The organism is Serratia sp. Nf2, from assembly GCF_003028435.1.
GTDB classification, from domain to species: Bacteria; Pseudomonadota; Gammaproteobacteria; order Enterobacterales; family Enterobacteriaceae; genus Serratia; species Serratia marcescens_L.
Genome location: NZ_PYTW01000002.1, coordinates 57,672 through 285,145 on the forward strand (window position 1 = coordinate 57,672; position 227,474 = coordinate 285,145).

Genomic DNA, 227,474 nt, shown 5'->3' on the forward strand with positions numbered 1-227,474 from the left:
GGCATCGTCGTTGACGTCGCGCAGCAGTACGCTCTGATTGAGCAGTGTGACGCCGGCCAGACGCAGCTGCGCCATGGCGCTCTGCAGATCGCGGTCGATTTCGTTGGCGTGGTTGATGTGCGTGACCATCAGCACCTGCAGGCGCGAGGCCGACAGCAGGCGGCACAGCGCCGGCGTGATGCGCGCCGGGATCACCACCGGCAAACGGGTGTGAATGCGCAGGCGTTTCAGGTGCGGGATGGCCTCCAGCTCATCGACCAGCCACTCTAGCTCGCTGTCTTTGGCCATCAGCGGATCGCCGCCGGAAAAAATGATCTCGTCCAGTTCCGGGTGTTGGCGGATATAATCCAGTGCCTGCCGCCAGTTGTTCTTATTGCCCTGATTATCCTGATAGGGGAAGTGGCGGCGGAAGCAGTAACGGCAGTTGACCGCACAGCCGCCCTTGACCAGCAGCAGTGCGCGATTGCGGTATTTGTGCAGCAAGCCCGGCACCACGCTGCGCTGCTCATCGAGCGGATCGGTGGTGAACCCTGGGGCGTTGATGAACTCCTCTCTGGCGGTCAGTACCTGGCGCAGCAGCGGGTCGTTGGCATCCCCGGGGCGCATGCGTGCGGCGAAGGCGCGCGGCACGCGCAGGGCGAACAGCCGGCGGGCATCGCGCCCCTGCGGCAGTTCCGGGTGCGTATTCAGTGACAAAAGCTGCAGTAATTCATCAGGATCGGTAATAACATCGGCGAGTTGATGCAACCAATCTTCTCTATGTGCCGTACTTTGGGTTATAATGTGTGCCATTTTTTTGGCTAAGCTACCAGTTCAAATATTCAGAGGGCCATCATGGCGACTTATTCTAGCAACGATTTCCGTCCGGGTCTTAAAATCATGTTCGAGGGCGAACCTTACGCCGTCGAAGCCAGTGAGTTCGTGAAACCAGGTAAAGGCCAGGCGTTTGCACGCGTGAAAATGCGTCGTCTGCTGACCGGCACCCGCGTGGAAAAAACCTTCAAGTCTACCGATTCTTGCGAAGGCGCAGACGTGATGGACACCAACATGAACTACCTGTACAGCGACGGTGAGTTCTACCACTTCATGCACCCTGAGTCTTTCGAACAGCATCAGGTTGACGGTAAAACCGTCGGCGACGCGGCCAAATGGCTGCAGGATAACGCAGAGTGCATCATCACCCTGTGGGATGGCCGTCCAATCGCCGTTCAGCCGCCGAACTTCATCGAAGCGGAAATCACCGATACCGATCCTGGCCTGAAAGGCGATACCGCAGGGACTGGCGGCAAGCCGGCTACCCTGAGCACCGGCGCCGTGGTAAAAGTGCCGTTGTTCGTCCAGATCGGCGAAGTGATCAAGGTTGACACTCGCTCTGGCGAATACGTCTCTCGCGTTAAGTAAGTTTCAAAGCAGAGGAACCCCCGCGGTTCCTCTGTTTTATCCCATCCCCGTTCGTTGGCAGAAAATCCGCATGTTCAAGAAAACGTTGTTGGCCGTGCTCTCCCTGTTGTTCCTTTTCTCCCTTAGCGGTTGCAATACGTTTCGCGGTTTCGGCGAAGACGTTCAGCATCTCGGCGGCGCCATCTCTCGCACGGCCAGCTGATTCCGCCCTTTAACCCGATGTATTTGCGCCACAAAGCCGGTGGCGATCCCACTCCCCGCGCCAATTTTGACTAAGCTTAGAAAGCCGTACTTTTTCATCAACGACAAATAAGGACTTTCTTATGCTGAAGAAAAGTATTATCGCGATCTTCTCTTTGATGATTTTGACCTCGTTGACTGCCTGTAACACTACCCGCGGTGTGGGTGAGGACATTCAGGCCGGCGGCAAGGCCATTCAGCGCAGCGCGGAATAATCCGTTCTCCACCCGGCGGCGTTCCGCACGCGGAGGGCCGCCGCATTTCCTCCTCTTGCCTGAGCGTTAACGCTGCTGCTATCCTGCCGCAGTGCGGGTGAGGTTACCCGCCGTTTATCACCCCGCTGAACGGGACGACCCGTTTACGCGTCATTATATCGGGGACGACCCCAGTGGTAGGAGGCCGTCTCATGGCCTGGATTATTCTGCTTATCGCCGGTTTGCTCGAAGTGGTTTGGGCTATCGGTCTGAAATACACCCACGGTTTTACCCGGCTGACGCCGAGCATCATCACCATCGCCGCGATGGTGGTCAGCATGTTGCTGTTGGCCAACGCCATGAAAACGCTGCCCGCCGGCACCGCCTATGCGGTGTGGACCGGCATCGGCGCGGTGGGCGCGGCCATCATGGGCATGGTGCTGTTGGGGGAATCGACCAATATCGCGCGTATCATCAGCCTGTGCCTGATCGTGGTCGGCATCCTCGGGCTGAAGTTCAGCAGTCACTGATCGGCGGGTTGCTGCACCCAGATCAGCGCATCGGTGGCGAAACCGTAGCCTTTGGCCGTCTGCAATAAGCTGTCGCGTACGCCGGCGTCAAGCGTCGGAGTGCGCGACAGGATCCATAGATAGTCGCGGTTAGGGCCGCAAACCAGCGCGTAGCGGTAGTCCGGGTCCAGGGCAATCACATTATAGCCGCCGTAGAAGGGGCCGAAGAACGACACTTTCAGCGCCGCGACCTGCGGTGAGCCGATAAAGTAGGCTTTGCCTTCGCTTTCTTGCCATTGCTGTTTCTGCGGATTGAAGCCGCGATTGATGACTTTCAGCCCGCCGTCGGCGCGTGGGCTGTAGTGGGCGGTCACCTGCTGCAAACCGCGTTCAAAACGATGATCCAGACGCGCGATTTCGTACCAGGTGCCGAGATAGCGCTGGCTGTCGAAATTGTTCACGACCTTGATGTCTTTGGGCGGGGAGACGCTGCGGGCGACGGAGAGCAGGGCGGAAAGCATGACGCTAAGCTTTGACCATAAACGCATCGGTGACTCCTGTTTACCGGGGGCGAGTAGACAGTGTAGCCGATGAGCAAAGGGCGGCCAACGGGCGTTGGCCGCCTGAGCGGTTTACAGGGTGACGACGCCGATAACGGTGACCACGCTGAGGATCGCCGCCAGACCGTAGAACACCCATTTGCCGGCCGGTACGTGGATCTTCAGATCGTGCATCGCATGGTGGATGCGGTGCAGGCCGCACCACAGCGGCAGAATGATCATCAGCAGCAGGAACAGGCGGCCGATCAGGCTCTGGCAGAACGCCAGCACGCGCTCGTAACCCAGTGCTTCACCGGGGAACAGCCCCAATGGCAGCAGAATGCCGACCAGCAGCACGATGGCCGGCGCGACGATCGCGCCCCACATGCCGCCGGCGCCGAACAATCCCCAGAAAACCGGCTCGTCGGAGCGTTTAGGTGCTTGATTTATCATGTTTCCTCCGGATTAGATCAGGGCCACGGCCAGGATGACCACGCTGACGACGATCGTGACGGCCCACAGCCCTTTCACGATGGGGCCCGGTCCCATTTTCTCGCTGTTGACCACGATATTGGCGGCCTTCGGCGCCAAATCGAACCAGGTTTTGGTGTGCAGCGCCGCCGCCAGCAGGGCGACGACGTTGATCAACAGCACCAACGGGTTCTGCAAGAAGCCGACGAAGCCGGCCCAGCTCTCGGCGCCGCCCTTCAGCGCGAACACGCCGTAGAGCAGCACGATGCTGAACCAGACCGCCAGCACCGAGGTGCCTTCGCGCAGCATGTAGAAACGGTAGAAGCCGAGTTTTTGCCACCAGGTGGGCGTCATGGTGCGCACATAGGGCTTACGTTGAGTTGTCATGGCAATTTTCTCCCTTATTGCGGCTTCAGCATGGCGATCATGAAGTCTTTGGCGCTCTCCACCTTGCCCTGCTGGATGGCGGCGGCGGGATCGACGTGTTTCGGGCAGACTTCGGAGCAATAGCCGACGAAGGTGCAGCTCCAGACACCGTTTTGGCCGTTAAGCTGCGGCATGCGCTGTTTCTTGCCGTGGTCGCGGTTGTCCAGGTTGTAGCGGTGCGCCAGCGTGATCGCCGCCGGGCCGATAAACTCAGGGTTGAGGCCGAACTGCGGGCAGGCGGCGTAGCACAGGCCGCAGTTGATGCAGCCGGAGAACTGGTGGTACTTGGCCATCTGCGCCGGGGTCTGCACATTCGGGCCGTCCTCCGGTTTGCGATCGTTGCCGATGATGTACGGCTTGATCGCCTCCAGGCTTTCGATGAAGTGGGTCATGTCCACCACCAGATCGCGCTCGATCGGGAAGTTGCCCAGTGCTTCGACCTTCATGCCGCCGACGTAATCGCGCAGGAAGGTTTTGCACGCCAGCTTCGGCACACGGTTGACCATCATGCCGCAGGAGCCGCAGATCGCCATGCGGCAGGACCAGCGGTAGGAGAGATCCGGCGCCAGGTTGTCCTTGATGTAGCCCAGGGCGTCGAGCAGCGAGGTCTGTTCGTCGTAAGGCACGGCGTAGGTGACGAAATGCGGCTCGGCGTCGCTTTCCGGGTTATAGCGCATGACTTCGATCTTCAGGGTTTGCATCTCAGCCATTTGCCTGCTCCTTATTCTTTTTCTCCTGCGCTTCGGCTTCTGCGCCGTAGACGCGTTTGGCCGGCGGCAGCTTGGTGATTTTCACGTCGCTGTATTCGAGGCGTGGCGCACCCTGCGGGTTATGGAACGCCAGCGTATGTTTGAGGAAGTTGACGTCGTCACGCTCGGTGCAGCCTTCGTCCAGGCGCTGGTGAGCGCCGCGCGACTCTTTGCGGTTAAACGCGGAGTGCGCCATGCATTCGGCGACGTCCAGGCCGTAGCCCAGTTCGATGGTGTACAGCAGATCGGTGTTGAACACGCTGGAGTTGTCGGTGATGTTGACGCGCTTGAAGCGCTCTTTCAGCTCCGCCAACTTATCGATGGTTTTTTGCATCAGCTCCGGCGTGCGGTAGATGCCGCAGCCTTCTTCCATCGACAGCCCCATTTCGTCGCGGATCTTCGCCCAGTTTTCATTGCCTTCCTGCTTCATCAGGTTGCTCAGACGGGTTTCGACGTCGCGGGTTTGCGCATCCAGCGCGCTGCCGTTGGCCGGCGCGGTTTCCAGCGCGCGGCGGGCCGCTTGCTCACCGGCGACGCGGCCGAACACCACCAGTTCTGCCAGCGAGTTGGAGCCGAGACGGTTGGCGCCGTGCAGGCCGACGGAGGAGCATTCGCCGACCGCGAACAGCCCCTTGATGCGGGTTTCGCAGTTCTGGTCGGTTTCAATGCCGCCCATGGTGTAGTGCGCGGTAGGGCGCACCGGGATCGGATCTTTCACCGGATCGACGCCGACGTAGGCCTTGGCCAATTCGCAGATGAACGGCAGCCGCTCCAGCAGCTTTTTCTCGCCCAGGTGGCGCAGATCGAGGTAGACCACGTCGCCGCGCGGGGTGGCGATGGTGCGGCCGGCGCGCCATTCGTGCCAGAAGGCCTGGGACACTTTGTCGCGCGGGCCCAGCTCCATGTATTTGTTCTTCGGTTCGCCCAGCGGGGTTTCCGGGCCCATGCCGTAATCTTGCAGATAGCGGTAGCCGTCCTTGTTTACCAGGATGCCGCCTTCGCCGCGGCAGCCCTCGGTCATCAGGATGCCGGAACCGGGCAGGCCGGTCGGGTGATACTGCACGAACTCCATGTCGCGCAGCGGCACGCCGTGGTGGAACGCCATACCCATGCCGTCGCCGGTAACGATGCCGCCGTTGGTGTTGTAGCGGTAAACGCGCCCGGCGCCGCCGGTGGCCATCACCACCGCGTTGGCGCGGATCTGCACGCGGGTACCTTCCATCATGTTGAGCGCCACCAGGCCGCGCGCCTGGCCGTCATCCACCAGGATATCCAGCACGAAGTGCTCGTCGAAGCGTTGGATCTGCGGGTATTTCAGCGAGGTCTGGAACAGGGTGTGCAGCATGTGGAAGCCGGTCTTGTCGGCGGCGAACCAGGTGCGTTCGATCTTCATGCCGCCGAAGCGCCGAACGTTGACTGAACCATCCGGTTTGCGGCTCCACGGGCAGCCCCATTGCTCAAGCTGGGTCATCTCGCGCGGGCACTGATGCACGAAGTGATCGACCACGTCCTGCTCGCACAGCCAGTCGCCGCCGGCGACGGTGTCGTTGAAGTGGTAGTCGAAGGTATCGTGATCCTGGGTGACGGCGGCGGAGCCCCCCTCGGCGGCGACCGTGTGGCTGCGCATCGGGTAGACCTTAGAGATCAGCGCGATTTTCAGTTGGGGATTGGCTTCCGCTGCGGCTATTGCTGCACGTAAACCAGCGCCCCCGGCCCCAATAATGGCAAGATCGGCGTTAAAGGTTTGCACTGCATTCCTCCAATGTTCTTGTTAAGAACGGCAAGTTAAATATCTATGCTTAAAATTTAGCGAACTCTTCGGGTGCTAACTAATTGAACCGATTAATGTTGCTTAAAGGTTAAGGATAGATATCTCCCACCAATAATGGGGAATTAACTATACCTAAAGTTAAGTAGTCGAAATTTGATGTGATCGATTGTTTTGTCGATTAACGCTAGCCCAACAGGCTTGTCTGTTTTTTTGCGCGTTCGGCCTGCTTTACCCTTTTTAACGCGCTTTTGCCGCCCATTTATCGGAAATTGGCGTTATGGCCGGTTGTGCATCGTGAAGAATTTGTTTGGCTGCAAGGATGCGAGTAGACTGCATCCCCTGTTTGATTTCGGAGTTAATTACCATGAGCGAAACGGCAAGCTGGCAGCCTAGTGCACCCATCGCCAATTTGTTGAAACGCGCAGCGATTCTGGCTGAGATCCGGCGTTTCTTCGCCGATCGTGGCGTGCTGGAAGTTGAGACGCCCACCATGAGCCAGGCGACGGTCACCGACGTTCACCTGTTCCCGTTCGAGACGCGTTTCGTCGGGCCGGGGGCGGCAGAGGGCCTGACGCTATACATGATGACCAGCCCGGAATATCACATGAAGCGCCTGCTGGCGGCGGGCAGCGGCCCGATCTACCAAATGGGGCGCAGCTTCCGCAATGAAGAAGCCGGGCGGCATCACAACCCGGAATTCACCATGCTGGAGTGGTACCGTCCGCACTACGACATGTACCGCCTGATGAACGAAGTGGACGATCTGCTGCAACAGGTGCTGGACTGCGAGAGCGCGGAGACCCTGTCTTATCAGCAGGCGTTCCTGCGCCATCTGGACATCGATCCGCTGTCGGCGGAGAAGGCGCAGCTGCGCGAAGCGGCGGCCAAACTCGACTTGAGCAACATCGCCGATACCGAAGAAGATCGCGATACGCTGCTGCAGCTGCTGTTCACCGTGGGCGTGGAGCCGCATATCGGCCGTGAAAAGCCGGCGTTCGTTTACCACTTCCCGGCCAGCCAGGCGGCGTTGGCGGAGATCAGCACCGAGGATCACCGTGTGGCGGAGCGTTTCGAGGTGTACTTCAAGGGCATTGAGCTGGCGAACGGTTTCCGCGAGCTGACCGACGGTCGTGAACAGCAGCAGCGCTTCGAGCAGGACAATCGCAAACGCGCGGAGCGCGGCCTGCCGCAGCAGCCGATCGACTACAACCTGCTGGCGGCGTTGCAGCACGGCATGCCGGAATGTTCCGGCGTGGCGCTGGGCGTGGATCGCCTGGTGATGCTGGCGCTGGGCGCCGAGAGCCTGAGCGACGTGTTGGCTTTCCCGGTCGGGATCGCCTGACGTTTCAGGCGGTGAGAAAAGCAAAAGGGTCGGCATTTGCCGGCCCTTTTTTTATCGCGAGAAGCGCTTACAGGCCCCCGGCGTCGCGCTTGGTGTTCGGCGCCGGCGTGGACGGCGGCGTACGGCCGTTGTTGGTCAGCCGCGACAGCGTCTCGGTGCGCACCTGGAACGGCGGGTACGGCAGCGTGATGCCGTGCTCGCGGTAGCCCGCCAGGATCAGCTGGTGGATCTCGTGGCGCAGCGGCATGCGGTGGCCCATCTCGGCGGCGTAAATACGCATCTCGAAGATCTGGATGCCCTGTTGCAGATCGACCAGGTAAACCTCCGGCGCCGGGTTATCCAGCACCAGCGAGCAGCGCTCGGCGGCGTTCATCAGGATCTTGGTCACCTCTTCGCTGTTGGCTTCGCCCGGCGCCGGCACGGTCAGCACCACACGGGTCAGATTATCCGACAGCGACCAGTTGACGAACTGCTCGGTGATGAAGGCTTTGTTCGGCACGATGATCTCTTTGCGGTCCCAGTCTGAAATGGTGGTGGCGCGGGTGTTGATCTTGGTGACGGTGCCGGTCAGGTTGCGGATCGTCACGGTGTCGCCGATGCGGATCGGTTTCTCGAACAGGATGATCAGGCCGGAGATGAAGTTGGAGAAGATCTCCTGCATGCCGAAGCCCAACCCCAGACTGAGCGCGGTAACCACCCATTGCAGTTTCGACCATTCGATGCCGATCCAGGCGAAGCTGAGCACCGCGCCGAACACCAGCAGCAGGTACTTGGTGATGGTGGTGATGGCGTAGCCGGTGCCCGGCGTCAGATCCAGGTGCTGCAGCACAGCCAGCTCCAGCAGCGCCGGCAGGTTGCGCACCAGCTGCATGGTGATGATCAACACCAGAATGGCGATCAGAACCGCACCGAGGGTGATCGGATGGGCGGTTTCCACGCCGTTCACCGTCGAGGTCACGTCCCACAGCGAGATGTTTTCCAGGAAGGCGAACGCGGAGTGGATCTCCGACCACAGCACGATCACCGACACCAGCGCGATCAGCGTCAGGATCGAACGTACCAGCCGCAGCGACTGGGCGCTGATGGTGTCCAGATCGAAGTCCGAATCGTCCGGATCGATGGCTCCTTCGGTGCTGTTCGGGGTGTGCGAGGTTTCGTCTTCGCCGCGGGCGCGCTGGGCCAGAATGTCGGCGCGGCGCTGTTTGGCGCGATCGAAGGCGATGCGCCGCCGTTGGATCAACATCCAGCGGCGGATGATGTGGTAGATGACCAGCAGCAGGAACCAGATCGCCACCGAGGTTTCCAGGCGCGCCAACAGCGCCTGCGCGGTGGTGAGGTAACCGACGGTCGAGGCCAGCGCCGCCAGCAGCGGCGCCGACAGCAGTAGCCCCCAGAAGGCGCTGTTGAGCATGTTGTCGCCGGAGCCGTTTTTATCCAGATACAGCGGGATGCCGGCGCGCTTCAGGCTATGGGTGACCAGCGCCAGCGCCAGACACAGCAGGATGAAGCACAGCCGTCCCAGCGTGTTGGCGAACTCGCGTTCTTTCAGGCTATCGAAGGTGATCAGCGCCATGATCAGCGGCACGATCAGCCAGATCGACATCTTGTAGTAGCGCATGGCGCGCGAAACCTGCTTCGCCGGCCAGCGGAAGTGCACGATGAACAGCCCCTGCGGGTGGGCAAAGGCGGCGCAGATCATGCAGAGCCACAGGATCGGCAGCGTGGCGGTCACCCCTTTGCCGATCGCTTCCGCCACCGGGTAGTTCCAGGCGCTCTGCAGGCCGTAACCGAGCGCGGCCCACAGCACCGGCAGCGGCATTGCCACCAGAATCGACCAGAACACGGTGCGCACCGTCAGGAAGAATTCGTCCTGCGTCACCTTGCCGACGCGGCTGCTGGCGCGCTCGAGGAAAGCGTGATAGTGCTTGCGCGAACTGATGCTGAAAATCACCAGCAGCAGGGCGCCGAAGATCGGGATCAGCGTTTCGCGGCTGGTCACCATCATCATGAAGGCGCCGCCGAGCTGCGACAGCGTGTCCAGCGACAGGACGCGCGTCAGATCGTGCGCCACGTTGAGCGGATAAGAGAAGTTGATCGGATTGACGTCCGGTACCCAGAACAGATAGCGGTGCGTGGCGTCGCGAATTTCGTTCAACGCTTCGATCAGTTGGGTGTTGGCCACCTTCAGCTTGGTCAGCTCGAGGATTTGGGTGTCGCAACCGGACAGCAGCGAGTTCAGCAGCTCGCGCTGGGTGCGCAGCTGAGCATCGACGATGCGTTGCTCCTGGTTGGTCAGCGCGCTGCCGTCGTCGCGTTTGAATTCGCGCTGCGACAGTTTTTCCAGCTGATTTTCAAACTGCAAGCGCTGCACGCGCAGCTGGGCCATGTCGCCGTCCAGCTGTTGCGGTTTGGGCATTTCCGGCAGCGTCGCCACCTGGGCGCGCAGGGTTTCCCCCAAAGCCGACGATGAGCCGAGCCACTGGGCCTGTTCGATGATGGTGCTCAGCGCCTGACGCACCTGCAGCGTCTGCGCCGCCGCCTGCCGCTGCTGCGACGAAATCAGATCCATGCGCTGAGCCTGGCTGTTCAACGCGGCGGACAGTTCGCGGTTGATCTGCAGCTGTTGGCTGATGCTTTTTGGCAAATCGCCGTTCTGCTCGGCCAACTGCTCGGTTTTTTCCAGCGCCAGTTCCGCTTCGCGTTGGCGTTGGGCATTGAGGTTGTTGCGCAGCGCCTGCAGCTGAACGTCTATTTTCTCGTGGCGCTTTTTATAGACCTCGGCGCGCATACGCGCCAACTCCTGACGGTTGTTGGCCGACAGCTGCGCCAGCTCCAGCTCGTCCACTTTGGCTTTGCGCGCTGCGGCTTCGGTCTGCAGCAGGGCCAGAGCGGCCTGCGCGTATGGCGTGGTCGGGTTGGCGGGCTGCGCCTGCAGACGGCGCTGCACTTCCGTCAGCGCACGGCGGGCGTCGGTCTGCTGCTGCGGCAGTTGGCCGAGCGAATCGCTGATTTCCCGCGTGCGATCCTGCTCTTGCTGCAGCAGGCGCGCCTGTTCCAGCAGCAGGCTGCTGGTTTGCAGGATCTGCTGTTCCAGCTCGGCGGCCGGCAGATCGTCGCCGTTCGGCAGGATCTTGTTGCTTTCCAGTACCAGCTGACGGCGCAGTTCCTGCGTCATCTTCGGGAAATCGTCGATCACTCTCTGATACTGCTCGGAGCGAGTCTGTGACTCTTTACGCTCCGTCAGCCAGTTGAGGGCGCTTTGCAGCGCCTCGGTGGTCTCCGCCTGATTCGGCGCGTTTTTGCTGCTTTCCGCCTGCTTCAGCTCCTGTTTGAGCTGGTTCTCGGTCGGCACGGGGGCGGCCAGCGCCGGTTGCCACAGCAGGCAACCGAGCAAAAGCGTGATGATCAGGCGCACGGCGTCGATTCCTTTAGAGCGGGGTCTGTGGTGTTTCAGCGGCGGCCGGGATTTCGGCGAAGGCCTCACCCATGCGGGTGACGCTGCCGTTATGTAACTGCGGCGCGAACTGCACGCTACCTGCGGTAAACAGGTTGATCACCGTGGAGCCGAGTTTGAAACGGCCCATCTCGGCGCCTTTTTCCAGCGCGATGGCGCCTTCTTCACCGGCGGCCGGGTAGGTCCAGCGTTTGATGATGCCTTCGCGCGGCGGCGTAACGGTGCCGGCCCAGACGGTCTCGATGCTGCCGACGATGGTGGCGCCGACCAGGATTTGCACCATCGGCCCGATGTCGGTGTCGAACACGCAGATCACGCGCTCGTTGCGCGCGAACAGGTTAGGCACGTTGGCGGCGGTGAGCGGGTTGACCGAGAACAGATCGCCCGGCACATAGATCATTTCGCGCAGCACGCCGGCGCACGGCATGTGCACGCGGTGGTAGTCGCGTGGCGCCAGATAGGTGGTGGCGAACAGGCCGTTGCGGAACGGCTCGGCCAGCAGGTAGTTGCCGGCCAGCAGCGCTTCCAGGCTGTAGTGGTGGCCTTTGGCCTGGAAGATTTGGTCCTCGCGGATCGGGCCGAGCTGGCTGATGGCGCCATCGGCGGGCAGCGCCAGCCAGTTGGCGTCGGCGACGATCGGGCGCGCGCCGTCGCGCAGCGGGCGCACGAAGAAGTCGTTGAAGGTGGCGTAAGACGCCAGGTCCGGATTTTTCGCTTCCTGCATATCGACGCGGTAGAAGCGGGCGAAGGCCTTGACCACCAGTTGGGTCAGCCAGCCGGCCCGTTTGTCGGCGCCCCAGCCCGCCAGGCGGGTCAGCGCCAGCTTCGGCAGCCAATATTGCAATTTAATCTTGATGCTATCCAGCACGTTAACCTCGTGAATCAGGGTAAAGGGCGCGCATTGTAACGAGGGCTCCGCCGTCGTCAATGCCCGCCCGTCAGTGTCAGTCTGCGGCGTCCGTGAAGTTCTTGCGAACCTTCACCTGCGCCATGCTTTCCAGAATGCGGTGATAGTTGTCGAAACGCTCTTCCGCGATATCGCCTTTCTCCATTGCCGCGCGGATGGCGCAGCCGGGATCGGTATCGTGGCGGCAGTCACGGAATTTGCAACCGCCTAAATAATCACGGAATTCGACAAATCCGCGGGTAATTTGTTCCGGCTCCAGGTGCCACAGGCCAAACTCGCGCACCCCCGGGGAGTCGATCACGTCGCCGCCGTGCTGGAAATGGTACAGCCGCGCGGCGGTGGTGGTATGTTGCCCGAGGCCCGAGACGTCGGAAACCTGATTTACCAGAATTTGCTCATCAGACGGCGGCAGCAGCGCGTTAAGCAGGCTGGACTTGCCGACCCCCGACTGGCCGGCGAAGATGCTGATGCGCCCGGCCAGCGCCTGTTCGAACTCCGCCATGCCTTCCCGCGTTTGGCTGGAGACTTCCAGCACCCGGTAGCCAATCTTGCGATAGATATCCATCATGCCGTCGACCAACTTGCGCGCTTCGGCGTCCAGCAGGTCAATTTTGTTGAGCACGATCAGCGGCTCGACTTCGAGCGTTTCGCAGGCCACCAGATAGCGATCGATGATGTTCAGCGACAGCTCGGGCAGGATCGCCGACACGATGACGATCTGATTGATATTGGCGGCGATTGGCTTCACGCCGTCGTAGAAGTCTGGGCGCGTCAGCACCGAGGTGCGCTCGTGCACCGCCTCCACGATGCCCTTCACCCCTTCATGGGTGCCCAGGCCGGGGCGCCACACCACGCGATCGCCGGTGACCAGCGATCGCAGCGTGCGGCGGATGTTGCAGCGGTGCTGAGTGCCATCCGGCGCCTCAACGTCGGCGTGCATGCCGAAACGGCTGATGACGACGCCTTCCTGTGGCTCGCCCAGTTGGGAATCATCCGGTTCCGGTTTGTTATCAGTGCGCTTCAGGCGACGCTGATGGTTCGCCTGCACGCGGCGTTGCTGACCTTTGGACAGTTTGTTCTTACTCACTGCGCCTCACTTGACTCGGTTTTATACCTTTACACGTACGGCGGCGGTAGGGGATTTCCCCGGCCGCAGCCTTGAACCCATAGGGGTATATGTCGCCCAGGGCGACCAAAAAGACTATGATACACGCTATTTTATATTAAATAACCGTTGTTAGCCGCCGGCTGCGGCGCGTCGCCACCGGCGGCGCCCGTCGTCTCGTCCGCACAGCGTTTTTCTCTCGGCTTTTAGGCAGGAAACATCATGACAGGAAACGAAAATAACCTGATTTGGATCGATTTGGAGATGACCGGGCTGGATCCCGAGCGTGACCGCATTATCGAGATCGCCACGCTGGTCACCGACGCTAACCTGAACATCCTGGCGGAAGGGCCGGTGATCGCCGTGCACCAGTCCGACGAGCAGCTGGCGCTGATGGACGAGTGGAACGTGCGCACCCATACCGGCAGCGGGCTGGTGGAGCGGGTGAAAGCCAGCCGCCAGGATGATCGCGCCGCCGAGCTGGAAACGATAGCCTTCCTGCAACAGTGGGTGCCGGCCGGCAAATCACCGATCTGCGGCAACAGCGTGGGCCAGGACCGCCGTTTCCTGTTCCGCTATATGCCGGAGCTGGAGGCCTACTTCCATTACCGCTACCTGGACGTCAGCACGCTGAAGGAGCTGGCGCGCCGCTGGAAGCCGGAAATTCTCGCCGGTTTTAAGAAGCAGGGCACCCATCAGGCGCTGGACGACATCCGCGAATCGGTGGCCGAACTGGCTTATTACCGCGAACATTTCATTCAGCTTTAAGGCGATGGCGGCCCCTCTGGGGAAAAAACGCCGGTTTAGCCGCTTAATTCGCCAATCTGGCGCTTTAATCGGCAATCAAACAAAAATCGCGTTTTTTTGCTTTCAGGGGCTTGCGACAAAAAGGATTTCTCGTATAATGCGCACCCCGTACCGATGAAGAATTTCGTAACGTTCCACCATCGATACGCCGGGCGGGAATAGCTCAGTTGGTAGAGCACGACCTTGCCAAGGTCGGGGTCGCGAGTTCGAGTCTCGTTTCCCGCTCCAAAATTATACGCTGTAGAGTTTTCTGCAGATGACGAAAAAGGGGCTTTTGCCCCTTTTTCGTTTTTGTATTTCTCCCGCGCCTGTTATGTGCCGCAACGTCGAATGGCCCATCTTACGGTGTTTCTTTCGTTTAAACGCCTCTCTGCATCATACCGTTCTTTCTCTGTTGTTGACTCGGGTATATATAGCCAGGCGGTTTCTCTCGTGCTTATTTAATAAAAAATTAAAATGAATTATTTTTTATCATTATTTATTTTTATTAAATCCCGCCTGATAAGTTAAGGAGTTTCTGAATTTTCGATTTTTGGGAATCTATCGTTTCTTTATATTGGGTTTTCAATGTTATGTTGAATGAAACCAGGCGGATATCATCCCTGGTGATGTAAATACGATGGGGTTGAATCAAGAAAATCCATAGCTGAATTTGCGATCCCGTTCGTTTTACATGGCGGAGCATGTTGCGTCCGCATTCGACAAGCTCCGCCCTTCCGGCGAGCCCAGGCAGTCATTGCAAGCGGTTTGCGTTCCCTAAGTCAGACGTTGCAAGTGCTCGGCACACGGAGCCTCATGAAATGGAAATTTGTCAGACGACCTTTTTGGTGCGTTTCGAAACGATTCAATAATATTTGAATCGCTGCCGGCGTGCGCGGAAGGCTGGAGGAAATAATAATGAATCATGTATTTCGCAGCGTATTCAATTCGGCTTTGCAAGTATTTCAGGCCGTGTCTGAGTTGACCGCAGGGCGCGGTAATAATGGGCAGGAGAGGGGGGCAGCTCCCTTGCCCCAAGCCCTTACGCATCCCGTATTCCGCTATAGTGCCGTCACGCTGGCGTTATTTAGTTCGGGTTTCAGCGTTGCTGAGGAGCATGGGCAAATCGTTTTGGACGATCCTAAAGGCAATGTCCAACTCATTCTCGCTCCCGGCGATACGGTGAACCACACTGGTCACGGGGCCGCCGTTTTGGTATCTCAGGTTGGCAATAGTTTTGCTGGCGACAACATCACCATTCGCGCGGACTCCACTGATAGCGGTGATACCCCTGCCGTGTTGGCGCGGGCTGGTGGCGTGGTGTTCTTGAGCAAGAGTACCGTCGAAGGCGTCGGAACCGGCAATAATGCCCACGCACTGTATGCACGAGATGTTGGCAGCAGTATTGCAGGTACGGGCGTCACATTATCCACAGAAGGGCCCAATTCGCACGGCGCGATGGCGCAGGCCGGCGGAAAGATCATATTAAATGGCGGGGTTATCACGGTGACGGGGGCCTCAAGTAGTGGTTTGTACGCGAAAGACGCAAAAGCCAACATTACGGTGAAAAACGTGACGATCAGCTCAGCTAAAGGGAGAGGCGCCTACGCAGGTCCAGGGGCTTCGATTCGTTTGGACCATTCAACCGTCACCACTCAAGGAGACAATGAGGCGGCGATTTATGCGAGTGGTGCAAACGCGTTGATTACCCTGCAGGATACCGACGTCTCTTCAGCAAAAGGGCCCGCCGTCATTGTGCAGAGCGGCACCGTCGACATTACGGGAGGCACGCTGACGGCGGCGGGTGATGTGGTCAGACTGACGGCTCTCTATAACGGCCCTTCTCCCACGGTAACGATAAGCGACGCCAAACTGATTACAGGCGGCGAGTTTAGCTATGGTCTCAATCTCAATACGAAGAATTCGCGCGCCGACATTGAAAATGTGCAGATCCTTGCGCAGGGTCCTTATGGTTCCGGCGCCTGGTTACCTTCAGTCGGTACCCGCCTGACGGCAAACCGCTTCGATATTCGCGCCGCTTATCTCGGTATAGATAATCGTGCAGGAACGGTCTTATTGGATGAGGGCGTTTTGACGACGGAAGGCCGCAGTGGCCATGCGCTTTATGTGGCTGCCTTAGCCAATAACAAGGCCTCGACCACGGCGAAAAAAGTGCAGATAGAAACACAGGGTGCGGGGGCAGTCGGCGCGTTGTCGCGATTCAGTGGCTCGTCACTCGCTCTTGAAGACGTGAACATCAAGACCTATGGCACCGAGGCTTACGGCCTCTATGCCGTTGGGAAAGGGGCCAGTCTGACAGCGCTAAACACGACGGTCACGGCCTTAGGGGCTTCCTCGGCCGGTTTGTTCATCGGCAACAGCCCAACGGTCAACTTGAATAATGTCCACTTAACGACGACAGGGAAGCAATCACACGGTATCTGGAGCTATGCCACCGCCGAGGATACCACTAATACTCTCTTTTTGACCAAGGGGTCGCAGGTCGAGACGCAAGATGGCCTAGGGTTATTTGCCAACGGCGGCAATCATGCGTTCTTCCTGGAGCAGTCAGCCATCACGGCAAGAACGGAAGGCGACGAAGATCAAGGTCTACTGCTGTATGCCAAATCAGCCAGGATTACCGAACAAGGCGAAGAAAAAGAGATTCAAACGGGCACTGTCTTGTTGGATGCGAAGCATAGCCAACTAACGGGCGATATTCTGATTGATAGTGGCTCTGCCAACATTTTATTGAGCAACGCTTCCCTGTGGGTCGGCGCCGTGAACCAACGAGAACAAGGTCGCGTTAAACTTTTGGCGCTAGACAACGACAGTTGCTGGGATGTACGGAATAATTCCACGCTGGAGAGATTGGAAAATGACGGCACAGTGACCTTCTTGGCGCCAGGTGGCAATGGCCATTTCAAAACGGTGGCGGTTAATCACTACCAGGGCAACGGAACGTTGGTGCTGAATACCCGGCTCGGTGATGACAATTCGCCGACTGACCGGCTGGTGATTGATGGCGGAAAGGCGGAGGGGAAAAGCAAATTACGCGTTATCAATGCCGGTGGTAGCGGCGATTTTACTCAGCGCGGCATACGCCTGGTCGAGACGATTAACGGTGGCACAACGAATGTAGACGCGTTTCGACTTGATGCAGGTTCAACAGGTTATCGAGCGGGAACGGCTACTCTGGCCATCAATGGCTACGATTACAGTCTGGTGCGCGGCGGGAATCAAGGCGTGCCGGATGACTGGTATCTGACCTCGGCTTATACGCCGCCGGTCACGCCTCCCACGGTGGAACCCCCTGTGGTAACCCCGCCAATCACAGAGCCTCCGGCTATCGTGCCGCCGCCAGTTGCACCGCCAGGGGAAATTATTATGCCCCCGGTGGTTCCCGGTGTGAGCAATGTGTCACCGGAAAGCGGCGCTTATATCGGCAATCAGCTTGCCGGCGTCAGGCTGTTTATCCATAACCTGCGAGATCGCGTTCCGGTTTCTACAGAGGGCCATCTTGCAGCAGACGAACAGGGATTGTGGATTCGCTCCCAGGGGCGGCATGACAAAGGGATGAGCCTCGCGGAGGGGAGGGTCAACATGAAATCAGACAGCACGCTTCTGCAATTGGGCGGGGATGTTATCCATTTCCCTCTGAGTCACAATGGCGCAGCCCATGCAGGCGTCATGAGCGGGTATGGCACGGTGCGTACGCACTCGGTTTCTACCCTGATGTTGCCTGGTAACGATGTCAGCGCACAGGCAAAAGCAAAAGGGAAAATGTCAGGGTATACGGTAGGGTTGTATGCCACTGTTTATGAAAACGACGTAACCCATCATGGAGGGTATGCGGACGCATGGTTGCAATATGGCCGTTACTCCAATCAAATCGGCAGCGAGCTCGGAACGGTAGGCTACCATTCGAATGTATGGTCCGGTTCTCTGGAGATGGGGTATGCGGTAACGTCATTCGCAACCGGATCCGCGTTGGGTGGCCTGGTCATAGAACCGAATGCCCAACTGGTCTACAGCGATTACCGCGCCTCGGATGCGGTGTTGCAAGGCACACGGATGAGGAATAACGTAGACAACACGTGGTTTGCTCGCGCCGGTTTACGTCTCTACCCCCAGAATGAAACAGGCATTCGCCCTTTCCTGGAAACCAATTGGCTGCATCATGATGAAAAGGCTTCGGTACAAATGGGCAGTTCCGTCATGAGGGCTTCGCCAGCGCGCAACATACTGGAGATGAAGCTTGGCGCAGCGGGAAATGCAGGAGAGAAACTGCAGATATCCGGGCATGTGTTCGGGCAGGCGGGTCATAATGGCCAGCAGGGTTACGGTGGCATGCTGAACGCGCGCTACCGATTCTAACGATCCTGACGGGGGAGTATCAGGTAGGGTGACGCCGCGATCCCCCCCTTGGCCGGTCTCCGTGTTACATGGTCGCCGGTTTAACGGTATCTTCGATTGCAAATTGAGCAAACGCCCCGTATTTTGCATTTTTCACCATAGGGGGGGTTGCCAAGGCGCGATGACTAGTCCATAATGCTGTCCATCGATTGAGCTTTGTTTGAAAATTTCAATAAAATCAATCAGATAGGGATAAGTAATGTGTCTTATCTCCTATTTTCTATTCAACAATGTCGCGATGCGGCATGATGAATAAAAAAGCAGTACCTATGCGACGCGGGAATAGCTCAGTTGGTAGAGCGCAACCTTGCCAAGGTTGAGGTCGCGAGTTCGAGCCTCGTTTCCCGCTCCAAAAATTCAAAGGTCACGCCAGTGTTTGGTGGCCGGATGCCAAAAGCATCTCAATGCGGGAATAGCTCAGTTGGTAGAGCACGACCTTGCCAAGGTCGGGGTCGCGAGTTCGAGTCTCGTTTCCCGCTCCAATTTTCTCTTCGTTTCAAACTCAAATCCAACGCCTTATCCGGCGCGGGTTTTTGTCCCTTTTACATGCCTCGTAAAAATGTTGTGAACAGAGTTATCCACAGCCTCTGTACATAAACTCGCCTGCCTGAAAAATCAACGTCATACAAATTAAATATTTATCTCTCTGATTTATAAGTTTATTTATTTATCCCAAAACGTTATGCCGATCACTTGCTCTTTTTGTTGCAGTTGAAAGACAACGTGTTTTTATTTTTATGCACAAATCCACAGAGTGAGACATCCGGTGAGATGGCCGCGCGGCGCACGCCGTCAGGCGTCCCTCGGCAAACCTTTTTCCACAGCCCGTATCAGCCGTTTTTTCTGCGCCGTCTGCACCTCGACCCCCTGCGCTTCGCGGCGGGCGAGCTGTTGCGCCAGCGCCCAGTGGATATGTTCGTCCAGCATGGCGTCCTGGCCCAGGCGCGTGCGCAGTGCGAGCACGACGCTGTCCCCGTAGGGCGCATTGCCCAGCGCCACGGCGATATTGCGCAGCCAGCGCAGGTGGCCGATGCGGCGTATCGCCGAGCCTTCGGTGATGCGCAGGAACTTTTCTTCCGTCCAGTTGAACAGATCGATCAGCTGCGGCGCATGCAGCGTGGCGCGCGGGCTGAAATCGTCTTCGTCGGTGAGCTGCGAAAAGCGGTTCCACGGGCAGATCAGCTGGCAGTCGTCGCAGCCGTAGATGCGGTTGCCGAGCAGCGGCCGGAATTCCTCCGGGATCGCGCCTTCCAGCTCGATGGTCAGGTAGGAGATGCAGCGCCGGGCGTCTACGGTATAGGGGGCGACGATGGCGCCGGTCGGGCAGGTGGTGATGCAGGCGACGCAGCGGCCGCACTGCTCTTCCTGCGGCTTATCCACCGGCAGCGGCAGGTCGATCAGCAGCTCGCCGAGGAAAAACCACGACCCGGCTTCGCGGTTGAGAATTAGTGAGTGTTTACCAACCCAGCCGATGCCCGCCTTGGCGGCTAGCGCGCGCTCCATCACCGGCGCGGAATCGACAAAGGGGCGGAAATTCAACTCGCCGCAGTAGGCCTGGATCTGATCGCCCAGCTTTTTCAGGCGCTGGCGCAACAGTTTGTGATAGTCGCGCCCCAGCGCGTAGCGGCTGACGTAACCCAGCTGCGGATTTTGCAAGGTGCTGGCAAACGCCGCCTTGGCCGGCAGGTAATTCATGCGTACGCTGATCACCCGCAGCGTGCCCGGCAACAGTTCGTGAGGACGCGCGCGCAGCATGCCGTGGCGCGCCATCCATTCCATCTCGCCGTGGTACTGCTTGTCGAGCCAGGCCTGCAGTTTCGGCTCTTCGAGGCTCAGGTCGGTATCGCAGATGCCAACCTGTTGGAATCCTAGCGATTGCCCCCATTGCTTGATATGTTGGGCGAGTTGATGGAGATCGAGGGGGTGCGTCATGACGGGCCACAGTGAAAAAGCATACGCTGACAGTTTACCACACTCTGTCTGGCCTGCGGATTGGATCCGGCGCTCGGAACCCGCGGCGGCGGCCTCGCTCGGTATTTCTCTTTACGATTTGATGCAGCGCGCCGGTCAGGCGGCCTACGCATTGGCGCGCAACGCGTACCCCTCCCGCGACCACTGGCTGGTGCTGTGCGGCCACGGCAACAACGGCGGCGACGGCTATGTGGTGGCGCGCCTGGCGAAGGCGGCGGGCCTGCAGGTGACGTTGATCGCCTGCGAAGGCGCACGGCCTTTGCCGCCGGAAGCCGCAGCGTCCCGTCAGGCCTGGCTGGCCGCCGGCGGTGATATTCTGCCGGCGAACAGCCGCTGGCCGGCGTCCGTCGCTCTCATCATCGACGGCCTGTTAGGCACTGGCCTGGGCAGCGCGCCGCGTGCGCCTTACGACGCGCTGATAGAGGCCGCCAACCGCCATGCGGCGCCGGTGGTAGCGCTCGATATCCCGTCCGGCCTGCTGGCGGAAAGTGGCGCGGCGCCGGGCGCGGTCGTGCGTGCCGCGCACACCGTCACGTTCATCGGCCTCAAACCGGGGTTGCTGACCGGCCAGGCGCGCGACTGGGTCGGGCAACTTCATCAGAATGCGCTAGGCTTATCGGGTTGGTTGGCGAAGCAACCGGAGCAGATTCAGCGGCTTACCGCCGAGGTATTGCCGCGCTGGCTGCATCCGCGTCGTCCCTGCGCCCATAAGGGCGAGCATGGCCGCCTGCTGTTGGTGGGTGGCGACCGCGGGTTCGGCGGCGCCATTCGCATGGCGGCGGAGGCGGCGCTACGCAGCGGGGCGGGATTGGTGCGAGTGCTTACTCACATAGATCACGTCGCACCGCTGCTGGCGGCCCGGCCGGAGCTGATGGCGCAGGCGCTGGACGAGGCGACGCTGCGGCAGGCGATGCAATGGGCGGATGTGCTGGTGATTGGCCCGGGACTGGGCCAGGCTGAATGGGGCAAAAACGCCTTGAACGTGCTGCAAACCAGCGATAAACCGGCCTTGTGGGACGCCGATGCGCTGAACTTGCTGGCATTAAATCCCGAGAAACGGCAGAATCGCGTGATGACTCCGCATCCTGGAGAGGCGGCGCGGCTGTTGAGCTGCAGCACTGCCGACATCGAGAGTGATCGCTTACTTGCCGTGCGTAAGCTGACGGCGCGCTACGGCGGCGTGGCGGTGCTGAAAGGCGCCGGTACGCTGATCGCCGATGAGCAGGGGCAGATGGCGATTGCCGACGTCGGCAACGCCGGCATGGCCTCCGGCGGCATGGGCGATGTGCTGTCGGGCATCATCGGCGGTTTGCTGGCGCAAAAGCTCTCGCTGTATGATGCCGCCTGTGCGGGCTGCGTCGTACATGGCGCGGCCGGCGATCGCGTAGCGGAAAGACAAGGAACAAGAGGCATGTTGGCGACCGATTTACTGCCGGACATCCTTCATTTCGTTAACCCTGAGTGGGCAAAATAGACTTTATCGAATGAAAGAACTCGTTTTACCTCTACCAGACGAGGCAGCGACTGTCGCTTTGGGCACCACTTTGGCCAAGGCCTGCGATCGTGCCAGCGTCATCTATCTCTACGGCGACCTGGGCGCCGGTAAAACCACCTTCAGCCGTGGTTTCCTGCAGGCGTTAGGGCATCAGGGCAATGTCAAAAGCCCGACCTATACGCTGGTGGAGCCCTATGCCTTGCAGCCGCTGGCGGTGTATCACTTCGATCTGTATCGCTTGGCCGATCCGGAAGAGCTTGAATTCATGGGCATTCGCGATTACTTCGCGCAAGACGCCATCTGCCTGGTCGAATGGCCGCAGCAGGGCACCGGCGTGCTGCCGGAGCCGGATCTGGCGCTGCATCTTTGCTATCAGGGCGAGGGGCGAGAGGCGAAGATCGAGGCGATTTCTGCTTATGGCAGCCGGCTGTTAGACCGCATTCATGGATCACAGGGATGATGCTGCAATGACGCACGTGTTGAAAAAATTTGCGGTCATCATGCTGATCGCCGTGCTGGGGCCGCTCGGCGCGCTGAACGCGCTGGCGGCGTCCTCGCTGTCCGATATCAAAGTGTCGAACGCCCAACGCGAAGCGACGGTGTCGGTGAGCTTCAATGGCCCGCCGGACTACGCGTTTTTCCCGTTGCACGGCCCGGAACGCGTGGTGCTGGACGTTAACCAGAAGGGCAAGGTCGGCGGCCTGCCGCTCAATTTCAGCGGGCAAAACCTGGTGAAAAGCATTCGCTCCAGCGCGCCGAAAGACGCTCAGAGCGTGCGCCTGGTGTTTGATCTGACCCAGCGCGCCAAAACCCGCGTCGCCACCCGCCAGAACGGCGGGGTGCATACCGTGGTGTTCACCATTACGGCCGAAGGCAGTGCCAATACGGTGGTGCGCAAGGCGCCGGTGCAAACGCCTGCGCCGGTTGCGGTCAACCCACCGCCGCGTCAGGCGCCGGTCGTGGTGCGTGAAGCGCCGGAGCCGCCGCTGCGCAAAACGCCGGCGGGATCGAATCCCTTTACCCATAAACAGACCGTGGTTGCAGGCACCGCCACAGAGGTCACGCCGCGCAGCAGCCGCGTTTCCGCCGGTTCCGGCGATCGGGTGGTGGTGGCGATCGACGCTGGCCACGGCGGCCAGGATCCGGGCGCCATTGGCCCTAGCGGGCTGAAAGAAAAGAATGTCACCATCGCCATCGCGCGTCGCCTGCAGGCGATGCTGGACGCCGATCCGCAGTTCAAACCGGTGCTGACGCGTACCGGTGACTATTTCATCTCGGTGATGGGGCGCTCCGACGTTGCGCGTAAACAGGGCGCCAACGTGCTGGTCTCCATCCATGCCGACGCCGCGCCAAACCGCAGCGCCAGCGGTGCCTCCGTCTGGGTGCTGTCCAATCGCCGCGCCAACAGTGAAATGGCCGGCTGGCTTGAACAGCATGAGAAGCAATCCGAACTGCTCGGCGGTGCCGGCGATCTGCTGGCCAACAGCCAGGCCGATCCTTATCTGAGCCAGGCGGTGCTGGATCTGCAGTTCGGCCACTCGCAGCGCGTCGGGTACGATGTGGCGGTGAAAGTGCTGCAGCAGTTGCAGAGCGTCGGATCGTTGCATAAACGCCGGCCGGAACACGCCAGCCTGGGTGTACTGCGTTCGCCGGATATTCCATCGCTGCTGGTGGAAACAGGATTTATCAGTAATAGCACGGAGGAGCGGCTGCTGGGCAGTAGCGCGTATCAGGAGAAGATTGCCAAGGCCATCCATAACGGCCTGCGCAGCTACTTCCTGGCGCATCCGCTGCAAGCCGACCCAAAGGTGGAAAACCGACCGCTGGACGTCGCAGCGGCGGTTAACACCTCAACACCAGACGTGCGCCAGCCTGAGCCTATCGTCAGCTCGGCCGGCGCGAGCCGCAGCGTAAGCGGCAAGACCCAGATCCACGTGGTGAAGCGGGCGGAAACGCTGTCCGGCATCGCCGACAGCTACGGCACGACCATGGCGGCGCTGCGGGATCTGAACAAACTGAAGAAAGACGGCGTGTGGGTGGGGCAACGCCTGAAGGTGCCGGCGGGGAAAGCCGCCGCCGTCACCACCGTCGCCAAGGTGAAAACGCCGGCCAAGAAGCCGTCTAAACATAAAGTGGCCCGCGGGGATACGCTCTCCTCCATCGCTTCTCGCTACGGGGTCAGCGTCGGCGATCTGAAACGGGTCAATAATCTGAAGTCGGACGTCGCGCCGCTGGATCGGACGCTGACCATTCCGCAGGCCTAGCGCCATCGCTACAGGAGTCAGCATGCCTATCCAGGTGTTACCGCCACAGCTTGCCAACCAGATCGCCGCCGGAGAGGTGGTTGAACGCCCCGCGTCGGTCGTCAAGGAGCTGGTGGAAAACAGCCTGGACGCCGGGGCGACGCGCATCGATATCGATATTGAACGCGGCGGCGCCAAGCTGATCCGCATTCGCGACAACGGCTGCGGCATCGGCAAGGACGATCTGGCGCTGGCGCTGGCGCGGCACGCTACCAGTAAAATCAGCACGCTCGACGATCTGGAAGCGATCGTCAGCCTCGGTTTTCGCGGCGAAGCGCTGGCCAGTATCAGCTCGGTTTCCCGTTTGACCCTGACGTCACGCACCGCCGAGCAGAGTGAAGCGTGGCAAGCCTATGCCGAAGGGCGCGAGCAGGCGGTCACCGTCAAACCCGCCGCGCACCCGGTCGGCAGCACGCTGGAAGTGCTGGATCTGTTTTACAACACCCCGGCGCGCCGCAAGTTCATGCGCACCGAGAAAACCGAATTCGGCCATATCGATGAAGTGGTGCGGCGCATCGCGCTGGCGCGTTTCGATGTGGCGATCAATCTCAGCCACAACGGCAAACTGATCCGCCAATACCGGGCGGCGAAAGAAGAAAGCCAGCACGAGCGCCGTTTGGGCAGCATCTGCGGCCCGGCGTTTTTGCAGCATGCGCTGAACATCGACTGGCAGCACGGCGATCTGAGCATCCGCGGTTGGGTAGCGGATCCGGCCGGGGCGCGCCAACTGGGTGAAATGCAATACTGCTACGTCAACTGCCGCATGATGCGCGATCGCTTGATCAATCACGCTATTCGTCAGGCCTATCAGGATCAGCTGAAGGACGATCAGCAGCCCGCTTACGTGCTGTATCTGGAGGTCGACCCGCACCAGGTGGACGTCAACGTTCATCCCGCCAAGCACGAGGTGCGTTTCCATCAGGCGCGGCTGGTGCACGATTTTATCTACCAGGCGGTAACCACCGTGCTGCAGCAGGCCGGTCAGACGCCGCCGCTGCCGCTGGCGGAAACGCCTGACGAAGCGCCCGCGCCGGTCTGGCAGCAGGAAAACCGCGTCGCCGCCGGCGGCAACCATTTTTCTCAGCCTGCGCCGCGTCGCGAAACGCCGCCACCGGCCGGCACCGCCCGCGAGCGTGCACCGCAGCCGGGTTGGCAAACGACCGGCGGTTACCAGAAACGCGAAGGCGAGCTGTACGGTAAACTGATGCAACCCGTCGCCGAGCCGCAGGCCGATGCGGCGCCGGAAGTCTCAAGCAAGCCGCCGCTGTTCCCGCCGGCGAAAGCCGCAGCGGAAACGCCGTTGGCGGGCGGCTCGCACAGTTTTGGCCGGGTGCTGATGATTCATCCGCCGTGCTACGCGTTGATTGAACAGCGCCAGCAGCCGGCGTTGCTCAATTTGACGGTGGCCGAGCGCTGGCTGCGCCAGGCGCAGCTCAACCCGCCGACGGAAGGGCTGCGGCCGCAGCCGCTGCTGATCCCAGTCAAGCTGACGTTGGAAAAGAGCGAAGCGGCGGCCATTGCACGGCATCAGGCGCTGCTGACGATGATGGGGCTGGATCTGCAGGCGGATCACGGCCGTGTGACGCTGCGCGCAGTGCCTTTACCATTACGCCAACAAAATTTACAAAAACTGATACCCGAACTGTTAGGCTATCTGGCCGAACATCAGGAGATGTCGCCCGCGGTGCTGGCCACCTGGCTCGCTCGCCGTCTTGGCAGCGAGCATGAACAGTGGAACACCTCGCAAGCGATACAATTGCTGACCGACGTTGAACGACTTTGCCCGCAGCTGGTCAAATCACCACCGAGCGGACTTTTACAACCCGTTGATTTACAGGTCGCACTGGCGGCCCTCAAGCATGACTAACACTGAAATGACACCACGTCCCCCGGCTATTTTCATCATGGGGCCGACCGCCTCGGGCAAGACCGCGCTGGCGATCGCGCTGCGCGAACGCCTGCCGGTGGAACTGATCAGCGTCGATTCCGCGCTGATCTACCGCGGCATGGATATCGGCACCGCCAAGCCGAGCGCCGAAGAATTGGCGCAGGCGCCGCATCGGCTGATCGATATCCGCGATCCCGCCGAAGCTTACTCGGCCGCGGAGTTCCGCGCCGACGCGCTGAAGGAGATGGCCGACATCACCGCCGCCGGGCGCATTCCGCTGCTGGTTGGCGGCACCATGTTGTATTTCAAGGCGTTGCTGGAAGGATTGTCGCCGCTGCCGTCCGCCGATCCCGCGGTGCGCGAGCGCATCGAACGGCAAGCGGCGGAGCAGGGCTGGGAGGCGTTGCACCGCCAGTTACAGGCGATCGATCCGGTCGCGGCAGTGAGAATTCATCCGAATGATCCGCAGAGACTGTCCAGAGCACTGGAAGTTTTTTTTATTTCGGGTAAAACTTTAACGGAACTGACTAAAATTTCGGGTGAATCGTTACCGTATCAAGTTCACCAATTTGCGATAGCGCCGACCAGCCGTGAGTTGATCCATCAACGCATCGAGCTGCGGTACCATCAAATGTTGGCGGCGGGTTTTGAGACGGAAGCGCGTGCACTTTTCGCACGGGGTGATTTGCATACGGACTTGCCCTCCATTCGCTGTGTCGGTTACCGCCAGATGTGGTCATACTTGTCTGGTGAAATTAGTTACGATGAGATGGTTTATCGTGGTATTTGCGCAACACGTCAGTTGGCTAAACGCCAGATGACCTGGTTACGGGGTTGGGAGTCGGTCCATTGGTTGGACAGTGAAAAGCCGGGAGAGGCTTTGGACTCGGTGACACAGGTTGTTAGTGCATAGGTTGGGTGATTGTGTACAATTGCTGAGTATTCAGCGCGCAAATTTTTTACGTCGTTTATTTTAGAGCCGACAGGTTCTTAGTTACAAACAACAAGCAAATAAGGAAAAGATAGAATGGCTAAGGGGCAATCTTTGCAAGATCCGTTCCTGAACGCATTGCGTCGTGAACGTGTTCCGGTTTCTATTTATTTGGTGAATGGTATTAAGCTGCAAGGCCAGATTGAGTCTTTTGACCAGTTTGTCATCCTGTTGAAGAACACGGTGAGCCAGATGGTGTACAAGCACGCTATCTCTACCGTTGTCCCGTCACGCCCGGTTTCGCATCACAGCAACAACCCGAGCGGCGGTTCAAGCAACTATCACCATGGCAACAATCCGTCTGCGCAGCAACAGCCGCAGCAGGAAAGCGATGACGCTGAATAAAGCGCGTTGCAAGTCAACCATGACGGGGAGCATAAGCAGCCGCGGGCTGTTTATGTCCCCCAAACTCACGGTGAGTGTCCGTTTGAGAGGTTGCACGCTTGTTTGACCGTTATGAAGCCGGTGAGCAGGCCGTACTGGTTCATATCTATTTCTCGCAAGACAAAGATACGGAAGACCTCAACGAGTTCGAGTCGTTGGTTTCCTCAGCCGGTGTCGAAGCTTTGCAAGTGGTGACTGGTAGCCGCAAAGCCCCGCATCCGAAGTACTTTGTCGGCGAAGGAAAGGCCGAAGAAATTGCAGATGCGGTGAAAGCCAGCGGCGCGTCTGTTGTCCTGTTTGATCATTCCCTTTCCCCGGCGCAGGAAAGAAACCTCGAGCGCCTGTGCGAATGCCGGGTGATCGATCGCACCGGGCTGATTTTAGACATCTTCGCCCAGCGTGCCCGCACCCATGAAGGTAAGCTGCAGGTGGAGCTGGCGCAGTTGCGTCACATCGCCACGCGTCTGGTACGCGGCTGGACGCACCTGGAGCGGCAAAAAGGGGGGATTGGCCTGCGCGGGCCGGGGGAAACCCAGCTTGAGACCGACCGTCGCCTGTTGCGCGATCGCATCAGCTTGATTCTGCGCCGCCTGGAGCGGGTAGAAAAGCAGCGTGAACAAGGCCGACGTGCGCGGACCCGCGCCGATGTGCCGACCGTATCGCTGGTGGGCTACACCAACGCCGGCAAATCCACCCTGTTTAACCGAATAACGTCTGCCGAGGTGTATGCGGCGGACCAGCTATTTGCCACCCTGGATCCTACGTTGCGGCGCATCGACGTGCCGGACGTAGGAGATACCGTGTTGGCGGATACCGTAGGCTTTATCCGGCACCTGCCGCACGATCTGGTGGCCGCCTTCAAGGCAACGCTGCAGGAAACGCGCCAGGCATCTCTGCTGCTGCACGTCATCGATGCCGCAGATCCGCGCGTCGATGAGAACATCGAAGCGGTGAACACCGTGCTGGCGGAGATAGACTCGGATGAAATCCCTACACTGTTAGTGATGAACAAAATAGATATGCTGGACGATTTTGTGCCGCGTATCGACCGCAACGACGAAAACCTGCCGATCCGGGTGTGGCTGTCCGCCGCCAGCGGAGAGGGAATTCCGTTGCTGTATCAGGCGTTGACGGAGCGCTTATCGGGGGAGATCGCGCATTACGAATTGCGCTTACCGCCACGGGCAGGCCGTCTTCGCAGCCGTTTTTACCAGCTTCAGGCGATTGAAAAAGAGTGGAACGAAGAAGACGGCAGCATTGGCGTGGTGGTGCGAATGCCGATCGTCGAATGGCGTCGTCTCTGCAAGCAAGAACAGGACCTGATTGACTTTATCGTATGATCATATCCTGTTACATTTATGCTTCGCGAAAGCCTGAAGTACCCAATCACAGAATATGGAGCTAAAACATGGCGTGGAATCAGCCCGGTAATAACGGACAGGACCGCGACCCGTGGGGGAGCAGCAATAACAATGGCGGCAACTCTGGCGGTAACAACAAAGGCGGTCGTGATCAAGGGCCACCTGATTTGGACGATATCTTCCGCAAACTGAGCAAGAAATTGAGCGGTTTCGGCGGGGGCAAAGGCTCCAACAGCAATAGCGGCGGCACCGGCACCTCTGGTCCGGGCTTCAGCGGCCGCATTATCGGTATCGCGGCGGTGGCCGTGGTGGTGATCTGGGCCGCCAGCGGCTTCTACACCATCAAGGAAGCCGAGCGCGGCGTCGTGACGCGTTTCGGCAAGTTCAGCCACCTGGTGCAGCCGGGCCTGAACTGGAAGCCGACCTTCATCGACGACGTGCGTCCGGTGAACGTGGAATCCGTGCGCGAGCTGGCGGCGTCCGGCGTGATGCTGACCTCCGATGAAAACGTGGTGCGCGTGGAAATGAACGTGCAATACCGCGTGACCAACCCGGAAGCGTACCTGTTCAGCGTCGTCAATGCCGACGACAGCCTGAGCCAGGCGACCGACAGCGCCCTGCGCGGCGTGATCGGCAAATACTCGATGGACCGCATCCTGACCGAAGGCCGTACCGTGGTGCGTAACGATACGCAGCGCATGCTGGAAGAGACCATCCGTCCTTACAACATGGGCATCACGCTGCTGGACGTCAACTTCCAGGCGGCGCGTCCGCCGGAAGAGGTGAAGGCGTCGTTCGACGATGCGATTGCCGCGCGTGAGAACGAGCAGCAATACATCCGTGAAGCGGAAGCTTACGCCAACGAAGTTCAGCCGCGTGCGAACGGCCAGGCGCAGCGTCTGCTGGAAGACTCCAAGGCTTATAAGGATCGTACCGTCCTGGAAGCTCAGGGTGAGGTGGCGCGCTTTGCCAAGCTGTTGCCGGAATACAAGTCCGCACCGCAGATCACCCGCGAGCGTCTGTATATCGAAACCATGGAAAAAGTGCTGGGCCATACCCGTAAGGTGTTGGTGAGCGACAAAGGCAACAACCTGATGGTGCTGCCGCTGGATCAGATGCTGCGCGGTCAAGGCGCAGCGCCGGAGAGCGGCAACAAGGATACCAGCCTGATTCGCCTCAATCCGAATCCTGCGCCGGCTGCCAACAGCAGCGCCCCGCGCACCAGCGGCGGTTCGATTATGGATCAGCGCCGGGCGAATGCGCAGCGTGACGACACCACTCGCGTAGGGAGAGAGTAATCAATGCGTAAGTCTTTTGTAGTTATTGTCCTCGCGGTGCTGGTGGTGCTGTACGCTTCGCTGTTCGTGGTGCAGGAAGGCCAGCGCGGCATCGTGCTGCGCTTCGGCAAGGTTCTGCGCGACGGCGAAAACAAGCCGCTGGTGTATGCGCCGGGTCTGCACCTCAAGATCCCGTTCATCGAGACCGTGAAGAACCTGGATGCGCGCATCCAGACCATGGACAACCAGGCCGATCGCTTCGTGACCAGCGAGAAGAAAGACCTGATCGTTGACTCCTATCTGAAGTGGCGCATCAGCGACTTCAGCCGTTACTATCTGGCGACCGGCGGTGGCGACGTCTCCCAGGCCGAAGTGCTGCTGAAACGCAAGTTCAGTGACCGTCTGCGTTCTGAAATCGGCCGCCTGGACGTGAAAGACATCGTGACCGACTCGCGCGGCAAGCTGATGTCCGATGTGCGTGATGCGCTGAACACCGGCACCGTGGGTGACGGCGAAGAAGTGGCGACCACCGAAGCCGATGACGCTATCGCCTCTGCGGCGGCGCGCGTTGAACGGGAAACTACCGGCAAACAGCCGCAGGTTAACCCGAACAGCATGGCGGCGCTGGGCATCGAAGTGATCGACGTGCGTATCAAGCAGATCAACCTGCCAGCGGAAGTGTCCGACGCCATCTACCAGCGTATGCGCGCCGAGCGTGAAGCGGTAGCCCGTCGTCTGCGTTCGCAGGGCCAGGAAGAAGCCGAGAAGCTGCGCGCCAGCGCGGACTACGAAGTGACCCGTACCCTGGCGGAAGCCGAGCGTCAGGCGCGTATCACCCGCGGTGAAGGCGATGCCGAAGCGGCCAAACTGTTCGCCAACGCGTTCAGCCAGGATCCGGACTTCTATGCCTTTATCCGTAGCCTGCGTGCCTATGAAGCCAGCTTCAAGGACAACCAGGACGTGCTGGTACTGAGCCCGGACAGCGATTTCTTCCGCTACATGAAGTCGCCTGATACCCTGCGCAAATAAGCGCGGCAGGCAATCTGATCGAGGGCCCGTTTACGCGGGCCCTTTCTCGTTTTTGGGGGATGCATGAACTCAACGATTTGGCTGGCGCTCGGGCTGGTTCTGGTGTTGGAAGGATTGGGGCCGATGCTGTTTCCGCAGGCCTGGCGCAAAATGATCGTGGCGATGTCGCAGCTGCCGGACGCGACACTGCGGCGATTTGGCGGTGGAATAGTGGTTGCGGGCTGCGTGATCTACTACATGTTGAGCGGCCGCACGGGTCTTTAAAGTCTAGCCCAAAATTTATGCAATCGTATGCTAAAAGTGCTGAAAATCGAAAATTACGGTGGTAGAATCCATTTTTAAGCAATCGGTGATTTTGAAAAATGGGTAAGAACGTCGTCGTACTGGGCACCCAATGGGGTGACGAAGGTAAAGGCAAGGTTGTAGACCTGCTGACTGAACGGGCTCAATATGTTGTGCGCTACCAAGGTGGCCATAACGCTGGCCACACTCTGGTAATCAACGGTGAAAAAACCGTCCTTCATTTAATTCCTTCAGGTATTCTGCGTGAAAACGTCACCAGCATCATCGGCAACGGTGTTGTTCTGGCGCCGGACGCGTTGATGAAAGAAATGGGTGAACTCGAAGCGCGTGGCATCCCGGTACGCGAACGTCTGTTACTCTCTGAAGCTTGCCCGCTGATCCTGCCTTACCACGTCGCGTTGGACAACGCGCGTGAGAAAGCGCGCGGCGCGAAAGCGATCGGCACCACCGGTCGCGGCATCGGCCCGGCTTACGAAGATAAAGTGGCTCGTCGCGGCCTGCGCGTCAGCGACCTGTTCAACAAAGAAACCTTCGCCGTTAAGCTCAAAGAGATCGTCGATTACCACAACTTCCAGCTGGTCAACTACTACAAAGTTGAAGCCGTCGATTATCAGGCGACGCTGGACTACGTGCTGTCTATCGCCGACATCCTGACCGCCATGGTGGTTGACGTTTCTGAACTGCTGGACGGCGCGCGCAAGCGTGGCGATCTGATCATGTTCGAAGGCGCTCAGGGCACCCTGCTGGATATCGACCACGGTACTTACCCGTACGTCACCTCTTCCAACACCACTGCCGGCGGCGTGGCTACCGGTTCCGGCATCGGCCCGCGTTATGTGGACTACGTGCTGGGCATCGTGAAAGCCTACTCCACTCGCGTGGGTGCAGGCCCGTTCCCAACCGAACTGTTCGATGAAACCGGCGAGTACCTGTGCAAGCAGGGTAACGAGTTCGGCGCCACCACCGGCCGTCGTCGTCGTACCGGCTGGCTGGACGCGGTAGCGGTGCGTCGCGCCGTGCAGATCAACTCCCTGTCCGGCTTCTGCCTGACCAAACTGGACGTCCTGGACGGCCTGAAAGAAGTGAAGATCTGCGTGGGCTACCGCATGCCGGACGGCCGTGAAGTGGATACCACTCCGCTGGCGGCTGAAGGCTGGGAAGGCATCGAGCCTATCTACGAAACCATGCCAGGCTGGAGCGAAACCACCTTTGGCGTGAAAGAGCACAGCAAGCTGCCTCAGGCTGCGCTGAACTACATCAAGCGCATCGAAGAAGTTACCGGTGTACCGGTAGACATTATCTCTACCGGCCCGGATCGCAGCGAAACCATGATCCTGCGCGACCCGTTCGACGCATAATCAGGCTTTGCGGCATTAAACAAACCGGGCGCGTCCCGGTTTGTTTTTATCCTGACTCCCTCCGATTGCGGTTTCACGTCAAAAAATCCTTTCATAAACCCGCCTTAGGGCGCGGGATTCGCTAAATAATTAGCGACGAACTCTCCGGCTGGTTTATTATCCAATGAGTAATCTTTTGAATAGCGCCGAAAAGCGGCGTATCAGACGGGTAAAGTGATACCCAGAGGTAAGATGTGCAGTTAACAAGTTTTACTGATTATGGTCTGCGGGCGTTGATCTACATGGCCTCGTTGCCGCAGGACAAGATGACCAGCATCTCGGAAGTGACCGAGGTTTATGGCGTGTCTCGCAACCATATGGTGAAGATCATCAATCAGTTGAGCCGGGTAGGTTTTGTCACGGCGGTGCGCGGCAAGCATGGCGGCATTCGATTGGGCAAACCGGCCGAGAGCATCCGCCTCGGTGACGTGGTGCGGGCGCTGGAGCCGCTTGCGCTGGTTAACTGCAGCAGTGATTTTTGCCACATCACCCCTGCCTGCCGATTGAAGCAGGTGCTCCACCAGGGCGTACAGAATTTCCTTGAAGAGCTGGATAAGCATACGTTGGCCGACATGGTCGAAGACAATCCGCCGCTCTACAAGCTATTGCTTGTCGAATAAAACGACGTTGAGAAGACAAGGCTCAACGTCATCCTGCTGATGACAACGGAGGAACCGCAATGTCACAAGATCCATTCCTGGAACGAGAAGCAGAAAAATACGAATCCCCTATCCCTAGTCGTGAATATATCCTGGCCCATTTGGCGAAACGAGAAACGCCGGCCAGCCGCGAAGAGCTGGGCAACGAACTGGGCCTCAGCGGTGAAGAGCAGCTGGAAGCGCTGCGCCGCCGCCTGCGCGCCATGGAGCGCGATGGCCAGTTAGTGTTTACCCGCCGCCAGTGCTACGCGCTGCCGGAACGTCTGGATCTGCTGCGCGGCACGGTGATCGGCCACCGCGACGGCTACGGCTTCCTGCGCGTTGAAGGCAGCAAAGACGATCTGTACCTGTCTGCCGAACAGATGAAAATGGCGATCCACGGTGACGTGGTGCTGGCGCAGGCCTTGGGCGCGGATCGCAAAGGGCGCCGCGAAGCGCGCATCGTGCGCGTGCTGGTGCCGAAAACCAGCCAGATTGTCGGCCGCTTCTTCATGGATGCCGGTACCGGCTTCGTGGTGCCGGACGACAGCCGTCTGAGCTTCGATATTCTGATCCCGGCAGACAGCGTCAGCGGCGCGCGCATGGGCTTTATGGTGGTGGTGGAGCTGACTCAGCGTCCGACCCGCCGTACCAAGGCGGTCGGCAAGATCGTCGAGATCCTCGGCGACAAGATGGGCACCAGCATGGCGGTGGACATCGCGCTGCGCACCCATGAGATCCCGCATACCTGGCCGCCGCAGGTGGAAAAGCAGGTGGCCGATCTCAGCGAACAGGTGCCGGAAGCGGCCAAGAAGGGCCGCGTCGATCTGCGCAAGCTGCCGTTGGTCACCATCGACGGTGAAGACGCGCGCGACTTCGATGACGCCGTGTACTGCGAGAAAAAACGCGGCGGCGGCTGGCGTCTGTGGGTTGCGATCGCCGACGTCAGTTACTACGTGCGCCCGCGCACCGCGCTGGACGATGAAGCGCGCAGCCGCGGCAACTCGGTGTACTTCCCGTCGCAGGTAATCCCGATGCTGCCGGAAGTGCTGTCCAACGGGCTGTGCTCCCTGAACCCGCAGGTCGATCGCCTGTGCATGGTGTGCGAGATGACCATCTCCGCTCAGGGGCGCCTGTCCACGGCCAAGTTCTACGAGGCGGTGATGAGTTCTCACGCCCGCCTGACCTACAACAAGGTGTGGCACATTCTGCAGGGCGATCAGGAGCTGCGCGAGCATTACCATCCGCTGGTCAAGCACTTGGAAGAGCTGCATGCGATGTACAAGGTGCTGGATAAGGCGCGCGCCGAGCGCGGCGGCATCGCATTTGAAACCGAAGAAGCCAAATTCATCTTTAACGCCGAACGCCGCATCGAGCGCGTGGAGCCGACGGTGCGCAACGACGCCCACAAGCTGATCGAAGAGTGCATGATCATGGCCAACGTGGCGGCCGCGCGCTTCGTCGAGAAACACAACGAGCCGGCGCTGTACCGCGTGCACGATCGTCCGAGCGACGACCACATCTCCGCGCTGCGCAGCGTGCTGAGCGAGCTGGGGCTGACGTTGGGCGGCGGCAACAAGCCGCAGCCGAAGGACTATGCGGTGCTGATGGATGAAGTGTCTGAACGCCCTGACCACGAAATGCTGCAAACCATGTTGCTGCGCTCGATGAAGCAGGCGATTTACGATCCGGAAAACCGCGGCCACTTCGGCCTGGCGTTGGCGTCTTACGGCCACTTCACCTCGCCGATCCGCCGTTATCCGGATCTGGCGCTGCACCGCGCGATCAAATACCAACTGGCCAAAGAACACGGCGAGCCGAAAGAGCGCTGGACGCCGACCGGCGGCTGGCACAGCGAATTCGAAGAGATGCTGCAGCTGGGCGAACACTGCTCGATGACCGAGCGCCGCGCGGACGAAGCGACGCGCAACGTCGCTGACTGGCTGAAGTGCGACTTCATGCAGGATCACGTCGGTGAAGTGTTCAGCGGCATCATCTCCAGCGTGACCGGCTTCGGCTTCTTCGTGCGCCTGAACGATCTGTTCATCGACGGGCTGGTGCACGTATCAACGCTGGATAATGATTACTATCGCTACGATAATATCGGCCAGCGCCTGATCGGCGAGTCTTCCGGCACGGTCTATCGCCTGGGAGATACGGTGGAGATCCGCGTGGACGCGGTGCATATGGACGAGCGCAAGATCGATTTCGCGCTGGTATCCAGCACCCGCAAAGCGCGCGGTGAAGGCAAAACCGAGCGCGATCGCGCCAAGAAGGGCGGCCAGCGTACGCTGCGCGACAACGGCAGCGCGGGGCGCGGCAAGCGTCGCGGCGGCAAACCGCCGGCCAACTTCGAGCCGGACAGCGCCTTCCGCAAGCAGGATGACGCCAAGCCCGCGGACAACGTGAAGAAGGCGAAGAAGAAAGCCAAGAAAGCGTCCGACAAAACGCGGAAAATCGCGGCGGCGACCAAAGCCAAACGCGCAGCCAAGAAGAAAGGTGCCGAGCAGGCCTAACCTGCCGCACATCGTTATCATCGGCCGGTTATCGCCGGCCGCACGAATTTAAAAGAGCATCATGAGCGAAATTATATACGGCATCCACGCCGTCAAAGCCCTGTTAGAGCGCGACCCGCAACGCTTCCTGGAAGTGTTTATTCTGAAAGGCCGCGAAGATCGCCGTCTGCAACCGCTGATCGCCGAGCTGGAAGCGACCGGCATCGTGATCCAGGTGGCGAACCGCCAGTGGCTGGATGACAAGGTGGAAGGCGCGGTGCACCAGGGGATCGTCGCCCGGGTGCGCGAAGGGCGCCAGTATCAGGAGAACGACCTGCCGGGCCTGCTGGAAAGCGTGGAGACCCCGTTCCTGCTGGTGCTGGACGGCGTGACCGACCCACACAACCTCGGTGCCTGCCTGCGCAGCGCCGACGCTGCCGGCGTACACGCGGTGATCGTGCCGCGCGACCGCTCCGCCCAGCTGAACGCCACCGCCAAGAAAGTGGCCTGCGGCGCCGCCGAAAACGTGCCGTTGATCCGCGTGACCAACCTGGCGCGCACGCTGCGTCTGTTGCAGGAAATGAATGTCTGGGTGGTGGGCACCGCCGGCGAAGCCGACCATACGCTGTATCAAAGCAAAATGACCGGCCCGATGGCGCTGGTGATGGGCGCGGAAGGCGAAGGCATGCGCCGTCTGACCCGTGAACACTGCGACGAGCTGATCAGCATTCCGATGGCCGGGACCGTCTCTTCGCTGAACGTGTCGGTCGCTACCGGCATCTGCCTGTTCGAAGCGGTGCGTCAGCGCGGCTGATTCTCCTGACGGGGGCCTGCGCCCCCGTTAATTCCCCCTCTTGTGATCCCGCCTTCGGCAGAAATCTCTGCGCCGACCATACTTACTCCTGACGCTTTTCTCAGGGAGCACTCTCATGGTCTGGACTACGCACACCGTTTTTAACCAACCCAAGCCGCTGGGCAACAGCAACCTGTTTCTCTCCGATACGCCGCTGCGCGAAGCGTTGCAGCGCGAGCAGGGCGGCTGGGACGCCGAGGTATTGGCCTCGCTGGGCCAGCAGCTCGGCACCCAGGAGTCGCTGGAGCTGGGGCGCCTGGCCAACGCCAACCCGCCGGAGCTGCTGCGCTACGACGCCACAGGCCAGCGGCTGGACGACGTTCGTTTTCACCCCGCCTGGCATATCCTGATGCAGGGGCTGATCGCCAACCGGGTACACAACCTGCCCTGGCAGGAGGATGCGCGTATCGGTTCCTTCGTGGCGCGCGCCGCGCGCTTTATGCTGCATGCGCAGGTCGAGGCCGGCACGCTGTGCCCGGTGACCATGACCTTCGGCGCCACACCGTTGTTGCTGCAGGCGTTGCCGGCTGAGTTTCGCTCCTGGCTGACGCCGCTGCTGTCGGATCGTTATGACGCTCACCTGCTGCCGGGCGGGCAAAAGCGCGGCCTGCTGATCGGCATGGGCATGACGGAGAAACAGGGCGGCTCCGATGTCTTGAGCAATACCACCACCGCCGCGCCGCTCGGCGCGCGCGGGCCGGGTGAGGCCTACCGGCTGGTGGGGCACAAGTGGTTCTTCTCGGTGCCGCAGAGCGATGCGCACCTGGTGCTGGCGCAGGCCGAAGGCGGGTTGTCCTGTTTCTTCCTGCCGCGTATTTTGCCCGACGGCAGCCGCAACGCCATTCGCCTGGAACGGTTGAAAGACAAGCTGGGCAATCGCTCCAATGCCAGCAGCGAAGTGGAGTTTCAGGACGCCACCGCCTGGCTCTTGGGGGATGAGGGCGACGGCGTGCGGCATATCCTGAAAATGGGCGGCCTGACCCGTTTCGACTGCTCGCTCGGCAGCCACGGCCTGATGCGCCGCGGGCTGTCGGTGGCGCTGTATCATGCGCTGCAGCGGCAGGCGTTCGGCAAGCTCTTGATCGAACAACCGCTGATGCGTCAGGTTCTGGCGCGCATGGCGCTGCGGCTGGAAGGGCATACCGCGTTGCTGTTCCGGCTGGCCCGCGCCTGGGAGAGCCGCAGCAATGAAGGCGAGCTGATCTACAGCCGTCTGCTGACCCCGGCGGCCAAATACAGCATCTGCCGTCAGGGCATGCCGTTCATCGCTGAGGCGATGGAGGTGCTGGGCGGTATCGGCTACTGCGAAGAGAGCGAGCTGCCGCGTCTGTATCGCGAGATGCCGGTCAACAGCATCTGGGAAGGTTCCGGCAACATCATGTGCCTGGACGTGTTGCGCAGCCTGCACAAGCTGCCGGGCGCGCTCGAGATGCTGCAGTTCGAGCTGCAGCCGGTGCGCGGCCAGAATCGGTTGTTCGATCACGCCTGGCGGCAGTGGCAGCAGCGCGCCCGGCAACCGCGTGAAGAGATGGGGCGGCTGTTGACCCAGCAGCTGTTCGACCTGTGCTGCGCCGCGCAGCTGCTGCTGCACGCCAGCCCGCAGATAGCCGACGCCTGGTGCCACCTGACGCTGGATCACCGCGGCGAGAGCCTGCTGTCGGCCGAGGTGTGCGAACTGCTGCTCAACCGCGCTATCGGCGGTTAGGGAAAAGGGTGGCGCGCGGCGGCGAAAACCTTTTTAATTCAGCCTCACTCTGACAGGAAAATGCACATGGATATTCTCAGCGCGTTGGCGGCGTTCGCCTCTTATTTCTTCAGCGGTTTCGCCATGATTTTGGTGTTTCTGTTCGTCTATACCCGCATCACCCCGCACGACGAATGGGCGCTGATCAAGGCCGATAATCCATCCGCCGCCTTTGCTTTCATCGGCGCTTGCCTGGGGTATGTGATCCCGTTGGCCAGCGCGGCGATCAACTCGATCAGCCTGCTGGATTACCTGCTGTGGGGCGTAGTGGCGCTGGTGGTGCAATTGCTGCTGTTCGCGGCCGTGAAGATCTACATGCCGCGCATCAGCGAAAAGATCGAAGCGAATCATCTGGCCGCCGGGATTTTCCTGGGGGGCGTCTCCGTCAGCGGCGGCGTGTTGAATGCGGCTTGCATGAGCTACTAAAGGTATAAGATGGCCGAGGCGCGCCAGCCGAGCGGGTGCGCCTGTTCTTCCATCCGCAGGATGCGGTAATAGCTGGCGCCGTGTTGACCGGCGGTGCGGGCGATGGCCTGCTCCGCCTCCTGCGGCGAACCGGGCAGATCGCTGAAGGTGATCTCGGCGATTTCACTGAGCGGCGTCACGCGATCGGCGGGCGCCAGCTCGGCGGACTGTGCGCCGGTGCTGAGCAGCCCTACTGAAAGCAGGAGGGAGGTGAGTGCGGTGGAGCGTTTCATGGCGTTCCCCTTCGTCAGATCCTGAATCGACACCCGCAACATGCGGCATGCTGTCCCTCAGTGTGCAACACCCTTCTTCAGCCAGTGCAAAGCCAGTGTAAATCTGCTTAAAAAATCCCCGCCTTAACGATACAGGATCGCCTGGGAATACCACTGGCCCGGCACGATGGTTTCGCTGTTCATGATGATCACGTAATACCGGGCGCCGGCGGCGGTGGCCTTGCGCTGGATCTCCGCTTCCACGTCCATCGGGCTGCCGCGCACCACGGCGGTGACGCTGCCCATTTTCACCAGCTCGGCGGTCTGTGCGCGCACGATCTCCTGCGCCTGTGCGGTGGGCGGCGGCGGCGGTTTCGGCGTGGTGGTCATGATGCCGCAGGCAGAAAGCTGTGCGGCCAGCGTCAGGGCGATGAGTGTGCGGGCAAGCGTCATGGTGACCTCGAAAGAGCCGGTAGATGGCTTCAGTGTAACGCAATATAAGCTGGAACAGATTGAGCTAACGCTGGCTGGCGCAAGTTTGTCATGATGAAAGCCAACAGGTGAGTGAGGATGAACGGATGATCGAAATTCATGACGAGCGGGCGGGCGATATCGCGGTGATCCATGCGGTGCCGGCGGGGCAGTACCATCGGCCGTTGCCGACGGTGTTCTTCTGTCATGGCTATACCTCGTCAAAAGAGGTGTACGCCTACTTCGCTTATGCGCTGGCGCGCGCCGGTTTTCGGGTGGTGTTGCCGGATGCCGATCGGCACGGCGAGCGCTTCGACGGCGATGAGGCGCGGCGTCTGGCCACGTTTTGGGAGATCCTGCGCAGCAATATCGACGAGCTGCCGCAGATCAAGGCGCATTTTGAGCGGCTCGGCCTGATTGCCGACGGGCGTATCGGCATGGCCGGCGCCTCAATGGGCGGCATGACCGCGCTTGGCGCCTTCGTGCGCTTCCCGTGGGTCCGGGCGGCCGCCAGCCTGATGGGTTCCGGCTATTACCGTTCGCTGGCGCAAACGCTGTTCCCGCCGTTGGGCGAAGAGGGCGAGGCGCTCTCGCCGGCGGCGTTTGCGGCGCGCACCGCCGTGCTGGCGGAGTATGAGCTGGAAGGGCGTTTGGCGGCGATCGCCGGGCGGCCGCTGCTGCTGTGGCACGGCGAGACGGACGACGTGGTGCCGGCGGCGGACAGCCTGCGTTTGGCGGCTGAACTGCGGCAGCAAGGTGCGGACAGCCGTTTGACCTCGCTCGTCGAACCGGGGGTGAAGCACCGCATCACGCCGCTGGCGCTGTCCGCCACGGCCGACTTTTTCCGCCGCGAACTGTGATGCAGCGCCGGGCGCGATGCCTGGAATTGCACCGCTCTGTGCCTGCTGTTTCGGCCATCGTTTGGCCGAATGAAGGGGAGAATGTCAGCGTGAATTCTTTCAGGGCAGCAAGGAGCAGAGGGCATGATAAAAAACATCGGCAGTACGGCCGGTTTAATGGGAACGATGAAAGCGCGCACCGAGCTTAACTCAGCGGCATTCAGCGAGATGTTGGGGAGCGTCGACGGCAAGGCGCGGCAAAACAAGGCGAATCCGCTGTCGCGCATCACCGCGCAGACGGTGCAAAACATGACGGCGCTGTTTGCCTCCGCGCCGAAAGCGGCGCCTATTCACCCCGCGGCAGCCGGTACGCTCTCGTTCGAACAGCGGGCGACCCTGATGGAAAGCGCCGAGCTGCTGCAAACGCGAACGAACTATCTGCGGACGGCGCTGCAATTGCACAATCCGGGCAAGGCGTTCAGCATGCCGACGCTGCTCAAACTCTGATGAGAGAAGCGGAGCGCCCAACGAGCGGCGCTCCGATGCGGGCTGGACGGGCTTTCTGATGAAGCCCTGGGGATTTCCCTGGCGTGGTGCGTTTCTTTAGCGGTACAGCTCGGCGCTGACGTGCATCGTGCTGTTGTCGCCCGGTTCGTGCAGGGCGATGATGCGATAAGAGCTTGCGCCGCGTTGATCGGCGATTTTGCTGACCTGGCTGCTGGCGTCATCCGGCGAAACCACGTTCTGGTTCAGGGTGACAAAACCGACGCTCTGGCGTTGATCGGCCTGGTGCGAGGTAATCTCCGTCGCGGCCATCACGTTGGCGGAGAAAAGGGCGGCCAGCGCCGTCGCGAGAATGATGCGTTTCATAGTGCCTCTCTTACTTTTGCCGTTACGGCCTGACAGCGAGTGTCGCTGCGGCAAAAAGTCATTTATCTGCATTGAATAACCTGGAATCTTTTTCGTCGCGCTGTCTGCGGCGGATAAGGTTAATTTTAGTCCGTTGCGGTGGATTAAAAAGCGGGGGCTTTTGATGGCCTTCTTCAAAAAAAGTGAAATAGATTTGTGACTCAGCGCTGATTTCATTGAAAGATTTTTGAAACCGATGGATCGGCGTACATAGGTTCTCCCACGAGCAAATCGTGCTATTTCCCATAACGCCTCGCATTAACGCGAATAAAACCCACGCAGTCCTTGAGTTTCCCGCCCTGCGTCAGTATGATTACGCGTCATTTTTCAGCCGCACACTAAACACGTTCCTTGCTTCCATGGGCCGCGGTTGACCCTGACAGGAGGCTGAATAATCCGTAAGGAGCAATTCGATGCGTCATTACGAAATCGTTTTTATGGTCCATCCTGACCAAAGCGAACAGGTTCCGGGCATGATCGAGCGTTACAGTGCTACCATCACTAACGCGCAAGGTCAGATTCACCGTCTGGAAGACTGGGGCCGCCGTCAGCTGGCTTATCCGATCAACAAACTGCACAAGGCTCACTACGTTCTGCTGAACGTTGAAGCGCCGCAGGAAGCGATCGATGAGCTGGAAACTAACTTCCGCTTCAACGACGCCGTTATCCGCAGCATGGTTATGCGCGTTAAGCACGCGGTAACTGAAGCATCTCCGATGGTTAAAGCGAAAGACGAACGTCGTGGCGATCGCCGCGAAGACTTCGCTAACGAAACCGCAGATGATGCAGATGCTGGGGATTCTGAAGAGTAATTGCCGCCGTGACGGCTAATCGTCTGGTTTTGTCGGGCACTGTGTGCAAGGCGCCGGTTCGAAAAGTGAGTCCTTCCGGGATACCGCACTGCCAATTTGTGCTAGAGCACCGTTCGCAGCAGACGGAAGCCGGATTCAGCAGACAAGCATGGTGCCGAATGCCCGTGGTTGTCAGCGGACAACAGTCACAAGCACTAACTCAAAGATTAACGGTCGGCAGTCAGATTACCGTGCAAGGCTTTGTAAGCTGCCATCAAGGGCGCAACGGGCTGAGCAAATTGGTTCTGCATGCCGAGCAGATTGAATTGATAGATTCTGGAGACTAGCCAAATGGCACGTTATTTCCGTCGTCGCAAGTTCTGCCGTTTCACCGCGGAAGGCGTTCAAGAGATTGACTATAAAGACATCGCTACGCTGAAAAACTACATCACCGAAAGTGGTAAAATTGTACCGAGCCGTATCACCGGTACTCGTGCAAAATATCAGCGCCAGCTGGCCCGTGCTATCAAGCGCGCGCGCTACCTGTCTTTGTTGCCGTACACTGATCGTCATCAGTAATCGGCCACTGTCCATTAACGACTTTGAGAGGATAAGGTAATGCAAGTTATTCTGCTTGATAAAGTAGCAAACCTGGGCAGCCTGGGTGATCAAGTTAACGTTAAAGCGGGCTACGCTCGTAACTTCCTGGTACCACAGGGCAAAGCTGTTCCTGCTACCAAGAAAAACGTTGAGTTCTTCGAAGCACGCCGTGCTGAACTGGAAGCCAAACTGGCTGACGTTCTGGCTGCTGCTGAAGCTCGCGCAACCAAGATCAACGAACTGGGTTCAGTCACCATCGCTTCCAAATCTGGCGACGAAGGTAAACTGTTCGGCTCTATCGGCACCCGCGACATCGCTGACGCAGTGACTGCGGCAGGCGTTGAAGTTGCCAAGAGCGAAGTTCGTCTGCCGAACGGCGTTCTGCGTACCACTGGCGAGCACGAAGTGCACTTCCAGGTACACAGCGACGTGTTCGCACAGCTGAATGTAGTTGTGGTTGCAGAAGCGTAATTTACGCTGCTGTTAACCCGGTTAAAACGCCAGCCTCGTGCTGGCGTTTTGCTTTTCTGCGCCCGGCAAAACGCGCTACGCTTGAAGACGGGATAAAAAGGAGAGCGTGCGATGGCAAAGATTACGCTACAGCGGGTTTACGATTTCAGCGCGCCGGCGCCGGAACACTGTTATCTGATAGACAGGCTATGGCCGCGCGGCATCAGCAAGGCGCGGCTGACGGGCGTGCAGTGGCTGAAACAGGTGGCGCCGGATGATGAGCTGCGCAAGTGGTTCCATCAGCATACCGACCAGTGGGCGGTCTTCGAGGCGCGTTACCGCCAACAGCTGGCGGCCAACGACGCCTGGCAGCCGCTGGTGGTGCTGTTACGGCAGGGGCAAGCGCTGACGCTGCTGTATGGCAGCAAAGATACCGAGCACAACCAGGGCGTGGTGCTGCGCGAGTTTTTGCTGGCGCAGCTGTAGGGATTAGCGTTCCCGGCGGTAGCTGCCGTCGGCCTGGCGGCGGAACAGCGCCTGGCTGTTGTCCACCGTGGTGACCGACAGCGCGTTAATCACGCCGTTGGCATCGCGTTCGATGCGCACTTCCTGGCCGGCTTTCATGTTGCTCAGCGGCTTGTCGCCGCCTTCCACCTGCGCCATGGCGAACACTTCATTTACCGGCAGATTGTTGTCGCGAAAAAGCTGGGCCAGGGTCTGGCCGGGCTGGATCTGATAACGCTGCCAGTTGCCCGCCGGTGTCGGTTCGTTGGCTGAAGTGGCGCCGCCGCCGTTTTGCAGATCGGCCTGCAGCGGCACGCTGGTTTCCTGCTGGGAAACAGGGAACGGCTGTCTTTCGGGCGAGTAGGGCCACAGCAGGGCCAACAGCAGGATGATGCCGAAGATCAGCACCCAGCGACGGTGGAAGTAGGGCAGCGGCTCCATCCAATGGAAACCGTCCGGCAGATGCCAGACTTTGGCCAGCAGCGCTTTGACCTGCTGCATTTTATCGTTGGCCGGCGGTGGCTCCGATGGCGGTTCCGCGCCTTCAGACGTGGGTGCTGCGCCCGATTTCAGGCGCTGGCTGACGTTCAGCCAGGTGCGCAGCAGCGGCTGGTAGATGCGGGTGGTTTTCCTTCTCCTGGGCGCGATTCTGCCCATGGTGACCTCTCTTCGACGGCGTAATAATGAGCGCGGCGCGGCAAGCGCGTCGCCTGCCCGATATCCTGCTTTCAGTATAGTCCGCTAACTGATTGAAGTGAAAGGCGGCTGAGCGGCAGGGCCGGGGTTTGCGGCTGCGGGCGTTAACAGAAGGTTATTGTTTCTTTTTCTACGACAAAAGTCATCATTCTCCACACAAGATTTTACCCGGCATTGACGCGCTGTTATGCTGCGCTTTCGACTTTTTACAGACTTAAGGAAAACCCCATGACAACCCCTTCTTTTGACAGCGTTGAAGCGCAAGCAAGTTACGGGATTGGTTTACAGGTCGGCCAGCAGCTGCAAGAGTCCGGGCTGGAAGGTTTGCAACCGGAAGCTTTGCTGGCGGGCCTGCGTGACGCGCTGGAAGGGAATGCCCCGGCGGTTCCGGTAGACGTGGTGCACCGTGCGCTGCGTGAAATCCACGAGCGTGCGGACGCGGTGCGCCGTGAGCGCCAGCAGGCGATGGCCGTTGAAGGCCAGAAATTCCTGGATGACAACGCCAAGCGCGACGACGTGACGTTGACCGAGTCCGGCCTGCAGTTCTCCGTGCTGGAGCAGGGCAACGGCCCAATCCCGTCCCGTCAGGATCGCGTGCGTGTGCACTACACCGGTCGTCTGATCAACGGTGATGTGTTCGACAGCTCGGTCGAGCGCGGTCAGCCGGCAGAATTCCCGGTCAGCGGCGTGATCCCAGGCTGGATCGAAGCGCTGACCCTGATGCCGGTCGGCTCCAAATGGCAGCTGTATATCCCGCACAACTTGGCCTACGGCGAGCGTGGCGCAGGCGCGTCCATCCCGCCGTTCAGCGCGCTGGTGTTCGACGTCGAACTGCTGGAAATTCTGTAATCCCACCGAGGATTGCTCCGGGCGCCTTCGTGGCGCCCTTATTTTATGCGCCGCGCAGCGCGCGCGGGAACAGCAGATTGTTTTCCAGGCTGATGTGCTCCATCAGATCGCCGATGAACTCGTCGATGCCGTTGTACAGTGCCCGCCAGGTGGTGCAGGCGCCCTCCGGTGGCGTGACGTTATCGGTGAGGAACTTCACCACCTCCAGCTGTTCACCCGCCTCGTCATGTTCATGCTCCATCACCGAGATCGGTCCGGCGGCCTGCGGTCCCATGCCCTGTTTGATCAGCGGGAACAGGATCTGCTCCTCTTTCATCATGTGATTCTCCAGATCCAGACGGATCAGGTTCAGCTGCTTCGCCAGTCCGCGCGGGCAGGTGGGTTTGTCACCGTGCACACGTTCGACTTTTTCCGCCATCAGCACCAGTTCGGCCAATTGCTCGCGGTGCCGCTGATGAAAGCGCGGCAGAATGTAATCGATCACCTCACCGAGCGGCGCCGTGCGCCAGTCCCGGCTTTGCTCCGGCGTGGCGGCGAGAGCGGCCAGCGCGTTCTCCAACTGGTCGATGTCCAGCCCTTTGCGCTCGGCGGCGCGTGCCAGCGATTGCCGGCCGCCGCAGCAGAAATCCAGCTGATGCTGGCGAAACAGACGGGATGCCCGGGGAATGGCGATAGCGAGCGCGCCAAGGGATTGGTTGCGGTAATCCATGGTAGTGCCTCTTTAAACGAAGGAATTTTATAACATGCATTTTAAATGCAATTTAAAGGGCGCGCCAGTGGGAAAATAGCGAAGATGGCCGGGGAATTGCCCCGGCCGGGTGATTATTTCGCGCTTAAATCGATGCGATAGACCGCGAAACCGATGCGGTCATTGCCCTCGGCGGTCATCGAATATTGAGCGTGCTCCTTGATAAACGCCGTCGCTTTGTCCGACGGCGAGGTCTCGAAGCGGATATCCAGCGGCTGCTTGCTGCTGAAGGTCGCCAAACGCCAGTTGTTGTCCGCCTGCGGGTGTACCGCGCCGTGCCGTTGGGTTTCGGCGCTGATGTAGGCCGCCAGTACCGAACGGTTCTCATCCGGCGAAGCGAAGGCGATGTGTTTGTCGCCGGTGCCGGCAAACTTGCCGCCGTAGGCGCGGTAGTTATTGGTGGCAACCAGGAAGGTGGCGTTCGGATCGATTGGCTTGCCATTGAAGGTCAGCTGCTTGATGCGCTCCGCCTTATCGTTGATCAACTGGCATTCGCCGTCGTAGCGCGCCGGCTGGCTGACGTCGATCTGGTAGTTGACGCCGTCGATCACGTCGAAGTTATAGGTACGGAAGCGGTCCCAGTTGATCAAACCCTGCGGCTTGGCGCTGTTGACGTCGATCTGGTTGAACTGGCCGGCGGAGCACTCCAGCCACTCTTTCACCTCTTTGCCGCTGGCCTTCACCACTACCAGGGTATTGGGGTAGAGATAGAGATCGGCGGCGTTGCGGAAGGTGAGCTGGCCCTTTTCCACTTCGACGAAGCTGGCCGGATCGTTCTTGCGGCCGCCGACCTTGAACGGCGCCGCCGCCGACAGCACCGGCAGATCGGCCAGATCCGGATCGCCCTGAATGTAATGTTCAACGTAGGCCTTCTGCGCATTATTGACGATCTGCACCGTCGGATCGTCCTGCACCAGCGCCAGGTAGCTGTACATGTTGCCGTCTGATTTGCCGATCGGCTGGCTGACGAACTCGCGCGTGCCCTTGTGATCGTCCGCCAACACTTTCACCAGCGCGGCGTCTTCCACCGCCAGCGATTTCTTGTTCTCTTTGTCGTAGATCGGCCGTGCTTCCGCTTTGGCGGCGGTCACTTTCCAGCTACCGCTATCGTTGTTGAGCTGCAGGTCGACCACGCCGAGATGATCGCCCCATTGGCCCGGCATTACCGCTGGTACGCCGTTCAGCAGGCCTTTATCGATATCCGCGCCTTTGATATTGGCGAAGTCCTTGCTCGGGAACACCGCATGAGCGTGACCGAACATGATGGCGTCGATGCCCGGTACCTGGCTGAGGTAGTAGACCGAGTTTTCCGCCATTGCCTTGTAAGGCTCGCTGGACAGGCCTGAATGCGGGATCGCCACCACCAGATCGGCGCCCTGTTTACGCATTTCCGGCACGTAGCGTTTGGCGGTGGCGGTGATGTCGTCCACCGTCACCTTGCCCTGCAGGTTGGCCTTGTCCCACACCAGGATCTGCGGCGGCACGAAGCCGATGTAGCCGATGCGCAGCGTATGCGCCTTGCCGTCGCGGTCTTTCACCGGCGTATCGACGATGATGTACGGCGTGAACAGCGGTTTTTGCGTTTTGGCGTCGACGACGTTGGCGTTGATGTACGGGAATTTGGCGCCGGTGATGGCGTTCTTCAGGTAGTCCAACCCGTAGTTGAACTCATGGTTGCCGATGTTGCCGACCACGTAGTTCAGCGTGTTCATCGCCTTATAGACCGGGTGCACGTCGCCCGGTTTCAGCCCCTTGGCCGCCATGTAGTCGCCGAGCGGGCTGCCCTGAATGATGTCGCCATTGTCCACCAATACCGCGTTGGTAACCTGTTGGCGCGCCTGCTGGATCAGGCTGGCGGTGCGTACCAGACCAAACTTATCGGTCGGTGTGTCCTTGTAGTAATCGAAGTCCATCATGTTGCTGTGCAGGTCGGTAGTTTCCAGCACGCGCAGGTCGACGGTGGCCGCCTGCGCCGAGGCGCATACCAGTAGCGCAAGCGCGGACAGCGTCAGGGGATGCTTCATCATTTTGGGCTCTCTCCATTCCATTATTCGAGTGTTATCGCAGAGGGAAATGTAATTAACACTGCTTGCCACAGCAAACTGTGAAGTGTGGCAGAAAACGGTAGCAGGTAACGCGGGGAAGTTCACAGTTGTGCCCAACAAGATCTGAGGAATTCCTGGGGGTTAGCCGGTTGAGATGGATATTCGGCGTAAAAAAAACTAGTCTGCTAGCAGAGACAGAGGGAAATTTCCCACGGAGATGCAGAGTTGAGGTGCATGATGTTAGAGCGAATTTGCCAACTGTCCCGCGAGGCGGGGGCGGCGATCATGGCGGTGTACGACGGTGAACAACCGCTTGATGTCGCACAGAAAAAAGATGACTCACCGGTGACGGCGGCCGATCTGGCGGCGCATCACATCATCAAGCGCGGCCTGGCGGCGCTGACGCCGGAGGTGCCGCTGTTGTCTGAAGAAGATCCGCCGGCGTGGGAAGAGCGCCGCAACTGGACGCGTTACTGGCTGGTCGATCCGCTGGACGGCACCAAAGAGTTTTTGCACCGCAACGGTGAGTTCACGGTCAATATCGCCCTGATTGAAGAGGGGCAGGCGGTGATGGGGGTGGTGTATGCCCCGGCGATCGACGTGTTGTATCTGGCAGAGCGCGGCAAGGCCTGGAAAGAAGAGAAGGGCGTGCGGCAGGCGATCGGCGTCAGCAACGCGCATCCGCCGCTGGTGGTGGTGAGCCGCTCGCATATCGACGACGAGCTGAAAGATTATTTACAGCAACTGGGCGAGCACCAGACCGTGTCCGTCGGCTCCTCGCTGAAGTTCTGCCTGGTGGCGGAAGGCAAGGCGCAGCTTTATCCGCGCTTCGGGCCGACCAACATTTGGGATACCGCCGCAGGGCATGCGGTGGCGGTGGCCGCCGGGGCGCAAATTCACGATTGGCAGGGCAAGCCGTTGCTCTATACCCCGCGTGAATCCTTCCTCAACCCCGGCTTCCGGGTGTCGCTGTTCTGAGTTAGTTCGCCAACAGCTGGTGCAGCTTGGACATCACCTGCTGCACCTCTTCCGGCGTCAGCGCGCCGTCTTTGGCAAACTGAATGCGCCCTTGCTTATCCAGCACCACGATGGCGGAGCCTTTCGGCTGCAGATCCCAGGCCTTGCGCACGTTACCGTCGCTGTCGACGATAAACTGCGACCACGGGAACTCCTTCTTGCTGTCTTCAATGCTGCTGCGCACGAACATCGCGGTGCCCATCAGGGCATCGTCGGTGTTGACGATTGTCGTCGTTTGGTAACGATCGTGTGGTAGCTTCGCCTTCTTGATCGCTTCAATCAGTGGGTCGTTCATGTCTTTGGCGGAGCTGCGGCCGGCAATATGTTGTATCACTCGCACTTTTCCACTGAGCTGCGCGCTGTTCCAGTTCTGGTAGCTAAAATTACCGTCAGCGTAATTGAGCTCTCCTTTGTCGCTGACGCCAACCGGCGCCACGCGCTGCTGGAGCTGGAAGTTGTGCGCGGAAGCGAAAAGCGGGGCGAGCAGCAGGGATACCATCAGCATGCGACTTGTTTTCATGCTTTCTCCTTGTAATGGGGGGAATTTGTGCGACAGCACTTCGACAGCCTAAAGCATAGGATGTGATAAGAGGTCTGTCCTGTTAACCGGATCGCAGATTTTCCCTTGGTTCGCTAATCATCAGATTTTGAAGGGATATCCTGAAAACGTTATAAATTATCATATACAATTCTGTCAAAAAGTGTAAATCCAGCGTAGATATCCGGGCAGAAGTGAACGTTCTGGTCTTTACTGGGTCTACTACATGCAATCAAGTTGCGTTCTGAATTTCGAGGCTGCCACTTTTGGCGGCTCGCTGAGCGCATGGATCAACGGGAGGAGCGTAAAAGAATGAGAATCTTCCAGCGTTATAACCCTTTGAAAGTGGCAAAGTACGTTAAGACCCTGTTTCGCGGAAGGCTGTATATCAAGGACGTAGGCGCATTTGAATTCGACGAGGGGAAAATCCTGCCGCCGAAGATTCGTGACAAGCGCCATTTCAGCGTGATGTCTGAAGTGAACCGTCAGGTGCTGCTGTTGCAGACCGAGATGGGGTAACACCTCGCTGACAGCGGTAAAAAAAATGCGGCCCCGATGGGGCCGCTGATGTTTTTGCCGGCTGCCGTCAAGCCGCCGGGGTGTCTTCCGGCGCTTTCGGCAGCACCGCCGCCGGTTTGTCGCTCAGGCGGGTGACCAGCAGTTGGTCTATCTTGTAGCTGTCGATATCCACCACTTCGAACTTGTAGCCGGCGTATTTGACGAAGTCGGTGCGTTTCGGGATCTTGCGCAGCATATACATCATAAAGCCGCCGATGGTCTCGTAGTTGCCCGCCTGCGGGAACTCGTCGATATCCAGCACGCGCATCACGTCGTCGATCGGCGTGCCGCCTTCAATCAGCCATGAGCTTTCGTCGCGCGCCACGATCTGCTCTTCCTGGCCCTGGCCGACCAAATCCCCCATCAGCGTGGTCATCACGTCGTTAAGGGTGATGATGCCCACCACCAACGCATATTCATTGAGGATCACCGCGAAGTCTTCGCCGGCGGTCTTGAAGCTTTCCAGCGCTTCGGACAGCGTCAGCGTATCCGGCACGATCAGCGCCGAGCGGATCTGCACGCCGCTGCTCAGCACCAGACTCTGGTTGCCCAGCACGCGGTTCAGCAGGTCTTTGGAATCGACGTAACCGACCACCTGATCGATATGGCCGTCGCACACCAGGAACTTGGAGTGCGGATGGGTCGAGACCTTCTCCTTGATGCTTTCTTCGCTTTCGCGCAAATCGAAGTACACCACGCTTTCGCGCGAGGTCATCGAAGACGGCACGGTGCGCGATTCCAGTTCGAACACGTTTTCAATCAGCTCGTGCTCCTGCTTGCGCAGCACGCCCGCCAGGGCGCCGGCTTCCACCACCGCGTAGATGTCGTCGGAGGTGATGTCGTCTTTACGCACCATCGGCAGCTTGAACATGCGGAAGATCAGGTTGGCCATGCCGTTGAAGAACCACACCAGCGGGCGGAAGATCATGATGGAGAAACGCATCGGGTTGATGATCCGGACGGCGACCGTCTCTGGTGCAATCATACCGATGCGCTTCGGGGTCAAATCGGCGAACAGGATAAACAGGCTGGTCACCAGCACGAAGGAGCAGATGAAGCTGACCTGTTCCGCCAGTTCGGGCGACAGGAAACGATCGAACAACACCTTGAAAGTGGGAGAAAAAGCCGCGTCGCCGACGATACCGCCGAGGATGGCCACGGCGTTCAGGCCGATCTGCACCACGGTGAAGAAGATACCTGGGGTTTCTTGCAGTTTAAGCACTCTGGCGGCGTTGATGTTGCCTTCGTCCGCCATCAGCTTCAGTTTGATCTTGCGCGAGGCGGCCAGAGAGATTTCCGACAGTGAGAAAAACGCACTCACCGCGATCAGAAAAAGAATCAGTAAAATACTGTTTAACATAATCTATCCATACGTGCCGACGGGATGCCGGCGCTCTTGAGGAAGGGTAGTACATAGTAAAAAAAGCAGCGATAACAACCAGAAGGGAAGCTATCGGGCCGCAGAAGCGGCCCGCATAGTATAGCAGTTGCCCCACAGGGGCCGCCAGCGGTTAAAAAAGTGCCGCCGGCCGGCATCGGATCAGCCCTGCGGCGGCAGGCAAACGCCGATGCCGCCCAGCCCGCAGTAGCCTTCCGGATTCTTGAACAGGTACTGCTGATGATCGTCCTCCGCGTAATAGAACGGCAGCGCCGGTGCGATCTCGGTGGTGATGACGCGCTTGTCGCCCGCCGCGTCCATCGCCTGCTGAAAGCGCTGCAGGCTGCTCTCCGCCTCGGCCTGCTGCTCCGGGCTCAGCGTATAAATCGCCGAGCGGTACTGGGTGCCGACGTCGCCGCCCTGGCGCATGCCCTGCGCCGGATCGTGATTTTCCCAGAACACCTGCAGCAGCTGTTTGTAGCTGACGACCTGCGGATCGAACACCACGCGCACCACTTCGGCATGGCCGGTCTGGCCGCTGCACACTTCGCGGTAGGTCGGGTTCGGCGTATAGCCGCCGCTGTAGCCGGCGGCGGTGCTGTAGACGCCCGGCTGCTGCCAGAACAGGCGCTCGACGCCCCAGAAACAGCCCATGGCGAAGATCGCCACCTCCATGCCTGCCGGCACCTGGGTCATCGAGTGTTCGGTGACCACGTTGAGCGTTGCGACAGGCATTGGCGTGGTGCGGCCTGGCAGCGCGCTTGCCTTATCGACGGTTTGTGATTTATCAAAAAATGGCACCACGGTTGACTCCTGTTGTCACAGTAAGAATTGACCCTACATGGCGGCGGTTCGGTTGTATCTCACCGCGTCTTTGCCCACAATAAGTGGCAAGTTGGATTTTGTATAAGCTTAACGCAGTATTTTGAGCGCCAAAAGTGAAGAATTCGCCTGTTGCGCGGCGGTGGCAAAGCGCGGCGGGCGGCGTCCGGAACAAGGCTGAAGAGGGCTGCCGTCATGATAGCGCGGAGTCTGCCCTGGCCCCGGAGCGAACACCATAACAGGAAAGTAAAATCAATAAGGAGAACACGTGCCAAAGTACCCGGTCATGTGCTTGATAGCTGTGTTGCTTGCGGCACCTGCAGCCTACGCGGCGAACGTGCGGTTGCAGGTGGAAGGGTTAAGCGGAGAGTTGGAAAAAAACGTTCGGGTGCGCCTGTCGTCGATCACGCCTGAAGAGGTCGGCACCGACGGTCGCTTCCGCGCACGGGTGGATGAGGCGGTGCGCCAGGGGCTGCGCGCGCTCGGTTATTACCAGCCGACCATCGAATTTACGCTGGACGATCGGCCGGGGATGTCGCGCCCGGTGCTGCATGCCAAGGTCAATCCGGGCGAACCGGTGCGTATCGCCGGCGCCAACATCGTGCTGGAAGGCGGCGCGAAGACCGATGAGGACTACCTGGCGCTGGTAAAGAAGGACCGGCCGACCATCGGCGAGATCCTTAACCACGGCAAGTATGACAGTTTCAAAGGCTCGCTCACCGGCCTGGCGCTGCGCAAAGGCTATTTCGATGCCGACATGACCAAAAGCCAGCTCGGCGTGGCCGAAGATTTGCACAAGGCATTTTGGGATATCGATTTCAACAGCGGCGAACGTTACCGCTTCGGCAAGGTGAAATTCACCGGTTCGCAAATCCGCGAAGACTATCTGCAAAATCTGGTGCCCTTTCATCAGGGGGATTACTACAGTTCGGAGGATTTGGCCGAGCTGAACCGCCGTTTGTCCGCCACCAACTGGTTCAACTCGGTGGTGGTGTCCCCTGATTTCAACGATGCCAAAGAGAACAAGATTTTGCCGTTGGACGCGCTGGTGACGCCGCGCACGCGCAACACCGTCGAAACCGGTATCGGTTACTCCACCGACGTCGGCCCGCGGGTGAAAGGCACCTGGAAAAAGCCCTGGCTCAACGATCGCGGGCATAGCCTGGAAACCAGCGCCAGCGTGTCGGCGCCGGAGCAGCAGCTGGATCTGACTTACAAGATCCCGCTGCTGAAGAACCCGCTGGAGCAGTATTACCTGCTGCAGGGCGGCCTCAAGAACGTCAATCTTAACGACACTAAATCCGTCACCTCCAAAGTTGTGGCCTCGCGCAACTGGGATCTTTCCAGCGGCTGGCAGCGGGCGATCAACCTGACCTGGCGCTGGGATAACTTTACCCAGGGTAACGTCAGCAACACCACCATGCTGCTGTACCCCGGCGTCAGCTTCAACCGCACCCGCTCGCGCGGCGGCCTGATGCCGACCTGGGGCGACAGCCAGCGCTACTCTATCGACGTGTCCGACACCACCTGGGGTTCCGGCGTGGACTTCGCGCTGATGCAGGCGCAAAACGTCTGGATCCGTACCCTGGCCGACAAGCACCGTTTCGTGGCGCGCGGGCAGGTGGGCTGGATCGAAACCAACGACTTCGACAAGGTGCCGCCGGATCTGCGCTTCTTCGCCGGCGGTGACCGCAGCATTCGCGGCTACAAGTACAAAGACATTTCGCCGCGCGATGACGACGGCAAGCTGACCGGCGCCTCCAAGATGCTGACCGGATCGCTGGAGTACCAATACAACGTGACCGGCAAGTGGTGGGGGGCGATGTTCGTCGACTCCGGTGAAGCGGTGAACGATATCAAGAAGAGCAACTTCAAGACCGGCGCCGGCGTAGGCGTGCGCTGGCAGTCGCCGGTGGGGCCGGTGAAGCTGGATATCGCCGCGCCCGTGGGGGACAAGGACACCCACGGGATGCAGTTCTACATCGGTTTGGGGCCTGAACTATGAGCCTGGTTAAAAAGATTTGTCTCGGATTTCTGGTCGTTCTGCTGTTGCTGATCGGCGGTCTGGCCTTCCTGGTGGGTACCACCACCGGTTTGCATATGGTCATCAACGGCGCGGCGCGCTGGGTGCCGGGGCTGGAGATCGCCGGCGTCAGCGGCGGCTGGCGCGATTTGACGCTTAAGGGCGTGAAGTATCAGATGCCGGGCGTGACGGTCAACGCCGGGCAGTTCCATCTGTCCCTTGACCTGTCCTGCTTTAAGCGCAGCTCGCTGTGCGTCAACGCCTTGACCGCCCAGGATGTGGACGTGGCGGTGAACACCAAAGAGATGGCGCCCTCCGCGCCGGTGGAGGAGAGCAGTGAGCCGACCACCAATCTCAGCACCCCTTATCCGATCACCCTGCGCCTGTTGGCGCTGAACAACGTCAAGGTCACCGTCGACGACACCGCCATCTCGCTGGCAGAGTTCCGCACCGGCGCGCAGTGGCAAGAGCGCGCGCTGACGCTGATGCCGACCAAGATCGGCTCGCTGCTGATCGCATTGCCGAAAACGCCGCAAAACCCGTTGCCGGAAGCGATGCAGCCGGCGGCCGAGGTGGCGAAAAAGGTCGGCGAACAGGTTACCGACGCGGCGAAGCCGGCACCGCAGCCGGAAGAGAAGCCGCTGGGCGAAACGCTGAAGGAGCTGTTTGCCAAACCGCTGTTACCGGATCTGCCGGACATTCGGCTGCCGCTGGATATCACCGTGAAAGAGATCCGCGGCGAGCAGCTGCGCTTGACCGGCGATACCGACGTGCTGATCACGAGCCTGTTGTTGCAGGCCAGCACGCAGGATCAACATATCCAGCTGGACAACTTCGACGTGAAGTCGCCGCAGGGCACGCTGTCGGTGCAGGGGCAGGCGACCCTGACCGGCGGCTGGCCGGTGGCCCTGACCGCCAATAGCGCGCTGAACATTGAGCCGCTGAAGGGCGAGAAGGTGAAGCTGAACATCGGCGGCGGGCTGCGCGACGAGCTGAAGGTCGCGCTGAACCTGTCCGGCCCGGTCGGCGCCCAGCTTGATGTGCAAACCCGGCTGGCCGAAGCCGGCCTGCCGCTGGCGCTGACGCTGCAGAGCAAACAGCTGAAATGGCCGCTGAGCGGTGAGGCGCAGTACCAGGTCAACGATTTCCGCCTGCGCTTTAACGGCAAGGCGACCGACTATGCGCTGTCGACGCGTGCCAATCTGAAAGGCCAGGATCTGCCGCCGGCGGTGCTGACGCTGGATGGCAAAGGCAACGTCGAGCAGTTCAAGCTGGAGCGACTGCGGCTGGCGGCGCTGCAGGGCAATACCGATCTCACCGCGCTGGTGGACTGGAGCAAAGCCATCAGCTGGACCTCGCAATTGACGCTGAGCGGCATCAATACCGCCAAGCAGTGGCCGGAATGGCCGGCGAAACTCGACGGCAAGATCACCACGCGCGGCAGTTTGCACGGCGGCAGCTGGCAGCTGCAGGTGCCGGTGCTGCAGCTGGACGGCAACGTGAAGCAGAACAAGGTCACGGCGCGCGGTACGCTGAGCGGTAACGCCGCCGGGCAGTGGAAAATCCCCGGCATCGATCTGGCGCTGGGGCGTAACCAACTGAACGTCAAAGGGCAATTGGACGAGAAGAGCTGGAACCTGGACGCCAACATCGACGCGCCGCGTCTGGACGGCGCGCTGCCGGGCCTGGGCGGCACCGCCAAAGGGCTGCTGAAGCTGCGCGGCAATCTGCAGGCGCCGCAACTGCTGGCGGATTTGACCGCTTCCGGCTTGCAGTGGCAGGCGCTGCGCATTAACCGCGTGAAAATAGACGGCGACGTGCGCTCCACGGATCAGATCCAGGGGCAGTTGGCGGTACGCGTCGAACAGCTGAAGCAGGACGCGCTGGAGGTCAGCTTGCTGACCCTCGACGCCAAAGGCAGCGAGAAGCAGCACCAGCTGCAGCTGAAGATTGACGGCAAGCCGGTCTCCGGCCAGTTAGCGTTGCAGGGCAGTTTCGATCGTCAGCAGCAGCGTTGGCGCGGCAATCTGAACAACACCCGCTTCGATACGCCGGTCGGGGAATGGCGCCTGACGCGCGCCATCGCGCTGGACTACCTGAACACCGAGCAGAAAATCAGCGTCGGGCCGCACTGTTGGCAGAACCCGAACGCCGAGCTGTGTGTGCCTAAGACCATTGAAGCCGGCCAGAGCGGCCAGGCCAGCGTGGTGCTCAACCGGTTCGACCTGGCGATGATCAAGCCGTTCCTCGGCCCGGAAACCGCTCTGAGCGGCGTGTTCACCGGCCGGGCCGACGTCAGCTGGAAGCCGGGCGGCGCGCTGCCGGAGGCGAAAGTCACGCTGGCCGGCAACGGCGTCAAGGTGGTGCAGCAGGTGCAGGGCAACGCGCTGCCGATCGCCTTCGATACGCTGACCCTCAACGCCGGCCTGAACAACGGCCGCGCGCAGGCCGACTGGCGGATCAAGCTGACCAACAACGGCCAGTTCGACGGCAATATCCAGGTGGCGGATCCGCAGGTGCGGCGCACCATTAGCGGCAACGTCAATATCACCAATATCTCGCTGGCGCTGATCAACCCGGCGCTGATGAAGGGCGAAAGCGCGGCGGGCATGCTGAATGCCAACCTGCGCCTGGGCGGCAGCGCGCAGAAGCCGCTGGTGTTCGGGCGCCTGGCGTTGGATCGGGCGAAGGTGCAGGGGCACTGGATGCCGTTCGACATGACCGACGCGCGGCTGGCGGTAAATTTCAACGGCATGACCTCGACGCTGGAAGGGTTGCTCAGCACCACGCGCGGCCAGCTGAATTTGGCGGGCGACGCCGACTGGCGTGACATCAACGCCTGGCGTGCGCGGATTGCCGCCAAAGGCGACAAGCTGCGGGTGACGGTGCCGCCGATGATCCGCATCGATGTGTCGCCGGATCTGGTGTTTGAAGCCACGCCGCAGCTGTTCTCGCTCAACGGCAAGGTCGACATTCCCTGGGCGCGCATCACGGTGCAGGAGCTGCCGGAAAGCGCGGTGGGCGTTTCTTCCGATGAGGTGATGCTGGACGACCAACTCAAGCCGATTCAACCGAAGACCGCCTCGATCCCGATCAACAGCAACCTGATGATCCACGTCGGTAACGACGTGCGGCTGGATGCCTTCGGCTTGAAAGCCCGGCTGAAGGGCGATTTGAAAGTGGTGCAGGACAAGAAAGGGTTGGGCCTCAATGGCCAGATTGACATCCCTTCCGGTCGCTTCCATGCTTATGGTCAGGATTTGATCGTGCGTAAAGGGCAACTGATGTTCTCCGGCCCGCCGGATCAGCCGCTGCTCAATATCGAAGCGATCCGCAACCCGGAATCTACCGAGGATGATGTGACCGCCGGCGTGCGCGTGACCGGCCTGGCGGATGCACCGAAGCTGGAAGTGTTCTCCGATCCGGCCAAATCGCAGCAGGAAGCCTTGTCTTATCTGCTGCGCGGTCAGGGCTTGAGCAGCTCCGGCGCCGACGGCAACGCCATGACGTCGATGTTAATCGGCATGGGGGTTGCACAAAGTGGTCAACTTGTGGGTAAAATCGGCGAGGCATTCGGCGTGAGTAATTTGGCTCTGGACACCCAAGGGGTTGGCGACAATTCCCAGGTTGTCGTGAGCGGCTATGTCCTCCCAGGCTTACAAGTAAAATATGGGGTGGGCATTTTCGACTCGCTGGCCACGCTGACGTTGCGTTATCGCCTGATGCCTAAGTTGTATCTTGAAGCGGTGTCTGGTCTCGACCAGGCATTAGATTTGCTCTATCAGTTTGAGTTTTAGCGATGCGAATAATTGTCTACGGCAGTTTACGGCGCAAACAGGGAAACAGCCATTGGATGACCAACGCCCAATGGCTCGGCGAGCACGAGCTCGAAGGCTACCAGATTTATAATCTGGGCCATTACCCGGCGGCGATCCCTGGAGAGGGCACGATACATTGCGAGGTGTATCGTATTAACTCATCGATTCTGGCAGAGCTGGACGAACTGAAAAGCAACACCAAGGACTATAAGCGCGAGCTGATTCAGACGCCTTATGGGAGTGCGTGGATCTACCTGTATAAACACAGCGTGGATGGTTACCCGCGAATTACCAGCGGTGACTGGCTGAAACGCCTCGAAGAACAGTAAGAAAAAAAAACACCGCTCAATGAGCGGTGTTTTTTCATCGGACGGCGGCGAAATTACTTCTTGGCGGCGCGTTCGAAGGAGGCGATGATTTCCGCTTTAGCCGCGGCAGCGTCTGCCCAGCCTTCCACTTTCACCCATTTGCCTTTTTCCAGATCTTTGTAGTGCTCGAAGAAGTGAGCGATCTGGGCTTTCAGCAGTTCCGGCAGGTCGTTCACGTCTTTCACGTGATCGTACTCTTTGGTCAGCTTGCTGTGCGGTACCGCAACCAGCTTGGCGTCTTCACCGGCTTCGTCGGTCATTTTCAGCACGCCAACCGGACGGCAGCGGATCACGGAGCCCGGCTGCAGCGGGTATGGGGTTGGAACCAGCACGTCAACCGGGTCGCCGTCCAGAGACAGGGTGTGGTTGATGTAGCCGTAGTTGCACGGGTAGAACATCGCGGTGGACATGAAACGGTCAACGAACAGCGCGCCGGTTTCTTTGTCGATTTCGTATTTGATTGGATCGGCGTTGGCCGGGATTTCGATTACTACGTAGATGTCTTCCGGCAGGTCTTTGCCAGCAGGGACCAGATTCAAGCTCATGTCGGTTTCCTTTAATCATCAAACCAGAAATGGAGTGGCGGCTATTATAGCGGACTCTTTTGCGATTTCCTGCCCTTTTCATCGTTGAAAACCCAGCGTGCCGGCGCACGGAGAATTTCCAGATTAATCCCGCCGCGGCATGAAGTTTTGCCTCCGCCTGCCGATAACTTCAACAAACAATAATGAGCCAGCAAAGCTGGCTCCGCGTTTTGCCACCCCTACTACGTCTGATCTCACTATTCTGAAGCCGGGAAGAACTCATGCTAAAAAAGATTACGGTGAAGGCTGGGCTGATCGCCCTGCTGAGCCTGATGACCATGCTGCTGATCATGGTCAGCGTTATTGGCGTCAACGCGATTAACGAAGGATCGCGCTCGATCCATACCTTGAACCAGATCCTCGGCGAAGAGCTGGGCTCGCTGGCCAACAGCTCCAATCTGACGCTGCGCGCCCGAACCGCCGCCTCGCTGGCGGTGCGCCAACGGGAGATAGGCCAGACCGATGTGTCCGATGCCACCGTGGGCCGCATCTACGGTTACCTCGAACAGTCGAACAAGGAAATGGCGCGCTTTGTCGGCGTCGGCACCGTGACCGATCGCGGCCGCGAACTCTCCAATCGTCTGCAAAACAGCTATCACGCCTATCTGGAGCAGGGCGTGAAGCCGATGGCCGCCGCCATCAAAGCCGGCAAGATTGATGAGTATTATCACATTCAGGAGACGCGCATCTCCGCGTTGAGCATCGCGTTTGAAAAGGATCTCAGCGATTTCCGCAGCTTTGCCATGAAGCTCGGCGCGCAGCAGGTGTATGACGCGGAAAGCAACGCCAACACCAAGATCTCGTTGATCGTGGTGGCGGGCCTGCTCAGCGTGCTGCTGGCGGTGCTGGCCTGGTTCGCGCTGCGGGTGATCATTCTGCGTCCGCTGGACGAATCCATCGCGCAGCTGGAACACATCGCCGGCGGCGATCTGACCCATGAGATCCGCGGCGAGGGCGATACCGAGATGGGCCGCCTGGTGCGAGCGATGCAGCGCATGCAGCAGGCGCTGGCCAGTTCGGTCAGCAAAGTGCGCGACGCCAGCAGCCAGATCGACACCGGTTCACGCGAACTGGCGGCCGGCAACCTGCATCTGGCGCAGCGCACCGAAGAATCGGCCGCTTCGCTGGAAGAAACCGCCGCCAGCATGGAACAGCTGACTTCGACGGTGAAAATGAACGCCGAGAACTGCGAGCAGGCCAATCAGCTGGCGCTGAGCGTGTCTGATATCGCCAACCAGGGCAGCGACGTGGTCAGCCAGGTGATGAGCAAGATGCAGGCGATCACCGACAGTTCGCGCCGCATCGCCGACATCATCAGCGTGATGGACGGCATCGCCTTCCAAACCAATATCCTGGCGCTGAACGCGGCGGTAGAAGCGGCGCGGGCCGGCGAACAGGGCCGCGGTTTCGCGGTGGTGGCTGGCGAAGTGCGCAGCCTGGCGCAGCGCAGCGCCCAGTCGGCGAAAGAGATCAAAGGGTTGATCGAAGCGTCGCAAAACCGGGTGCAGGAAGGCGAGCAGATGGTGGAATCGGCGGCGCAGACCATGAGCGGCATTACCGGCGAAGTAGGCCGGGTGACGGCGTTGATGCGTGAGATCTCGGCAGCGACGCGCGAACAAAGCAGCGGTATCGAACAGGTGAACCTGGCGGTGGCGCAGATGGATCAGGTGGCGCAGCAGAATGCGGCGCTGGTGGAAGAGTCGGCGGCGGCGACGCGCTCGCTGGAAGATCAGGCTCAGCTGCTGGCGCAGAGCATGGCGGCGTTCAAGCTGTAAGGCGATAAGGGTTCGGCGCGGCGCCGAACCCTTGCCAGAAATGCGTTACTCGTCCGGGTTTTCGGCGATGAAGCGTTCCGCGTCTTCTACCATCGACTTGGTGCCGACGAAGAATGGTGCGCGCTGGTGCAGTTTCACCGGCGTGATGTCCAGAATGCGGTTTTTGCCGTCGCTGGCCTTACCGCCGGCCTGTTCGGCCAGGAACGCCATCGGGTTGCATTCGTACAGCAGGCGTAGCTTGCCTTGCGGGTGGCTGGCGGTGCTTGGGTAGATGTAGATGCCGCCTTTCAGCAGGTTGCGGTGGAAGTCCGCCACCAGGGAACCGATGTAGCGCGAGGTGTAAGGGCGCTGCGTCACTTCATCCTGCTCCTGGCAGTATTTGATGTATTTCTTCACGCCGAGAGGGAACTTGATGTAGTTGCCTTCGTTGATGGAATACATGTTGCCGCTCGCCGGGAAGCGCACTTTCTCGTGGGAGAGGCAGAATACGCCCAGAGACGGGTCGTAAGTAAAGGCGTGGACGCCGTAACCGGTGGTGTACACCAGCATGGTGGACGAACCGTAAACCACATAACCCGCTGCGACCTGGGCGCTGCCCGGCTGCAGGAAGTCTTCTTCGGTCACCGGCGTGCCGACCGGCGTGATGCGACGGTAGATAGAGAAAATCGTACCGACCGAGACGTTGACATCGATGTTGGACGAACCGTCCAACGGATCCATCAAAACGACATACTTGGCATTTTCAGCTCGCTCGCCGTCGAATATCACGATTTCATCTTCTTCTTCGGAAGCGATACCCGCAACTTCACCACGCGCTTTCAACGCCGCTTTCAGTTTTTCGTTCGCGTACAGGTCCAGTTTCATCTGAACTTCGCCCTGTACGTTGGACACCCCGCTGGTTCCCAGAATATCAACCAGGCCGGCCTTGTTGATGTCGCGGTGGATGATTTTGGCGCCCAGTTTAATTGCAGAAAGTAACGCGGTCAGCTCGCCGGTGGCGTGAGAGAAGTCGTGCTGTTTCTCGACGATAAATTCGCCTAACGTTTTCATGACACAATCCCTGAATCTACGGATGGATAGCGGCCTGTTAACAAACCGCCAACGTTTTCGCGTGCAGTGTAGCCCAAAGATGCGCGCTATTCATAGGCAAATCCATTTCTTCTGGACGATTCTGAGCGTTAGAATATGCCGACATTCGATGCACTCACATGAGAAACCTATGCGCATTCACATTCTTGGGATCTGTGGCACCTTTATGGGCGGGCTGGCGATGCTGGCGCGTTCACTGGGGCATGACGTCACCGGTTCGGACGCCAACGTCTATCCGCCGATGAGCACGCTGCTGGAGAACCAGGGGATCGATCTTATTCAGGGTTATGATCCAGCCCAGCTGGATCCGGCACCGGATCTGGTGATCATCGGCAATGCCATGACGCGCGGTAACCCGTGCGTGGAGGCGGTGCTGGAGCGTGGTATCCCTTACGTTTCCGGCCCGCAGTGGCTGCACGACGCCGTGTTGCGCGATCGCTGGGTACTGGCGGTCGCCGGCACCCACGGCAAAACCACCACCGCCGGCATGGCGACCTGGATCCTCGAGGCCTGCGGTTACCAGCCCGGCTTCGTCATCGGCGGCGTGCCGGGCAACTTCGACGTTTCGGCCCGCCTCGGCGGCAGCCCGTTCTTCGTGATCGAGGCCGACGAGTATGACTGCGCGTTCTTCGACAAGCGTTCCAAGTTCGTGCACTACAGCCCGCGCACGCTGATCATGAACAACCTGGAGTTCGACCACGCCGATATCTTCGACGATCTGAAAGCCATCCAGAAACAGTTCCACCACCTGGTGCGCCTGGTGCCGGGCAAAGGCAAGATCATCCTGCCGGACAACGACAGCCACCTGAAGCAGGTGATGGCGATGGGCTGCTGGAGCGAGCAGGAGCTGGTGGGGGAAGAGGGTACCTGGCGCGCGCAGAAGCTGACGCCGGACGCCAGTCATTACGCGGTGTTCCTCGACGGCGAACAGGTCGGTGAAGTGAACTGGGCGCTGGTGGGCGAGCACAACATGCATAACGGCCTGATGGCCATCGCCGCCACCCGTCATGTTGGCGTGCAGCCGGCGGATGCCTGCCGCGCGTTGGGCGATTTCATCAATGCCCGCCGCCGCCTGGAGCTGCGTGGCGAAGCCAACGGCGTCACGGTTTACGACGACTTCGCGCACCACCCGACGGCGATCCTCGCTACCCTGGCCGCGCTGCGCGGCAAGGTCGGCGGCACGGCGCGCATTCTGGCGGTGCTGGAACCGCGCTCCAACACCATGAAAATGGGCATCAGCAAAAACGATCTGGCGCCTTCGCTCGGCCGCGCCGACGAAGTGTTCCTGTTCCAGCCGCACCACATTCCGTGGCAGGTGGCGGAAGTGGCGGATGCCTGCGTGCAGCCGGCGCACTGGAGCGCGGATCTCGACACACTGGTGGACATGGTGGTGAAAACCGCACAGCCGGGCGATCACATTCTGGTGATGAGCAACGGCGGTTTCGGCGGTATTCACGATCGTCTGCTGGACGCGCTGGCGAAAAAGCAGGAACCGAAAGTCACCTACTGATCGCTCAACCACATCAAGGGCCGCGTTCGCGGCCTTTTTTACGCCCATAAAAAAGCCCTCGCGAGCGAGGGCAACGGGGTTCGTCGGATAGGACGACGAGAGGGTCTCTGGGAAATCGGCGTTTGCGTCAGAACTCGGCAGTGGCAGTGACGAGGGTAATCAGCTCTGCAAAGCCGTTCCCAGAGTTGTTATTTGTAAATCTCGGCGGTGGCGTGGTAGTTGCCTTCGTTACGCGCTTCGATCACGCGGTAGGCGGTCGCGCCTTTAGCGTCGGCTTTCTCCGACAACGCCTGGCGAATGTCGGTCGGCGCGCCGTCGATGCCGCTGACGGTAATGGTGCCGATAGATTGCAGGTTGGCGGTCTGATCGTTAGTCACCAGCTGGGCGGCAGGCGCGCCGAAGGCGATGACAGACAGCAGGCCGAATGCAGCAAGAGTAGTTTTCATGTTCATGGTAGCGATCCTTGGCCATAACAGCCTGGAAGGGCTTGGCAGCGATTTTTATTCTTGAAGGCCGTTACGACAGCGTTTGATTCCAGAGATGTATTGCCCGTTGCCGGGTAATGCCGGTACTTATTTGTAGATTTCAGCGGTTGCGTGGAAGTTGCCTTCATTGCGGGCTTCGATCACGCGGTAAGCGGTCGCCCCTTTGGCGTCAGCTTTGTCGGACAGCGCCTGACGAATGTCAGAAGGCGCAGCGGCGACGCCGCTCACGGTGATCACACCGGCCGGCTGCAGTTTTGCGGCCTGAGTTGCGTCAACAGATTGTGCTGCGAATGCGCCAAATGAAAGCATGGACAGAACGCTCAGGGTTGCAACGGTAGTTTTAATTTTCATCATCTCACCTCATCGTATTCTTTTATCAGTTCCAACGAACTGTGATTCAGTTCACGGAAATGAGTATACAGCTAGTAACGTGAAAAATTAATAGTTCGCTAACAGTTGCTAGTGAAACTTTAACCTCATGATCCTTATTTTTTATAACCACAAGGAATAAAAAACGCTCATAAAACGATCTTTTGATGTTAAATTTATGTAATTTCAATGAGGTAAGTGCTTTTGACCAAAAGTGCGGAAGATCACAGTGGGTACTGCTGGTTACATGGAGATGTCATGGAAATGTGTTGCTGAGGGATAAAAAAGCAGTGTTAAACGCGGTGGCGGGTAGGAAAGGTAAGGCGAAGGTTAAAGAAGCGCTAACAAAGTGCGGGCTACAGCCGTACTTTGTTAGCGCCAGGTTTCACAGCTCTTGCTCGAATACGCCCAGAATAGCTTCATGCAGTTTCTGAGCGGTAAAGCCGTTGGACGGGGTGACGAAAATCGTATCGTCGCCGGCAATCGTGCCGAGGATGCCCTGGGATTTACCCAATGAGTCGAGCAGGCGGGCGATCAGCTGTGCGGCGCCTGGGCTGGTGTGGATCACCACGACGGCGTCGTTATGGTCGACGTCCAGCACCAGATTCTTCAATGGGCTGGTAGTGGTCGGCACGCCGAGTTCGGCAGGAAGGCAATACACCATTTCCATTTTGGCATTGCGCGTACGTACCGCGCCGAACTTGGTCAGCATGCGCGATACTTTGGATTGGTTAATGTTTTCGAAGCCTTCTTCTTGCAGCGCCAAAACGATCTCGCCTTGAGAACTGAATTTTTCTTCTTTCAATAACGCTTTGAACGTCTTGATCAGATCTTCCTGTTTTGCGGGATTACGCATTTTGCACCGTGGAATGTTGATAGTGGAAGTCATGATTATGCATATAGATGAATTTTTATGCAACAAAGGCCGACCCAAAGAAAATAAACATGACCGGGCGGCGAGGAAAGGGCGCCATTTTAACAAAATGCGGCCGCGATGAATATGCCCTTTTGGCGACGGAAAATCGGCCTGCGGTGGTAAATAAAATGTTATTAAAATGATGTTGTTCTGATGTTGCGTAAGGGTGTAATGTAACGGCCGGTTAACTTGCTCGTGAATAACCTCGCACTATTTTTGATTAGTGTGCGCTATGCCCTTCATGCGTAAGCGATTTAATCTAAAATGGGCGCGACAGCGGCCGTTTTATTACACCTGCAGGCAAGAATTGGCTAATTTATTGTTTTTAAAGGTGTAATAACTTAAGGTCCGTAACCAACACATTCACGGCGCTTTATATATTTAAGATAATAAAGGAGTATAGGATGAAAGTTGCAGTTCTCGGTGCTGCTGGCGGTATCGGCCAGGCCCTCGCCCTTCTACTCAAAACCCAGCTTCCTTCAGGTTCTGAACTCTCTCTCTACGACATTGCCCCTGTTACCCCAGGCGTTGCCGTCGACTTAAGCCACATCCCAACCGCAGTTAAAATCAAAGGCTTCAGCGGCGAAGACGCGACCCCGGCTCTGCACGGTGCGGACGTGGTGCTGATTTCCGCCGGCGTGGCCCGTAAGCCAGGCATGGATCGCTCTGATCTGTTCAACGTTAACGCCGGCATCGTGCGTAACCTGATTGAGCAAGTGGCGAAAACCTGCCCGAAAGCCTGCATCGGCATCATCACCAACCCGGTTAACACCACGGTCGCCATCGCGGCGGAAGTGCTGAAAAAAGCCGGCGTTTACGACAAGAACAAACTGTTCGGCGTGACTTCGCTGGATATCATCCGTTCCAACACCTTCGTGGCCGAGCTGAAAGGCAAGCAGCCGGAAGAGCTGAACGTGCCGGTCATCGGCGGCCACTCTGGCGTGACCATCCTGCCTCTGCTGTCGCAGATCCCTGGTGTGAGCTTCACCGATCAGGAAGTGGCGGATCTGACCAAACGCATTCAGAACGCCGGCACCGAAGTGGTGGAAGCCAAAGCCGGCGGCGGGTCTGCAACGCTGTCCATGGGCCAGGCGGCCGCCCGTTTCGGTCTGTCTCTGGTGCGTGCGCTGCAGGGCGAGAAAGGCGTGGTGGAATGCGCGTACGTTGAAGGCGACGGTAAATACGCTCGCTTCTTCGCGCAGCCGCTGGTGCTTGGCAAGAACGGCGTTGAAGAACGCAAAGATATCGGCACCTTAAGCGCCTTCGAGCAGAAAGCGCTTAACGAGATGCTGGACGTGCTGCACAAAGATATCGAGCTGGGCGAGAAGTTCATCAATAACTGATCGTTGCCGATAGTCAGCCGATAAACGCCGCCGGACGCTGTTCCGGCGGTTTTTTTTGCTCCGCGTTCACGATTTTATGCGTGCCTTACGATCCAGGAGGCAATCGTTGTGCGGATCGTAATAGCGGCTTGGCCAGATTTCCGAAGGGTGGATGCCTATCGCTTCGGCGATCAGCCATTCCCCCTTCGGCCACGGGCGCGATAGCGCGTTGGCCAGCGTCGATGAGCTCAATCCGGCCTTGCGCGACACTGCCGCCAGCGTGGTGCCCTGCTTGCGTAGCGCCGCGATGATATCTGCCGGGTGCCAATCTGGGTTCCTTGAATTCATGTTTACATTCCTTTTCTGATTAGCCAAAGTTGCGTTAGTGGTATAACTAACGGGTCAAGGTTAAGTGCTTGAACAACGTGAAACGCTTATTAGGAAACCAGAATACCATTAAATTTCCTAAAAAATACCCGAGTAATTTCCAAAAAATGACGTTGCCCACTATTGCCCAGAGATGATGGCTATGAAAAACGAGTGGTTTGCCGCCAAGGAACTGACAGGCATCGCAGGATTACCCTCCTCACCACAGGGAATCAATCTGATGGCCCGGCGCGAAGGCTGGGTCAGCCGCAGGCGTAAAGGCGTGCAGGGAAAAGCGTTGGAGTACCATATCGACAGCCTGCCTTCAGGTGTGCGTAACCTGCTGGTGCTGAAGGAAGACGGGGCGGCATATGACGTAGAACGCCAGGAACCGTTGGCGGTCTGGATCGAGTATTACTACCATTTGACGGAGAGCGAGCGCGAGAAAATGGTGGCTTTCCTGATGCGGGAAGGGATCGGCGGCCTGTTGGCGCGCATCGACGAAGAGAGCAATAGCTAGGCAGGCCCGCGTACGCGGGCCTGATGTTTTTTAAGAAATATTTATTTCTTAAAAATCGCGTTGCACCGCCAGATGGGCCAGGCCTTCCAGCGCCGTACGGTGCTCCGATGCCGGCAAGACCTGCAGCGCGGCGATCGCCTTGTCGGCTTCTTCTTCGGCGCGTTTGCGGGTGTACTCCAGTGAACCGCATTGTTGCATCGCCTGCAGTACCGGCTCCAACAGGTGACGACCGTTGCCTTGCTCAATCGCACCGCGGATCATGTCACGCTGCGCGTCGTCGCCGTTGTGCATCGCGTGCAGCAGCGGCAGGGTCGGTTTCCCTTCGTTCAGATCGTCGCCGGTGTTTTTACCCAGGGTGCTGCCGTCGGCGCTGTAGTCGAGCAGATCGTCGATCAGCTGGAAAGCGGTGCCGAGGTAGCGGCCATAGTCTTGCAGCGCCTGCTCCTGTTCGGCGCTGGCGCCGGACAGGATCGCCGACGATTGCGCCGCCGCCTCGAACAGGCGGGCGGTTTTGCTGTAGATCACCCGCATATAGCTTTCTTCGGTGATGTCGGGATCGTGCACGTTCATCAACTGCAGCACTTCACCTTCGGCGATGACGTTGACCGCCTCCGACATCAGCGCCAGCACGCGCAGGGATTCCAGGCTGGTCATCATCTGGAAGGCGCGGGTATAGATAAAGTCGCCGACCAGCACGCTGGCGGCGTTGCCGAACGCCGCGTTGGCGGTGGCTTTGCCGCGGCGCATGTCCGATTCGTCGACGACGTCGTCATGCAGCAGCGTGGCGGTATGGATGAATTCGATCAGGGCGGCCACGGTGACGTGCTTGTTGCCTTCATAGCCCAACGCCCGCGCCGCCAGAACGGCGATCATCGGCCGGATGCGCTTACCGCCACCACTGATAATGTAATAGCCAAGCTGATTGATGAGCGTGACATCGGAATTCAGCTGTTCGAGAATTGTTGCGTTCACGGCCGCCATATCTTGCGCGGTTAACTCGGTAATTTGCTCTAGGTTCATTGTGTTTTTTTCAGCTGTGTTTCTCTTCACCGCGTTGAGATCGCTGCTCACATCGGTACATGGCGGTAACTGTCCCTATGATTGTACTTGAAAAACGGTTCAGATAAACGCCACGAAAGAAACTGCGCTTTTTTTCTTCTTTTTTCTTGTTCTGGTCTTATTCTGCTCTTGTCATGCGCTGCTTTTTTGCGTAGAATTCGCGCCCTATTGTGAATATTTATAGCGCGCTCTGAACTAACACAGTCGGGCACGCGGAAAGCGGAGTTTTATATGTACGCGGTTTTCCAAAGTGGTGGTAAACAACACCGAGTAAGCGAAGGTCAGACCGTTCGCTTGGAAAAGCTGGACATCGCAACTGGTGAAGCGGTTGAGTTTGACCAGATTCTGATGATCGCTAATGGCGAAGATATCAAAATCGGCGTTCCTTTCGTCGATGGCGGCAAGATCAAAGCTGAAGTTGTTGCTCACGGTCGTGGCGAGAAAATTAAAATTGTTAAGTTTCGTCGTCGTAAACACCACCGTAAGCAGCAGGGCCACCGTCAGTGGTTCACTGACGTTAAAATCACCGGCATCAGCGCTTAAGTTAGGAGAGCGGATTAATGGCACACAAAAAGGCTGGCGGCTCGACTCGTAACGGTCGCGATTCAGAAGCTAAACGTCTGGGCGTAAAACGCTTTGGCGGCGAAGCAGTACTGGCAGGCAGCATCATCGTTCGTCAGCGCGGCACCAAATTCCACGCTGGTACCAACGTGGGTTGCGGCAAAGACCACACTCTGTTTGCTTTGAAAGACGGTAAAGTCAAATTCGAAGTTAAAGGCCCGAGCAATCGTAAATTCATCAGCATCGAAGCTGAATAATTTTTCGAGCCTTACGAAATAGATGTAAGCCCCGCAATTCGTTGCGGGGCTTTTTACATTTATGGGTTGCCTGAGGGCAGGCCCGTCAGCGTTGGCGAAGGTGATATGGATACGAAGCAGCAGGTCGGCGTTGGCATTTCTCTGGCGTTAACCACGGCGGTTTGCTGGGGCGCGTTGCCGATCGCGATGAAAGAAGTGTTGGTGGTGATGGAGCCGTTTACCGTTGTCTGGTATCGCTTTACCATGGCCGCCATCGGCTTGGGCGTGATCCTCGCGGTGCGCGGCAAGCTGCCGCCGCTGACGATGTTCCGCCAGCCGCGTTGGCTGCTGCTGTTGGCGATCGCGACGGCGGGGCTGCTGGGCAACTTTGTGTTCTTCAGTTCCTCGCTGCAATACCTGAGCCCGACGGCGTCGCAGGTGATTGGCCAGCTGTCGCCGGTCGGCATGATGTTCGCCAGCGTGCTGATTTTAAAAGAACGCATGCGTATCACCCAGGTCATTGGCGCCCTGATGCTGATTTGCGGACTGATGCTGTTTTTCAACGTCAGTCTGATAGAGATCTTCACCCGGCTGACGGACTACACGCTGGGCGTCATGCTGGGCGTGTGCGCGGCGATGGTCTGGGTGAGCTACGGCGTGGCCCAGAAGGTGTTGCTGCGCCGACTGGCTTCGCCGCAGATCCTGGTTATGTTGTACACTTTATGTGCGATAGCGTTGTTCCCTCTGGCCAAACCCGAGGTGATTTTCCAGCTGAGCGGCTGGCAATTGGCGTGCCTGCTGTTTTGCGGCGCCAACACGCTGATCGGCTATGGCGCGCTGGCAGAGGCGATGGCGCGCTGGCAGGCGGCGCAGGTGAGCGCGTTGGTTACGCTGACCCCGCTGTTTACCCTGCTGTTTTCAGATTTATTGGCGCTGGCCTGGCCCCAGACTTTCGCCGCGCCGACGCTGAACATCGTCGGCTATGTCGGTGCGTTTGTGGTTGTGGCGGGCGCCATGTTTTCCGCAATTGGTCACCGGTGGTGGCCGCGACGGGCAGAACCCCCCCTGGTTGCTCCTTTGAAGCAGCCCGGTGAATGATTTACGGAGACGGTAAATGAAGTTTGTAGATGAAGCAGCGATTCTGGTCGTTGCAGGCGACGGCGGTAACGGATGCGTCAGCTTCCGCCGCGAAAAATATATCCCCAACGGTGGGCCTGATGGTGGCGACGGCGGCGACGGCGGCGACGTCTACCTGCTGGCGGACGAGAACCTCAACACCCTGATCGACTACCGTTTTGAGAAGTCTTTCCGCGCCGAGCGCGGCCAGAATGGCCAGAGCCGCGACTGTACCGGTAAACGCGGTAAAGACGTCATCATCAAGGTGCCGGTCGGCACGCGCGTGAAGGATCAGGGCACCGGCGAGATCCTCGGCGACATGACCCGCCATGAGCAGAAGCTGATGGTCGCCAAAGGCGGCTGGCACGGCCTGGGCAACACCCGTTTCAAATCTTCGGTCAACCGTGCACCGCGTCAGAAGACGCTGGGTACCGCCGGCGAAGCGCGCGACCTGTTGCTGGAGCTGTTGCTGCTGGCCGATGTAGGCATGCTGGGGCTGCCGAACGCCGGTAAATCGACCTTCATCCGCGCGGTGTCCGCCGCCAAGCCGAAGGTGGCCGATTATCCGTTTACCACGCTGGTGCCGAGCCTGGGCGTGGTGCGCATGGACCACGAGCAGAGCTTTGTGGTTGCCGACATTCCGGGGTTGATCGAGGGTGCCTCCGAAGGCGCGGGCCTGGGCATTCGCTTCCTGAAACACCTGGAGCGTTGCCGCGTGCTGCTGCACCTGGTGGATATCGCGCCGATCGACGAAACCGATCCGGTGGAAAACGCCAAAGTGATCATCAACGAGTTGAACCAATACAGCGAAAATTTGGCGCAGAAGCCGCGCTGGCTGGTGTTCAACAAAATTGATGTGATTGGTGAGGAAGAAGCCGCCGAACGCGCCAAAGCGATTGTGGAAGGCATGGGCTGGGAAGGGAAGTACTACATGATCTCCGCCGCCAACCGCGAAGGCGTCAATGCGTTGTGCTGGGACGTGATGAACTTCATCAACACTCAGCCGAAAGCGATGGCGATCGAAGAAAGCGCACCGGAAAAAGTCGAATTCATGTGGGATGACTACCACCGCGAGCAAATCGCGGAAGTGGAAGCCGAAGCGGAAGATGACTGGGATGATGACTGGGACGAAGACGACGACGAAGGCGTCGAAATCATTTACCAGAAGTGATTCGGTGATAAAGGGCTCAGCAACGCTGGGCCCTTGTTATTTAAGCGCCTTTTCCGGCAGCCAACACTGGGCGTTCAGGCCGCGCACATCGCGGCGGTTTTCCAGCGTCAAACGGCCCTGATGCAGTTGCGCGATGCGGATCACGATATTCAAGCCCAGTCCGCTGCCGCCGTAGCGTTGATCCATGCGGCGAAACGCCTGTGTCAGCTCCCCGACCATCTCCTCCTTGATACCTGGGCCATCGTCGATGACCTGCAGCAGATAGCCGTTGTCTTGCGGCGTTAACCGCACCTGTATCGCCCCGCCTTCCGGGCCGTAACGGTGGGCGTTTTCGACCAGGTTGCGCAGCAGCAGCCGCAGCAGCACCGGATCGCCGTTCACCGCGGCGACGGCCGGCAATTGCCAATCCAGCGTCTGCCCGCGTTGGGCGGTCATTTCGTCGAGCTCTTCACGCAGCGGTTGAATCACATCGGCTACCCAATCGAAATGCTGATAATGGCCGCTGGCGAAGTCTTGCCCGGCGCGCGACAGCATCAGCAACTGCTCGACGGTGTGCATCAGCTGATCGATGCGGGCGATCAGCGCCTGGCTGCCCTTGACGCCCTGCTTTTCCATCAGTTCCAGATGCAGGCGGATGCCGGCCAGCGGCGTGCGCAGCTCATGGGCGGCGTCGGCGGTGAACAGGCGTTCCTGTTGAATGGTGTTATCCAGCCGTGAAAACAGCTGATTGAGTGCATTGGTGACCGCCACCATTTCCTGGCTGTCGCTGGTGATTGGCAGCGGCGTCAGGTTATCGGCAGAGCGCTTTTCCAGCCGCTGCTGCAATTGGTTGAGCGGGCGGATGATCCAACTGATGGCCCAAAACGACGCCAGCAGCGTGACGACCATCATGATCAGCGAAGGCGCCAGCAGCGACGCGATGGCCTCGGCGATCTCGGTATCGACGCGTTCGGTACGCACTTTGGCGGACAGGGTTTCGTCCACCAGGAAGCTGATCTGCTCCTGGCTTTCGTGCCACAGCCAAAAGGCGCTGATGAGTTGCGTGACCAGCAGGATCAGCGCCAGCATCAGCAGCAGGCGGCGGCGCATGCTGATCATGACGAGGGTTCCAGGCGGTAGCCGATGCCGCGCACGGTGCGGATGCGATCCTTGCCCAGTTTGCGGCGCAGGTTGTGGATGTGCACTTCCAGCGTGTTGGAACCCAAGTCGTCCTGCCAGGTGTAGAGGTCCTGTTGCAGGAGTTCGCGGTTGACCGTTTGGCCGGCACGCATGATAAGACGCGCCAGAATGGCGAACTCTTTCGGCGTGACCTCCACCGGCTGCTGCTGCAGATAGACCTGCTGGCTGGAGAGGTTCAACTGCAGGTCATCCACCTGCATCAGATTGTCGCTGTGGCCCTGGTAGCGCCGCAGGAGGGCGCGCACGCGCGCCTGCAGTTCGACCAGCGCGAAGGGTTTGACCAGGTAGTCATCGGCGCCGGCATCCAGCCCGTCGACGCGGTCTTCCAGCGCATCGCGGGCGGTCAGGATCAGCACCGGCAGATCGATCTGCTGGCGGCGCCACTGCCGCAGCAGCGCGGCGCCGTCCATGTCCGGCAGGCCGAGATCCAGGATCACCATGCTGTATTGGCTGGTGATGAGCAGGCTGTTGGCCTCCGCCGCCGTGGCGGCGCAGTCGCAGACGTAGCCTTCGCCGGTCAGCGCCAGCGCCAGCCCCTGTTGCAGCAGTTCATCATCCTCAACGACCAGCAGCTTCATGGCGATCCTCAGTTGTTTTGGTAAATATCCCGATACAGGCGGCTTTCGAAGCGTACCAGCGGTGCGCGGCGCTGTTTCTGATCTTCCGGCGGTACGGCGTAACCGGAAAGATACTGCACGAAGGCCATGCGCTGGCCGCTGGCGGTGGTGATGAAGCCCGCCAGGTTGTACACGCCCTGCAGCGCGCCGGTTTTGGCCGACACTTTGCCGTCGACGCCGGCTTCGTGCAGGCCGCCGCGGTAGCGCAAGGTGCCGTCATAGCCGGACAGCGGCAGCATCGAGATGAAGTTCAGCTCGTTGTCGTGCTGCGCGATGTACTGTAACGCTTGCATCATGGTCGCCGGCGCCAGCAGGTTGTGGCGCGACAGGCCGGAACCGTCGGCGATGATGGTATTGCCCAGATCGATGCCGGCCTTCTGGCGCAGCACCTGCCGCACCGCATCGGAACCCGCTCGCCAGGTGCCCGGTACGCCGAAGCGTTCGTGGCCGATGGTGCGGAAGACGGTATCGGCGATCATGTTGTCCGATTTCTTCAGCATAATCTTCAACAGATCGTGCAGTGGCGCCGACTGGGTTTGCGCGATCACCGTGCCGGTGATGCCAGGGCGCGTCTGGCGTTTCAAATGCCCGTCGATCTGGATACCGGCCTGCGTCAGTTCGTCTTTCAAGATGGCGCCCGCATAGCTGGCGCCGTCCTGGATGGCGAAGGCCAGCGGCAGCGGTTCGCTGCGCTGCGTCAGGCAGCCGGTCAGGGTAAAGCGGTTCAGCTCGCCCGGCACCACGTCCAGCTCGCAGTACTGCGCGTCTGCAGAGCCGCGCGCCAGGGTGCGCACCTGGCTAAACATATTGACGGGATAATAGGAGGCGACGCGGATAAACGCCATGTCGCCCGGATTCGGCGCGCTGTAGAGCGAGACCGAGAAACAGTTGCGATCGACGATGGCGGCGGCCGGCGGTGCGCTGAAGCACTGCGTCAGATCGTTCCACGGCCAGCCGGGCGCCTTGTCATGGCTGGCGAAGACCGAGGTGTCGACCAGCACGTCGCCGCTGATTTGGCGCACGCCCTGTTTCTTCAGGACGGCCACCATATTGCGCAGGCTCTGGCGTTTGAAGGTCGGATCGCCGCTGAAGCGGGCGATCAGGTTGCCGCGCAGCACGCCGTCGCGGATATCGCCCTGGCTCTCCAGCGTGGTGGTGAAACGGTAATCGGGCCCGAGTTGCAGCAATGCCGCCAGCGCCGTCAGCACTTTTTGGGTACTGGCCGGCAGCGCCATCTGCTGAGAGTGATAATCGATCGTCGGCGCGCTGGCACCGATTTTCTGAACGACCAGGGCAAGGTTGGCCCCATCAGGCAGATATTGTGTGTACTCTTCAACCGGGGCCGCATTCGCATTCAGAACAAATGCGCAAGCCAATGCACTGACAATTCGTGAAAAACGCATAATCTCGGGATAACAGCTGGATAACGTGCCGTCATACTACGGTGCAATCAGGGAAAAAGTAAACGATGACCCTCAAGGAACTCTAGGCTAAAATGCGTATCAAAATGCAAAACCAATCTTGGCTTGGGCCTCGTTCCGAGTCAGGTTTCTTTTGTTTGTCGCCTGGAGGCGGGTGGCGGTATGCCAACCGTGTTTTCATACGAATACGTCAGGATGACGGTTATTTGAACAGGAAAGATTTAGAGGTATTTATACGATGAACCAAATTCCGATGACCTTGTTTGGCGCTGAAAAACTGCGCGAAGAGCTCGAATATCTGAAAAGCGTGCGCCGCCCGAAAATCATTGCGGATATCGCTGACGCCCGTGAGCACGGCGATTTGAAAGAGAATGCCGAGTACCACGCCGCCCGCGAACAGCAGGGTTTCTGCGAAGGCCGCATTCAGGAAATCGAAGCCAAGCTGTCCAATGCTCAGGTGATCGATATCACCAAGATGCCGAACACCGGCCGAGTGATCTTCGGAGCCACCGTATCGGTGATGAATCTGGACAGTGAAGAAGAAGTGACTTACCGCATCGTTGGCGACGATGAGGCCGATTTCAAGAAAAATCTGATTTCGGTAAACTCGCCGATGGCGCGCGGCCTGATCGGCAAAGAGCAAGACGACGTAGTGGTGATCAAAACCCCCGGCGGCGACGTTGAGTATGAGATCCTGAAGGTCGAGTATCTCTGATCGAGGCCGTTGGTCACTAATGCGCCAACGTTTTGTAAAGATAGGAAAAAGGCCGCGAGCGGCCTTTTATCTTGGTCAGGCGCATGGCACCTTTTCGTTAACCTGATGGTTATTAACGCGGTAGACTGATCTTGCGCTCTTTCGACGGGCGGTAAAGAATAAGCGTACTGCCGATAACTTGCACATTGCAGGCGCCCGTTTCACGCACGATAGCATCGGCGATCAGGGTTTTGGTTTCGCGATCTTCAGCGGCGATTTTTACCTTGATCAGCTCATGATGCTCCAGAGCCTGTTCAATTTCAGCCAGCACCCCTTCGGTAAGACCGTTATTGCCCAGCATCACCACCGGTTTTAACGGATGCGCCAGGCCTTTCAGGTGCTGTTTTTGTTTATTATTCAGATTCATTGTCTTTTTTGCTTAAGTTGGGATTGAAAACGGTACATTCTACCGCCATCTCATGTATATCACCAAATCGGTCTTCACCGGTGTGAGTCTACGTGAGCAGCGACCCTGACATAAGACTCTTTTTATGATAGTTGGAAAACGAGATGGCTAATAAAAAGCGTTCGGCTAGCTCCAGTCGCTGGTTACAAGAACACTTTAGCGATAAATATGTACAGCAGGCGCAGAAAAAGGGACTGCGTTCCCGTGCCTGGTTTAAACTTGATGAAATACAGCAGAGCGACAAACTGTTCAAACCGGGCATGACCGTGGTTGATCTCGGTGCCGCGCCGGGTGGCTGGTCGCAGTATGTGGTCACCCAAATCGGCGGTACCGGGCGTATCATCGCCTGTGATATTTTGCCAATGGATCCTATCGTTGGCGTCGATTTCCTTCAGGGCGATTTTCGTGATGAACTGGTGCTGAAGGCGCTGTTGGAACGAGTAGGCGAGAGTAAGGTTCAGGTGGTCATGTCCGATATGGCCCCGAATATGAGTGGCACCCCGGCGGTCGATATTCCAAGGTCGATGTATCTGGTGGAGTTGGCGCTGGATATGTGTCGTGATGTCCTCGCACCAGGTGGAAGTTTCCTGGTGAAGGTGTTCCAGGGAGATGGCTTTGACGAGTACCTACGGGAAATTCGCTCCCTGTTTACGAAGGTTAAGATTCGTAAGCCAGACGCTTCCCGCGCTCGTTCGCGCGAAGTGTACATTGTAGCGACAGGGCGCAAACTGTAGTACCCTAACGCTGTTTGTTAACACAGTTGTAAGATGAGGTTAATCCCTTGAGTGACATGGCGAAAAACCTAATTCTCTGGTTAGTCATCGCGGTAGTGTTGATGTCTGTATTCCAGAGCTTTGGGCCCAGCGAGTCGAATGGCCGTAGGGTGGATTACTCTACCTTCATGTCCGAACTGACCCAAGATCAGGTTCGCGAAGCGCGAATCAACGGACGTGAAATTAACGTTACCAAGAAAGACAGTAACAAATACACGACCTACATCCCTGTCAACGATCCTAAGTTGCTGGATACGTTGTTAACGAAGAATGTGAAAGTTGTCGGCGAGCCGCCTGAAGAGCCGAGCCTGCTGGCTTCTATCTTTATCTCTTGGTTCCCGATGCTGTTGCTGATCGGGGTCTGGATCTTCTTTATGCGGCAAATGCAGGGCGGCGGCGGCAAGGGCGCGATGTCCTTCGGCAAGAGCAAGGCCCGCATGCTGACGGAAGACCAGATCAAGACCACTTTCGCCGATGTCGCCGGTTGTGACGAAGCGAAAGAAGAGGTGAGCGAACTGGTAGAATACCTGCGCGAACCGAGCCGTTTCCAGAAATTGGGCGGCAAGATCCCGAAAGGCGTGTTGATGGTTGGCCCGCCGGGGACCGGTAAAACGCTGTTGGCGAAAGCGATCGCCGGCGAAGCGAAGGTACCGTTCTTCACCATTTCCGGTTCCGACTTCGTCGAAATGTTCGTCGGCGTGGGTGCATCCCGCGTGCGCGACATGTTCGAACAAGCGAAGAAAGCCGCGCCGTGCATCATCTTCATCGATGAAATCGACGCCGTCGGCCGCCAGCGTGGCGCCGGCCTGGGTGGCGGTCACGATGAGCGCGAGCAGACTCTGAACCAGATGCTGGTTGAGATGGACGGTTTCGAAGGCAACGAGGGCATCATCGTCATCGCGGCTACCAACCGTCCGGACGTGCTTGACCCGGCGCTGCTGCGCCCGGGCCGTTTCGACCGTCAGGTCGTGGTCGGGCTGCCGGATGTGCGTGGCCGTGAGCAGATCCTGAAGGTGCACATGCGCCGCGTGCCGTTAGCCGCAGACATCGACGCCTCCGTCATTGCGCGCGGTACGCCGGGCTTCTCCGGTGCTGACCTGGCTAACCTGGTCAACGAAGCGGCGCTGTTCGCCGCCCGTGGCAATAAGCGCGTGGTGTCGATGGTGGAGTTCGAGAAAGCCAAAGACAAGATCATGATGGGTGCGGAACGCCGCTCCATGGTGATGACCGAAGCGCAGAAAGAGTCGACCGCGTATCACGAAGCGGGCCACGCCATCATTGGCCGCCTGGTTCCCGAACACGATCCGGTACACAAGGTGACGATCATTCCTCGTGGCCGTGCGCTCGGCGTGACCTTCTTCCTGCCGGAAGGGGATGCGATCAGCGCCAGCCGTCAGAAGCTGGAGAGCCAAATCTCCACCCTGTACGGCGGCCGTCTGGCGGAAGAGATCATCTACGGGCCGGAAAAAGTCTCTACCGGTGCGTCGAACGACATCAAAGTGGCGACCTCCATCGCCCGTAACATGGTGACCCAGTGGGGCTTCTCCGAGAAGCTGGGGCCGCTGCTGTATGCGGAAGAAGAGGGCGAAGTGTTCCTGGGCCGTTCCGTGGCCAAGGCGAAGCACATGTCGGATGAAACCGCGCGTATTATCGACCAGGAAGTGAAGTCGCTGATCGAGCGTAACTACACGCGTGCTCGCTCGCTGTTGATGGAAAACATGGACATCCTGCACTCGATGAAGGATGCGCTGATGAAGTATGAAACCATCGATGCGCCGCAGATCGACGATCTGATGAACCGCAAAGACGTGCGTCCGCCGGCGGGCTGGGACGATGCGAACAAAGGCAACAGCTCTGACAACGGTGGCACCCCGAAAGCCCCGACGCCGGTAGATGAGCCTCGCACCCCAACGCCGGGCAACACCATGTCCGAACAGCTCGACAAGTAACAGCGGCTGTGTAATAACATCAAACCCCGGCATGCCGGGGTTTTTTTTGCCCGGCGGGCAGTGAACCAGGCAACAGTAAGGTGGACCAACCATGCAGTTAACCGTGCGCGACATGACGCTCAATCTCTCCCATCCGCAGGTGATGGGTATCCTCAACGTGACGCCGGATTCGTTTTCCGACGGCGGCCGCCACAACACCCTGAACCAGGCACTGCTGCATGCGCATGCGCTGATTTCGGCCGGCGCCACGATGATCGATATCGGCGGTGAATCGACAAGGCCGGGGGCGGCGGAAGTGAGCGAAGAGGAGGAGCTTGAGCGGGTCGTGCCGGTGGTGGAAGCGCTGGCGCAGCGTTTTGAAGTCTTTATCTCTGTCGATACCTCGAAAGCGGGCGTGATCCGCGAATCGGCGCACGCCGGCGCACATCTGATCAACGACATTCGTTCGCTGCAGGAGCCGGGTGCCCTGGCGGCGGCGGTGGAAAGCGAGCTGCCGGTCTGTCTGATGCATATGCAAGGGCAGCCGCGCACCATGCAACAGGCGCCGCACTACGATGACCTGATTGCCGACGTTCAGGCGTTTTTCGAGCACCATATCCGGCGCTGTAACGAGGCGGGGATAACAAATCAGAAATTGCTGCTCGACCCAGGCTTCGGTTTCGGTAAAAATTTGGCGCACAACTATCAGCTTCTGGCACGGTTGTCGGAGTTTCATCGTTTCGGTTTGCCGCTGTTGGTCGGCATGTCGCGCAAATCGATGGTAGGACAACTGCTGAACGTACCACCGGATCAACGGGTTATCGGCAGCGTGGCCTGCGCGGTAATCGCGGCGATGCAGGGCGCGCAGATTGTCAGAGTGCATGACGTTAAAGAAACCGTCGAGGCGATGCGTGTCGTCGAGGCAACACTTTCAGCTAAGGGACAGTAGAGACATGAGCGAGCGCAAATATTTTGGCACCGACGGCATCCGTGGCAAGGTCGGGGACAGCCCCATCACGCCGGACTTCGTGCTGAAGCTGGGCTGGGCGGCCGGTAAAGTGCTGGCGCGTCACGGTTCCCGCAAGATCATCATCGGTAAGGATACGCGCATCTCCGGCTATATGCTGGAGTCCGCTCTGGAAGCCGGCCTGGCGGCTGCAGGGTTGTCCGCCTCTTTCACCGGGCCGATGCCAACCCCGGCGGTGGCTTATCTGACACGCACTTTCCGCGCTGAAGCGGGCATCGTCATCTCCGCTTCGCATAACCCGTTTTATGACAACGGCATCAAGTTCTTCTCGATCGACGGGGCCAAGCTGCCGGACAACGTCGAAGAAGCTATCGAAGCCGAGATGGAAAAGCCGCTGACCTGCGTGGAGTCCGCCGAGCTGGGTAAAGCCAGCCGCATCATCGACGCCGCCGGCCGCTACATCGAATTCTGCAAAGGCACCTTCCCGAGCGAGCTGAGCCTGAAGGGGCTGAAAATTGTGGTCGACTGCGCCAACGGAGCGACTTACCACATCGCACCGAGCGTGCTGCGCGAGCTGGGCGCCACGGTGATCGCCATCGGCGTTGAGCCGGACGGCATGAATATCAACGAAAAATGCGGCGCTACCGACGTGCGTCAGCTGCAGGAGCGCGTGCTGCAGGAAAAAGCGCACGTAGGCCTGGCGTTTGACGGCGACGGCGACCGCGTGATGATGGTGGATCACCTGGGCAACAAGGTGGACGGCGATCAGATCCTGTACATCATTGCCCGCGAAGGCCTGCGTCAGGGCCAGCTGCGCGGCGGCGCAGTCGGCACCCTGATGAGTAATATGGGGCTGGAGCTGGCGCTGAAACAGCTGGGCATTCCGTTCGCTCGCGCCAAAGTGGGCGACCGCTATGTGTTGGAGAAGCTGCAGGAGCTGGGCTGGCGCATCGGTGCGGAAAACTCCGGTCATGTGATCCTGCTGGACAAAACCACCACCGGCGACGGCATCGTGGCCGGGCTGCAGGTGCTGACCGCCATGGTGCGCAACCACATGAGCCTGCACGACCTGTGCAGCGGCATGAAGTTGCTGCCGCAGATTCTGGTCAACGTGCGCTTCGCTGGCGATCACAATCCGCTGGAGTCTGACGCGGTGCGTAAAGTCACCGAGCAGGTGGAAGCCGAACTGGCCGGCCGCGGCCGGGTGTTGCTGCGCAAATCGGGCACCGAACCGCTGATCCGCGTAATGGTGGAAGGCGAGGATGAGCAGCAGGTGACCACGCTGGCGCATCGCATCGCCGACGCGGTAAAATCTGCAGGTTAAAACAGTCAGTTAGCCGCCGGGCTCGGTAAAGCTGAGCCCGGAGAGGCGATTGTTGGCGTTTTTTTCCGCAAACGCGCCGGCGGCTGCAAATTGCCCTTGCGCGGGTTGGCGGCTTTGGTTAGTATTCACACCCGCTTCAGTAGGCAGTTTATAAAAACGCCTGCTTGATGAGTGTGAAGCATTTGGCATGCGGTGAGGCCGCAAGGATACGGGTACTACTATGTACGAAGCTCTTCTGGTAATTTTCCTGCTGATTTCAATCGGGCTGGTTGCTCTGATTATGTTGCAGCAAGGTAAAGGCGCTGACATGGGAGCCTCTTTCGGAGCAGGTGCATCAGGCACATTGTTCGGTTCGAGTGGTTCCGGTAACTTTATGACCCGCATGACTGCTGTGCTGGCGACGCTGTTCTTCGTCATCAGCCTGATTCTGGGCAACCTCAGCAGCAACCAAAGCAAGAAAGGCAGCGAGTGGGAAAACCTGGGTCAGCCAGTGAAAACTGAGCAGACAACCGCGCCGGCAGCACCTGCCAAGCCGAGCAGCGACATCCCGCAGTAAGCCGCAAAAAAGTTTGTAAACGGTGGTTGTGAACTCGAAAAAACAACGGCCGTTAGCAGTAAGAATCAGTACCGAGGTGGTGGAATTGGTAGACACGCTACCTTGAGGTGGTAGTGCCCTAACGGGCTTGTGGGTTCGAGTCCCATCCTCGGTACCAAATCCCAGAGATAACTTGCAATTTTGCGATTATCGGCGTAGTATTTGCCACGTTTTCGGACGCGGGGTGGAGCAGCCTGGTAGCTCGTCGGGCTCATAACCCGAAGGTCGTCGGTTCAAATCCGGCCCCCGCAACCACTTTCCTTTAAGTGTTTATTTTCAAATACACTTTTCGATTGAAATCCGCTTTTCTCGATCAACATTTGAAAATGACACTTGCTCGAAAGTTGTACCGAGGCCGCCTAGCGGCAAACAGGGTCCAGTTGCATAAAGCCCCGATTTTTCGGGGTTTTTTGTTATTTGGCAACAGAATCACTGGGCTATTTAGCCCTTTTTTTATGTCTTGGGGGTGGGCTTGTCCACATTAGAGCAACAGTTAACAGAGATGCTTTCGGCACCGGTAGAAGCGTTGGGCTTTGAGCTTGTAGGCATCGAATTCATTCGTGCGCGCCAATCGACGCTCCGCATCTATATTGATAGTGATAACGGCATCAATGTTGATGATTGCGCTGATGTCAGCCACCAGGTCAGCGCTGTATTGGACGTCGAAGATCCAATCACGGTCGCTTACAACTTGGAAGTCTCCTCTCCTGGCCTTGATCGCCCGATGTTCACCGCAGAACACTATACGCGTTACCTCGGTGAAGAAGTCAGCCTGGTCCTGCGCATGGCGGTACAGAACCGTCGCAAGTGGCAGGGTATTATCAAGTCTGTCGAAGGCGAGATGATCACGGTTACTGTGGAAGGGAAAGATGAAGTGTTCGCGCTGAGCAACATCCAGAAAGCGAACCTGGTACCCCACTTTTAAAGTTTGGAAGAGGCAACTAGGATGAACAAAGAGATTCTGGCTGTTGTTGAAGCAGTTTCCAATGAAAAATCCCTTCCGCGCGAGAAGATTTTCGAAGCGCTGGAAACTGCATTAGCCACCGCAACCAAGAAAAAATACGAGCAGGAAATCGACGTGCGCGTCAGCATTGACCGCAGAACCGGCGATTTCGACACCTTCCGCCGTTGGGTCGCCGTAGACGAGGTGACTCAGCCAACGCGTGAAATCACGCTGGAAGCCGCTCAGTTTGAAGATCCGAGCATCGAGCTCGGCGGCTACGTCGAAGATCAGATCGAATCCGTGACCTTTGACCGTATCACCACCCAAACCGCCAAGCAGGTTATCGTGCAGAAAGTGCGTGAAGCCGAGCGTGCGATGGTGGTCGACGCTTTCCGTGAGCACGAAGGTGAGATCGTCACCGGCGTGGTGAAGAAAGTGAACCGTGACAGCATCGCGCTGGATCTGGGCAACAACGCTGAAGCGGTGATTGGCCGTGAAGACATGCTGCCGCGCGAAAACTTCCGTCCGGGCGACCGCATTCGCGGCGTACTGTACGCCGTGCGTCCTGAAGCTCGCGGCGCGCAGCTGTTTGTCAGCCGTTCCAGCTCGGAAATGCTGAAAGAACTGTTCCGCATCGAAGTGCCGGAAATCGGCGAAGAAGTGATCGAAATTAAAGCGGCAGCCCGCGATCCAGGCTCCCGCGCGAAAATTGCAGTGAAAACCAACGACAAGCGCATCGACCCGGTCGGCGCCTGCGTAGGTATGCGCGGTGCGCGCGTTCAGGCCGTGTCGAGCGAGCTCGGCGGCGAACGCATCGACATCATCCTGTGGGATGATAACCCAGCGCAATTCGTCATCAACGCCATGGCGCCGGCCGACGTCGCGTCGATCGTGGTAGATGAAGATAACTGCACCATGGATATCGCCGTTGAAGCCAGCAACCTGGCACAGGCGATCGGCCGTAATGGCCAAAACGTGCGTTTGGCTTCCCAGCTGCTGAAACAACACCGCGGCGACGATCGTTGGGAACTGAACGTGATGACGGCGGACGACCTGCAGGCCAAGCACCAGGCCGAGGCTCATGCCGCTATTGATACCTTCACCAAGTATCTTGATATCGACGAAGATTTCGCCACCGTACTGGTTGAAGAAGGCTTCTCCACGCTGGAAGAGCTGGCCTACGTGCCGATCAAAGAGCTGTTGGAAATCGACGGTCTGGATGAAGATACGGTTGAAGCATTGCGCGAACGCGCCAAAGCTGCATTGACCACGCTGGCCCTGGCACAAGAAGAAAGCCTGGGCGACAACAAACCAGCCGACGATTTGCTCAACCTGCCGGGTCTTGAGCGCAGCATGGCCTTTAAACTGGCCGCGCGTGGGGTTTGTACGCTGGAAGATCTTGCCGAGCAGGGTGTTGACGATCTGGCTGATATTGAAGGGCTTAGCGACGAGCAAGCCGGTGAGCTGATCATGGCTGCACGCAATATCTGTTGGTTTGGCGACAACGCGTAATAACTGTAGCAGGAAGGAACAGCATGACGACAGATGTAACCGTAAAATCGCTGGCAGCAGAGATTCAGACTCCGGTTGATCGCCTGGTACAGCAGTTTGCTGATGCAGGGATCAACAAGTCCGAGTCGGACTCTGTTACCCAGCAAGAAAAAGAAACATTGCTGGCGCACCTGAACCGTGAACACGGCAGCGCGCCGGGTAAACTCACTTTGCAGCGCAAAACGCGCAGCACCTTGAATATCCCGAGCACCGGCGGTAAAAGTAAATCGGTGCAAATTGAGGTCCGCAAGAAACGCACTTATGTAAATCGCGATACGCAGGAAGCCCAGTTGGCTGAAGCGGCAGAGCAGGCACAGCGTGAAGCGGAAGAGCAGGCACGGCGCGAAGCGGAAGAGCTCGTAAAACGCGAAGCGGAAGCGAAGCGCGCAGCCGAAGAGCAAGCCAAACGTGAGGCCGCGGAGATTGCTAAGCGTAATTCAGCGGAAAAAGAAAAAGTGACCAATCAACATACCGACGAAATGACCAAGCCAGCTCAGGCGGAAAAAGCACGCCGTGAAGCCGAAGCCGCGGAACTGAAACGCAAAGCGGAAGAGGAAGTGCGCCGCAAGGTTGAAGAGGAAGCCAAGCGCGTGGCGGAAGAAGCCCGCCGCATGGCCGAAGAGAACGGCGAGAAGTGGGCCCAGGCAGACGCGGCAAGCGCCGCGGTTGAAAGCGCCGACTATCACGTGACCACCTCTCAGCACGCCCGTGCCGCTGAAGACGAAAACGACGCCAAAGTTGAAGGCGATCGTCGCAGCCGCACCCGCGGCGGCAAAGCCACCAAGCAGAAGAAAGGCAACAAGCTGTCCGAGTCCAAAGCGGATCGTGAAGAGGCGCGTGCCGTTACCCGTGGCGGTAAAGGCAAACGCAAGCCTAGCGCTCTGCAGCAGGGCTTCAACAAGCCGGCGCAGGTGGTTAACCGTGACGTGGTGATCGGCGAAACCATCACCGTGGCCGAGCTGGCCAACAAGATGGCGGTAAAAGGTTCTCAGGTCATCAAAGTGATGATGAAGCTGGGCGCCATGGCCACCATCAACCAGGTTATCGACCAGGAAACCGCACAGCTGGTTGCCGAAGAGATGGGCCACAAAGTTATCCTGCGCCGTGAAAACGAGCTGGAAGAAGCGCTGATGAGCGACCGTGACACGGGCGCTGCGGCCGAGCCGCGCGCGCCGGTCGTGACCATCATGGGCCACGTTGACCACGGTAAAACCTCTCTGCTGGACTACATCCGCTCCACCAAAGTGGCGGCGGGCGAAGCCGGCGGCATTACCCAGCACATCGGTGCCTACCACGTAGAAACCGAGAACGGCATGATCACCTTCCTGGATACCCCGGGCCACGCCGCGTTTACCTCGATGCGTGCTCGCGGTGCTCAGGCGACTGACATCGTGGTTCTGGTGGTGGCGGCCGACGACGGCGTGATGCCACAGACCATCGAAGCTATCCAGCACGCGAAAGCGGCGCAGGTGCCGTTGGTGGTTGCGGTGAACAAAATCGACAAGCCGGAAGCCGATCCGGACCGCGTTAAGCAGGAACTGTCTCAGTACGGCGTTATGCCGGAAGAGTGGGGCGGCGAAGCGCAGTTCGTCCACGTGTCCGCGAAAGCCGGTACCGGTATCGACGAGCTGCTGCAGGCTATCCTGCTGCAGGCCGAAGTTCTGGAACTGAAAGCAGTTCGCAGCGGCATGGCGAGCGGCGTGGTGATCGAGTCCTTCCTGGATAAAGGCCGTGGCCCTGTGGCTACCGTGCTGGTTCAGGAAGGTACGCTGAACAAGGGCGATATCGTTCTGTGTGGCTTCGAATACGGCCGTGTGCGTGCGATGCGCGACGAATTGGGCCGTGACGTGACCTCCGCCGGTCCGTCTATCCCTGTGGAAATCCTTGGTCTGTCCAGCGTGCCTGCAGCGGGTGACGAAGCGACCGTGGTGCGTGATGAGAAGAAAGCGCGTGAAGTGGCGCTGTACCGTCAGGGCAAATTCCGCGAAGTCAAACTGGCGCGTCAGCAGAAGTCCAAGCTGGAAAACATGTTCGCCAACATGACCGACGGCGAAGTGTCCGAGCTGAACATCGTACTGAAGTCCGACGTACAGGGTTCTTGCGAAGCGATCAGCGACTCGCTGCTGAAACTCTCCACCGACGAAGTGAAGGTGAAGATTGTCGGCTCCGGCGTAGGTGGTATCACCGAAACCGACGCGACGCTGGCTGCGGCATCCAACGCCATCATCCTGGGCTTCAACGTGCGTGCCGACGCTTCTGCGCGCCGCGTAATCGAAGCGGAAAGCCTGGATCTGCGTTACTACTCCGTGATCTATAACCTGATCGACGAAGTGAAGCAGGCGATGAGCGGTATGCTGGCGCCGGAATACAAGCAGCAGATCATCGGCCTGGCCGAAGTGCGCGACGTGTTCAAATCGCCTAAGTTCGGTGCTATCGCCGGCTGTATGGTTACCGAAGGGACCATCAAGCGTCACAACCCAATCCGTGTACTGCGCGACAACGTGGTTATCTATGAAGGCGAGCTGGAATCCCTGCGCCGCTTCAAGGATGACGTTAACGAAGTCCGTAACGGCATGGAATGTGGTATCGGCGTTAAGAACTATAACGACGTGCGCGTCGGCGACATGATCGAAGTGTTCGAAATCATTGAGATCCAACGCACCATCGCTTAACGATTGCACATCTGCTTATATCTGTTTACGGGGGGCCTTTGTGCCCCCCGATTTGTCTGGAGAATCCAAAATGGCAAAAGAATTCAGCCGCGGTCAACGCGTGGCGCAAGAGATGCAGAAAGAGATTGCGATCATTCTGCAGCGTGAAGTGAAAGATCCGCGCGTCGGCATGGCGACCGTTTCCGGCGTGGAAGTGTCCCGTGACCTGGCGTATGCCAAGGTTTACGTCACCTTCCTGAACGTGCTGACCGAGAACCACGATCCGGATCTGGTCACCAACGGCATTAAAGCGTTGCAGGACGCTTCCGGTTACATCCGCACCCTGCTGGGCAAAGCGATGCGCCTGCGCGTGGTGCCGGAGTTGACCTTCGCCTACGACAACTCCCTGGTGGAAGGCATGCGCATGTCCAACCTGGTGACCAACGTGGTGAAGAACGACGCCGAGCGCCGTTCCGCCTCAGGCGATGACAAGGAGGATTAATGAGTCGCCCTCGTCGCCGCGGCCGTGATATCCACGGCGTGCTGTTGCTGGACAAGCCACAGGGTTTGTCGTCCAACGATGCGCTGCAAAAAGTAAAACGCCTGTACAACGCCAACCGGGCGGGCCATACCGGCGCGCTCGATCCGTTGGCGACCGGCATGCTGCCTATCTGCCTGGGCGAAGCGACCAAGTTTTCGCAATACCTGCTCGATTCCGACAAGCGTTATCGGGTGATCGCCAAGCTGGGGCAGCGTACCGATACCTCCGACGCCGACGGCCAGATCGTGCAGGAGCGCCCGGTGAATTTCACTCAGGCGCAGCTCGATGCGGCGCTGGACACCTTCCGCGGTGATATCCAGCAGGTGCCGTCGATGTATTCGGCGCTGAAATACCAGGGCAAGAAACTCTACGAGTATGCGCGCCAGGGCATTGAAGTGCCGCGCGAAGCGCGCAGCATCACGGTGTACGAGCTGCAGTTTATCCGCTGGGAAGGGGATGAGCTGGAGCTGGAGATCCACTGCTCGAAAGGCACCTACATCCGCACCATCACCGACGATCTCGGCGAGCTGCTGGGCTGCGGCGCGCACGTGATCTATCTGCGCCGCCTGCAGGTGGCGACTTACCCGATCGCGCGCATGGTGACGCTGGAACAGCTGAACGCCTTGCTGGCGCAGGCGCAGGAACAGGCGATCGCGCCCGGCGAGCTGCTCGATCCGCTGCTGATGCCGATGGACAGCCCGGTTGAGAACTATCCGGAAGTGAATTTGCTGCCGGTGGTAGCGGGCTACGTCAAGCAGGGGCAACCGGTGCAAGTGGCCGGCGCGCCGGCTTCCGGCCTGGTGCGCATCACCGAGGGTGAAGAGCGAAAATTCATCGGCGTTGGCGACATCGCCGAGGATGGTCGCGTGGCGCCGCGCCGCCTGGTGGTCGAGCATTTCGACTGACGGCGGGGCACTGCGTCGCCTTGCGATCGCACTGCGCTAAGAGTAGAATGGCGCAGCTTATGCATTGGGTTGCTGAATTAGAGATCGGCGCCTGTTTTTATTATCTATAATCTGGAGTATTACAATGTCTCTAAGTGTTGAAGCTAAAGCTCAAATCGTAGCTGATTTCGGTCGTGGTACTAACGACAGCGGTTCTACCGAAGTTCAGGTTGCCCTGCTGACTGCGCAGATCAACCATCTGCAAGGCCACTTCTCCGAGCACAAAAAAGATCACCACAGCCGTCGTGGTCTGCTGCGTATGGTTTCTCAGCGTCGTAAGCTGCTGGACTACCTGAAGCGTAAAGATGTAGCACGTTACACCAGCCTGATCGAGCGTCTGGGTCTGCGTCGCTAATCTAGCAAGTTTCAGTGGAAAGGGGCCTATTTTGGCCCCTTTCTTCTAGGAAGCATAAGCAAATCAGGTTAATGTATTACTGATGTTTCCAAACAGGTTCTTCCGTTACAGAGGTTCGCGCGGCTAATGAGAGGCTTTATCTCCCGCCTGAGATAAGGATTGTCATTAGTCGCGAGGATGTAGTGAGAAGGCAAATCGAGTCACAGGCGTGTCGAGTCGTCAATGCGATTGCGCGCCGCTAATCAAGGATATAATTTTGCTGACACCGATCATTCGCAAATTCCAGTATGGCCAGCATACCGTCACCATCGAAACCGGTATGATGGCTCGTCAGGCCACCGCCGCCGTTATGGTGAGCATGGATGACACCGCCGTATTCGTTACCGTCGTTGGCCAGAAAAAAGCCAAGCCGGGCCAGAGCTTCTTCCCGCTGACCGTTAACTACCAAGAGCGTACTTACGCCGCCGGCCGTATCCCAGGCAGCTTCTTCCGTCGCGAAGGCCGTCCGAGCGAAGGCGAGACGCTGACTTCCCGTCTGATTGACCGTCCGATCCGCCCACTGTTCCCGGACAGCTTCCTGAACGAAGTTCAGGTGATCGCGACCGTGGTTTCCGTTAACCCGCAGGTGAACCCGGACATCGTTGCGATGATCGGCGCCTCTGCCGCCCTGAGCCTGTCCGGCATTCCGTTCAACGGCCCGATCGGCGCAGCGCGCGTAGGTTACATCAACGATCAGTACGTGCTGAACCCGACGACTGACGAGCTGAAAGAAAGCCGTCTGGACCTGGTGGTTGCCGGTACTGCCGGCGCGGTGCTGATGGTTGAATCCGAAGCGGAAGTGCTGAGCGAAGATCAGATGCTGGGCGCCGTGGTGTTCGGCCACGACCAGCAGCAAGTGGTTATTGAAAACATCAACTCCCTGGTTGCCGAAGCCGGTAAGCCGAAGTGGGATTGGCAGGCCCCAGCGGTCAACGAAGCGCTGCACGCGCGCGTGGCTGAACTGGCTGAAGCTCGCCTGGGCGACGCTTACCACATCACCGAAAAACAAGAGCGTTACGCTCAGGTTGACGCGATCAAAGACAGCGTTGTTGAAACCCTGCTGGCGCAGGACGAAACGCTGGACGCCGGCGAAATCCAGGATATCCTGGGCAACGTCGAGAAGAACGTGGTGCGTAGCCGCGTACTGCGTGGCGAGCCGCGTATCGACGGCCGTGAAAAAGACATGATCCGTGGCCTGGACGTGCGCACCGGCGTACTGCCGCGCACCCACGGTTCCGCGCTGTTCACCCGTGGTGAAACTCAGGCGCTGGTTACCGCGACCCTGGGCACCGCGCGCGACGCGCAGAACCTGGACGAGCTGATGGGCGAGAAGACCGACAGCTTCCTGTTCCACTACAACTTCCCTCCGTACTCCGTAGGCGAAACCGGCATGGTCGGTTCTCCTAAGCGTCGTGAAATCGGTCACGGTCGCCTGGCGAAACGCGGCGTATTGGCTATGATGCCTAAACCGGAAGATTTCCCGTACACGGTTCGCGTAGTGTCTGAAATCACCGAATCCAACGGTTCTTCTTCCATGGCTTCCGTGTGCGGCGCGTCTCTGGCGCTGATGGACGCCGGTGTGCCAATCAAGGCTGCCGTTGCGGGTATCGCGATGGGCCTGGTGAAAGAAGCCGATAACTTTGTGGTTCTGTCAGACATTCTGGGTGACGAAGATCACCTGGGTGACATGGACTTTAAAGTGGCCGGTAGCCGCGACGGTATCACCGCGCTGCAGATGGACATTAAAATCGAAGGCATCACCCGCGAAATCATGCAGGTGGCTCTGAACCAGGCCAAGGGCGCGCGTCTGCACATCCTGGGCGTGATGGAACAGGCTATCAGCTCCCCGCGCGGCGATATCTCCGAATTCGCACCGCGTATTCATACTATCCGCATCAACCCGGATAAAATCAAAGACGTGATCGGTAAGGGCGGTTCCGTTATCCGCGCGCTGACCGAAGAGACTGGCACTACCATCGAAATCGAAGATGATGGTACAGTTAAAATCGCTGCGACCGACGGTGAGAAGGCGAAATTCGCTATCCGTCGTATCGAAGAGATCACGGCAGAGATCGAAGTGGGCCGTATCTACCAGGGTAAAGTGACCCGTATCGTTGATTTCGGCGCATTCGTCGCCATCGGCGGTGGTAAAGAAGGTCTGGTACACATTTCTCAGATCGCCGACAAGCGCGTCGAGAAAGTGACCGACTATCTGCAGATGGGTCAGGAAGTGCCGGTTAAGGTACTGGAAGTTGACCGTCAGGGCCGCGTGCGTCTGAGCATCAAAGAAGCGATGGCGCCAGAAGCGGGTTCACCTGCGCCTGAAGCAGAATAACTGTATAGATAGTTTTACAGCTCCCCGCCACGGGGTTGGGAGCTGTTCGTATCGCGCGGGTAGGATGCCCGCGTATTAGCAAACGGAGGACAGGACGTTCATCCAATGTTTGTCTTCGGGAGTGGGAAATGAAGCCTTTCTTGCGCTGGTGTTACGTTGCGACAGCACTCATGCTGGCAGGATGCAGCAACCATGATTGGCGTAAAGACGAAGTTTTGGCAATCCCGTTGCAGCCTACGTTGCAGCAGGAAGTGATCCTGGCGCGCATGGAACAAATTCTTGCCAGTCGGGCACTGACGGACGACGAACGCGCACAGCTTTTATATGAGCGCGGTGTGCTGTATGATAGCCTCGGGTTACGTGCATTAGCGCGCAATGATTTCTCGCAGGCGCTGGCGATACGTCCCGACATGCCGGAAGTTTTCAACTACCTGGGCATTTACTTAACGCAGGCAGGCAATTTTGATGCTGCCTATGAAGCGTTTGATTCTGTACTAGAGCTTGATCCAACTTACAATTACGCGCGTTTAAACCGGGGCATCGCACTGTATTATGGCGGCCGCTTCCCGTTGGCGCAGGATGATCTGCAGGCGTTTTATCAAGACGACCCAAACGATCCCTTCCGTTCGTTATGGCTGTATCTGGTGGAGCGAGAAATCGATCCCAAGAAGGCCGAGGTAGCGCTTCAGCAGCGCTATGACAAAGCGGACAGAGGGCAATGGGGATGGAATATTGTCGAATTCTACCTGGGCAAGATCAGCGAAAAAACGCTGATGGAACGCCTCAAGGCAGATGCAACGGATAACACTTCGCTCGCTGAGCATCTCAGTGAAACTGACTTCTATTTGGGTAAACACTACCTGAGTCTGGGGGACAAGGACACCGCTTCGGCGCTGTTCAAACTGACGGTGTCTAACAACGTTCACAACTTCGTTGAGCACCGCTATGCATTGTTGGAATTGGCGCTTTTGGGCCAAGAGCAAGACGACCTATCGGAATCGGACCAGCAATAGCTGACGAACACCAATCAGCCTGATGAACATTGGTTTTTAACCAAAGTTATCGCCTTAACGGGTGAGGGCTTTTTTGTTCGTTTTATAATCTAATTTGAGCCGGTTCACACTTTTCAATGAAAATGACTGAAAATTTTCTCGACGAGTTATGTAGACTGGCTGCCATTATTAATGAGGCACGTGTACATGACGACTGAGTTTGAAACCTCTTTTGCTGATCTGGGGCTGTCTGCTCCAATCATTTCCGCCCTGAACGATCTGGGCTATGAAAAACCATCTCCGATCCAGGCTGAGTGTATTCCTCACCTGTTGAACGGCCGCGACGTGCTGGGCATGGCACAGACCGGTAGTGGTAAAACTGCAGCGTTCTCGCTGCCGCTGCTGCACAACCTGCAGGCAGACCTGAAAGCACCTCAGATCCTGGTGCTGGCACCGACCCGCGAACTGGCGGTTCAGGTTGCCGAAGCGATGACCGATTTCTCCAAACACATGAACGGCGTCAACGTGGTAGCCCTTTACGGCGGCCAGCGTTACGACGTGCAGCTGCGCGCTCTGCGTCAGGGCCCGCAAATCGTTGTGGGTACCCCAGGCCGTCTGCTGGACCACCTGAAGCGCGGCACCCTGAACCTCTCCAACCTGAGCGGTCTGGTGCTGGATGAAGCCGACGAAATGCTGCGCATGGGCTTTATCGAAGACGTAGAAACCATCATGGCTGAGATCCCGGCTGAACATCAGACTGCGCTGTTCTCTGCCACCATGCCAGAAGCGATCCGTCGCATCACCCGCCGCTTCATGAAAGAGCCGCAGGAAGTGCGCATCCAGTCCAGCGTGACCACCCGTCCGGACATCAGCCAGAGCTACTGGTCGGTGTACGGCATGCGTAAAAACGAAGCGCTGGTGCGTTTCCTGGAAGCTGAAGACTTTGACGCGGCGATCATCTTCGTCCGTACCAAGAACGCGACCCTGGAAGTGGCCGAAGCGCTGGAGCGCAGTGGTTACAGCAGCGCCGCGCTGAACGGCGACATGAACCAGGCGCTGCGTGAGCAGACCCTGGAGCGCCTGAAAGACGGTCGTCTGGATATCCTGATCGCGACCGACGTTGCGGCCCGTGGCCTGGACGTTGAGCGCATCAGCCTGGTTGTTAACTACGACATCCCGATGGACTCCGAGTCTTACGTTCACCGTATCGGCCGTACCGGTCGTGCGGGCCGCGCCGGCCGCGCGCTGCTGTTCGTGGAAAACCGCGAACGCCGCCTGCTGCGCAACATCGAACGCACCATGAAGCTGACCATCCCGGAAGTGGAACTGCCGAACGCAGAACTGCTGGGCGAGCGTCGTCTGGCCAAGTTCGCCGCGAAAGTTCAGCAGCAGCTGGAAAGCAGCGATCTGGATCTGTACCGCGCACTGCTGACCAAACTGCAGCCGGAAGAAGAGCTGGATATGGAAACCCTGGCCGCAGCGCTGCTGAAAATGGCACAGGGTGAACGTCCGCTGATCCTGCCGCCGGATCCGGTCTTCAAACCGCGCCAGCGCCGCGAGTTCAACGACCGTGACGATCGTCGCGGTGATCGTGGCGACCGTCGCGACAGCCGCGATAGCCGTGACGGCGACCGTCCGCGTCGCGAACGTCGTGACGTTGGCGAAATGCAGCTGTACCGCATCGAAGTGGGCCGTGACGATGGCGTAGAAGTCCGTCACATCGTTGGCGCGATCGCTAACGAAGGCGACATCAGCAGCCGTTACATCGGTAACATCAAGCTGTTCGCTTCCCACTCCACCATCGAGTTGCCAAAAGGCATGCCGGGCGAGATCCTGAATCACTTCACTCGCACTCGCATCCTGAACAAGCCGATGAACATGCAGCTGCTGGGCGATGCACAGCCGTTCGAACGTCGCGAGCGTCGTGACGGTGGCAACGGTGGCGAACGTCGCGGCAACGGTAACGGTCGTCCGTTCAACGGCGAACGTCGCGAAGGCGGCCCACGTCGTTCCTTCGGCGAACGTCGTGAAGGCGGTAACGGCGGCGAGCGTCGTGGCGGTAACTTCAACCGTGACGGCAAGCCGGCACCACGCCGTGATGACGCAGCACCTGCTGCACCTCGTCGTCGTTTCGGTGACGCGTAATTGCCGACTCATCGTTCGCGATGAATGAAGCGCTCTGAAAAACCAGCCTGCGGGCTGGTTTTTTTATGCCTGAAAGTTGCCGTCAAACGTCCCTGAATGGCGTATCATTCATAAGGTTTTTTCTTACGGATGATATGCACGGGAGATGCCATGAGTTGGCAGCAGTTCAAATCTCAATACCTGGTGCGCTTTTGGGCGCCGCTGCCGGCGGTGATCGCCGCCGGGATCCTTTCTACCTACTACTTCGGCATGACCGGCACCTTCTGGGCGGTGACCGGCGAGTTCACCCGCTGGGGCGGCCATGTGCTGCAGTGGTTCGGCCTGCACCCCGAGCAGTGGGGCTATTTCAAGGTTATCGGCCTGCAGGGCACGCCGCTGGAGCGCATCGACGGTCGCATGATCATCGGCATGTTCGCCGGCTGCATCGCTGCCGCGCTGTGGGCCAACAACATCAAGCTGCGCCAGCCGCAGCACCGCATTCGTATCGTGCAGGCGCTGCTGGGCGGCATCATCGCCGGTTTCGGCGCGCGCCTGGCGATGGGGTGCAACCTGGCGGCGTTTTTCACCGGTATTCCTCAGTTTTCGCTGCACGCCTGGTTCTTCGCGCTGGCGACCGCTGCAGGTTCGTACTTCGGCGCTAAATTCACGCTGCTGCCAATGTTCCGCATCCCGGTCAAATTGCAAAAGGTGAAGGCCGCCGCGCCGCTGACGCAGAAGCCTGAGCAGGCGCGCCGCCGCTTCCGTCTGGGCATGGCGGTCTTCGGCCTGGCGGTGGCCTGGTCGCTGTGGACGCTGTTCGATGCGCCGAAGCTCGGCATCGCCATGCTGTTCGGCATCGGCTTCGGTCTGCTGATCGAACGCGCGCAGATCTGCTTCACCTCGGCGTTCCGCGATCTGTGGATCACCGGCCGCACCCACATGGCGAAAGCCATCATCATCGGCATGGCGGTGAGCGCCATCGGCATATTCAGCTATGTGCAGCTCGGCGTGGCGCCGAAGATCATGTGGGCCGGCCCGAATGCGGTGCTGGGCGGCTTGCTGTTCGGCTTCGGCATCGTGCTGGCCGGCGGTTGCGAGACCGGCTGGATGTACCGCGCGGTGGAAGGGCAGGTGCACTACTGGTGGGTGGGGCTGGGCAACATCATCGGCGCCACGCTGCTGGCCTATTACTGGGACGATCTGGCGCCGGCGCTGGCGACCGACTACGACAAGATAAACCTGCTCGACACCTTCGGCCCGATCGGCGGCCTGCTGGTGACCTACCTGCTGCTGGCGCTGACTTTCGCCGCCATGCTGTGGTGGGAGAAACGCTTTTTCCGCGCCCGGCCTGAGGCGCAGGTGGTGAATTTGAGGAGCCTGCCATGAAAGAGACGACGATAGTGCCGGACTACCGGCTGGACATGCTGGGCGAGCCTTGCCCGTACCCGGCGGTGGCGACGCTGGAGGCGATGCCGCAGCTGAAGCCGGGGGAAATCCTGGAGGTGATCAGCGATTGTCCGCAGTCGATCAACAACATTCCGCTCGACGCGCGCAACCACGGCTATAAGGTGCTGGATATCCAGCAGGACGGGCCGACCATCCGCTATCTGATCCAGCGTTAACGCCGAGGCGGTGGAGCTCCCCACCGCCTTTTCGCGTTTTATCCCTTCACGATGTCGCCTTGCACCCCGGCGACAATCTCGAACGAACGCAGCCGCGCCTGATGATCGAAGATCTGGCCGTTGACCATGATCTCGTCGGCATCGGTTTCACGCAGCAGCGTTTGCAGCCCGTGGCGCACGGTTTTTTCATCGCCGACGATCGACATCCGTAGTGCCTGCTCGACGCCGTATTGCTCACCGGCGGTCCACAGCGCGTGGATGTTATCCACCGGCGGCGGCAGCGGGCCGGGCGAACCGCGGCGCAGGTTGATGAACTGCTGCTGCATCGAGCTGAACAGGAAGCGCGCATCGCTATCGCTGTCGGCGGCGATCACGTTGACGCACACCATGGCGTGCGGCTGTGCCAGCTGTTTGGACGGTTTGAAGTTCTCGCGGTACAGCTGGAGCGCCTGGAACAGCATATCCGGGGCGAAGTGCGAGGCGAAGGCGAACGGCAGGCCGAGCTGCGCCGCCAGCTGCGCGCTGTAGAGGCTGGAGCCGAGCAGCCAGAGCGGCACGTGCAGCCCCTGGCCCGGCACCGCCTGCACCGGCTGACCGGGCTGCGCGTCGCAGAAGTAGTTTTGCAGCTCCTGCACGTCGCGCGGGAAGGTATCCACATCGCCGGACAGGTGGCGGCGCAGCGCCATCATAGTGCGCTGATCGGTGCCGGGCGCGCGGCCCAGCCCCAGATCGATGCGGCCGGGATAGAGCGACTCCAGCGTACCGAACTGCTCGGCGATCACCAGCGGCGCATGGTTCGGCAGCATCACGCCGCCGGAGCCGAGGCGAATGCTCTGGGTGCCGGCGGCCAGATAGCCCAGCAGCACCGAGGTGGCGGCACTGCCGATGCCGGTCATGTTGTGATGCTCGGCCAGCCAGTAGCGCCGGTAGCCCCAGCGTTCGGCATGCTGCGCCAAATCCAGCGAACAGTGGAAAGCGTCGCGCGCTTTGGCCCCTTGCGGGATTGGCGATAAATCCAGTACCGACAGCGGTACGGCAGTGTTTTCAGTCATGACATCGTCCATCAGAGAGTGGATCGCTTAAAGGGCGATTGCAGGAGTCTGCATACCAAAAAGCCGAAAATGATGCTTTTTAGTGTTAAAAGCATAATCCAATTTATAGTTATAAAAGAGGAGATATGTGCTTGTGATATCCTCATGAGAGCAATGGTGTTTTTTGGAGCAATTTGAGACATGGAAATGATGATCCCCGCCCGCCGCTTACCGTTCCGGGAGCCGACATAATGAAAAAAAAGACGCTGTTTACCCTGTTGCTGATGATGGTGGCGATCGCATTGGCGATCTTGTTCCGCGCACACAATCAGGATCTGTTACTGCAGGGTGAAGTGGATGCCCCCGAAGTGATCGTCGCTTCCAAGGCGAAAGGCCGGGTGGTTGAACGCCTGATTGAACGCGGCGACGACGTGAAAAGCGGCCAGCTGATTATCCAGCTCGACAGCCCCGAACTGATGGCGCAGCTGCGTTCCGCGCAGGCCACGCGCGACGAGGCCAAGGCGCAGCTTGAGCTGTCGCTGCACGGCACCCGTGAAGAGAGCATCCGCAACCTGCGCGCCAACCTGGCGCAGGCCGAGGCGCAGTACCGCAATGCGCAAAACGACTACAACCGCAATCTGAGCGTGGCCGGCAAGGGCTATATCTCGAAGTCCGAGCTGGACGCTTCGCGCCGGGCGCGCGACACCGCTTTCCAGCAGGTGCAGGCCGCCAAGGCTAACCTGGATGAAGGCATTAACGGCGACCGCGTCGAGCAGCGGCAGCAATATGCGGCGGCGCTGCGGGCGGCGGAAGAGAACCTGCTGCAGATCCAGGCGCAGAGCGACGATCTGCAGGTGAAAGCGCCGGTGGACGGCGAAGTGGGGCCGATTCCGGCCGAAGTGGGCGAGCTGCTGAACGCCGGCAGCCCGCTGGTGACGCTGATCCGGGTACCGGATGCCTATTTCGTGTTTAACCTGCGCGAAGACATCCTGGCCCACGTGCGCAAAGGTGACAAGGTCAAGCTGCGGGTGCCGGCGCTGAAGGATAAAATGATCGACACCGAGGTGCGCTACATCGCGCCGCTGGGGGATTACGCCACCAAACGCGCCACCCGCGCCACCGGCGACTTCGACCTGAAAACCTTCGAAGTGCGCCTGTATCCGTCACAGCCGGTGGACGGCCTGCGTCCGGGGATGAGCACCTTATGGCAATGGAAAGAGTAAGGGCCGGCTGGCGCTGCTTCAGTCACGCGTTCGATAAAGAGTGCCGCGTCGCCTTTCGCAGCCCGGTAGTGCACTGGCTGAGCTGGATCTTTCCGCTGATCCTGTTTGGGCTGATCAGCAGCAACTTCTCCGAAGGCACGCTGCTCGATCTGCCGGTCTCGGTGGTGGACAGCGATCATAGCCCGCTCTCCAAATCGCTGACGCGGCGGCTGGACGCCGGGTCGCACGCCCACGTCGAGGCCTACGGCGGTGGGCTGCCGGAGTCGCTGAGCCGCCTGCGCAGCGCACAGGATTACGCGTTGCTGTACATCCCGCCGGACTTTGAGGCCAACGCGCTGTCGGGCAAACAGCCGAGCGTGGTGATGTACTACAATGCGCTGTTCTACGGCGCCGGGCTGTACTCCACCCAGGACTTTGGCGGCCTGATGAACGAAATCAACGCCAGCACCCGCAGCATCATCGCCACCGAGATGGGCAAAACGCTGCCGCCCTTGGCGGACGTGACGCTCTCCTACGGCAGCCTGTTCAACGCCAGCGGCAGCTATATCTATTACCAGCAGTTCGCCGCCACCATCCATTTGCTGCAGCTGTTCGCGGTGACCTGCATGATCTACGTGCTGGCGCGCAGCAAGTCGCTGCTGCAGGCCAAGCCGTTCAGCCTGGCGCTGCTCGGCAAGCTGGCGCCTTACACGCTGTGTTTCACCACCCTGCTGATGGTGGAGATCGCGGCGCTGGTGGGCATCTTTGACGCCCGCGTCAGCGGCAATCCGCTGTTTATGCTGATGATCGGCCTGTTTTACGTGATGGCGGCGCAGAGCATCGGCCTGCTGCTGTATACCTTTACCGGCAGCACTATCACCGCTTACAGCCTGATCGGTATTTTGGTCAGTATCGCGATGACCTTCTCCGGCATGGCGGTGCCTGAGCTGTCGATGCCGCTGCCGGCGCGTATCATTTCCAACATCGAGCCGCTGACCCACGCGCTGTACGCGATGTTCGACGTGTTCCTGCGGCAGGTGCACGCCAGCGCCATCTTCAGCGTGTGTGCGCTGCTGGCGGTCTATCCGCTGGTGGCCGCGCTGCTGGTGCGTAATCGCCTGCCGGCGCGGCTGGCAAAAGAGGGGAACGCCGGATGAAGCTCTATTGGCAAACCTTCGTTAAGGTGCTGCTCGGCATGCTCGAGCGGCCGGTGTGGCTGATGCTGATCCTGTCGCTGTGCATCATGAGCATGGTGTACGCCAATCGCACGGTGTGGGATCTGCCGGTGGGGGTGGTCGATCAGGATCACAGCACCGCCAGCCGGCAGCTGATCCGCCAGCTGGACGCCACCTCCAAGATCGCGATTGAAACCTACGACAGCCTGGAGCAGGCGCAGCGCGATCTCAGTTGGCGCAAGCTGTTTGCGGTGATCATCATGCCGGTGGATCTGGAGAAGAAGATCCTCAGCGGGCAGAACATCGTGGTGCCGGTGTACGGCGATGCCACCAACCGCCTGGCCAACGGCCAGATCCAACAGGACGTGGTGGCGGCCTACCAGCAGCTGCTGACGGAGTACAATAACGGCCTGCTGCTGCGCAGCGGCTTCAGCGAACGGCAGGCGCAGATACTGCTGACGCCGATACTGGGGCAAACGCTGGACGTGTTTAACCCCGGCATCAGCTTCGCGGCGATCATTTTCCCCGGCCTGCTGGTGATGCTGTTGCAGCACTCGCTGCTGATCGCCTGTATCCGCGTCAACATCGCCATGAAGAGCATGCCCGGCGGCAAGGCGCCGCTGGCGGCGCACCTCGGCGGGCTGACGGCGCTGCTGCCGATCTGGCTGTTCCTGTCGATCGTGCTGTTCGTGCTGTGGCCGTGGGTATTGGGCTATCGGCAGACGGCGAACATCGCCGAACTGCTGCTGCTGACCTTCCCGTTCCTGCTGGCGGTACTGGGGCTGGGCAAGCTGGTGACCGAGTGCCTGCGCAGCGTCGAAATGATCTACCTGACGTTGGCGTTCATCACCACGCCGATCTTCTACCTGTCCGGCACCATCTGGCCGCTGCAGTCGATGCCGGCCTGGGTGCGCGCCATCTCGTACAGCATTCCTTCCACCTGGGGCACCAAGGCGATCGCCGGCGTCAACCAGATGGGGCTGTCGCTGAACGAAGTGTGGGGCGACGTGATGATGATGCTGGTGCTCGGCGTGGTCTACACCCTGCTGGGCTTTGGCGTCGGCTTCTTGCGCAACAGCGTGGCGCTGCGCGGGATGTTCAGGAAGCGTCGGGCGAATTGATTGAAAACTCCCCTCCGTGAGGAGGGGAGCGAGGATCACCCCACCAACTCCAACCCCGCCACCCGGCGCCAGTAGCCGTTGCAGTCGGCGTGGTCGGTCAAGGCCAGCGGTTGCTCGCCGCGTTCGTTGGCGCGGAAGGCATCGATTTGCGCCAGCGTCTCGGCGCCCTGCGGCGACAGCCGCACGATGTCTACCAGTCCTTGCATGCTCGGCAGCTCGTTGCCGAGGTTGTAGCAGTAGCCGCTCATGGTCTGAATGCCGTTGAGCACGAACACCTGCTGTTGCTCCTGTGAGCGCATCATGCGGCCCTGCGGATACTTGATGCAGCAGGTTTCGCACTCGTCCTTGCCGCGGTTCTCCGAACGCGCGGTGAAGCAGCGCGCCGAGTAGGCCAGCGGCAGATGGCCGTAGCTCAACACCTCCACCTCGAAATCGTGGCGGAAGCCCAGCTCGTCGCACTGCGCCAGCAGGTTGGCCAGCCAGTCGCGCGACAGTTCGACCGGCATGCACCAGCGCATCATGCCCTGGCGGCGCAGCAGGCGCAGGGTATAGGCGTTGTAGCAGTTCAGCGCATGGCCGGCGACGAACGGCAAGCCGCGTTCCGCCGCCATGTTCACCGCGCCCAGATCGTTGGCTTCCAGCAGGAACTCGCCGTTCTCCACATAGCGTTTCAGCTCATTCAGTTCGGACGGCGCCTGCAGCAGCGCCAGCGTGGAGATCACCACCTGCTTGCCGCTGCGGGCGATCTCGCGCGCCAGCGCCAGCCAATCGCCGACCTTCATCTCGCGCCGCTTGGTGCAGACGCTCTCGCCGAGGTAAATGATGTCGGCGCTGCTCTCCGCCGCCTGTTGATAGAACGCCGCGATGTCGTTTTTCGGCCAGTAGTAGAGTACCGGCCCCAGTGCGTATTTCATGTTTCCTCCGGCTACTGCCATTTGCGGTGATAGGCGCCCAGCGTGGTTTGGGTGCCCTCGGACATCGCGCCCAGCGTCTCCATCCAGGCGGCGTCGGCGCGGTAGGCGGCCGGATCGGCCTGGCAACGGTCGATCGCCTGGCGCCAGACGCGTGCCACCTGGCTGACGTAAGCCGGGCTGCGCTGGCGGCCTTCGATCTTCACCGAGGCGATGTTGGCGGCCAGCAGCTCCGGCAGCAGCTCCAGCGTATTGAGGCTGGTGGGCTCTTCCAGCGCGTGGTAGCGCACGTCATCCACCAGATAGCGGCCCTTGCACAGCGTCGGGTAACCGGCGTTTTCATGATCCTGATAGCGGTCGATTAGCACGTCGTTCAGGCGCGACTCCATGCCCTGCGGGGTTTGCTGCCAGCGCACGAAGCGCGCCGGCGAACAGGCGCCGACGGTGTTCGGCGACTCGCCGGTCAGGTAGGAAGAGAGATAGCAGCGCCCCTCAGCCATGATGCACAGGCTGCCGAAGGCGAACACTTCCAGCGGCACCGGGCTGGTGCGCGCCAGCTGTTTCACCTGATGCATCGACAGCACGCGTGGCAGCACCACCCGGCCCACCTCGAAGTTGCGTTGGTAGAAGCGGATCGCTTCCTCGTTGGTGGCGGAGGCCTGCACCGAAACGTGGCGCTCCAGCTGCGGGTAGCGCTGGGCGGCGTATTCCAGCATCGCCAGATCCGCCAGAATCAGCGCGTCGGCGCCCAGTTGGGCCGCCATATCCACCGCGCGCTGCCAGCGGGCGTAGCCGTCGGGATGGGCGAAGGTGTTGATGGCGATATGCAGCTTGCGGCCGTGGCGGTGTACGTAATCGACCGCTTCCTGCAGCTTTTTCTCGGTGAAGTTGAGGCCGGCGAAGTGGCGCGCGTTGGTATCGTCTTTCAGGCCGATGTAAACGGCGTCGGCGCCGTTATCCACCGCGGCCTTCAGGGCCGGCAGGTTGCCGGCGGGACAAAGCAGCTCCATAGATTTATCCTGGCTTAGCCGTGCGCCCGGCCGGGCGCACGCTGTCTTTTAAAGGTTGCCGACGGCGGTGTTCCGCCGGCAAACGCGAATCGGGGAGGCCATTTTAGGCAAAGGGGCGCACACAGGTTTTGATTTGAGGCAGCTTATGGCGTATTGATAAACATGGCGGTGAAATGCACTATTTGTTGATATAGACCGCTGAAGCCGCGCGCCAGTGTGGCAAAATAGCGGTAGTCCGTATTGAAAGGAGTGGATGACCGTGTTGGAACAACTACGAGCACGCCTTGTGCGCCAGGGGCCGTCGCTGCTGCGCATCCCGCTGAAATTCACGCCGTTCGCCCTGCAGCGTCAGCTGCTGCAACAGGTGCTGAGCTGGCAGTTCCGCCAGGCGTTGGCGGATGGGGATCTGGAATTTCTCGAATCGCGCTGGCTGAAGATCGAAGTTCGCGATCTGGCGCTACAATGGTTTATGACGGTAGAAAACGACAAACTGGTGGTCAGCCAGCACGCCGAAGCGGACGTCAGCTTCAGCGGTGACGCCAACGATCTGATCCTGATCGCGGCGCGCAAGCAAGATCCGGATACGCTGTTCTTTCAGCGTCGGCTGCAGATTGAAGGGGATACCGAATTGGGCCTGTATGTGAAAAATTTGATGGACGCCATCGAGCTGGAAAGCATGCCCGCGCCGCTGCGCATGGGGCTGTTGCAGTTGGCTGATTTTGTCGAAGCAGGGTTGCAGGAGGGCACGGCGTCGGCTTCCCGTGTGGCGGTATCATGCTGATCCGCGTAGAGATCCCGGTAGACGCGGCGGGCATCGACGCCTTGCTGCGCCGCGCCTTTGGCCGCGACGACGAAGCCGATCTGGTGCAGCAGCTGCGGGAAGACGGCCTGCTGACGCTGGGCGTGGTCGCCACTGACGACGAAGGCGGGGTAGTGGGTTATGCCGCGTTCAGCCCGGTGGACGTGGCCGGCGAAGACCGCCAATGGGTGGCGCTGGCGCCGCTGGCGGTAGACGAAAGCCTGCGCCGCCAGGGGCTGGCTGAAAAGCTGGTGTATGAAGGCTTGGATTCGCTGAACGAATTCAGCTACGCCGCGGTGGTGGTGCTGGGCGAGCCGGCCTACTACGGCCGCTTCGGCTTTAAACCGGCCGCCGCCTATGGCCTGCACTGCCGCTGGCCGGAGACGGAAAACTCGTTCCAGGTGTATCCGCTGGCGGAAGATGCCCTGAATGGCGTCAGCGGCGAAGTGGCTTTTTCGGCGCCGTTTAATCGCTTTTAACGACGACGGGTAATAGATACTCCAACGACAGCGGCGGGTGATTCACCAGCCGCTCTTTTTGTATTTTGCTCAGCTGTTTGACGCGGTATTCCAGCTTCAGCGCCGTTGAGCGATCCCCCACCTGGCAGTGAAACGCCAGCGTTAATTCCCCTTTGCCGCGCAGCGCCTTGGCGCCTTTGCCGGCCTGATGCTGCGCCAGGCGGCGCGCCACGTCGGTGGTGATGCCGGTATACAGCATGCCACTCGGTAAACGCAGCATGTAGAGGTGCCAGGGAGTGGGGGAGTTGTCGGTCATCGTACGCCGTTTTGGTGGCCAGGGTCGGCGTATGATGGCATGTTCGCCATCACAATCCCATCCCCGGCCGCCGGTGCCCTACCGCTTTACCCCTTTTTTCCCGCCAGCTCAAATCGCGGCGAGACGATGCCGTACAGCGTCCAGCCGAGGAAGGTGGCGATGGCGCCCCACATCATCGCTTCCTCACCGGAGCTGTAGAGCGCGTAGAAGCTGTACAGCGCGCCGATGCCGGCGATGATATTGGCGATGCGCGCCTTGTTGTCCGGCACTTTCGCCACTTTTTGAATAATGACCAGCGCCGCCATCGACAGGATATAAGGGATGATGTTGGTCACCACCGCCAGGTTCACCAGCACGTTGAACTGCTTGTTCAGCGACGGGCTGATGGTCATCAGCGACAGGCCGCTCTGGATGACGACGATGGTCAGCATGCCTTTAACCGGCGCGTCGGCCTTGCTCAGCTTGGAGAAGATTTTCGGGAAGAAGCCGCTGTCGGCGGAGGATTTGAACACCTGAGCGATGGTGAACTGCCAGCCGAGCAGCGAGCCGACGCAGGACATGACCATCAACGCCATGATGATCTTGCCGACCGTCGGGTTGAACATGTGGGAGAACGCCAGCCCGAACGGGGCGGTGGAGTTGGCCAGATCCATGTTCGGCACGATGCCGGCGATCACGTTGGTCGAAATGATATAGATCACCGCCGCGCTGAGGGTGCCGCCCAGTACGGCGATCGGCACGTTGCGCTCCGGATTTTCCACCACGTCGGTGTTGGCGCACGCGGATTCCAGCCCCAGAAACGCCCACAGGGTCATTGAGATGGAGGAGCCGATGGCTTCGAAGGTCGGCACCTGATGTGGGTTCCAGGCGGCGACGTAGGCGCTGCCGCTGAACCAGTACCAGCCGATGACCGAGATGCCCACCACCGGAATGATCACGCCCCAGACGGTGATGCCGCTGATTTTGCCGGTGATGCGCGCACCGCCGAAGTTGGCGACGGTCGCCAGCCACAGCACGCCGATGGTGGCGATACAGATCCCAAGCGGGCTAAGCGTAGCGCCAAACAGCTCGGTGCCGTAGCCGACGGCGGAAATGGCGATGGCGATGTTGGCGATCAGCAGCGAAACGCCGTAGGTGTAGTTCGCCATGAAGTTGCCTGATTTGCCGAAGGCGTATTCGGCGTAGCCGCCCATGCCGCCGGATTTACGGCTGAACATGCCGCATTTGGCGAACGCGTAGGCCAGCGCCATCGAGCCGACGGCGGTCACCAGCCAGGAAACGATCGAAATCGTGCCCACTTCGGCCAGCTTGGTCGGCAGCATAATTATGCCGGAACCCATCATATTCACGGCGGTCAGGATCGTTAATTGCACGACCCCCATTTTATTATTGGACTTACTCATGATCATTTTCTCTTTTAGGATGCGATCCGGGCGGCGAGAATAATCGCCGCCCCGTAAGGTGATTAATTTTTCATGACGTAGCCGTAAGCGCGGTTCCAGCCGTCCTCATCCTGTTGGATATAAACGCCCTGCAATTCCGGTGCGAATCCCGGCAATAAGTTGATGCCTTCTTCCAATGCCAGGAAATAACGCTGCGCGGCGCCACCCCAAATTTCACCGGGCACGACGCACAGCACGCCAGGCGGGTAAGGCAGGGCGCCTTCGGCGGCGATGCGGCCCTCGGCCTTGGCCAGCGAGACCAATTCCACATTGCCGCGCACGAACTCGGTATTGGCGTCCTGCGGATTCATCACCACGCGCGGGAAATAACTTTTGCGGAACATCTCTTTTTGCAGCTCTTTAACGTCGTAGCTGACGTAAAGGTCGTGCATTTCCTGGCACAGCTGGCGGATGGTGTAGTTTTTGTAGCGCTGCTGGTGGTTTTTATAGACCGCAGGCAGCACCTCGCTGAGCAGGGAGTTCTGCTCGATGTGCTTCTCGAAGCGGGCGATCAGGGCCACCAGATGCTGCATCTTGGCGATGTCTTCCGCCGGCGTCAGCAGGAACAGGATCGAGTTGAGATCGCATTTTTCCGGCACGATGCCGTTTTCACGCAGGTAGTTGGCCAGAATGGTCGCCGGGATGCCGAACTCGCTGTAGCTGCCGGTGGCGGTATCGATGCCCGGCGTGGTGAGCAGCAGTTTGCACGGATCGACGAAGTACTGCGATTCGGCATAGCCCTCAAAGGCGTGCCATTTCTCGCCGGGCACGAAGTTGAAGAAGCGCAGATCGTTGGCCATCGCCGCGGTGTCATAGGCCTGCCACGGTTTGCCGTCGATCTGGTCCGGCACGAACGGTTTGATCATCGTGCAGGTGTCCAGCAGCATTTTGCGCGCTTCGATCCCCACGCGCACGCACTCCTGCCACAGGCGCTGGCCGCTTTTGCCCTCGTGCATCTTGGCGTTGACGTCCAGTGCGGCGAACAGCGGATAGAACGGGCTGGTGGAGGCGTGCAGCATAAAGGCGTTGTTGAAGCGCTTGTGGTTGCAGTAGCGGCTCTGCCCCTTGATATGCTTGTCTTTTTTGTGGATCTGCGAGGTCTGCGAGAAACCGGCCTGCTGTTTGTGCACCGACTGGGTGACGATGATGCCAGGATCGTTCTCGTTCAGCTCCAGCAGCAGCGGCGAGCAGTCTTTCATCATCGGAATGAACTGCTCATAGCCCACCCAGGCGGAGTCGAACAGGATGTAATCGCACAGGTGGCCAATCTTGTCGACCACCTGGCGGGCGTTGTAGATGGTGCCGTCGTAGGTGCCGAGCTGGATGATCGCCAGGCGGAACGGGCGGGCTTCGTTGGCGCGTTCCGGCGCCACTTCGCGGATCTGTTGGCGCAGGTAGCGTTCGTCGAAGCAGTGCGCGTCGATGCCGCCGATAAAGCCGAACGGGTTGCGGGCGGTTTCCAGGTAAACCGGCGTGGCGCCGGCCTGGATCAACGCGCCGTGGTGGTTGGATTTATGGTTGTTGCGGTCGAACAGCACCAGATCGCCGCGCGTCAGCAGGGCGTTGGTCGCCACCTTGTTCGAGGCCGAGGTGCCGTTGAGCACGAAGTAGGTCTTGTCGGCGTTGAACACCTTGGCGGCGTGCTGCTGAGCGGCGCAAGGCGCGCCTTCGTGGATCAACAGATCGCCCAGTTTGACGTCGGCGTTGCACATGTCGGAGCGGAAAAGCGTTTCGCCGTAGAAGTCAAAGAACTGGCGGCCCGCCGGGTGTTTGCGGAAGAACTCGCCGCCCTGGTGGCCGGGGCAGGCGAAGGTGGCGTTGCCCATTTCCACATACTGCGTCAGCGTGTTGAAGAACGGCGGCAGCAGCTCGCTCTCATATTTGGCGGCGGCGGCCTCCAGCTGTTTGCCGTAGAACTGGGTATTCTTGCCGCACAGCTCAAACACGCCGTGCAGCGCCGGCAATACGGCGTTATCCAGCTCTTCTTCGCAGCAGACAGCGACGAACAGCGGAATGTTCAGGCCGTGTTCTTCGATGCGCGCCAACATACCTTGCGTGACATCATCTACCGACAGCACGATGGCGGCGACGTCATTGAAATCGCTGTGATGCACGTCGACGATGTCGCGTTCAGTTTCAAAGCAGCCGAGGGTTTGGGTGTTGGCGGCAATTTTTAATTTTTTCATTTTTCTCATTCTTCAGGCAAAGGCCGTCCGCCGGCAAATAATTCCATTTGCCGCTAACGCCTTCACGAAAATAAAGGTGTGCGAAAACCCAGTGATGCCGAAAGGCATTAACTGTGTTCGCTGTTTTATTTAGCTTGGATGCGCTTGGTCGAAATTAAGAATGAATTGCGAGTCCTTCTCGGTTAGCGAGAAAGAGGTATTATCACCGGCGTGCGGAGAATAAATAAAAACGCAATGACACTCTTATTAACGGCGTAAGAGCGAGGGGGGAGGGTTATCTGTAGTTGAAGAATGCGAAGCTAAAGCAGCTGCGATGAGCCATCATCATAATATGGGTTGTGCGCCTGATATGCGCCATTTTGCGGTTATTGTTTTCCATTTTCTAATCCACCTTGCTGAGTGAAAAGATGGCGCTATTTTAACGCAAGGCGGGCTAAAAATCGTGATGGTAGTCACATAAATGCCGGTATTTATAAATAACTATTCACCTGTTATGCAATGAGTTGCATAAACAGCGTTCTGGCGGGCTAGCGGGCATGTAAACGAATTGATAATCGGCTCCGGACGGGGGCACTAAATTTACGTACCATCAGGATGGGAACAATAAAATCGCTCGATTAACCGGTTGCATAACGATCAAATAAATCCGTCTTGTATTTTTTATGTTATAAAGCCGCTTTGGGCTTAAATTGATAAAAATGCATTTATTGTGTTTTTATATTCATTTTTAGTTTTTGATGATTATCGTTATTTGTGACTCGCCTCAACAACGCAGGGTAAGATGAAGTGAGTGAACAGGGAGGCGAGTAACCTTGAATACCCCAGAACAACGGCAGCAGATTGCGGATTTCATCGGCAAACAGCACGTGTTGACGCTGTGCGCCGGCGACGGTCTCGACATGTGGTGCGCCAACTGTTTTTACGTGTTCGATGCCGCGGCGATGGCGCTGTGGCTGATGACCGAACCGCACACCCGCCACGGCGGGCTGATGCTGAACAACGGCCGGGTGGTCGGCACCATCGCGCCGAAGCCGAAAAGCATCGCGCTGATCCGCGGCGTGCAGTACCGCGCCGAGGCGGTGCTGCTGAGCGGCGAAGAAGCCGAGGCGGCGCGCGCGCGTTACTGCAAGCGCTTCCCGATCGCCAGGGCGATGAAGGCCTCGGTTTGGCGGCTGGATCTGCACGAGGTGAAGATGACCGACAACACCCTCGGCTTCGGCAAGAAGCTGCATTGGGCGCGGTCTATACTTTAAGTCGACGTATTGATTACAACGGGAGATTGCATGGCGCGAGCACTGTTAGTCGGCGCAACCGGGCTGGTGGGGCGCGAGTTGCTGCAGTTGTTGCAAAGCGATCCGCAGATAACGGCCATCGTGGCGCCGACGCGCACACCGCTGCCGCCGCACGGCAAGCTGACCAATCCGGTCGGCGATGCGCTGTTCGAGCTGCTGAGTAGCCTGCAGCAGCCGGTCGATCTGGTGTTCTGCTGCCTGGGCACCACCCGCCGGGCGGCGGGCAGCGCCGATGCCTTCCGCTACGTCGATTATCAACTGGTGGTGGAGAGCGCGCTGACCGGCCGTCGCTTGGGGGCGCAGCACTGTCTGGTGGTGAGCGCGCTGGGCGCCAACGCGGATTCCACCTTCCTGTATAACCGCACCAAAGGCGAGATGGAGCAGGCGCTGCGCGAACAGCACTGGCCGCGCCTGACGCTGGTGCGGCCTTCCATGCTGGTGGGGGATCGCCCTACGCCGCGCCTGATGGAGCGCCTCACGCTGCCGCTGTTCAGGCTGTTGCCCGGCAAATGGCGCGCCGTCTCTGCCAAAGACGTGGCGCAAACGCTGCTGCAGCAGGCGTTCACGCCGGGCGAAGGGGTCAGGGTGCTGGAGTCGGATCGGCTGCACTGCTACCGAGGCTGACGCTGAGGTGGTCGAACGCCAGCTCCAGCCCGGCGGGCAGTTCGTTGTCCAGCAGCCACAGATCGAGATGATGGCTGATGTGCGTCAGCAGCGTGCGTTTGGGCTGCAGCAACTGCTGCGTCTCCTGCGCGCGGGTCAGATCGTTGTGGTTGCGCGGCGCCTGCGGCTGAGGCGGCAGGCTGCAATCGAGCACCAGCAGATCCAGCGCCACGTTTTGCAGATAGTCGGCGGTGGCCGGCGGCAGACCGACGGTGTCGGTCAGGTAGGCCAGCGCAGCGCCCGCCGCCTGGATCAGATAGCCGTGGGTCAGTTTGGAGTGTTGCAGCGGCAGCGGGGTGATGCGCATGCCGCCCAGTTCGACGGTGGCGAAGGGCGCCAGCGGCGGCTGAAACGCCAGAATGCCGGGGTGTTTGAACAGGTCGTCGCAGCCCTGTTCATCCGGCGGGCCATACACCGGAATGGAATTTCCGCACCCCCAACGCAAAGGAAATAACCCCTGAACGTGATCCATGTGGTAATGTGTCAGTAAAAAACGTTGAATTTGCCCCGCCGAAAATCGCCGCTCCAAAGCCGGCAATCCCGCATCCAATAAGGTCGTTTCCCCCTGATAGTTAAGCATGGCGCTGCACGCTCGCCGCCGAAATGCCGGTTCGCGCCGCGCCCGTTGGCAGATCAGGCAGTCGCAGCCGAACACCGGCACCTGCTGCGCGCCGCCGGTGCCGAGAAAGGTCAGTTGCATCGCTCCCCTCCGTTAAAGGTACTTCTGGGCAAAGCGGTTGATGTCGCGAAAATCCGCCAGCCGCGCCTTCAGCGTGGCGTGATCCCAGTGCCACCACTGGCTGCGTTCGATGCGTTCTATCAGCGCGTCGTCAAAGCGCATGCCGATCTTCTTGGCCGCCACGCCGGCGACGATGCTGTAGGGCTCCACGTCCTTGGTGACCACCGCCGCGCTGCCGATCACCGCGCCGTTGCCGATGCTGACGCCCGGCATCAGGATGGCGTTATGGCCGATCCACACGTCGTGGCCGACGGTGACGTGGTGCTCGCGCCGCCAGTCGAAGAACGCCGCGTCGTCTTCCCCCAGCCCGTATTCGGCGGCGCGGTAGGTGAAGTGGTGCTGCGCGATGCGCTGGTAGGTTGGGTGGTTGCCGGGATTGATGCGCGCATAGGAGGCGATGGAGACGAACTTGCCGATAGTGGCGTAAAAGATCTGGTTGTGCCCGGCGGTGTAGGAGTAGTCCCCCATCTCCACCTCTTCCAGGATCGCATCGTCGGCCAGATGCACATATTGGCCGAGCCGGGTGCGGTTAAGGGTCACGTTGTCGCCGATTTTCGGCTGGGCAAAGTCGTTCATGGCGTCGCGTCCTGAGCTTGTCGGGTGGCGGTAGGCAGCAGCGCCAGCAGCGCCGCCAGAGTGTCGTCGAGTGGGCCGTCGTTGTGCAGCACCCGGCAGCCGGCGGGCAGACTCTGCTGATATTCCGCCGCCCGCGCCAGGCGCTGCTCGATCTGTTCGGCGCTTTCTCGTCCGCGATCCTGCAGGCGGCGGCGCAGGATAGCGGCGCTGACCTGCAGGCACACCGGCAGCAGCTGCGCGCCATAGCGCTGCTGCGCCTGCGGCAGGTGGGCGCGCGAACCGTTGACCGCCACGTCGATCCCCTGCAGCAGCCAAAGATCCACTTCGATCCCGAACGCGTAGTGCTGCTGGTGGGCCTGCCAGTCGAGCGCGAACAGCCCCTTGGCGCGGCGGCGCAGAAATTCCGGTTCGCTCAGCGCGATGTGATTCTCGCAGCCGGCGTCCGCCGGCCGGGTGATGTAACGGTGCGCCACCAGCGGCGCGCGGTCGGCGTCGGCCCGCAGCGCGGCCAGCAGGCTGTCCTTGCCTGCGCCGGAAGGCCCCATCAGGTAGATGAGCCGCGCCATCAGAACACCTGCCTGCCCTGACGCCACACGTTCTGCACGTAAACGTGCTCACCGTGCGGCCGCGCCAGCACCAGATCCGCCCGCAGCCCTTCGGCGAGGGTGCCGCGATCCTGCAGATCCAGCGCCCGCGCCGGGTTGCGGGTGATCATGCGCACCGCCTGGGGCAGATCGTAGGCGTTGCGTTCGTCCGCTGCGAGGCGAAACGCCGCGTCCAGCAGGCTGGCCGGGTAATAATCGGAAGAGAGGATATCCAGCACCCCCAGCGCCGCCAGATGGTGCGCCGCCACGTTGCCGGAGTGGGAGCCGCCGCGCACGATGTTCGGCGCGCCCATCAGCACCTGCAGGCCCTGCTGGTGCGAGGCGCGGGCGGCCGCCTCGGTGGTGGGGAACTCGGCGATGGCGCTGCCCAGCGCGCAGGATTCGGCCACGTGCGCGGCGGTGGCGTCGTCATGGCTGGCCAGCGAGATGCGGCGCGCGCGGCAGTGGGCGGCGATCGCCTCGCGGTTCGGCGCGGCCCAGCGGGCGGACAGAGCGACCTGCTCCTCCTCGTACTCGCTCATCTGCTGGTCGTTGAGGTGGTATTTGCCCTGATAGTATTCGCGGTATTTTTCGCGCGAGGCGAACTGGCGCTGGCCCGGCGAGTGGTCCATCAGCGACACCAGCGACACGCCCGGCTTGTCCATCAGCTGTTCGAACAGCGGCAGCGTGCTCTCGTGCGGCAGCTCGCAGCGCAGGTGCAGACGGTGCTCGGCGCGGTTCACCCCGGCGCGCTGGCTGTGGATCACCGCGTCGATCATCTTCTGCAGGTTTTCCAGCCGGTGGCCGCCGTCGCGCACGTCGCCGATCGCCACCGCGTCCAATACCGTGGTGATGCCGTTGGCCACCATCAGCGCGTCGTGGCTGCTCATCGCGGAATGGGCCGGCCAGTCAACGTTCGGGCGCGGGGTAAAGAACTTGTCCAGGTTGTCGGTATGCAGCTCGATCAGCCCCGGCAGCAGCCAGCCGCCGTCGCCGTCCAGCGCCTGCGGCAGCCGGCTCGGGCCGTCGGCGAAGCTGCGGATCACGCCGTCCTGCATCTCCAGCGAGCCTTGCACCACCTGGTCATCCAGCACCAGCTTAACGTTATTGACGATCATCAGAGGGCCTCCAGCGCCTGCGGCGCCTGCATGTCATAAAGCCGGTCGGCGACCTGTTGGCGGACGCCTTCATCGTGAAAAATGCCAACGATCGCCGCGCCGCGCGCCTTGGCGCGTTCGATAAGTTGCACCACCGCCGCGCTGTTGCGGCTGTCGAGCGAGGCGGTCGGTTCGTCCAGCAACAGAATGGGGTAATCGACGATAAAGCCGCGCGCGATGTTCACCCGCTGCTGCTCGCCGCCGGAGAAGGTGGACGGCGCCAGCGGCCACAGGCGCTGCGGCACGTTGAGCGCAGCGAGCAGCGCTTCGGCGCGGTCGCGGCACTCGGCGCGCTCGACGCCCTGTTCCAGCAGCGGCTGCATCACCACCTCCAGCGCGCTGATGCGCGGGATCACCCGCAGGAACTGGCTGACCCAGCCCAGCGTATGGCGGCGCACCGCCAGAATTTGGCGCGCATCGGCGCTGACCATGTCCAGCCAGTCGCCCTGGTGGTTGATCCAGATATGGCCGCTGTCCGGCAGGTAGTTGGCGTACAGCGAGCGCAGCAGGGTGGATTTGCCGCTGCCGGAGTGGCCGTGCAGCACCACGCATTCGCCGCCGTGAACCGTCAGGTTGGCGTCGTGCAGTACCGGCAGGCGGGTGCCGTACTGCTGATGCAGCACAAAGGTTTTACTGAGATGTTCAACTCGGATTTGCATAGTCATCTGTTATCGCCTTGGGTTACGACAGCACCGAAGAAACCAGCAACTGGGTGTAGGGATGGTGCGGATCGTCCAGCACCCGGTCGGTCAGGCCGCTCTCCACCACTTCGCCCTGTTTCATCACCAGCAGGCGGTGGGCCAGCAGCCGCGCCACGCCGAGATCGTGGGTGACGATCACCGCCGCCAGCTGCATCTCCACCACCAGGTTGCGCAGCAGATCGAGCAGGCGCGCCTGCACCGACACGTCCAGCCCGCCGGTCGGCTCATCCATAAACACCAGCTTGGGGTGGGTCACCAGATTGCGGGCGATCTGCAGCCGCTGCTGCATGCCGCCGGAGAAGGTGGTCGGCAGATCGTCGAGGCGCGACAGCGGGATTTCGACGTCTTCCAGCCACTGGCCGGCCTGGCGGCGAATGTCGCCATAGTGGCGCTGGCCGATGGCCATCAGCCGCTCGCCGATGTTGCCGCCGGCGGAGACCTGCGGCCGCAGCCCGTCGAGCGGGTGCTGGTGCACCACGCCCCAGTCGGTGCGCAGCAGGCGGCGGCGATCGCTCTCCGCCATGGCGTACAGATCCTGTTCCTGGCCCGCCTGCGGGCGGTAAAGGATCTGCCCGCGCTGCGGTGCCAGCCGCGCCGAGATCGATTTCAGCAGCGTGGTTTTGCCGGAGCCGGATTCGCCGACGATGCCCAGCACTTCGCCGGGGTAGATATCGAACGACACGTCGCTGAAGCCCTTGCCGGGGGCGTACAGGTGGGTGAGCCGGTTCACCGACAGCAGCGGAGTGGTGCTCAAAGGGGTGGAAGTCATCAGTGCTGCGCCTCTTGCGAAGATTGCGCCAGCTGCTGCCGGCAGTAGTCGGTGTCCGAACAGACGAACATGCGGTTGCCCCGATCGTCGAGCACCACCTCGTCCAGGTAGCTGTGGCGCGAACCGCACAGCGCGCAGGGTTCGTCCCACTGCTGCACGCTAAACGGATGGTCGTCGAAGTCCAGGCTCTCCACCTTGGTGAACGGCGGCAGGGCGTAGATGCGTTTCTCGCGCCCGGCGCCGAACAGCTGCAGCGCCGGCATCATGTGCATTTTCGGGTTGTCGAATTTCGGGATCGGCGACGGATCCATCACGTAGCGATCGTTGACCTTCACCGGGTAGGCGTAGGTGGTGGCGATATGGCCGTAGCGCGCGATGTCTTCATACAGCTTCACCTGCATCACGCCGTACTCCTCCAGCGCGTGCATCTTGCGGGTCTCGGTTTCGCGCGGTTCGATAAAGCGCAGCGGCTCCGGGATCGGCACCTGATAGATCAGGATCTGGTCTTCGCGCAGTGCGGTTTCCGGAATGCGGTGACGGGTCTGGATCAGCGTGGCCTCCGGCGTGCGCTCGGTGGTTTCCACCCCGGCGACACGCTGGAAGAAGCGGCGGATCGACACCGCGTTGGTGGTGTCGTCGGCGCCCTGGTCGATCACCTTCAGCACGTCGGCGCGGCCGATGACGCTGGCGGTGAGCTGAATGCCGCCGGTGCCCCAGCCGTAGGGCATCGGCATCTCGCGGCCGCCGAACGGCACCTGATAGCCGGGGATCGCCACCGCCTTGAGGATGGCGCGGCGGATCATGCGCTTGGTCTGCTCGTCCAGATAGCCGAGGTTATAGCCGGTCAATACTTCACTCATCGTGGGCCTCCTGACGCTCGCTGTATTCCTGTCGCAGCCGCTTGAGCAGTTCCAGTTCGGCCTGGAAGTCGACGTAGTGCGGTAGCTTGAGATGGGAGACGAACCCGGCGGCCTCGACGTTGTCGGCGTGGGCCAGCACGAACTCTTCGTCCTGCGCCGGGCCGGCGACGCCTTCGCCGTAGTCGGGGCTTTGCAATGCGCGGTCCACCAGCGCCATCGCCATCGCCTTGCGTTCGGCGCGGCCGAACACCAGCCCGTAACCGCGGGTGAAGTGCGGCGGGTGGTCCTTTGGATCGACGAAGCCGTTGACCATTTCGCACTCGGTCAGCAGGATTTCGCCGATATCGATGGCGAAACCGAGCTCTTCAGGCACGATCTCGACCGAAACGTGGCCGGTGCGGATCTCGCCGGCGAACGGGTGGTTGCGGCCGTAGCCGCGCTGGGTGGCGTAACCGAGCGCCAGCAGAAAACCTTCGTCGCCGCGCACCAGCTGCTGCAGGCGCGCCGAGCGCGAGCAGGGGTAAACCGGCGGATTGCGGGTAATGTCGTCCGGCGTGCTGCCGTCGTCCTGTTCCTCCCGCGCCAGCTGTTGGCGACACAGCAGATCGAACACGTGGCTGCAGTTGTCCGGCAGCGGTTCGTCGGCCTGCGGCGCACGCGGCGCCTCGCCTTCCGCCAGCAGCGCGAAGTCCAGCAGCCGGTGGGTGTAGTCGTAGGTCGGCCCCAGCACCTGCCCGCCGGGCAAGTCCTTGTAAACCGCCGAGATGCGCCGCTCCAGCCGCATGTTTTCGCTGGCCAGCGGCTCACTGACCGCCAGGCGCGGCAGGGTGGTGCGATAGGCGCGCAGCAGGAAGATCGCCTCCACCAGATCGCCGCTGGCCTGTTTGATGGCCAGCGCCGCCAGCTCACGATCGTAGATGCCGCCTTCGGTCATCACCCGATCCACCGCCAGCCCCAGCTGCTGTTCGATTTGTTCTGCGCCGATCGCCGGCAGCGCGTCGTCGCCGCGCCGCAGCTGTTCCTGCAGCTGATGGGCCGCCTCAATGGCTTTTTCGCCCCCTTTTACCGCTACGTACATCAGCACACCTCCACGCGGGTGGTCCGCGGGATCGCCAGCAGGCGATCGCCGCAGGTCAGCAAAATATCCAGCCCCAGCGGGAAGCGCTGCGGGCGGTTGACCAGGTAATCCAGCAGCGCCGGCGGCAGGCGTGGCGCGATCAGGCGTTGGCTCTCGATGCCGGGGCCGGTCAGGCGCAGCGCGGCGCCGTTCTCCAGCTCGGTGAGCTGCACGATGACCGTGGCGCCGAACTCCGGCGAGATTTCCGTACCGTGCGGCAACGCCTGCAGATCGGCGGCCTGCAGCTGCTCATCGAACAGGGCAAAACAGACCTCCTGCGCCGTGGCGGCCAGCGGCGCGCCGCTGTGAAAACGAATGTTTGTTAGCACTTGCTCACTTTTGAGCGCCGCGCACAGCTGCAGCGGCGTTTCCTGATCGGCCAGCGTCAGCAGCGCGGCGGTGCTGGCGGCGTTCAGCGGCGCCCAGGCCGGGCTGTTCGGCAGCGTCACCCGGTGGCCCGGTTCGCTCAAGGCTTTAAGAATCAAACGGAAAGCGTGCTGCGATTGGTCTATCGGTTGTTCAAAACCGGTCAATAAACTCATGGCTTAATCCCCTCGCACCAGCGTAAAGAAGTCCACCCGGCTGGCGGCGATGGCCCGGGCGCGCAGCTGGCGCTGTTCGTGCTGCAGCGCAGCCAGCGGCGCGATCAGCTGTTGTTGCAGGCGTTCGCCGTGTTCCGGCTGTTGCAGCAGCGCATCGGCCAGCGCGCACAGCTCGGCGTGCGCCTTGTCGCGCCCGGCGATATAGCTGTAGCCGTAGCCGCCGTTGTCCAGCTGCACCACCGCGCGGGTGACCGTCATGTCCCCCAGCACGAAGCGGCGGCCGGTGGCGCCCATGCGCCCCTGCAGCTGGGCCAGGCCGATCTCCGGCGCGCGGATGCTGCGGTAACCCGGGCTGAGGTTCAGCGCCTGCCAGTGGCTGCGCAGCTGCTCGGGCCGGCTGTGCGCCAGCACCGACATCCAGCGTTGTCTCGACTCTAAGGCTTGCATTCAGTGCTCCATCGTCAGTTCAATCATGTCGGCGCGGGCCAGGCTGACGGAGTATTCCGCCACGTCTTCGCCGCCGCTGCGGACGTTAAGGGTGCGCACGCACAGCAGCGGCGCGTGGGTGGCGATCTCCAGCAGCCGGCTCTCTTTGGCCTGCGCGCGGCGCGCGCTGATGCGCGTCTGGCGGCGGGTCAGCGGCTGCTGGAGGTACTGTTCGATAAACTGGTGCAGCGAACCGCTGTGGAACTGCTGCAGCGCCGGCCACCAGTCCAGATCGGGCAAATAGTGGTCGATCACGCTCATCGGCACGCCGTTGACCCGGCGCAGGGTGCGCAGGTGGATCACCATTTCGCCTTCTTCACGCGAGAGTGCGCTGGCGACATGCCCGTTGCACGGGCGCAAGACAGCGAGTAAGCGCTCACTGGTGGGGTGGCTGCCCTGCTCGAACAGGTTCTGACTGAAGCGGGTATTGGCGTGCAGCGGGTAGTCGTAAGGCCGCATCAGCACCAGAATGCCGACGCCGTGGCGGCGCTGCAGCCAGCCGCGCTCCACCAGCTGATCCACCGCGCGGCGCAGCGTGTGGCGATTGACCTGGTAACGTTCGGCCAGTTGCTGTTCCGAAGGCAGGTAGTCGCCGCAGCGGTACTGCGTGCGCAGCTCCTGTTCCAGCTGTGCGGCGATCTGCTGATAGCGGGTGGGGTAAGTGGTCGGATGTCTAGATAACTCCATCATAATAAAAACCTCGTCATACCGATGGCTGTGCGATGAAGGCGGAAGCGGTGCGTTTCATCGGGCGTCTACCCTGTGGTTTTCAAGTTGGCATCATGGTGCCGGGCGCAGATGACAATTGCGTTACGCGGCGGTGGCGAACAGATGAACTATTTAGGACAGCCCGGGCGTGCACGGGCGGCGGCGGCGCGCTATGCTGGCGCCACTGTTGACTGACTCTGGCCGCTACCATGCCGCAACCTCTGAACGCCCCTGAACACGCCCCACGCGCCTGGCCGCTGTGGAAACCGATCCTGTTTCTGCTGGTGGTGGCCGTCGGCCTCTACTACGTCAAATGGCAGCCTTACTACGGCAAGGCCTTCGTGGCGGCGGACAGCCACTCGATCGGCAAGTCGATCCTGGCCGACGGCGCCGCGAGCCCCTGGCTGGCGGCCTGGCAGTACGCGCTGGTCTACTTCACCGCGGTGTGGAAGGCGGCGCTGCTCGGGGTGCTGTTAGGTTCGCTGGTGCAGGTGCTGATCCCGCGCGACTGGCTGGCGCGCACGCTCGGCCACCGGCGTTTTTCCGGCACCGTGCTGGGGGCGCTGATCGCGCTGCCGGGCATGATGTGCACCTGCTGCGCCGCACCGGTTGCCGCCGGCATGCGCCGTCAGTCGGTGTCCAGCGGCGCCGCGCTGGCCTTTTGGCTCGCCAACCCGGTATTGAACCCGGCGACGCTGGTATTCATGGGGTTTGTGCTCGGTTGGCCGTTCGCCGCCATCCGCCTGGTGGCGGGCGTAGTGATGGTGCTGGGCATCGCCTGGCTGGTGCAGCGCGTGACCGCCAACGACCCGCAGCCCGCCGCGCCGCAGCCGCCGCTGATGACGGCGCAGAGCGACGAGCGGCCGTTCCTTGCCCGCTGGGGCAAAGCGCTGTGGGCGCTGTTTTGGTCGACCATCCCGATCTACGTGCTGGCGGTGCTGGCGCTGGGCGCGGCACGGGTCTGGCTGTTCCCGCATGCCGACGGCGCCGTCGACAATAGCCTGCTGTGGATCATCGGCCTGGCGATCGTCGGCTGCCTGTTTGTTATCCCCACCGCGGCGGAAATCCCGATCGTACAGACCATGATGCTGGCGGGCATGGGCGCAGGCCCGGCGCTGGCGCTGCTGATGACCCTGCCCGCGGTCAGCCTGCCTTCGCTGCTGATGCTCAACAAAGCCTTCTCCGCCCGCGCGCTGTGCCTGACGGCGGCGTTGGTGGCGCTGTGCGGCGTACTGACCGGCGTGGTGGGTATGGGGTTGGTGTAACTTATCGTTGCTGATGAGTGGCCCGATGCTGTCTCAAAGCAGGAGATGGCATCTTTGAACGTTTGAGCACCGGCACAGCGGTTTATCTAAGCCATTCGGAGGTAGAAAAACGAATGGCTTTATTTAAAGCGAAAATCCGGGGGCGCTATTGATCGGCTTTGAGCGAGGAGCGGACCTTGTATTACTATATACTCTCAAAAGTGAATGGTACTGCTACCGGGATGCTCACATAAGGACCGAGGATTGGGCGGAGCAAAACTTATCGCCTGCCCCCCAGTTTATCAGGAAGGGTACTGCTAGTAATAACAAAAGAGCATTGAAAAGCGGCCCCAGCGTCATACAGGGCTAAATGGTATAATCCATCTGGTGGCCGACAGTACCCGTCTTGTGCGGGTTTTATTCTTCCTGTGGTGGGTTTTGTTTAAAGTAAAATGTTATTTTACTTTCTTCAGCTGAGCTTTCAAAACTGAAACTGAAATTTTTAAAGTCGTCACCTAGACCGTTTTTATCAAATTTCTGACAACTTAAATTACCCCACATATCCTCACAGCATATCGAAAAAACCTTGGGATCAGCTTTCTTTTCGTTAAGTAAGTAATTACCAAATGATTCTTTAGATAATGTGTTTGATATTCCAGAAAAAAGTGATAACTCAACATCATTATCGTTGCACTCAACTCCAATCCATTGGTGTATTTTAAAAGTTATTTCATTAAAATTAATGCCGTTTATTGTAATTTTCCTCGTGTCAAAATCGGAAACTATTTTATTGGCTTGAATAGAAGATTGCAATAATAAAGCAAATTGAGATCTCGTTAAACTAGATAGAAAATCATTGTTTTTTAAAGTGTCTTGAATGATATTTGTAAAGTTTGACATTTTTATATTATCATCGCCCATGAAACTTTTAAGAATATCAGAATTGCTAAGGTGGTCTTTTAAATATTTAATCTCTGTATGTTTGTAGTAGTAACACTTATCAGAAATGCAGAGTACGTCAATGGCTGGATTTGCCAAGAAATTAGTATCGTTATCATAATATCTGCTCAGTTCGCTTTTCTTGGCGTTACTTGAAAATGCGAATAGAACGGTAGGAGACTTCCCACCAATTGACCGAAATTTTCTAAATTTTTCAATTGTTGTTTCTAGCTCTTTCGCTGTTAAAGTTGATTTAACCTCAATGTTATATCTAACTGCTTCCATAGGAACGAAGGCAAGGTCGTTATTTATATATGGTGGTAAGATTTCATTATCATAAATAATAATATCACTTTCATTTGATTGCTCTCCATGCGAGTTCTCAATTATACCTCTTGAAATATCATACTTTCTTGGAATGACGTCTTTTATTATTTTTATCAACTCTACTTCATTCAAACCACCCTTAACCCCCTGGTGTTCTACGTTTTTATTTACAGCAAACTCTTGCTTTAATGTTTTTATTCTAGATGATATTTTTTCTGAGATAATGCTCATGTCAATGTTCTATCCTGTTTTTTATTATTCCCGATTTTATAACTTGTGATCTATCCAGACAATTAAGTGCTGTATATATAAATAACTAGCGTTCAAAGTCACTATAACTACGAGATTTTTTATGAATTTCACTTTTAATTCGTTTTTCTAGCTCGCGCTCTCGATTCTCTTGCTGGAAAATCGTAGACATCCGAAAAATCTCCTACATCTGGTCTTGATGCAATCCCTTAAACGGCTTCGTAACACAGGATAGTAAATCCCGTAATCTGTCCATTGCCTGAGCTGTCGATTCGACACACATCGTATTCATTTTTTGGTGTACGTTCAGCATCAGCGTTAGGCATCTCCTGCTCTCTGTAACAGCGTTGCAACGCACTGGCAACGCTTCCCATTTCCACCTGTTTTTTGCAGCGCATCATCGCGTAGTTCGCCAAACACCACCCTCATTCCCTTAGCTAGGCGGGGCATTTCGCAATGCCCCCGGCGGGCCACTTTTAAAGACAAGTGTAACTTACTAGACTTTGTTAAAGCAAAATCGTTCGGAAAACAAAACATCCAAAGGTCAAAGCCAATTGCGCCTTACAGGTGGAAGGCTTCACTACGTGTCCCCTACCACCCCGGACCTCGGCGGGATCTGCGCATTTCTGAATGTCAATCCTCTCTTGCGAAGAATGTAAAATATCTGACTGGCAGTTTTGAGCGATAAAGGGGACATTCGGGAGCTGGTTGACAAACGAGCCGGAGGGGCGGTTGACCATATTAGTAGTGATTCTAGAACTACTTTTGTTGATCGGCCAGCATTTATCCGCCGGCCTAGACAAAATTATTCGGCGAGACTTATCCTAGTAATAGAACCTTGCGGCTGAAATGTTGGAAATTCAGATCTTACATTTCCATCAGGCAACAAAAAGTGATGAGCTGCGTTTTCGAAGACTGAAGGTGATAGAGGAATAAGTGCGTTCGGATTGTGATAAACATCTAACCCTTCAGTCCAATATTCCTGGTAACTTTCATCATTAACGTTTAAATAAAACGGCAATGGCTCTGTAGCATTAGGGTCCAAGTTATACTGTGTTCCAATCCGCCTCATTTGAGTTCCTTCGGGGGCAAAACCATTCATTAACCCCATTCGATTAAATTTACCTAATGATGCGTCGTTTGAAAATATTACAGCACTTATATGTTCAGAGTTCTCCAGATTGAAAAAGCCAGAGGGGATCACTTTATCCCCCCATCTATGCTCATCAATTCGTCGTGGTAGTATTTGTAATTGACCGTTCTCATCATGCTGCCAATCATGAATGTAACCATAGAGATAATATGCCAATGAGTTTTTGGAAATTTTTCCTGATTCAGGGCTTATGCAATCAGTAATCGCTAAAATTAAAGGTTTTCCAACGCATACCTCCTTTAACCAGTACTGTTTTCTCAGCTTGGAAAATAAAGCGCTCCCGAACTTGATTGGGTAGTAGTTACGCTGAATATCCTCCAACTCTGCTGGGGAGGATGGTACTGGGATGGATTCAGCTACGCCCCTTGTCACTGTTGGGTTTACCGTGGTTGCTTCTACACAAAAACGACCATAAAAACCATGACATATAAAATCAGGAATTGCCACTTCAGGCTCGAGGATTACATCATTCTCGATGAGCATAGCAAATAAATATAACTCCCAAATCCGCTGTTTGAAGCCTGTAGTTTGAAACTGCTCAATAAAGTTTCCGTCAGCATCCTCATGCCATCTCATCATAGGCTCAATGATATTTTTCGCGGACAAATGCATTGGGTTGTTAATCAACTCATCAAATATAGGATCTAGTCTATCTTGCGTCCCATTCAACGGTGTAAAGAAGTCAACTGGAATTGTAGAATTAAATTCCCCCAGGTACTCCAAGCGAATATTATCAATATCTGCGTGACACTCTTCAATTCTTATAAATAAGGCTTCTTTGGCAAACTCAATATCAGAGAAAAACTCTGATATTATTACGTTACGATACCTTTCAGCATCATCTCTTACCATTATATTTCCTGCATACTCACCATCTGTATAATCGAATATCATACAGGCTACAATGAGTAGATCATCAGTTTGATACCAACCAACCTCCTTGCTAATAATTTTAACATCTGGAATTCTCGCATAAGCCGCAAGAGCATTAAATCTAGATTCTTTGATTGATTGAATTTCCACGCAACTCCACCTTATATAACTAATTAGCATGAACTGCTCCCCAGTGATTAACGCTGTGAGGAGTGAGCAATGTCCGCTTCTGGCACAAACCCGCCGATCAGATCAGGTTTAGCTCTGTGCCGTAGCCGTATCATGCCGACTTTGTATTAACACACGTCGAGACACGAGCTATCAGCTCATCGCAACCTATGCACCACCTGGTTGCTGCTGCCGCGCCAGATCAGCGCCGGGTCTTTCAAATCCTGCACGAACTTGCCGTCGATCAGCACGTTGAGTCTGTCCACCACCTGCATTTGCTGTGCGTCCAGCTCCGCCAGCCGGTAGCCGGTCCACAGCCAGATATCCTTGCCGGGGCACTCGGCGCGCACCCGTTTCACCAACTGCAAGATGCTCGGCACGTTGGACGGGTGCAGCGGATCGCCGCCGGAGAGCGACAGCCCCTGGCGCGGGACGCGCGTATCGTTCAGATCGGCGATGATGCGGTCTTCCAGCGCCGGGGTGAACGGTTGGCCGGAGTTGAGCCGCCAGGTGCTTTTGTTGTAGCAGCCGGGGCACTGGTGCACGCAGCCGGCGACAAACAGCGTGCAGCGGGTGCCGGGGCCGTTGACGACGTCAATCGGGTAGTACTGGTGATAATTCATGTGAGGCCTGCCCATCAGGCTATTTTACTGGCCATTTTGCCTCCGGGCAGGGCTCCCAATCCTCACGTACTGCGTGTACGCTGCGGTTTGTGCGCGCTGGCCGAAGGCAAACTGGCTGCGACAATCGCGCCTGATGAACAGGCTTCTGCATAAGCTGCGCGGTGCTTTTCAGCCGAGCTGCCCGTTGCCGAGGTGTTTCACCCGGCGTTTCACCTCTTCCTGCTTGCCGGCGTTGAACGGCCGGGCATCGGGGCTACCGAGGTAGCCACACACCCGGCGGGTGACCGAGACCTTGGCCGAGTCGTGGTTGCCGCATTTCGGGCAGGTGAAGCCTTTGCTGGTGCAGGAGAATTCACCGGTGAAGCCGCACTCGTAGCACTCGTCGATCGGCGTGTTGGTGCCGTAGTAAGGCACCCGGCTGTAGCTGTAGTCCCACACGTCTTCCAGCGCCTTCAGGTTGTGCTGCAGGTTCGGGTATTCGCCGTAGCAGATGAAGCCGCCGCTGGCCAACGGCGGGTAGGGCGCTTCGAAGTCCAGCTTGTCGTACGGATTGACCTTCTTCTCCACGTCGAGGTGGAAGCTGTTGGTGTAATAGCCCTTGTCGGTGACGCCCGGCACCACGCCGAAATCGGCGGTGTCCAGCCGGCAGAAGCGATCGCACAGGTTCTCGCTCGGCGTGCTGTAGAGGCTGAAGCCGTAGCCGGTCTCGTCTTTCCAGGCGTCGACGGCGGCGCGCAGGCGCGTGACGATCGCCACCGCTTTGGCGCGCAGCGCCTCGTCGTCATACACGTGGTTTTCGCCGCCAAACAGCGCATTGATGGTCTCGTGCAGGCCGATATAGCCCAGCGAAATCGAGGCGCGGCCGTTCTTGAAGATATCGGCGATGTTGTCGTCGGCCTTGAGCCGCACGCCGCAGGCGCCTTCCATGTACAAGATTGGTGCCACCCGCGCCTTGATGCCTTCCAGCCGGGCGATGCGCGTCATCAGGGCCTTTTTCGCCAGCTGCAGGCGCTGATCCAGCAGCGCCCAGAAGCGCGACTCATCGCCCATCGCCTCCAGCGCGATGCGCGGCAGGTTGAGGCTGATGACGCCGATGTTGTTGCGGCCGTCGTGCACCAGTTCGCCGTCCTGCTCGTAGGTGCCGAGGAAGCTGCGGCAGCCCATCGGCGTTTTGAACGAGCCGGTGACCTTCACTACCTGATCGTAGTTGAGGATGTCCGGGTACATGCGCTTGCTGGCGCACTCCAGCGCCAGCTGCTTGATGTCGTAGTTCGGATCGCCGTACTGGTGGTTGAGGCCGTCGCGGATGGCGAACACCAGTTTGGGGAACACGGCGGTCTTGCGGTTTTTGCCCAGCCCGGCGATGCGGTTTTTCAATATCGAGCGCTGGATCAGGCGCGACTCCCAACTGGTGCCGAGGCCGAAGCCGAAGGTGACGAACGGCGTCTGGCCGTTGGCGGTGTGCAGGGTGTTAACCTCGTACTCCAGCGACTGGAAGGCGTCGTAACACTCTTTCTCGGTGCGCGCCATGGCATAGCCTTTGGCGTCCGGGATCTGCCACGCTTCCGCCACCTGCAGGTGTTTGCGGAAGCTCTCGTCGACGAACGGCGCCAGAATTTCATCGATGCGGTTGATTGTGGTGCCGCCATAGATATGGCTGGCGACCTGGGCGATGATCTGCGCGGTCACGGCGGTGGCGGTAGAGATCGACTTCGGCGGCTCAATCTCGGCGTTGCCCATCTTGAAGCCGTTGGTCAGCATGCCTTTCAGATCGATCAGCATGCAGTTGAACATCGGGAAGAACGGCGAGTAGTCGAGATCGTGGTAGTGAATTTCGCCGCGTTCATGGGCCAGCACCACGTCGCGCGGCAGGATGTGCTGCTTGGCGTAGTGTTTGGCGACGATGCCCGCCAGCAGGTCGCGCTGGGTGGGGATCACCTTGCTGTCCTTGTTGGCGTTCTCGTTCAGCAGCGCGCGGTTGCTCTGCTCGACCAGGCCGCGAATCTCCTGGTTCAGGCGGCCGCGCAGCTCGCGCGCCACGTCGCGATCGTGGCGGTATTCGATATAGGCGCGCGCCAGCTGTTTGTACTCGCCGGCCATCAGCTGGTTTTCCACCGCCTGCTGGATCTCGTGGATATCGACGCGCGGCTGCTGCTCCATGCGCTGAGCGACCACGCGGGCGACGGTGGCGCAGTAGTCGGCGTCGACCACGCCCACCGCCAGCGCGGCGCGCTCGATGGCCTGCGCGATGCGCGCTTCGTCAAAAGGTACCTGGCAACCGTCCCGCTTAATCACTACTGGTTTCACGTTGTACTCCTTGTTCCCCGAGGGAGCGTTCATACCCGCCTGGCGTGGCGAGCAACCGTCAAATTTCGCTTATCCACAGGGCAAAGCCGCAGCGCGCAAGGGCTGTGGCGGCGTGTGGATGATTTTGTGGATAACTACTATATATAGGTGTTCATAATTCTTAATGCACTATATATAGATATTGGCGAGATTCTTTTGATGTAGAACAAGGAAAACGGAAGAGCGTGCGCAAGCTGAACAGTCGTCAATCGCTCACTGGCCGATCGCGAAAATGCGCCAGCAGAAAATCGACCCAGACGCGCACCCGCGGCGGCAGATCCGCCGAGGCGTAATAGAGCCACAGCTGCACCGGGCGCGGCCAGCACTCCGCCAGCACCGGCCGCAGCGTGCCCTGCTCAAAGTGCTTTTCGAGGTACCAGCGCGCCAGGTTGACGATGCCGAGCCCGGCCAGCGCCGCATCCAGCAACATCTCCGGCCGGCTGACCACCAGCCGGCCGTTCAGATCCAGCGCCAGCGTTTCGCCCTGATGGCGCAGCTGCCATTTGACGTGGCGGCCGTTGCTGGGGTTGCGGTGCAGCAGGCAGTCGTGCCGCAGCAGATCGTGCGGCGTTTGCGGTTCACCGCGCCGCGCCAGATAGTCGGGCGACGCCGCCAGCACCATGTGCATCGGGTAGAGCGGGCGGGCCACCAGCCGGCTGTCGGGATCGACCCGGCTGCCGATGCCGACGTCGAAACCTTCGCCCACCAGATTCACCACCCGGGCGTCCAGCGACAGATCGAGATCGATCTGCGGGTAGCGCGCCAGAAATTGCGGGATCAACGGCATCAGCATCTGGCGGCCGAAGCCGGGGATCATCGTGACGCGCACCACCCCGGCCGGCGCCTGCCGTTCGCCGCCGGCGCTTTCCAGCGTCGCCGCCAACGCCTGCCACAGCGGCGCCACCTGCGCCAGCAGCGCTTTGCCCTCGTCGGTCAGCAGCACGTTGTGGGTGTTGCGCTGAAACAGCCGCAGCGCCAGCTTCTCTTCCAGCGCGCGGATATTTTTGCTGACCGCCGCCGGCGTGACGCCCAGCTGGCGGGCGGCGGCGGAGAAATTTTGCGCCTGCGCGGCGGCGAGGAAGGCCGGCAGCAGGCGGTGCACGTCAAAGGGCAGCGACATAGTGGTTGATACTTTCGGTTGAAATTGAAGTGACCTTGAACAGCCTACACCCGAAGCGGCAGAAATGGAAAAATGCCTCATCTTCTTTACGTTCAAGGAATCCTTTATGTCACGCATTTTAGTGTTAACCGCCCACCGCACCCCCGACGAGTCGCGCATCAACCAGGCGCTGATCGAGGCCGTGCGCCCGCTGCCTAACGTGACCGTGCACGAGCTTATCCGCGCTTACCCGGATTACCGCATCGACGTGGCGCGTGAACAGGAGCTGCTGGAAAGTCATGATGCGGTGGTGATGATGTTCCCGTTTTTCTGGTACAGCTCGCCGGCGATCCTGCGCGAATGGCAGGACGCGGTATTAACCTATGGTTTCGCCTACGGCAGCGAGGGCACTAAACTGCACGGCAAGCCGCTGCAGCTGGTGGTGAGCACCGGCGGCAACGCGCAGGCCTACACGCCGGCAGGCTACAACCGCTATCCGGTGCAGGATCTGCTGCTGCCGTTCCACGCGCTGGCTAACCTGACCGGCATGGATTATCTGCCGCCGCATCTGGTGCAGGGCGTGACCGACATGAGCGATGAGCAGTTGGCGCAAGCGGCCGCCGGGGTGGTGGCGCTGATGGGGACATTGTAGGGCGCAGCGCTCGCCGCGCCCTGCGGGGTTAGTCTTCGAGCAGCCACCACACCGCTTCGAACGGCCGCAGCGTCAGCGCCTGCGGCTGATCCGCCGAGTCGCTGTAGTTGCTCATCAGCGGGCGCCACTGGGCGGAGGCTTCCACGCCTTCCGCCGCCCAGGCCAGCGGTTCGCGGCTCAGGTTGGCCACCACCAGCAGGCGCTGGCCGTTCCAGCTGCGCTGATAGCACCACAGCGCCGGGTGATCCGGCGCCAGATCCTGATAGTCGCCGTGGGTCAGCAGCGGATACTGCTTGCGCAGGGTGATCAGTTGGCGGTAGGCGTAAAACACCGAGTCGAGATCGGCCAGCGCCGCGTCGGCGTTGATCTGCGGGTAGTTCTCGGCGCAGCCGATCCACGGCGTGCCGGTGGTGAAACCGGCGTGCGGCGCGGAGCTCCACTGCATCGGCGTGCGGCCGTTGTCGCGCGATTTGTCCGCCAGGATCGCCAGCAGTTCGGCGTCGCCGCGGCCCTGGGCGCTCAGTTCGGCGTACATGTTCAGGCTTTCCACGTCGCGATACTGCTCGATGGCGCGGAAGCCGGGGTTGGTCATGCCGATCTCTTCACCCTGGTAGATATAAGGCGTGCCCTGCATACCGTGCAGCACCATCGCCAGCATTTTGGCGGCCGGTACTCGCAGTGCGCCTTCATCGCCAAAGCGCGACACGATGCGCGGTTGATCGTGGTTACACCAGAACAGCGCGTTCCAGGCGCGGTTATGCATCCCTTGCTGCCAGTGGCGGAAGATCTGCTTCAGTTCCACATAATCCGGCGCCGCCCGCGTCCATTTTTCACCGCCGGCGTAGTCCACTTTTAGGTGGTGGAAGTTGAAGGTCATCGACAGCTCTTCGCCGCTCTGCGCCGCGTACTGCTGGCAATGCTCAAGCGTGGTGGAAGACATCTCGCCCACCGTCATCAGGCCGCGTGGCTGGAACACGTCGCGGCTCATTTCCTGCAGGAACTCGTGAATGCGCGGGCCGTCGGTGTAGAAGCGGCGGCCGTCACCCTGGCTGTCGGACGGGAAATCCTGCTGCTTGGACACCAGGTTGATCACGTCGAGGCGCAGGCCGTCGACGCCTTTGTCCGCCCAGAACTGACACACTTTCTTCAGCTCTTCGCGCACCGGCGGGTGTTCCCAGTTGAGATCCGCCTGCTCGGTGGCGAACAGGTGCAGGTAGTACTGGCCGCTGTCGGCGTGCCACTGCCAGGCATTGCCGCCGAACTTGGAGCGCCAGTTGTTCGGCGGCGTATCCCCTTCGCCGTCGCGCCAGACGTAGAACTGGCGATACGGGCTGTGGCGATCCTGCGCGGCTTTGAACCACGGGTGCTCGGTCGAGGTGTGGTTGAACACCATGTCCATCACGATGCGGATGCCGCGCCGGTGGGCGGCGGCGACCAGCTGCTCGAAGTCCGCCATGGTGCCGTAAGCCGGATCGATGGCGCAGTAGTCCGCCACGTCATAGCCGTTGTCCACCTGGGGTGAGACGTAGACCGGCGTCAGCCAGATGGCGTCGACGCCCAGCTCCTGCAGATAGTCCAGCCGCCGGGTCACGCCGGTCAAATCGCCGTAGCCGTTGCCGGTGCTGTCTTGAAAACTCTTCGGATAAATTTGGTAGATGACGCCGTTCTGCCACCAGGGGGTTGGGTTGCTCATAGATCAATACCTTTGAATCGTGACAACGGGCCTGTACCCTTCATCTTTCAAACTGCAGCGTTGTTGGCTGCTGGCGCTGCACCCCAGTCACTTACTTGAGTAAGCTCCTGGGGATTTGCACCCTTGCCGCCTAGCTACAGCTCGAAAGCTATAGGGTATTTCCAGCCCCTACATTCATGTTGCGTATTTTGCGTCAATTAAACCGGCAGCTCGCCGCGGGCGGCCTTGCGTTTGTAGACCATGATGGTCAGCACCAGCGGGATGACGATCGCCACCAGAATCGCCAGCGAGTAAATCAGCCAGAACTGCGGCTTGATAGACAGGATGCCCGGCAGGCCGCCGACGCCGATGCCGTTGGCCATCACGCCGTCCAGGCCGCAGATCAGGCCGGCGATCGCGGAGCCGATCATCGCGCACAGCATCGGGAAGCGGTATTTGAGGTTGATGCCGTACATCGCCGGTTCGGTCACGCCGAGGTAGGCGGAGATCGCCGCCGGCACCGAGATTTCGCGCTCGTTGGCCTTGCGGCTGATGATGATGATGCCGAGCACCGCCGAGGCCTGCGCGATGTTGGACAGCGCAATCAGCGGCCACACCGGGGTGCCGCCCATGCTCTGGATCATCTGCATGTCGATGGCCAGCGTGGTCTGGTGCACGCCGGTGATCACCAGCGGCGCATACAGGAAGCCGAACAGCGCGGCGCCCACCGGGGCGAAGCTGCCGGTCATCACCGCTTTCACCGCCCAGGCAACCCCATCGCCGATCATGCGGCCGAACGGCCCGATCAGCGCGTGCGCCAGGAACACCGCCAGCAGCAGCGAGACTACCGGCACCACCACCAGATAGAGATAATCGGGGACGATCTTTTTCAGCCGGGTCTCGATCCAGCCCAGCGCCATGCCCGCCAGGATCGACGGGATCACCTGCGCCTGATAGCCGACTTTCTGGATCACGAACCAGCCGAAGTTCCACACTTCCGGCGTTTGCTGGCCGAGCAGGTAGGAGTTCATCAGCTGTGGCGACACCAGGGTGACGCCCAGCACGATGCCGAGCACCGGCGTGCCGCCCATCTTTTTCACCGTCGACCAGCAGATGGCCACCGGCAAGAACATGAAGATCGCTTCACCCAGCAGCCACAGGAAGTCGTAAACGGTTTTCCACGCCGGGTGCATCTGCGCCAGCGTTTGGCCGTCGGACATCGGGATGTCGCCGATCACGTTGCGGAAGCCGAGGATCAGACCGCCGCTGATCAGCGCCGGCAGCAGCGGGAAGAAGATCTCGGCGAAGTGGGAGATGGTGCGCTCGGTCCAGGTCATGTTCTGGCGCGCGGCGACCTTGGCCTGTTCTTTGTCGGCCTCGTTGACGCCGGTGCTGGCGATCAGCGCCTGATAGTAGTCGCCGACGTCGGTGCCGATCACCACCTGGAACTGCCCGGCGTTGGTGAAGCAACCTTTGACCATCGGCAGCTCTTCGATTTCTTTGGGGCTGGCCTTGCTGGGGTCATTGAGGACGAAACGCAGCCGGGTAATGCAATGGCTGACGGTGGCGATATTCTCGCGGCCGCCGACCAAAACAATCAGGCGGTCAATATCCTGCTGTTTTACTTTGCTCATTATGGGATACCTGCAGAGGTGTTGACTGAGTAATGATCAAAGCTTAGTCACTCGGCTTTTTTAATGGAATGGGAACGTTCCCGGTTTGGGGCGAGGATCACAAAATGACAAAAAATGGTCGCTTTTTAATCAGGAAAGTTTGCTGGGCACCACCAAGCGGCGGATCCCCTGTTCGCCGCTGAGCTGCGCCAGCAGCTGCTGCGCCGCCAGCAGGCCGGCGCTGCCGTAGCCGAACTCGACCGACAGGGTATCGGGGAACAGGAAGCTGAGCAGCGGGGTGTTGCCGATGGCGCATACCTGAATGGCGCGCGCCGGCTGCTGCTGCAGGTACTTTATCGCCCCCAGGGCGATGCTGTCGGAGGCGCAGATCAGTGCGCTGGTGTGTGTATCAATCACTTCGGCGGCGTGCTGGAAACCGCTCTGGTAGCTCAGCTCGCCCAACGTGGCGCGCGGCGTGAGCTTGAGGCGTTCACAGGCGTCGAGGTAGGCCTGATAGCGGCGCTGGCCGGTGGTGGCGTCGCTGAGCTGCACCCCCAGATAGCCGATATGCCGGTGCCCTTGCCGGTACAGGCGATCCATCAGCAGGTTCACCGCGCCGGCGTCGTCGTAGCAGACGGACGAGAAGCCGTCGTATTCACGCACCATCACCACCATTTTTTCCTGCCACGGTTTGAGCATCGCCGCAGTCAGGCCGGTGAAGCCGAACAGGATCACCCCGTCGACGTTGCGCTGGCGCAGCACGTGCAGGTGCTCCTGCACCAGGCGGGTTTCGAACTGGCTCTCCATCACGATCGGGTCGAAGCCCTGCTGGTACAGCAGCGGCAGCATGGTGCGCACCGCCTGGTTTTCCGACGGCGAATCGAGACGGGAAACGATGATGCCCACCACCTTGTCGCTCTGGCCGCGCATGGCGCGCGCCGACTTGGAGGGGGTAAACCCTTGCTGACGGATCACCGCTTCCACCCGTTCGCGGGTTTGCGGGCTCACGCTGCCTTCATTGTTCAGCACGCGTGAGACGGTGGATTTGCCTACGCCGCTCAGGCGTGCGATGTCCTTGATGGTCAGCCGGTTTTGCATGGTTTACTTTTCGTTGAAGTGGACAGGCGTAACATAACGGCCTGTAAAACAATGCCCGTCAGCATAGCTCATTTTCCCACGCGGATCTTGAGGCAAAACGGGATTGTGACATTGCGATGAACGGCCGCTCCTGCCGCTCTGTTTTTCCCTTTACCGGAGGTTATTCCCCATATGGACCCCGACCCGACTGCTTTAGACACTCACTCGGTTCACCGGTAAAACCTCTCCGCCTGGCGCTGCTGTTTTACCGGTGAAGTACATCACGGTAACCGGTGGCGCGCGCTTCGTCGTTCGCTCCTGCTGCTGAAAAAGAATAAGGATCTGCGTTGGCAGAGGCTTTTTGGCGTGCCCGCCATCCGCCCGGCCGGTGACGATCCCCGTTTACCCGCTGCCGTGAGGCACCGGGCGACGAGGTGCGAACCATGAAACTGAAAAAACTCCCCCGTCAGCTGCTGGGCCTGTTCGCCCGCGGCCTTCCGCGCCGTTTGGTGCGCCGCGACAGCCTGCTGGACGGCGTCGGCGGCGCTGCGCGCGATATGCCGGCCGGCCTGGCGCAGCAGCGGCTGGACTGTGCCGCCGCAGAGACAATGCAGCTGTTTGAGCGTTTTCACAGCCACCCGGAAGGCATCACCGCCCATGAGGCGGAACAGATGCGCCGGCGCTGCGGCGAGAACGTCATCGACGATCAGCAGAAAGAGGCCTGGTGGCAGCACCTCTGGCACTGCTACCGCAACCCGTTCAACCTGCTGCTGACCGCGCTCGGCATGATCTCTTACGCCACCGAGGATCTCACCGGCGCGTTGGTGATCGCGCTGATGGTGCTGATCTCCACGCTGCTGAACTTCATCCAGGAGGCGCGCTCCAACCGGGCGGCTGATGCGCTGAAAGCGATGGTGAGCAACACTGCCACGGTGATCCGCAGCGATGCGCTCACCGGCAGGAGCGAGCACGTGGAGCTGCCGATCGCGCAGCTGGTGCCGGGCGATATCGTCAAGCTGGCGGCCGGCGACATGATCCCGGCGGATCTGCGCCTGCTGTCGGCCAAGGATCTGTTCATCAGCCAGGCGGCGCTGACCGGCGAATCGCTGCCGGTGGAAAAATCCGCGGCGCCGCAGGCGCTGGCGGCCGATCCGCTCGACTGCCGGAACCTGTGCTTCATGGGCACCAACGTGGTCAGCGGCACCGCGCTGGCAATGGTGATCGGCACCGGCGGCGGCACCTATTTCGGCCAGCTGGCGCAGCGCGTCACCAGCCAGGATGAGCAGCCGAACGCCTTCCAGAGCGGCATCAGCAAGGTCAGCTGGCTGCTGATCCGCTTTATGCTGGTGATGACGCCGATCGTGCTGCTGATCAACGGCTACACCAAGGGCGACTGGTGGGAAGCGGCGCTGTTCGCGCTGTCGGTGGCGGTCGGGCTGACGCCGGAAATGCTGCCGATGATCGTCACCTCGACGCTGGCCAAAGGGGCGGTGAAGCTGTCGCGCCAGAAGGTGATCGTCAAACGCCTGGACGCCATTCAGAACTTCGGCGCCATGGACATTCTGTGCACCGACAAGACCGGCACCCTGACCCAGGACAAGATCGTGCTGGAGCGCCACACCGATGCGTTCGGCGCCGGCAGCGAGCGGGTGCTGCGCTACGCCTGGTTGAACAGCTTCTACCAGACCGGGCTGAAAAACCTGCTCGACGTGGCGGTGCTGAGCTGCGCTGAGCAGAATCGGCAGCCGGAAGCGTTGCAAAACTACCGCAAGGTGGACGAGATCCCGTTCGATTTCGTGCGCCGCCGCATGTCGGTGGTGGTGGCCAAGGACAACGAGTATCACGAGCTGGTGTGCAAGGGCGCGCTGGAAGAGATGCTGGCGATTTGCAGCCACGTGCGCCACGAAGACGAGGTGATCCCGCTGAGCGAGGCGCTGCTGGCGCGCATTCGCCGCATCACCGACGATCTCAACCAGCAGGGGCTGCGGGTGGTGGCGGTGGCCAACAAGGTCCTGCCGGCGCAAACCCATGAATACGGCGTGGCGGACGAGTCGGATCTGATCCTCGAAGGCTACGTCGCCTTCCTCGATCCGCCGAAGGAAAGCACCGCGCCGGCGCTGGCGGCGCTGAAACAGAACGGCGTCACGGTGAAGATCCTCACCGGCGACAACGAGCTGGTGGCCGCCAAAGTGTGCCGGGACGTCGGGCTGGAGGCCGATAGTCTGCTGCGCGGCAGCGAGATCGAGCAGATGGACGACGAGCAGCTGGCGCAGGCGGCGGCGCGCACCACGGTGTTCGCCAAGCTGACGCCGCTGCACAAAGAGCGCATCGTCAAACTGCTGCGCCGCCAGGGGCACGTGGTGGGCTTTATGGGCGACGGCATCAACGACGCGCCGGCGCTGCGCGCGGCCGATATCGGCATCTCCGTCGATTCGGCGGTGGACATCGCCAAGGAAGCGGCGGACATCATCCTGCTGGAAAAAAGCCTGATGGTGCTGGAGCAGGGGGTGATCGAAGGGCGCCGTACCTTCGCCAACATGCTGAAATACATCAAGATGACCGCCAGCTCCAACTTCGGTAACGTGTTCAGCGTGCTGATCGCCAGCGCCTTCCTGCCGTTCCTGCCGATGCTGCCGCTGCACCTGTTGATTCAGAACCTGATGTACGACATCTCGCAGATCGCCATCCCGTTCGATAACGTCGACGACGATCAGATCACCCAGCCGCAGCGCTGGAACTCCGCCGATTTGGGGCGGTTTATGGTGTTCTTTGGGCCGATCAGCTCGATCTTCGACGTGCTGACCTTCAGCCTGATGTGGTGGGTATTCAAGGCCAACACGCCGGAAATGCAGACGCTGTTCCAGTCCGGCTGGTTCGTGGAAGGGCTGCTGTCGCAAACGCTGATCGTGCACATGATCCGCACGCGCAAAATTCCGTTTATCCAGAGCCGCCCGTCCTGGCCGCTGTGCATCATGACGCTGGCGGTGATCGCCACCGGCATCGGCCTGGTGTTCTCGCCGCTGGCCGGCTTCCTGCAGCTGCAGGCGCTGCCGCTCGGCTACTTCCCGTGGCTGGTGCTGATCCTCGCCGGTTACATGGTGCTGACCCAGTGCGTGAAAGGCTGGTTCGTGCGCCGCTACGGCTGGCAATAACCCGTTCGCCCCCTCCGGCCGGGAGGGGGCAACTGTGATCCCGTCCGCTTTTTCACCGCAACGGTTGGACATCTGTTCTGGGCTGAGTCTTTATCTACAGCGTTGGCTGTTTTCCCCTGCGCCTTTCAAGCCACCGCGTTGTTGGCTGTACGCCCGCCCCCAGTGACTTAGCAGACCTAAGCGCTTGGGGATGCGGGCGCTTGCCGCCTAGCGGTGGTTTGAAATTCATTGGGGATATTTTGTTTTTTTCCTCTGAGGAATTTCCGATGCACAGACCTTTCCGTTATACGCTACTGGCTTCATCGTTATGGTTTTCTTGCGGCGCGCTGGCGCAGCCGGCTGGCGATCTGCCGCTGATGCCCTGGCCGCAGCAGGTGGAAGTGACGCAACCGGCGGGCAAGCTGGTGCTGGATCACCGTTTGTCCCTGACGCTGCAGGGTGACGACTTGGGCGACGCGCTGCCGCGCTGGCGCCAGCGCATCGAACTGCAGACCGGCTGGACGCTGGCGCCGGCGGGTGAAGCGAAGGACGGCGCGGCGATCAGGGTGATGATTAAAGACCGGGTGGCGGCGCAGCCGCTGCCGGGCAGCGACGAGAGTTACCGGCTGGCGGTCACGCCGCAGGGCGCCACGCTGACCGCCAACACCCGATTCGGCGCGCTGCGCGGCATGGAAACCCTGCTGCAGCTGCTGCAGACCGACGGGCAAAATACCTTCCTGCCGCTGGTGGATATCCGCGACGTGCCGCGCTTCCCGTGGCGCGGCGTTTTGTTGGATTCGGCGCGTCATTTCCTGCCGCTGCCGGACATTCTGCGCCAGCTCGACGGCATGGCGGCGGCCAAGCTTAACGTGTTCCACTGGCACCTGACCGACGATCAGGGCTGGCGCTTTGCCTCCGAGCATTATCCCAAGCTGCAACAGCAAGCCAGCGACGGCCAGTTCTACACCCGCGAGCAAATGCGGCAGGTGGTGGCTTACGCCACGGCGCGCGGCATTCGCGTGGTGCCGGAAATCGACATGCCGGGGCACGCCTCCAGCATTGCGGTGGCCTATCCCGACCTGATGAGCGCGCCGGGGCCGTATCGCATGGAGCGCGAGTGGGGCGTGCATAAGCCGACGCTCGATCCGACCCGCGACAAGGTGTATCAGTTTGTCGACACGATCGTCGGCGAGCTGGCGGCGATCTTCCCCGATCCTTATCTGCACATCGGCGGCGACGAGGTGGACGCCAGCCAGTGGCGGGCGTCGCCGTCGATTCAGGCGTTTATGCAGAAGAACGGGCTGGCGGATACCCATGCGCTGCAGGCCTACTTCAACCAAAAGCTGGAAAAGATCCTCGAGAAACACCAGCGGCAGATGGTTGGCTGGGACGAGATCTACCATCCGTCGCTGCCGCGCTCGATCGTCATTCAGTCCTGGCAGGGGCAAGACTCGCTGGGTGCCAGCGCCCAGGACGGCTATCAGGGCATTCTCTCCACCGGTTTCTACCTCGATCAGCCGCAAAGCACCGCCTATCACTACCGCAATGAAATTCTGCCGCAGCCGCTGGGGGTCGAGACGGCGGTGCAACCTGGCGAGCAGGCGCAAAGCTGGCGTTTCAGCATGCCGCGCCTAAAGGGCAGCGCGGTGGAGGGCAGCTTCACGCTGATCGAGGGCAAACAGGGCTGGCGCGGCTTTATCGATTTCAACGGCAAATCGCGCCGCGCGGTGCACGACATCGTCTGGCGCACGCCGCAGCAGGTGACGTTCCGCGTCGATACCTGGATGGGTGACACGCGGCCGGTGTTCACGCTGCAGCAGGACAAGCTCAGCGGCTATATGTTGGTCGGCAACGTGCGCTACCCCACCCAGGGCGACAAACTGGCGGCGGTGCCGGCGGGCAAGATGCCGGTGGTGCCGGACGAGAAAGGGCAAGCCAACATTCTCGGCGGTGAAGCGGCGCTGTGGGCGGAAAACGTGCGTGCGCCGCTTCTCGATCTCAAGCTGTGGCCGCGCGCCTTCGCGGTGGCGGAGCGGCTGTGGTCGGCACAGGACGTCACCGACGAAAGCAACATGTACCGGCGGCTGGCGGCGATCGACGCCTGGTCGGTGGTGTCGGTCGGCCTGCAGCAGCACGCGGAAACGGCGCGCGAATTCACCCGGCTGAGCAACAGCGTGCAGATCCTGCCGCTGCAGATCCTGGCCGAGGCGGTGGAGCCGGCGCAGTATTACACCCGCCAGCACCTGAAGTTCCAGGCCGGCAACTATCACCAGTTCGAACCGCTGAACCGCTTTGCCGATGCGCTGCCGCCGGAGAGCGGCGCGGTACGCGACATGCATGCCCAGGTCGCGGCCTTGCTGAAGGATAAGCGCGATAAGGCGGCGGCGCAGGCGCTGCGCGAACGGCTGCAGCGCTGGCAGGCGAACGGCGCGGCAGTGCAGACGGCGATCGCGGGCAACCGCACGCTGCGGGAGCTGGCGCCGGTGGCGCAGGACGTTGACGCTTTGGCCACGCTGGGCTTAACGCTGCTGGATCGCTATCAGCAGGGCAAACCGCTGAGCCGGGCCGAGGCCGAGCAAGCGCAGCGCCGGCTGGATGCGGCGGCGCAGACGCGCGACGAAGTGGTGATTGCGGCGGTGTACCCGCTGGAGGCGCTGCTGCGCGGCCTTAAAACGGAGTGAGGGTGACGGGGCTCGGCCAGTTGAGCCCCGGTTTTGTTACGCCCGGAGCGACAGCGGCGCATACCCGATGGCGTGCTGCAGGTAATTCAGCAGCAGCTGGCGGGTGAAGCGCGGCTCATCGATGCCGCTGCCCTGCAGGAAGCGTTGCAGGTTGCTGCAGTCCCACCGATAGGTGTCTTGATAGAGCTCCACCGTCGATAGCTCGTCTACCATGTGGTCCTTGAACAGGCTGAGCAGCGGGTACAGCGGCGCGTCGCTGTCGTTTTCCCATTGGGCCCGCCATTGTGCGAAGGGCAAGGGGCGAAAACGATAACCGAACTCGCGCTCCAGCAGGCTGAAAAACTCACGCAGCGTCAGATTATTGTCACCTTGATGGATCAGGTTGAATTTCTGCCCCAGCGCTTGCGGATTGCGAGAGACGTGGGCGATGGCCCGGGTCATGTAATCCACCGTGGTCAACCCTTCGCGCATATCCCGTAAATCCGGCACCGTGCCGCTGCTGATGCAGGTTTTCACCAGCCGCCCCCACCATTGGTAATCGGCGTTGACGCCGGTACGGCTGTGGCAGGTGGCGTAGCCCAGGCGGAAAGTCATCAGCGGCAGGCCTTGCGCCGCCGCCAAATCGGCGATCTTTTCCATCACCCATTTGCTGCGCACGTAGCCGATATCGCGGCTGACCGCCGGCAGGTTTTGATCGATATCGTCGTTTTCCCGCATCACCCGTTTGCCGGTGTGCAGATGCCCCCAGCTGTAAACGGAGATGGTCGACAGCAGCATCAGCGGTTTGGTGCGGCTCTGCGCTGCGAAGCGAATGATTTCCCGCAGGCCCTGCACGTTGTCGCGCTTCATGTAGGCGTAAGGCTGGATAAAATTCACCGCGCTGGCCGAATGGTAAACCAGGTCGATATCTCGGCTTAACGTCCTGTAGGCCGCAGGCGTCAGCGAAAAGTCGTGTTCCGCGACGTTGCCAGGCACCATATGAATGCGCGCGTGCTGGCTGGCGTTCAGCGCGATCCGGTAGCGCTGCAGCACTGCCTCAAGCCGCTGTCTCGGCGGCAGTTTGGCGCCGTCGCGCACCAGACAGTACAGCTCGGCATCGGTGGTGCGCAGCAGATCGGCCAACAGATGCGCGCCGACGAAACCGGTGGCGCCGGTGAGCAAAATGGCGCGCGGCGCGCTGATTTGCCGCGGATCGAACGTCTGATCGATGACGAGATCCGACGGCAAATACACATCATCTTGCAAGGCACGCGCTGCGCCTTGCCGCTGTGTCGGTTGCCGGTCTCTGCGTTGTGCCAGTGCCTGCGCCAGGGCACCCAGAGTGGGATATTCATAGATGTCGTGCACCGAGGTCTCGACGGCGAACGCCTTGGCCAGCGCCGCCATCAGCTTGGCCGCCAACAGCGAGTGGCCGCCCAGCGAGAAAAAATCATCGTCGGTTGCAGGCTGTTCCACTTTCAGCAACGAGCGCCACAGATCGGCGACGACGCGCTGGTCGGCGGTCAGCGGCTGCGCAACGCCGGCGCTGACCGGTTGGTAATGCGCCAACAGGGCCGCTTTGTCTATCTTGCCGTTGTTGTTCAGCGGCATGTGTTGCAGTAAACGATAATCGGCGGGCAGAAATGCGCTGGGCAACGTTTCTTTCAGTTTCTGTCGGACGCGTGCGATCACGCTTTCGCCGTCACTCTTCGCGATCAGAAACGCCACGATTTTCTTGCCCAGCGGATCATCTGCCATCGCCACGGCGGCCACCGCTTTACGAACGCCCGCCACCTGCAGCATGGCGTTTTCGATTTCGCCCAGTTCAATGCGATTGCCGCGGATTTTGACCTGATCGTCGATACGGCCCAGATATTGAATGCGGCCATCCGCCAGCCAGCGAGCCCGATCGCCGCTGCGGTACAGACGTAACCCGGCGAAGTGAGGCGGGGTGATGAAGCGCTCGGCGGTCAACGCCGGATTGTTCAGGTAGCCGCGCGCCAGACAACGACCGCTGATATACAGCTCGCCGGGGCGATCGCCGATCACGGGCTGCAGTCGGTCATCGAGGATGAATATTTCGGTATCGCCGATGGGCCGCCCAATGCTGGCGGGCGGATTTTGCGTGGCGCAAGCCACCCGGTTGCAGGTGACGAATATGGTGGCTTCTGTCGGGCCGTAGTAATCGATCAAGGGATAATCGATGCCGCGCAGATCGATCGGATGGAGTTTCTCCCCCGAGCTGAACAGATACCGCAGCGCCAGATTGGTCGGCTGCGGCGCGCCGACCACGTCGGCGACCAGCACGGCGGGCAGGCTGGCGTGGGTGATACCCTGTTCGGCAAAATAGGCCAGCAGCACTTCCGGCTGCAGGCGAGCGTCTTCCGGCGGCAGATACAATGTGCCGCCGCTGGTCAGAGGCGACCAGACCTCCCATTGCGCGACGTCGAAACTCAAGCCGGCGATCAGCGTAGAACGACTTTCGGCATCCATAGCGAATTGCTTGTTATGCCAGAGAATTAAATTCAGCAGCGACTGATGTTCGATCAGCACACCTTTCGGTTTGCCGGTGGTGCCTGAAGTGAAAATGAGATAAACGATGGCATCGGGAGGCGGAGAGATTGACGTTATATTTTCCTGTGGCGAAATTGATATATTATCAATATAAATAATATCCTCGCTGAAGTTATTTTCCGATAACGCAATCGTCGCGTTGCTGGCGAGTATTAAAGGGGAACCGCTTTGCGTAACGATATCCTGTATTCTTTTTTCCGGGTAACGCGCGTCGATGGGAATATAGCCTGCGCCGGCTTTGACGATCGCCAACATACCGATCAGCATTTCCGGCGTGCGCAGCGTGACGAGCGGCACATAGCTGCCGGGTGCCACGCCCCGCCGTCGCAACAGCGCGCACAGTGCGTTGCTGGCTTCATCCAATTGACGGTAGGTCAGGTGTTTATTATCGCCGACGACGGCAAGTTTTTCCGGATAACGGGAAACTTGTTGGATAAAATAATCCAATACGCTAGGTGCCATGGTTATCTCCTGTCATTATTCACGGGGTGAATGAAATGAAACAGCAATGACCCGGCCGGGTGAAAAACAATTATAGGCGTATTTTTATTGTGGAATTGTAAATGTGAGCGATATTACGCTATCGCTATAAATTAATTGGATTAATAAAATTCTTATCAATAAAAACGGCCAGCCAAAGCTGACCGTCATTCGCGAGCGTGTCGATTAACGACGCACGGCGATGGCTTCGATTTCGATCTTCACGTCTTTCGGCAGACGCGCCACTTCTACGCAGGAGCGGGCCGGGAACGGCGCGCTGTGCTCGGTGAAGAAGGCTTCGTACGCGGCGTTGACGGTGGCGAAGTCGTTCAGGTCTTTCACGAACACGGTGGTTTTCACGATGTCGGCAACGACCAGGCCGGCAGCTTCGACGATCGCTTTGACGTTCTCCAGCGACTGGCGCGCCTGAGCGGCGACGTCGTCGGCAACGGCGCCGGTTTTCGGATCGACCGGGATCTGGCCGGAAGTGATGATCATGCTGCCCAAATCAACGCCCTGCACGTAAGGACCAATGGCTGCCGGGGCGAGTTCAGTGCTGATGTTACGTGACATGTTTTCTCCTGATAGACCCGTTGTCTTTCACGCCGCCGCGCGGTCGGCCGCAGCTTGAAATTCGGTGGGTAGCAACGTGGGTAGAGTTATTTTCAGGCACCCATTATAGGGAGTGACGCGCAGATTAACAGCGCCGCTCCCGTTAAAAGGGCAGAATTCAGTCGGCCTGCAACACCACCTGATGCTCGAACTCTTTTTCGCAGTAGCGGCACTTCAGGTGCACTTCGCCGTCGCGCGGCTTCACGCTGAAGCTCGACGCCACCGGCTCGCTGCGGCTGATGCAGTTGCTGTTCGGGCAGGTCAGCACGCCGTCGATGTGGTCAGGCAGGCTGAGGGTCAGTTTGCGCACCACTTCATAGTTGTCGATGCGGTTTACCGTGGCCTTCGGCGCGTACATCGCCAGCTGGTTGGCCTGCTGCTCGGTCAGAAACGTGTTCTCGATCTTGATCAGATCCTTGCGGCCCAGCTCGTTGGAGGGCAGGTTCAGGCCGATGGTGATGCGTTGGTCGGTGGCGGTCAGCTTGAACAGCGTCAGCAGTTTAAAACCGATCTGCGCCGGAATGTGGTCGATCACCGTGCCGCATTTGATCGCTTCGACCTGCAGTTTGTTGTCGTGAGTCATGGCGGTTCCCCCTTAAAGAGCCAAATCGGCGTTGAGTACCAGCGCCAGCAGCGCCTGGCGGGCGAAGATGCCGTTGCCCGCCTGCTGGAAGTAGTAAGCGTACGGCGTTTTATCCACGTCGGTGGCGATCTCGTCGATACGCGGCAGCGGGTGCAGCACCTTGAGGTTGGCGCGCGCGCCGGCCAGATCCGCAGCGCGCAGCACGAACTGCGCCTTCACGTTGGCGTACTCGGAAGGATCGAGGCGCTCTTTCTGTACCCGGGTCATGTAGAGAATATCCAGCTCCGGCACCACTTCTTCAATGCTGCTGTGCAGGCTGTACTCGATGCCTTTCTCTTCCAGCATTTTCAGGATGTAGGCCGGCATCGCCAGCGCGTCCGGGGCGATGAAGTAGAAGCGGTTGCCTTCGAACTTGGCCAGCGCCTGGGTGAGCGAGTGCACGGTGCGGCCGTACTTCAGGTCGCCGACCATGGCGATGCTGAGATTGCTCAGGCGCCCCTGGGTTTCCTGGATGGTGAACAGATCCAGCAGGGTCTGGGTCGGGTGCTGGTTGGCGCCGTCGCCGGCGTTAAGCACCGGCACGTTGCCGGAGAACTCCGAGGCCATGCGCGCCGCGCCTTCCTGCGGATGACGCATCACGATGGCGTCCACGTAGGTGCTGATCACCGAGATGGTGTCGGCCAGGGTTTCGCCTTTCTTGCCGAGCGAGGTGTTGCTGCCGTCGGCGAAGCCCACCACCGAGGCGCCGAGGCGGTGCATCGAGGTTTCGAACGACAGGCGGGTACGGGTCGAGGCTTCAAAGAAGCAGCTGGCGATCACCTTGTGTTTCAACAGTTCCGGCTGCGGGTTGGCTTTCAGACCGGCGGCGGTGCGCAGCACCAGCTCCAGATCCTCGCGGCTGAGATCGTTAATAGAGATGATGTGTTTGTGATACAGCGGGTTGGCCATTTTTCACTCCTCCTCGACGCGTGCCCGTGGCGCGGGACTTTGGGTATGCCCTTTATCTTTCAAGCCGCAGCGGCGTTGGCTGCCCGCCGTCACCCCAGTCACTTAGTGGTCTAAGCTCCTGGGGACTCCAGCGGTTGCCGCCTGGCTGCGCCCCGAAATCTTTCGGGCATAATTTTTTAAGGCAAAAAAAAGCCCCTCAATGAGGGGCTTGAAACGATCGGTTTAGCAACAGGAGAAACAACGGCAGCTGGCCGCCGATAGGCAGTCGGTTTTGTCGATTGCGACTAACAAAACAAACGTCGTTTTTCATGCTTTCTCCTGGCAAATTGTGGCGCATTATACTCGCGCTTTTCGCCACTGCAAGCGTTAAAACGCCGTTTTTTGCCGCCCCGCAATCGATTGGCCGGCGATGGCCGCCCGCCGGCTATTTGCTGACGCGATCGTAGTAGACCATGTCGGCGTTCAGCCCCTGTTGGTAGCCTTTGACGTTGTCGCGCAGCACCACTTCGGTTTTGGCCTGATCGATAAACACGTACGGCGAACTGCGCTGCAGTTCCTGCTGCATGGCGGTGTACAGCGCGCGGCGCTTGGCCGGATCGGCTTCGGCCAGCGCCGCCAGCGTCTGCTGGTTCAACTGCGGGATCTGCCAGCCGTTCAGCCCGGCCACCGTGCTGCTTTTGCCGTCGTTGTAGGCGAAGGCGCTGGCGTTGGAGTGGGCGTCGAAGTAATCCGGGATCCACAGGCGGATCGCCGCCTGATGCTGCCTGGCGCGCACGCGGGAGTAAACCTGGCTGCCCGCGGCGGGCAGCAGCTCGACCTTCACGCCGGCGGCGGCGAAGCTGCCCTGCAGCGCCTGCGCGATGGTGATGAACGGCGGCTTGTTCTCCACGTCCAGCGTAAAGGCGGCGTGGGTGATGCCCGCCTTGGCCAAGATGGCTTTCGCCTTGGCCGGATCGTAGCGGAACGGATTGGTCTCCAGCGCGCCCGGCAGCCCGACCGGCAGGAAGCTCTGGTGCACGAAGTATTGGCCCTTCAGCAGATCCTTCGTGATGCCTTGATAATCCACCAGGTAGCGCGCCGCTTCCCAGAACGCCGGGTTGTTCAGCAGCGGATTGGTGCCGTTGCCGGTGTTGAACACCAGGTAGTTTTGCTCGGCGGACGGGATCTCCAGCACCTTGACGCCCGGCTGGTTTTTCAGCGTGTCGGTCTGATCGGCGCCCAGTTCGCGGGCGATATCGGCGTCGCCCTGCTGGATCAGCAGGCGGCGGGTGGCCGGATCCGGCACGTTTTTAATGATGATGTTTTTCAGCTGCGGCTTGTCGCCCGGCGTGGTGGGGTTGGCGTCCAGCACGATCGCCTGATGCGGCTGATAGACGCGCATCTTGAACGGGCCGCTGCCGGCGGAGTGCATTTTCAGCCAGGCGTTGCCGAAGTCGCCGTCTTTGACGTTGGCCAGCGCCGCTTTGCTGTCGACGATCGAGGCGATCGGCGTCGAGAGGATATTCAACGCTACCGCCGGGCTGACGTCCGCCGTCCAGCGCAGCTGCACCGTATGTTCGTCGATCTTCTTCAGCTGCGCGTCGATGTTGTCCGGCTGCCAGCCGAGCACGTTGAGGATGAACGCCGGCGATTTGTTCATTTTGACCGCGCGGCTGTAGGAGAAGATCACGTCGTCGGCGGTCAGCGGGTTGCCGGAGGCGAACGCCGCCTGCGGCCGCAGCTTCACCGTCAGCGTTTTGGCCGCCGCATCGCCCTGCCAGCTTTCCGCCAGCACCGGCGCTACCTTGGCCGGATCGTCGCGATCCGCCTGCACCAGCCGCTGATACAGGCTGGGCACCGTCTGGATGCTGGAGAGTTCGTTGGCTTCCGCCGGATCGAGGCTGACGATGTCATCCAGCGATTGCACCACCACCAGCGTATTCGGCGGCGTGGCGGCTAACGCGGCGGCGGGCAGGGCGGCGAGCAGGAACAGCGGCAAGAGTTTGGCTTTCATCGGTGTGTATCCCCTGAAGGCGCCGCAGGGCGGCGCTGAGAACGGTTTGTTATCGTTGGTTTTTACGGCGCGGGCGCCGTCGGCCTGTCACGGTAGAGCCTTTGCCGGCGGTGAGCAAAGGTCAATCCGCTATTTGATATTCCTGGAATATATTAGCCGCCCTGGCCGGGGGCGCCAGGGCGGAGGGGGGGCGTGTCAGAGGGTTTCGCTCAGCGTGGCGACCAGCACCGCCTTGATGGTGTGCAGCCGGTTTTCCGCCTGATCGAACACCACGCTGTGCGCCGATTCGAACACCTCGTCGGTCACTTCCATGCCACCGTGCAGATCGTACTGCTGCGCCATCTGCTTGCCGAGCGTGGTTTGGTCGTCGTGGAACGCCGGCAGGCAGTGCAGGAACTTCACGTTCGGGTTGCCGGTCAGCTTCAGCATCGCCATGTTGACCTGATACGGCCGCAGCAGCGCGATACGCTCCTGCCAGGTCTCTTTCGGTTCGCCCATCGACACCCAGACGTCGGTGTAGAGGAAGTCGGCGTCTTGCACCCCTTCGGCGATGTCTTCGGTCAGGGTGAGTTTCGCGCCGGTTTGTTGCGCCAGCGCCTGGCACTCGGCCACCAGCTCCGGCTGTGGCCAGCAGGCCTTCGGCGCCACCAGCCGCAGATCCATACCCGCCAGCGCGGCGGCTTCCAGCAGCGTGTTGCCCATGTTGTTGCGCGCGTCGCCGACGTACGCCAGCTTCACTTCACTCAGCGCCTTGCCCGGCAGGTGCTCCTGCACGGTGAGCAGATCCGCCAGTAATTGGGTAGGGTGAAACTCGTCGGTCAGGCCGTTCCATACCGGCACGCCGGCGTGTTCCGCCAGGGTTTCCACCAGCGCCTGGCCGTAGCCGCGGTACTGAATACCGTCGTACAGGCGGCCCAGCACCCGGGCGGTGTCTTTCATCGACTCTTTATGGCCGATCTGGCTGCCGCTTGGGCCGAGGTAAGTGACCTGCGCGCCCTGATCGAATGCGGCAACTTCGAAAGAGCATCGCGTGCGGGTCGAGTCTTTTTCGAAGATGAGCGCAATGTTTTTGCCCTGCAGCCGGCGCTGTTCCTGCCCCTGCTTCTTGGCCTGCTTCAGATCGGCCGAAAGCCGCAACAGCGCCTGCAGCTCGGCGGGGGTGAAATCCATTAACCTCAGAAAGTGACGTTGGTAGAACGCATTGCCGGTGCTCATAGTCCGATTCCCTGATTGTCTAATTGAATTAAAATTCACTTTATATGTATGAATATTCAATTTCAACCCCAGCGAGGAAATCTTTCACGTTTATCGTGGAAGCAATGTCGGCGGTGTGTGAAAATAGAAGGAATGAAGGCCATTTGACTTGAGGATATAGGCATGGCAAACCGCGAATTGCTGGAAGAACAACGTGAAGAGACCCGCCTGATCATCGAAGAACTGCTGGAAGACGGCAGCGATCCGGACGCGCTCTACACCATCGAGCACCATCTGTCCGCCGAGAAATTTGAGGTTCTGGAGCAGGCCGCCGTTGAAGCCTTCAAGCTGGGCTACGAAGTGACCGACGCCGAGGAGCTGGAAGTGGAAGACGGTTCGATGGTGATGTGCTGCGACGTGATCAGCGAAGTCGGCCTGAACGCCGAGCTGATCGACGCTCAGGTCGAGCAGCTGGTGGCGCTGGCGGAACGCTGCGGCGTCAACTATGACGGCTGGGGCACCTACTTCGAAGATCCGAACGGTGAAGACGGTGAGGAAGACGAAGACGGCGACTACATCGACGAAGACGACGACGGCAAACGCCACTGATTAACCCCGCTTATTCACTTGGGCCGGTTCTCGCCGGCCCCTGATAAAGGCCATGACATACCAATCCCTGTTAGCCCCGATTTTAAGCTTCCTGCACTGTGAAACTCCCGACGCCTGGATCGATGCCGCGCGCCGCCCGGAAAACCTGCAGCTGTTGCTGACCGACCACCTGGTGTGCGAGCTGAAAGCCGCGCAGACCGGCATGTGGCTGATCCGCCGCTACGTGGCGGACAAAGAGAGCGGCGACGCGCTGTTGGCGCTGCTGCGGCCCTACGAGGCGTTTCTGCACGAGGCGCAGAGCGCGCCGGACACGTTGTTCCGCCAGGGCCAGTTCACCCGCAAGATCCTGCCGAAAAACGGCTCGGCCTACGGCCAGGATCTGGCGGATCGCATGGTGCTGTTGATCAAGGAAGAGCTGCATCACTTCTCGCAGGTGCTGGAGATCATGCAGGCGCGCGGGATCCCGTATCGCAAGATCACCGCCAGCCGCTACGCCAAGGGCATGATCCGCGAGATCCGCACTCACGATCCGGCGACGCTGATCGACAAACTGATCTGCGGTGCCTACATCGAAGCACGATCCTGCGAACGCTTCGCCAAACTGGCGCCGCACCTGGATGATGAGCTGAACCGCTTTTACGTCTCGCTGCTGCGATCCGAAGCGCGGCACTATCAGGACTACCTGACGCTGGCCGAGCAGATCGCCGGCGGCGACATCAGCGAACGGGTGGCGCATTTCGGCCGCCTCGAAGCTGAACTGATCCTGTCGCCGGACAGCGAGCTGCGCTTTCACAGCGGCGTGCCCGCCGCCGCCTGACGTTGAAGGGCGCCCCTATTGCGGCGCGCCCAGCAACAGATCCACCGCCTTTTCCGCCAGCATGATGGTCGGCGCATTGGTGTTGCCGCTGGTGAGCTGCGGCATCACCGAGCAGTCGATCACCCGCAGCCGTTCAAAACCGTGCACCCGCAGCTGCGGATCGGTCACCGCGTCCTGCGGCGACGGCCCCATACGGCAGCTGCCCACCGGGTGATACACCGTCTTGCAGAAGTTGCGCACGAACTCTTCCAGCTGCGCCTCGTCGCGCGTCCACTCCGGCTGCGGCATCAGCAGATCTTTGATCAGCGGCTTCAGCGCCGCGGTTTGCAGGAAATCCAGGCCGAACTTCACCGCGCGCACGCTGCCGGCCAGATCGTCCGGGTGGCCGAGGTAGTTGGCGTGTAGCTTGACCGGATCGCGCGGGTTGCTGCTGCGCAGCAGCACTTCGCCGCGCGCCTTCGGCTGCAGGTAGCCGACCTTGAGCGTAAAGCCGTGAATGTTCGGCAGCGGCTCGCCGGGCACATCGTCCCAGCTGTCCAGCAGTGGCAGGAAGTGGATCTGCACGTCCGGCCGGCCGTCGCCCTGGCTGTCGGTGAAGGCGGCGCCTTCCAGCACGTTGGACGAGAGCACGCCGCTGCGAAACGCCAGCCACTGCGCACCGTGGCTCAGCGCCTGCAGGCCGCGATCGGCGCCGAACAGGCTGATCGGTTCGCGGGTGCTGACGTTGATCGACATGTGCAGGTGGTCGTGGAAGTTTTTGCCCACCGGCAGATCCGCCCGCACCTCGATGCCCAACTGCTGCAGGTGGTCGCGCGGGCCGATGCCGGAGAGCATCAGCAGCTTCGGCGAACCGACCGCGCCGGCGCTGACGATCACCTCTTTGGTGGCGTGCGCGGTGACTTCTGCGCCGCCGTTCTGGCTGTAGACCACGCCGGTGGCGACGTTGCCCTCGAAGGTCAGCCGGTGCGCCAGCGCGTTCAGTTTCACCACCAGCCGCCGTTCGTCGCGCACCGCCTTCAGGTAGGTGCGGGCGGTGCTGGCGCGTTCGCCGTTGTGGGTGGTAGTTTGGTAGAAGCCGACGCCGTGTTGGCTGTCGCCGTTGAAGTCGTTGCGGTAGGGCAGGTTCAGCTCCTGGCCGGCGCGGATAAACGCCATGCTGAGCGGGTGACGGTAGCGGTTTTCGCTGACCGGCAGCAGCCCGTCGGCGCCGTGGTAGTCGTCCGACAGGCTTTCGTTGGCCTCGGCGCGTTTAAAATAGGGCAGCACCTCGCGGTAGCTCCAGCCGGTGCAGCCGTAGCGGTCGGCCCAGTCGTCGTAGTCCTGCGGTTGGCCGCGCAGGTAGATCATGCCGTTGACCGAACTGCTGCCGCCCAGCACCTTGCCCTGCGCGATCTGCATGCGGCGGTTATTGGCGTGCGGTTCCGGTTCCGTCTCGTAGGGCCAGCTCTTTTTGGCGATGATCTTGGCCACGCCGGCCGGCATCTTGATGAACAGGTTATTGTCGTCGCCGCCGGCTTCCAGCAGCAGCACCCGCGCCTGGGTGCGTCGGATCAGCTGCGCCGCCAGCACGCAGCCGGCGGAACCGGCGCCGACGATGATGTAATCAAAGGTATTTTCCGACATGACAGCTCTCCGTGCGCGATTGGGATACTGGCAGAGTAACGCGGGGGGAAAAGCGGTCAATTTACGATCGTTAATTTATTAACGAACTTCACATTAAATTTACGTCGTGGTTTTTAACGTCAGTTTATCTGCTTGAAAAACGGCGTTATAGCGAGTTTTACTGATTGATTGCGATATTAATAAAAAGGCGCAGCAAGCTGCGCCCTGATGTGCAGGCTGGGGCGATTACAGCGTTTTCAGCATGGTGACTTCGCAATCGACGTGGCCGGTGGCGCCCATCGCGTGGTCGATGTGTTCGAAGCCCAGGTGTTCGTACAGCGCAACGGCCTGCGTCAGGCTGGCGGTGGTCTCGAGGTAACAACAGCGGAAGCCGTGCTGGCGGGCGAAATCCAGCGCCTGCAGCGCCAGGCGTTTCGCCAATCCCTTGCCGCGCAACACCGGCAGGAAATACATCTTCTGCAATTCGCAAATATCGTCTGCGCCGCCCTGCAGCGGCGCGATGCCACCGCCACCGGCGACCTGGCCGTCCACCTCGATCACCCAGTAAGCGCTGCGTGGCAGGCTGTAGAGCTGATACAGGGCGTCCAGATTGGGATCGGAGACGGTATAGCCTTTATCCGCCGTCAGGCCGTGCTCGGCGGAGACTTCGCGAATGACGTGAGCAATGGCGGGATTGTCTTCCGCCGTGATGGGGCGCACCAGCAGGCGTGCCGGGGTTGCTGTTGTCATGTTTACACTCGCCATTGAAAGAGACCACGTTCGTTTTTTCATTTTTATCGCAGCACGAAACGCGCCGGGGGTTATTTCCCGGCGGCGTCCCTGCAGCAGTAATATCTTGTAATAACATCTAACCCGGCCCGGATGCAACGGCGATAAAAAAACAGCGGGGAAGACCCCGCTGTTTTTCAGGCGTTGGCGTGAGCCGGTGGATTACAGCGCGGCGATGGTCGCCTGCTGTTCCTGCAGCTTCACTTTGCCTTCTTTGCAGGCCGCCAGACGATCGCGCTCTTTGGCGACCACCGCTTCCGGCGCGCGCGCCACGAAGCCTTCGTTCGCCAGCTTGCCTTCGATCGAGGCGATTTCCGCATCCAGTTTGCCCATCTCTTTCGCCAGGCGCGCGATCTCGGCGTCCTTGTCGATGAAACCGGCCATCGGGATCAGCAGCTCGGCGCCGTCCACCAGCTTGGTGACGGAGACCGGGCCTTTCTCACCGGCCGGCAGCAGCGCGATGGATTCCAGGCGCGCCAGACGGGCGATAAAGCTTTGGTTCTCCTGCACGCGGCGCTGGGCATCGGCGCTGCAGTTGCGCAGCAGCACGTCGAGCGCTTTGCTAGGCGCGATGTTCATCTCGGCGCGGATGTTGCGCACGGCGATGATGGTTTGCTTGATCCACTCCAGATCGTTCAGCGCCTGCTCGTCTTCCAGCGCGGCGTCATAGGCCGGGAACGGCTGCAGCATGATGGTGTCTGCGGTCGTGCCGGTCAGCGGCTTCACGCGCTGCCAGATGGTCTCGGTGATGAACGGAATGATCGGGTGCGCCAGGCGCAGCAGCGCTTCCAGCACGGTGATCAGCGTGTGGCGGGTGCCGCGCTGTTCCGCTTCGCTGCCGTTGCTCACCACCGGCTTGGTCAGCTCCAGATACCAGTCGCAGAACTGGTTCCAGGTGAATTCGTACAGGATGTTGGCCGCCAGATCGAAGCGGTAAGTGTCCAGCGCTTCGCGGTAGGCTTTCACCGTGCGGTTGAATTCGGCCAGGATCCAGCGATCCGCCAGCGACAGCACTTTCTCGCCGCCGTTGAAGCCGCAGTCGTGCGCTTCGGTGTTCATCAGCACGAAGCGGCTGGCGTTCCACAGCTTGTTACAGAAGTTGCGGTAGCCTTCCAGGCGCTTCATGTCCCAGTTGATGTCGCGGCCGGTCGAAGCCAGCGCCGCCAGGGTGAAGCGCAGGGCGTCGGTGCCGTGCGGCTCGATACCGTTCGGGAACTGCTTCTCGGTGCGCTTGCGGATTTTCTCCGCCAGCTGCGGCTGCATCATGTTGCCGGTGCGTTTTTCCAGCAGGTCTTCCAGCGAGATGCCGTCGACCATGTCCAGCGGATCGATCACGTTGCCTTTCGACTTGGACATCTTCTGGCCTTCGTCGTCGCGGATCAGGCCGGTCATGTAGACGGTCTTGAACGGCACCTGCGGCTTGCCGTTTTCATCCTTGATGAAGTGCATGGTCAGCATGATCATGCGCGCGATCCAGAAGAAGATGATGTCGAAGCCGCTGACCATCACGCTGGTCGGGTGGAAGGTTTTCAGCGCGTCGGTCTGCTCCGGCCATCCCAGGGTAGAGAAGGTCCACAGGCCGGATGAGAACCAGGTGTCCAGCACGTCTTCGTCCTGGGTCAGCACCACGTCGGCGCCCAGGTTGTTCTCGCTGCGCACTTCTTCTTCGCTGCGGCCCACGTAGACTTTGCCGTTCACGTCATACCAGGCCGGGATGCGGTGGCCCCACCACAGCTGACGCGAGATGCACCAGTCCTGAATGTCGCGCATCCAGCTGAAGTACATGTTTTCATACTGCTTCGGCACGAACTCGATTTGGCCCTGTTCGACCGCTTCCACCGCCACTTTGGCCAGCGGCGCGGTGCGCACGTACCATTGGTCGGTCAGCATCGGCTCGATCACCACGCCGCCGCGGTCGCCGTAAGGCACCGTCAGGTCGTGCGGTTTAACCTCGTCTAGCAGGCCCAGATTTTCGAAGGCGGCAACCACTGCTTTACGCGCCGCGAAGCGCTCCAGGCCACGGAACTCGGCCGGGATCTCGTTGCAGTAGTCGGTGCAGACTTCGCCCAGGGTGTTGAACACTTCCGCTTCCTGGCGGATGTCGCCGTCGAAGGTCAGAATGTTGATCATCGGCAGGCCGTGGCGTTTGCCGACTTCGTAGTCGTTGAAATCGTGCGCCGGGGTGATCTTCACGCAGCCGGTGCCTTTTTCCATATCGGCGTGTTCGTCGCCGACGATACGGATGCGACGGCCGACCAGCGGCAGAATGATCTCTTTGCCGATCAGGTCTTTATAGCGCGGATCTTCCGGGTTGACCGCCACGCCGGTATCGCCCAGCACGGTTTCCGGACGGGTGGTGGCGACCACCAGGTAGTCTTTGCCCTCGGCGGTTTTCGCGCCGTCGGCCAGCGGGTAGCGCAGGTGCCACATGGAGCCTTTGGATTCGCGGTTTTCCACTTCCAGATCGGAGATGGCGGTGCGCAGCTTCGGATCCCAGTTCACCAGGCGCTTGCCGCGGTAGATCAGGTCTTCTTTGTGCAGACGGACAAACACTTCGCGCACCGCGTTAGACAGGCCTTCGTCCATGGTGAAGCGTTCGCGCTCCCAGTCCACGGAGTTGCCCAGACGGCGCATCTGACGGGTGATGGTGCCGCCGGATTCCGCCTTCCACTGCCAGATTTTGTCGATGAACGCGTCACGGCCGTAGTCGTGGCGGGTTTTGCCTTCTTCCGCGGCGATCTTGCGCTCCACCACCATCTGGGTGGCGATGCCGGCGTGGTCGGTGCCCGCCTGCCACAGGGTGTTTTTACCCTGCATGCGCTGATAGCGGATCATGGTGTCCATGATGGTCTGCTGGAACGCGTGGCCCATGTGCAGGCTGCCGGTGACGTTCGGCGGCGGGATCATGATGCAGAAGCTTTCCTGGCTGGTGTCGCCGTTCGGCTTGAAGTAACCCTGATTCTCCCAGTGATCGTACAGCTTCTGTTCGATCTGTTTTGGGTCGTATGCGGTGTCGAGCTGACTGTTTGTCTTTTCCATTCTTTATCGTATTCAGTGAGTTGGCGGCGTAGCCGTGGTCAAATGGAAGCCGACGCTGCGATAGGCCTTGTAACGGTCGCGCGCCAACTGTTTCAGAGTGTCTTCGTAAGGAACGAAGTCTACCACTTCATGGAAAGCGGTAGCAAAATCGGCAAACTGCGGCAGCAGGGCGATCAGCAGATCGCGCGGGGCGTTGCCGCGCTTGCCGGGCCAGCACAGTTCCACCGGCGCGCCATAGTGCGGCCCTTCGCCGGCCAGGTTGTGCGGCACGAATTCATGCGGCTCGCGCTGCCACAGCGCTTCGTCCAGCCGCTGGGCCTGCTCCTGGCTCTCGCAGGCGATCAGCACCCGCTTGCCGGCACGCCAGCGTTCGGCGGCAACGGCGCAGGCCACGGCCTCATGGGCGCTGAGCGCGCCAGACGGTTCCGCGTTGTCGAGCAAATAAAACGTCGCCTGTTTCATTAAGGATCCACCGCTGCCGATAAAAAAATGTAGGGGCACAGCATGCTGTGCCCCTTGGGATTATACCTGAATTACCGCTCAGATTTAATCGTCGCCGTTCAGGCCTGCACGGTTGAGCAAGAACTGAGAGAGCAGCGCCACTGGGCGGCCGGTCGCGCCCTTGGCTTTACCGGAGCGCCAGGCGGTGCCGGCGATATCCAGGTGCGCCCAGGTGTACTTGCGGGTGAAGCGCGACAGGAAGCAGGCGGCGGTGATGGCGCCGCCAGGGCGGCCACCGATGTTCGCCATGTCGGCGAAGTTGGAGTCCAGCTGCTCGTAATACTCGTCGGCCATCGGCAGGCGCCAGGCGCGGTCGCCGGCCTGCTCGGAAGCGCCCAGCAGCTCGTGCGCCAGCGGGTTGTGGTTCGACATCAGGCCGGTGATGTGGTGGCCCAAGGCGATCACGCAGGCGCCGGTCAGGGTGGCGATGTCGATCACCAGCTCCGGCTCGAAGCGCTCGACGTAGGTCAGGGTGTCGCACAGCACCAGGCGGCCTTCGGCGTCGGTGTTGAGCACCTCGACGGTCTGGCCGGACATGGTGGTCAGCACGTCGCCCGGACGGTACGCCCGGCCGCCCGGCATGTTTTCACAGCCGGCCAGCACGCCGATCACGTTCAGCGGCAGGTTCAGCTCCGCCACCACGCGCATCACGCCGTACACGGTCGCCGCGCCGCACATGTCGTATTTCATCTCGTCCATGCCGTCGGCCGGTTTGATCGAGATGCCGCCGGAGTCGAAGGTCAGCCCTTTGCCTACCAGCACGATCGGCTTAGCGTCCGGATTTGGGTTGCCCTTATATTCCATCACCGACATCAATGATTCGTTCTGCGAACCGGCGCCGACCGCCAGATAGGCGTTCATGCCCAGCTCTTTCATCTGCTGTTCGCCGATGACGCGGGTGGTGATGTGGGTGCTGAAGGCGTCCGCCAGCTGACGGGCCTGCGAGGCCAGGTAGCCGGCGTTACAGATGTTCGGCGGCATGTTGCCGAGATCTTTGGCCGCCTTGATGCCGGAAGCCACCGCCAGGCCGTGCTGGATGGCGCGCTCGCCGCTGGTGAGCTCACGGCGGGTCGGCACGTTGAACACCATTTTGCGCAGCGGACGACGCGGCTCCACCTTGTTGCTTTTCAGCTGATCGAAGGTGTAGAGCGTCTCTTTGGCGGTTTCCACCGCCTGACGCACTTTCCAGTAGGTATTGCGGCCTTTCACGTGCAGCTCGGTCAGGAAGCAGACCGCTTCCATCGAGCCGGTGTCGTTGAGGGTATTGATGGTTTTCTGGATCACCTGCTTGTATTGGCGCTCATCGAGCTCGCGCTCTTTGCCGCAGCCGATCAGCAGGATGCGCTCGGAGAGAATGTTGGGCACATGGTGCAGTAGCAGCGTCTGCCCGACCTTGCCTTCCAGTTCGCCACGGCGCAGCAATGCGCTGATATAACCATCACTGATTTTGTCGAGTTGTTCTGCGATAGGGGACAGGCGGCGCGGTTCGAAAACGCCGACTACAATACAGGCACTGCGCTGTTTTTCCGGGCTACCGCTTTTTACACTGAACTCCATGCACTCTCCTGAATCTTAAAGACAAAGGCGGACGCTACGGCTAGAATAACCGACTCCGTAACGATCTCCTGCCATTTGAGTTAACGGATTATGTTAACCTGAACGGCATAAATTGCTCTGTTTTGGCGACTATAAGCAAGTTCCTATAGGACACCCAAACGGCTTGATGTTGTAATACTATTTTAGCTGTGAAGGTTGCCATATGATGAGAATAAATGGCGGATTAACGATGAAATTATCGATTTTCCTGCAAAAAGACAAGTTTTCACAGGCGTAATAAGCGTGATCATCATAAGATATCTGGTACGGGAAACGCTCAAGAGCCAAATCGCCATCCTGTTCATCCTGCTTCTGATCTTCTTTTGTCAGAACCTGGTCAGGGTGTTGGGCGACGCGGTGGACGGCAATATCCCGACAAACTTAGTACTCTCCCTGCTTGCGTTGGGCGTGCCGAAAATGGCGCAGCTCATCCTGCCTTTGAGCCTGTTTCTCGGCTTGCTGATGACGCTTGGGCGGTTGTATACCGAAAGCGAAATCACCGTTATGCACGCCTGCGGGTTGGGCAAACGCACCCTGATTATCGCCGCCATGGTTCTGGCGCTGCTCACCTCCGCAGTGGCGGCGGTGAACGTGTTTTGGGCCGGGCCGATGGCCTCGCGCTATCAGGACGTGGTGGTGAACGAAGCCAAGGCTAACCCGAGCATCGCCGGGCTGGCGGAAGGGCAGTTCAAACCCTCGCAGGACGGCAACGCGGTGCTGTTTATCGGCAACGTGAAAGGCAGCACCTTCAACGACGTGTTCCTGGCGCAGCTGCGGCCGAACGGCAACCAACGCCCGTCGGTGGTGGTGGCCGAGCACGGCAACATCGTGCAGCAGAAAGACGGCTCGCAGGTGGTGACGCTCGACAAGGGCACCCGCTTTGAAGGCACCGCGCTGCTGCGCGACTTCCGCATTACCGACTTCACCGACTACAAGGCGGTGATTGGCCACCGCACCGTGGCGGCGGACAACACCGAATCCGAACAGATGTCGATGCAGACGCTGTGGGAATCCGACGATCCGGACGCGCGCGCGGAGTTCCACTGGCGCCTGACGCTGGTGGTGTCGGTGGCGCTGATGGCGCTGCTGGTGGTGCCGCTCAGCGTGGTGAACCCGCGCCAGGGCCGCGTGCTGAGCATGCTGCCGGCCATCCTGCTGTATCTGATCTTCTTCCTGCTGCAGACCTCGCTGCGCTCCAACGCCGGCAAAGGCAAGCTGGATCCGATGCTGTGGCTGTGGCTGGTTAACGGCGTTTACTTCGCGATCGCGCTGGCGCTGAACCTGTGGGATACCGTGCCGATGCGCAAACTGCGCGCACGCCTGAGAGGAGCGGCCTGATGTTTGGCGTATTAGACCGGTATATCGGTAAAACGATTTTCAACACCATCATCATGACGCTTTTCATGCTGGTGTCGCTGTCCGGCATCATCAAGTTCGTCGATCAGCTGCGCAAGGTCGGCCAGGGCGAATACACCGCGCTGAGCGCCGGCATGTACACCCTGCTGAGCGTGCCGAAAGACATCGAGATCTTCTTCCCGATGGCGGCGCTGCTCGGCGCGCTGCTCGGCCTGGGCCAACTGGCGACGCGCAGCGAACTGGTGGTGATGCAGGCTTCCGGCTTCACCCGCATGCAGATCGCTGGCTCGGTGATGAAAACCGCCATTCCGCTGGTGCTGTTGACCATGGCGATCGGCGAGTGGGTGGCGCCGCAGGGCGAGCAGATGGCGCGCAACTACCGCGCCCAGCAGATGTACGGCGGCTCGCTGCTCTCCACCAAGAGCGGGCTGTGGGCGAAGGACGGCAACGACTTCATCTACATCGAGCGCGTCTCCGGCGACAAAGAACTCTCCGGCGTGAACATCTACCACTTCAACGACCAGCGTCGCCTCGAGACGGTGCGCTATGCCGCTACCGCCAGCTTCGAGAACGGCCTGTGGCAGCTTTCGCAGGTGGACACCTCGGATCTGACCAACCCGAAACAGGTGACCGGCACCCAGACGCTGACCGGCGAATGGAAAACCAACCTGACCCCGGACAAGCTGGGCGTGGTGGCGCTGGATCCGGATTCGCTCTCCATCAGCGGGCTGCACAACTACGTGAAGTACCTGAAGCAGAGCGGCCAGGAATCCAACCGTTACCAGCTCAACATGTGGAGCAAAATCTTCTCGCCGTTGTCGGTGGCGGTGATGATGCTGATGGCGCTGTCGTTCATCTTCGGCCCGCTGCGTAGCGTGCCGATGGGCATCCGCGTGGTGACCGGCATCAGCTTCGGCTTCCTGTTCTACGTGCTGGATCAGATCTTCGGCCCGCTGAGCATGGTATACAGCATGCCGCCGGTGCTGGGTGCGCTGCTGCCGAGCATGCTGTTCCTGCTGATCAGCGTGTATATGCTGCTCAAACGCAAATAGCAGGGCAATCGGTAGTGAAGAAAGGCGTGGCCGTGGGGCCGCGCCTTTTTTGTTGGTGCGGCATGCCTCCCGATAAACCCGTCCCCCGACCTGTCGCTTTTCGTCGTGCTATAGTCAACCCAGCGGCATGCGGATAGAGGGAGCGGGCAGTCAATGGAAGATGAATATAATCTCAGCAATATCATCGGCAAGCGCCTGGAAGCGGCGTTGGGAGAGTTGGGCGATCTCCTGTGGGCGTATGTGGTGTTATCCAAAAAGGACATTGCCTGCATCTTTGGCGTCACCAACTACCCGAGTGACTGGGTAAAAAAGTATCAAGAACAGGGGTTACAGTACATTGATCCGGTGGTGCTTACCGCCCGCAATCGCCTGACCCCCTTCGCCTGGGACGAGCAAATCATGGCCGACGCGGGGCTGCACTTTCCCGAACTGTTCGAGCAGGCGCGCGAGTTTGGTGTGACGCACGGTTATACCTTCGTGCTGCACGATTATAACGATAACCTCGTCACGCTTTCCTTTGCCTTCAACCTTGAGCAGAGAGCGGAAGCCATCCCGGCGCTTATCGAACGTAAAGGTGAAATCTCGGTATTGCTGGCCTCGATACACGAGTCCTATCTGGCGCTGTCACGACTGTCAGAAAAAAACGCCGCAGCCCTGGAGAGCAACGCCCGCTTTACCGACAGGGAAAACGAAATTCTCTATTGGGCCAGCGTGGGTAAAACCTACCAGGAAACGGCGATGATCCTGGGCATAAAGACCGGCACCATCAAGTTTCATATGTCCAACGTCGTCAAAAAGCTGGGGGTAACGAATGCCCGACATGCCGTGCGCCTGGGGATGGAGCTTCGGCTGATTAAGCCGGTGGAATGACAGGTACGCTAGCCCACGGCTGCGCAGAACTCATCGGCCGGGGGACGTCTGAGAAGGTAGAAAATATCGGCTAGCAAACAGCGTCTTTCGATTCGGGAAATGACGAGCGTTAATTGGTATTGATTTGGCCGCGTGTCGGTTCACGTTGAGGACGTAATATAGAGTGCCTGCCCTGATCTCTGCAATATGAAATAATAACATGCATGAACTGATAAAGGTCTAGTAAGGGACTGCACTTTAGTCTAACTAGTTTTTCATTCCTTGAGGCGATACACTTCCCGGTAATATTTTGATAAAAATACAAAAAAAAACCTGACCGCGTAGGGCCAGGTTGCCAATATTGGCCAACACCAGGGAAAATTTTCTTGCACCATCTTAAAGCTATTAACTCCGCAGAGGCAAGCGATCTCAGCTGGTTTTTAGGCCTTGAGTGGCTATTTTGTTACGTATGTACGCTATTTTCTGGTGATTTTAGTTAGAAGCCTATCCAGCCGAAAATACCGTCTCTTTCTTAATGGCGTTATTCCACGCTTTTATTTCCTGTCTGATATTAACCAATGAAAAAATAGTGTTCACGGAATGTTACGTAACCTCATTCTTTATTCGCTGACACATGAGTATGCAATTATTTGCAGCATTGCCATTGCGGCTGGGGATTATTTTGTTTTTGATAGACGCTGGGTGAGACAGTGGTGATGGGGGAGGCCGGTGTGGCCAACGGCGTGGCGGACTCCTGAACTTGTTTCGCCAGTTGGGCGAGCGGTTCTGGCTACTGAGAGTGAGTGGCGCTCGGCACATGAGCCATCATTGCTTTGTGCAACGATGCTGGAATCTGGAATCGGACGGTATTACGCTGATCCTGGATGCTCATTGCAACAGCCTGTGGATGTAGCATGCTCATCATCACAGGGTTGTGAAGGGCGCGCAGCGGGAAGGCGGGGCGGGCAAACGCGCGTTGCGGCGGTTTTTTCGACACTTAACTCATTGAACAACGGATAAGTGTTGCGTGCTGGTCGCGGGAAGGTATAATTCACCCGTTTTCCGCATACTACTTCAGTGCCGAAGTGGCGAAATCGGTAGACGCAGTTGATTCAAAATCAACCGTAGAGATACGTGCCGGTTCGAGTCCGGCCTTCGGCACCATTCCCCCTTCCGTAGTCGTCCGACGAAGTCTAAAAAATTCTTTAAAATCAATAATAGTGGCCTTTCTGGCGTCCGCCATTGTACGAGGCCGTCCGTTGAAATCCAGGGGGCACTGGGGGCATAATTGGGGGCATCTCCACTTCGATAGAAAATGTGCCCCCAAAATGAAGCTAAACGCCCGCCAGGTCGAGACCGCAAAGCCCAAAGAGAAAACCTACAAAATGGCCGATGGCGGCGGTTTGTATCTCGAGGTTACGACGAAAGGTTCCAAGTATTGGCGAATGAAGTACCGCCGCCCTAACGATAAAAAAGAGGATCGGCTTGCTTTCGGTGTTTGGCCGATGGTCAGTCTTGCCGAAGCACGTAGCAAAAGAGACGAAGCCAAAAAGCTGTTGGTACAAGGATTGGATCCAAAAGCAGAAGAAAGGGAAGCTCAGGCTGAAACTGCGGGCGCATACACGTTCGAGACCATTGCCCGAGAATGGCATGCCAACAACAAACGTTGGAGTGAAGATCACCGAGCGAGAGTGCTTCGTTATTTGGAACTGTATATTTTCCCGCGCATTGGTGCAGCTGATATTCGTGGTCTTAAAACCAGCCATCTCTTGGCACCGATTAAGGCCGTTGACGCCAGTGGTAAGCACGACGTAGCGCAGCGCTTACAGCAACGTGTTACGGCCATTATGCGTTATGCAGTTCAGAACGATTACATTGATTCTAATCCTGCCAGCGACATGGCCGGAGCATTGGCAACAACCAAAGCTCGGCATTATCCGGCATTGCCGCCTCATCGTTTCCCTGAGTTTCTCGCAAGGCTTGCCGCTTATCGGGGACGTCTCATGACACGCATCGCCGTAGAGCTTTCTTTACTCACCTTTGTGCGTTCTAGTGAGCTGCGTTTCGCCCGCTGGGATGAGTTCGATTTTGATCAAGCTTGCTGGCGCATACCGGCGCAGCGTGAAGAAATCAAAGGTGTACGCTACTCACACCGTGGCATGAAGATGAAAGAAGAGCATCTCGTCCCGCTAAGCCGCCAAGCGTTGGTCTTGCTGGAGCGTTTAAAGTCTTTGAGCGGCGATAATAAACGGTTGTTTCCCGGCGATCACGATCCCGATAAAGTCATGAGCGAAAACACGGTAAATAATGCACTGCGTGCAATGGGATACGACACTAAAATAGAGGTGTGCGGTCATGGTTTTAGGACGATGGCACGCGGTGCTTTAGGTGAGTCCGGGTTGTGGAGCGATGATGCGATAGAACGTCAGCTAAGTCATTCCGAGCGTAACAATGTGCGTGCGGCATATATTCATACTTCTGAGCATTTGGATGAGCGTAGGCTGATGGTACAGTGGTGGGCTGATTATTTAATATCTAACTTCGAGAAACATATTACGCCATTCGAGTTTGCTAAACTGGCTACTTCAAAAATAAACAGGGTCTAAAGACCCTGTTAAACTATTTTTCCCAAACGTTACGATAACCTGGAGAATCAGACTCTGGGGGGTAAATAGGTTGTGCTATTTGAATTGTCATTGGAATGGGGAAATCAACTCCTACAAGTGCAACTTCCCCTTGCTTTAAGCTTGGTAAAAATGAAGCAGCAGATTTATCTATTTCCCCACATGCTCTCTCTACAACATCTCGATCTCTATCATTCGTTAATCTGTGTACTAATAAAGTGCCAATCTGGCTTAAAACACCTTCAGTTATATCTCTTGGTCTTTGAGTGGTTAAACAAATATTGAGTCCGTACTTTCTTCCTTCCTTTGCAATCATTTCAAAGGCATCAAGTTTAACAGAATGATCTTCTGAACCTACCCTTTTTCCTAGGAAATTATGGGCCTCATCGACTATCACTAGTAGTGGCTTTTGCCTAAATTCCTCAAGCCTTGCTAGGGTTAGAAGCTTTCTTCCAATAACATTTGCTAATATTTCCCTTGCGAAAAATTCATAGCTAACATCACTCAAGCACAAACGAAGAACTCTTTTATTTGAGCTCAAAAAATTTTGCAGTATATCGCCAAGTGTTGCTACGCTCTTATCACCATGAAATACAGCTTTTAATGAACTGGCATATGTCACTGCTTGTATTCGTGTTAATAAAGAGGAGCAATAGCTTAGGTCTTGAGTTGCTGCGGCGCCCCACGACTCATCTCCATTATCAAAACAACACTCTTGCACTATCTGAGGTATTAATTTAGTGACATCAAATGGTTGGGATGGGTTGTCAACTAATTTTGAGTTGTCACCAGTATTCATTGAGCGACGGTAATCAGTTTTAGGTTGCTTGATTTTTCTTAAAATCCCATTGGTAGCTATAGTTGAGTCAATAGATACTAATCTAAGGCTCTTAATTGCTTCTTTCAGTTTCGGCCCTTGAACTTTTCCAGAAGGGTCAAACATGGCAATAAAATCTGACTCCATAAAATCAGTCGGAGGGATTCTAAACTCTAGCGAGTCTTTAGCTTTATTAATCGGCAAACCTAAATGATAATGGGAGCAAAACTCTGAGTTAAATGATCTGTATTCACTTGTAGCATCAAGAATAATAGTCTTTGAATTATTATAGGTTGCGCATTCCTCTAAAATTTTCGCGGTTGTCCAACTTTTCCCTCCGCCTGTAGCTCCTAGTATTGCACAGTGTCGACCAAAAAGTTTGTCTGGCTCAACGGTAACAATACTTGTTGAACCTCCAGATATATTACCTAAAACGATTCCTACTCTGTTTTCACTACTATCATCTATACTTCGGTTAATTAATTCAGGTATTAATGAAATGAAGTCTAATGGCGCTGAATATACTCTGTCTCCTAACCGAGGATAAGTTTTAATTCCAGAATCAACACGGAAGCTTGAGGCATCAATCGTACCAAGTAGCTGTATTGTACCTATAGCATCAACTTTTTTATTTCCTTGTGATTCTCCTGAGACTTCTCCGCGTTCACGTTCTGGTAATCTGACTTCAATCAACCGACCTAAAACTATAGATTGTTGTCCTTCGATTAATAAGATCTCACCAACTTCACCTTTGCCATAACGGCTCCCTTCAATGTAGGTGCCACTTACTTCTCCAGCATAGACTAGGTTAACTCTTACCATTTGTGCAAAAATTGAAGAAATAACTCCCACTTTTAAAGAGTTTCTTAAAATACCATTTTGTAAAATTGAATTGAACATTTTAATTATTAACCCCTACTTGTTTGATAGCTTTTGCTAACTGTTCCGCAGGTGTCAGTGCTCTAAGGTTAGGGATTAAATTTACAAAATCTTTGAATGAGGCATTTAAAAAATGTATATCATAACCTGATAGTGACAGTTCTTTAAGTAATGACCAGTATTTACTGGATCCATTCTCGCCATTATTATTTATATGAGTGGCACATTTGAAATCCACCACAATTAATCTCATGCTTGGATTTGATTTTATTGCTGAGTAAATAGGTTCTGAAAGATGGTCATCATTAAAGCCAAATCCTGAAATGACAAGGCAATTATTCTTTTTACGAAGGAAGTCGAGGAGTCTTGAAAGCAACTCAAGGTGAGGTTGAATAAATGCTTGTTGGTATTTTCCTTTTGCAGGATATATCAAGCAAGCATTTGTTGCTGATGGAGTGTTATTTTCATATATTTGTCCATTTCTCCGTATCCAGCTAACAGAGCCATGTAGTTTAAATAGGTTAAATACTCCCTCTATAAATTCATGTTCATTCTCATCTCTGTGAACAACGTCATAGTTGAAATATTTACCATCGAATCTTCTGATGCCAGTATATGAAAGTCCATCTACAACCATCATTCCTAACTCCGAGGCAGCAGTCTCAAAAGTCAAGTCATAATTAGTTGTAAATACTTTTAATCTTGGATCCCTAACCCTTCTTCTGCCCATTTTTTGGAGTAAATTTACATAAGAAGAAATGTCACTGGTTCCATCTTCCAAAAATGATCGACATTTATTTAATATGATTGATTTAACTTCATTTAAAAAATCTAGAACTTCATTGTCTTCATGAAATGCCAGGAAGGCCTCGCAATTTGAGAGGAAATGCTCAATATTAGGATATTCAATGTCAGTGTATTTGACTTTTTCGCATACACTTAACGCAATTTTCTTGAGTTTTCCTTCCCCAGCTTTTCTTGGTTCTTCCAACATGGCACATTCCCAAAGATCCCACATACTAGGGCCACCAACATCACCAAGAGATGTACCGCTTCCTGCGAAAAATGATAGATTTGGGAATTGTAAGGACCGAAGTAAAAAATCATTTATGTAGGTCTGATTTTCTTTTAAATCTTTTTTATCTGTGTCAGATAATGGTTGTGCTGGTGGGGGAGGTGCACCTGCCTCCTGTATAACTTTGTTCGCTTTAATGTCACGCCAATAAATATACGATTCTTCGCTTAGTGCTTTCCAATTGTCACTGCCGGGTTTTAAATATGAAATGCATCCATCCGGAGTAGTAGTCATAGTCAGGATCCCTTGAAGATATAGTGGATTAGTGCTCATAAATCTACTACACAGGACGGGCTAAAAAAAAGCCATCCTAGATATTTGTTTATGCAGGCATGGCGCGCAATACTTCCCCCGCCTCGCCTGCGCGCTTCATGTATCGCTTTTCATGCAGTTGCATAAACGGCCGCAAGCTGCGCCAGTACTGGTACAGCAGGGGATGAAAAGTGCATTTTCTTGCATGCAAAATCATGCACCCTATGCATGCACGCGCAATTTGTGGCTGGCTAGCCAGGGAAAAGGTTGTTTTGGGCGAGGTGAAAAGGGAATGCCCTGCGATGCTGTCGAGAGCGGCGGGGCGGAGAATGCTTAGTGCAGGGTAGGATTGCTGTTGTAACGGCGATAGCGGTTCAATGTCCGTTTCTCCGGTGGTGGCAAGGCGTTCTCATCGACCGGTTGCGCTTGTATCGGCTGGCACAGGATTTTATCGACGCTTTCTACCGTCTTGAATGTGCAAGAACAGGTCAGGCTCTGACATTGGTAATACGCCTCTTTCGTCCGCTCCGTGATATAGCGACTGGTGCGGGTATAGGACGCATGAGTGCACAGCGGGCAGCGCATCATGATTTGGCCCCTTTCTGCTGCAAGCGTTGACGTTTTTCCGCTAATCCTGTTACCCCTTGCATCTGGCGCATCGGGCATCTTTGTCGCTCCTGCAATACGCCGGTTTGTTCCGGTATCGTCAGGCCAATCTCATTAAGCACCGGGTGGTCGATATTTTGCGTAGCCATGGTAGCGCGAATGCGGCCTTGTAGTGCGCCCTGTACCTGTAGCTCAATCATCCTCATCGGATTGTCCGCATAGACGCCGTAAGCCCGTGAAGCCAGTGCACACGCCTTGATAACGTCAGGGCTGATTAGCGCCTTGCTCAGCGCATCCACTGCCTGATGCATCGCGTGAGCTGCAAAGGTCGTGAGGGCGTCTTTGTGCGCGTTCATCACCTTCGGGGCTGTGCCGCCGCAGTTGAGGTGAAGCTGCATTTTGTCCAGCTCCATCTCCTCAATCAGTCCGTCGAACTCTTTCGCCAGCTCCCGCTTGGAAATCCGGCTGTGGTGTTGCGCTTGCAGTTCCGGCGTCATTTCTCCGCGCAGTTTACGAAACAGGGTGCGCCACTGGCTTTCTGCCTCCTGGCTCTGCACTTCGGTGTCTTTCTTCTGTTGGTGGCAGCGGGCAATGCCGGTTACGACGTCGGTCAACGCCTGATAGTTTTTGTCGTGGGCGGTGCGAGCGTCACGCAGGGCTTGCAGTTTATCGGTGATGTATTTCGGTAAGGCGGTGGTGCTCATGGTCGTGTCTCCGGTGTCAGTCAATGTGAGGCAATTCTGCTGACCGCCGTACAACATCGCCATTCATCCCGGTTGGACTGTCCCCAGGACAACAGCCTTGAGCACTGATGAGAAAACCATCAAGCCGTTTTTAGTTTTACCTAAAACTATTCACTACTGTTCACCTAAATAAAAAATATATATAAATCAGTAAATAATAGGGTGAACAGTTTTCTATAAACTCTTCACCCGGTGTTCACTACTGTTCACCCGGCCCAAAACGACCTTTTCCCTGGCTAGCGGTGGTTAGTCTGTTTATACCTATTTATAAGCGATGAATTCATTGCTGAAATCTATGGGGTAATGTTGAGGAAGGGTGAGGAGTGGTGAGGATTGCTGAACTATTATAATTTTTTGTTTTTATGACCATTTCTTGACGGGCCACACAACAACACCTTGTTGCCACCCCGGTAAATATTCACATAATAGGGCGCTACCGAAGTTCACACAGTCCCGGCCAGCGTTGGCCGGACACCAAGAGGTAGCGTTTTTATGTTGACCGTTTCCACCCCCGCCCCATCCACTCTGTCGCCGGTGCTTCCTGGTGGTTACACCCCGCGCGAGCGCTTTATCCGCCTGCCGGAAGTGCTCTACACCACCGGCCTGTCCCGCTCCACCGTGTACGAGATGATGAGCCGCAAGCAGTTCCCGGCTCAGGTCTCCCTCGGCGGTAAAAACGTCGCCTGGCTGGCCTCCGAGGTCGAGCAGTGGATGGACGAACGGATCGCCAACCGTCATCAGGGGAGCGCCAAGTGATGCAGTTAACGCTGGGCCGACACCGTTTTACCCGGAGCGATAGCGACGCCTTGTTTGTGGCGGAAACCATCTTGTTGCAGCGCAAGCACCCGGATATCGTCTTGCCTGAGCACCGCAGCGAAAAACACTGTGTGATTCGCCTGACGAACCGACAGGCAGAGCGTCGTATCCGTGCCGACGAAGTGGTTGATCATAATGCGATCGATTGAACGTCCGGGGGCGCCTTACGGCTTGCCCCCACGTCCGGCCCCGCGCTATAGTCCTCCCGCTGTCGCAAAATCGGCAGCCGGGCGTGAGAACCCGTGTATCTCTAAGGCGACACAACACGCGCCAGGCGTGTTTGTTTATGTCGCAGCCTTTGCTCGCTCATTTTTTGCGCGGTGGATGTTATGCTACCGCAGCAGTCAATCAATGGTGGCTCAGGCGGGGCAGCCTTCGGGCTGGCCGGTATTCTTAGAGGCCGGTTTCTCACCCCCGTTTGGGCTACCACCCTTGCGTGAGAACTTCGGTGGTAGCAATAACCTTTACTCTAAGGAGGCTGCCGCCATGGCTACGACCCTCACCCCGACTCACCCTACATTCTGCTTTTTGTTTGCGGCCGTGCGCCGTTCTGCGCTGACGGCTTCGCCACGTATCGTGCGCACCGTGGCGGATAGCGAACGCAACGCCCGCCGCCTGCTGGCCCGTGATTACGTGTTGTCCTTTGCCGGTCGTCTGCCGGTTAAGGCGGCGGCATGAACACCCTGGCCGACCGCTACTACCGCGACACCCATTACCCAATCCCGCACGCCGATTTTCTGCGTCTTCAGCATGCGCACGCCACCGGCGTGCTGTTCCTCGACTTGCTGGACACCCTCGACCTCGGCGGCCAGCGCCCCGATGCCGTGCAACAGGCATCGTTTGCCTCGGTCATTGCCTTGCTGACCGACCAGCTCGGCCACGTCGTCAACACCTGTGAAACCCAAATCCTTGCCCGCATGGAGGCCACCGCCGCATGAATACCTCATCCTGTTTACCGATTGAAGTCCGTACCGCCGTTTTCCGTCGCGCCGTGGCGCAGGCCTATCTGGACACCTGCGCCTTTTACCGGGTGAGCCTTGGGTACACGCTGGACGAGCTGCAGATGACGATTGCCCTGCGCCTGGAAGGGCACTTTGTGCGTCAGTATGGCGCAGAAGACGGCATGGACATGGCGTGTACGATGCTGAGCGACATGGTGCAGCCGGACGTTCTGGTGGCCGCACCGCGCCTGACCGCGCTGGGGCAAAAGATGATGGACGAACTGTGCTGCGAGCGCCTGTCGGCGGCACAGAACGCCACCGTACACTGAGGAGAGAAAGGATGAGCGCCCAGTTCGTTTCCCAGACCGTACGCACCGCCACCGGCCACTGGCCGGTGATACTCCCGGCCCTCGGCATTGCCTTGCAGCCGAACGGCAAGCCGCAGCCGTGCCCGACCTGCGGTGGCAAAGACCGTTTCCGTTTCGACAACCAGGACGGACGCGGCACCTGGTTCTGCAATCAGTGCGGGGCCGGTGACGGCCTCAACCTGGTGGAAAAGGCCCTGTCACTGTCTGCCCGGGCTGCCGCCGAGCAGGTGGCTGCCGTGATGGGGAGTAACACCAACTCTTTGCCACCGGCCGCTGAGGCCGGTCATTCACCACAAGACAAGGCCGAGGCTCAGCGCAAGGCCGCGCGACAGGCACAGGCTCTGGTGGCTGCCGCGCAACCTCAGACCGGCAATGCCTACCTGAGCGCCAAAGGCTGGCCGGAGGCAGAAACCCTGACCCTGCACGGCCAGTCGCTGCGCGTCGGCGGTATCACCTACCACCCCGGCGACCTGCTGTTGCCGCTGCACAATGCCGGGGGCGAGGTGGTTAACGTGCAGCTGATTAACGCCAGCGGGGACAAGCGCATGCTGGCAGGCGGGCAGGTGAAAGCCGCCTGTCATACCCTGAGCGGCCCGGACAACGCGGTTATCTGGCTCACCGAAGGCTACGCCACCGGCCTTACCGTGCACCGCCTGACCGGTGAAACGGTGTGCGTGGCACTCAGCGCCAACAACCTGGCCACTGTTGCACAGCAGCTGCGCAGCCACTACCCGGACGCACGGCTACTGCTGGCGGCCGATAATGACCGCAGCGGCACCGGGCAGACCCGCGCCGCCGAGGCGGCCACACGTACCGGCGGTATCCCGGCGCTGCCGCCCACGGAAGGCGACTGGAACGACGTCTACTGTAATCATGGTATTGAGACCACGCGCGCGCAGCTCCAGACGCTCAGCCAGCCGCCGCAGCCCAGCCCGTTCGACACGCTGAGCGATGCTGACCTCAAAGCCATGAGTGCCAGCGAGAAAGCCGAGCTGTTGGCCGGGCACTACGGCAACACCCTGGCGGTGCCGCCGGTGGGGGAAGAACTCTGCCGCTATACGCGCGGTGCCTGGCAGGTGCTGCCACACCGGCAACTGAGCCGGGAGATTGCCGCGTTGTTCCAGAAGGTGCGCGCGCCGTTCTCCGCTGCGGGTATCAACAGCATTTTGGACACCCTCAAGCTGATGGTGCCGCAGATGGGCGACCCGGCTCGCCGATTGATAGGCTTTCGTAACGGGGTGTTTGATACCGTCAGCGGCCAGTTCAGCGCCCACCGGCAAGAGCACTGGCTGCGCACCGTCAACAGCGTGGACTACACGCCGCCGCGTGCCGGTGAGAACCTGGCTGACCATGCGCCGCACTTCTGGCAGTGGCTGACGCGGGCCGCCGGGGGCAACCACGACAAGCAAGAGCGCATCCTCGCGGCGCTCTTTATGGTGCTGGCCAATCGCTATGACTGGCAGTTGTTTCTTGAAGTGACTGGCCCCGGCGGCAGCGGCAAGAGCGTGATGGCGGCCACCGCCCGGCTGCTGGCCGGGGCGGACAACACGACTTCTGCCACCATCGACAACCTGGAGTCGGCGCGCGAACGTGCCTCGGTGGTCGGCTACTCGCTGATTATCCTGCCTGACCAGGAAAAGTGGAGCGGTGACGGGGCGGGTATCAAGGCCATCACCGGCGGCGATGCGGTCGCCATCGACCCGAAATATCGTGACGCCTACGCGGCGCACATTCCTGCGGTGATTTTGGCAGTCAACAACAACCCCATGCAGTTCAGCGACCGGAGCGGTGGCATCTCGCGCCGCCGCGTTATTCTGCCGTTCCCGGAGGCTATCGCCCCCGAAGAGCGCGATCCGTTGCTGCTGGCGAAGATCACCGAAGAGTTGGCCGTGATTGTGCGTCACCTGATGCAGCGCTTCGCCAACCCGAATGATGCGCGTGCACTGCTCCAGGCGCAGCAGAGTTCGGCGGAAGCCCTGGAAATCAAACGGCATGCCGATCCGCTGGTCGATTTTTGTGGTTACCTGACGGTGCTGGGTACCCCGGAAGGGATGATGATCGGCAACGCCAACATCACCCCGCCGAATCCACGCCGCTACCTGTATCACGCCTACCTGTCGTTTATGGCGGCACGGGGCTATCAGCACGTGATGAACCTGACGGCGTTTGGCCAGGCGGTGCCGCAGACGCTGAAAGAGTATGAGCATACGCTGCTGAAACGCCGCACCAAGCAGGGAATACAAACCAATCTGATATTGAGTGACGAGTGCGAAGCGGACTGGCTGCCTAAGTGCGGGGCGGTGTGACGATGAGCGGGTCGAGCGTGGGTATTTGCATTTTCCTTGACTGCCTGTTTGCATTTCATTTGGACATCTCCAGCAAAAAATGAAGGCACGTCATCTGCAGCTATGAGCGATAAACGGAAGTACGAGACGGTATAATCTCTAAAAACTTCCCTGCCATTAAAGTTGCCGACATTCTCAGCGAATAGGTAAGTATCATGATACAAGGGGCAGATGTGCATCCGCAGTACATTTGCTCGCATGTTAACTTAGCAGTAGTACAACATCATTTAGAAGCGAATGGCCTAACAGGTTTTAAACCTTAAAATTTCACTGCTGGTTAAACACATTATTCAATGATTTTTGTCATTAAAATCATTTGGTTAATTTTAATTGTCATTTGCTTTTAACCCTCGCAATTTAGAAGTATTATTTTGAGATTAATCCACTTTCCCTGCCTTCGCCACTGCTTGTAAAAATGCGTGAAGAATGATTTTAAGGTTATATATCATGGAGTTATTGAAGTTTCTGGCGGCGATTTTAGTAATTTACTTGTTGTTTTTTAGAAAGAAAAAACGTAAATCTCCAAAGTCTTATGCTTCAGGCCCTGTGAAAGCACCGCCAAAAGAATGGTTCGCTGACATCAAGAAAAAAGAGGCGGTTGTGCGAAATGATGATAGTGAAGACGATAACCTTGCAACTTTTACATTGAGCGGTGGCCGGGGTGTTGAAGTTCGGGTGACAACCAATCATTACCGGAACACCTCCAAATCAGCAGGTGCACTAGCTCGATGGGTACTTCCGGGTGAGATGATAACTGTAGCTGGTGTAACAATTAGCGGTGGCCACATTTACGTGGGGCAACGTATGAAGCCCTCCGGTCAAGAATCAGGCGGCTATTATGACGATGGAAGTGAGGCATCATTAATTGATGACACATGTAAGATAAAACCTACTTCTTATCTTTACGAGGACAGTTCATTAGGATACTGGCCCAGTTTTTCATCTCTTTCCCCAGAAGCACGCGGTGCGTATGTCAGTTGGCTTGCCAGCGATAGGTCTGATCCATCGTGTCCTATCGGCTATGTTTTTATCTACCTCTATGGCCTGGAAAGAAAAGCGCTCGTAGATTCCACTGACCCAAATTTCCCTGATGCTGAGTTCCGTAATCTGTTCAATGAAGTCGCTCGGTTAAGATCGGTATTCATTGAGAACCGCTCCTTGCGTGGATATTCGACCCAATTACTCGAAGCCATGTCTATTCTGCGCCCGAACATGGGCTTAGCCACTGAGCTCGATAGCAATTCAGGTTTCAGCAACAGCATGCAATTTAAGCTGGCTCTGGCAAAAACTGTGCATGAAGGAGTTCCTGTATCAGCTGAAATGGCGTTGAACTGGGTAATAAACCACACCGAGTATTCGCTGCGTACTCCGGCTCGCCGCTGTGCTAAAGAGTTTGCTGCACTTTTCAAACGGCGTTACACCCTCAAATATGGTGAAGGGATGGTCGTTAAGGCGAATAAAACGCGCCTAAGGTTAGATTACACACCAGCAAGTCCTAGTTTGCGAGGTGTTCGACTTCCTGTTCCCGACCTGCCTGATCCAAGTGCGTTGAAGAGCCCTGTCCAGAAAATTATGGCTCTTGCCGACATATGTACGGATGAACTTGATGCTTATAGTCGCTACCTTGGTAGGAAAGGTACGTCAGTCAATGATACGGCTGCAATTATCTTGCTCCCTTCAGAGATCGTTAATGAAAGCGCAGAAAAAATATTAAGCTCATTCAAACGCTGGGCTGATGAGGCGATCCTCGTCAAGGAGGGGTTAGTCTCAGTTGCTGACTTTTGGGCACATATGAATGCCAGTTGCCCCAATAAGATCAATAAAAAAGAGGCCGATTTGATGCAGGCCTTTGCTCTGAAGATGGGTTATGGTGTGGCACCTGACCCGTATTATCACCATGTGAAGGCGGATGTTGATGGTGTAGTTGTTCTATTCCCCGCCGCCGAAGATGGACGCTTCTCACCTTCTCCTGAATTTATCTCAGCCGTAATGACGCTCAGATTAGGAGCGATGGTCGCCTTGATTGACGATTCTCTTGATCAAGCTGAACAGAAAGTGCTTGAGAATGCCATCAACAACAATCCTGGCTTCACCGATGATGAAAAACGCTCTCTACATGCGTATTTAACGTGGCAACTTCATACCCCAGCCAATATGACAGGAATGAAAAGCAGGATTGAGTTGATGGGGGCCGCGGAAAAAGCTGCTGTGGGTAAGGTTATCATTAGTGTTGCCTGTTCGGATGGGACGATAGCGCCTGCCGAAATCAAACAGCTTGAGAAGATTTATTCAAGTTTGGGGCTGGATCCCTCATCTGTCTCGAGCAATATCCATCAGCATTCCGCAACTGAACATGATCTCGTCTCGTCTGTACCAACTGATCAGACAGCAGCAGGGTTCACACTGGATGCTAATGTACTTGCCCGCCACGAATCTGCCACGGATGATGTTCGTAAATTGCTGAACACAATTTTCACCGAAGAAGAACCGGAAGAGCCAGAAAGCGCTCCAACCTCATCAACGGAGGCGGGGGGGCTTGACTCCGCACATAGCCAGCTTTATCGCAGTTTGCTGGAGAAAGAACAGTGGTCCCGAAAAGAGGCGACAGAATTGTGCGGAAATTTGAATTTGATGCTCGGCGGTGCGCTTGAGGTGATCAATGACTGGTCCTATGCGGTGGTTGATGCTCCAGTACTGGACGATGCCGATGATGATATCTGGGTTGACCTGGAAATTGCCAAAGAATTAGAGGGATAGTGAATGTCTGTAACACGTATAAGAGTGAAAGAACGTGACGCTATTATTCAGTCACTTAAGTCAGGTGTAACGCCAAGGATAGGCATTCAGCATATCCAGGTTGGCCGCGTGAATGAGATCACTGCCCTCCACCAAGATATTGAGAGGATTGCTGACGGTGGTGCAAGCTTCAGACTTATCATCGGTGAATATGGTTCTGGTAAAACGTTCTTTCTGAGTGTTGTACGCTCTATTGCGCTAGAGAAGAAGCTGGTGTCAGTCAGTGCAGACCTTTCTCCTGACAGACGCATTCACTCATCGGGAGGTCAGGCTCGTAATCTCTATTCTGAGCTTATGAAAAACATGTCCACCAGAAACAAGCCGGATGGTAATGCGTTACTTAGCGTTGTTGAAAGATTCGTTACGGAGGCAAGAAAGGAAGCGGACACTGACGGCTCCGAGGTTTCATCAGTTATTCATAAACGCCTGGCAGCTCTGTCAGATATGGTGGGTGGATATGACTTTGCGAAGGTCATTGATGCATTCTGGCGCGGGCATGAGCAGGATAACGAAACGCTAAAATCCAATGCTATTCGCTGGTTGCGGGGAGAGTACACTACCAAAACTGATGCCCGTAACGATCTCGACGTTCGGACTATTATCTCAGACGCTTCATTCTATGATTCTTTGAAGCTGATGAGCCTTTTTGTCCGCCAGGCAGGCTATGCCGGTCTTTTGGTCAGCCTCGACGAAATGGTGAACCTCTTTAAGCTGAATAATACGCAAGCAAGAACAGCGAACTACGAACAGATTTTGCGGATACTGAATGACTGCCTGCAAGGCTCAGCCGAGAACATTGGTTTTATCCTCGGGGGTACGCCAGAGTTTCTTTTCGATCCGCGTAAAGGTCTTTACAGCTATGAGGCGCTCCAGTCGCGTCTGGCGGAAAACCGGTTCGCGCAAAAAGCAGGAGTGATTGACTACTCATCCCCCACTTTGCATCTTGCCAGCCTCACCCCTGAGGAACTGTATATTTTGCTGAGAAATCTTCGTCATGTTTATGCAGGTGGAGATCCAGAGAATTATCTGGTACCAGATGAGGCTCTGACTGGATTCCTGCATCACTGTAGTAAAACCATTGGAGACGCTTACTTCCGTACCCCCCGTAATACCATAAAAGGTTTCCTGGACATGCTGGCCGTGCTGGAACAAAACAGAACGATGAACTGGCAAACACTAATCGAGGGTGTGGCGATTGAAGAGGACAGGCCCAGCGATATGGATGACGCCACTACGGAGGAAAGCGATGACGACGACGGACTGGCGAACTTCAAACTATGAGCAGTGCCTACGATAGCCTCGATCACCGCGTCCGTAAGTGGGTTTACAAGCAGGGGTGGTCTACATTAAGGCCCTTGCAGGAGAGTTCTATCCCGGCAATTTTAGCCCGTGATCGAGACGTGCTAATCAGTGCAGGTACAGCAGCGGGTAAAACAGAGGCTTTCTTTCTTCCTGCCTGTTCGGCAGTTGCAGATCTCACGAATGGATTTGGCATCGTCTATATCAGTCCGTTGAAGGCGTTGATTAACGATCAGTACCGTCGTCTTGGGAGCCTTGGAGATGCATTGGAAATGCCAGTGACTCCCTGGCACGGGGATGTACCACAAAGCAAAAAGAAGAAGGCTCGGACGAACCCTGCTGGCATTTTACTGATTACACCTGAGTCACTTGAGTCTTTGCTCATAAATTCAATGGGCTGGCTCAAACAGGCGTTTTCTTCAGTCGCATACATCGTTATTGATGAGTTTCATGCTTTTATTGGCTCAGAGCGTGGTGTACAGCTGCTTTCTCTGCTCAATAGAATTGACCATATGCTAGGACGCCAGGTAAATCCAATTCCCCGCGTTGCGTTGAGTGCCACGCTGGGGGAACTGGAGAAAGTGCCCGAAATGTTGCGCCCGGACAAACGACTCCCCTGCGTAACTGTTACAGATAGTAATAGCACGGCCACTCTTCAGGTACAGGTCAAAGGGTACTTGGAGCGAGTGATCCAAAAAGAGGAAGAACTTCAGAGTTCAGCTGAACATGACGTTTGCGCTGACATTTTTAGACTTTGCCGTGGCGATTCTCATTTGGTCTTTGCAAACAGCCGAAAGCGCACTGAAAGCATTGCGGCAACGCTGAGCGACATGTGTGAGGAACAAATTGTTCCGAATGAATTTTTCCCCCACCATGGTTCCCTTGCCAAGGAATTACGTGAGGCGCTTGAATCTCGTCTTCAGAAAGGAAATTTGCCCACAACAGCTGTTTGTACAATGACGCTTGAGTTGGGAATTGATATCGGTAAGGTTAAGTCGGTTATCCAAGTTACGCCTCCGCATTCTGTTTCCAGTTTGCGCCAGCGTATGGGGCGTTCTGGGCGACGCGATTCCCCATCAGTACTCAGAATGCTAATTACAGAAAATGAGCTTACTGTGAGTAGCAGTATCGTTGATCACCTACGGTTGCAGTTGGTCCAGTCGATGGCAATGATCAGATTGATGATCTCTAAACAATGGTTTGAACCAGCTGATGCTCAACAGATGCATTACTCTACGCTGCTACACCAGATTCTTGCTATTACGGCACAATGGGGCGGAGTTCGTGCCGATCAGCTCTGGTCACAACTATGCCAAACAGGGCCGTTTAGAAATGTAGATTTAAACGATTTCAAAAGCCTGCTTAAACATATGGGAACGTGTGGCCTGCTCACTCAACTTGCTAGCGGCGAAATGGTTGTTGGGGCAGAGGGGGAGAAACTGACTAACCATTACAATTTTTATGCCGTGTTCAATACACCAGAAGAGTTCCGTATTGTCACCGGAAACAGAACCCTTGGAGCGATACCTGTGGACTCCCCACTGCTACCAGACCAACACATCATCTTCGGTGGGCGGCGCTGGAAAGTTACAGAGATCGAGACAGAGAAAAAGGTTATCTATGTTGAGGCGACCAAAGGCGGTCAGCCACCACAATTTAGTGGGGGAGGAATGTCTATTCATGATGCCGTTCGTCAGGAAATGCTCGCTATCTATAGGGAAAGTGATTACCGCATAGCGATAGGTAGCAAGAGAGTAGATTATGCCGATTCTGCCGCCAGAAACCTATTTGCGGAAGGCTGTAGTAACTTTCAGCGTTATAACCTGCAAAATGAGCATTTTATTATGAGTGGGCAACACTGTTACGTAATTCCCTGGATGGGGGATAAAGTTGTGAATACGGTTACAGCCTTGCTCCTGCGCTGTGGTTTTAAAGCAAATTCATTTGCTGGTGTTATAGAAATCGATAATTCAAGTGTAGCTTCCGTTCAGCACGTGCTCAAAGAAATGCTGTTATCAGGCTTACCATCTGCATTCGATCTTGCCACAGATGTTCCAGAAAAGTACTTGGATAAATATGACGAGTATTTACCAGAGTCCCTTCTTGCGAAAGGGTTTGGGGAAAAAGCTTATGACATTGAAGGCACTTGTGTTTGGTTGGAGCGGCATCTTAAGTAAACTAGCTGAGCAATAAGGGGGAGCAGGTCAATGTGTTGCGCCATACGTTTGCGAGTCATTTTATGATGAATGGTGGAGAGATACTTGTGTTACAAAGAATAATAGGACACTCTAGTATAAGAGAAACAATGCGTTACTCACATTCTTCTCCTGAGCAACTGGAAGATGCCGTATTGTTTAACCCTCTTGCCAATTATCATGGGGAATATTGATGAAAACGATGAGTTCAACCATTGGAGCAGTAAGTACTTTCATTGAAAGGATTATGGGTTTTAGTTTTGAAAATACTTCACCAACAGCATTTAGAGGGCATAAGAATGATACGTGGAAGGCGATCCCTTCTATCTTTAGAGATGAGTATACCGATGCTTATAATAATGAGGACTCTATAGTTCGTGATATTGTTTCGGCTCATCCTGCCGAATTTGAGTCAGACAAAACTATGTTTGATCGACTCGTTAGAATGCAACATTATTCATTGCCCACGAGACTTTTGGATGTGACTATTAATCCTTTGGTTGCTTTGTGGTTTGCCACTGAAGAGAATGAAGATAAAGTATATTTGTCTAATGGTAGGATAAGAAATAAAAAAACGGATGGAAAGGTTTTCATCTACTTTGTGCCTGATAATCGGAAGAGATATTATGACAGTGACATAGTTACTTGTTTATCTAATCTCTCCAATTTAAAAAAGAAACAAAAAGATGATTTCCTAGAGAGAGCTTTTATTTTTTTCAATCGAAATGATAAAATGGTTAATATAATAAAAGATTTCGATGATGAAGATGATAATGTTGAACAACTTTATTACAATGCAGGGATGGAGAAGTCTCATTTCAGAAAAGTTATTAATCCCAAACATTTCATTAGCCCTGTTTATGTCAAACCCAAAATGAGTAATAAAAGAATTATCGCTCAATCAGGAGCATTTTTACTTTATCCTCATCATCCAGAGCTAACAAAAAAACATCAGGGTAACGATCTAGATGCTCATGTGGAAACATTGATTGTACAGGCAAGAGCTAAAGCCAAAATTCGTGGGCAACTGGCTAGGTTGGGAATTCATGCTGGTTCAATTTTCCCAGAAATGGATAAAGCATCTGAATACATACTTGCTCAATATAATAAATAAATTTCAATTCATGTCTGCGTGAAAAAATATAAACTGTAAAGAGGTTGTTCATGGATTCTTCAAGGTTTTATGATTTAGATGATAATCTGAAGGAACTACTGCTTAAATCGAATTTGAATGAAGGTAATGTGGTATCTAAAAATAGTGGGATGTGTGGCGATATCTATATATTTGATCGTGGTCCTAACACAATCCCGCAATATTCATGTGCAAAGATCCCTAAATTGATAGATGGAATATCTGATAAGGAAATCTATGCTAGGTTTGTTAACGAACTTGAAAATCAATTAAAGTACTATCACCATCAATATGTGCACTGGGCATATGATTTCAAAGAGGTAATGGGAGTTCCGGTAGCGCTCTTTCGATACTGGGGAAGTGACCTCAGAAAGATTATCAAGTCTTCCTCTAGTTCTGATATTAACAAAATATCCATTATGGCATATTTATGTGCTGGACTTAGACATTGCTACAGCAAAGGACTTGTTTCTCATCAAGATTTAAAACCAGAAAATATATTTATTCGAAACATGAGAAATGATTTCCGTGTTCGAGTGGAGCAGGATGTATATAACTTTCCGTTGGTAGGTGATTTTGGCTTGGCTAATGCATCCGTGGATTCTGATTTTTTTGATGGGGCACGACCCTATATGGCCCCTGAACAATGGGAAAGGAGGCCGTTATCTTCTAAGACTGATGTGTTTGCTTTGGGGGTTATTTTATTTGAGATGATGTCAGGAGGATTCCATCCTGCAGGGATCAAACTGAGTGATTTTTGGCCTAAACCGATTGAGGGAAATACTAAAAAATGGACTAAGGCTGAACCATGGAGGAAGTGGGTATCAAATGGAGGGGCTATCTCAGCAGATGTTGAAGTTCTCGTTGATGGAGAAATTCTAGAACTTGTTAACAAAATGCTTTCATCAAATCCTGATGATAGGCCCGAAATTAGCTTAATGATTGATGACTTACTACAACTCTTAAGGTCACGAGATATGAGTAGCTTTGTACAAGTATCGCACTTGATTAGTCATTATGATTCTCAGGCCTCACAAGTAAGTCTTGAGGAATCTTGGCCGTATCTATCTCAGCGTTGGAAGATGTTTAAGGCAAAGTTTGGCTGAATTTGATAAATAAGAGAGCTATTGTAAGTATCTCTGCAAAACGAACCATTAACTTTTAGTGAGTCTCTGGCACTCCAACGTCCGCTTCTGGCACGAAGCGGACGAGTTAACGGAGCTGAAGGTCCGCTGTGAGCGAAAAGCGGAAGTTGGCGGGACATGAGTCTCTACCTCAGGTGTTCATCCAAAGGAATTATGCTCAGGTTATACACGTATAATTCTTCGACTATCTACTCCCTCAACGAGGTGTCAATTATTGCCTAGTAAAATCAGTTTACCTAGACATTTTTCAGCAGTATTATTGTCACGTAATGTTGCTTATTTCTGATTTTATGCATTAAAAACTTAGCATTTCAGGAAATAATATTATCATTATTTTTGCAAGGTGCTAATTCGATCAAGCTCGCATGTTATTATAAAATGCAAATGGATTACATACCATGAAAAGAGAAAAATCTATATTCACTAACTCTAGACTTTATCCTCAGGCATATGAAGCACATGAGTCTTTCTTAAAATACCTTTTACTTACCGTCGAAAAGCCTTACAGGTTTCTTTTTAAGAAAAATGAAGAGAAGATAATCATTGAAAACATTCATATTTTGAATGAAATGATTGAAAAAATTGACAGAAAATGTACGAGAATCAGTCTTGAACTTGAGTCATATAGTACTATCCCTAAACTTATCGAGATTATATCAAGATATTATTATTCTACAGCATACAGCCACTTGGATTTGCCATACTTAGGAATGGGAGTCAAATCTGCGTTATGTTATTCATATGGTAATATAAGTGCTGGGACAGGTTCCGCTAATATTAAAGTATTTCAGTTTATTGAATATTGTATGCTTAAGGAAAGTCTGATTGGCTTAAAAAATCTTATCATCATCTCCCCTGGAGAAACAATAGAATTAACTTGTTATGGCATGCTATTATCTGATAGGTTAAGAGCGACAGCTATTGATCTATCGAGTGTTAACAAGTCAGATCATAAAGGTTTACGACTTGGAAAATATGGTGCTGATTTGTTCCTGAATAAAAACCCAGATTTTTTACGAAGTGTAATTGATGTTATTAATAAAAGAAATAATTTAATTCCTGATATTTTTAAGAATACACCTTTTGAATACATTCCATTTAATGTTGAAACCAGAGACTTTTGGATAAAAAGTTATTTATACTTAAAACTATTAGTTTTTATAGCTTCAGTAAGGAAATCAGTTGCAGACTCCGATTATACAGGGGTGGTTATTTTAAATGACTGCGCCATACTATTAAATGAACTAACTATGCCACTCATTGAAAAGGACTTGCAAAGATTAAATATGACATTCTTTTGGCAAAGGCCGTGGTTCAAAAAAAGAATTGGCAACTGGAATAGTAATATGATCAATGAAAGACCTATAGTTAGGATTGATAATAACTCGAAAGGTCTATATGCTACATCTGTAATTTTAATTTGTGATTCATTTAATTGGTTCTTGGAGTCATCCATTTTAAACTACTCAGAAAAATCGGCAGGTATAAATTTACCTCAGGAAATTTTCCAAAATGCAGTATCAAATAAATTTGAAGAAGATGTGATTTCATTTTTAAAAGAACATGGCTTTAGAGCTGGCAAAGTTAGTGAAAATGCTACATGGTTTGTTGAAACACCAACTAAGCTCATAAATATCGATAATAAAAAAATACCTGGTGAGATTGATTGCTTAGCAGTTAAAAATAAAAGTGTATTATTAATTGAATGCAAGGTGCTTACAGATGGGGTCGATGAAAATAAAATCCGTAATTTATCGAGCAAACTTAATAATGATGATCAAGAATTATTTTTCTATAAGCAAGAATGTAAATTCAATTGGTTAATGAACACGGTCGAATTTAGAAATGACTATAAGATTACAAAAATAGTCCTTCTTGATAAAAAGCATTTGGCGAAATTAAGTGACGCTCATATAGTATTAACGTTTGACGAACTCAAAGAAATAGTTAGCAAGCAAGATTCCGTGATGTAATTGAATGCCTGTATCTTTAAGTATATTCAATCCAACGACTCCACAGCAGGAATATTTTATTTCCTGCTTTTCTGCTCTTTTGTAATGTAAAGATGTCTTGCCTGAAGGATGTCAATTTATCACTGCATTATTATATGGGTATAAACTAAGATACTCATTCCATTATCTACGGAAAATGACTTTTATTGTAGACGGGTTATCAGATTAATTTTTTTAACGGTAAATATCCATTGTATAAAATGCCAGCGATCCCTGTTCAGAGATTTTTCCAACAGCACCAAAGCCGCGAATATGACTTTGCCCCCAATTGAAAAACGTCCGCTCCTGGCACTAAACGGGCTAAATCTGACAGATTTGACGAGATAAGAGTATACCCTGAACGATTACTTCCCAGTTGATTTGCTTGGTTTCAGTCCTGGGGTATTGCCGGGTGTATCCTTATTATCACGTCTGCGTTGATCGGGATTTCTTGTTGATTTTGCAATTGGTTTTGGACCAGATTTAAGCCCCATAATCGTACTCCTTAGCCTTGTCAGAGGTTATTCCTCAGTGTGGATCAAACGGGTGCTGTGAGAATTATCAAGCTAGGATGGGCGGTGGGTAATGACTACTAGACTATTATGTGAGCAATGTCAGTTTTTGAGATGTAGCAACCGGTCCGACCCTGAAGTAGGTTGTAAATTATTAGCGATACGCCCTCAACAATGAGGGCCAACTCGGAGATTGTCAGGCTGATTGCGCCAATTGCCGATGCAGGACCTGCAGACTAGTTCCCGCCCCTGCCCATGCAGCAGCCGAGCCGACCACATACAGGTTTTGCTTGGCGCGTGAGACGGCTACATTGATTATGTTTGGTGGGCTTGCCGCCCACTGACGCGCCCTTTGCTGACTCGCTTTCGGAGCACCCAGTAACAGGATGACAGTGTCCGCCTCTCGGCCCTGGAACGTGTGGATCGTGCCTACACGATCACGGCACCACTCATCCAACTTTACGCCGAACGCCCGTAGCAGATCAGTTTCACTGTCGAGACGCCGACGCATGTTCTGCTCTATGATCTTGAATGGTGTAATGATAAATACGTCCGGATTTGTAATGCCCGTTGCTGCCAGCTCTTTGAGCATTCGTACAACCGCTTCGCCCTCGTCGGGGCACCACTTCGTCTCAGCATCGCCATTGATATCCACCCAGTGAGATCTCCCCAAAGCCGAGCCGATAGATCCAGGTTTTTTAGGCCCGACAGCATGGACCATCTGCCCGGCATAGGCGATGGAGTTAGAAACATCGAACATTGGGTTCTGGCAACGCCTGTGAACGAGCAGTGGCAGCCCGACTTCTCGATCACCTACATCCATGACGAAGGTGGATTTGAAGCGCGATGCCTGATCAGCAAGGGTCTGCGTAGATGCGGCGGGGGCAGACCATTCGATCTGGTCAATGTTGAAGAACTTGCAGATTTCGGCGTTCAGCTTCTCGGGTAGCGATACCACAGGTGGGATTTGCAACGGGTCGCCTACCACGATGGAGCGCTTTGCCCGCATGATAGCTCCAACTGCCGCTTGAGGAACGGCCTGGCCCGCTTCATCAATCAGAAGCCAGCCAATACTCTCTGGTGGCAGATCCCCAAACATGGTCCGTACAGAGGCAAACGTTGTGGACACAGTCGGCACCACCATGAAAAGGCTCGACCAAAGATCAGGGAGAAGTTCACGGTGAGCAGGAGACTGGAAGGCACCAGCCGCCATGCCTGACATCAATAGCCCGAGATTGTGTTGCAAGCGGTTGGCCGAAGCATCGATGAACGTTTTATGCACCGTCAGGGCAGCGGCGAAAAGATCCTCCCGCAGGCGATGAACCTCATCGGGAAGCCATGGTGCAGTCAGGTGGATAGCCTCGTGCTCGCGCTCGAAAAATCTCTCATCAACGACCCTTTCTCCCATGCGGTTTCGTGCCTGTTCCTCGGTCGCCTTCAATTTCGAGACAGCCTGACATTTGCTGGAAATTTCCTGGTCGAGTTGCTGTAACTGGGACTCAGTATTGCTCCACTCAGTTCTTGCAAGCTCCAGGGCACTGTCCGTCCCCTGCGCTCGTAAGACTGATTGCTGCAAGGTCGCAGAGAGCTTCTGCAATGTCGATCTCCACGACTTCCAGGCCGCAGTCGCGAACAAACGGGAGAAGAAACCTGGGCGGCAAGCAAGATGGCTGTCGAGCATGATCTTGTCCTGCTCGATCTGCGATTTTGCCTTCTCATGCTCTCGTTGGCAGGATTCAGCAATCTGGTGTGCCTCTTCGACGGTTTCATTCAGGCTCGGACGGCGTTGTTTCAATATTTGAAGTTCGTTGGCCGCCCCCTTAAGCGCCCGGATATCCCGGCGCATCACTTCAATGCTTGCGATTTCGGCGTCTACCGTCTCTTTGAGTTTAAGGAATGCGGTTCGCGCTTTCAGCCAAGCCGAAGCCGCATCCGTTTCGTTTGTGCTGGGCCGCTCATTGATGACCACGCTGGGCATAATGCGATCAATGATTGCGCCAGTTCGTTCGTCCTTTATCTCACGCATGACGTTTATGCCGCGAGCTGCTTTCAGGTAGGTAAGGAAACCGCCGTCCTCATTCCACCAAAAACCTTGCTGGAACGCTCCTCGGTTGCTGCTCTTGCCGAGTGCTGCAGCGATCAGTCCCCAGGTTTCGATAGGATCGGAGGGGGTGTCACCCTCGGCTTCGAAATAGCCAGCCCGTTTGGGGTTCGCAATCAGGTCGCTGATAGACCGGAAGTAGGCAATCTGTTCATGGCGACCATTTGCTTCTTTGAGAGGAAGCTCTTTACTGACGTTCTCGACCGCTTTGTTATTGGAGGACGCTACGACGATCTCATGGCCCCTCAAGGATGCATGTAACTTGTAGAAGTGCAGGAAGGCATTGGAACCGAATGCCAGCTTCTCGCCTGTTGTAGAAAAGGCATCCTGCGGTTTGTTGAAGCCGGACATCGCCGTGGCCCGATCAAGAATGCACCCAACGACGATGTCCCGCAGAAGAGTGGTCTTTCCGGTACCCGGTGGCCCATTGACGCCGATGATACCTGGAGCATCATTCAGCTCAGCACGTGCCGCATTCACGGCAGCCTGTTGAAGCAGCACCAATGGATGCCCGCCTTTCGAAGGCCAACGAGCCTGCGGCATGAGCGACGGTGCGACGAACGGCTCAACTGCGGAAATGGGCGATAGCACGTCGATTTTCTGGTCAGGCCTACCAATTCCCATGTAGCGGCGCAAACCGGTTCCGGCTTTGCCCGTCTCGAGCAATTTAGTTGCTTCACCGAGATCTTCAAGATAGAAAGAATTCAGTAACGAAGGTTCAGGCGGCGTCTTGGCTTTGAAATGATGAAACACCTTAATCGCAAATGTGGGTGGCTCAACCAAATGCTTGGGTATACCGAACTGAGACACAAGCCATTTATAAGCGTTAAGAACGACATCCAAATCGATCGGTATGGGTTCTCCATCCTCGTTGTGACGGCGAACCATTCGATCCAGATGCTCGATAATGCGCGGCTCAACATTCGGCCAATTCCCTAAGCTCCCAAGCTTCAGATCGAGAGCCTGCTTGAGTGCCCAGGCAAAACTGGAAACAGCGACGCCTTTGTCCTCAAGCACATAACCTTCCTTGTCGATCAGGATCGAACCGATGGACGCTTTCTTACCGTCCGGGCGTGAACGCTCCTCATCCTCGCCAAAAACCTTGACCAGCTCGTCCGTCGCCTTGTCGAGAGCGATGGCGCCAAGGATGACCTCGAAATAAAGCTTATAGCTGGGCTTGCTGCGGGCATTTGGTCCCCATGGAACACCTCGCTCCAATAGAGCAACCCTGGAGCGGTCGCCGGTTGTCATATCCTCTGGGCGTTTATAACCTTGAGGCGATAGTGCTTCGAGGGCTGTCCATGCTGCCAGTATCGCGCGCGCATCATTCGACTTACCTGTTGGAGAGAAAGAGGGGAGTGGACCTAGGTCGATCTGGTCTTCGCCGAATTGCTGTTGCACGATAGGAGCTGGATTAGCCTTTGGTCGCTGTTGCACTACCGTTGCTGGCGCATCCCGGGACGAAACTTGGAAGGATTGCGTGGACGCCGAGCCAGGATGACGCGCTGATGGACTGGAACCCGACATTGAGACCACGCAGCGTCCGCTAAGTGCAGTTCGGGCTTGCTCGATTTTAGTCGTCAACATTCGGGCCTTGGCAGTGTTGCGGAAGGTCAGCTCGTTCAACAGCACTTCAAGTTCACTAGCGTTGTTGCGTGAACGCTCGAAAATTGCCTCCAGATCGAAGATTGATTTTTGCGCATACTGCCTTGTAGTCATTTATTTCTGCTGCCCCAGGTCCCATCAGTTGAGAGATTTTATGCTAATTGGCATGATTTCTAAAACGGTTAACTTCCGCTCCTGGCAGACTGCAAAGATACAGACGAACCTCTTTCACCATCGAATGTGTACGGTCAGATCTTGTTGGTGATAGTTAAGTAATTTGCAAACAATTGCCAAGTAAAATGCAAACGGGTAGTCAAGTCAGATGCAATTACACATCGATCGGCCAGGCCGATCAATAGGCCATGATTGATCTGCCGAACCCATTGGACGCTCAATCGCCGTGCCGCCTATAGTGGCAGTGACCCGAATACATGCAGCAACACCAGGGCACCCTATCGGCCGCTGAACGGCCAACATCATAACGACAAGCGCTCCCCAAACCGGCTCAGGCCGGTTTTTTTGTACCTGCGGTTCAGGCTGTTCACCCTGTAGGTGAACAGGGGTGTACACCGAGAAGATAGCTATGCACCCATCAATGCATTGAAATTAAATGAAAAAATCAAAAGATGTAGAGGGTGAATAGTTTTTCTATAAATCTTTTTTTTGTGGCTGTGAGTCCAAGAAATAAAGCTGCGATCAGAAAATAGCGACAGTAAATTTATGCATAACAATATTTTTGGTTTGGTTCGTGACACGGAACCTAACCGAGCTCTTTGTATGGTTGAATTTTATGCTGTTGTCAGAGCAATAGTCTAACCTTCTAGCGTTTCACGAAATTTATACTGGGGGCACAAAAGGGGGCATAATCATGTTTTGTTTTTAATAATTTTATATTTTTCAGTGCATTGATTGGTGATTTGAGTCCGGCCTTCGCACCATTAAGTACCGCGCGAACCAGAAGCCACCGAAAGGTGGTTTTTTTGTGCCTGGAATTTGGTTGCAAACAACCCCCTGCCTTTGTTCCTTGCTACCTCCTAAGTAGAGTTATGTGTCTTGGGATCATTCATATATCGCGATACGCCTTGCGCAGTGCTATTGAGACTTATTTGACCGAGATTTGCTGATGCAACTGGCACGATGGCTGTCCAGTGAGAAGGCTCATCATCGATCTGGTGAAATAGCTTATCTAGCGCATCAGTTGGCAAATTCGTATAGAGATGCATCACACATTTGATATTGATATTCATTCTCATTAATGTGTGTCAGTGATATGATAAGCACTTCCAAAATAAAGCCAAGGATGCTTTGATTACATGTCTATTAAACCTCTATTTTTTATGTCCTTTCTTGCTTTGTCAGCTTGCAGTACGAATAAAGTTGTGGATACTTTTACGGGAACACCGGGTACAGCAGGGATGGCATATTGTGTACGAGATTTGTGGGAGAATGATGCCATTGCCAATAATTATCCCAGCGGTCCAATTCGTATACTAGAAAATCGTAGTGGCACTGGCAGTTACTATGTTTTTGATGAGAAAGGAGAGGAGATGGTACAGGCCAAAGGTACGATTGGTTTGTGGTTTGGAGACAAGCCAGAAAAAATCGAAGTTAATTTCGTTATTCCCCAAGATAAGTCGATGACCGTTAGAGCAACACGCAGGCTAGAACTGAGCAAACAGTGTGCGGTTATCCCAACGAAGGTGCGAGAGGATAAATACTTACCGTCGGTGATTTGCACAGATAAGACCTCTTGCAACTTCAGGCGTGATATTTAAAAACACGCTGAATGTGTGACTACGTTAATGGAGATGAGGGCGGTAGCTTATCATCTGGCAGCGTTAGTACAGTGCAAACAAGAAGCCACCGAGAGGTGGCTTTTTTGTGTTAGAAGTTTGCCCTGTATGACTACTTTCAATTATCAGCCACGAGATGATGCGCTTCTCACCTCAGTAAAAACCGGATCTTCCAGATGCTTTCCTAGGCCTATCTGATTGACCTTAAAGGCTAAAATGGTGTTTCATTGAACTCTTTCGGATCAAGGAGTTCCAGGATGGAGCCACAACAGGAAGGGATCACGCGGGCGTTAACGCCGGGCGAAGTCAATTTGGCGCGTTCAGTGTTTGGCAACACCAGAAGGGCATGTGGGTACGCACCCGTGGGCCTCTCAGTTGGGCAGTGAGCTATCAATATCGGCTTGATCAACCTTTGCTGCGCCACTACAGCATGGAACAGCAAGCATCGATAATTGCGGACTATTTCATTCTCAAGAGATATGGGGCGAATACCTTCTTCCGCTTGCCAAACAGGAAACTCATCGGGATAGTGGACAGAAGGACATTGTCACAATTTCACCCCATCATCAGAAGCGCAGGGCTGCCATTATGAGAAAATATTTATTCCTTCTTCTTCCTCTTTTTATCTCGGGTTGTCCAACCGGTGACAGGTTTAACCTCTATCAAGTACAAAGTAAGATCGTAGACGGTAAAGTCTGCGTCTTTTTTAATGAGAGCGATATCGTAAAAAACGAATCCATACTGAATATCGCCATCTGGAAGCAAGGGGGCGATACCTACGTATACGAAAAATCATATGCTTACAGCCCGATAACGCTGGAGGCCAACAAGTGTGTTCCAGGTATCGGTGAGTTTAATTTTATCGCCGGTGAAGGATACACCGTGTTGGTAAGAACACCGCTGAATTCATATCGAACCAGTTTTGTTGTGATGAAGAAAGGTGAAAGTATTATGTTGAAGTCTGATTAGAGTTTAACGATATGTTTTTACTAACTATTGTCATGAGAATAATTTATTAACTCTGTAGGAATTCAATCTGTAACTGGAAGAGCAGGGCTCCCACGATGAAAAAATCCCTCCTACTCTTTATTCCTATTTTATCTCTGATTGCTCGATGTATGATAGGTCTATTCTCTATTGAGCGAAAAGTAATACTTCAGAAGACAAAATGGATTTTTAATTAAAAATAACCCTCCTATATCCATGTAAGAGAATAGGAGAGTTATTTTCTATGAATTTAATCTATATGAAATCGGCCTCTTTCAACTCCAACTTCACCATCAGCTGCTTATTCACCTCCTTCCCATCTACCCCGCTATGAATCCGCCGATGGCAAGTTGGGCAGATGGCGCCCACCCACTGCGGGTGATCGGGGCCTTCGTCGGCTAGGCGCTTTGTGTGGTGGGGTTCGAGGTAGGGATCGCCGTTCTTTTTCTTGAACGGCGCCGGCTGCTCGCAGGCTTCGCAGATGCCATTGGCGCGCTTGAGCACGTATTTTTTTACGTCTTCGCTGCGTTTGAACCAGGATTTTTTGCTGTCGCTTTGTTGGCGCTGGCCCGATTGCTTTGAGGACTGCAGTGCCTTCTTGCGCAACTGTTCGAGCGTCTCTGTCTGCGTATCAGCTTCATCGGTTTCTGCATCTTCTTCAACCGCGTGCAGTGACGAGACTTTGAACAGGTTAAAGGTAATGCCTTGGCGCATGTTATTTTCGAAGTCTAAGCACTGAATGTGATCCCAAGAGTCGCACTCAAACATGCCAAGATAGCGGACGCCTTTTTCTTTCTTGTTGTCTTCAAACAGGAAGATATCTTTGCCGTCTTTTTTATGGTCGCGGATGGATTTATTGCCACGAATAAATTCCATAGGGCCTTTTTGGCCTTCCCCCGTATAAGAGAAGCTGCCTTCGGCTGTCCATCCATCTTTGTATCCGTAGGTTTCGCCGCTTTCTCCGGTGAAGATAAAGATTACCGGGAATTCCCGCGGGGTCCAGATACCGCCTTGCAGCTGCCCGCCATAAAGCTCGATAAGCGCTTTGCGTGTGTACAGTTTGCCTTCGGTTAAATAGTCAAAAGGATGCGGTGTTTCGACGATCTCAAAGCCGAGGTCTTTGAGAAATTGGATGGCTTTTTCCGTTCCGCTATCGGCGTTGATTCCCTTAAACGGATAACCATGCTGCTCACTGTATGCTCTAGCGGCAATGCCGCGGATATCGTACTTCTCGCCATTATAAAGCAGGGTGTGTTTTTTAAATCGTTTTATTTCATGTTGTTTTAAGAATTCATCTCGGCCAAGTTTTTTATATTCTTCGATGGCTTTTAAAACGAATTTTTTTGAAGATAACGCCTCTATTGCAGTTGCCAAAACCACTCCCTCATATTACCGAGTAGGCTCTGGGCAATGTGCTTGCTGACGAGAGCAGTATGCATCAATACCCAGCAGTTAACTCATCGATTTACCGAATGCGTTAACTATGCCAGGTAGGGGAGGAAATGCCTACCTTGATGAATGCTTTTGTTGTGATATGTCAGTCAGATCTATTGTAAATCCTGAGTGGGAAGGGCGATGAGCATCGCCCTGATTGCCATTTATGTTAGCTGCAGGCTTCCATCTCCCGCAGTGCCCGCCCATAAAGGTTACATAGCGCAGGAACCAGATGCGCCGTGGCGTTGAGGTAGCGATTCATCTGCTCCCAGCCTTCGGCATCCAGCTGTGGGGTCTTTTGCAGCAAATGGCCGAACAGCATCAGCCCGTGGCACAGACCTTCCGCCTGTTCGGCAGAGAGGGCGGCCAGGTCTAAAAGTTCTGAAGGATTAAAAGCGCTGAGATCGAGGTGGTTAAACAGTTGGCGATAGAGGGTAAGGGTGCTTGTGGTATTTTCGGTGATGGCGACATTTTCCATGCGTCTTTATCCTTAGTGTGTAGTATGCGTACTACCACATGAGACGCTAAACCCATGGTGGTAGCCCAAGCGGAGTTAGCGTTACCGGACACGAAGGAAACCGGCGCTTCTTGCGAAGCCCCCACTTGGGCCACCATAATTCTGGATGTTTAAAAGCCCCAGCATTATATACATAATGCTGCCTTGTGTAAGTGTTCGGAACGCTAACTCCGGCTGCGGATTTTGCCGCAGCGAAAAAACTATAGCGTTATCAGTAAAAGGATAAAATAAGCTGTATGGAATTACAGTTTTTTTGCTTTCAGCATTGGAATACAGATCGCAGTTATTTATGGTGCTCTTTTATACTTGTAATGTTTCCTATATATAGCGAATATAATCCATGTCATTACATTCTCTAAATGAATGTTATGTTCGGTAATCCTCTATACGCGCTGCGAAGTGTTAACCGTTCCAGTATTTATCCTTTCTAGAGCTTATGTTACTCATACGGCTTTGCTCATTCACGGATGAACGAACATGGCGAATGAAGATGAGTTGCGCATTGCCCTGTCGCCGGTGCAGCTTGCGGCAGTGCTGTCTGATGAAAGCGTCACTGAAGGCGAAACGCTCAGTAACCGTCTGCTTGGCGGTTTGGGGCTTGCCGGTGGTGTCGTTGAGCTGATGGGGGCAGGGGTGTTGTGTTATGCGCCGGATCCGACGTTTATCACCAAGGTCGGGTGCGTGGTGGTGGGAACGCATAGCCTGGACAGCATCAAGGCCGCTTCCAATCAGATGATTACCGGGCATCCAACAACTACCGATACTTATCAGTCTGCCGTTTTATTGGCGCAAGCATTGGGTGCCGATCGGGAAACGGCTTATAACGTCGGTTTAACGGTCGATATTGCCGTGCCTTTTGTCTTTGCCGGAGCGGTTGGCGCAGCCCGAGTCGCATCCGTGCGCATGGGGCGGGTTAAGCTGGTTGAGCATGAGTCCCCTACGGGGATGAAACCGGGTGGGCATACCATTAAACGTCATGTTGGGGTGACGAAAGAGCAACTGCTAGAGCGTTTAAAAAATCCACGAGTGAACAAGGCCTCTTCGTTTAAATCATTAGGGGCCGCGGAGGTCGCCGTCAGCTCGGCGTTAAAAGCAAATAAAGAGTGGATAAGACTGTGGGCCACGAATCCTGCGGGTAGGCCAAATCTTGAATTGACCCATATTATGTCCAGTGATATCGGTTATGGCCTGAGTAAAAATTCAACGCAATTAGTGAGAACATCGCGATTAAAGGTCGTGTTGCACTATCAGCAGTTTCAAGGTAAACCCTATTTCATACTGACAGCTTTTCCCGACTTTTGAGGTAATGATGAGATTGCACGGAGACTTCAGCGAACTCAGTAAGTTATTCAGTATTTACTTTGGTCAGGATTATGATCTGTTTACTGATGCCGAAACGGCCGACGGTGTGATTGACGGCTTCCTGGAGCAAAACGGCAGTCAAGTCATCCGTGATATTCTCGAGGAGACTAAAGAGTTTCAGGCTACTTATGCAGGGCGTATAGACGAAGGCATGGCGGAGCATTTTTCAGATGAGTTTGTGCCAGAGAGCTGGAGTACTACCGCGGTAGCGTTCTTTGCCATGTTGCGACGAAAAGCAGAGCAAAAGCTAGGCAGCTTTAATTAACGCAGTGGATGCCGGGTTATTCGAGCTTGGATCTCGGCCTGGCGTTGTGATTGAACGCACACGCTGTAGTGGCAAACCTGACTTTATCCTTAGCGCTTTCCCTGCGAGATAAGCCGATGAAAACCAGCGAACTTGATAACCTGATCGTCGTTTATTTTGGTCAAGATTATGACCTGATAAATGCAGAGGGCGATATTACTGCGCTGATCGCAGAGTACATTCGTCTGGCGACTCATCAGCAGCGCGAGGCTTTGGTCAATGAGATCGATGAGCTACTGGCGCAGGATAATGTGGAGTCATTATTCAACCAACGTTTCGAGTTTACCTTCAGCCCCGAGTTATGGGGCACAACGGTTCCCGCGTTTTTGCAGCAGGTGCGTAGTGCCCTCGCGAAGTCATTGACGCATACCAAATGAAGTCCCAGCGTTTGAGGTAATCATGAAACGGATCTTCCCACTCGCATTCCCCTTCCTGCTCGCCGGCTGCCCGTCGATAGGCGATCGTATCCCCGTAGGCTATCCCGCTACCGCCAACCTGCGTGAGGGCAAAGTATGCATCACCGTTCAGCCTCAGGGGGACGAAAAGCTTGCGGGCATCTCGATCTACCGATTGGATGAGGCGCAGAGCCGCACATTCAAATTTTTCGATCCGCTGCAGGATGTCGCCCCCAATCAGTGTGTCCCTGATGAGGGCTACGTATTTACGCCGGGGCAGCAATACCATTTCTCCGCGAAGCTGGTCTCCATCAAGAAACAGCAGGCGGGTGAGTTTCCCTCTGCGCGTGAATTCGTCGCCGAATTCGCTGTGCAGCAGGCGGACAATCAACTGCAACTGGAAGCCCTCCGCACCCCACGCTAACCCCACCGTCCAACCTACCCCAAATCCCCCCCATTGCTGGCAATCACTTTCTTATACCACCAGAACGATTTCTTGCGGGTGCGGGCGAGGGTGCCGTTGCCCTGGTTGTCGCGGTCGACGTAGACAAAGCCGTAGCGCTTGCTCATTTCGCCGGTCGAGGCGGCCACCAGGTCGATGCAGCCCCAGGTGGTGTAACCCAGCACCGGCACGCCGTCGGCGATGGCGTCGGCCATGGCGCGGATGTGTTCGCGCAGGTAGCTGATGCGGTAGTTGTCCTCAATCTCGCCTGCTGCATTGAACTCGTCGTGTGCGCCCAGGCCGTTTTCCACCAGGAACAGCGGCTTTTGGTAGCGGTCGTACATCATGTTCATGGTGATGCGCAGCCCCAGCGGATCGATGCCCCATCCCCAGTCGCTGCGTGGCAGGTGCGGGTTCGCCAGCGATTTCACCACGTTGGCGGCGCTGCTGTTGTTGTCGTTCATGTCGGCGGAGGCGCAGCGCGAGGCGTAGTAGCTGAAGGAGACGAAGTCGACGGTGTGCTTCAGGATGTCGGCGTCTTCCGGTGCCATCGCGATGCTCACGCCTTTCTCGCGGAAGACGCGGGCGGCGTAGGAGGGGTAAGCGCCGCGCGCCTGCACGTCGATAAAGAACAGGTTCTCGCGGTCTTTCTCCAGCGCGGCCCACACGTCCTCCGGCTTGCTGGACCACGGATAGAAGTTGCCGCCGGCCAGCATGCAGCCCACCTGGTTGGCGGGGTTCACTTCGTGGGCGATGCGCGTCGCCAGCGCGCTGGCCACCAGTTCGTGGTGCGCGGCCTGGTATTTCACCTGTTCGGGGTTCTCGTCCGCTTCAAACACCAGCCCCGCACCGGAGAACGGGCTGTGCAGCAGGATGTTGATCTCGTTGAAGGTCAGCCAGTATTTCACCAGCCCGTCGAAGGCTTCGAAGCAGGTGCGGGCGTAGCGGGTGAAGAACTCCACCATCTTGCGGCTGCGCCAGGAGCCGTATTCGGTCACCAGGTGCATCGGCACGTCGAAGTGGCACAGGGTGACCAGCGGCTCGATGCCGTATTGGCGGCACTCTTCGAACAGGCTGCGGTAGAAGGCGATGCCCTCGGGGTTGGGCGCCAGCTCGTCACCGTTGGGGTAGATGCGGCTCCAGGCGATGGAGGTGCGGAACACGGTAAAGCCCATCTCCGCCATCAGCGCGATGTCGTCGCGATAGCGGTGGTAGAAATCGATGGCGTCGTGGCTGGGGTAAAACTCGTCGTCGCGCAGGCTAAAGCGCTTCTCCAGCCCGAGTTTGACCGCCATGCGGTTGGCGCCGTGCGGGATCATATCGACGGTGGTCAGCCCTTTGCCGCCCTCGCGATAGCCGCCTTCCGCCTGGTTGGCGGCTAAAGCGCCGCCCCATAAAAATCCTTTAGGGAATGTTGAATCGGACATGCAATCCTCAATACCCGTCATACTTGAAGCTGCATCCGTGTTGGCTGCGTTTAGTTACGTGGCCCGTCCATGGGCCACGCCCCTTTGGGGCCGCTGCAAGCAGCGTTCAAATCTGCTCCTGGCAGATTTGTCACCCGAATCACTTACTTGTGTAAGCTCATCGGGATTCGCTCTCTTGCCGCCTTGATGCCGCTCCAACTATTTAGGGTATAAATATACGTTAATGCGTTGCGCTGGCGGCGTTCGCCGCCGGTGCGGTTTGGCCGGGTGTGGCGGCGTTTTCCGGCAGATCCTCGAAGCCCAGCATCAGCGTGAGCGCGAACGACAGCACTACCGAGAGCGCCATCACCGCCACCACCCACACGATGCTCATCGGGTTGGCCGGATCGAAGAACTGCACGCTGGTGAACAGCCCGGGCGAGGCCATCGAATGGCTGGCCAATCCGCCGATGCCGGCGACCGCGCCGCAGACGAAGCCGCTGATCAGGCTGGCGATCAGCGGCCGCTTCAGGCGCACCGCCACGCCGTACAGCGCCGGTTCGGAAATCCCTGCCACGATGGCGGAGGCGGCAGCGGCCAGCGCGGTCTGGCGCAGCTCGCGGTTCTTGGTTTTCAGCGCCACCGCCAGCGAAGCGCCGCCGAGCGACAGGTTGGCGCCGATCTCCGAAGGCATCACCATGCCCTCTTTGCCGGTCTCGGCGATGGTCTGGATGATGGTCGGGGTGAACACCCGGTGCATGCCGGTGATCACCAGCAACGGCCAAATCGCCCCCATGATGGCCACGGAGAGCCAGCCCAGGTAGCCGTGCACGGTGTAGACCAGCGCAGAGATGCCGCTGCCGATCCAGATGCCGAGCGGGCCGATAAGCAGAATGGCGATCGGCGCGGCGATCAGTACGATAAGCATCGGCTTGAGGAAGTTTTTGGTCACCGCCGGGGTGATGCGATCCACCCCGCGTTCGATGTGCGACAGGATCCAGGTCATCACCAGTGCCGGGATCACCGTGTAGGTGTATTTCACCGCCGTCACCGGGATGAAGGCGAATTCCACCGCCTGGCCCTGCGCCGCCTTGGCCATCAGATCGATAAAGTTGGGATGCACCAGCACCCCGGCGATGGCGATCGCCAATGACATGTTGGTTTTGAACTTCAGCGCCGCCGAGGCGGCGACCATCACCGGCAGGAAGAAGAATGCGCCGTCGCCGATCACGTTGAGGATGACGAGGGTCGAGGAGCCTTTTTCGAATACCCCAGCCATATCCAGGATCATCGCCAGCAGCTTCACCATCGAGCCGCCGATGATGGCGGGGATCAGGGGCGACATGGTGCCCACCAGCGCGTCGAGAATGCCGGCGCCGATGCCCTTCAGGGTGAGCTTGCGTTTTACCGGGGCAGCGGGGGCCGCCGTGCTCGACATGCCGAGTGCCAGCACCGCTTGATAGGCCTTGGCCACCTCGTTGCCGATGATCACCTGGCACTGCTCGCCGCTGTGCACCACGCCCAGCACGCCATCGATGGCCTTCAGTGCCGGCATGTCGATCTGGGTTTTGTCTTTCACCACGAATCTCAGGCGGGTCATGCAGTGGGTCACGGCCTCGATATTGCTCGTGCCGCCCAGGGCGGCCACGATGGCGTGCGAGATCTCTGCGTAGTTCTTCGGCATGGCGTGTCGTCTCTCAGATAGCAATTCGGATAGCCCAAAGGCGAATATTTACTGCCTGGGCGATCCGTCGTTCCATTCGTATGAAACGCCCATAAGAAACCGGTTTCACAAAATCATGTATTGGTGTTTTGTTGTTGGCAAGAACTATGATTTTTGGTGTTTCGTTTTCGTGATCTGGATCGCCAGAGGTAAGTACGCATCGACGCACAGGGGCGTGAAAGCGTTCCAAACGCCGGGCGTCTTGGGTAGACTGCGCTGAACCCATGGATTTTGGCGGCGCACAGATGGCAACGATACTCGAGGTGGCGAAAAAGGCCGGCGTTTCAAAGGCGACGGTGTCGCGCGTGTTGTCCGGCAGCGGCTATGTCAGCGAGGAGAAACGCGCGTTGGTGGATAAAGCCATCGCGGAAACCGGCTATCGGCCCAACCTGCTGGCGCGCAGCCTGGCGACCAACACCACTCAAACCCTCGGCCTGGTGGTCACCAACACCCTCTACAGCGGCAACTATTTCAGCGAACTGATGGCGCAGTCGGCGCGCATCATGGAGGCGAACGGCCGCCAGCTGATCCTGGCGGACGGCAAGCACACCGCCGAAGAGGAGCGGGCCGCCATTCAGTTTTTGCTGGATCTGCGCTGCGACGGGGTGATCATCTATCCGCGTTTTCTGTCGATTGCGGAAATGGACGAGATCGTCTCCCAACACCGCCAGCCGATTCTGGTGATCAACCGGCGGCTGCGGCTGAACGACAGCTACTGCATCTTCAGCGATCAGCACGCCGCCGGCGCGGCGGCGGTGGCGCACCTGATCGCGCGCGGGCATCGCGACATCGCCTTTATCACCGGTTCGCTCGATTCCCCCACCGGGCTGGAGCGGCTTTCCGGCTACAAATCCGCGCTGGCGCAGCAGGACATTGCGGTTAACGAGGCGTTGATCGTCGAGGGGAAATGGCATGCGCAAAGCGGCGTGGCGGCGGTCGATGCGCTGCTGGCCGGCGGGCAACCGTTCAGCGCTATCGTCGCCGGCAACGACGAGATGGCCATCGGTGCGATGAAGCGGCTGGCGGAGCGCGGCGTAGCGGTGCCGGAGGCGGTATCGGTCATCGGCTTCGACGACATCCCGCTGGCGCCCTATACCGTGCCGTCGCTGTCGAGCATGAAGATGCCGGTCACCGAGATGATCCAGGAGACCATCAACCGCCTGCTGTCGATGCTGGACGGCGGCGAGCTGAGCAAACGCCCCAGCTTCCCGGCCAGCCTGATCGAGCGCGACTCGGTGGCGGCGGGGCCGTATTGGGGAAAGGCATAATCGCGTACCCGTCTTTTTCAGGCGCTACAACGCTTGAACCCGCCTCTTCGACAAAGCAAAAATCCCCAGCGCGCTGCCCAATGCCAGGGCGCTGGCAAGTGCCGTGGATAGCGCGAACTCGCGCGTGTAGGGCAGCAGCAGGCCAACCACAGAGATGCTGCCCAACAGCAGGCTAAAGAACAGCGCTTTTTTACGATAGGGCGCCTTTAGGTTGAGATAGGCGGCGACGGCGCAGACGATAAGCGTGCCACCGACGACGACCAACAGCGGCAGGATGATGAGCGCCCCGGCGAGGAGATTGGACAGCCCAACGTCCTTCACGCCGGCGTAAGAGACAATAAGAAACATGATGCCGATGGCTAACACCGTGCTCAGTTTGATGACGATATAGGCGCTCGCGCACAGGTTAAGCGCCTTTAATCCTACTATCATCACGTTGTTTGCCATCGTTCATCCTTGAGTTTGCTGGATATGGGCCGTGTTGGCCTGGGGAATGGTTTATCTTACCCCAACCCCCCAATCCTTCCCCGAATCTCCTCCTCCGGCAGATCCACGCCAATAAACACCAGCGTGCTCTTGCGTTCTTCCTCAGGCAGCCATTCCCGATCCCAGTCGGCGTTATACAGCCGCTGTACGCCCTGGAACAGCAGGCGGCGCGGCTCGTCTTCGATAGACAGAATGCCTTTGTAGCGCAGCAGGTTATCGGCGTATTCCAGCAGCAGGCCTTCCATCACGTCGGAGATTTGCATCAGCGGCAGCGGGCGCTCCAGCGTCACCACGATCGAGCGGATGTCGCTCTGAGGCTGCGGGATGCGGCGGAACAGCGGGGCGGGCGGCGTCAGGTTGAGCTTGTCGTTCAGCGTAAAGCCTTCGATGTCGAACAGCACGCTCAGATCGATATCGCCGTGCGTTACCTGGTAGACCGGCGTGCGAGCGTTCATCCGCTGCAGCCGCTGGATCAGCGCCTCGCAGTCCGGCGCCACGTCGGTTTTGGTCAACAGGAGGCGGTCGGCGTAGCCCACCTGCGCCTGGGCGATGCTGAACTGGCTCAGCTGCTGCTCGGCGTGCGCCGCGTCCACCAGGGTGATGATGCCGTCCAGCAGGAAGCGCTCGCACAGGATCTCGTGCGAGAAAAAGGTCTGGGTAATCGGGCCGGGATCGGCCATGCCGGTGCATTCGATGATCAGCCGATCGAATGCCAGCTGGCCGCTGTCAACGCCGTCCAGCAGATCCAGCAGCGCGTCCGCCAGTTCGTTGGACTTGCTGCAGCAGATGCAGCCGTTGCTCAACGTGGTGATGCGGCTGGCGCGATCGCCGATCAGCGCGTCGTCGATCGGCACTTCGCCGAACTCGTTCTCGATGACCGCGATTTTATAGCCGTGTTCGGCGTTCAGGATGTGGCGCAGCAGGGTGGTTTTGCCGGCGCCCAAAAAGCCGGTCAGGATGGTGACTGCAATGGGTTTCATACAGGTCCTTGTGACTGCGGGTTAACAGCAGCGCATGCCGCCTTTGCCGTCGCCGCCGTAGCGCGCTTGCTGGCGCTCGCGGAAAAATTCTTTATAGGTCATCACCGGCTTGTCCGGGTGGTTGCCTTTCATGTGCTGGACGTAGGTATCGTAGTCAGGCACGCCCACCAACATGCGCGCTGCCTGCCCGAGGTACTTCCCCGCCTGGCCGAGATTTCCGAACATAGTTTCTTACTCCCAAATACCCTGCTTACCCTTCGTCTTTCGAACCGCAGCGGTGTTGGCTGCATTCCCGAACCCCAGTCACTTACTTGAGTAAGCTCCTGGGGATTCGCTCACTTGCCGCCTTGCTGCGGCCCGAAATCCTTTGGGTACCGGTTAGCTTTCATGTCGGTACTGCATAACTGATTTCATTATGCAGGGTATCCGTTAAATCACATCAATGCTGGGTCGAAACTTTGACCTCCCCCTCAGTTACGCCGTCGGCGGGCGTGGCCTGCGGCACCGGCACGTAAGGCGTTTCCTGGTCGGTGCGTTTCGGGTTCTTGTGCGCCGCCAGCGCGGTTTTCACCCCGTAGAAGATGATGCTGTACACCACCAGCAGGAACAGAATGCTCAGCCCGGCGTTGGTGTAGTTGTTCACCACGATGTGGTTCATGTTGGCGATCTGCTGGGCGCTCAGCTCGGCGCCGCCTTCGGCGATCTTGCGCTTATACTCGCCGGCCAGGAAGAAGAAGCCTTCCAGCTGCGGGTTGTCGCTGAACAGCTTCAGCCCCAGCGCGTAGGTGGTGCAGATCAGCAGCCACACCGCCGGTAGCACGGTCACCCAGATGTATTGGGTGCGCTTCATCTTAATCAGCACCACGGTGCCCAGGACCAGCGCCACGGCGGCCAGCATCTGGTTGGAGATGCCGAACAGCGGCCACAGGCTCTTCACGCCGCCGAGCGGATCCACCACGCCCTGATACAGCAGGTAGCCCCACAGCCCGACGCAGCCGGCGGTGCCGACGATGCCGGCCACCAGCGAGTCGGTTTTCTTCAGGAACGGCACGAAGTTGCCCAGCAGATCCTGCAGCATAAAGCGGCCGGAGCGGGTGCCGGCGTCCAGCGCGGTCAGGATGAACAGCGCTTCGAACAGAATGCCGAAGTGGTACCAGAAGCCCATGTTGGCGCCCGGGATGATCTGGTGGAACACGTGGGCGATGCCCACCGCCAGCGTTGGCGCGCCGCCGGCGCGGTTCAGCACCGAAGGTTCGCCGATGTCGGTGGCGGTCTGCAGGATCTGTTCCGGGCTGATGACGAAGCCCCAGGAGCTGACCGCCGCCGCCGCATGCACGGTCACGTCCTTCAGCGAAGCCATGATCATCGGCGCGTCTTCGGTGCCTAAGCGGTGCAGATCCGGCATGGTGATGCCCAGCGCCGCCGGCGGGGTGTTCATGGCGAAGTACAGGCCCGGCTCGATGATGGACGCCGCCACCAGCGCCATGATGGCGACGAAGGACTCCATCAGCATCGCGCCGTAGCCGATAAAGCGCGCGTCGGTCTCATTGGCCAGCAGCTTCGGCGTGGTGCCGGAGGCGATCAGCGCATGGAAGCCGGAGACCGCGCCGCAGGCGATGGTGATGAACAGGAACGGGAACAGGGTACCTTTCCACACCGGGCCGGTGCCGTCGACGAACTGGGTGACCGCCGGCATTTTCAGCTCAGGGTTGAGGATCACGATGCCGATCGCCAGCCCGACGATCACGCCGATTTTCAGGAAAGTGGCCAGGTAGTCGCGCGGCGCCAGGATCAGCCACACCGGCAGCAGGGCGGAGATGAACGCGTAGCCGATCAGCGTGAAGGTGATGGTGGTGTCTTTAAAGGTCAGCGCCGGGCCCCAGTACGGGTCGTCCGCCACCACGCCGCCGAACCAGATGGCGGCCACCAGCAGCACGATGCCGATGACTGACACTTCACCCACGCGGCCGGGGCGCAGATAGCGCATGTAGATGCCCATAAACAGCGCGATCGGTACGGTGGAGCAGACGGTGAACACGCCCCACGGGCTTTCCGCCAGCGCTTTCACCACGATCAGCGCCAGCACCGCCAGGATGATGATCATGATCAGGAAGCAGCCGAACAGCGCGATGGTGCCCGGTACCGGCCCCATCTCTTTTTTGATGATCTCACCGAGCGAGGCGCCGTTGCGGCGCGAGGAGATGAACAGCACCATAAAGTCCTGCACCGCCCCCGCCAGCACCACGCCGCCCAGCAGCCACAGCGTGCCGGGCAGGTAGCCGACCTGCGCGGCCAGCACCGGCCCCACCAGCGGTCCGGCGCCGGCGATGGCGGCGAAGTGGTGGCCGAACAGCACGTTCTTGTTGGTCGGTACGTAGTTCAGGCCGTCGTTGTTGACCACCGCCGGGGTGGCGCGGCCGGCGTCCAGCTTCATCACCTTGGTGGCGATGTACAGGCTGTAGTAGCGGTAGGCCACCAGATACACCGCCACCGAAGCGACGACGATCCACAGCGCGCTGATGTGTTCGCCGCGGCGCAGCGCTACCACGCCGAGGCAGGCTGCGCCGAGTATCCCCAGCAGCATCCACGGAATGTGCTTTAAAATCCCCTCTCGTTTCATGAGGTATCCTTAATTCCAGTCTGCAAATATGAATGAACTCATCCGCTTGTAAGAGATGTCAGAGTGGCGCGGTGAGCCGTAGCGTCTTTCCCGAGGTAAGGCGGGTTTAGGAACAGCTCATCATCGCCGGGGGTAAGGGGGGAAGACAGGCGTATTTCGCTCAGCGGTCAGATTCGCCGGGTGAACGGTTGGATTAGCGGGGTAAGCGGTTGGCGGCTGGTTTCATCATGTTTTGAATATAGTGGCGCAGTTGTGTCGGGTGAGAATCGTATATACCCTGCGTTAGGCAACGTATGGAAAAGGATAAAGACATGGAAGAACAAACAGAAGGCGTCAGCAGTGAAATGCGCGTCAAAATAAAAAAGGTGTTGCGTGAAATAGAAGCGCGATATGACGTAAGAGTGTTATATGCCTGCGAGTCCGGCAGCCGTGGATGGGGATTCGCCTCGCCGGACAGTGATTACGACGTGCGTTTCTTGTATGTGCATCGGCCTGAATGGTATTTGCGCGTTGAGACGCAGCGTGACGTGATCGAGCTGCCGATAGATGATGAGCTCGACGTCTGTGGGTGGGAATGGCGCAAGTCGCTCGGCCTGTTAAAGCGAGCTAACCCGACGTTGATCGAATGGCTGGATTCACCGGTGGTTTATCGGCAGGATGCTGAAAGTGTAGAGGCGCTGAAAGGCGTCGTACCTGAGTGGTTTTCCGCAACGCGAGCACGCTGGCATTATCTTTCCATGGCGCGTAAAAATTTCCGCGGCTACTTACAAGGCGAGGAAGTGCGCCTAAAAAAATATTTCTACGTTCTGCGGCCACTGCTGGCCGTCCTTTGGATAGAAGCGGGCAAAGGGGTGCCGCCAATGCGTTTCGATCACCTGCTGGCTGGAACGGTGAGCGATCCATTGTTGTTAGCGGAAATTCATGCCTTGTTGGCGGTCAAAAAAAGAGCCGGAGAAGCAGAATACGGTCCCCGTAGGGAGCTGATACACGCGTTTATTCTGCAAGCGCTTAAGGCTCATGAACAACCGGCTGAATTACCTGATAGCTGCGCGCGCAGTGATTTCTCGCTCGACGAATTGCTTTATAAAACCGTCATGGCGTAATGGTCGTGCGGGTTGCCGATGAGGGGGCACAGGAGGGCGTAATAATACCTTTCTGTGCTGTTGCATTGGCAATCACCGCCAGGCTGCCGCTGTTGCCAATGCAGACCCCGGAATAACCGGCCGGCTTTAACCCCCTGTTTTTCAGTTCGCTTGCCGGGTGCCGAACGTTTCCGGCAGCCTGTCTCCTCAAACCGTCTGCATGGCCTGCAGCAGGTGGATAAACGCGGCGCTGAGCGGCGGCGTGGCCGGCTCATGGCGGGTAAAGACGTAAAAGCGCGCGCTGATGTCGATCTCCTGCGTCGGGATTTTCTGCAGGTGCAGCTGCGGGGCGTAGTGCGCGACCACCCGATCGCTCAGCAGCGCGATATAGCCCTGCTGCCTGACCAGGCACCAGGTCGCCAGAAAGGAGTCGGTCTCGACGATCTGGCCATGCGGCGTGTAGCGTTCGGCGATCTCGCGGATGGCGGCATGCCCCACCGAGCAGGAGCGCGGCACCACCCATTTTGCTTCGGCCGGCGGCTGCCCGGCTGCGGTACGGTCGCCTCCCTGATAGAGCGAGAATCGCTCGCTTTTCAGCGCCTGCATGGCCAGATCGGCGCCGCCCGCCGCGCCGTTCAGGCTGCTGACCGCCAAATCCAGCTCGCAGTTTCGCAGCCGGGCCAGCAGGCCTTCCGGGCCATCTTCCACCACCGTCACCCGGGTATGCGGGTAGCGGCGGTTGAAGCCTTCGAGCACCTGAGGCAGGTAGCACAGCAGCGGATCGACGCTCATCCCCACCCGCAGGCGCTTCTCGCCGTCAGCGCTCAGGCCGCGCAGTTCGTCAAACGCGTTGAGCAACTGATTGGTGGCGGCGTCTATCCGCCGGTAAAACAGCTCACCGACCGCCGTCAGGCGCACGCCGCGGTTGCTGCGCTCCAGCAGCCGCGCGCCGATGGTCATTTCCAGCTCTTTCAGCACCCGGCTGAGCGTCGGCTGCGAGATGGCCAGCTTTTTCGCGGCCTCGTGCAAGCTTCCACAGTGGACAATGTCTTTGAACATCGTCAGATGAGCCAGCTTCGGCATGGTTTTCATGGTTGATCTCCCTGGAAGTGAACGGCATCAGCCGGAGCCGGCGATGCGGCTGTAATAGGCCTGTTTCATCATGCTGTCGTTCAGCAATTTATTGATGGTCTGGTCGAGCACCGGCGTGGTGACGGAGGCCGGCATCAAGGTGGCGGTGATCTCCACGTCGTCGTCGCCAAAGGGTTCGATATCCAGATGCGAGATAAAGCAGTTTTCCCCTTGCAGCACCTGTTTGAATTTGGCCAGCGCCTCACGCTGCTCATGCTCGAAGGCAATGACGCAAATCTGGTAGGTGGATTCGCCGTTAACGTCATTGAAGGGTTGTTTGTTGACCATATTGACCAGGGGGCGCAACAGGGTGTTGGCGGCGAGCACGAACAGCGTGGCGGCCAGCGCATCGCCGTACAGGCCGCAGCCGGCACAGGCGCCGACCGCCGCGGAGCCCCAGAGCGTGGCGGCGGTGTTCAGGCCGCGGATGTTCATCCCTTCCTTCATGATGGCCCCGGCGCCGAGAAAGCCGACGCCGGAGACCACGTAGGAAATGACGCGCACCGCGCCGCCGCTGCCGTCGATGGTCATGGCCAGATGGACGAAGATCGCCGCGCTGGTGGCCACCAGCGTGTTGGTGCGCAGCCCGGCGGTGCGCTGGCGGAACTGTCTTTCGTAGCCGATGGCGGCGCCCAGGACGGACGCGGTCAGCAGCGTCAGCAGTGTATGAATGAAATGCATGATAATAACTCGATGTATTATCCGCTTATCATGAGCCACCCGTGGCGGGGTAACTCTTGATAAACAGGTAGTTAAGTTGGCGGGATTCCGTCCCGCCAGTCCAGGGCGGCGCTCAGTGCGCGGCGGCGATCTGCCGGCTGAGCGTCTCGCTGATTTTGTCCGTCAGCGGCTGCATCCCCTCGCGGGTGCGCGCCTCGCGGCGCTGCGTGATGTGATAGCAGCCGTCGAGGGTGCCGGCGCCCAGCAGGAGGATGCGGTCAGACATCATCACCGCTTCCTCTACGCTGTGGGTGACCAGTACGATGGAGCGGGTTTTGATCTGGTGCGTGCTCCAGATACGCAGCAGATCGCTGCGCAGGTGTTCGCCGGTATAGACGTCCAGCGCGGAAAAGGGCTCGTCCAGCAACAGCAGCATCGGTTCTACCGCCAGCGCGCGCGCGAAGCCGACCCGCTGGCGCATGCCGCCGGAAAGTTCGCGCGGGTAGGCGTCGCGGTAGGGCGCGAGCCCGACCAGATCGAGCATTTTCAGCGTTTGGGCTTCGACCACCTGCGGCGGCAGATCCTGCGCCTGCAGCCCGAAGGCGATATTTTGGTAGACGTTCAGCCACGGGAAAATGGCGAAGGTCTGGAACACCATGTTGATCTGCGGATTCGGCCCCGAGACTTTTTTATCCCCCAGCATCACGGTGCCCAGATCCGGCGCGATCAGGCCGGAAAGAATGCGCAGCAGGGTGGATTTGCCCGAGCCGGACTGCCCCAAGATGCTGACGACCTCGTTGTCGTAAAGGCGCAAATTGATTTCATTCAGTACCAGACGTTTTTCTTTACCAGTAGGCTGAACGCTTTTGCTGACGTTATTGACCGTCAGCAGCGTGGTTTTTTTTACCATCATGATCCGTCTCCACCCAATTAAAAATATGAGCATGGAAAAAGGGCCGATATTTATCGCCGGGCAGGCGTAAAATAAATGCGGGTGCAAATAAGCCTGACCGTTATCGGACTGTTAATACGCTTATGCTGGAGGGGTTAGCCCATCGGGCGTGCCGGTGCGGCATGCGCGCAGGCCAGAGGCTGAAGGGTAAAGCGAAGGGATGCTATAACTGACTCATATCCTGACACTTTCAGGATGCAATGGGATGACTATTGCTCCTGTGACCTCAGCGATTCCAACAATAAAATAAACAACCAACTGTCGCCGTCCATATCATTCTCCCGTTATTTTTCGTGTGGCCATAATACGCGTGCCATAGCCTGTTATTCAATGTGGTTGCGCCGAATTATGGCGGCAAAATGTAATTTAATATGAATGCGGGGAAAATTTTCTTTATTCATTAAACGGGGCGTAAACGGAAGGCGCAAGAATGAATATAGGCATCATTTTACGGAAATATAAACCTGAATTAAACGAGAGAATAAGAGGCGAGCGGTAAGTCACATAATAAACCGGCCGGAGAGCGCCCTCCGGCCGGGATGGGGATCAGAACTGATACATGATGCCGGTTTCGACGATGTCGTCGGCGCCGGCGCCGACGGCGTTCTGCTGTTGCAGCAGGTTGAGTTTGTACTCCACGTAGGTAGACATGTTGGCGTTGAAGCTGTAATTCAGCGCCAGATCCAGATATTTGACCAGATCGGCGTCGCCGATGCCGGGCAGGTTGCGGCCGCGCGTTTGCAGGTAGGCCAGCGAGGGCGTGACGCCGGAATCGAAGTGATACTGCGCGACCGCCTCGAGGGCGTCCGCGCGGGGGGCGAAGCCGGCGTAGCGATCGCCGTCGACGTAGGTCATGTTCTCGGTGCGCGCGTAGCTTGCCGCCAGGTAGAGGTTGTCCTGGTCGTATTTCAGCCCCAGCGTCCAGGCCCGGGCGCGATCGCCGTCAGCCAGGCCGAAGCGCTGTTGCGCCAGGGTGCGCGCAGAGTTGGCGTAGGCGGCGCCAACGTTGAGCCCCACGCCGGTGTCGTAGGTGGCGGAAAAGGCGTAGCCATCGCCGTTTTGCGTCTGGATATCCTTCGCCCGTTGAGCGTCGTCCCCCCGATTCTTCCCCTGATATTGCAGGCCGAGATCCAGGCCGTCGACCAGACCGCCTAGGCTGCGGTTGTGGTAGGTCAGCAGGCCGTTGGCGCGGCCGGTCATAAAGTTGTCGGCCGCTTCGTAGCTGTCGTTGCCGAATTCAGGCAGCACGTCCGTCCAGCCGGCCACGTCATACAGCAGGCCGTAGTTGCGGCCGTAATCCAGACTGCCCCAGTGGCCGAACGTCAATCCGGCAAAGCCCAGGCGGGTATAGCTGTCGCCCGGCCCGGCGCTCTCCGGCTGATCGAGCCCTGCCTGATATTCCCATTGGCCATACCCCGTCAGCCCGTCGCCGATCTGCGTCTCGCCTTTGAAGCCGAAGCGGGTATAGGAGCGGTCGCCGTTATTGTCGGCGTCGCTGCTGAAGTCATGCACGCCGTTCAGTTGGCCGTACAGATCCAGTTTATTGCCGTCTTTATTGACGATTTCCGCGCCGGTGGCGGCGGCCGGCAGCAGGATGAACAGCGTCATCAGCACGCTTTTATGGTTCATTTCAGTTCCCCAAGTGAATGAAAACAGGGCCGTTAACCGGCCGATTGCGCTTGCGCGATTTTTTTGTACAGGCAGCTGCGGATCCGATCGGTGAGGTGCCGCAGGCCTTCCCGATTGCGCGCCGCACGCGGGATATTGACGCTGAATTCGTCGTCGATCCGTTTGCTGGTCGCGTCCAGGATCAGCACCCGATCGGACATCAGCACCGCTTCTTCGACGTCGTGCGTCACCATCACCATGGCGCGCGTGCGCAGCCGGTTGTCTCCCCACAGCGCCAGCAGGTCGCCCCGCAGTTTTTGCGCGGTAAAGATATCGAGGGCGGAGAAGGGTTCGTCCAGCAGCAAGAGGTCGGGCTCTACCGCCAACGCCCGGGCGAAGCCCACCCGTTGACGCATGCCACCCGAGAGCTCGCGCGGCCAGGCGTGCTCATAGCCGGTCAGGCCCACCAGGCGCAGCAGCGCTCCCAGCCGCTCGGCGATCGTCTGCGGCGGCAGCCGTTGCGCCAGCAACCCGAAGGCGATGTTGTCGTACACCGTTAGCCAGGGATAGAGCGCGTAGGACTGAAACACCATGCCGACGTTGGCGCTCGGGCCGTCGACCGGTTTGCCTGCCAGCGTGAGTGTGCCGCTGTCCGGTGGGATCAGCCCGGCCAGCATGCGCAGCAGCGTGGACTTGCCCGAGCCGGATTGCCCCAGAATGGTGACGAACTCGCCGGCGTGCACGGTCAGCGTCACGTCGCGCAGCACGGGGTTGGGGCGCTTGTTTTCGCCGATAAACGTCTTGTTCAGCCGGCGGGCGCTGATAATCACCTCTTGAGTCACCATGTTGTTCCCCCTTGATCAGTCATATTTGAATTTGGTTTCCGCGATGCGATACAGCGGTTGCCAGACGAAGATGATGCACAGTGCCACCAGCGCGCACATCGCGGCGCAGCCCAGCGCGGACTCCGGGTTCTTGCCGGCGTCGGTGACGACGGAAATGAACGCGCCCAGCCCGGTGGCGCTGAGGGTGGTGCTGCCCCACTGGATCACCTCGGCGGCGATGGCGCTGTTCCAGGCGCCGCCGGCGGCGGAGATGATGCCCGTCACGATGTAGGGGAAAATTGCCGGCAGCATGTAGTAGCGCCACCAGCGGAAGCGGCGCAGCCCGAAGGTTTCGCTGACCTCGGTGATCTGCGTCGGAATGGCGGAAACGCCGGCGATCACGTTAAACAACACGTACCACTGGGTGCCCAACATGATCATCGGGATGGCCCACCAGCCGAGATCCTGATGATAAATGGCGATGAAGGCGGCGATCAGCGGGTAGAAAATGTTGGGCGGAATAGCCGCCAGGATCTGGATGATCGGCTGGAAGATCTTCACCAGCCGCGGATTCATGCCGATCCACACCCCCAGCGGCGTGAAGATCGCCACGCTGAGCAGCATGGCCGCGGCCACGCGCGCGGTGGTGAGCAGCATCCATTCCGGCAGCATGGCGAAGTACTGTTTGGGGAAGTATTCCCACAGCCGGTAACCGAACCAGACGCAGGCCAGCACCACGCCGAGATACCACAGGCTGCGCCACAGCCAGTTCCCCTTGGCGGCGAGCCTGAACAGGCGGTGCAGGCCGAGGGCGTACCACAGCCGCGGCAGCTTGAACAGCCACAGGTCAGCCAGCGCGCGCAGCGTGTGGCCCAGCGCCGCACCGACGTGCGAGAAGGCCAGGCTGTTGTAAAACCACGGATTGCCGAGCGGCCGATTGGCGGTGACGTCTTCGTATTTGAAGCGCGCGGTATAGCGCACCAGCGGGCGGAAAACCAGCTGATCGAGCAGCACGATGTTGGCGGCCAGCGCGACGATCGCATACAGGATCGCCGGCACGTTCTGCTGCGCCAGCGCTTCGGCGATGTAGGAACCGACGCCGGGCAGTTCGACCGAGCGATCGCCGACCGGAATGGCCTCGGAGGCCACCAGGGCGAACCAGGCGGCGGATTGTGACACCATGGCGTTCCACAGCAGGCCCGGCACCGAATAGATGAACTCCAGCCGCCAGAAGCGTTGCCACGGGTTGTAATTGAAGCTGCGTGCGGCTTCATCCAGCTCCTTGGGCACGATGCGCAGCGTCTGATACAGCGTCAGCATCATGTTCCAGGCCTGGCCGGTAAACACCGCAAAGATGGCGGTGCACTCCAGCCCCATCACGCTGTGCGGGTAGAGGTTGAGAAAATACACGGTCGTGAAGGTCAGGAACCCCACCAGCGGCACCGACTCCATAAAGTTGACGAAGGGCAGGATCACCCGGCGCAGCGGCGTATAGCGCGCGGCCAGCACGGCGAATACTACAGAAAACAGCAGCGACCAGGCCATGCCGAGGAGAAAGCGCATGCTGGTTCTGAGCGAATAATAAAGCAGGTTCCAGGCATCAAGACTAATGGCAGAGACGTTTTGTTCATTGAAGTCACCGTGCATGTCACCCCAGGCACGAATAAAAAAGGCAATGAAAAAAACACCGATGGCGATAACGATAAAGTCATTTAAATAAGACTTTCTGAAAACAGATGTACCCCGGTTATTTTGCATAACGCAATACCTTATTTTTCCCATAAGAAATCCGTCGGCGCTCGGGGAATATGCCCGGCGACACCAGATAAATACCGCCGTAGCGGTTGAGACAGACGTTGTTTTCGCAGCGGGGCGATGGGTGGGCCGGCAGAGCGGGAAAGGCCGTCAGAAGGGGAGCGGTTGCCGCATTCCGTGTCTTTCAGAATGCAACCTGGATGGCATTACTGAAAGACGCCCAATAGCATTAGCGTAAAACTAAAACTTTCATCGCCCATGGGGCCCTCCTCGGTTTAAATATGGCAGGAAGAGGGTAATGTTTTTCGCTAATAAAAAGCAATTGGCGGTGTAGGGTTTTTACGGTTGATATGTAACAGGATAAATATTCATTTTTTAATCGCTATATCCGGAAAATAAAATAACGCATGGGGGTGGCGATAAAGACGGGGAAATAAATCGCGGCGAAATAAAACGGCGCGCCTGGAGGGTGCGCGCCGCCGTAAATCAATAAACCTGCCTGCCGTTGATACCGGCGGGGAAAATGCCGGTGGCGAACAGATGCCCGTTGGCCTGGATCTGATCGTCGGGCAGCATCTCCAGCGGGAACTCGGCCGCCAGGCAACTGAGAAAGGCGTTGCGATCGTCCGTGGTGGTAAAGCCGATCAGATCGTAGAACAGCAGTGACGCGATTAGCTGGCGATGTTCCGGGATGCGCCGCAGCAGCGCCGCCGACGGGAACGGCAGGTGGAAGAAGAACGCGCAGGCGTTCAGCAGCCCCTGTTCCTTCAGCGCCTGGGCGCAGGGCAGCAGCTGGTAGTCGTCGATGCAGACGGTGTCGCCGGGGCACAGGTGCTCGCAGGCGATATCGGCAAAACGGCGGTTCAGCTGCCGGTAGGCGCGGTAGTTTTCCGGCGTGAAGTGCGCCTTCTCCGGCTGGTTGTGGAACACCGGCCATAGGCCGTCGTGGTAATAGCCCTGATAGTGGCGGCGAAACTCCTCGATCGACAGCGGAAAGGTCACCTGATCGTAACCGGTGCGTTGGCGGCAACTGATCGGGCGCTGTGCGAAATTCTGCACGTCGCCGTTCCAGCCGAGCCACAGTCCCGGTTCGGCGTCGGCCGCCAGCGTCTGGCCGGCGCAGGCCAGATCCTTACCGTCGCACTGCTTGTTGGAAATCAGCACCAAACGAGACATGGGGGCCTCCTTATCAGTGAAGGGCGCGCAGGGCGTGCGCCGAACCATCGGCGCGCCAGGGCGCTTGCAGCGCGGGCAGCGTGACGCGCAGGCCGCGCAAGGCCGGATGCGCCAGACAGCAGCGCGTCAGCCAGCTTCCCAGCCCGACGCCGCGGTATTCGGCGCTGACGAACAGTTCGCTCACCGAGGCGAAGGTGGCGTAATCGGTCACCATGCGGGCGAAACCGAGCAGGTGGCGCTTGCGATACAGCCCGAAGCACAGGCCGTGGCGCGCCAGGCGCTCGGCCGCCGCCCGATCCGGCAGGTTGAGGAAACGCTGGATCGCATCGATATCCAGCAACTGCCGATCGGTGCTGATATGAAAAACGCCTTTGCGCCAGCAGAGCAGCGGCTGTGCGGACGCCCGTTGCGGTTGCATATTCATGATTATCCTTAGGTTAATGAACCGGTGGTTACAGCATCCAGCCGAGTTCGGCGGCGGTGACCTGTTCCTCGAAGCGGCGTAGTTCGGCGCTTTTGCAGGTGTGCCACAGGGTGCAGAACGCCGGGCCGAGCAGCTCACGCAGGGGATCGCTGTGGCGGAACAGCGTCAGCGCCTCCTGTTGGCCGAGTGGCAAGGGCGCGGCGTTGTCGCTCTCGCAGCCGTTGGCCGCGGGCGGCAGCGGCAGCGGGTTTTCCAGGCCGTGCAGCAGGCCGCCGAGCATCACCGCCAGCGCCAGATAGGGGTTGGCGTCGGCGCCGGCCAGGCGATATTCGATGCGCTGGTTGGCGCTGTCGGCGCAGGGCAGGCGCAGCGCCACCGTGCGGTTGTTGTGGCCCCAGGAGGCGCGCAGCGGCACGTGCATGCCGGGGCGGAAGCGGCGAAACGCGTTGATGTTGGGTGCCAGGATCGCCATCGACGCCGGCATCAGCGCCAGCATGCCCGCCATCGCCTGCTGCATGTTGTCGCTCAGTTCGCCCGGCGCGCCGGTCAGCAGGTTCTCGCCGTGCTCGTCCTGCAGGCTGATGTGAAAGTGCAGCCCGCTGCCGGCGGCGTGGGCGCAGGGCTTGGCCATAAAGCAGGCGTGCTGGTGGTGTTGCTCGGCAATCTGCCGCGTCAGGCGCTTCAGCGCCATGATCTGGTCGCAGGCTTCCAGCACGCGCCGGCTGTGATGCAGATTCAGCTCGTATTGGCCGGAGGCGGCTTCGGCCACCACGCCGGTCAACGGCAGGTTTTGCAGGCGCGCGTGCCGTTCGATGTCGCTCAGCAGCGCATGGTGGCGCTCGGGCGCATCCACCGCGAAGCTCTGCGTTGGGCAGGTTTCCGCCTCGGCGGGATGCTGTGGATCCTGCAGGTAGAACTCCAGTTCGGCCGCCACCACCGGGAAGCAGTTGCGCTCGTGCAGGCGCTTCAGCACCCGTTGCAGCACCACACGCGGCTCCAGCTCGCAGGCGCCGCCGTCGGCGTTTTGCATCGTCAGCAGCAGCTGGGCGTGGCGTTCGGGATCGCGCGCGCAGGGGCGCAGCGTGCCGGGCACCGGCAGGCACAGACGGTCCGGCTCGCCCGCCCGCTGCCCCAGCCCGCTTTCTTCGATCACCCGGCCGTGCAGATCCAGGGCGTAAATCGACAGCGGGAAGTAGCAGCCTTTCTCCAGCCCAAAGGCTTCGGCGATCGGCAGCCGCTTGCCGCGCAGCTGGCCGTTCAGATCGTGCAGATAAATATCCAGCTGTTCGGTCTGCGGATAGCGCTGCAGGTAGTGTTCCAGCTCTTTGTGGAAGGCGCGCGTTGGCGAAGCGGGCAGCTCCGCCAGCAGCGGATTGAAGCCGATGATATTAGCATGCATGGCGTGCTCCAGAACGACGACCGATCACGGCTAGAGGCAGGGATAAACGCATGGGACAACTCTCTTGTGAGGCCATAGTGGCGATGTGAAAAGGGTATCTGCGGCGGCAAAAACTGTCTGTAAAAACGCCGTAACGTTAACGGGGCGCGGAATAAAAATGCCGTAAAGAGTGCGGCGGCGTTGGCGGGTTGGCCGCGCCGGTACGGTCTATACTGGCGAGACGGGCCGTTGAAGGAGAGATAATGATGAAGAAAATAGGGCTGCTTATCGCCGCGCTGGCCGCGTTCAACGCCACCGCGTCTTCCCCACAGGCGTGGGCCGAGAGCGAAAGGGCGATGCGCGTCGCCTGCCTGAAAGTCAGCGGGCTAAAAAACGCCAGGGTGGAAGGGGCGATCGTTCACTACGGTGATGACGTCGGCTATTCGGCGCTGTTTATCGGCGGGCGCTACCCGCAGCCGTTTATGAAAAACAAGCCGGGCAGGGAGCTGTGCTTATATCAGCGCACCACGCAGAAGGCGGCGGTGCAGGCGGTGGAGGGGAGCAACGCGTCTGCTCAACCTTGATGCTTGATGAGGTAAATAAAAATACAACCCACGGCGATAATAACGACCTCTACGAGCAAAAGTATAAAATCCATCGCCAGCCACTTTTGTAGCTCAAGAGAGGTGGTTTTTTGCACGAAGTCGTAGGTTTTCGCATCGAGCCAAACCTGATTCCTAATCTTGATTTTTTTCCTCTTCAGGATCCAAAGAAACCACTGTGCCTTTAATGAGATACCTAGCATGCCGAGGCCGTCGGCAAAGGCGACATAGGGCGGAATAAAATGTCCGCTGCCTGCGTAACGCTGATAGAAAGCGTCAAACTCTTTTTTATGGCGACGGTAGCCAATGAATTGGATGAAGGCGCTTAAAACCAGCAGCGTTAAGCATAATATGACAAGGGTTTTCATTGAGTAGCCTGAATCACGACATTCTCGCTATTATCATAAAGATCAATGCCATGATGAAGAGCATGCCTTCCAGCGCCAAAAACGTGCCGTTGTTTTTCATCCAGGTCTGCAAGCGTTCAGATGATGAAAGACGAACAAATTCATAAGTCTTGGCGGGAAGATATTGGTTTTTTTTTACCTTGATTTTCTTGCCGCAAAGGATCCATCTGAACCATTGGGCTTTGATGGAAGTACCTAAAGAGCCGAGGCCATCGGCAATCGCGACGTGAGCAGGGACAAAGTGGCCCTGTTGGGTATAGCGTTGATAAAAAACATCGAACTCGCGTTTATAGCGACGAGAGTAAATATCTTGAACAAGCCAACAAAGTAAGAGCAGCGCGGCTGCAATAAGTGATGCTGTTTTCATAAGCCGCCGGCTAAGGTTCAAGGGGCGTTATGCCTTGCTCAAAAAAGCAAAGATACACATCAACGCCAAACACCCCATTTTCAGCACGCTTAAGATGAAGTCTTTTCGAAGCCAGTTTTTGAGGCGTTGAGATGTATTTTCATTTACGAATTCGTAGGTTTTTGGGCTCAGAAAAGCGTTTTTCCCTATCTTTATTTTTCTGCCATTCAATATCCAACGGAACCATTGCGCTTTGATAGATACACCGAGCAAACCAAGGTTATCCGCGAAGATGACAAATGGAGGCAAGGGGTGGGCGCTTTGCACATAACGTTGATAGAATTCAGAAAATTCGTCTTTATAGCGCCGATAGTAAAAGTACTGAACCAGGGCACTAATCAATGTCAGAGTGAAGAACAGAACGATAGCGATTTTCATTATTCACCAAAAATGAAACCAGTAATGCTGTCGGCGGCTGCACCGCCACCCCAACTGCCAGCTGCGCCACCCAGAGCAGCGCCTGCTATACCACAAGCTAAAATACCGGTACCAAACGTGGAGGCGCCAAAGACGATACTACAAGCCGTCATTGCTAACATCGCACCACCTTCACCCCCCAAAATACCTGCCGCAGTACTTGCCGCAAAATGACTGTATCCCTTCACCGCGATCTTGGCGCACTCCTGTTCGCGGCCGAAGTATCATCTGAAAATACAACGATGGGTAGCTTAATGATCGCTACGTAATAGTGTTTTTCCATTATGCTCGATGCTCAAAGTAAAGGTTCTCATGTATTTACGCCTTTCCGTATCGTTATTCATCGAGACGCCGAGCAAGACCGAGTATTCTCCCTCAGCCCAGTTTACTTGCGGATAAGTGACGCATTGCCCGGGTTTCAGGTCAGGCAACAGAGTGACTTCTGGTGAGGTCCAGACGATATGCCATTGCCGTTGTTCCTGTCGTGAGACGATCACTCCCCGGTTTTGCAGGCTGTCGCCGCTGCGAACGCTGTTGATAGGCACGGCAAAGCAAGGTTGGTTGTCTTTTAGCGAGACATCCAACGGATGGTACCAGGGTTGAGTGGATTGACAGCCGTTCAGTAGCAGTGCGCACAGTAACGAGAGATAAAGTCTTATCATGACAAGGTGTTCCGGTTCTTTGGATTGTTCAGAAAAGCTCGCAATACCCATTCATAGCGTTTTTTGATGTCTGGCCCAATAATGCCGCTGTAGTTGGTGATTACTTGAAAGCCATTGCGTCCGAATTTAGTTAGGTAGAAATAGTCAGCAATGATACTTGCCTGTGCCTCCATTCCATAATCGGATAGAAGATGATAATTGGGCAAGGAATACTGATAGGAAACCGCCCAACTAGCCAACCAGCGCAGGCGTACGTTCATGCCTAATTGATATTGCCAGACATGCGCCATTTCATGGATAAACCAATGCTGATCGTAGGCGTTTGCCGTGGCAAAGTCTTCTTGAAAGTGTTTGGGCATAAAATAGAGCGTGCCATTTGGTGTTACGGCCGTATCTTCATGCTGTAAGCCGAAGGGGAAATAGCTGCCGTTATGGACGCGAACGCGGGAGTAATCGACAGCGTTTTTGTAGAGCAGTCTGGCCAATGTGATTTCACCGGCCGTAAGTTTTCTGGCGTTTCCTTGAGTTGTGGCCATGGTTTTAATCCGTTAAAACATGAAAAAAACACCATAGCGAAAGTTCAGGCATGATTAACCCACTTTGTCACAATCTTTTGCGTTCGCTCACAAGATGGAAAGGCAAATGGATGTTGGGTGCAATCTATTGATTGATATGAAAAATGATTTTATTTCTTTATATATATTCAAAAATAAAAACGCCGGGTTGCGTGCTTTATTACCTCGCCAAATCCGCATGTTTTCTTCTCTGGCCGATACTGATGCCGCTGTTCCCGTATCTCGTCGCATTCCATGCTCAAGCCGCAAGGCAATCACCACTGTTTTTTCGAGCTGCCAGGCAAAACGCCAATGGCGGTCTGGAGAAAATTATATATTCCGGTCTATCGTCTTGTCATAGATTGTACTCTATAATCAGGAGATGCCATGTGGACGGTAATGACAACGGAAGAGTTTGATCGGTGGCTCTGTGAACAGGATGAATCGACGCAGGAAAAGGTGTTGGCCGCGCTGGTGATGCTCGAGCGTGCAGGGCCTTCTCTTCGGCGGCCTTTTGTCGACGTGCTGAAAGGCTCGTTGCATTCCAACATGAAAGAGCTGCGTATTCAGCACAAAGGGCGGCCGATTCGCGCTTTTTTCGCCTTTGATCCGGCGCGGCAGGCGATTGTGCTGTGTGCGGGCGACAAAACGGGTAATGAGAAGCGGTTTTATAAAGTGATGCTGCCCATCGCGGATGCGCAGTTCACCCAATATTTGATGTGTTATTTCAAGGAGTAACCCATGAGCACCTTAAAGCAACTGCTGGCCTCCCGCACCCCGGAGAGCCGCCGGCGCATCGAGGAAATGGCCGAAGAGATGCTGTTTGAAGCGCACCTGCACCAGCTGCGGGAAGCGCTGAATATTTCCCAACAGGAACTGGCGAAAACGCTGGGCATTTCCCAGCCTTCTGTCGCGGCCATCGAAGGGCGCGGCAATGAGCTGAAGATTTCGACCCTGAAACGCTACGTGGAAGCGATGGGCGGCACGCTGCGCCTGGACGTTGAGCTGCCGGGCGGCAAGCACGTCGGGTTTACGGTTTAAGTGCAGGCTGTGCGCCACTCCCCGCCATTTCCCGTTCGATCACCGTCGCCAGCGCCTGCGCGGCGGATGAGAGTTGGTGCTGCGCCAGGCGGATCAGGCCCACGCGCCGTTCGATGATCGGGCCGATCAGCGGCACGCAGACCGCCCCCAGCTCATCCATCTGTTTCTCGCACAGCGCCGGCACCGCGCTTGCGCCGAGGCCGTTGGCCACCATGCGCCCGACCGTCACCAGCTGGTGACTTTCAAACGCCACCTCCAGCGTTCGCCCGCTGCGGGCCAGCTCCTGCTCCAGCAGCAGCCGCACCGCCGATGGCCGCTGCAGGGTGATGAAATCCAGCGTCAGCAGCTCTTTCCAGCTTACCTGCGCCTTGCGCGCCAGCGCCGAATCCTTCGGCACCACCGCCAGAAAGCGATCGCGGCACAGCGGGGTGAAGTGCAGGGTGTCGCTCGGCTCCGGTTCAAAGGCGATGCCCATCTCCACCCGCCCTTCGCGGATCATTTCAAACACCTGCTCGTTGATGACGTCGTGCACCGCCACGTTGATGCCGGCGTAGCGATCGCGAAACGCCTTGAGGATCGGCGGCAGCGGGTTGCCGGCGAACGACGGCATGGCGGCGATCGCCACCTTGCCCATCTGCAGGGTGAAGCGCTGGCGCATCGCCTCTTCCGCGTTGTCCCAATCCGCCAGCAGCTGGCGCGCCATCGGGAAGAAGGTTTCCCCCTCCGGCGTCAGCGTCACCCGGCGGGTGGTGCGCAGCAGCAGCGGCCCGCCCAGCGCGTCTTCCAGCCCACGGATCGCCAGGCTGAGCGCCGGCTGAGAAATATTCAGCCGCTCGCTGGCCTGGGCGAAGTTCAGAGTGTGAGCTACCGCTAAAAACGCACGTAACTGTTTGATGCTCATTTTCATTTTGGCTGGCGTTAACTCTTTGTTAATTGTCGGTTAACGACTGATTAATAAAAATTCTAAATGAATGCGGCATAAAAACAAAATTAACAAATCATTTTTGTGACCTGAAGATGCCCTCACGCAAGCCAGGGCATTTCGCCCTGCGCCGCAACATGCAGGGGCAACGATATGGCAGGGCTCGACAAACGCGTCGGCAGCTACCAGGAAGCGCTGGCAGGCCTGACGGACAACATGACGGTGCTGGCGGGCGGCTTTGGCCTGTGCGGCATCCCGGAAAACCTGATCGAAGAGATCCGCCGGCGCGGCGTGCGCGGGTTGACGGTGGTCTCCAACAACTGCGGCGTCGACGGATTCGGCCTCGGGCGGCTGCTGGAAACCCAGCAGATCCGCAAGGTGGTGGGATCTTACGTCGGCGAAAACGCGCTGTTCGAGCAGCAGGCGCTCAGCGGCGAACTGGAGGTGGATCTCACGCCGCAGGGCACGTTGGCGGAGAAGATCCGCGCCGGCGGCGCCGGTATCCCGGCGTTCTTCACCGCCACCGGTTACGGCACGCCGATCGCCGAAGGCAAAGAGGTGCGCGAGTTCAACGGCCGCCCTTACATCATGGAAACCGCCATCACCGGCGATTTCGCCATCGTTAAAGGCTGGAAGGCCGATCACTTCGGCAACGTCATCTACCGCCACACCGCACAGAACTTCAATCCGCTGATGGCGACCGCCGGGCGCATCACGGTGGTGGAAGTGGAAGAGATCGTCGCGCCGGGCGAGCTGGATCCGGCGGCGATCCACACCCCCGGCATCTACGTCGATCGGCTGATCCAGGGCACCTTCGAGAAGCGTATCGAACAACGCACCCTGCGGGCATAAGGAGAATTTGCATGCTTACCCGTGAACAAATGGCGCAGCGCGTGGCGCAAGAGCTGCGGGACGGTTACTACGTCAACCTGGGCATCGGCATCCCGACGCTGGTGGCCAACTACGTGCCGGCGGGCATGGACGTGATGCTGCAGTCGGAAAACGGCCTGCTGGGGATGGGCGAGTTCCCGACCGAGCAGCAGCTGGACGCAGACATGATCAACGCCGGCAAGCAGACGGTCACCGCACGCCTCGGCGCGTCGATCTTCGATTCGGCGCAGTCGTTCGCCATGATCCGCGGCGGCCACGTCGATCTGACCGTGCTGGGGGCGTTTGAAGTGGACGTCGAGGGCAACATCGCCTCGTGGATGATCCCCGGCAAGATGGTCAAGGGCATGGGCGGTGCGATGGATCTGGTGGCGGGGGCGGAGAACATCATCGTGGTGATGACCCACGCCGCGAAAGGCGGCGAGTCCAAGCTGCTGCCGCGCTGCACGCTGCCGCTGACCGGCGCCAACTGCATCCGCAAGGTATTGACCGATCTGGCCTATCTGGAAATTGAAGACGGCGCCTTCGTGCTGCGCGAACGCGCGCCGGGCGTCAGCGTGGCGGAGATTGTCGCCAAAACCGCCGGCCGGCTGATCGTGCCGGAGCAAGTGCCGGAAATGCGTTTCTGAATCGGGAGGTGAATGTGCAACAACGTGAAGTGGTGATCGTGGCGGCAACGCGCACGCCGGTCGGCAGTTTTCACGGCGCGCTGGCGCCGTTGACGGCGGTGGAACTGGGCACGGCGGCGGTGCAAGGGCTGCTGGCGCAAAGCGGGGTGGCGCCGCAGCAGATCGATGAAGTGATCCTCGGCCAGGTGCTGACCGCCGGCTGCGGGCAGAACCCGGCGCGCCAGACCGCGCTGAATGCCGGGCTGCCCGTTACAACGCCGGCGCTGACCATCAACAAGGTGTGCGGCTCTGGTTTGAAGGCGGTGCATCTGGCGGTGCAGGCGATCCGCAGCGGTGACGCCGAGGCGGTGATCGCCGGCGGCCAGGAGAGCATGAGCCAGTCGCCTTACCTGATGGCCGGTGCGCGCGCCGGTCTGCGCCTCGGCCACGCGCAGATGGTGGACAGCGTGATCCACGATGGCCTGTGGGACGCGTTCAACGACTACCACATGGGCATCACCGCCGAGAACCTGGCGGAGAAATACGCCATCAGCCGCGCCGAACAGGACAGCTTTGCGCTGCGCTCGCAGCAGAAGGCGCAGGCGGCGCAGCAGGCCGGGCGTTTCGCGCAGGAGATCACGCCGGTGACGGTGCCGAAGCCGAAGGGCGAAGCGTTGCTTGTTAAGCACGACGAACAGCCGCGCGACACCAGCCTGGAGGCGCTGGCGCGGCTGCGCCCGGCGTTTCGCAAGGAGGGTACGGTAACCGCCGGCAACGCCTCATCGCTCAACGACGGCGCCGCCGTGGTGCTGCTGATGAGCGCGGAAAAAGCCACCGCGCTGCGCTTGCCGGTGTTGGCGCGCATCGCCGGTTACGCCTCGTCGGGCGTCGATCCGGCGATCATGGGCATCGGCCCGGTGCCGGCCGCGCGCCGCTGCCTGGAAAAGGCCGGCTGGCGGCTGGACGAGGTCGATCTGATCGAGGCCAACGAAGCCTTCGCTGCGCAGGCGCTGGCGGTGGGCAAAGAACTGGGCTGGGAGGCGGAGCGGGTCAACGTCAACGGCGGAGCGATCGCGCTGGGGCATCCGATCGGCGCGTCCGGCTGTCGCATCTTGGTGTCGCTGCTGTACGAAATGCAGCGCCGCGGGGTGAACAAGGGGCTGGCGATGCTGTGCATCGGCGGCGGGCAGGGCGTGGCGCTGGCGGTAGAGCGCCCGTAAACAACCGAGGAGGGCACGATGCAGTCATCTGACTATGCGGTACTGGGCGCCGGATTGATGGGGGTGGGCATCGCCACCCACTTTATTCGCCACGGCCATGAGGTGCTGCTGTATGACCCGGATCCGCAGCGCCGGGTGGAGGCGCCGGCGGTGGCGAGCGGCATTCTGGCCGAGCTGAGCGACGTTGGGCAGTTTGATAACGATGAGCGCGACGCGGCGCTGGCGCGCCTGCGCGTGACCGGCGAGCTGAACGACGTGGCGCGCGCCCGGCTGCTTATCGAGGCGATCCCGGAACGGCTCGAGCTGAAGCACGCGCTGTATGAGCAGTTGGAAGGGCTGATCGCCGACGACGCGGTGATTGCCAGCAACACCAGCGGCCTGCCGCCGGACGAGCTGGCGGCGCGCATGACCCACCCGCAGCGCCTGCTGATTGCCCACTTCTGGCACCCGCCGCACCTGATCCCGCTGGTGGAGATCGTGCCCGGCCGCGCCACCGATCCGCGCCATCTGGCGGCGGTGCAGGCGCTGCTCGGCGGGATGGCGCTGGAGGCGGTGCTGCTGGAGCGCGCCGCGCCGGGGTTTGTCGGCAACCGGCTGCAGTTTGCGGTGCTGCGCGAGGCGCTGCACATCGTCCACAGCGGCATCGCCAGCGCCGAGGTGGTGGATCAGGTGATGCGCGCCTCGCTGGGCCGGCGCTACGCCATGGTCGGCCCGCTGGAGGCCGCCGACATGACCGGGCTGCCGACGGTGGCGGACATCGCCCGCCACCTGTTCCCGGAACTGGCGACCGGCGACGAGATGATGGCGCTGGTGGAACAGCGGCTGCAGCGCGGCGATACCGGCCAGCGCAGCGGCCGGGGATTTTATCTTTGGGATGACGCACGCAGGGAACGCATTCAACGGCGACGGGCGCATCAGCTGCGCTTTGCGCTGAAACCGTAATTTCGCACTCCGTACCTGACAATAACAACGATACTGAGGTGACCGATGAGCGTTTTGATTGCCCTGGCAGCACTGGGATTACTGATGCTGGCCGCCTACCGCGGCTACAGCGTGATTTTGTTCGCCCCGATCGCCGCGCTGGGCGCGGTGCTGTTGACCGATCCCGGCGCGGTGGCGCCGACCTTCACCGGGCTGTTTATGGAGAAGATGGTCGGCTTCGTGAAGCTCTACTTCCCGGTGTTCCTGCTGGGGGCGGTGTTCGGCAAGCTGATCGAGCTGTCCGGCTTTTCCCGTTCGATCGTCGCGGCGGCGATCCGCATTCTCGGCCGGCGTCACGCCATTCCGGTGATCGTGCTGGTGTGCGCGCTGCTGACCTACGGCGGGGTGTCGCTGTTCGTGGTGGCGTTCGCGGTCTATCCGTTTGCCGCCGAGCTGTTCCGCCAGAGCGGTATCCCCAAGCGGCTGATCCCGGCCACCGTGGCGCTCGGCGCCTTCTCCTTCACCATGGACGCCTTGCCGGGCACGCCGCAGATCCAAAACATCATCCCGACCAGCTTCTTCGGCACCAATGCCTGGGCCGCGCCCTGGCTGGGGCTGATCGGCTCGCTGTTCATCATCGCGGTCGGTCTGCTGTATCTTGAACGCCAGCGGCGCAAGGCGCAGCTGAAGGGAGAGGGATACGGCACCGATCTGCTGAACGAGCCGGATACCCCGGACGACATCAACCTGCCGAACCCGCTGATCGCCATCCTGCCGTTGATTTTGGTCGGGGTATTCAACCTTGGCTTCACCCATTGGATCCCGCAGTGGTACGGCGCCAGCCATGAGCTGACGCTGCCGGGGCTGGCCAAGCCGATCGCCACCGACGTGGCGAAGATCACCGCCATCTGGGCGGTGGAAGCGGCGCTGGTGTCGGGTATTCTGTTGGTGGTGGTGTTCGGCTTTCGCAATATTCGCGGCCGGCTGGCGGAAGGCAGCAAGACGGCGGTCGGCGGCGCGATCCTGGCGGCGATGAACACCGCCTCCGAATACGGCTTCGGCGCGGTGATCGCCGCGCTGCCGGGCTTTTTGGTGCTGTCGCAGGCGCTGTCGGCGATCCCCAATCCGCTGCTGAACGAAGCGATTAGCGTCACCCTGTTGGCCGGCATCACCGGATCGGCCTCCGGCGGCATGAGCATCGCGCTGGCGGCGATGTCCGACAGCTTTATCGCCGCCGCCCATGCGGCACAGATTCCGCTGGAGGTGCTGCACCGGGTGGCCTCGATGGCCAGCGGCGGCATGGACACCTTGCCGCACAACGGCGCGGTGATCACCCTGCTGGCGATCACCGGCCTCAGCCACCGGCAGGCCTATGGCGGCATCTTCGCCATCACCCTGATCAAGAGCGCCGCGGTGCTGTTCGTGATCGGCGTGTTCTACCTGACCGGCATTGTTTAAAGGAGCGATACCATGAGTGTACAAGGCAAAACCGCGCTGGTGACCGGCTCGACCAGCGGCATCGGCCTCGGGATAGCGTCCGTGTTGGCCGCCGCCGGCGCGCGCGTGATCCTCAACGGCTTCGGCGACGTGGAGCAGGCGCAAGCGCAGGTCGCGCGGCTGGGCGCCGCGCCGGGGTATCACGGCGCCGATCTCGGCGATGCGGCCCAGATAGCGGACATGATGCAGTATGCCGAACGCGAGTTCGGCGGCGTGGACATTCTGGTGAACAACGCCGGCATTCAGCACGTGGCGCCGCTGGATCAGTTCCCGGTGGAGAAATGGAACGCCATCCTCGCCATCAACCTGTCGGCGGTGTTCCACACCTGCCGATTGGCGCTGCCGGGGATGTGCGAGCGCAACTGGGGGCGCATCATCAACGTGGCGTCGGTGCACGGGCTGGTGGCGTCGAAAGACAAGTCGGCCTATGTGGCGGCCAAGCACGGCGTGGTGGGGCTGACCAAGACGCTGGCGCTGGAGACTGCGCGCACGCCCGTCACCTGCAACGCCATCTGCCCCGGCTGGGTGCTGACGCCGCTGGTGCAGCAGCAGATCGACAAACGCATTGCCGCCGGGACCGATCCGCAGCGGGCGCGCGATGAGCTGTTGGCGGAGAAGCAGCCTTCGCAAGCGTTCGTCACGCCAGAGCAGCTCGGCGAGCTGGCGCTGTTCCTGTGCAGCGATGCGGCGGCGCAGGTGCGCGGCGCCGCCTGGAACATGGACGGCGGTTGGCTGGCGCAGTAGTGAATTCTCTCTCGGAGCGCGCAACGCGCTCCGTCGTTATTTCCCCTCATCAGTTAATTCCCCTGCGTGACGGTTTACCTGCGGCAATAATATTTATTTGTTATTTGCTATTTTTATTCCCGGATAATCACGCCGGTTTATTTTTGGTGAAACGTGCGGATTGGTTTATTTCGTGCTGCGGCTATTACATTATTTTTCTCCGCGTTACAGATGAACACGTTTTTGCTGAAATTAAATCCAACCTGAAATAATGACAGGTTATGGCGTGAATTTTTATATCTTGCGTGCGCTGTTCACATCGGGTAATTATTTCTGCGTGGCTTAAGACCACCGTGTTTATAACAATAATTTTTTCGGGCAGGGGTAATAATGAGAAAAAATACAACGCCAATATTCATTGGCGGCGTCTTGCTGTCGGCGTTATCCGCCGGCGCACAGGCCGAGATCACCATTCTGGATAAAAACCCGCAGAGCAATGTGTTGCTGGCGCCGCTCAGTGTAAAAGTGGGCGGCAGCATTCGCCCCGAGTGGATCTTCAATAACGGCCCTGAGCCGGGCTATGACAAAAACGGCCACGACGGCGGCACGCGTTTTCGCTTCAGCGGCGACTATGCGCTGACGCAGGACACCTCGATCATCGGCTATTACGAGTGGGGCGTCGATCTGGCGCACGCGCTCAGCTGGGACGGGCACTATAACGAAGACGGCAAGCGCGACTATCAGCGCCAGCTGTACGCCGGTTTCAAAGACGATCGTTACGGCACCCTGACCTACGGCCATCAATACGGCATCTATTATTCGGTGGTCGGCATCAAAAGCGACGTCTGGGATAACGATGGCCATGCGGGCGGCACCGGCATCGGTATTTCCGGCGACTACGACGGCGGCAATAAACCGAAAAACAGCATCAAGTACACCAATGATTTCGGGCCGGTAACGCTGTACGCCAACTATTTATTGCCGGAAGACGATCTGCACACCGCGGATAACCTGATTTATCGCCGCAAGGGCGGTGGCGGGTTGGGCTTCGATTACAAGGTGACGAAAGATTTTACCTTCAGCGCGGCCTACAGTTATACCGACGCGAAGATCAAAGACAATCTGTACAGCGAAAAGGATTATCACCAGCAGCTGTCCGGCACCGCGTTAACCTGGCAGCCGAACAACTGGTACATCGTCGGCACCGCCAGCTATTACAAAGACTATGTGCCGAGCACCCGCCAGCGCACGCTGTCGCACTTCTTCGCCGGTGACGGCTACGGGCTGGAAGGCTTTGTCGGTTACACCTTCAATATCGACAAGCCGTTCCTCAAATCGATCCAGCCTTACGTGGCGGCGGACTCGCTGCGGCTGAAGGGTGACGAGGCGTATCACGCCAACCACGTTTACCTCGGCGCGGGCACCACCATCGGTTACGGTCTGTCGGTGTATGTGGAGCGCACGCTGGCCAACAGCAGCGACAACGAGCCGGACTCCACCTGGATTACGGTGTTCTACGACTTCTGATTTTTACCTGCTTCAAGCCGGCGCCTGCGCCGGCTTTTTCACATGGTGATTGCGCCGCCCAGGGTTTCTCCAGAGGCGTTGCGCTCCGCCAGGTAGCGCGCCGGCGGTTTGCCCACCGCCTTTCTGAACATGGTGACGAAGCCGCTGGCGCTCTCGTAGCCCAGATCCAGCGCCACCGTCTGTACGCTCTCGCCCTGCGTCAAGCGCTGCAGCGCCAGCATCACGTGCAGCTGGCGCCGCCAGTGGCCGAAGCTCATGCCCATCTGCTGTTGCAAGGTGCGGCTGAGGGAGCGCTCGCTCATGCCGATGCGCTGCGCCCACTGCCCGAGGGTGGATTTGTCCGCCGGGCTGCTCAGCATGCCTTCGGTCAACTGCCGAATGCGCGCGTCGTCGGACACTGGCAGGTGCAGATTCTCGATCGGCGCGGCCGCCAGCTGGTCCAGCAGTACCGCCGTCAGGCGCCCCTCGGCGCCCTGTTCGTCGTAGAGCGGCTCGAAGGTGCTGGCCTGCAGCAGCAGCTCGCGCAGCAGCGGCGAGACCGACAGCGTGCAGCAGTTTTGCGGCAGACCGGCGGCGGCATGTTGATCGACGAACAGGCAGTAGGCTTCGGTGGAGCCGGCGCCCTGGGCGTTGTGCAACACGTTGCCCGGCATCCACAGCGCGCACTGCGGCGGCACCAGCCACAGCCCGTTTTCCACTTCGCAGCGGATCATGCCGCGTACCGTATAGATCAGCTGCGCCTTCTGGTGGCGGTGCGGCTCGACTTCCCAATCCTGCTCAAGGGTCGAACCTTGCAGGGCAAACAGCGGACGCGGCACCTGATCGATATCCAGACAGTGACGGGGGATCTGTACTTTCATGAGAACAATTCTCAATTTGGCGGAATTGAAAAGTATTATGTCCTGATTGCGCAATGTGGTCTAGCGCCGGTGCCGATAAAGTAAGCGCCAGTCCTAAACCATTTCGTGAGGAAACTGATTATGTCATTGGATACCGCCGATTTTCCGCTGGTATGGATGCGCCAAAACGGGCGCGATACCCAGGCCGAGCTGGCCGAATTCAGCGCGCTGCTGGCGCGCGCCGAACCCTTTGTCCTGATGACCGACCGCAGCGTCGGCGATGAAGAACAAGAACATGACCGCGATGCCCGCACCCAGGTCGCGCTGTGGAAGCGCGATAACCGCGAGGCGCTGAAGCTGTGGGTGAAAGGTATGATCATGCTGGAACCGGACGACGCCAAACGCGCGGCGGCGGAAGAATTCGCCGAATACGGCGCCAAGTTCTGGGGCTATCCGGTGCTGGTGGCCGCCGATGAAGCCGCAGGGCGGGTATTGGCGCAGACGTTATTGTTAAAATAAGGGGAATACCATGCACCAGCAACAGGTGATTGAACAGCTGCTGGCCTGGATCGAGCAGAGCCTGGATCAGCCGCTGACGCTGGACGACATTGCCGCCAAGTCCGGCTACTCCAAGTGGCATTTGCAGCGAATGTTCAAGCAGCATACCGGCCATATTCTCGGCACTTACGCCCGTCGCAGAAGGCTGACCGCCGCCGCGCGCGAACTGCGCCTGACCGGCACCAGCGTGGCCTGCATCGCCGATACTTACCAGTTCGATTCACAGCAGACCTTCACCCGTTGCTTCCGCAAGCAGTTCGGTCTGCCGCCGGCCAGCTATCGCCGCAGCCAGGATTGGTCGAGCTACGGCCTGCAGCCGCCGCTGCGGCTGACCGAAACGCCGTTGCCGCAGGCCGACATCGTGACGCTGCCTGCCATGCAACTGGTGGGCAACACCCAGCGCCGCAGCTTTACGCTGGGGCAGCTGGCGGCTTCCAAGTGCGAGCTGCGCCGCCACGCCTGGCGGCAACTGCTGCAGCCGCAGGCGCTGCCGGAGGTGGTATACGGCCTCACCAGTCTGGAGGTTGACAGGCAACGCCGGGGTAACCCGCGCATGGCCTATACCGCCGCTCTGCCGGACGAAGGGGCGATGGGAGAGCGGGTGACTATCGAACAGGGGGAGTATGCCCGTTTCACCTATCAAGGGCAGGCGGAAGGGTTACAAAACTTTATCGCGCGGCTGTATGACACCGCGATGCCGCAGATGAACGCCGTCCGCCGGCCGGGGCAGGATATCGAGCGTTTCTACCCGGCGCAGGAGGGCAGCTGCCCGCTTGGCGGCGCGGCGATCCGCTGCGAGTATCTGATCCCTATCCGGCGGGTGGAAGCGTTGGCCGCCGCCAGTTAGGCGGCGGTTCTCGCAAAAAATCGCCATCGTGGCGCGTCAGGTTACAAAAAATTGCGATATTACATCGGTAATGGTTCACACTTTGATTGATGTGCACATATAATGCGCATCCGGTCAAATCCCCCTGGCTTTTCAGGCCGCAGCGCCGTTGGCTGCCGGCTGAAATTCATCGGGGCAAGGTGGCCGTAGAAACCGATATCCCTAATCGCCAGTGGCCTTGACCAACACGAAGATGAAAATGAGCATTCGCGCGTTATTAACCCTGTTTACGGCACTGGTTGCATTCAGCCAGGCTGCCTTCGCCGTCGTCTACCCGCTGCCGCCAAAAGACAGCCGTTTGGTGGGCGAGAATATCCAAATCACCGTACCGGAAGACAGCAAACTGCCGCTGGAAAGCTTTGCCGCCCAGTATCAGATGGGGCTGAGCAACATGCTGGAGGCCAACCCGGGCGTGGATCCGTTCCTGCCAAAGGCCGGCAGCACCCTGACCATTCCGCAGCAGTTGATCCTGCCGGACGCGCCGCGTGAAGGCATCATCATCAACAGCGCCGAGATGCGTCTGTACTACTACCCGAAAGGGTCCAACACCGTGGTGGTGCTGCCGATCGGCATCGGCCAGCTGGGTAAAGACACCCCGCTGAACTGGACCACCACCGTGCAGCGCAAGAAAGACGGCCCGACCTGGACGCCGACCGCCAAGATGCGCGCCGAATACGCGGCCGACGGTGAAATCCTGCCTGCGGTGTTCCCGGCCGGCCCGGACAACCCGATGGGGCTGTATGCGCTGTATGTCGGCCGCCTGTACGCCATCCACGGCACCAACGCCAACTTCGGCATCGGCCTGCGCGTGAGCCACGGCTGCGTGCGTCTGCGCGCCGACGACATCAAGTACCTGTTCGATAACGTGCCGGTCGGCACCCGCGTGCAGTTCATCAACGAACCGATGAAAGCCACCGTCGAACCGGACGGCTCGCGCTACGTGGAAGTGCACAACCCGCTGTCGGCCAACGAAGAGCAGCTGCAATCGAAAGATCCGGTGCCGCTGACCATTTCCGCGCCGGTCGGCAAAGTGCTGATGGACGCCGGCGTCAACCAGAGCGAAGTGGACGCGGCGATCAAAGCCCGTTCCGGTATGCCGGTGAAAGTGAACTGATTGCCTCCGTCCTCAGTGAAAATGCCAAGAAGACGCCTGCGGGCGTCTTTTTTTATGCGGTTTTGATAGGGACTCAATTGAGCGTAGGCGCAGTTTGCAGAACGCTCTGCGATTGCTCTAAACGCCATCATGGAACTTCATGGCTATATAATAGATGAAGTAGGCCAGAACAAACCCAATGCAAGAAAAAATCGCATAAACAATATGATATGAAGAGTCAGAGAGCAGCGTGAAATAGGCGATGCATAGCAAGGTCATGGTAATGACGGCATAGCTAATCCCTATGATGACTCTTGACATGAGCACTGAAAAAACCTTCATTTCGACACCTTTTCAAAAAATAGCTCGGTAATGCGGTCAAACTCGCCTCTGTTTTTTCGCCAAACCTCTATCGCTTGTTCAAATGGCTTTGTTTTGGGTTCTACCAGAAAATATAAGAGATCCAAATTCCCCGCACGCCTTAAGTTATCGTAAATTTCAGGATTTCGCTGTCGTAACTGGCGTGAGGTATGGATTGCTCTTGAGTTCATAGCTCCGAGGGTCAGCAGTGACGTTAGGGCATAACCTGTTGCGAGGCGAATAACCACCCTTTCGGAAAGCGCCGCCCCTACGTTAACCATCAGAACCTGATTGCTTACAAACCTGCCTGCAATTTTCCCGGATCCTTTTTCAACCCATCTTTTGACTTTATCTACATCGACTTTTTTCAGATATTCGTCAACGACAAGTTTAACGATTTTGGCCAGTGAGTGTTGGTTAGCAAGTCCAGCTTTAATGAGGCGAAGCAT

At 58.1% G+C, this 227,474-nt stretch carries 213 protein-coding genes, 6 tRNA genes and 2 pseudogenes (2 of these 221 cut by a window edge); 122 read left to right on the top strand and 99 right to left on the bottom strand.

Translation table 11 applies throughout. The features are described 5' to 3' along the window. A protein-coding gene (gene epmB / locus C9411_RS05275) for an EF-P beta-lysylation protein EpmB (RefSeq protein WP_107226622.1) crosses the window boundary here: on the bottom strand, nucleotides 1–792 show its 5' portion. Its footprint begins 237 nt before the window's first position; only the first 792 of its 1,029 coding nucleotides appear in the window; the start codon lies at nucleotides 790–792; its stop codon lies beyond the left edge, outside the window. Nucleotides 793–834: 42 nt separating this feature from the next. On the opposite strand from epmB, the gene efp reads away from it, so the two are divergent. The 4 genes from efp to sugE all read left to right on the top strand — a co-directional run bounded on the left by efp (nucleotide 835) and on the right by sugE (nucleotide 2,365). Next, nucleotides 835–1,401, top strand: coding sequence for an elongation factor P (gene efp, locus C9411_RS05280; protein WP_004929666.1), 567 nt, complete (start codon nucleotides 835–837; stop codon nucleotides 1,399–1,401). Between the two features lie 70 nt (nucleotides 1,402–1,471). Continuing rightward, nucleotides 1,472–1,603 carry an entericidin A/B family lipoprotein gene (locus tag C9411_RS05285; RefSeq protein ID WP_019453400.1) on the top strand — a complete coding sequence of 44 codons (132 nt, stop codon included), beginning with the start codon at nucleotides 1,472–1,474 and terminating at the stop codon, nucleotides 1,601–1,603. A 121-nt stretch (nucleotides 1,604–1,724) separates the two neighbouring features. Then, nucleotides 1,725–1,856 carry an entericidin A/B family lipoprotein gene (locus C9411_RS05290; RefSeq protein ID WP_033636766.1) on the top strand — a complete coding sequence of 44 codons (132 nt, stop codon included), beginning with the start codon at nucleotides 1,725–1,727 and terminating at the stop codon, nucleotides 1,854–1,856. 191 nt (nucleotides 1,857–2,047) lie between these two features. Continuing rightward, nucleotides 2,048–2,365, top strand: coding sequence for a quaternary ammonium compound efflux SMR transporter SugE (gene sugE, locus C9411_RS05295; RefSeq protein WP_004929669.1), 318 nt, complete (start codon nucleotides 2,048–2,050; stop codon nucleotides 2,363–2,365). Here the strand turns inward: sugE and blc are convergent. The 5 genes from blc to frdA all read right to left on the bottom strand — a co-directional run bounded on the left by blc (nucleotide 2,359) and on the right by frdA (nucleotide 6,279). Then, entirely contained in the window at nucleotides 2,359–2,892 is a 534-nt protein-coding gene (gene blc, locus C9411_RS05300; RefSeq protein WP_107226623.1) for an outer membrane lipoprotein Blc, read from the bottom strand. The genes sugE and blc overlap by 7 nt on opposite strands. A gap of 84 nt (nucleotides 2,893–2,976) precedes the next feature. Further along, entirely contained in the window at nucleotides 2,977–3,336 is a 360-nt protein-coding gene (gene frdD, locus C9411_RS05305; protein WP_004929672.1) for a fumarate reductase subunit FrdD, read from the bottom strand. A gap of 12 nt (nucleotides 3,337–3,348) precedes the next feature. Continuing rightward, the gene (gene frdC / locus C9411_RS05310; RefSeq protein WP_004929673.1) at nucleotides 3,349–3,741 is read right to left on the bottom strand and encodes a fumarate reductase subunit FrdC; all 393 of its coding nucleotides are present in this window, start codon (nucleotides 3,739–3,741) and stop codon (nucleotides 3,349–3,351) included. A gap of 14 nt (nucleotides 3,742–3,755) precedes the next feature. After that, entirely contained in the window at nucleotides 3,756–4,490 is a 735-nt protein-coding gene (locus C9411_RS05315) for a succinate dehydrogenase/fumarate reductase iron-sulfur subunit (protein WP_033648713.1), read from the bottom strand. Continuing rightward, nucleotides 4,483–6,279, bottom strand: a complete 1,797-nt coding sequence (gene frdA, locus C9411_RS05320; RefSeq protein WP_063991637.1) for a fumarate reductase (quinol) flavoprotein subunit — start codon at nucleotides 6,277–6,279, stop codon at nucleotides 4,483–4,485. Before frdA ends, C9411_RS05315 begins: the two co-directional genes overlap by 8 nt. 385 nt (nucleotides 6,280–6,664) lie before the next feature. Here frdA and epmA point away from each other — a divergent pair, with 385 nt between their 5' ends. After that, a complete protein-coding gene (epmA, locus tag C9411_RS05325) occupies nucleotides 6,665–7,642 on the top strand; it encodes an elongation factor P--(R)-beta-lysine ligase (protein ID WP_004929681.1) in 978 nt (325 codons plus the stop codon). Nucleotides 7,643–7,709: 67 nt separating this feature from the next. Here epmA and mscM read toward each other — a convergent pair whose 3' ends face one another. From mscM to rsgA, 3 genes are all read right to left on the bottom strand, one after another. Beyond that, nucleotides 7,710–11,057 (bottom strand): miniconductance mechanosensitive channel MscM, encoded by a 3,348-nt coding sequence (gene mscM, locus C9411_RS05330; RefSeq protein ID WP_107226624.1) that lies wholly within the window; start codon nucleotides 11,055–11,057, stop codon nucleotides 7,710–7,712. Nucleotides 11,058–11,070: 13 nt separating this feature from the next. After that, on the bottom strand, nucleotides 11,071–11,964 hold the full coding sequence (asd, locus tag C9411_RS05335; protein ID WP_107226625.1) for an archaetidylserine decarboxylase: 894 nt from the start codon (nucleotides 11,962–11,964) through the stop codon (nucleotides 11,071–11,073). 76 nt (nucleotides 11,965–12,040) lie between these two features. Next, nucleotides 12,041–13,090, bottom strand: a complete 1,050-nt coding sequence (rsgA, locus tag C9411_RS05340) for a small ribosomal subunit biogenesis GTPase RsgA (RefSeq protein WP_038879228.1) — start codon at nucleotides 13,088–13,090, stop codon at nucleotides 12,041–12,043. A gap of 240 nt (nucleotides 13,091–13,330) precedes the next feature. Here rsgA and orn point away from each other — a divergent pair, with 240 nt between their 5' ends. The 5 genes from orn (at nucleotide 13,331) to C9411_RS05370 (ending at nucleotide 18,792) form a co-directional block, all read left to right on the top strand. Further along, a complete protein-coding gene (gene orn / locus C9411_RS05345) occupies nucleotides 13,331–13,876 on the top strand; it encodes an oligoribonuclease (protein WP_033636776.1) in 546 nt (181 codons plus the stop codon). Between the two features lie 191 nt (nucleotides 13,877–14,067). Continuing rightward, nucleotides 14,068–14,143: transfer RNA gene (locus tag C9411_RS05350), tRNA-Gly, on the top strand. A gap of 669 nt (nucleotides 14,144–14,812) precedes the next feature. After that, entirely contained in the window at nucleotides 14,813–18,271 is a 3,459-nt protein-coding gene (locus tag C9411_RS05360; protein ID WP_107226793.1) for an autotransporter outer membrane beta-barrel domain-containing protein, read from the top strand. Between the two features lie 315 nt (nucleotides 18,272–18,586). Continuing rightward, nucleotides 18,587–18,662: transfer RNA gene (locus C9411_RS05365), tRNA-Gly, on the top strand. 54 nt (nucleotides 18,663–18,716) lie between these two features. Beyond that, nucleotides 18,717–18,792 (top strand) — tRNA-Gly (locus C9411_RS05370). A gap of 310 nt (nucleotides 18,793–19,102) precedes the next feature. Here C9411_RS05370 and queG read toward each other — a convergent pair. Then, nucleotides 19,103–20,242: a tRNA epoxyqueuosine(34) reductase QueG gene (gene queG / locus C9411_RS05375; protein ID WP_107226627.1), complete on the bottom strand. Its 1,140-nt coding sequence runs from the start codon at nucleotides 20,240–20,242 to the stop codon at nucleotides 19,103–19,105. On the opposite strand from queG, the gene nnr reads away from it, so the two are divergent. The 16 genes from nnr to C9411_RS05455 all read left to right on the top strand — a co-directional run bounded on the left by nnr (nucleotide 20,241) and on the right by C9411_RS05455 (nucleotide 38,865). Then, the gene (gene nnr / locus C9411_RS05380) at nucleotides 20,241–21,755 is read left to right on the top strand and encodes a bifunctional ADP-dependent NAD(P)H-hydrate dehydratase/NAD(P)H-hydrate epimerase (protein ID WP_107226628.1); all 1,515 of its coding nucleotides are present in this window, start codon (nucleotides 20,241–20,243) and stop codon (nucleotides 21,753–21,755) included. The genes queG and nnr overlap by 2 nt on opposite strands. A 10-nt stretch (nucleotides 21,756–21,765) precedes the next feature. Continuing rightward, the gene (gene tsaE / locus C9411_RS05385) at nucleotides 21,766–22,236 is read left to right on the top strand and encodes a tRNA (adenosine(37)-N6)-threonylcarbamoyltransferase complex ATPase subunit type 1 TsaE (protein WP_063991631.1); all 471 of its coding nucleotides are present in this window, start codon (nucleotides 21,766–21,768) and stop codon (nucleotides 22,234–22,236) included. 7 nt (nucleotides 22,237–22,243) lie between these two features. Next, nucleotides 22,244–24,040, top strand: coding sequence for an N-acetylmuramoyl-L-alanine amidase AmiB (gene amiB / locus C9411_RS05390; protein ID WP_107226629.1), 1,797 nt, complete (start codon nucleotides 22,244–22,246; stop codon nucleotides 24,038–24,040). A 22-nt stretch (nucleotides 24,041–24,062) separates the two neighbouring features. Beyond that, nucleotides 24,063–25,946: a DNA mismatch repair endonuclease MutL gene (mutL, locus tag C9411_RS05395; RefSeq protein WP_107226630.1), complete on the top strand. Its 1,884-nt coding sequence runs from the start codon at nucleotides 24,063–24,065 to the stop codon at nucleotides 25,944–25,946. After that, nucleotides 25,939–26,880, top strand: coding sequence for a tRNA (adenosine(37)-N6)-dimethylallyltransferase MiaA (miaA, locus tag C9411_RS05400; protein ID WP_063991628.1), 942 nt, complete (start codon nucleotides 25,939–25,941; stop codon nucleotides 26,878–26,880). The genes mutL and miaA overlap by 8 nt, the downstream gene beginning before the upstream one ends. 114 nt (nucleotides 26,881–26,994) lie before the next feature. Further along, nucleotides 26,995–27,303: an RNA chaperone Hfq gene (gene hfq / locus C9411_RS05405; RefSeq protein ID WP_004933678.1), complete on the top strand. Its 309-nt coding sequence runs from the start codon at nucleotides 26,995–26,997 to the stop codon at nucleotides 27,301–27,303. Between the two features lie 98 nt (nucleotides 27,304–27,401). Beyond that, nucleotides 27,402–28,682 (top strand): ribosome rescue GTPase HflX, encoded by a 1,281-nt coding sequence (gene hflX, locus C9411_RS05410; RefSeq protein WP_004933675.1) that lies wholly within the window; start codon nucleotides 27,402–27,404, stop codon nucleotides 28,680–28,682. 68 nt (nucleotides 28,683–28,750) lie between these two features. Beyond that, a complete protein-coding gene (gene hflK / locus C9411_RS05415; RefSeq protein ID WP_033636782.1) occupies nucleotides 28,751–30,001 on the top strand; it encodes an FtsH protease activity modulator HflK in 1,251 nt (416 codons plus the stop codon). A 3-nt stretch (nucleotides 30,002–30,004) separates the two neighbouring features. Beyond that, complete coding sequence (gene hflC / locus C9411_RS05420; RefSeq protein ID WP_004933669.1) at nucleotides 30,005–31,009, top strand: protease modulator HflC; 1,005 nt, start codon at nucleotides 30,005–30,007, stop codon at nucleotides 31,007–31,009. Nucleotides 31,010–31,072: 63 nt separating this feature from the next. Further along, nucleotides 31,073–31,273, top strand: coding sequence for a DUF2065 domain-containing protein (locus C9411_RS05425; protein WP_004933666.1), 201 nt, complete (start codon nucleotides 31,073–31,075; stop codon nucleotides 31,271–31,273). Between the two features lie 98 nt (nucleotides 31,274–31,371). Then, nucleotides 31,372–32,670 (top strand): adenylosuccinate synthase, encoded by a 1,299-nt coding sequence (locus C9411_RS05430; protein WP_033648701.1) that lies wholly within the window; start codon nucleotides 31,372–31,374, stop codon nucleotides 32,668–32,670. A 233-nt stretch (nucleotides 32,671–32,903) separates the two neighbouring features. Further along, a complete protein-coding gene (gene nsrR / locus C9411_RS05435) occupies nucleotides 32,904–33,329 on the top strand; it encodes a nitric oxide-sensing transcriptional repressor NsrR (RefSeq protein ID WP_033636784.1) in 426 nt (141 codons plus the stop codon). Between the two features lie 59 nt (nucleotides 33,330–33,388). Further along, on the top strand, nucleotides 33,389–35,863 hold the full coding sequence (gene rnr, locus C9411_RS05440; RefSeq protein WP_063991627.1) for a ribonuclease R: 2,475 nt from the start codon (nucleotides 33,389–33,391) through the stop codon (nucleotides 35,861–35,863). Between the two features lie 61 nt (nucleotides 35,864–35,924). Further along, nucleotides 35,925–36,656, top strand: a complete 732-nt coding sequence (rlmB, locus tag C9411_RS05445; protein ID WP_063991626.1) for a 23S rRNA (guanosine(2251)-2'-O)-methyltransferase RlmB — start codon at nucleotides 35,925–35,927, stop codon at nucleotides 36,654–36,656. 115 nt (nucleotides 36,657–36,771) lie between these two features. Beyond that, nucleotides 36,772–38,400 (top strand): isovaleryl-CoA dehydrogenase, encoded by a 1,629-nt coding sequence (locus C9411_RS05450; RefSeq protein WP_063991625.1) that lies wholly within the window; start codon nucleotides 36,772–36,774, stop codon nucleotides 38,398–38,400. Nucleotides 38,401–38,466: 66 nt separating this feature from the next. Next, on the top strand, nucleotides 38,467–38,865 hold the full coding sequence (locus C9411_RS05455; protein ID WP_063991624.1) for a DUF350 domain-containing protein: 399 nt from the start codon (nucleotides 38,467–38,469) through the stop codon (nucleotides 38,863–38,865). On the opposite strand, the gene C9411_RS05460 is transcribed toward C9411_RS05455, so the two are convergent. Both C9411_RS05460 and bsmA read right to left on the bottom strand, forming a co-directional pair. Beyond that, complete coding sequence (locus tag C9411_RS05460; RefSeq protein WP_063991661.1) at nucleotides 38,862–39,137, bottom strand: DUF1471 domain-containing protein; 276 nt, start codon at nucleotides 39,135–39,137, stop codon at nucleotides 38,862–38,864. The two genes, C9411_RS05455 and C9411_RS05460, sit on opposite strands and share 4 nt — an antisense overlap. Before the next feature lie 123 nt (nucleotides 39,138–39,260). Then, nucleotides 39,261–39,569 (bottom strand): biofilm peroxide resistance protein BsmA, encoded by a 309-nt coding sequence (gene bsmA, locus C9411_RS05465; protein WP_063991623.1) that lies wholly within the window; start codon nucleotides 39,567–39,569, stop codon nucleotides 39,261–39,263. A gap of 125 nt (nucleotides 39,570–39,694) precedes the next feature. Between bsmA and yjfP the strand changes: the two genes are divergently transcribed. Then, complete coding sequence (yjfP, locus tag C9411_RS05470; RefSeq protein ID WP_063991622.1) at nucleotides 39,695–40,447, top strand: esterase; 753 nt, start codon at nucleotides 39,695–39,697, stop codon at nucleotides 40,445–40,447. A 123-nt stretch (nucleotides 40,448–40,570) separates the two neighbouring features. After that, nucleotides 40,571–40,933: a hypothetical protein gene (locus C9411_RS05475; protein ID WP_063991621.1), complete on the top strand. Its 363-nt coding sequence runs from the start codon at nucleotides 40,571–40,573 to the stop codon at nucleotides 40,931–40,933. 96 nt (nucleotides 40,934–41,029) lie between these two features. On the opposite strand, the gene C9411_RS05480 is transcribed toward C9411_RS05475, so the two are convergent. Then, nucleotides 41,030–41,296, bottom strand: a complete 267-nt coding sequence (locus tag C9411_RS05480) for a DUF1471 domain-containing protein (protein WP_004933636.1) — start codon at nucleotides 41,294–41,296, stop codon at nucleotides 41,030–41,032. A 452-nt stretch (nucleotides 41,297–41,748) separates the two neighbouring features. On the opposite strand from C9411_RS05480, the gene rpsF reads away from it, so the two are divergent. The 5 genes from rpsF (at nucleotide 41,749) to C9411_RS05505 (ending at nucleotide 43,662) form a co-directional block, all read left to right on the top strand. Next, a complete protein-coding gene (gene rpsF / locus C9411_RS05485; RefSeq protein WP_004933634.1) occupies nucleotides 41,749–42,147 on the top strand; it encodes a 30S ribosomal protein S6 in 399 nt (132 codons plus the stop codon). A gap of 8 nt (nucleotides 42,148–42,155) precedes the next feature. Continuing rightward, a complete protein-coding gene (gene priB, locus C9411_RS05490) occupies nucleotides 42,156–42,473 on the top strand; it encodes a primosomal replication protein N (RefSeq protein ID WP_004933632.1) in 318 nt (105 codons plus the stop codon). Nucleotides 42,474–42,477: 4 nt separating this feature from the next. Next, nucleotides 42,478–42,705 carry a 30S ribosomal protein S18 gene (rpsR, locus tag C9411_RS05495; RefSeq protein ID WP_000135199.1) on the top strand — a complete coding sequence of 76 codons (228 nt, stop codon included), beginning with the start codon at nucleotides 42,478–42,480 and terminating at the stop codon, nucleotides 42,703–42,705. A gap of 39 nt (nucleotides 42,706–42,744) precedes the next feature. Beyond that, nucleotides 42,745–43,197 carry a 50S ribosomal protein L9 gene (rplI, locus tag C9411_RS05500; protein WP_004933629.1) on the top strand — a complete coding sequence of 151 codons (453 nt, stop codon included), beginning with the start codon at nucleotides 42,745–42,747 and terminating at the stop codon, nucleotides 43,195–43,197. A gap of 111 nt (nucleotides 43,198–43,308) precedes the next feature. Continuing rightward, complete coding sequence (locus tag C9411_RS05505) at nucleotides 43,309–43,662, top strand: DUF488 domain-containing protein (protein ID WP_063991620.1); 354 nt, start codon at nucleotides 43,309–43,311, stop codon at nucleotides 43,660–43,662. Between the two features lie 3 nt (nucleotides 43,663–43,665). Here C9411_RS05505 and C9411_RS05510 read toward each other — a convergent pair whose 3' ends face one another. Next, entirely contained in the window at nucleotides 43,666–44,337 is a 672-nt protein-coding gene (locus tag C9411_RS05510) for an OapA family protein (RefSeq protein ID WP_107226631.1), read from the bottom strand. 267 nt (nucleotides 44,338–44,604) lie between these two features. Here C9411_RS05510 and fklB point away from each other — a divergent pair, with 267 nt between their 5' ends. Further along, nucleotides 44,605–45,225, top strand: coding sequence for an FKBP-type peptidyl-prolyl cis-trans isomerase (gene fklB, locus C9411_RS05515; RefSeq protein ID WP_004933618.1), 621 nt, complete (start codon nucleotides 44,605–44,607; stop codon nucleotides 45,223–45,225). A 43-nt stretch (nucleotides 45,226–45,268) separates the two neighbouring features. On the opposite strand, the gene ytfE is transcribed toward fklB, so the two are convergent. Both ytfE and C9411_RS05525 read right to left on the bottom strand, forming a co-directional pair. Continuing rightward, complete coding sequence (gene ytfE / locus C9411_RS05520; protein ID WP_107226632.1) at nucleotides 45,269–45,934, bottom strand: iron-sulfur cluster repair protein YtfE; 666 nt, start codon at nucleotides 45,932–45,934, stop codon at nucleotides 45,269–45,271. Between the two features lie 113 nt (nucleotides 45,935–46,047). Further along, entirely contained in the window at nucleotides 46,048–48,000 is a 1,953-nt protein-coding gene (locus tag C9411_RS05525; protein WP_107226633.1) for a bifunctional 2',3'-cyclic-nucleotide 2'-phosphodiesterase/3'-nucleotidase, read from the bottom strand. A gap of 255 nt (nucleotides 48,001–48,255) precedes the next feature. On the opposite strand from C9411_RS05525, the gene cysQ reads away from it, so the two are divergent. Next, nucleotides 48,256–48,996: a 3'(2'),5'-bisphosphate nucleotidase CysQ gene (gene cysQ / locus C9411_RS05530; protein ID WP_063991660.1), complete on the top strand. Its 741-nt coding sequence runs from the start codon at nucleotides 48,256–48,258 to the stop codon at nucleotides 48,994–48,996. A 1-nt stretch (nucleotide 48,997) separates the two neighbouring features. Here the strand turns inward: cysQ and C9411_RS05535 are convergent, their stop codons facing one another. Then, nucleotides 48,998–49,555, bottom strand: coding sequence for a YtfJ family protein (locus C9411_RS05535; protein ID WP_025159587.1), 558 nt, complete (start codon nucleotides 49,553–49,555; stop codon nucleotides 48,998–49,000). Nucleotides 49,556–49,885: 330 nt separating this feature from the next. On the opposite strand from C9411_RS05535, the gene C9411_RS05540 reads away from it, so the two are divergent. Then, nucleotides 49,886–50,092 (top strand): DUF1107 domain-containing protein, encoded by a 207-nt coding sequence (locus C9411_RS05540; protein WP_004933604.1) that lies wholly within the window; start codon nucleotides 49,886–49,888, stop codon nucleotides 50,090–50,092. Between the two features lie 67 nt (nucleotides 50,093–50,159). On the opposite strand, the gene C9411_RS05545 is transcribed toward C9411_RS05540, so the two are convergent. Further along, nucleotides 50,160–51,491, bottom strand: a complete 1,332-nt coding sequence (locus C9411_RS05545) for a hemolysin family protein (protein ID WP_049270169.1) — start codon at nucleotides 51,489–51,491, stop codon at nucleotides 50,160–50,162. A 180-nt stretch (nucleotides 51,492–51,671) separates the two neighbouring features. Beyond that, a complete protein-coding gene (gene msrA, locus C9411_RS05550; protein ID WP_043139288.1) occupies nucleotides 51,672–52,313 on the bottom strand; it encodes a peptide-methionine (S)-S-oxide reductase MsrA in 642 nt (213 codons plus the stop codon). A 304-nt stretch (nucleotides 52,314–52,617) separates the two neighbouring features. On the opposite strand from msrA, the gene C9411_RS05555 reads away from it, so the two are divergent. From C9411_RS05555 to C9411_RS05565, 3 genes are read left to right on the top strand one after another with little or no spacing between them, the layout of a single operon-like run. Further along, nucleotides 52,618–54,336: an autotransporter assembly complex family protein gene (locus C9411_RS05555; RefSeq protein ID WP_208523685.1), complete on the top strand. Its 1,719-nt coding sequence runs from the start codon at nucleotides 52,618–52,620 to the stop codon at nucleotides 54,334–54,336. Next, on the top strand, nucleotides 54,333–58,151 hold the full coding sequence (locus C9411_RS05560; protein ID WP_063991615.1) for a translocation/assembly module TamB domain-containing protein: 3,819 nt from the start codon (nucleotides 54,333–54,335) through the stop codon (nucleotides 58,149–58,151). Before C9411_RS05555 ends, C9411_RS05560 begins: the two co-directional genes overlap by 4 nt. Nucleotides 58,152–58,153: 2 nt before the next feature. Continuing rightward, entirely contained in the window at nucleotides 58,154–58,501 is a 348-nt protein-coding gene (locus C9411_RS05565) for a gamma-glutamylcyclotransferase (protein ID WP_025159589.1), read from the top strand. Nucleotides 58,502–58,554: 53 nt separating this feature from the next. On the opposite strand, the gene ppa is transcribed toward C9411_RS05565, so the two are convergent. Then, nucleotides 58,555–59,085, bottom strand: a complete 531-nt coding sequence (ppa, locus tag C9411_RS05570) for an inorganic diphosphatase (RefSeq protein WP_004933594.1) — start codon at nucleotides 59,083–59,085, stop codon at nucleotides 58,555–58,557. Between the two features lie 260 nt (nucleotides 59,086–59,345). Here ppa and C9411_RS05575 point away from each other — a divergent pair, with 260 nt between their 5' ends. Further along, a complete protein-coding gene (locus C9411_RS05575) occupies nucleotides 59,346–60,899 on the top strand; it encodes a methyl-accepting chemotaxis protein (RefSeq protein WP_063991614.1) in 1,554 nt (517 codons plus the stop codon). 45 nt (nucleotides 60,900–60,944) lie between these two features. Here C9411_RS05575 and fbp read toward each other — a convergent pair whose 3' ends face one another. Further along, nucleotides 60,945–61,949 carry a class 1 fructose-bisphosphatase gene (gene fbp, locus C9411_RS05580; protein WP_107226635.1) on the bottom strand — a complete coding sequence of 335 codons (1,005 nt, stop codon included), beginning with the start codon at nucleotides 61,947–61,949 and terminating at the stop codon, nucleotides 60,945–60,947. 169 nt (nucleotides 61,950–62,118) lie between these two features. Here fbp and mpl point away from each other — a divergent pair, with 169 nt between their 5' ends. Next, on the top strand, nucleotides 62,119–63,498 hold the full coding sequence (gene mpl, locus C9411_RS05585; RefSeq protein WP_033636810.1) for a UDP-N-acetylmuramate:L-alanyl-gamma-D-glutamyl-meso-diaminopimelate ligase: 1,380 nt from the start codon (nucleotides 62,119–62,121) through the stop codon (nucleotides 63,496–63,498). 188 nt (nucleotides 63,499–63,686) lie between these two features. Here mpl and yhcN (C9411_RS05590) read toward each other — a convergent pair whose 3' ends face one another. The 3 genes from yhcN (C9411_RS05590) to argR all read right to left on the bottom strand — a co-directional run bounded on the left by yhcN (C9411_RS05590) (nucleotide 63,687) and on the right by argR (nucleotide 65,208). After that, nucleotides 63,687–63,950 carry a peroxide/acid stress response protein YhcN gene (gene yhcN, locus C9411_RS05590; RefSeq protein WP_107226636.1) on the bottom strand — a complete coding sequence of 88 codons (264 nt, stop codon included), beginning with the start codon at nucleotides 63,948–63,950 and terminating at the stop codon, nucleotides 63,687–63,689. Nucleotides 63,951–64,070: 120 nt separating this feature from the next. Then, a complete protein-coding gene (gene yhcN / locus C9411_RS05595; RefSeq protein ID WP_063991659.1) occupies nucleotides 64,071–64,334 on the bottom strand; it encodes a peroxide/acid stress response protein YhcN in 264 nt (87 codons plus the stop codon). A 403-nt stretch (nucleotides 64,335–64,737) separates the two neighbouring features. After that, on the bottom strand, nucleotides 64,738–65,208 hold the full coding sequence (gene argR / locus C9411_RS05600) for a transcriptional regulator ArgR (protein ID WP_004933572.1): 471 nt from the start codon (nucleotides 65,206–65,208) through the stop codon (nucleotides 64,738–64,740). A 464-nt stretch (nucleotides 65,209–65,672) separates the two neighbouring features. Between argR and mdh the strand changes: the two genes are divergently transcribed. Next, complete coding sequence (gene mdh / locus C9411_RS05605; protein WP_004933569.1) at nucleotides 65,673–66,611, top strand: malate dehydrogenase; 939 nt, start codon at nucleotides 65,673–65,675, stop codon at nucleotides 66,609–66,611. A gap of 66 nt (nucleotides 66,612–66,677) precedes the next feature. On the opposite strand, the gene C9411_RS05610 is transcribed toward mdh, so the two are convergent. Beyond that, nucleotides 66,678–66,938, bottom strand: a complete 261-nt coding sequence (locus C9411_RS05610; protein ID WP_016929333.1) for a helix-turn-helix transcriptional regulator — start codon at nucleotides 66,936–66,938, stop codon at nucleotides 66,678–66,680. A 181-nt stretch (nucleotides 66,939–67,119) separates the two neighbouring features. Here C9411_RS05610 and C9411_RS05615 point away from each other — a divergent pair, with 181 nt between their 5' ends. After that, nucleotides 67,120–67,476, top strand: a complete 357-nt coding sequence (locus C9411_RS05615) for a DNA-binding protein (protein ID WP_063991611.1) — start codon at nucleotides 67,120–67,122, stop codon at nucleotides 67,474–67,476. A gap of 48 nt (nucleotides 67,477–67,524) precedes the next feature. On the opposite strand, the gene ispB is transcribed toward C9411_RS05615, so the two are convergent. Then, a complete protein-coding gene (ispB, locus tag C9411_RS05620) occupies nucleotides 67,525–68,496 on the bottom strand; it encodes an octaprenyl diphosphate synthase (protein ID WP_063991610.1) in 972 nt (323 codons plus the stop codon). 270 nt (nucleotides 68,497–68,766) lie between these two features. Here ispB and rplU point away from each other — a divergent pair, with 270 nt between their 5' ends. The 4 genes from rplU (at nucleotide 68,767) to cgtA (ending at nucleotide 71,619) form a co-directional block, all read left to right on the top strand. Then, a complete protein-coding gene (rplU, locus tag C9411_RS05625; RefSeq protein WP_004933561.1) occupies nucleotides 68,767–69,078 on the top strand; it encodes a 50S ribosomal protein L21 in 312 nt (103 codons plus the stop codon). 17 nt (nucleotides 69,079–69,095) lie between these two features. Then, nucleotides 69,096–69,353, top strand: coding sequence for a 50S ribosomal protein L27 (gene rpmA, locus C9411_RS05630; protein ID WP_004933559.1), 258 nt, complete (start codon nucleotides 69,096–69,098; stop codon nucleotides 69,351–69,353). Between the two features lie 105 nt (nucleotides 69,354–69,458). Next, nucleotides 69,459–70,430 (top strand): DMT family transporter, encoded by a 972-nt coding sequence (locus tag C9411_RS05635; RefSeq protein WP_063991609.1) that lies wholly within the window; start codon nucleotides 69,459–69,461, stop codon nucleotides 70,428–70,430. Nucleotides 70,431–70,446: 16 nt separating this feature from the next. Further along, entirely contained in the window at nucleotides 70,447–71,619 is a 1,173-nt protein-coding gene (gene cgtA / locus C9411_RS05640; RefSeq protein ID WP_025305047.1) for an Obg family GTPase CgtA, read from the top strand. A gap of 36 nt (nucleotides 71,620–71,655) precedes the next feature. On the opposite strand, the gene pmrB is transcribed toward cgtA, so the two are convergent. From pmrB to dacB, 3 genes are read right to left on the bottom strand one after another with little or no spacing between them, the layout of a single operon-like run. Continuing rightward, nucleotides 71,656–72,717: a two-component system sensor histidine kinase PmrB gene (pmrB, locus tag C9411_RS05645; RefSeq protein WP_063991608.1), complete on the bottom strand. Its 1,062-nt coding sequence runs from the start codon at nucleotides 72,715–72,717 to the stop codon at nucleotides 71,656–71,658. Next, entirely contained in the window at nucleotides 72,714–73,376 is a 663-nt protein-coding gene (gene pmrA, locus C9411_RS05650; RefSeq protein WP_019453348.1) for a two-component system response regulator PmrA, read from the bottom strand. Before pmrA ends, pmrB begins: the two co-directional genes overlap by 4 nt. Nucleotides 73,377–73,384: 8 nt before the next feature. Next, nucleotides 73,385–74,818, bottom strand: coding sequence for a serine-type D-Ala-D-Ala carboxypeptidase (dacB, locus tag C9411_RS05655; protein ID WP_048232490.1), 1,434 nt, complete (start codon nucleotides 74,816–74,818; stop codon nucleotides 73,385–73,387). Between the two features lie 256 nt (nucleotides 74,819–75,074). Here dacB and greA point away from each other — a divergent pair, with 256 nt between their 5' ends. Next, complete coding sequence (greA, locus tag C9411_RS05660; RefSeq protein WP_025305051.1) at nucleotides 75,075–75,551, top strand: transcription elongation factor GreA; 477 nt, start codon at nucleotides 75,075–75,077, stop codon at nucleotides 75,549–75,551. A gap of 112 nt (nucleotides 75,552–75,663) precedes the next feature. Here greA and yhbY read toward each other — a convergent pair whose 3' ends face one another. Beyond that, a complete protein-coding gene (gene yhbY / locus C9411_RS05665; protein WP_004933536.1) occupies nucleotides 75,664–75,957 on the bottom strand; it encodes a ribosome assembly RNA-binding protein YhbY in 294 nt (97 codons plus the stop codon). Between the two features lie 143 nt (nucleotides 75,958–76,100). Here yhbY and rlmE point away from each other — a divergent pair, with 143 nt between their 5' ends. The 19 genes from rlmE to yedF all read left to right on the top strand — a co-directional run bounded on the left by rlmE (nucleotide 76,101) and on the right by yedF (nucleotide 95,680). Continuing rightward, nucleotides 76,101–76,730, top strand: a complete 630-nt coding sequence (gene rlmE, locus C9411_RS05670) for a 23S rRNA (uridine(2552)-2'-O)-methyltransferase RlmE (RefSeq protein ID WP_004933533.1) — start codon at nucleotides 76,101–76,103, stop codon at nucleotides 76,728–76,730. Between the two features lie 56 nt (nucleotides 76,731–76,786). Continuing rightward, nucleotides 76,787–78,718 (top strand): ATP-dependent zinc metalloprotease FtsH, encoded by a 1,932-nt coding sequence (gene ftsH, locus C9411_RS05675; RefSeq protein WP_004933529.1) that lies wholly within the window; start codon nucleotides 76,787–76,789, stop codon nucleotides 78,716–78,718. 91 nt (nucleotides 78,719–78,809) lie between these two features. After that, nucleotides 78,810–79,646: a dihydropteroate synthase gene (folP, locus tag C9411_RS05680; protein ID WP_107226637.1), complete on the top strand. Its 837-nt coding sequence runs from the start codon at nucleotides 78,810–78,812 to the stop codon at nucleotides 79,644–79,646. Between the two features lie 4 nt (nucleotides 79,647–79,650). Then, complete coding sequence (gene glmM / locus C9411_RS05685) at nucleotides 79,651–80,988, top strand: phosphoglucosamine mutase (RefSeq protein ID WP_107226638.1); 1,338 nt, start codon at nucleotides 79,651–79,653, stop codon at nucleotides 80,986–80,988. Nucleotides 80,989–81,208: 220 nt separating this feature from the next. Further along, nucleotides 81,209–81,544, top strand: coding sequence for a preprotein translocase subunit SecG (gene secG / locus C9411_RS05690; protein ID WP_004933519.1), 336 nt, complete (start codon nucleotides 81,209–81,211; stop codon nucleotides 81,542–81,544). A gap of 70 nt (nucleotides 81,545–81,614) precedes the next feature. Beyond that, a tRNA-Leu gene (locus C9411_RS05695) sits at nucleotides 81,615–81,701 on the top strand. A gap of 60 nt (nucleotides 81,702–81,761) precedes the next feature. Next, nucleotides 81,762–81,838, top strand: a tRNA-Met gene (locus C9411_RS05700). Between the two features lie 217 nt (nucleotides 81,839–82,055). Then, on the top strand, nucleotides 82,056–82,508 hold the full coding sequence (rimP, locus tag C9411_RS05705; RefSeq protein WP_004933515.1) for a ribosome maturation factor RimP: 453 nt from the start codon (nucleotides 82,056–82,058) through the stop codon (nucleotides 82,506–82,508). 21 nt (nucleotides 82,509–82,529) lie between these two features. Then, complete coding sequence (gene nusA, locus C9411_RS05710; RefSeq protein WP_019453340.1) at nucleotides 82,530–84,038, top strand: transcription termination factor NusA; 1,509 nt, start codon at nucleotides 82,530–82,532, stop codon at nucleotides 84,036–84,038. Between the two features lie 23 nt (nucleotides 84,039–84,061). After that, nucleotides 84,062–86,749: a translation initiation factor IF-2 gene (infB, locus tag C9411_RS05715; RefSeq protein ID WP_063991605.1), complete on the top strand. Its 2,688-nt coding sequence runs from the start codon at nucleotides 84,062–84,064 to the stop codon at nucleotides 86,747–86,749. A 70-nt stretch (nucleotides 86,750–86,819) separates the two neighbouring features. Next, nucleotides 86,820–87,230 (top strand): 30S ribosome-binding factor RbfA, encoded by a 411-nt coding sequence (rbfA, locus tag C9411_RS05720; protein ID WP_004933508.1) that lies wholly within the window; start codon nucleotides 86,820–86,822, stop codon nucleotides 87,228–87,230. Continuing rightward, nucleotides 87,230–88,174, top strand: coding sequence for a tRNA pseudouridine(55) synthase TruB (gene truB / locus C9411_RS05725; RefSeq protein ID WP_039567792.1), 945 nt, complete (start codon nucleotides 87,230–87,232; stop codon nucleotides 88,172–88,174). The genes rbfA and truB overlap by 1 nt, the downstream gene beginning before the upstream one ends. A gap of 124 nt (nucleotides 88,175–88,298) precedes the next feature. Beyond that, nucleotides 88,299–88,568, top strand: coding sequence for a 30S ribosomal protein S15 (gene rpsO / locus C9411_RS05730; protein ID WP_004933502.1), 270 nt, complete (start codon nucleotides 88,299–88,301; stop codon nucleotides 88,566–88,568). Between the two features lie 256 nt (nucleotides 88,569–88,824). Next, nucleotides 88,825–90,942, top strand: coding sequence for a polyribonucleotide nucleotidyltransferase (gene pnp, locus C9411_RS05740; RefSeq protein WP_025305055.1), 2,118 nt, complete (start codon nucleotides 88,825–88,827; stop codon nucleotides 90,940–90,942). Between the two features lie 128 nt (nucleotides 90,943–91,070). Continuing rightward, nucleotides 91,071–91,955 (top strand): lipoprotein NlpI, encoded by an 885-nt coding sequence (gene nlpI / locus C9411_RS05745; protein WP_004933495.1) that lies wholly within the window; start codon nucleotides 91,071–91,073, stop codon nucleotides 91,953–91,955. Between the two features lie 122 nt (nucleotides 91,956–92,077). Next, on the top strand, nucleotides 92,078–92,152 hold the full coding sequence (gene yrbN / locus C9411_RS26170; RefSeq protein WP_223182019.1) for a protein YrbN: 75 nt from the start codon (nucleotides 92,078–92,080) through the stop codon (nucleotides 92,150–92,152). After that, entirely contained in the window at nucleotides 92,142–94,079 is a 1,938-nt protein-coding gene (locus C9411_RS05755; RefSeq protein ID WP_063991603.1) for a DEAD/DEAH family ATP-dependent RNA helicase, read from the top strand. The genes yrbN and C9411_RS05755 overlap by 11 nt, the downstream gene beginning before the upstream one ends. Nucleotides 94,080–94,229: 150 nt before the next feature. Continuing rightward, nucleotides 94,230–95,444 carry a selenium metabolism membrane protein YedE/FdhT gene (gene yedE, locus C9411_RS05760; protein WP_107226639.1) on the top strand — a complete coding sequence of 405 codons (1,215 nt, stop codon included), beginning with the start codon at nucleotides 94,230–94,232 and terminating at the stop codon, nucleotides 95,442–95,444. Beyond that, nucleotides 95,441–95,680: a sulfurtransferase-like selenium metabolism protein YedF gene (gene yedF / locus C9411_RS05765; protein ID WP_004933486.1), complete on the top strand. Its 240-nt coding sequence runs from the start codon at nucleotides 95,441–95,443 to the stop codon at nucleotides 95,678–95,680. Before yedE ends, yedF begins: the two co-directional genes overlap by 4 nt. Before the next feature lie 38 nt (nucleotides 95,681–95,718). Here the strand turns inward: yedF and C9411_RS05770 are convergent, their stop codons facing one another. Beyond that, the gene (locus tag C9411_RS05770; RefSeq protein WP_175089862.1) at nucleotides 95,719–96,732 is read right to left on the bottom strand and encodes a luciferase-like monooxygenase; all 1,014 of its coding nucleotides are present in this window, start codon (nucleotides 96,730–96,732) and stop codon (nucleotides 95,719–95,721) included. 230 nt (nucleotides 96,733–96,962) lie between these two features. Here C9411_RS05770 and C9411_RS05775 point away from each other — a divergent pair, with 230 nt between their 5' ends. From C9411_RS05775 to C9411_RS05785, 3 genes are read left to right on the top strand one after another with little or no spacing between them, the layout of a single operon-like run. Then, entirely contained in the window at nucleotides 96,963–97,934 is a 972-nt protein-coding gene (locus C9411_RS05775) for an HlyD family secretion protein (RefSeq protein ID WP_049277639.1), read from the top strand. Next, entirely contained in the window at nucleotides 97,916–99,070 is a 1,155-nt protein-coding gene (locus C9411_RS05780; protein ID WP_060422719.1) for an ABC transporter permease, read from the top strand. Before C9411_RS05775 ends, C9411_RS05780 begins: the two co-directional genes overlap by 19 nt. Further along, entirely contained in the window at nucleotides 99,067–100,209 is a 1,143-nt protein-coding gene (locus C9411_RS05785) for an ABC transporter permease (protein WP_107226641.1), read from the top strand. The genes C9411_RS05780 and C9411_RS05785 overlap by 4 nt, the downstream gene beginning before the upstream one ends. Nucleotides 100,210–100,244: 35 nt before the next feature. Here C9411_RS05785 and C9411_RS05790 read toward each other — a convergent pair whose 3' ends face one another. Together C9411_RS05790 and C9411_RS05795 are read right to left on the bottom strand one after the other, a co-directional pair. Next, nucleotides 100,245–101,123 carry a U32 family peptidase gene (locus tag C9411_RS05790; RefSeq protein ID WP_107226642.1) on the bottom strand — a complete coding sequence of 293 codons (879 nt, stop codon included), beginning with the start codon at nucleotides 101,121–101,123 and terminating at the stop codon, nucleotides 100,245–100,247. Nucleotides 101,124–101,134: 11 nt separating this feature from the next. Beyond that, on the bottom strand, nucleotides 101,135–102,130 hold the full coding sequence (locus C9411_RS05795; protein ID WP_015376422.1) for a peptidase U32 family protein: 996 nt from the start codon (nucleotides 102,128–102,130) through the stop codon (nucleotides 101,135–101,137). Between the two features lie 253 nt (nucleotides 102,131–102,383). On the opposite strand from C9411_RS05795, the gene C9411_RS05800 reads away from it, so the two are divergent. Together C9411_RS05800 and C9411_RS05805 are read left to right on the top strand one after the other, a co-directional pair. Next, nucleotides 102,384–102,911, top strand: coding sequence for an SCP2 domain-containing protein (locus tag C9411_RS05800; protein ID WP_170311425.1), 528 nt, complete (start codon nucleotides 102,384–102,386; stop codon nucleotides 102,909–102,911). Next, nucleotides 102,905–103,408, top strand: a complete 504-nt coding sequence (locus C9411_RS05805; RefSeq protein ID WP_107226643.1) for a GNAT family N-acetyltransferase — start codon at nucleotides 102,905–102,907, stop codon at nucleotides 103,406–103,408. Before C9411_RS05800 ends, C9411_RS05805 begins: the two co-directional genes overlap by 7 nt. On the opposite strand, the gene C9411_RS05810 is transcribed toward C9411_RS05805, so the two are convergent. The 4 genes from C9411_RS05810 to speFL all read right to left on the bottom strand — a co-directional run bounded on the left by C9411_RS05810 (nucleotide 103,395) and on the right by speFL (nucleotide 107,710). Beyond that, nucleotides 103,395–103,703 (bottom strand): GIY-YIG nuclease family protein, encoded by a 309-nt coding sequence (locus C9411_RS05810; protein ID WP_146158865.1) that lies wholly within the window; start codon nucleotides 103,701–103,703, stop codon nucleotides 103,395–103,397. The genes C9411_RS05805 and C9411_RS05810 overlap by 14 nt on opposite strands. Before the next feature lie 86 nt (nucleotides 103,704–103,789). Continuing rightward, nucleotides 103,790–105,106, bottom strand: coding sequence for a putrescine-ornithine antiporter (gene potE / locus C9411_RS05815; RefSeq protein WP_107226795.1), 1,317 nt, complete (start codon nucleotides 105,104–105,106; stop codon nucleotides 103,790–103,792). 62 nt (nucleotides 105,107–105,168) lie between these two features. Next, complete coding sequence (gene speF, locus C9411_RS05820; protein WP_048232506.1) at nucleotides 105,169–107,331, bottom strand: ornithine decarboxylase SpeF; 2,163 nt, start codon at nucleotides 107,329–107,331, stop codon at nucleotides 105,169–105,171. Nucleotides 107,332–107,605: 274 nt separating this feature from the next. Then, on the bottom strand, nucleotides 107,606–107,710 hold the full coding sequence (gene speFL / locus C9411_RS05825; protein WP_004933443.1) for a leader peptide SpeFL: 105 nt from the start codon (nucleotides 107,708–107,710) through the stop codon (nucleotides 107,606–107,608). Between the two features lie 433 nt (nucleotides 107,711–108,143). On the opposite strand from speFL, the gene C9411_RS05830 reads away from it, so the two are divergent. Continuing rightward, on the top strand, nucleotides 108,144–108,584 hold the full coding sequence (locus C9411_RS05830; RefSeq protein ID WP_033648653.1) for a YhbP family protein: 441 nt from the start codon (nucleotides 108,144–108,146) through the stop codon (nucleotides 108,582–108,584). 30 nt (nucleotides 108,585–108,614) lie between these two features. After that, nucleotides 108,615–109,247 (top strand): NAD(P)H-binding protein, encoded by a 633-nt coding sequence (locus C9411_RS05835; protein WP_107226644.1) that lies wholly within the window; start codon nucleotides 108,615–108,617, stop codon nucleotides 109,245–109,247. On the opposite strand, the gene phnP is transcribed toward C9411_RS05835, so the two are convergent. Genes phnP through phnF form a run of 11 tightly spaced genes read right to left on the bottom strand, consistent with a single transcriptional unit; the run spans nucleotide 109,204 to nucleotide 117,507 of the window. Continuing rightward, nucleotides 109,204–109,986 (bottom strand): phosphonate metabolism protein PhnP, encoded by a 783-nt coding sequence (gene phnP, locus C9411_RS05840; protein WP_107226645.1) that lies wholly within the window; start codon nucleotides 109,984–109,986, stop codon nucleotides 109,204–109,206. The genes C9411_RS05835 and phnP overlap by 44 nt on opposite strands. A 12-nt stretch (nucleotides 109,987–109,998) precedes the next feature. Beyond that, a complete protein-coding gene (locus C9411_RS05845) occupies nucleotides 109,999–110,601 on the bottom strand; it encodes a DapH/DapD/GlmU-related protein (RefSeq protein ID WP_107226646.1) in 603 nt (200 codons plus the stop codon). Further along, on the bottom strand, nucleotides 110,598–111,167 hold the full coding sequence (phnN, locus tag C9411_RS05850) for a ribose 1,5-bisphosphokinase (RefSeq protein ID WP_038879078.1): 570 nt from the start codon (nucleotides 111,165–111,167) through the stop codon (nucleotides 110,598–110,600). The genes C9411_RS05845 and phnN overlap by 4 nt, the downstream gene beginning before the upstream one ends. After that, nucleotides 111,167–112,303, bottom strand: a complete 1,137-nt coding sequence (phnM, locus tag C9411_RS05855; RefSeq protein ID WP_102985544.1) for an alpha-D-ribose 1-methylphosphonate 5-triphosphate diphosphatase — start codon at nucleotides 112,301–112,303, stop codon at nucleotides 111,167–111,169. The genes phnN and phnM overlap by 1 nt, the downstream gene beginning before the upstream one ends. After that, on the bottom strand, nucleotides 112,303–113,007 hold the full coding sequence (phnL, locus tag C9411_RS05860; RefSeq protein WP_033652772.1) for a phosphonate C-P lyase system protein PhnL: 705 nt from the start codon (nucleotides 113,005–113,007) through the stop codon (nucleotides 112,303–112,305). The genes phnM and phnL overlap by 1 nt, the downstream gene beginning before the upstream one ends. 16 nt (nucleotides 113,008–113,023) lie before the next feature. Next, nucleotides 113,024–113,812: a phosphonate C-P lyase system protein PhnK gene (phnK, locus tag C9411_RS05865; protein WP_038879071.1), complete on the bottom strand. Its 789-nt coding sequence runs from the start codon at nucleotides 113,810–113,812 to the stop codon at nucleotides 113,024–113,026. Continuing rightward, the gene (locus tag C9411_RS05870) at nucleotides 113,812–114,672 is read right to left on the bottom strand and encodes an alpha-D-ribose 1-methylphosphonate 5-phosphate C-P-lyase PhnJ (RefSeq protein WP_004933420.1); all 861 of its coding nucleotides are present in this window, start codon (nucleotides 114,670–114,672) and stop codon (nucleotides 113,812–113,814) included. The genes phnK and C9411_RS05870 overlap by 1 nt, the downstream gene beginning before the upstream one ends. Continuing rightward, the gene (locus C9411_RS05875) at nucleotides 114,665–115,750 is read right to left on the bottom strand and encodes a carbon-phosphorus lyase complex subunit PhnI (RefSeq protein ID WP_107226647.1); all 1,086 of its coding nucleotides are present in this window, start codon (nucleotides 115,748–115,750) and stop codon (nucleotides 114,665–114,667) included. The genes C9411_RS05870 and C9411_RS05875 overlap by 8 nt, the downstream gene beginning before the upstream one ends. Continuing rightward, a complete protein-coding gene (phnH, locus tag C9411_RS05880; RefSeq protein WP_107226648.1) occupies nucleotides 115,750–116,331 on the bottom strand; it encodes a phosphonate C-P lyase system protein PhnH in 582 nt (193 codons plus the stop codon). Before phnH ends, C9411_RS05875 begins: the two co-directional genes overlap by 1 nt. A 3-nt stretch (nucleotides 116,332–116,334) precedes the next feature. Next, complete coding sequence (gene phnG / locus C9411_RS05885; protein ID WP_019453314.1) at nucleotides 116,335–116,778, bottom strand: phosphonate C-P lyase system protein PhnG; 444 nt, start codon at nucleotides 116,776–116,778, stop codon at nucleotides 116,335–116,337. Continuing rightward, complete coding sequence (phnF, locus tag C9411_RS05890) at nucleotides 116,779–117,507, bottom strand: phosphonate metabolism transcriptional regulator PhnF (RefSeq protein WP_199200117.1); 729 nt, start codon at nucleotides 117,505–117,507, stop codon at nucleotides 116,779–116,781. It abuts the gene before it with no gap. 227 nt (nucleotides 117,508–117,734) lie between these two features. Between phnF and C9411_RS05895 the strand changes: the two genes are divergently transcribed. Continuing rightward, complete coding sequence (locus tag C9411_RS05895; protein ID WP_047729220.1) at nucleotides 117,735–118,790, top strand: permease; 1,056 nt, start codon at nucleotides 117,735–117,737, stop codon at nucleotides 118,788–118,790. Nucleotides 118,791–119,186: 396 nt separating this feature from the next. On the opposite strand, the gene C9411_RS05900 is transcribed toward C9411_RS05895, so the two are convergent. From C9411_RS05900 to C9411_RS05930, 5 genes are all read right to left on the bottom strand, one after another. Then, nucleotides 119,187–120,266: a DUF6602 domain-containing protein gene (locus C9411_RS05900; RefSeq protein ID WP_107226649.1), complete on the bottom strand. Its 1,080-nt coding sequence runs from the start codon at nucleotides 120,264–120,266 to the stop codon at nucleotides 119,187–119,189. An 823-nt stretch (nucleotides 120,267–121,089) separates the two neighbouring features. After that, complete coding sequence (locus tag C9411_RS05910) at nucleotides 121,090–122,460, bottom strand: hypothetical protein (RefSeq protein ID WP_107226797.1); 1,371 nt, start codon at nucleotides 122,458–122,460, stop codon at nucleotides 121,090–121,092. Between the two features lie 176 nt (nucleotides 122,461–122,636). After that, the gene (gene nrdG / locus C9411_RS05915; protein WP_107226650.1) at nucleotides 122,637–123,101 is read right to left on the bottom strand and encodes an anaerobic ribonucleoside-triphosphate reductase-activating protein; all 465 of its coding nucleotides are present in this window, start codon (nucleotides 123,099–123,101) and stop codon (nucleotides 122,637–122,639) included. Nucleotides 123,102–123,269: 168 nt separating this feature from the next. Continuing rightward, on the bottom strand, nucleotides 123,270–125,408 hold the full coding sequence (gene nrdD / locus C9411_RS05925) for an anaerobic ribonucleoside-triphosphate reductase (RefSeq protein ID WP_107226651.1): 2,139 nt from the start codon (nucleotides 125,406–125,408) through the stop codon (nucleotides 123,270–123,272). A gap of 244 nt (nucleotides 125,409–125,652) precedes the next feature. After that, nucleotides 125,653–126,567: a LysR family transcriptional regulator gene (locus C9411_RS05930; RefSeq protein WP_033636854.1), complete on the bottom strand. Its 915-nt coding sequence runs from the start codon at nucleotides 126,565–126,567 to the stop codon at nucleotides 125,653–125,655. 106 nt (nucleotides 126,568–126,673) lie between these two features. Between C9411_RS05930 and C9411_RS05935 the strand changes: the two genes are divergently transcribed. Then, entirely contained in the window at nucleotides 126,674–127,198 is a 525-nt protein-coding gene (locus C9411_RS05935; protein ID WP_049232467.1) for an NAD(P)H-dependent oxidoreductase, read from the top strand. A gap of 28 nt (nucleotides 127,199–127,226) precedes the next feature. On the opposite strand, the gene treC is transcribed toward C9411_RS05935, so the two are convergent. From treC to treR, 3 genes are all read right to left on the bottom strand, one after another. Then, a complete protein-coding gene (gene treC, locus C9411_RS05940; RefSeq protein ID WP_107226652.1) occupies nucleotides 127,227–128,891 on the bottom strand; it encodes an alpha,alpha-phosphotrehalase in 1,665 nt (554 codons plus the stop codon). Nucleotides 128,892–129,088: 197 nt separating this feature from the next. Further along, a complete protein-coding gene (treB, locus tag C9411_RS05945) occupies nucleotides 129,089–130,504 on the bottom strand; it encodes a PTS trehalose transporter subunit IIBC (protein WP_049198760.1) in 1,416 nt (471 codons plus the stop codon). 129 nt (nucleotides 130,505–130,633) lie between these two features. Then, nucleotides 130,634–131,581, bottom strand: a complete 948-nt coding sequence (gene treR / locus C9411_RS05950) for a trehalose operon repressor TreR (RefSeq protein WP_043148219.1) — start codon at nucleotides 131,579–131,581, stop codon at nucleotides 130,634–130,636. 422 nt (nucleotides 131,582–132,003) lie between these two features. On the opposite strand from treR, the gene mgtA reads away from it, so the two are divergent. Together mgtA and C9411_RS05960 are read left to right on the top strand one after the other, a co-directional pair. After that, nucleotides 132,004–134,712 (top strand): magnesium-translocating P-type ATPase, encoded by a 2,709-nt coding sequence (mgtA, locus tag C9411_RS05955; RefSeq protein WP_107226653.1) that lies wholly within the window; start codon nucleotides 132,004–132,006, stop codon nucleotides 134,710–134,712. 266 nt (nucleotides 134,713–134,978) lie between these two features. Continuing rightward, nucleotides 134,979–137,372, top strand: coding sequence for a beta-N-acetylhexosaminidase (locus C9411_RS05960; protein WP_107226654.1), 2,394 nt, complete (start codon nucleotides 134,979–134,981; stop codon nucleotides 137,370–137,372). 36 nt (nucleotides 137,373–137,408) lie between these two features. Here the strand turns inward: C9411_RS05960 and C9411_RS05965 are convergent, their stop codons facing one another. The 6 genes from C9411_RS05965 to argF all read right to left on the bottom strand — a co-directional run bounded on the left by C9411_RS05965 (nucleotide 137,409) and on the right by argF (nucleotide 145,756). Next, on the bottom strand, nucleotides 137,409–140,387 hold the full coding sequence (locus tag C9411_RS05965) for a non-ribosomal peptide synthetase (RefSeq protein WP_199200118.1): 2,979 nt from the start codon (nucleotides 140,385–140,387) through the stop codon (nucleotides 137,409–137,411). 204 nt (nucleotides 140,388–140,591) lie between these two features. Continuing rightward, nucleotides 140,592–140,978, bottom strand: a complete 387-nt coding sequence (gene ridA, locus C9411_RS05970) for a 2-iminobutanoate/2-iminopropanoate deaminase (RefSeq protein ID WP_107226656.1) — start codon at nucleotides 140,976–140,978, stop codon at nucleotides 140,592–140,594. 157 nt (nucleotides 140,979–141,135) lie between these two features. Beyond that, on the bottom strand, nucleotides 141,136–141,600 hold the full coding sequence (gene pyrI / locus C9411_RS05975) for an aspartate carbamoyltransferase regulatory subunit (RefSeq protein WP_038879023.1): 465 nt from the start codon (nucleotides 141,598–141,600) through the stop codon (nucleotides 141,136–141,138). Between the two features lie 12 nt (nucleotides 141,601–141,612). Continuing rightward, nucleotides 141,613–142,548, bottom strand: a complete 936-nt coding sequence (gene pyrB, locus C9411_RS05980) for an aspartate carbamoyltransferase (RefSeq protein ID WP_049271187.1) — start codon at nucleotides 142,546–142,548, stop codon at nucleotides 141,613–141,615. Nucleotides 142,549–142,972: 424 nt separating this feature from the next. Continuing rightward, nucleotides 142,973–144,541, bottom strand: coding sequence for an ABC transporter substrate-binding protein (locus C9411_RS05985; protein WP_107226657.1), 1,569 nt, complete (start codon nucleotides 144,539–144,541; stop codon nucleotides 142,973–142,975). 195 nt (nucleotides 144,542–144,736) lie between these two features. Beyond that, nucleotides 144,737–145,756 (bottom strand): ornithine carbamoyltransferase, encoded by a 1,020-nt coding sequence (gene argF / locus C9411_RS05990; RefSeq protein ID WP_049294756.1) that lies wholly within the window; start codon nucleotides 145,754–145,756, stop codon nucleotides 144,737–144,739. A gap of 162 nt (nucleotides 145,757–145,918) precedes the next feature. Between argF and rraB the strand changes: the two genes are divergently transcribed. Both rraB and miaE read left to right on the top strand, forming a co-directional pair. Further along, nucleotides 145,919–146,344, top strand: coding sequence for a ribonuclease E inhibitor RraB (gene rraB / locus C9411_RS05995; RefSeq protein WP_063991572.1), 426 nt, complete (start codon nucleotides 145,919–145,921; stop codon nucleotides 146,342–146,344). A gap of 52 nt (nucleotides 146,345–146,396) precedes the next feature. Continuing rightward, a complete protein-coding gene (gene miaE, locus C9411_RS06000) occupies nucleotides 146,397–147,161 on the top strand; it encodes a tRNA isopentenyl-2-thiomethyl-A-37 hydroxylase MiaE (RefSeq protein WP_063991571.1) in 765 nt (254 codons plus the stop codon). A 15-nt stretch (nucleotides 147,162–147,176) separates the two neighbouring features. Here miaE and C9411_RS06005 read toward each other — a convergent pair whose 3' ends face one another. The 5 genes from C9411_RS06005 to pepA form a co-directional block, all read right to left on the bottom strand. Continuing rightward, nucleotides 147,177–148,784, bottom strand: a complete 1,608-nt coding sequence (locus C9411_RS06005) for a GMC family oxidoreductase (RefSeq protein WP_107226658.1) — start codon at nucleotides 148,782–148,784, stop codon at nucleotides 147,177–147,179. Between the two features lie 225 nt (nucleotides 148,785–149,009). Beyond that, the gene (locus tag C9411_RS06010) at nucleotides 149,010–149,513 is read right to left on the bottom strand and encodes a GNAT family N-acetyltransferase (RefSeq protein WP_004933360.1); all 504 of its coding nucleotides are present in this window, start codon (nucleotides 149,511–149,513) and stop codon (nucleotides 149,010–149,012) included. Between the two features lie 201 nt (nucleotides 149,514–149,714). Further along, a complete protein-coding gene (locus C9411_RS06015; RefSeq protein ID WP_107226659.1) occupies nucleotides 149,715–152,591 on the bottom strand; it encodes a valine--tRNA ligase in 2,877 nt (958 codons plus the stop codon). A gap of 12 nt (nucleotides 152,592–152,603) precedes the next feature. Then, complete coding sequence (locus C9411_RS06020; protein ID WP_019453292.1) at nucleotides 152,604–153,053, bottom strand: DNA polymerase III subunit chi; 450 nt, start codon at nucleotides 153,051–153,053, stop codon at nucleotides 152,604–152,606. Between the two features lie 84 nt (nucleotides 153,054–153,137). After that, entirely contained in the window at nucleotides 153,138–154,649 is a 1,512-nt protein-coding gene (gene pepA / locus C9411_RS06025; RefSeq protein ID WP_033636874.1) for a leucyl aminopeptidase, read from the bottom strand. A gap of 282 nt (nucleotides 154,650–154,931) precedes the next feature. Here pepA and lptF point away from each other — a divergent pair, with 282 nt between their 5' ends. The 5 genes from lptF (at nucleotide 154,932) to C9411_RS06050 (ending at nucleotide 160,551) form a co-directional block, all read left to right on the top strand. After that, nucleotides 154,932–156,026 (top strand): LPS export ABC transporter permease LptF, encoded by a 1,095-nt coding sequence (lptF, locus tag C9411_RS06030; protein ID WP_063991568.1) that lies wholly within the window; start codon nucleotides 154,932–154,934, stop codon nucleotides 156,024–156,026. Next, nucleotides 156,026–157,096 carry an LPS export ABC transporter permease LptG gene (lptG, locus tag C9411_RS06035; protein WP_107226660.1) on the top strand — a complete coding sequence of 357 codons (1,071 nt, stop codon included), beginning with the start codon at nucleotides 156,026–156,028 and terminating at the stop codon, nucleotides 157,094–157,096. The genes lptF and lptG overlap by 1 nt, the downstream gene beginning before the upstream one ends. A gap of 153 nt (nucleotides 157,097–157,249) precedes the next feature. Further along, nucleotides 157,250–157,966, top strand: coding sequence for a LuxR family transcriptional regulator (locus C9411_RS06040; RefSeq protein ID WP_107226661.1), 717 nt, complete (start codon nucleotides 157,250–157,252; stop codon nucleotides 157,964–157,966). A gap of 1,058 nt (nucleotides 157,967–159,024) precedes the next feature. Further along, nucleotides 159,025–159,109 (top strand) — tRNA-Leu (locus C9411_RS06045). Between the two features lie 164 nt (nucleotides 159,110–159,273). Then, on the top strand, nucleotides 159,274–160,551 hold the full coding sequence (locus C9411_RS06050) for an integrase arm-type DNA-binding domain-containing protein (protein ID WP_107226662.1): 1,278 nt from the start codon (nucleotides 159,274–159,276) through the stop codon (nucleotides 160,549–160,551). Nucleotides 160,552–160,564: 13 nt separating this feature from the next. Here the strand turns inward: C9411_RS06050 and C9411_RS06055 are convergent, their stop codons facing one another. From C9411_RS06055 to C9411_RS06070, 4 genes are all read right to left on the bottom strand, one after another. Next, a complete protein-coding gene (locus tag C9411_RS06055; RefSeq protein ID WP_107226663.1) occupies nucleotides 160,565–162,286 on the bottom strand; it encodes an ATP-binding protein in 1,722 nt (573 codons plus the stop codon). Between the two features lies 1 nt (nucleotide 162,287). Next, nucleotides 162,288–163,574, bottom strand: a complete 1,287-nt coding sequence (locus tag C9411_RS06060; RefSeq protein WP_107226664.1) for an SIR2 family protein — start codon at nucleotides 163,572–163,574, stop codon at nucleotides 162,288–162,290. A 351-nt stretch (nucleotides 163,575–163,925) separates the two neighbouring features. Next, nucleotides 163,926–164,180 (bottom strand): ogr/Delta-like zinc finger family protein, encoded by a 255-nt coding sequence (locus C9411_RS06065; protein WP_015376189.1) that lies wholly within the window; start codon nucleotides 164,178–164,180, stop codon nucleotides 163,926–163,928. Then, nucleotides 164,177–164,902, bottom strand: a complete 726-nt coding sequence (locus C9411_RS06070; RefSeq protein ID WP_107226798.1) for an NAD-dependent aldehyde dehydrogenase — start codon at nucleotides 164,900–164,902, stop codon at nucleotides 164,177–164,179. Before C9411_RS06070 ends, C9411_RS06065 begins: the two co-directional genes overlap by 4 nt. A gap of 531 nt (nucleotides 164,903–165,433) precedes the next feature. Between C9411_RS06070 and C9411_RS06075 the strand changes: the two genes are divergently transcribed. From C9411_RS06075 to C9411_RS25545, 13 genes and pseudogenes are all read left to right on the top strand, one after another. Further along, the gene (locus C9411_RS06075; protein ID WP_107226665.1) at nucleotides 165,434–165,697 is read left to right on the top strand and encodes an AlpA family transcriptional regulator; all 264 of its coding nucleotides are present in this window, start codon (nucleotides 165,434–165,436) and stop codon (nucleotides 165,695–165,697) included. Then, the gene (locus C9411_RS06080; protein WP_232094950.1) at nucleotides 165,697–165,906 is read left to right on the top strand and encodes a hypothetical protein; all 210 of its coding nucleotides are present in this window, start codon (nucleotides 165,697–165,699) and stop codon (nucleotides 165,904–165,906) included. The genes C9411_RS06075 and C9411_RS06080 overlap by 1 nt, the downstream gene beginning before the upstream one ends. After that, nucleotides 165,893–166,435, top strand: coding sequence for a host cell division inhibitor Icd-like protein (locus C9411_RS06085; protein WP_107226667.1), 543 nt, complete (start codon nucleotides 165,893–165,895; stop codon nucleotides 166,433–166,435). Before C9411_RS06080 ends, C9411_RS06085 begins: the two co-directional genes overlap by 14 nt. Beyond that, a complete protein-coding gene (locus C9411_RS06090) occupies nucleotides 166,432–166,695 on the top strand; it encodes a hypothetical protein (protein WP_016928972.1) in 264 nt (87 codons plus the stop codon). The genes C9411_RS06085 and C9411_RS06090 overlap by 4 nt, the downstream gene beginning before the upstream one ends. Further along, nucleotides 166,692–167,027, top strand: a complete 336-nt coding sequence (locus C9411_RS06095) for a DUF5375 family protein (RefSeq protein WP_033631431.1) — start codon at nucleotides 166,692–166,694, stop codon at nucleotides 167,025–167,027. Before C9411_RS06090 ends, C9411_RS06095 begins: the two co-directional genes overlap by 4 nt. Before the next feature lie 11 nt (nucleotides 167,028–167,038). Continuing rightward, nucleotides 167,039–169,372 (top strand): primase-helicase zinc-binding domain-containing protein, encoded by a 2,334-nt coding sequence (locus C9411_RS06100; RefSeq protein ID WP_107226668.1) that lies wholly within the window; start codon nucleotides 167,039–167,041, stop codon nucleotides 169,370–169,372. A gap of 486 nt (nucleotides 169,373–169,858) precedes the next feature. Further along, complete coding sequence (locus tag C9411_RS06105) at nucleotides 169,859–172,168, top strand: TerB N-terminal domain-containing protein (protein ID WP_107226799.1); 2,310 nt, start codon at nucleotides 169,859–169,861, stop codon at nucleotides 172,166–172,168. Nucleotides 172,169–172,171: 3 nt separating this feature from the next. Further along, entirely contained in the window at nucleotides 172,172–173,488 is a 1,317-nt protein-coding gene (locus C9411_RS06110; RefSeq protein ID WP_063963745.1) for an ATP-binding protein, read from the top strand. Further along, nucleotides 173,485–175,683 (top strand): DEAD/DEAH box helicase, encoded by a 2,199-nt coding sequence (locus C9411_RS06115; protein WP_107226669.1) that lies wholly within the window; start codon nucleotides 173,485–173,487, stop codon nucleotides 175,681–175,683. Before C9411_RS06110 ends, C9411_RS06115 begins: the two co-directional genes overlap by 4 nt. Before the next feature lie 26 nt (nucleotides 175,684–175,709). Then, nucleotides 175,710–175,895: pseudogene (locus C9411_RS06120) on the top strand (tyrosine-type recombinase/integrase); the annotation flags it as partial. Next, nucleotides 175,895–176,815 (top strand): FRG domain-containing protein, encoded by a 921-nt coding sequence (locus C9411_RS06125; protein WP_107226670.1) that lies wholly within the window; start codon nucleotides 175,895–175,897, stop codon nucleotides 176,813–176,815. The pseudogene C9411_RS06120 and the gene C9411_RS06125, both read left to right, overlap by 1 nt. 50 nt (nucleotides 176,816–176,865) lie before the next feature. Continuing rightward, a complete protein-coding gene (locus tag C9411_RS06130) occupies nucleotides 176,866–177,939 on the top strand; it encodes a protein kinase (protein WP_107226671.1) in 1,074 nt (357 codons plus the stop codon). Between the two features lie 437 nt (nucleotides 177,940–178,376). Continuing rightward, a complete protein-coding gene (locus C9411_RS25545; RefSeq protein ID WP_146158867.1) occupies nucleotides 178,377–179,951 on the top strand; it encodes a hypothetical protein in 1,575 nt (524 codons plus the stop codon). Nucleotides 179,952–180,677: 726 nt separating this feature from the next. Here the strand turns inward: C9411_RS25545 and C9411_RS06140 are convergent. Then, nucleotides 180,678–184,301 (bottom strand): ATP-binding protein, encoded by a 3,624-nt coding sequence (locus C9411_RS06140; RefSeq protein WP_107226673.1) that lies wholly within the window; start codon nucleotides 184,299–184,301, stop codon nucleotides 180,678–180,680. A gap of 1,199 nt (nucleotides 184,302–185,500) precedes the next feature. On the opposite strand from C9411_RS06140, the gene C9411_RS25550 reads away from it, so the two are divergent. The 3 genes and pseudogenes from C9411_RS25550 (at nucleotide 185,501) to C9411_RS06150 (ending at nucleotide 186,949) form a co-directional block, all read left to right on the top strand. Beyond that, nucleotides 185,501–185,962, top strand: a complete 462-nt coding sequence (locus C9411_RS25550) for a hypothetical protein (protein ID WP_146158868.1) — start codon at nucleotides 185,501–185,503, stop codon at nucleotides 185,960–185,962. 343 nt (nucleotides 185,963–186,305) lie between these two features. Continuing rightward, nucleotides 186,306–186,572, top strand: a pseudogene (locus C9411_RS26175) (type IV secretion protein Rhs); the annotation flags it as partial. After that, on the top strand, nucleotides 186,569–186,949 hold the full coding sequence (locus C9411_RS06150; RefSeq protein ID WP_063991548.1) for a putative T6SS immunity periplasmic lipoprotein: 381 nt from the start codon (nucleotides 186,569–186,571) through the stop codon (nucleotides 186,947–186,949). The pseudogene C9411_RS26175 and the gene C9411_RS06150, both read left to right, overlap by 4 nt. Before the next feature lie 273 nt (nucleotides 186,950–187,222). On the opposite strand, the gene C9411_RS06155 is transcribed toward C9411_RS06150, so the two are convergent. The 3 genes from C9411_RS06155 to C9411_RS06165 form a co-directional block, all read right to left on the bottom strand. Then, complete coding sequence (locus C9411_RS06155; protein WP_107226674.1) at nucleotides 187,223–188,341, bottom strand: HNH endonuclease signature motif containing protein; 1,119 nt, start codon at nucleotides 188,339–188,341, stop codon at nucleotides 187,223–187,225. Between the two features lie 229 nt (nucleotides 188,342–188,570). Then, the gene (locus C9411_RS06160; protein WP_063991546.1) at nucleotides 188,571–188,879 is read right to left on the bottom strand and encodes a hypothetical protein; all 309 of its coding nucleotides are present in this window, start codon (nucleotides 188,877–188,879) and stop codon (nucleotides 188,571–188,573) included. After that, nucleotides 188,774–189,016, bottom strand: a complete 243-nt coding sequence (locus C9411_RS06165) for an ash family protein (protein WP_074181306.1) — start codon at nucleotides 189,014–189,016, stop codon at nucleotides 188,774–188,776. Before C9411_RS06165 ends, C9411_RS06160 begins: the two co-directional genes overlap by 106 nt. A 379-nt stretch (nucleotides 189,017–189,395) precedes the next feature. Here C9411_RS06165 and C9411_RS06170 point away from each other — a divergent pair, with 379 nt between their 5' ends. The 4 genes from C9411_RS06170 (at nucleotide 189,396) to C9411_RS06185 (ending at nucleotide 191,403) form a co-directional block, all read left to right on the top strand. Beyond that, nucleotides 189,396–190,220, top strand: a complete 825-nt coding sequence (locus tag C9411_RS06170) for an RNase A-like domain-containing protein (protein WP_063991545.1) — start codon at nucleotides 189,396–189,398, stop codon at nucleotides 190,218–190,220. A gap of 7 nt (nucleotides 190,221–190,227) precedes the next feature. Further along, nucleotides 190,228–190,545, top strand: coding sequence for a contact-dependent growth inhibition system immunity protein (locus C9411_RS06175; protein WP_107226675.1), 318 nt, complete (start codon nucleotides 190,228–190,230; stop codon nucleotides 190,543–190,545). A 116-nt stretch (nucleotides 190,546–190,661) separates the two neighbouring features. Then, on the top strand, nucleotides 190,662–190,961 hold the full coding sequence (locus C9411_RS06180; RefSeq protein ID WP_146158870.1) for a contact-dependent growth inhibition system immunity protein: 300 nt from the start codon (nucleotides 190,662–190,664) through the stop codon (nucleotides 190,959–190,961). A gap of 22 nt (nucleotides 190,962–190,983) precedes the next feature. After that, entirely contained in the window at nucleotides 190,984–191,403 is a 420-nt protein-coding gene (locus tag C9411_RS06185) for a putative T6SS immunity periplasmic lipoprotein (protein WP_107226677.1), read from the top strand. 14 nt (nucleotides 191,404–191,417) lie between these two features. Here the strand turns inward: C9411_RS06185 and C9411_RS06190 are convergent, their stop codons facing one another. After that, a complete protein-coding gene (locus C9411_RS06190) occupies nucleotides 191,418–192,848 on the bottom strand; it encodes a 6-phospho-beta-glucosidase (RefSeq protein WP_107226678.1) in 1,431 nt (476 codons plus the stop codon). Nucleotides 192,849–193,068: 220 nt separating this feature from the next. After that, on the bottom strand, nucleotides 193,069–194,511 hold the full coding sequence (gene ascF / locus C9411_RS06195) for a PTS cellobiose/arbutin/salicin transporter subunit IIBC (protein ID WP_107226679.1): 1,443 nt from the start codon (nucleotides 194,509–194,511) through the stop codon (nucleotides 193,069–193,071). 284 nt (nucleotides 194,512–194,795) lie between these two features. On the opposite strand from ascF, the gene C9411_RS06200 reads away from it, so the two are divergent. After that, nucleotides 194,796–195,818: a LacI family DNA-binding transcriptional regulator gene (locus tag C9411_RS06200; protein ID WP_146158871.1), complete on the top strand. Its 1,023-nt coding sequence runs from the start codon at nucleotides 194,796–194,798 to the stop codon at nucleotides 195,816–195,818. A gap of 24 nt (nucleotides 195,819–195,842) precedes the next feature. Here the strand turns inward: C9411_RS06200 and C9411_RS06205 are convergent, their stop codons facing one another. The 4 genes from C9411_RS06205 to C9411_RS06220 all read right to left on the bottom strand — a co-directional run bounded on the left by C9411_RS06205 (nucleotide 195,843) and on the right by C9411_RS06220 (nucleotide 199,904). Then, nucleotides 195,843–196,265, bottom strand: a complete 423-nt coding sequence (locus C9411_RS06205; protein WP_107226681.1) for a hypothetical protein — start codon at nucleotides 196,263–196,265, stop codon at nucleotides 195,843–195,845. Nucleotides 196,266–196,321: 56 nt separating this feature from the next. Further along, on the bottom strand, nucleotides 196,322–197,284 hold the full coding sequence (yjiA, locus tag C9411_RS06210) for a GTPase (protein ID WP_107226682.1): 963 nt from the start codon (nucleotides 197,282–197,284) through the stop codon (nucleotides 196,322–196,324). A gap of 21 nt (nucleotides 197,285–197,305) precedes the next feature. Further along, nucleotides 197,306–197,509, bottom strand: coding sequence for a YbdD/YjiX family protein (locus C9411_RS06215; protein WP_107226683.1), 204 nt, complete (start codon nucleotides 197,507–197,509; stop codon nucleotides 197,306–197,308). A 214-nt stretch (nucleotides 197,510–197,723) separates the two neighbouring features. Further along, nucleotides 197,724–199,904, bottom strand: coding sequence for a carbon starvation CstA family protein (locus C9411_RS06220; protein ID WP_107226684.1), 2,181 nt, complete (start codon nucleotides 199,902–199,904; stop codon nucleotides 197,724–197,726). Between the two features lie 311 nt (nucleotides 199,905–200,215). Here C9411_RS06220 and C9411_RS06225 point away from each other — a divergent pair, with 311 nt between their 5' ends. Continuing rightward, nucleotides 200,216–201,007: a nucleotidyltransferase domain-containing protein gene (locus C9411_RS06225; protein WP_164038516.1), complete on the top strand. Its 792-nt coding sequence runs from the start codon at nucleotides 200,216–200,218 to the stop codon at nucleotides 201,005–201,007. Nucleotides 201,008–201,193: 186 nt separating this feature from the next. On the opposite strand, the gene C9411_RS06230 is transcribed toward C9411_RS06225, so the two are convergent. From C9411_RS06230 to C9411_RS06270, 9 genes are all read right to left on the bottom strand, one after another. Further along, nucleotides 201,194–202,078, bottom strand: a complete 885-nt coding sequence (locus C9411_RS06230) for a LysR family transcriptional regulator (RefSeq protein WP_107226685.1) — start codon at nucleotides 202,076–202,078, stop codon at nucleotides 201,194–201,196. 27 nt (nucleotides 202,079–202,105) lie between these two features. Further along, nucleotides 202,106–202,798 carry an MgtC/SapB family protein gene (locus tag C9411_RS06235; protein ID WP_019453282.1) on the bottom strand — a complete coding sequence of 231 codons (693 nt, stop codon included), beginning with the start codon at nucleotides 202,796–202,798 and terminating at the stop codon, nucleotides 202,106–202,108. Between the two features lie 112 nt (nucleotides 202,799–202,910). Continuing rightward, a complete protein-coding gene (locus C9411_RS06240; RefSeq protein WP_107226686.1) occupies nucleotides 202,911–203,690 on the bottom strand; it encodes an ABC transporter ATP-binding protein in 780 nt (259 codons plus the stop codon). A gap of 585 nt (nucleotides 203,691–204,275) precedes the next feature. Then, on the bottom strand, nucleotides 204,276–205,358 hold the full coding sequence (locus tag C9411_RS06245) for a porin (RefSeq protein ID WP_107226687.1): 1,083 nt from the start codon (nucleotides 205,356–205,358) through the stop codon (nucleotides 204,276–204,278). 32 nt (nucleotides 205,359–205,390) lie between these two features. After that, nucleotides 205,391–206,182: an ABC transporter ATP-binding protein gene (locus tag C9411_RS06250; protein ID WP_107226688.1), complete on the bottom strand. Its 792-nt coding sequence runs from the start codon at nucleotides 206,180–206,182 to the stop codon at nucleotides 205,391–205,393. 15 nt (nucleotides 206,183–206,197) lie between these two features. After that, the gene (locus C9411_RS06255) at nucleotides 206,198–207,724 is read right to left on the bottom strand and encodes an ABC transporter permease subunit (RefSeq protein WP_094859862.1); all 1,527 of its coding nucleotides are present in this window, start codon (nucleotides 207,722–207,724) and stop codon (nucleotides 206,198–206,200) included. Nucleotides 207,725–208,402: 678 nt separating this feature from the next. After that, nucleotides 208,403–209,092, bottom strand: coding sequence for a trehalose-6-phosphate synthase (locus C9411_RS06260; protein ID WP_107226689.1), 690 nt, complete (start codon nucleotides 209,090–209,092; stop codon nucleotides 208,403–208,405). A 13-nt stretch (nucleotides 209,093–209,105) separates the two neighbouring features. Next, nucleotides 209,106–209,516: a GNAT family N-acetyltransferase gene (locus C9411_RS06265; RefSeq protein WP_107226690.1), complete on the bottom strand. Its 411-nt coding sequence runs from the start codon at nucleotides 209,514–209,516 to the stop codon at nucleotides 209,106–209,108. Nucleotides 209,517–209,544: 28 nt separating this feature from the next. Beyond that, nucleotides 209,545–210,915: a glutamine synthetase family protein gene (locus tag C9411_RS06270; RefSeq protein WP_063991528.1), complete on the bottom strand. Its 1,371-nt coding sequence runs from the start codon at nucleotides 210,913–210,915 to the stop codon at nucleotides 209,545–209,547. Between the two features lie 245 nt (nucleotides 210,916–211,160). On the opposite strand from C9411_RS06270, the gene C9411_RS06275 reads away from it, so the two are divergent. Further along, nucleotides 211,161–211,478, top strand: a complete 318-nt coding sequence (locus C9411_RS06275) for a hypothetical protein (RefSeq protein ID WP_107226802.1) — start codon at nucleotides 211,161–211,163, stop codon at nucleotides 211,476–211,478. Here the strand turns inward: C9411_RS06275 and C9411_RS06280 are convergent. The 6 genes from C9411_RS06280 to C9411_RS06300 form a co-directional block, all read right to left on the bottom strand. Further along, nucleotides 211,469–211,864: a hypothetical protein gene (locus tag C9411_RS06280; protein WP_107226691.1), complete on the bottom strand. Its 396-nt coding sequence runs from the start codon at nucleotides 211,862–211,864 to the stop codon at nucleotides 211,469–211,471. The two genes, C9411_RS06275 and C9411_RS06280, sit on opposite strands and share 10 nt — an antisense overlap. Before the next feature lie 13 nt (nucleotides 211,865–211,877). Further along, the gene (locus C9411_RS06285; RefSeq protein WP_107226692.1) at nucleotides 211,878–212,270 is read right to left on the bottom strand and encodes a hypothetical protein; all 393 of its coding nucleotides are present in this window, start codon (nucleotides 212,268–212,270) and stop codon (nucleotides 211,878–211,880) included. 27 nt (nucleotides 212,271–212,297) lie between these two features. Next, nucleotides 212,298–212,687 (bottom strand): hypothetical protein, encoded by a 390-nt coding sequence (locus tag C9411_RS06290; RefSeq protein WP_063991525.1) that lies wholly within the window; start codon nucleotides 212,685–212,687, stop codon nucleotides 212,298–212,300. Further along, entirely contained in the window at nucleotides 212,687–212,848 is a 162-nt protein-coding gene (locus C9411_RS25975; RefSeq protein ID WP_233221885.1) for a hypothetical protein, read from the bottom strand. The genes C9411_RS06290 and C9411_RS25975 overlap by 1 nt, the downstream gene beginning before the upstream one ends. Nucleotides 212,849–212,977: 129 nt before the next feature. Further along, a complete protein-coding gene (locus C9411_RS25555) occupies nucleotides 212,978–213,388 on the bottom strand; it encodes a putative T6SS immunity periplasmic lipoprotein (protein WP_146158872.1) in 411 nt (136 codons plus the stop codon). Continuing rightward, complete coding sequence (locus C9411_RS06300) at nucleotides 213,385–213,924, bottom strand: hypothetical protein (protein ID WP_107226693.1); 540 nt, start codon at nucleotides 213,922–213,924, stop codon at nucleotides 213,385–213,387. The genes C9411_RS25555 and C9411_RS06300 overlap by 4 nt, the downstream gene beginning before the upstream one ends. A gap of 106 nt (nucleotides 213,925–214,030) precedes the next feature. Between C9411_RS06300 and C9411_RS25560 the strand changes: the two genes are divergently transcribed. Genes C9411_RS25560 through C9411_RS06310 form a run of 3 tightly spaced genes read left to right on the top strand, consistent with a single transcriptional unit; the run spans nucleotide 214,031 to nucleotide 214,983 of the window. After that, on the top strand, nucleotides 214,031–214,303 hold the full coding sequence (locus C9411_RS25560) for a hypothetical protein (protein ID WP_146158873.1): 273 nt from the start codon (nucleotides 214,031–214,033) through the stop codon (nucleotides 214,301–214,303). A 26-nt stretch (nucleotides 214,304–214,329) separates the two neighbouring features. Further along, nucleotides 214,330–214,680, top strand: a complete 351-nt coding sequence (locus C9411_RS06305; protein ID WP_060440839.1) for a type II toxin-antitoxin system RelE/ParE family toxin — start codon at nucleotides 214,330–214,332, stop codon at nucleotides 214,678–214,680. A 3-nt stretch (nucleotides 214,681–214,683) separates the two neighbouring features. After that, nucleotides 214,684–214,983 (top strand): helix-turn-helix domain-containing protein, encoded by a 300-nt coding sequence (locus C9411_RS06310; protein ID WP_019453270.1) that lies wholly within the window; start codon nucleotides 214,684–214,686, stop codon nucleotides 214,981–214,983. Here the strand turns inward: C9411_RS06310 and C9411_RS06315 are convergent. After that, entirely contained in the window at nucleotides 214,973–215,890 is a 918-nt protein-coding gene (locus tag C9411_RS06315; RefSeq protein WP_063991524.1) for a LysR family transcriptional regulator, read from the bottom strand. The genes C9411_RS06310 and C9411_RS06315 overlap by 11 nt on opposite strands. A gap of 168 nt (nucleotides 215,891–216,058) precedes the next feature. Here C9411_RS06315 and C9411_RS06320 point away from each other — a divergent pair, with 168 nt between their 5' ends. The 8 genes from C9411_RS06320 to C9411_RS06350 all read left to right on the top strand — a co-directional run bounded on the left by C9411_RS06320 (nucleotide 216,059) and on the right by C9411_RS06350 (nucleotide 223,289). Continuing rightward, on the top strand, nucleotides 216,059–216,757 hold the full coding sequence (locus tag C9411_RS06320; protein WP_049212496.1) for a CoA transferase subunit A: 699 nt from the start codon (nucleotides 216,059–216,061) through the stop codon (nucleotides 216,755–216,757). A gap of 11 nt (nucleotides 216,758–216,768) precedes the next feature. Next, a complete protein-coding gene (locus C9411_RS06325; RefSeq protein ID WP_025305151.1) occupies nucleotides 216,769–217,422 on the top strand; it encodes a CoA transferase subunit B in 654 nt (217 codons plus the stop codon). A gap of 14 nt (nucleotides 217,423–217,436) precedes the next feature. Next, nucleotides 217,437–218,621 carry an acetyl-CoA C-acetyltransferase gene (locus C9411_RS06330; protein WP_063991523.1) on the top strand — a complete coding sequence of 395 codons (1,185 nt, stop codon included), beginning with the start codon at nucleotides 217,437–217,439 and terminating at the stop codon, nucleotides 218,619–218,621. An 18-nt stretch (nucleotides 218,622–218,639) separates the two neighbouring features. Next, the gene (locus C9411_RS06335; protein WP_060451815.1) at nucleotides 218,640–219,563 is read left to right on the top strand and encodes a 3-hydroxyacyl-CoA dehydrogenase family protein; all 924 of its coding nucleotides are present in this window, start codon (nucleotides 218,640–218,642) and stop codon (nucleotides 219,561–219,563) included. A gap of 45 nt (nucleotides 219,564–219,608) precedes the next feature. After that, complete coding sequence (locus tag C9411_RS06340; RefSeq protein ID WP_107226694.1) at nucleotides 219,609–221,000, top strand: GntP family permease; 1,392 nt, start codon at nucleotides 219,609–219,611, stop codon at nucleotides 220,998–221,000. Nucleotides 221,001–221,012: 12 nt separating this feature from the next. Next, entirely contained in the window at nucleotides 221,013–221,783 is a 771-nt protein-coding gene (locus C9411_RS06345; protein WP_107226695.1) for a 3-hydroxybutyrate dehydrogenase, read from the top strand. Beyond that, nucleotides 221,768–222,034, top strand: coding sequence for a hypothetical protein (locus C9411_RS25565; RefSeq protein ID WP_146158874.1), 267 nt, complete (start codon nucleotides 221,768–221,770; stop codon nucleotides 222,032–222,034). Before C9411_RS06345 ends, C9411_RS25565 begins: the two co-directional genes overlap by 16 nt. Nucleotides 222,035–222,152: 118 nt before the next feature. Then, nucleotides 222,153–223,289, top strand: coding sequence for a porin (locus C9411_RS06350; RefSeq protein ID WP_060440835.1), 1,137 nt, complete (start codon nucleotides 222,153–222,155; stop codon nucleotides 223,287–223,289). A 38-nt stretch (nucleotides 223,290–223,327) separates the two neighbouring features. On the opposite strand, the gene C9411_RS06355 is transcribed toward C9411_RS06350, so the two are convergent. Beyond that, on the bottom strand, nucleotides 223,328–224,149 hold the full coding sequence (locus tag C9411_RS06355; protein ID WP_019453262.1) for a helix-turn-helix transcriptional regulator: 822 nt from the start codon (nucleotides 224,147–224,149) through the stop codon (nucleotides 223,328–223,330). 120 nt (nucleotides 224,150–224,269) lie between these two features. Between C9411_RS06355 and C9411_RS06360 the strand changes: the two genes are divergently transcribed. The 3 genes from C9411_RS06360 (at nucleotide 224,270) to C9411_RS06370 (ending at nucleotide 226,686) form a co-directional block, all read left to right on the top strand. Then, on the top strand, nucleotides 224,270–224,647 hold the full coding sequence (locus tag C9411_RS06360) for a hypothetical protein (RefSeq protein WP_049202336.1): 378 nt from the start codon (nucleotides 224,270–224,272) through the stop codon (nucleotides 224,645–224,647). A 10-nt stretch (nucleotides 224,648–224,657) separates the two neighbouring features. Beyond that, on the top strand, nucleotides 224,658–225,533 hold the full coding sequence (locus C9411_RS06365) for a helix-turn-helix domain-containing protein (protein ID WP_063991521.1): 876 nt from the start codon (nucleotides 224,658–224,660) through the stop codon (nucleotides 225,531–225,533). A gap of 232 nt (nucleotides 225,534–225,765) precedes the next feature. Next, nucleotides 225,766–226,686: a L,D-transpeptidase family protein gene (locus tag C9411_RS06370; RefSeq protein ID WP_063991649.1), complete on the top strand. Its 921-nt coding sequence runs from the start codon at nucleotides 225,766–225,768 to the stop codon at nucleotides 226,684–226,686. 317 nt (nucleotides 226,687–227,003) lie between these two features. Here the strand turns inward: C9411_RS06370 and C9411_RS06380 are convergent, their stop codons facing one another. Continuing rightward, nucleotides 227,004–227,474: the 3' portion of a hypothetical protein gene (locus C9411_RS06380; RefSeq protein ID WP_233221886.1), read on the bottom strand. 177 nt of this gene lie beyond the right edge of the window; the window shows 471 of its 648 coding nt (coding positions 178–648); its start codon lies beyond the right edge, outside the window — the gene reads right to left on this strand; it ends in the stop codon at nucleotides 227,004–227,006.

Bases quoted from the DNA above. Each gene is read 5' to 3' on its own strand.
- efp (WP_004929666.1), top strand. From the start codon at position 835: ATGGCGACTTATTCTAGCAACGATTTCCGTCCGGGTCTTAAAATCATG.
- C9411_RS05285 (WP_019453400.1), top strand. From the start codon at position 1,472: ATGTTCAAGAAAACGTTGTTGGCCGTGCTCTCCCTGTTGTTCCTTTTC.
- C9411_RS05290 (WP_033636766.1), top strand. From the start codon at position 1,725: ATGCTGAAGAAAAGTATTATCGCGATCTTCTCTTTGATGATTTTGACC.
- sugE (WP_004929669.1), top strand. From the start codon at position 2,048: ATGGCCTGGATTATTCTGCTTATCGCCGGTTTGCTCGAAGTGGTTTGG.
- blc (WP_107226623.1), bottom strand. From the start codon at position 2,892: ATGCGTTTATGGTCAAAGCTTAGCGTCATGCTTTCCGCCCTGCTCTCC.
- frdD (WP_004929672.1), bottom strand. From the start codon at position 3,336: ATGATAAATCAAGCACCTAAACGCTCCGACGAGCCGGTTTTCTGGGGA.
- frdC (WP_004929673.1), bottom strand. From the start codon at position 3,741: ATGACAACTCAACGTAAGCCCTATGTGCGCACCATGACGCCCACCTGG.
- C9411_RS05315 (WP_033648713.1), bottom strand. From the start codon at position 4,490: ATGGCTGAGATGCAAACCCTGAAGATCGAAGTCATGCGCTATAACCCG.
- epmA (WP_004929681.1), top strand. From the start codon at position 6,665: ATGAGCGAAACGGCAAGCTGGCAGCCTAGTGCACCCATCGCCAATTTG.
- orn (WP_033636776.1), top strand. From the start codon at position 13,331: ATGACAGGAAACGAAAATAACCTGATTTGGATCGATTTGGAGATGACC.
- C9411_RS05360 (WP_107226793.1), top strand. From the start codon at position 14,813: ATGAATCATGTATTTCGCAGCGTATTCAATTCGGCTTTGCAAGTATTT.
- nnr (WP_107226628.1), top strand. From the start codon at position 20,241: ATGACGGGCCACAGTGAAAAAGCATACGCTGACAGTTTACCACACTCT.
- queG (WP_107226627.1), bottom strand. From the start codon at position 20,242: ATGACGCACCCCCTCGATCTCCATCAACTCGCCCAACATATCAAGCAA.
- tsaE (WP_063991631.1), top strand. From the start codon at position 21,766: ATGAAAGAACTCGTTTTACCTCTACCAGACGAGGCAGCGACTGTCGCT.
- amiB (WP_107226629.1), top strand. From the start codon at position 22,244: ATGACGCACGTGTTGAAAAAATTTGCGGTCATCATGCTGATCGCCGTG.
- mutL (WP_107226630.1), top strand. From the start codon at position 24,063: ATGCCTATCCAGGTGTTACCGCCACAGCTTGCCAACCAGATCGCCGCC.
- miaA (WP_063991628.1), top strand. From the start codon at position 25,939: ATGACTAACACTGAAATGACACCACGTCCCCCGGCTATTTTCATCATG.
- hfq (WP_004933678.1), top strand. From the start codon at position 26,995: ATGGCTAAGGGGCAATCTTTGCAAGATCCGTTCCTGAACGCATTGCGT.
- hflK (WP_033636782.1), top strand. From the start codon at position 28,751: ATGGCGTGGAATCAGCCCGGTAATAACGGACAGGACCGCGACCCGTGG.
- hflC (WP_004933669.1), top strand. From the start codon at position 30,005: ATGCGTAAGTCTTTTGTAGTTATTGTCCTCGCGGTGCTGGTGGTGCTG.
- C9411_RS05425 (WP_004933666.1), top strand. From the start codon at position 31,073: ATGAACTCAACGATTTGGCTGGCGCTCGGGCTGGTTCTGGTGTTGGAA.
- C9411_RS05430 (WP_033648701.1), top strand. From the start codon at position 31,372: ATGGGTAAGAACGTCGTCGTACTGGGCACCCAATGGGGTGACGAAGGT.
- rnr (WP_063991627.1), top strand. From the start codon at position 33,389: ATGTCACAAGATCCATTCCTGGAACGAGAAGCAGAAAAATACGAATCC.
- rlmB (WP_063991626.1), top strand. From the start codon at position 35,925: ATGAGCGAAATTATATACGGCATCCACGCCGTCAAAGCCCTGTTAGAG.
- C9411_RS05450 (WP_063991625.1), top strand. From the start codon at position 36,772: ATGGTCTGGACTACGCACACCGTTTTTAACCAACCCAAGCCGCTGGGC.
- C9411_RS05455 (WP_063991624.1), top strand. From the start codon at position 38,467: ATGGATATTCTCAGCGCGTTGGCGGCGTTCGCCTCTTATTTCTTCAGC.
- C9411_RS05460 (WP_063991661.1), bottom strand. From the start codon at position 39,137: ATGAAACGCTCCACCGCACTCACCTCCCTCCTGCTTTCAGTAGGGCTG.
- bsmA (WP_063991623.1), bottom strand. From the start codon at position 39,569: ATGACGCTTGCCCGCACACTCATCGCCCTGACGCTGGCCGCACAGCTT.
- yjfP (WP_063991622.1), top strand. From the start codon at position 39,695: ATGATCGAAATTCATGACGAGCGGGCGGGCGATATCGCGGTGATCCAT.
- C9411_RS05475 (WP_063991621.1), top strand. From the start codon at position 40,571: ATGATAAAAAACATCGGCAGTACGGCCGGTTTAATGGGAACGATGAAA.
- C9411_RS05480 (WP_004933636.1), bottom strand. From the start codon at position 41,296: ATGAAACGCATCATTCTCGCGACGGCGCTGGCCGCCCTTTTCTCCGCC.
- rpsF (WP_004933634.1), top strand. From the start codon at position 41,749: ATGCGTCATTACGAAATCGTTTTTATGGTCCATCCTGACCAAAGCGAA.
- rpsR (WP_000135199.1), top strand. From the start codon at position 42,478: ATGGCACGTTATTTCCGTCGTCGCAAGTTCTGCCGTTTCACCGCGGAA.
- rplI (WP_004933629.1), top strand. From the start codon at position 42,745: ATGCAAGTTATTCTGCTTGATAAAGTAGCAAACCTGGGCAGCCTGGGT.
- C9411_RS05505 (WP_063991620.1), top strand. From the start codon at position 43,309: ATGGCAAAGATTACGCTACAGCGGGTTTACGATTTCAGCGCGCCGGCG.
- C9411_RS05510 (WP_107226631.1), bottom strand. From the start codon at position 44,337: ATGGGCAGAATCGCGCCCAGGAGAAGGAAAACCACCCGCATCTACCAG.
- fklB (WP_004933618.1), top strand. From the start codon at position 44,605: ATGACAACCCCTTCTTTTGACAGCGTTGAAGCGCAAGCAAGTTACGGG.
- ytfE (WP_107226632.1), bottom strand. From the start codon at position 45,934: ATGGATTACCGCAACCAATCCCTTGGCGCGCTCGCTATCGCCATTCCC.
- C9411_RS05525 (WP_107226633.1), bottom strand. From the start codon at position 48,000: ATGATGAAGCATCCCCTGACGCTGTCCGCGCTTGCGCTACTGGTATGC.
- cysQ (WP_063991660.1), top strand. From the start codon at position 48,256: ATGTTAGAGCGAATTTGCCAACTGTCCCGCGAGGCGGGGGCGGCGATC.
- C9411_RS05535 (WP_025159587.1), bottom strand. From the start codon at position 49,555: ATGAAAACAAGTCGCATGCTGATGGTATCCCTGCTGCTCGCCCCGCTT.
- C9411_RS05540 (WP_004933604.1), top strand. From the start codon at position 49,886: ATGAGAATCTTCCAGCGTTATAACCCTTTGAAAGTGGCAAAGTACGTT.
- C9411_RS05545 (WP_049270169.1), bottom strand. From the start codon at position 51,491: ATGTTAAACAGTATTTTACTGATTCTTTTTCTGATCGCGGTGAGTGCG.
- C9411_RS05555 (WP_208523685.1), top strand. From the start codon at position 52,618: ATGTGCTTGATAGCTGTGTTGCTTGCGGCACCTGCAGCCTACGCGGCG.
- C9411_RS05560 (WP_063991615.1), top strand. From the start codon at position 54,333: ATGAGCCTGGTTAAAAAGATTTGTCTCGGATTTCTGGTCGTTCTGCTG.
- C9411_RS05565 (WP_025159589.1), top strand. From the start codon at position 58,154: ATGCGAATAATTGTCTACGGCAGTTTACGGCGCAAACAGGGAAACAGC.
- ppa (WP_004933594.1), bottom strand. From the start codon at position 59,085: ATGAGCTTGAATCTGGTCCCTGCTGGCAAAGACCTGCCGGAAGACATC.
- C9411_RS05575 (WP_063991614.1), top strand. From the start codon at position 59,346: ATGCTAAAAAAGATTACGGTGAAGGCTGGGCTGATCGCCCTGCTGAGC.
- fbp (WP_107226635.1), bottom strand. From the start codon at position 61,949: ATGAAAACGTTAGGCGAATTTATCGTCGAGAAACAGCACGACTTCTCT.
- mpl (WP_033636810.1), top strand. From the start codon at position 62,119: ATGCGCATTCACATTCTTGGGATCTGTGGCACCTTTATGGGCGGGCTG.
- yhcN (WP_107226636.1), bottom strand. From the start codon at position 63,950: ATGAACATGAAAACTACTCTTGCTGCATTCGGCCTGCTGTCTGTCATC.
- yhcN (WP_063991659.1), bottom strand. From the start codon at position 64,334: ATGAAAATTAAAACTACCGTTGCAACCCTGAGCGTTCTGTCCATGCTT.
- argR (WP_004933572.1), bottom strand. From the start codon at position 65,208: ATGCGTAATCCCGCAAAACAGGAAGATCTGATCAAGACGTTCAAAGCG.
- mdh (WP_004933569.1), top strand. From the start codon at position 65,673: ATGAAAGTTGCAGTTCTCGGTGCTGCTGGCGGTATCGGCCAGGCCCTC.
- C9411_RS05610 (WP_016929333.1), bottom strand. From the start codon at position 66,938: ATGAATTCAAGGAACCCAGATTGGCACCCGGCAGATATCATCGCGGCG.
- C9411_RS05615 (WP_063991611.1), top strand. From the start codon at position 67,120: ATGAAAAACGAGTGGTTTGCCGCCAAGGAACTGACAGGCATCGCAGGA.
- ispB (WP_063991610.1), bottom strand. From the start codon at position 68,496: ATGAACCTAGAGCAAATTACCGAGTTAACCGCGCAAGATATGGCGGCC.
- rplU (WP_004933561.1), top strand. From the start codon at position 68,767: ATGTACGCGGTTTTCCAAAGTGGTGGTAAACAACACCGAGTAAGCGAA.
- rpmA (WP_004933559.1), top strand. From the start codon at position 69,096: ATGGCACACAAAAAGGCTGGCGGCTCGACTCGTAACGGTCGCGATTCA.
- C9411_RS05635 (WP_063991609.1), top strand. From the start codon at position 69,459: ATGGATACGAAGCAGCAGGTCGGCGTTGGCATTTCTCTGGCGTTAACC.
- cgtA (WP_025305047.1), top strand. From the start codon at position 70,447: ATGAAGTTTGTAGATGAAGCAGCGATTCTGGTCGTTGCAGGCGACGGC.
- pmrB (WP_063991608.1), bottom strand. From the start codon at position 72,717: ATGATCAGCATGCGCCGCCGCCTGCTGCTGATGCTGGCGCTGATCCTG.
- pmrA (WP_019453348.1), bottom strand. From the start codon at position 73,376: ATGAAGCTGCTGGTCGTTGAGGATGATGAACTGCTGCAACAGGGGCTG.
- dacB (WP_048232490.1), bottom strand. From the start codon at position 74,818: ATGCGTTTTTCACGAATTGTCAGTGCATTGGCTTGCGCATTTGTTCTG.
- greA (WP_025305051.1), top strand. From the start codon at position 75,075: ATGAACCAAATTCCGATGACCTTGTTTGGCGCTGAAAAACTGCGCGAA.
- yhbY (WP_004933536.1), bottom strand. From the start codon at position 75,957: ATGAATCTGAATAATAAACAAAAACAGCACCTGAAAGGCCTGGCGCAT.
- rlmE (WP_004933533.1), top strand. From the start codon at position 76,101: ATGGCTAATAAAAAGCGTTCGGCTAGCTCCAGTCGCTGGTTACAAGAA.
- ftsH (WP_004933529.1), top strand. From the start codon at position 76,787: ATGGCGAAAAACCTAATTCTCTGGTTAGTCATCGCGGTAGTGTTGATG.
- folP (WP_107226637.1), top strand. From the start codon at position 78,810: ATGCAGTTAACCGTGCGCGACATGACGCTCAATCTCTCCCATCCGCAG.
- glmM (WP_107226638.1), top strand. From the start codon at position 79,651: ATGAGCGAGCGCAAATATTTTGGCACCGACGGCATCCGTGGCAAGGTC.
- secG (WP_004933519.1), top strand. From the start codon at position 81,209: ATGTACGAAGCTCTTCTGGTAATTTTCCTGCTGATTTCAATCGGGCTG.
- nusA (WP_019453340.1), top strand. From the start codon at position 82,530: ATGAACAAAGAGATTCTGGCTGTTGTTGAAGCAGTTTCCAATGAAAAA.
- infB (WP_063991605.1), top strand. From the start codon at position 84,062: ATGACGACAGATGTAACCGTAAAATCGCTGGCAGCAGAGATTCAGACT.
- rbfA (WP_004933508.1), top strand. From the start codon at position 86,820: ATGGCAAAAGAATTCAGCCGCGGTCAACGCGTGGCGCAAGAGATGCAG.
- truB (WP_039567792.1), top strand. From the start codon at position 87,230: ATGAGTCGCCCTCGTCGCCGCGGCCGTGATATCCACGGCGTGCTGTTG.
- rpsO (WP_004933502.1), top strand. From the start codon at position 88,299: ATGTCTCTAAGTGTTGAAGCTAAAGCTCAAATCGTAGCTGATTTCGGT.
- nlpI (WP_004933495.1), top strand. From the start codon at position 91,071: ATGAAGCCTTTCTTGCGCTGGTGTTACGTTGCGACAGCACTCATGCTG.
- C9411_RS05755 (WP_063991603.1), top strand. From the start codon at position 92,142: ATGACGACTGAGTTTGAAACCTCTTTTGCTGATCTGGGGCTGTCTGCT.
- yedE (WP_107226639.1), top strand. From the start codon at position 94,230: ATGAGTTGGCAGCAGTTCAAATCTCAATACCTGGTGCGCTTTTGGGCG.
- yedF (WP_004933486.1), top strand. From the start codon at position 95,441: ATGAAAGAGACGACGATAGTGCCGGACTACCGGCTGGACATGCTGGGC.
- C9411_RS05770 (WP_175089862.1), bottom strand. From the start codon at position 96,732: ATGACTGAAAACACTGCCGTACCGCTGTCGGTACTGGATTTATCGCCA.
- C9411_RS05775 (WP_049277639.1), top strand. From the start codon at position 96,963: ATGAAAAAAAAGACGCTGTTTACCCTGTTGCTGATGATGGTGGCGATC.
- C9411_RS05780 (WP_060422719.1), top strand. From the start codon at position 97,916: ATGGCAATGGAAAGAGTAAGGGCCGGCTGGCGCTGCTTCAGTCACGCG.
- C9411_RS05785 (WP_107226641.1), top strand. From the start codon at position 99,067: ATGAAGCTCTATTGGCAAACCTTCGTTAAGGTGCTGCTCGGCATGCTC.
- C9411_RS05790 (WP_107226642.1), bottom strand. From the start codon at position 101,123: ATGAAATACGCACTGGGGCCGGTACTCTACTACTGGCCGAAAAACGAC.
- C9411_RS05795 (WP_015376422.1), bottom strand. From the start codon at position 102,130: ATGGAGCTGCTTTGTCCCGCCGGCAACCTGCCGGCCCTGAAGGCCGCG.
- C9411_RS05800 (WP_170311425.1), top strand. From the start codon at position 102,384: ATGACCGTGTTGGAACAACTACGAGCACGCCTTGTGCGCCAGGGGCCG.
- C9411_RS05805 (WP_107226643.1), top strand. From the start codon at position 102,905: ATGCTGATCCGCGTAGAGATCCCGGTAGACGCGGCGGGCATCGACGCC.
- C9411_RS05810 (WP_146158865.1), bottom strand. From the start codon at position 103,703: ATGACCGACAACTCCCCCACTCCCTGGCACCTCTACATGCTGCGTTTA.
- potE (WP_107226795.1), bottom strand. From the start codon at position 105,106: ATGAGTAAGTCCAATAATAAAATGGGGGTCGTGCAATTAACGATCCTG.
- speF (WP_048232506.1), bottom strand. From the start codon at position 107,331: ATGAAAAAATTAAAAATTGCCGCCAACACCCAAACCCTCGGCTGCTTT.
- speFL (WP_004933443.1), bottom strand. From the start codon at position 107,710: ATGGAAAACAATAACCGCAAAATGGCGCATATCAGGCGCACAACCCAT.
- C9411_RS05835 (WP_107226644.1), top strand. From the start codon at position 108,615: ATGGCGCGAGCACTGTTAGTCGGCGCAACCGGGCTGGTGGGGCGCGAG.
- phnP (WP_107226645.1), bottom strand. From the start codon at position 109,986: ATGCAACTGACCTTTCTCGGCACCGGCGGCGCGCAGCAGGTGCCGGTG.
- C9411_RS05845 (WP_107226646.1), bottom strand. From the start codon at position 110,601: ATGAACGACTTTGCCCAGCCGAAAATCGGCGACAACGTGACCCTTAAC.
- phnN (WP_038879078.1), bottom strand. From the start codon at position 111,167: ATGGCGCGGCTCATCTACCTGATGGGGCCTTCCGGCGCAGGCAAGGAC.
- phnM (WP_102985544.1), bottom strand. From the start codon at position 112,303: ATGATCGTCAATAACGTTAAGCTGGTGCTGGATGACCAGGTGGTGCAA.
- phnL (WP_033652772.1), bottom strand. From the start codon at position 113,007: ATGACTATGCAAATCCGAGTTGAACATCTCAGTAAAACCTTTGTGCTG.
- phnK (WP_038879071.1), bottom strand. From the start codon at position 113,812: ATGACTTCCACCCCTTTGAGCACCACTCCGCTGCTGTCGGTGAACCGG.
- C9411_RS05870 (WP_004933420.1), bottom strand. From the start codon at position 114,672: ATGAGTGAAGTATTGACCGGCTATAACCTCGGCTATCTGGACGAGCAG.
- C9411_RS05875 (WP_107226647.1), bottom strand. From the start codon at position 115,750: ATGTACGTAGCGGTAAAAGGGGGCGAAAAAGCCATTGAGGCGGCCCAT.
- phnH (WP_107226648.1), bottom strand. From the start codon at position 116,331: ATGAGTTTATTGACCGGTTTTGAACAACCGATAGACCAATCGCAGCAC.
- phnG (WP_019453314.1), bottom strand. From the start codon at position 116,778: ATGCAAGCCTTAGAGTCGAGACAACGCTGGATGTCGGTGCTGGCGCAC.
- phnF (WP_199200117.1), bottom strand. From the start codon at position 117,507: ATGATGGAGTTATCTAGACATCCGACCACTTACCCCACCCGCTATCAG.
- C9411_RS05895 (WP_047729220.1), top strand. From the start codon at position 117,735: ATGCCGCAACCTCTGAACGCCCCTGAACACGCCCCACGCGCCTGGCCG.
- C9411_RS05900 (WP_107226649.1), bottom strand. From the start codon at position 120,266: ATGAGCATTATCTCAGAAAAAATATCATCTAGAATAAAAACATTAAAG.
- nrdG (WP_107226650.1), bottom strand. From the start codon at position 123,101: ATGAATTATCACCAGTACTACCCGATTGACGTCGTCAACGGCCCCGGC.
- C9411_RS05930 (WP_033636854.1), bottom strand. From the start codon at position 126,567: ATGTCGCTGCCCTTTGACGTGCACCGCCTGCTGCCGGCCTTCCTCGCC.
- C9411_RS05935 (WP_049232467.1), top strand. From the start codon at position 126,674: ATGTCACGCATTTTAGTGTTAACCGCCCACCGCACCCCCGACGAGTCG.
- treC (WP_107226652.1), bottom strand. From the start codon at position 128,891: ATGAGCAACCCAACCCCCTGGTGGCAGAACGGCGTCATCTACCAAATT.
- treB (WP_049198760.1), bottom strand. From the start codon at position 130,504: ATGAGCAAAGTAAAACAGCAGGATATTGACCGCCTGATTGTTTTGGTC.
- treR (WP_043148219.1), bottom strand. From the start codon at position 131,581: ATGCAAAACCGGCTGACCATCAAGGACATCGCACGCCTGAGCGGCGTA.
- mgtA (WP_107226653.1), top strand. From the start codon at position 132,004: ATGAAACTGAAAAAACTCCCCCGTCAGCTGCTGGGCCTGTTCGCCCGC.
- C9411_RS05960 (WP_107226654.1), top strand. From the start codon at position 134,979: ATGCACAGACCTTTCCGTTATACGCTACTGGCTTCATCGTTATGGTTT.
- C9411_RS05965 (WP_199200118.1), bottom strand. From the start codon at position 140,387: ATGGCACCTAGCGTATTGGATTATTTTATCCAACAAGTTTCCCGTTAT.
- ridA (WP_107226656.1), bottom strand. From the start codon at position 140,978: ATGTCACGTAACATCAGCACTGAACTCGCCCCGGCAGCCATTGGTCCT.
- pyrI (WP_038879023.1), bottom strand. From the start codon at position 141,600: ATGACTCACGACAACAAACTGCAGGTCGAAGCGATCAAATGCGGCACG.
- pyrB (WP_049271187.1), bottom strand. From the start codon at position 142,548: ATGGCCAACCCGCTGTATCACAAACACATCATCTCTATTAACGATCTC.
- C9411_RS05985 (WP_107226657.1), bottom strand. From the start codon at position 144,541: ATGAAAGCCAAACTCTTGCCGCTGTTCCTGCTCGCCGCCCTGCCCGCC.
- argF (WP_049294756.1), bottom strand. From the start codon at position 145,756: ATGAGCACCGGCAATGCGTTCTACCAACGTCACTTTCTGAGGTTAATG.
- rraB (WP_063991572.1), top strand. From the start codon at position 145,919: ATGGCAAACCGCGAATTGCTGGAAGAACAACGTGAAGAGACCCGCCTG.
- miaE (WP_063991571.1), top strand. From the start codon at position 146,397: ATGACATACCAATCCCTGTTAGCCCCGATTTTAAGCTTCCTGCACTGT.
- C9411_RS06005 (WP_107226658.1), bottom strand. From the start codon at position 148,784: ATGTCGGAAAATACCTTTGATTACATCATCGTCGGCGCCGGTTCCGCC.
- C9411_RS06010 (WP_004933360.1), bottom strand. From the start codon at position 149,513: ATGACAACAGCAACCCCGGCACGCCTGCTGGTGCGCCCCATCACGGCG.
- C9411_RS06015 (WP_107226659.1), bottom strand. From the start codon at position 152,591: ATGGAAAAGACAAACAGTCAGCTCGACACCGCATACGACCCAAAACAG.
- C9411_RS06020 (WP_019453292.1), bottom strand. From the start codon at position 153,053: ATGAAACAGGCGACGTTTTATTTGCTCGACAACGCGGAACCGTCTGGC.
- pepA (WP_033636874.1), bottom strand. From the start codon at position 154,649: ATGGAGTTCAGTGTAAAAAGCGGTAGCCCGGAAAAACAGCGCAGTGCC.
- lptG (WP_107226660.1), top strand. From the start codon at position 156,026: ATGTTTGGCGTATTAGACCGGTATATCGGTAAAACGATTTTCAACACC.
- C9411_RS06040 (WP_107226661.1), top strand. From the start codon at position 157,250: ATGGAAGATGAATATAATCTCAGCAATATCATCGGCAAGCGCCTGGAA.
- C9411_RS06050 (WP_107226662.1), top strand. From the start codon at position 159,274: ATGAAGCTAAACGCCCGCCAGGTCGAGACCGCAAAGCCCAAAGAGAAA.
- C9411_RS06055 (WP_107226663.1), bottom strand. From the start codon at position 162,286: ATGTTCAATTCAATTTTACAAAATGGTATTTTAAGAAACTCTTTAAAA.
- C9411_RS06060 (WP_107226664.1), bottom strand. From the start codon at position 163,574: ATGACTACTACTCCGGATGGATGCATTTCATATTTAAAACCCGGCAGT.
- C9411_RS06065 (WP_015376189.1), bottom strand. From the start codon at position 164,180: ATGATGCGCTGCCCGCTGTGCACTCATGCGTCCTATACCCGCACCAGT.
- C9411_RS06070 (WP_107226798.1), bottom strand. From the start codon at position 164,902: ATGAGCACCACCGCCTTACCGAAATACATCACCGATAAACTGCAAGCC.
- C9411_RS06075 (WP_107226665.1), top strand. From the start codon at position 165,434: ATGTTGACCGTTTCCACCCCCGCCCCATCCACTCTGTCGCCGGTGCTT.
- C9411_RS06080 (WP_232094950.1), top strand. From the start codon at position 165,697: ATGCAGTTAACGCTGGGCCGACACCGTTTTACCCGGAGCGATAGCGAC.
- C9411_RS06085 (WP_107226667.1), top strand. From the start codon at position 165,893: ATGCGATCGATTGAACGTCCGGGGGCGCCTTACGGCTTGCCCCCACGT.
- C9411_RS06090 (WP_016928972.1), top strand. From the start codon at position 166,432: ATGAACACCCTGGCCGACCGCTACTACCGCGACACCCATTACCCAATC.
- C9411_RS06095 (WP_033631431.1), top strand. From the start codon at position 166,692: ATGAATACCTCATCCTGTTTACCGATTGAAGTCCGTACCGCCGTTTTC.
- C9411_RS06100 (WP_107226668.1), top strand. From the start codon at position 167,039: ATGAGCGCCCAGTTCGTTTCCCAGACCGTACGCACCGCCACCGGCCAC.
- C9411_RS06105 (WP_107226799.1), top strand. From the start codon at position 169,859: ATGGAGTTATTGAAGTTTCTGGCGGCGATTTTAGTAATTTACTTGTTG.
- C9411_RS06110 (WP_063963745.1), top strand. From the start codon at position 172,172: ATGTCTGTAACACGTATAAGAGTGAAAGAACGTGACGCTATTATTCAG.
- C9411_RS06115 (WP_107226669.1), top strand. From the start codon at position 173,485: ATGAGCAGTGCCTACGATAGCCTCGATCACCGCGTCCGTAAGTGGGTT.
- C9411_RS06125 (WP_107226670.1), top strand. From the start codon at position 175,895: ATGAAAACGATGAGTTCAACCATTGGAGCAGTAAGTACTTTCATTGAA.
- C9411_RS06130 (WP_107226671.1), top strand. From the start codon at position 176,866: ATGGATTCTTCAAGGTTTTATGATTTAGATGATAATCTGAAGGAACTA.
- C9411_RS25545 (WP_146158867.1), top strand. From the start codon at position 178,377: ATGAAAAGAGAAAAATCTATATTCACTAACTCTAGACTTTATCCTCAG.
- C9411_RS06140 (WP_107226673.1), bottom strand. From the start codon at position 184,301: ATGACTACAAGGCAGTATGCGCAAAAATCAATCTTCGATCTGGAGGCA.
- C9411_RS25550 (WP_146158868.1), top strand. From the start codon at position 185,501: ATGTCTATTAAACCTCTATTTTTTATGTCCTTTCTTGCTTTGTCAGCT.
- C9411_RS06150 (WP_063991548.1), top strand. From the start codon at position 186,569: ATGAGAAAATATTTATTCCTTCTTCTTCCTCTTTTTATCTCGGGTTGT.
- C9411_RS06160 (WP_063991546.1), bottom strand. From the start codon at position 188,879: ATGGAAAATGTCGCCATCACCGAAAATACCACAAGCACCCTTACCCTC.
- C9411_RS06165 (WP_074181306.1), bottom strand. From the start codon at position 189,016: ATGGTGGCCCAAGTGGGGGCTTCGCAAGAAGCGCCGGTTTCCTTCGTG.
- C9411_RS06170 (WP_063991545.1), top strand. From the start codon at position 189,396: ATGGCGAATGAAGATGAGTTGCGCATTGCCCTGTCGCCGGTGCAGCTT.
- C9411_RS06175 (WP_107226675.1), top strand. From the start codon at position 190,228: ATGAGATTGCACGGAGACTTCAGCGAACTCAGTAAGTTATTCAGTATT.
- C9411_RS06180 (WP_146158870.1), top strand. From the start codon at position 190,662: ATGAAAACCAGCGAACTTGATAACCTGATCGTCGTTTATTTTGGTCAA.
- C9411_RS06185 (WP_107226677.1), top strand. From the start codon at position 190,984: ATGAAACGGATCTTCCCACTCGCATTCCCCTTCCTGCTCGCCGGCTGC.
- C9411_RS06190 (WP_107226678.1), bottom strand. From the start codon at position 192,848: ATGTCCGATTCAACATTCCCTAAAGGATTTTTATGGGGCGGCGCTTTA.
- ascF (WP_107226679.1), bottom strand. From the start codon at position 194,511: ATGCCGAAGAACTACGCAGAGATCTCGCACGCCATCGTGGCCGCCCTG.
- C9411_RS06200 (WP_146158871.1), top strand. From the start codon at position 194,796: ATGGCAACGATACTCGAGGTGGCGAAAAAGGCCGGCGTTTCAAAGGCG.
- C9411_RS06205 (WP_107226681.1), bottom strand. From the start codon at position 196,265: ATGGCAAACAACGTGATGATAGTAGGATTAAAGGCGCTTAACCTGTGC.
- yjiA (WP_107226682.1), bottom strand. From the start codon at position 197,284: ATGAAACCCATTGCAGTCACCATCCTGACCGGCTTTTTGGGCGCCGGC.
- C9411_RS06215 (WP_107226683.1), bottom strand. From the start codon at position 197,509: ATGTTCGGAAATCTCGGCCAGGCGGGGAAGTACCTCGGGCAGGCAGCG.
- C9411_RS06220 (WP_107226684.1), bottom strand. From the start codon at position 199,904: ATGAAACGAGAGGGGATTTTAAAGCACATTCCGTGGATGCTGCTGGGG.
- C9411_RS06225 (WP_164038516.1), top strand. From the start codon at position 200,216: ATGGAAGAACAAACAGAAGGCGTCAGCAGTGAAATGCGCGTCAAAATA.
- C9411_RS06230 (WP_107226685.1), bottom strand. From the start codon at position 202,078: ATGAAAACCATGCCGAAGCTGGCTCATCTGACGATGTTCAAAGACATT.
- C9411_RS06235 (WP_019453282.1), bottom strand. From the start codon at position 202,798: ATGCATTTCATTCATACACTGCTGACGCTGCTGACCGCGTCCGTCCTG.
- C9411_RS06240 (WP_107226686.1), bottom strand. From the start codon at position 203,690: ATGATGGTAAAAAAAACCACGCTGCTGACGGTCAATAACGTCAGCAAA.
- C9411_RS06245 (WP_107226687.1), bottom strand. From the start codon at position 205,358: ATGAACCATAAAAGCGTGCTGATGACGCTGTTCATCCTGCTGCCGGCC.
- C9411_RS06250 (WP_107226688.1), bottom strand. From the start codon at position 206,182: ATGGTGACTCAAGAGGTGATTATCAGCGCCCGCCGGCTGAACAAGACG.
- C9411_RS06255 (WP_094859862.1), bottom strand. From the start codon at position 207,724: ATGCGCTTTCTCCTCGGCATGGCCTGGTCGCTGCTGTTTTCTGTAGTA.
- C9411_RS06260 (WP_107226689.1), bottom strand. From the start codon at position 209,092: ATGTCTCGTTTGGTGCTGATTTCCAACAAGCAGTGCGACGGTAAGGAT.
- C9411_RS06265 (WP_107226690.1), bottom strand. From the start codon at position 209,516: ATGAATATGCAACCGCAACGGGCGTCCGCACAGCCGCTGCTCTGCTGG.
- C9411_RS06270 (WP_063991528.1), bottom strand. From the start codon at position 210,915: ATGCATGCTAATATCATCGGCTTCAATCCGCTGCTGGCGGAGCTGCCC.
- C9411_RS06275 (WP_107226802.1), top strand. From the start codon at position 211,161: ATGAAGAAAATAGGGCTGCTTATCGCCGCGCTGGCCGCGTTCAACGCC.
- C9411_RS06280 (WP_107226691.1), bottom strand. From the start codon at position 211,864: ATGAAAACCCTTGTCATATTATGCTTAACGCTGCTGGTTTTAAGCGCC.
- C9411_RS06285 (WP_107226692.1), bottom strand. From the start codon at position 212,270: ATGAAAACAGCATCACTTATTGCAGCCGCGCTGCTCTTACTTTGTTGG.
- C9411_RS06290 (WP_063991525.1), bottom strand. From the start codon at position 212,687: ATGAAAATCGCTATCGTTCTGTTCTTCACTCTGACATTGATTAGTGCC.
- C9411_RS25975 (WP_233221885.1), bottom strand. From the start codon at position 212,848: ATGTTAGCAATGACGGCTTGTAGTATCGTCTTTGGCGCCTCCACGTTT.
- C9411_RS25555 (WP_146158872.1), bottom strand. From the start codon at position 213,388: ATGATAAGACTTTATCTCTCGTTACTGTGCGCACTGCTACTGAACGGC.
- C9411_RS06300 (WP_107226693.1), bottom strand. From the start codon at position 213,924: ATGGCCACAACTCAAGGAAACGCCAGAAAACTTACGGCCGGTGAAATC.
- C9411_RS25560 (WP_146158873.1), top strand. From the start codon at position 214,031: ATGGATGTTGGGTGCAATCTATTGATTGATATGAAAAATGATTTTATT.
- C9411_RS06305 (WP_060440839.1), top strand. From the start codon at position 214,330: ATGTGGACGGTAATGACAACGGAAGAGTTTGATCGGTGGCTCTGTGAA.
- C9411_RS06310 (WP_019453270.1), top strand. From the start codon at position 214,684: ATGAGCACCTTAAAGCAACTGCTGGCCTCCCGCACCCCGGAGAGCCGC.
- C9411_RS06315 (WP_063991524.1), bottom strand. From the start codon at position 215,890: ATGAAAATGAGCATCAAACAGTTACGTGCGTTTTTAGCGGTAGCTCAC.
- C9411_RS06320 (WP_049212496.1), top strand. From the start codon at position 216,059: ATGGCAGGGCTCGACAAACGCGTCGGCAGCTACCAGGAAGCGCTGGCA.
- C9411_RS06325 (WP_025305151.1), top strand. From the start codon at position 216,769: ATGCTTACCCGTGAACAAATGGCGCAGCGCGTGGCGCAAGAGCTGCGG.
- C9411_RS06335 (WP_060451815.1), top strand. From the start codon at position 218,640: ATGCAGTCATCTGACTATGCGGTACTGGGCGCCGGATTGATGGGGGTG.
- C9411_RS06340 (WP_107226694.1), top strand. From the start codon at position 219,609: ATGAGCGTTTTGATTGCCCTGGCAGCACTGGGATTACTGATGCTGGCC.
- C9411_RS06345 (WP_107226695.1), top strand. From the start codon at position 221,013: ATGAGTGTACAAGGCAAAACCGCGCTGGTGACCGGCTCGACCAGCGGC.
- C9411_RS06350 (WP_060440835.1), top strand. From the start codon at position 222,153: ATGAGAAAAAATACAACGCCAATATTCATTGGCGGCGTCTTGCTGTCG.
- C9411_RS06355 (WP_019453262.1), bottom strand. From the start codon at position 224,149: ATGAAAGTACAGATCCCCCGTCACTGTCTGGATATCGATCAGGTGCCG.
- C9411_RS06360 (WP_049202336.1), top strand. From the start codon at position 224,270: ATGTCATTGGATACCGCCGATTTTCCGCTGGTATGGATGCGCCAAAAC.
- C9411_RS06365 (WP_063991521.1), top strand. From the start codon at position 224,658: ATGCACCAGCAACAGGTGATTGAACAGCTGCTGGCCTGGATCGAGCAG.
- C9411_RS06370 (WP_063991649.1), top strand. From the start codon at position 225,766: ATGAAAATGAGCATTCGCGCGTTATTAACCCTGTTTACGGCACTGGTT.